This is a genomic window from Cellulomonas humilata, assembly GCF_013359775.1.
Lineage (GTDB): Bacteria > Actinomycetota > Actinomycetes > Actinomycetales > Cellulomonadaceae > Cellulomonas > Cellulomonas humilata.
The window spans coordinates 1-230,686 of record NZ_JABMCI010000070.1; the positions used below are offsets into that span (position 1 = coordinate 1).

206 protein-coding genes, 3 tRNA genes and 1 pseudogene (1 of these 210 cut by a window edge) are annotated in these 230,686 nt (G+C 71.4%); 95 read left to right on the forward strand and 115 right to left on the reverse strand.

Features of this window, described 5'->3' with window-relative positions; all coding sequences use genetic code 11:
* From HP550_RS17085 to HP550_RS17095, 3 genes are all read right to left on the reverse strand, one after another.
* Positions 1–829 (reverse strand): thermonuclease family protein (locus tag HP550_RS17085; protein ID WP_425484460.1); only part of this gene is annotated, 829 nt, incomplete at its 3' end.
* A gap of 88 nt (positions 830–917) precedes the next feature.
* Positions 918–1,484 carry a hypothetical protein gene (locus HP550_RS17090; RefSeq protein WP_175348894.1) on the reverse strand — a complete coding sequence of 189 codons (567 nt, stop codon included), beginning with the start codon at positions 1,482–1,484 and terminating at the stop codon, positions 918–920.
* Between the two features lie 57 nt (positions 1,485–1,541).
* Positions 1,542–5,270, reverse strand: coding sequence for a S8 family serine peptidase (locus tag HP550_RS17095; protein ID WP_175348895.1), 3,729 nt, complete (start codon positions 5,268–5,270; stop codon positions 1,542–1,544).
* Between the two features lie 146 nt (positions 5,271–5,416).
* Here HP550_RS17095 and HP550_RS17100 point away from each other — a divergent pair, with 146 nt between their 5' ends.
* Positions 5,417–6,397, forward strand: coding sequence for a helix-turn-helix domain-containing protein (locus HP550_RS17100; RefSeq protein ID WP_175348896.1), 981 nt, complete (start codon positions 5,417–5,419; stop codon positions 6,395–6,397).
* 7 nt (positions 6,398–6,404) lie between these two features.
* Here the strand turns inward: HP550_RS17100 and HP550_RS17105 are convergent, their stop codons facing one another.
* The 4 genes from HP550_RS17105 to HP550_RS17120 all read right to left on the reverse strand — a co-directional run bounded on the left by HP550_RS17105 (position 6,405) and on the right by HP550_RS17120 (position 13,287).
* Entirely contained in the window at positions 6,405–7,526 is a 1,122-nt protein-coding gene (locus HP550_RS17105) for an FAD-dependent monooxygenase (protein WP_175348897.1), read from the reverse strand.
* Positions 7,527–7,603: 77 nt separating this feature from the next.
* Positions 7,604–11,167, reverse strand: coding sequence for an Ig-like domain-containing protein (locus HP550_RS17110; RefSeq protein ID WP_175348898.1), 3,564 nt, complete (start codon positions 11,165–11,167; stop codon positions 7,604–7,606).
* Between the two features lie 272 nt (positions 11,168–11,439).
* Positions 11,440–13,008 (reverse strand): pectate lyase family protein, encoded by a 1,569-nt coding sequence (locus HP550_RS17115; protein WP_175348899.1) that lies wholly within the window; start codon positions 13,006–13,008, stop codon positions 11,440–11,442.
* A gap of 126 nt (positions 13,009–13,134) precedes the next feature.
* Positions 13,135–13,287 (reverse strand): hypothetical protein, encoded by a 153-nt coding sequence (locus HP550_RS17120; RefSeq protein WP_175348900.1) that lies wholly within the window; start codon positions 13,285–13,287, stop codon positions 13,135–13,137.
* 247 nt (positions 13,288–13,534) lie between these two features.
* Here HP550_RS17120 and HP550_RS17125 point away from each other — a divergent pair, with 247 nt between their 5' ends.
* Genes HP550_RS17125 through HP550_RS17140 form a run of 4 tightly spaced genes read left to right on the forward strand, consistent with a single transcriptional unit; the run spans position 13,535 to position 17,922 of the window.
* The gene (locus HP550_RS17125; protein ID WP_175349445.1) at positions 13,535–14,116 is read left to right on the forward strand and encodes a 2-oxoacid:acceptor oxidoreductase family protein; all 582 of its coding nucleotides are present in this window, start codon (positions 13,535–13,537) and stop codon (positions 14,114–14,116) included.
* Positions 14,100–15,305 (forward strand): pyruvate ferredoxin oxidoreductase, encoded by a 1,206-nt coding sequence (locus tag HP550_RS17130; protein WP_175348901.1) that lies wholly within the window; start codon positions 14,100–14,102, stop codon positions 15,303–15,305. The genes HP550_RS17125 and HP550_RS17130 overlap by 17 nt, the downstream gene beginning before the upstream one ends.
* The gene (locus HP550_RS17135; RefSeq protein ID WP_175348902.1) at positions 15,302–16,303 is read left to right on the forward strand and encodes a thiamine pyrophosphate-dependent enzyme; all 1,002 of its coding nucleotides are present in this window, start codon (positions 15,302–15,304) and stop codon (positions 16,301–16,303) included. The genes HP550_RS17130 and HP550_RS17135 overlap by 4 nt, the downstream gene beginning before the upstream one ends.
* On the forward strand, positions 16,300–17,922 hold the full coding sequence (locus tag HP550_RS17140) for an NAD(P)-binding protein (protein ID WP_175348903.1): 1,623 nt from the start codon (positions 16,300–16,302) through the stop codon (positions 17,920–17,922). Before HP550_RS17135 ends, HP550_RS17140 begins: the two co-directional genes overlap by 4 nt.
* A 58-nt stretch (positions 17,923–17,980) precedes the next feature.
* On the opposite strand, the gene HP550_RS17145 is transcribed toward HP550_RS17140, so the two are convergent.
* Together HP550_RS17145 and HP550_RS17150 are read right to left on the reverse strand one after the other, a co-directional pair.
* On the reverse strand, positions 17,981–20,971 hold the full coding sequence (locus HP550_RS17145; protein ID WP_175348904.1) for a TIR domain-containing protein: 2,991 nt from the start codon (positions 20,969–20,971) through the stop codon (positions 17,981–17,983).
* A 157-nt stretch (positions 20,972–21,128) separates the two neighbouring features.
* A tRNA-Leu gene (locus tag HP550_RS17150) sits at positions 21,129–21,211 on the reverse strand.
* 180 nt (positions 21,212–21,391) lie between these two features.
* Here HP550_RS17150 and HP550_RS17155 point away from each other — a divergent pair.
* From HP550_RS17155 to pknB, 7 genes are read left to right on the forward strand one after another with little or no spacing between them, the layout of a single operon-like run.
* Positions 21,392–22,102 carry an FhaA domain-containing protein gene (locus tag HP550_RS17155; RefSeq protein WP_175348905.1) on the forward strand — a complete coding sequence of 237 codons (711 nt, stop codon included), beginning with the start codon at positions 21,392–21,394 and terminating at the stop codon, positions 22,100–22,102.
* A 9-nt stretch (positions 22,103–22,111) separates the two neighbouring features.
* Positions 22,112–22,633, forward strand: a complete 522-nt coding sequence (locus HP550_RS17160; RefSeq protein WP_175348906.1) for an FHA domain-containing protein FhaB/FipA — start codon at positions 22,112–22,114, stop codon at positions 22,631–22,633.
* A 4-nt stretch (positions 22,634–22,637) separates the two neighbouring features.
* Entirely contained in the window at positions 22,638–23,951 is a 1,314-nt protein-coding gene (locus HP550_RS17165; protein ID WP_175348907.1) for a Stp1/IreP family PP2C-type Ser/Thr phosphatase, read from the forward strand.
* A 10-nt stretch (positions 23,952–23,961) separates the two neighbouring features.
* Positions 23,962–25,398, forward strand: coding sequence for an FtsW/RodA/SpoVE family cell cycle protein (locus HP550_RS17170; RefSeq protein WP_175348908.1), 1,437 nt, complete (start codon positions 23,962–23,964; stop codon positions 25,396–25,398).
* The gene (locus HP550_RS17175) at positions 25,395–26,846 is read left to right on the forward strand and encodes a penicillin-binding transpeptidase domain-containing protein (protein WP_175348909.1); all 1,452 of its coding nucleotides are present in this window, start codon (positions 25,395–25,397) and stop codon (positions 26,844–26,846) included. Before HP550_RS17170 ends, HP550_RS17175 begins: the two co-directional genes overlap by 4 nt.
* The gene (locus HP550_RS17180; RefSeq protein ID WP_175348910.1) at positions 26,843–28,096 is read left to right on the forward strand and encodes a serine/threonine-protein kinase; all 1,254 of its coding nucleotides are present in this window, start codon (positions 26,843–26,845) and stop codon (positions 28,094–28,096) included. Before HP550_RS17175 ends, HP550_RS17180 begins: the two co-directional genes overlap by 4 nt.
* Positions 28,096–30,090: a Stk1 family PASTA domain-containing Ser/Thr kinase gene (pknB, locus tag HP550_RS17185; protein WP_175348911.1), complete on the forward strand. Its 1,995-nt coding sequence runs from the start codon at positions 28,096–28,098 to the stop codon at positions 30,088–30,090. The genes HP550_RS17180 and pknB overlap by 1 nt, the downstream gene beginning before the upstream one ends.
* 75 nt (positions 30,091–30,165) lie before the next feature.
* On the opposite strand, the gene HP550_RS17190 is transcribed toward pknB, so the two are convergent.
* The 4 genes from HP550_RS17190 to HP550_RS17205 are packed head-to-tail and all read right to left on the reverse strand — an operon-like array spanning position 30,166 to position 32,612.
* Entirely contained in the window at positions 30,166–30,792 is a 627-nt protein-coding gene (locus HP550_RS17190) for an aminodeoxychorismate/anthranilate synthase component II (protein WP_175349446.1), read from the reverse strand.
* A 2-nt stretch (positions 30,793–30,794) separates the two neighbouring features.
* On the reverse strand, positions 30,795–30,953 hold the full coding sequence (locus HP550_RS17195) for a hypothetical protein (protein WP_175348912.1): 159 nt from the start codon (positions 30,951–30,953) through the stop codon (positions 30,795–30,797).
* A 31-nt stretch (positions 30,954–30,984) separates the two neighbouring features.
* Positions 30,985–31,788, reverse strand: a complete 804-nt coding sequence (locus HP550_RS17200; protein ID WP_175348913.1) for a class E sortase — start codon at positions 31,786–31,788, stop codon at positions 30,985–30,987.
* A complete protein-coding gene (locus tag HP550_RS17205; RefSeq protein ID WP_175348914.1) occupies positions 31,785–32,612 on the reverse strand; it encodes a DUF881 domain-containing protein in 828 nt (275 codons plus the stop codon). The genes HP550_RS17200 and HP550_RS17205 overlap by 4 nt, the downstream gene beginning before the upstream one ends.
* A gap of 185 nt (positions 32,613–32,797) precedes the next feature.
* On the opposite strand from HP550_RS17205, the gene HP550_RS17210 reads away from it, so the two are divergent.
* Positions 32,798–33,046, forward strand: a complete 249-nt coding sequence (locus tag HP550_RS17210) for a cell division protein CrgA (protein WP_175348915.1) — start codon at positions 32,798–32,800, stop codon at positions 33,044–33,046.
* Between the two features lie 247 nt (positions 33,047–33,293).
* Here HP550_RS17210 and HP550_RS17215 read toward each other — a convergent pair whose 3' ends face one another.
* Positions 33,294–34,088 (reverse strand): rhomboid family intramembrane serine protease, encoded by a 795-nt coding sequence (locus tag HP550_RS17215; RefSeq protein ID WP_343048238.1) that lies wholly within the window; start codon positions 34,086–34,088, stop codon positions 33,294–33,296.
* A gap of 73 nt (positions 34,089–34,161) precedes the next feature.
* Positions 34,162–34,701 carry a peptidylprolyl isomerase gene (locus HP550_RS17220; RefSeq protein ID WP_175348916.1) on the reverse strand — a complete coding sequence of 180 codons (540 nt, stop codon included), beginning with the start codon at positions 34,699–34,701 and terminating at the stop codon, positions 34,162–34,164.
* Between the two features lie 132 nt (positions 34,702–34,833).
* Between HP550_RS17220 and HP550_RS17225 the strand changes: the two genes are divergently transcribed.
* Together HP550_RS17225 and HP550_RS17230 are read left to right on the forward strand one after the other, a co-directional pair.
* The gene (locus tag HP550_RS17225) at positions 34,834–35,775 is read left to right on the forward strand and encodes a hypothetical protein (protein ID WP_175348917.1); all 942 of its coding nucleotides are present in this window, start codon (positions 34,834–34,836) and stop codon (positions 35,773–35,775) included.
* 210 nt (positions 35,776–35,985) lie between these two features.
* Positions 35,986–39,144: a glycoside hydrolase family 9 protein gene (locus HP550_RS17230; RefSeq protein WP_175348918.1), complete on the forward strand. Its 3,159-nt coding sequence runs from the start codon at positions 35,986–35,988 to the stop codon at positions 39,142–39,144.
* Between the two features lie 79 nt (positions 39,145–39,223).
* Here HP550_RS17230 and hisF read toward each other — a convergent pair whose 3' ends face one another.
* The 5 genes from hisF to HP550_RS17255 are packed head-to-tail and all read right to left on the reverse strand — an operon-like array spanning position 39,224 to position 43,257.
* Positions 39,224–40,021, reverse strand: a complete 798-nt coding sequence (gene hisF, locus HP550_RS17235; RefSeq protein WP_175348919.1) for an imidazole glycerol phosphate synthase subunit HisF — start codon at positions 40,019–40,021, stop codon at positions 39,224–39,226.
* On the reverse strand, positions 40,011–40,637 hold the full coding sequence (hisH, locus tag HP550_RS17240; RefSeq protein ID WP_175348920.1) for an imidazole glycerol phosphate synthase subunit HisH: 627 nt from the start codon (positions 40,635–40,637) through the stop codon (positions 40,011–40,013). The genes hisF and hisH overlap by 11 nt, the downstream gene beginning before the upstream one ends.
* Before the next feature lie 42 nt (positions 40,638–40,679).
* A complete protein-coding gene (locus HP550_RS17245; protein WP_175348921.1) occupies positions 40,680–41,501 on the reverse strand; it encodes an ABC transporter permease in 822 nt (273 codons plus the stop codon).
* Positions 41,498–42,334, reverse strand: coding sequence for an ABC transporter permease (locus tag HP550_RS17250; RefSeq protein WP_175348922.1), 837 nt, complete (start codon positions 42,332–42,334; stop codon positions 41,498–41,500). Before HP550_RS17250 ends, HP550_RS17245 begins: the two co-directional genes overlap by 4 nt.
* Entirely contained in the window at positions 42,331–43,257 is a 927-nt protein-coding gene (locus HP550_RS17255) for an ABC transporter ATP-binding protein (RefSeq protein WP_343048239.1), read from the reverse strand. Before HP550_RS17255 ends, HP550_RS17250 begins: the two co-directional genes overlap by 4 nt.
* Positions 43,258–43,342: 85 nt before the next feature.
* Between HP550_RS17255 and HP550_RS17260 the strand changes: the two genes are divergently transcribed.
* Positions 43,343–43,990 (forward strand): GNAT family N-acetyltransferase, encoded by a 648-nt coding sequence (locus HP550_RS17260; RefSeq protein WP_175348924.1) that lies wholly within the window; start codon positions 43,343–43,345, stop codon positions 43,988–43,990.
* 1 nt (position 43,991) lies between these two features.
* Here the strand turns inward: HP550_RS17260 and HP550_RS17265 are convergent, their stop codons facing one another.
* From HP550_RS17265 to dnaA, 14 genes are all read right to left on the reverse strand, one after another.
* Entirely contained in the window at positions 43,992–44,651 is a 660-nt protein-coding gene (locus HP550_RS17265; RefSeq protein ID WP_343048240.1) for a response regulator, read from the reverse strand.
* A complete protein-coding gene (locus HP550_RS17270; RefSeq protein ID WP_175348925.1) occupies positions 44,639–45,850 on the reverse strand; it encodes a sensor histidine kinase in 1,212 nt (403 codons plus the stop codon). Before HP550_RS17270 ends, HP550_RS17265 begins: the two co-directional genes overlap by 13 nt.
* 77 nt (positions 45,851–45,927) lie before the next feature.
* Positions 45,928–46,554 carry a GyrI-like domain-containing protein gene (locus tag HP550_RS17275; protein WP_175348926.1) on the reverse strand — a complete coding sequence of 209 codons (627 nt, stop codon included), beginning with the start codon at positions 46,552–46,554 and terminating at the stop codon, positions 45,928–45,930.
* 21 nt (positions 46,555–46,575) lie between these two features.
* Positions 46,576–46,651 (reverse strand) — tRNA-Ala (locus tag HP550_RS17280).
* 22 nt (positions 46,652–46,673) lie between these two features.
* A complete protein-coding gene (locus HP550_RS21985) occupies positions 46,674–46,793 on the reverse strand; it encodes a DLW-39 family protein (protein ID WP_210768242.1) in 120 nt (39 codons plus the stop codon).
* A 23-nt stretch (positions 46,794–46,816) separates the two neighbouring features.
* Positions 46,817–46,890 (reverse strand) — tRNA-Ile (locus HP550_RS17285).
* A gap of 84 nt (positions 46,891–46,974) precedes the next feature.
* The gene (locus HP550_RS17290; protein ID WP_175348927.1) at positions 46,975–47,943 is read right to left on the reverse strand and encodes a DUF3566 domain-containing protein; all 969 of its coding nucleotides are present in this window, start codon (positions 47,941–47,943) and stop codon (positions 46,975–46,977) included.
* Positions 47,940–50,546 carry a DNA gyrase subunit A gene (gene gyrA, locus HP550_RS17295; RefSeq protein WP_175348928.1) on the reverse strand — a complete coding sequence of 869 codons (2,607 nt, stop codon included), beginning with the start codon at positions 50,544–50,546 and terminating at the stop codon, positions 47,940–47,942. Before gyrA ends, HP550_RS17290 begins: the two co-directional genes overlap by 4 nt.
* A gap of 51 nt (positions 50,547–50,597) precedes the next feature.
* Entirely contained in the window at positions 50,598–52,634 is a 2,037-nt protein-coding gene (gene gyrB, locus HP550_RS17300; RefSeq protein ID WP_175348929.1) for a DNA topoisomerase (ATP-hydrolyzing) subunit B, read from the reverse strand.
* A 172-nt stretch (positions 52,635–52,806) separates the two neighbouring features.
* Positions 52,807–53,373 (reverse strand): DciA family protein, encoded by a 567-nt coding sequence (locus HP550_RS17305; RefSeq protein WP_343048241.1) that lies wholly within the window; start codon positions 53,371–53,373, stop codon positions 52,807–52,809.
* Entirely contained in the window at positions 53,363–54,544 is a 1,182-nt protein-coding gene (gene recF / locus HP550_RS17310; RefSeq protein ID WP_175348931.1) for a DNA replication/repair protein RecF, read from the reverse strand. The genes HP550_RS17305 and recF overlap by 11 nt, the downstream gene beginning before the upstream one ends.
* A 7-nt stretch (positions 54,545–54,551) precedes the next feature.
* Positions 54,552–55,445: a phosphogluconate dehydrogenase (NAD(+)-dependent, decarboxylating) gene (gene gnd / locus HP550_RS17315; RefSeq protein ID WP_175348932.1), complete on the reverse strand. Its 894-nt coding sequence runs from the start codon at positions 55,443–55,445 to the stop codon at positions 54,552–54,554.
* A gap of 60 nt (positions 55,446–55,505) precedes the next feature.
* Complete coding sequence (gene dnaN / locus HP550_RS17320; protein ID WP_175348933.1) at positions 55,506–56,636, reverse strand: DNA polymerase III subunit beta; 1,131 nt, start codon at positions 56,634–56,636, stop codon at positions 55,506–55,508.
* A gap of 684 nt (positions 56,637–57,320) precedes the next feature.
* Positions 57,321–58,865, reverse strand: coding sequence for a chromosomal replication initiator protein DnaA (gene dnaA / locus HP550_RS17325; protein ID WP_175348934.1), 1,545 nt, complete (start codon positions 58,863–58,865; stop codon positions 57,321–57,323).
* Between the two features lie 488 nt (positions 58,866–59,353).
* On the opposite strand from dnaA, the gene rpmH reads away from it, so the two are divergent.
* The 8 genes from rpmH to HP550_RS17365 all read left to right on the forward strand — a co-directional run bounded on the left by rpmH (position 59,354) and on the right by HP550_RS17365 (position 68,757).
* Positions 59,354–59,491 carry a 50S ribosomal protein L34 gene (gene rpmH / locus HP550_RS17330; protein WP_043601468.1) on the forward strand — a complete coding sequence of 46 codons (138 nt, stop codon included), beginning with the start codon at positions 59,354–59,356 and terminating at the stop codon, positions 59,489–59,491.
* An 11-nt stretch (positions 59,492–59,502) separates the two neighbouring features.
* Positions 59,503–59,868 (forward strand): ribonuclease P protein component, encoded by a 366-nt coding sequence (gene rnpA / locus HP550_RS17335; protein ID WP_175348935.1) that lies wholly within the window; start codon positions 59,503–59,505, stop codon positions 59,866–59,868.
* Positions 59,865–60,161, forward strand: coding sequence for a membrane protein insertion efficiency factor YidD (gene yidD / locus HP550_RS17340; protein WP_175348936.1), 297 nt, complete (start codon positions 59,865–59,867; stop codon positions 60,159–60,161). Before rnpA ends, yidD begins: the two co-directional genes overlap by 4 nt.
* 21 nt (positions 60,162–60,182) lie before the next feature.
* Positions 60,183–61,232 carry a membrane protein insertase YidC gene (yidC, locus tag HP550_RS17345; RefSeq protein ID WP_175348937.1) on the forward strand — a complete coding sequence of 350 codons (1,050 nt, stop codon included), beginning with the start codon at positions 60,183–60,185 and terminating at the stop codon, positions 61,230–61,232.
* A gap of 35 nt (positions 61,233–61,267) precedes the next feature.
* Positions 61,268–61,780, forward strand: coding sequence for a Jag family protein (locus tag HP550_RS17350; protein WP_175348938.1), 513 nt, complete (start codon positions 61,268–61,270; stop codon positions 61,778–61,780).
* A gap of 3,350 nt (positions 61,781–65,130) precedes the next feature.
* The gene (gene rsmG, locus HP550_RS17355; protein WP_175348939.1) at positions 65,131–65,808 is read left to right on the forward strand and encodes a 16S rRNA (guanine(527)-N(7))-methyltransferase RsmG; all 678 of its coding nucleotides are present in this window, start codon (positions 65,131–65,133) and stop codon (positions 65,806–65,808) included.
* Positions 65,809–66,577: 769 nt separating this feature from the next.
* A complete protein-coding gene (locus tag HP550_RS17360) occupies positions 66,578–67,633 on the forward strand; it encodes a ParA family protein (RefSeq protein ID WP_175348940.1) in 1,056 nt (351 codons plus the stop codon).
* Positions 67,630–68,757 carry a ParB/RepB/Spo0J family partition protein gene (locus HP550_RS17365; RefSeq protein ID WP_175348941.1) on the forward strand — a complete coding sequence of 376 codons (1,128 nt, stop codon included), beginning with the start codon at positions 67,630–67,632 and terminating at the stop codon, positions 68,755–68,757. Before HP550_RS17360 ends, HP550_RS17365 begins: the two co-directional genes overlap by 4 nt.
* Positions 68,758–68,796: 39 nt before the next feature.
* Here HP550_RS17365 and HP550_RS17370 read toward each other — a convergent pair whose 3' ends face one another.
* The 8 genes from HP550_RS17370 to HP550_RS17405 form a co-directional block, all read right to left on the reverse strand.
* The gene (locus HP550_RS17370) at positions 68,797–69,747 is read right to left on the reverse strand and encodes a D-alanine--D-alanine ligase (RefSeq protein WP_175348942.1); all 951 of its coding nucleotides are present in this window, start codon (positions 69,745–69,747) and stop codon (positions 68,797–68,799) included.
* An 81-nt stretch (positions 69,748–69,828) separates the two neighbouring features.
* Positions 69,829–71,175 (reverse strand): aminotransferase-like domain-containing protein, encoded by a 1,347-nt coding sequence (locus tag HP550_RS17375; protein ID WP_175348943.1) that lies wholly within the window; start codon positions 71,173–71,175, stop codon positions 69,829–69,831.
* 58 nt (positions 71,176–71,233) lie between these two features.
* Positions 71,234–71,566, reverse strand: a complete 333-nt coding sequence (gene trxA, locus HP550_RS17380) for a thioredoxin (RefSeq protein ID WP_175348944.1) — start codon at positions 71,564–71,566, stop codon at positions 71,234–71,236.
* Complete coding sequence (trxB, locus tag HP550_RS17385; RefSeq protein ID WP_175348945.1) at positions 71,563–72,558, reverse strand: thioredoxin-disulfide reductase; 996 nt, start codon at positions 72,556–72,558, stop codon at positions 71,563–71,565. Before trxB ends, trxA begins: the two co-directional genes overlap by 4 nt.
* Before the next feature lie 90 nt (positions 72,559–72,648).
* Positions 72,649–74,592 carry a protein kinase family protein gene (locus tag HP550_RS17390; protein WP_175348946.1) on the reverse strand — a complete coding sequence of 648 codons (1,944 nt, stop codon included), beginning with the start codon at positions 74,590–74,592 and terminating at the stop codon, positions 72,649–72,651.
* Positions 74,593–74,627: 35 nt separating this feature from the next.
* A complete protein-coding gene (murJ, locus tag HP550_RS17395) occupies positions 74,628–76,277 on the reverse strand; it encodes a murein biosynthesis integral membrane protein MurJ (protein ID WP_343048242.1) in 1,650 nt (549 codons plus the stop codon).
* Positions 76,274–78,361, reverse strand: coding sequence for a DUF6049 family protein (locus HP550_RS17400; RefSeq protein ID WP_175348947.1), 2,088 nt, complete (start codon positions 78,359–78,361; stop codon positions 76,274–76,276). The genes murJ and HP550_RS17400 overlap by 4 nt, the downstream gene beginning before the upstream one ends.
* Positions 78,358–78,912: an NUDIX hydrolase gene (locus HP550_RS17405; protein ID WP_175348948.1), complete on the reverse strand. Its 555-nt coding sequence runs from the start codon at positions 78,910–78,912 to the stop codon at positions 78,358–78,360. Before HP550_RS17405 ends, HP550_RS17400 begins: the two co-directional genes overlap by 4 nt.
* Positions 78,913–78,984: 72 nt before the next feature.
* Between HP550_RS17405 and HP550_RS17410 the strand changes: the two genes are divergently transcribed.
* Positions 78,985–80,493 carry a CCA tRNA nucleotidyltransferase gene (locus HP550_RS17410; RefSeq protein WP_425484461.1) on the forward strand — a complete coding sequence of 503 codons (1,509 nt, stop codon included), beginning with the start codon at positions 78,985–78,987 and terminating at the stop codon, positions 80,491–80,493.
* Here HP550_RS17410 and HP550_RS17415 read toward each other — a convergent pair.
* The 3 genes from HP550_RS17415 to HP550_RS17425 all read right to left on the reverse strand — a co-directional run bounded on the left by HP550_RS17415 (position 80,468) and on the right by HP550_RS17425 (position 84,531).
* On the reverse strand, positions 80,468–82,156 hold the full coding sequence (locus HP550_RS17415; RefSeq protein WP_343048244.1) for a SpoIIE family protein phosphatase: 1,689 nt from the start codon (positions 82,154–82,156) through the stop codon (positions 80,468–80,470). The genes HP550_RS17410 and HP550_RS17415 overlap by 26 nt on opposite strands.
* Entirely contained in the window at positions 82,153–83,463 is a 1,311-nt protein-coding gene (locus HP550_RS17420; protein WP_175348949.1) for an MFS transporter, read from the reverse strand. Before HP550_RS17420 ends, HP550_RS17415 begins: the two co-directional genes overlap by 4 nt.
* Positions 83,464–83,544: 81 nt before the next feature.
* Positions 83,545–84,531: a type IV toxin-antitoxin system AbiEi family antitoxin domain-containing protein gene (locus tag HP550_RS17425; protein ID WP_175348950.1), complete on the reverse strand. Its 987-nt coding sequence runs from the start codon at positions 84,529–84,531 to the stop codon at positions 83,545–83,547.
* 194 nt (positions 84,532–84,725) lie between these two features.
* Here HP550_RS17425 and HP550_RS17430 point away from each other — a divergent pair, with 194 nt between their 5' ends.
* From HP550_RS17430 to HP550_RS17445, 4 genes are all read left to right on the forward strand, one after another.
* Positions 84,726–85,280, forward strand: a complete 555-nt coding sequence (locus HP550_RS17430) for an RNA polymerase sigma factor (protein ID WP_175348951.1) — start codon at positions 84,726–84,728, stop codon at positions 85,278–85,280.
* Positions 85,270–86,733: a hypothetical protein gene (locus HP550_RS17435; protein WP_175348952.1), complete on the forward strand. Its 1,464-nt coding sequence runs from the start codon at positions 85,270–85,272 to the stop codon at positions 86,731–86,733. The genes HP550_RS17430 and HP550_RS17435 overlap by 11 nt, the downstream gene beginning before the upstream one ends.
* Positions 86,734–86,857: 124 nt before the next feature.
* Complete coding sequence (locus HP550_RS17440) at positions 86,858–87,391, forward strand: sigma-70 family RNA polymerase sigma factor (protein WP_343048245.1); 534 nt, start codon at positions 86,858–86,860, stop codon at positions 87,389–87,391.
* Complete coding sequence (locus HP550_RS17445) at positions 87,381–88,895, forward strand: hypothetical protein (protein WP_175348954.1); 1,515 nt, start codon at positions 87,381–87,383, stop codon at positions 88,893–88,895. Before HP550_RS17440 ends, HP550_RS17445 begins: the two co-directional genes overlap by 11 nt.
* A 152-nt stretch (positions 88,896–89,047) precedes the next feature.
* On the opposite strand, the gene HP550_RS17450 is transcribed toward HP550_RS17445, so the two are convergent.
* Positions 89,048–90,139, reverse strand: a complete 1,092-nt coding sequence (locus HP550_RS17450) for an inositol-3-phosphate synthase (protein ID WP_175348955.1) — start codon at positions 90,137–90,139, stop codon at positions 89,048–89,050.
* Entirely contained in the window at positions 90,136–90,786 is a 651-nt protein-coding gene (locus tag HP550_RS17455) for a helix-turn-helix transcriptional regulator (protein WP_175348956.1), read from the reverse strand. Before HP550_RS17455 ends, HP550_RS17450 begins: the two co-directional genes overlap by 4 nt.
* Before the next feature lie 298 nt (positions 90,787–91,084).
* Between HP550_RS17455 and HP550_RS17460 the strand changes: the two genes are divergently transcribed.
* The 5 genes from HP550_RS17460 (at position 91,085) to rplI (ending at position 95,362) form a co-directional block, all read left to right on the forward strand.
* Positions 91,085–93,463: a transglycosylase domain-containing protein gene (locus tag HP550_RS17460; protein WP_175348957.1), complete on the forward strand. Its 2,379-nt coding sequence runs from the start codon at positions 91,085–91,087 to the stop codon at positions 93,461–93,463.
* 211 nt (positions 93,464–93,674) lie between these two features.
* On the forward strand, positions 93,675–93,968 hold the full coding sequence (gene rpsF, locus HP550_RS17465; protein WP_034611334.1) for a 30S ribosomal protein S6: 294 nt from the start codon (positions 93,675–93,677) through the stop codon (positions 93,966–93,968).
* A gap of 73 nt (positions 93,969–94,041) precedes the next feature.
* Positions 94,042–94,584: a single-stranded DNA-binding protein gene (locus tag HP550_RS17470; RefSeq protein WP_175348958.1), complete on the forward strand. Its 543-nt coding sequence runs from the start codon at positions 94,042–94,044 to the stop codon at positions 94,582–94,584.
* 77 nt (positions 94,585–94,661) lie between these two features.
* On the forward strand, positions 94,662–94,898 hold the full coding sequence (gene rpsR, locus HP550_RS17475; protein WP_056018476.1) for a 30S ribosomal protein S18: 237 nt from the start codon (positions 94,662–94,664) through the stop codon (positions 94,896–94,898).
* 14 nt (positions 94,899–94,912) lie between these two features.
* Entirely contained in the window at positions 94,913–95,362 is a 450-nt protein-coding gene (gene rplI, locus HP550_RS17480; RefSeq protein ID WP_175348959.1) for a 50S ribosomal protein L9, read from the forward strand.
* Positions 95,363–95,419: 57 nt separating this feature from the next.
* Here the strand turns inward: rplI and HP550_RS17485 are convergent, their stop codons facing one another.
* Positions 95,420–96,763, reverse strand: a complete 1,344-nt coding sequence (locus HP550_RS17485) for an MATE family efflux transporter (RefSeq protein WP_246280989.1) — start codon at positions 96,761–96,763, stop codon at positions 95,420–95,422.
* A gap of 325 nt (positions 96,764–97,088) precedes the next feature.
* Here HP550_RS17485 and dnaB point away from each other — a divergent pair, with 325 nt between their 5' ends.
* Positions 97,089–98,468 carry a replicative DNA helicase gene (gene dnaB, locus HP550_RS17490; protein ID WP_175348960.1) on the forward strand — a complete coding sequence of 460 codons (1,380 nt, stop codon included), beginning with the start codon at positions 97,089–97,091 and terminating at the stop codon, positions 98,466–98,468.
* Positions 98,469–98,591: 123 nt separating this feature from the next.
* On the opposite strand, the gene HP550_RS17495 is transcribed toward dnaB, so the two are convergent.
* A complete protein-coding gene (locus HP550_RS17495) occupies positions 98,592–99,584 on the reverse strand; it encodes a DUF4236 domain-containing protein (protein WP_175348961.1) in 993 nt (330 codons plus the stop codon).
* A 106-nt stretch (positions 99,585–99,690) separates the two neighbouring features.
* On the opposite strand from HP550_RS17495, the gene HP550_RS17500 reads away from it, so the two are divergent.
* Together HP550_RS17500 and HP550_RS17505 are read left to right on the forward strand one after the other, a co-directional pair.
* The gene (locus tag HP550_RS17500; protein WP_210768249.1) at positions 99,691–100,470 is read left to right on the forward strand and encodes an ion channel; all 780 of its coding nucleotides are present in this window, start codon (positions 99,691–99,693) and stop codon (positions 100,468–100,470) included.
* Positions 100,471–101,210: 740 nt separating this feature from the next.
* Positions 101,211–101,897, forward strand: coding sequence for an MmpS family transport accessory protein (locus HP550_RS17505; RefSeq protein WP_175348962.1), 687 nt, complete (start codon positions 101,211–101,213; stop codon positions 101,895–101,897).
* A 153-nt stretch (positions 101,898–102,050) separates the two neighbouring features.
* On the opposite strand, the gene HP550_RS17510 is transcribed toward HP550_RS17505, so the two are convergent.
* Together HP550_RS17510 and HP550_RS17515 are read right to left on the reverse strand one after the other, a co-directional pair.
* Entirely contained in the window at positions 102,051–102,656 is a 606-nt protein-coding gene (locus HP550_RS17510) for a hypothetical protein (RefSeq protein ID WP_175348963.1), read from the reverse strand.
* A 199-nt stretch (positions 102,657–102,855) separates the two neighbouring features.
* The gene (locus HP550_RS17515) at positions 102,856–104,295 is read right to left on the reverse strand and encodes a HEPN domain-containing protein (RefSeq protein WP_175348964.1); all 1,440 of its coding nucleotides are present in this window, start codon (positions 104,293–104,295) and stop codon (positions 102,856–102,858) included.
* A gap of 237 nt (positions 104,296–104,532) precedes the next feature.
* Between HP550_RS17515 and HP550_RS17520 the strand changes: the two genes are divergently transcribed.
* Together HP550_RS17520 and HP550_RS17525 are read left to right on the forward strand one after the other, a co-directional pair.
* Positions 104,533–105,114: a winged helix-turn-helix domain-containing protein gene (locus tag HP550_RS17520; RefSeq protein ID WP_175348965.1), complete on the forward strand. Its 582-nt coding sequence runs from the start codon at positions 104,533–104,535 to the stop codon at positions 105,112–105,114.
* Between the two features lie 55 nt (positions 105,115–105,169).
* Positions 105,170–106,456 (forward strand): protein NO VEIN domain-containing protein, encoded by a 1,287-nt coding sequence (locus HP550_RS17525; protein ID WP_175348966.1) that lies wholly within the window; start codon positions 105,170–105,172, stop codon positions 106,454–106,456.
* Between the two features lie 63 nt (positions 106,457–106,519).
* Here the strand turns inward: HP550_RS17525 and HP550_RS17530 are convergent, their stop codons facing one another.
* Positions 106,520–107,083, reverse strand: a complete 564-nt coding sequence (locus HP550_RS17530; protein WP_175348967.1) for a hypothetical protein — start codon at positions 107,081–107,083, stop codon at positions 106,520–106,522.
* Positions 107,084–107,471: 388 nt separating this feature from the next.
* On the opposite strand from HP550_RS17530, the gene HP550_RS17535 reads away from it, so the two are divergent.
* The 6 genes and pseudogenes from HP550_RS17535 (at position 107,472) to HP550_RS22475 (ending at position 114,879) form a co-directional block, all read left to right on the forward strand.
* Positions 107,472–108,179, forward strand: coding sequence for a TnsA-like heteromeric transposase endonuclease subunit (locus HP550_RS17535; RefSeq protein ID WP_175348968.1), 708 nt, complete (start codon positions 107,472–107,474; stop codon positions 108,177–108,179).
* Positions 108,180–108,183: 4 nt separating this feature from the next.
* Positions 108,184–110,352, forward strand: a complete 2,169-nt coding sequence (locus HP550_RS17540) for a Mu transposase C-terminal domain-containing protein (protein WP_210768250.1) — start codon at positions 108,184–108,186, stop codon at positions 110,350–110,352.
* Complete coding sequence (locus HP550_RS17545; protein ID WP_175348970.1) at positions 110,353–111,420, forward strand: TniB family NTP-binding protein; 1,068 nt, start codon at positions 110,353–110,355, stop codon at positions 111,418–111,420. It abuts the gene before it with no gap.
* Positions 111,417–112,940, forward strand: coding sequence for a TniQ family protein (locus HP550_RS17550; protein WP_343048246.1), 1,524 nt, complete (start codon positions 111,417–111,419; stop codon positions 112,938–112,940). Before HP550_RS17545 ends, HP550_RS17550 begins: the two co-directional genes overlap by 4 nt.
* A gap of 292 nt (positions 112,941–113,232) precedes the next feature.
* Positions 113,233–113,652: pseudogene (locus tag HP550_RS23230) on the forward strand (TniQ family protein); the annotation flags it as partial.
* 570 nt (positions 113,653–114,222) lie between these two features.
* The gene (locus HP550_RS22475; protein ID WP_246280993.1) at positions 114,223–114,879 is read left to right on the forward strand and encodes a hypothetical protein; all 657 of its coding nucleotides are present in this window, start codon (positions 114,223–114,225) and stop codon (positions 114,877–114,879) included.
* An 89-nt stretch (positions 114,880–114,968) separates the two neighbouring features.
* Here HP550_RS22475 and HP550_RS17560 read toward each other — a convergent pair whose 3' ends face one another.
* Positions 114,969–115,415, reverse strand: coding sequence for a hypothetical protein (locus HP550_RS17560; RefSeq protein ID WP_175348973.1), 447 nt, complete (start codon positions 115,413–115,415; stop codon positions 114,969–114,971).
* Positions 115,416–115,973: 558 nt separating this feature from the next.
* Between HP550_RS17560 and HP550_RS17565 the strand changes: the two genes are divergently transcribed.
* The 5 genes from HP550_RS17565 (at position 115,974) to HP550_RS17585 (ending at position 124,162) form a co-directional block, all read left to right on the forward strand.
* The gene (locus HP550_RS17565) at positions 115,974–116,288 is read left to right on the forward strand and encodes a YegP family protein (protein WP_175348974.1); all 315 of its coding nucleotides are present in this window, start codon (positions 115,974–115,976) and stop codon (positions 116,286–116,288) included.
* Positions 116,289–116,645: 357 nt separating this feature from the next.
* Complete coding sequence (locus HP550_RS17570; protein ID WP_175348975.1) at positions 116,646–118,775, forward strand: competence protein CoiA family protein; 2,130 nt, start codon at positions 116,646–116,648, stop codon at positions 118,773–118,775.
* A 45-nt stretch (positions 118,776–118,820) separates the two neighbouring features.
* Positions 118,821–120,572, forward strand: coding sequence for a DUF4209 domain-containing protein (locus HP550_RS17575; RefSeq protein ID WP_175348976.1), 1,752 nt, complete (start codon positions 118,821–118,823; stop codon positions 120,570–120,572).
* Positions 120,573–121,508: 936 nt separating this feature from the next.
* Entirely contained in the window at positions 121,509–122,348 is an 840-nt protein-coding gene (locus HP550_RS17580; RefSeq protein WP_175348977.1) for a zinc metalloprotease, read from the forward strand.
* The gene (locus tag HP550_RS17585; RefSeq protein WP_175348978.1) at positions 122,345–124,162 is read left to right on the forward strand and encodes a FliH/SctL family protein; all 1,818 of its coding nucleotides are present in this window, start codon (positions 122,345–122,347) and stop codon (positions 124,160–124,162) included. Before HP550_RS17580 ends, HP550_RS17585 begins: the two co-directional genes overlap by 4 nt.
* 507 nt (positions 124,163–124,669) lie before the next feature.
* Here the strand turns inward: HP550_RS17585 and HP550_RS17590 are convergent.
* Complete coding sequence (locus HP550_RS17590; protein WP_175348979.1) at positions 124,670–125,656, reverse strand: hypothetical protein; 987 nt, start codon at positions 125,654–125,656, stop codon at positions 124,670–124,672.
* Positions 125,657–125,743: 87 nt separating this feature from the next.
* The gene (locus tag HP550_RS17595) at positions 125,744–125,965 is read right to left on the reverse strand and encodes a hypothetical protein (RefSeq protein WP_175348980.1); all 222 of its coding nucleotides are present in this window, start codon (positions 125,963–125,965) and stop codon (positions 125,744–125,746) included.
* Between the two features lie 350 nt (positions 125,966–126,315).
* Between HP550_RS17595 and HP550_RS17600 the strand changes: the two genes are divergently transcribed.
* From HP550_RS17600 to HP550_RS17615, 4 genes are all read left to right on the forward strand, one after another.
* Positions 126,316–126,540 (forward strand): hypothetical protein, encoded by a 225-nt coding sequence (locus HP550_RS17600; protein ID WP_175348981.1) that lies wholly within the window; start codon positions 126,316–126,318, stop codon positions 126,538–126,540.
* 1 nt (position 126,541) lies between these two features.
* The gene (locus tag HP550_RS17605) at positions 126,542–128,053 is read left to right on the forward strand and encodes a dGTP triphosphohydrolase (protein ID WP_175348982.1); all 1,512 of its coding nucleotides are present in this window, start codon (positions 126,542–126,544) and stop codon (positions 128,051–128,053) included.
* A gap of 699 nt (positions 128,054–128,752) precedes the next feature.
* Complete coding sequence (locus tag HP550_RS17610) at positions 128,753–129,472, forward strand: DinB family protein (protein WP_175348983.1); 720 nt, start codon at positions 128,753–128,755, stop codon at positions 129,470–129,472.
* Positions 129,473–129,699: 227 nt separating this feature from the next.
* Positions 129,700–130,008, forward strand: coding sequence for a hypothetical protein (locus HP550_RS17615; RefSeq protein WP_210768251.1), 309 nt, complete (start codon positions 129,700–129,702; stop codon positions 130,006–130,008).
* 121 nt (positions 130,009–130,129) lie between these two features.
* Here the strand turns inward: HP550_RS17615 and HP550_RS17620 are convergent, their stop codons facing one another.
* The 4 genes from HP550_RS17620 to HP550_RS17635 form a co-directional block, all read right to left on the reverse strand.
* Positions 130,130–131,392, reverse strand: a complete 1,263-nt coding sequence (locus HP550_RS17620) for a hypothetical protein (RefSeq protein ID WP_175348985.1) — start codon at positions 131,390–131,392, stop codon at positions 130,130–130,132.
* The gene (locus HP550_RS17625) at positions 131,389–131,925 is read right to left on the reverse strand and encodes an RNA polymerase sigma factor (protein ID WP_175348986.1); all 537 of its coding nucleotides are present in this window, start codon (positions 131,923–131,925) and stop codon (positions 131,389–131,391) included. The genes HP550_RS17620 and HP550_RS17625 overlap by 4 nt, the downstream gene beginning before the upstream one ends.
* A 214-nt stretch (positions 131,926–132,139) precedes the next feature.
* Complete coding sequence (locus HP550_RS17630) at positions 132,140–132,391, reverse strand: hypothetical protein (RefSeq protein WP_175348987.1); 252 nt, start codon at positions 132,389–132,391, stop codon at positions 132,140–132,142.
* Positions 132,392–132,615: 224 nt separating this feature from the next.
* Positions 132,616–132,819, reverse strand: a complete 204-nt coding sequence (locus tag HP550_RS17635) for a hypothetical protein (RefSeq protein ID WP_146930266.1) — start codon at positions 132,817–132,819, stop codon at positions 132,616–132,618.
* Positions 132,820–133,132: 313 nt separating this feature from the next.
* Here HP550_RS17635 and HP550_RS17640 point away from each other — a divergent pair, with 313 nt between their 5' ends.
* Positions 133,133–133,804: an HAD-IA family hydrolase gene (locus HP550_RS17640; protein ID WP_175348988.1), complete on the forward strand. Its 672-nt coding sequence runs from the start codon at positions 133,133–133,135 to the stop codon at positions 133,802–133,804.
* Positions 133,805–133,933: 129 nt separating this feature from the next.
* Here the strand turns inward: HP550_RS17640 and HP550_RS17645 are convergent, their stop codons facing one another.
* On the reverse strand, positions 133,934–134,410 hold the full coding sequence (locus HP550_RS17645; RefSeq protein WP_175348989.1) for a hypothetical protein: 477 nt from the start codon (positions 134,408–134,410) through the stop codon (positions 133,934–133,936).
* 395 nt (positions 134,411–134,805) lie between these two features.
* Here HP550_RS17645 and HP550_RS17650 point away from each other — a divergent pair, with 395 nt between their 5' ends.
* Entirely contained in the window at positions 134,806–135,138 is a 333-nt protein-coding gene (locus tag HP550_RS17650; RefSeq protein WP_175348990.1) for a hypothetical protein, read from the forward strand.
* A 144-nt stretch (positions 135,139–135,282) separates the two neighbouring features.
* Here the strand turns inward: HP550_RS17650 and HP550_RS17655 are convergent, their stop codons facing one another.
* Together HP550_RS17655 and HP550_RS17660 are read right to left on the reverse strand one after the other, a co-directional pair.
* A complete protein-coding gene (locus tag HP550_RS17655; RefSeq protein WP_175348991.1) occupies positions 135,283–135,678 on the reverse strand; it encodes a hypothetical protein in 396 nt (131 codons plus the stop codon).
* Between the two features lie 344 nt (positions 135,679–136,022).
* Positions 136,023–136,565, reverse strand: a complete 543-nt coding sequence (locus HP550_RS17660; RefSeq protein WP_175349454.1) for a GNAT family N-acetyltransferase — start codon at positions 136,563–136,565, stop codon at positions 136,023–136,025.
* A 100-nt stretch (positions 136,566–136,665) separates the two neighbouring features.
* Between HP550_RS17660 and HP550_RS17665 the strand changes: the two genes are divergently transcribed.
* Positions 136,666–137,418: a class I SAM-dependent methyltransferase gene (locus HP550_RS17665; RefSeq protein WP_175348992.1), complete on the forward strand. Its 753-nt coding sequence runs from the start codon at positions 136,666–136,668 to the stop codon at positions 137,416–137,418.
* Between the two features lie 88 nt (positions 137,419–137,506).
* Here the strand turns inward: HP550_RS17665 and HP550_RS17670 are convergent, their stop codons facing one another.
* The 11 genes from HP550_RS17670 to HP550_RS17720 all read right to left on the reverse strand — a co-directional run bounded on the left by HP550_RS17670 (position 137,507) and on the right by HP550_RS17720 (position 147,050).
* Entirely contained in the window at positions 137,507–137,917 is a 411-nt protein-coding gene (locus HP550_RS17670) for a 2'-5' RNA ligase family protein (protein WP_343048247.1), read from the reverse strand.
* 192 nt (positions 137,918–138,109) lie between these two features.
* Entirely contained in the window at positions 138,110–139,087 is a 978-nt protein-coding gene (locus HP550_RS17675; RefSeq protein ID WP_175348994.1) for a squalene cyclase, read from the reverse strand.
* Between the two features lie 146 nt (positions 139,088–139,233).
* Positions 139,234–139,986, reverse strand: coding sequence for a hypothetical protein (locus HP550_RS17680; RefSeq protein WP_175348995.1), 753 nt, complete (start codon positions 139,984–139,986; stop codon positions 139,234–139,236).
* A gap of 300 nt (positions 139,987–140,286) precedes the next feature.
* Positions 140,287–140,961 carry an HAD family hydrolase gene (locus HP550_RS17685; protein ID WP_175348996.1) on the reverse strand — a complete coding sequence of 225 codons (675 nt, stop codon included), beginning with the start codon at positions 140,959–140,961 and terminating at the stop codon, positions 140,287–140,289.
* Positions 140,962–141,058: 97 nt separating this feature from the next.
* Positions 141,059–141,562, reverse strand: a complete 504-nt coding sequence (locus tag HP550_RS17690) for a GNAT family N-acetyltransferase (protein WP_175348997.1) — start codon at positions 141,560–141,562, stop codon at positions 141,059–141,061.
* Between the two features lie 10 nt (positions 141,563–141,572).
* Positions 141,573–142,160 (reverse strand): hypothetical protein, encoded by a 588-nt coding sequence (locus HP550_RS17695; RefSeq protein WP_175348998.1) that lies wholly within the window; start codon positions 142,158–142,160, stop codon positions 141,573–141,575.
* 202 nt (positions 142,161–142,362) lie between these two features.
* Entirely contained in the window at positions 142,363–142,953 is a 591-nt protein-coding gene (locus HP550_RS17700; RefSeq protein WP_175348999.1) for a dihydrofolate reductase family protein, read from the reverse strand.
* Between the two features lie 249 nt (positions 142,954–143,202).
* Positions 143,203–143,841, reverse strand: coding sequence for a DUF4126 domain-containing protein (locus tag HP550_RS17705; RefSeq protein ID WP_175349000.1), 639 nt, complete (start codon positions 143,839–143,841; stop codon positions 143,203–143,205).
* A gap of 39 nt (positions 143,842–143,880) precedes the next feature.
* Positions 143,881–144,825: an ATP-grasp domain-containing protein gene (locus HP550_RS17710; RefSeq protein ID WP_175349001.1), complete on the reverse strand. Its 945-nt coding sequence runs from the start codon at positions 144,823–144,825 to the stop codon at positions 143,881–143,883.
* Entirely contained in the window at positions 144,822–145,592 is a 771-nt protein-coding gene (locus tag HP550_RS17715; RefSeq protein ID WP_175349002.1) for a hypothetical protein, read from the reverse strand. The genes HP550_RS17710 and HP550_RS17715 overlap by 4 nt, the downstream gene beginning before the upstream one ends.
* 60 nt (positions 145,593–145,652) lie before the next feature.
* Positions 145,653–147,050 (reverse strand): chymotrypsin family serine protease, encoded by a 1,398-nt coding sequence (locus HP550_RS17720; protein WP_175349003.1) that lies wholly within the window; start codon positions 147,048–147,050, stop codon positions 145,653–145,655.
* A 131-nt stretch (positions 147,051–147,181) separates the two neighbouring features.
* On the opposite strand from HP550_RS17720, the gene HP550_RS17725 reads away from it, so the two are divergent.
* Positions 147,182–147,403 carry a hypothetical protein gene (locus HP550_RS17725; protein WP_175349004.1) on the forward strand — a complete coding sequence of 74 codons (222 nt, stop codon included), beginning with the start codon at positions 147,182–147,184 and terminating at the stop codon, positions 147,401–147,403.
* 12 nt (positions 147,404–147,415) lie between these two features.
* On the opposite strand, the gene HP550_RS17730 is transcribed toward HP550_RS17725, so the two are convergent.
* From HP550_RS17730 to HP550_RS17740, 3 genes are all read right to left on the reverse strand, one after another.
* A complete protein-coding gene (locus HP550_RS17730) occupies positions 147,416–148,588 on the reverse strand; it encodes a VOC family protein (protein ID WP_175349005.1) in 1,173 nt (390 codons plus the stop codon).
* Positions 148,589–148,726: 138 nt separating this feature from the next.
* Complete coding sequence (locus HP550_RS17735) at positions 148,727–149,638, reverse strand: hypothetical protein (RefSeq protein WP_175349006.1); 912 nt, start codon at positions 149,636–149,638, stop codon at positions 148,727–148,729.
* A 32-nt stretch (positions 149,639–149,670) separates the two neighbouring features.
* The gene (locus tag HP550_RS17740; protein ID WP_175349007.1) at positions 149,671–150,207 is read right to left on the reverse strand and encodes a P-loop nucleotide/nucleoside kinase family protein; all 537 of its coding nucleotides are present in this window, start codon (positions 150,205–150,207) and stop codon (positions 149,671–149,673) included.
* Positions 150,208–150,253: 46 nt separating this feature from the next.
* Between HP550_RS17740 and HP550_RS17745 the strand changes: the two genes are divergently transcribed.
* Together HP550_RS17745 and HP550_RS17750 are read left to right on the forward strand one after the other, a co-directional pair.
* On the forward strand, positions 150,254–150,913 hold the full coding sequence (locus HP550_RS17745) for a DUF2278 family protein (RefSeq protein WP_175349008.1): 660 nt from the start codon (positions 150,254–150,256) through the stop codon (positions 150,911–150,913).
* Between the two features lie 82 nt (positions 150,914–150,995).
* Positions 150,996–151,595, forward strand: a complete 600-nt coding sequence (locus tag HP550_RS17750; protein WP_175349009.1) for a dihydrofolate reductase family protein — start codon at positions 150,996–150,998, stop codon at positions 151,593–151,595.
* Here the strand turns inward: HP550_RS17750 and HP550_RS17755 are convergent.
* From HP550_RS17755 to HP550_RS17765, 3 genes are read right to left on the reverse strand one after another with little or no spacing between them, the layout of a single operon-like run.
* Positions 151,568–153,334: a glycosyltransferase family 2 protein gene (locus HP550_RS17755; protein WP_175349010.1), complete on the reverse strand. Its 1,767-nt coding sequence runs from the start codon at positions 153,332–153,334 to the stop codon at positions 151,568–151,570. The genes HP550_RS17750 and HP550_RS17755 overlap by 28 nt on opposite strands.
* Positions 153,331–153,483, reverse strand: a complete 153-nt coding sequence (locus HP550_RS17760; protein WP_175349011.1) for a hypothetical protein — start codon at positions 153,481–153,483, stop codon at positions 153,331–153,333. Before HP550_RS17760 ends, HP550_RS17755 begins: the two co-directional genes overlap by 4 nt.
* Positions 153,484–153,527: 44 nt before the next feature.
* Complete coding sequence (locus HP550_RS17765) at positions 153,528–154,721, reverse strand: MFS transporter (RefSeq protein ID WP_175349012.1); 1,194 nt, start codon at positions 154,719–154,721, stop codon at positions 153,528–153,530.
* Positions 154,722–154,826: 105 nt separating this feature from the next.
* Here HP550_RS17765 and HP550_RS17770 point away from each other — a divergent pair, with 105 nt between their 5' ends.
* The gene (locus tag HP550_RS17770) at positions 154,827–155,339 is read left to right on the forward strand and encodes an Lrp/AsnC family transcriptional regulator (RefSeq protein WP_175349013.1); all 513 of its coding nucleotides are present in this window, start codon (positions 154,827–154,829) and stop codon (positions 155,337–155,339) included.
* 24 nt (positions 155,340–155,363) lie between these two features.
* Here the strand turns inward: HP550_RS17770 and HP550_RS17775 are convergent, their stop codons facing one another.
* On the reverse strand, positions 155,364–157,460 hold the full coding sequence (locus HP550_RS17775) for a class I tRNA ligase family protein (protein WP_175349014.1): 2,097 nt from the start codon (positions 157,458–157,460) through the stop codon (positions 155,364–155,366).
* 165 nt (positions 157,461–157,625) lie between these two features.
* On the opposite strand from HP550_RS17775, the gene HP550_RS22480 reads away from it, so the two are divergent.
* A complete protein-coding gene (locus HP550_RS22480; protein ID WP_343048248.1) occupies positions 157,626–158,576 on the forward strand; it encodes a GNAT family N-acetyltransferase in 951 nt (316 codons plus the stop codon).
* 11 nt (positions 158,577–158,587) lie between these two features.
* Here HP550_RS22480 and HP550_RS17790 read toward each other — a convergent pair whose 3' ends face one another.
* Both HP550_RS17790 and HP550_RS17795 read right to left on the reverse strand, forming a co-directional pair.
* Complete coding sequence (locus HP550_RS17790) at positions 158,588–159,334, reverse strand: DUF899 family protein (RefSeq protein WP_175349015.1); 747 nt, start codon at positions 159,332–159,334, stop codon at positions 158,588–158,590.
* Between the two features lie 244 nt (positions 159,335–159,578).
* Positions 159,579–160,100, reverse strand: a complete 522-nt coding sequence (locus HP550_RS17795; protein ID WP_175349016.1) for a flavodoxin family protein — start codon at positions 160,098–160,100, stop codon at positions 159,579–159,581.
* A gap of 188 nt (positions 160,101–160,288) precedes the next feature.
* Between HP550_RS17795 and HP550_RS17800 the strand changes: the two genes are divergently transcribed.
* The 3 genes from HP550_RS17800 (at position 160,289) to HP550_RS17810 (ending at position 165,663) form a co-directional block, all read left to right on the forward strand.
* The gene (locus tag HP550_RS17800; RefSeq protein ID WP_175349017.1) at positions 160,289–162,199 is read left to right on the forward strand and encodes an RICIN domain-containing protein; all 1,911 of its coding nucleotides are present in this window, start codon (positions 160,289–160,291) and stop codon (positions 162,197–162,199) included.
* A gap of 132 nt (positions 162,200–162,331) precedes the next feature.
* Positions 162,332–163,117 (forward strand): ABC transporter ATP-binding protein, encoded by a 786-nt coding sequence (locus HP550_RS17805; RefSeq protein WP_175349018.1) that lies wholly within the window; start codon positions 162,332–162,334, stop codon positions 163,115–163,117.
* Positions 163,117–165,663, forward strand: coding sequence for an ABC transporter permease (locus tag HP550_RS17810; RefSeq protein ID WP_175349019.1), 2,547 nt, complete (start codon positions 163,117–163,119; stop codon positions 165,661–165,663). Before HP550_RS17805 ends, HP550_RS17810 begins: the two co-directional genes overlap by 1 nt.
* Positions 165,664–165,706: 43 nt before the next feature.
* On the opposite strand, the gene HP550_RS17815 is transcribed toward HP550_RS17810, so the two are convergent.
* The 3 genes from HP550_RS17815 to HP550_RS17825 form a co-directional block, all read right to left on the reverse strand.
* Positions 165,707–167,167: an MFS transporter gene (locus HP550_RS17815; RefSeq protein WP_175349020.1), complete on the reverse strand. Its 1,461-nt coding sequence runs from the start codon at positions 167,165–167,167 to the stop codon at positions 165,707–165,709.
* Between the two features lie 133 nt (positions 167,168–167,300).
* Positions 167,301–167,960 carry a TetR/AcrR family transcriptional regulator gene (locus HP550_RS17820; RefSeq protein WP_210768252.1) on the reverse strand — a complete coding sequence of 220 codons (660 nt, stop codon included), beginning with the start codon at positions 167,958–167,960 and terminating at the stop codon, positions 167,301–167,303.
* 17 nt (positions 167,961–167,977) lie between these two features.
* Entirely contained in the window at positions 167,978–169,183 is a 1,206-nt protein-coding gene (locus HP550_RS17825; protein ID WP_175349022.1) for a glycosyltransferase, read from the reverse strand.
* Between the two features lie 72 nt (positions 169,184–169,255).
* Between HP550_RS17825 and HP550_RS17830 the strand changes: the two genes are divergently transcribed.
* Positions 169,256–169,651 carry an SRPBCC family protein gene (locus HP550_RS17830; protein WP_175349023.1) on the forward strand — a complete coding sequence of 132 codons (396 nt, stop codon included), beginning with the start codon at positions 169,256–169,258 and terminating at the stop codon, positions 169,649–169,651.
* Here the strand turns inward: HP550_RS17830 and HP550_RS17835 are convergent.
* A complete protein-coding gene (locus tag HP550_RS17835) occupies positions 169,648–170,028 on the reverse strand; it encodes a hypothetical protein (RefSeq protein ID WP_175349024.1) in 381 nt (126 codons plus the stop codon). The genes HP550_RS17830 and HP550_RS17835 overlap by 4 nt on opposite strands.
* 147 nt (positions 170,029–170,175) lie before the next feature.
* On the opposite strand from HP550_RS17835, the gene HP550_RS17840 reads away from it, so the two are divergent.
* Positions 170,176–170,742 (forward strand): RBBP9/YdeN family alpha/beta hydrolase, encoded by a 567-nt coding sequence (locus HP550_RS17840; protein ID WP_175349025.1) that lies wholly within the window; start codon positions 170,176–170,178, stop codon positions 170,740–170,742.
* Here the strand turns inward: HP550_RS17840 and HP550_RS17845 are convergent.
* A complete protein-coding gene (locus HP550_RS17845; RefSeq protein WP_057208966.1) occupies positions 170,702–171,103 on the reverse strand; it encodes a RidA family protein in 402 nt (133 codons plus the stop codon). The two genes, HP550_RS17840 and HP550_RS17845, sit on opposite strands and share 41 nt — an antisense overlap.
* An 84-nt stretch (positions 171,104–171,187) precedes the next feature.
* Here HP550_RS17845 and HP550_RS17850 point away from each other — a divergent pair, with 84 nt between their 5' ends.
* Together HP550_RS17850 and HP550_RS17855 are read left to right on the forward strand one after the other, a co-directional pair.
* Entirely contained in the window at positions 171,188–171,814 is a 627-nt protein-coding gene (locus tag HP550_RS17850) for a VOC family protein (RefSeq protein ID WP_175349026.1), read from the forward strand.
* 57 nt (positions 171,815–171,871) lie between these two features.
* On the forward strand, positions 171,872–172,681 hold the full coding sequence (locus HP550_RS17855) for a hypothetical protein (RefSeq protein ID WP_175349027.1): 810 nt from the start codon (positions 171,872–171,874) through the stop codon (positions 172,679–172,681).
* Positions 172,682–172,694: 13 nt separating this feature from the next.
* On the opposite strand, the gene HP550_RS17860 is transcribed toward HP550_RS17855, so the two are convergent.
* Positions 172,695–173,120: a VOC family protein gene (locus HP550_RS17860; protein ID WP_175349028.1), complete on the reverse strand. Its 426-nt coding sequence runs from the start codon at positions 173,118–173,120 to the stop codon at positions 172,695–172,697.
* 158 nt (positions 173,121–173,278) lie between these two features.
* On the opposite strand from HP550_RS17860, the gene HP550_RS17865 reads away from it, so the two are divergent.
* Positions 173,279–173,458, forward strand: a complete 180-nt coding sequence (locus tag HP550_RS17865; RefSeq protein ID WP_175349029.1) for a hypothetical protein — start codon at positions 173,279–173,281, stop codon at positions 173,456–173,458.
* 8 nt (positions 173,459–173,466) lie between these two features.
* Here the strand turns inward: HP550_RS17865 and HP550_RS22780 are convergent, their stop codons facing one another.
* Positions 173,467–173,979, reverse strand: a complete 513-nt coding sequence (locus tag HP550_RS22780) for an NINE protein (RefSeq protein ID WP_210768253.1) — start codon at positions 173,977–173,979, stop codon at positions 173,467–173,469.
* Between the two features lie 205 nt (positions 173,980–174,184).
* Between HP550_RS22780 and HP550_RS22785 the strand changes: the two genes are divergently transcribed.
* The 3 genes from HP550_RS22785 to HP550_RS17880 are packed head-to-tail and all read left to right on the forward strand — an operon-like array spanning position 174,185 to position 175,582.
* On the forward strand, positions 174,185–174,313 hold the full coding sequence (locus HP550_RS22785) for a hypothetical protein (RefSeq protein WP_281362246.1): 129 nt from the start codon (positions 174,185–174,187) through the stop codon (positions 174,311–174,313).
* A gap of 32 nt (positions 174,314–174,345) precedes the next feature.
* Entirely contained in the window at positions 174,346–175,122 is a 777-nt protein-coding gene (locus HP550_RS17875; protein ID WP_175349030.1) for a DinB family protein, read from the forward strand.
* 4 nt (positions 175,123–175,126) lie between these two features.
* Positions 175,127–175,582 (forward strand): nitroreductase family deazaflavin-dependent oxidoreductase, encoded by a 456-nt coding sequence (locus HP550_RS17880; protein ID WP_210768254.1) that lies wholly within the window; start codon positions 175,127–175,129, stop codon positions 175,580–175,582.
* On the opposite strand, the gene HP550_RS17885 is transcribed toward HP550_RS17880, so the two are convergent.
* From HP550_RS17885 to HP550_RS17915, 9 genes are all read right to left on the reverse strand, one after another.
* Positions 175,569–176,372, reverse strand: a complete 804-nt coding sequence (locus HP550_RS17885; protein ID WP_175349031.1) for a MerR family transcriptional regulator — start codon at positions 176,370–176,372, stop codon at positions 175,569–175,571. The two genes, HP550_RS17880 and HP550_RS17885, sit on opposite strands and share 14 nt — an antisense overlap.
* Before the next feature lie 2 nt (positions 176,373–176,374).
* A complete protein-coding gene (locus HP550_RS17890) occupies positions 176,375–176,755 on the reverse strand; it encodes a VOC family protein (RefSeq protein WP_175349032.1) in 381 nt (126 codons plus the stop codon).
* A 94-nt stretch (positions 176,756–176,849) separates the two neighbouring features.
* The gene (locus HP550_RS21990; RefSeq protein WP_210768255.1) at positions 176,850–178,475 is read right to left on the reverse strand and encodes a glucuronyl esterase domain-containing protein; all 1,626 of its coding nucleotides are present in this window, start codon (positions 178,473–178,475) and stop codon (positions 176,850–176,852) included.
* Positions 178,476–178,591: 116 nt separating this feature from the next.
* Positions 178,592–179,401, reverse strand: a complete 810-nt coding sequence (locus tag HP550_RS17900) for a class I SAM-dependent methyltransferase (protein WP_175349033.1) — start codon at positions 179,399–179,401, stop codon at positions 178,592–178,594.
* Positions 179,402–179,448: 47 nt separating this feature from the next.
* On the reverse strand, positions 179,449–180,012 hold the full coding sequence (locus HP550_RS17905; protein ID WP_175349034.1) for a VapC50 family PIN domain-containing toxin: 564 nt from the start codon (positions 180,010–180,012) through the stop codon (positions 179,449–179,451).
* A complete protein-coding gene (locus HP550_RS22490; RefSeq protein WP_210768256.1) occupies positions 180,009–180,500 on the reverse strand; it encodes a helix-turn-helix domain-containing protein in 492 nt (163 codons plus the stop codon). Before HP550_RS22490 ends, HP550_RS17905 begins: the two co-directional genes overlap by 4 nt.
* Before the next feature lie 44 nt (positions 180,501–180,544).
* On the reverse strand, positions 180,545–180,859 hold the full coding sequence (locus tag HP550_RS22000; RefSeq protein ID WP_210768257.1) for a hypothetical protein: 315 nt from the start codon (positions 180,857–180,859) through the stop codon (positions 180,545–180,547).
* On the reverse strand, positions 180,856–181,680 hold the full coding sequence (locus HP550_RS22005; protein ID WP_210768258.1) for a CPBP family intramembrane glutamic endopeptidase: 825 nt from the start codon (positions 181,678–181,680) through the stop codon (positions 180,856–180,858). The genes HP550_RS22000 and HP550_RS22005 overlap by 4 nt, the downstream gene beginning before the upstream one ends.
* Positions 181,681–181,746: 66 nt before the next feature.
* Positions 181,747–182,292, reverse strand: coding sequence for a PadR family transcriptional regulator (locus HP550_RS17915; protein ID WP_175349036.1), 546 nt, complete (start codon positions 182,290–182,292; stop codon positions 181,747–181,749).
* A 70-nt stretch (positions 182,293–182,362) separates the two neighbouring features.
* Here HP550_RS17915 and pdxH point away from each other — a divergent pair, with 70 nt between their 5' ends.
* Entirely contained in the window at positions 182,363–183,031 is a 669-nt protein-coding gene (gene pdxH, locus HP550_RS17920; protein WP_343048249.1) for a pyridoxamine 5'-phosphate oxidase, read from the forward strand.
* Here pdxH and HP550_RS17925 read toward each other — a convergent pair whose 3' ends face one another.
* Positions 183,032–183,967 (reverse strand): GNAT family N-acetyltransferase, encoded by a 936-nt coding sequence (locus HP550_RS17925; RefSeq protein ID WP_175349037.1) that lies wholly within the window; start codon positions 183,965–183,967, stop codon positions 183,032–183,034.
* Positions 183,968–184,030: 63 nt separating this feature from the next.
* Between HP550_RS17925 and HP550_RS17930 the strand changes: the two genes are divergently transcribed.
* A complete protein-coding gene (locus tag HP550_RS17930) occupies positions 184,031–184,765 on the forward strand; it encodes a class I SAM-dependent DNA methyltransferase (RefSeq protein WP_175349038.1) in 735 nt (244 codons plus the stop codon).
* A gap of 51 nt (positions 184,766–184,816) precedes the next feature.
* Here the strand turns inward: HP550_RS17930 and HP550_RS17935 are convergent, their stop codons facing one another.
* The 3 genes from HP550_RS17935 to HP550_RS17945 form a co-directional block, all read right to left on the reverse strand.
* The gene (locus tag HP550_RS17935; protein WP_175349039.1) at positions 184,817–186,388 is read right to left on the reverse strand and encodes a glycoside hydrolase family 43 protein; all 1,572 of its coding nucleotides are present in this window, start codon (positions 186,386–186,388) and stop codon (positions 184,817–184,819) included.
* A 5-nt stretch (positions 186,389–186,393) separates the two neighbouring features.
* The gene (locus tag HP550_RS17940; RefSeq protein ID WP_175349040.1) at positions 186,394–187,455 is read right to left on the reverse strand and encodes a pectinesterase family protein; all 1,062 of its coding nucleotides are present in this window, start codon (positions 187,453–187,455) and stop codon (positions 186,394–186,396) included.
* Between the two features lie 66 nt (positions 187,456–187,521).
* Positions 187,522–188,520 carry a LacI family DNA-binding transcriptional regulator gene (locus HP550_RS17945; protein WP_175349041.1) on the reverse strand — a complete coding sequence of 333 codons (999 nt, stop codon included), beginning with the start codon at positions 188,518–188,520 and terminating at the stop codon, positions 187,522–187,524.
* Positions 188,521–188,647: 127 nt separating this feature from the next.
* On the opposite strand from HP550_RS17945, the gene HP550_RS17950 reads away from it, so the two are divergent.
* Entirely contained in the window at positions 188,648–190,561 is a 1,914-nt protein-coding gene (locus HP550_RS17950; protein WP_175349042.1) for a discoidin domain-containing protein, read from the forward strand.
* Positions 190,562–190,604: 43 nt separating this feature from the next.
* On the opposite strand, the gene HP550_RS17955 is transcribed toward HP550_RS17950, so the two are convergent.
* The 3 genes from HP550_RS17955 to HP550_RS17965 all read right to left on the reverse strand — a co-directional run bounded on the left by HP550_RS17955 (position 190,605) and on the right by HP550_RS17965 (position 193,315).
* On the reverse strand, positions 190,605–192,155 hold the full coding sequence (locus HP550_RS17955; RefSeq protein ID WP_175349043.1) for a M20/M25/M40 family metallo-hydrolase: 1,551 nt from the start codon (positions 192,153–192,155) through the stop codon (positions 190,605–190,607).
* 102 nt (positions 192,156–192,257) lie between these two features.
* Positions 192,258–192,752: an FBP domain-containing protein gene (locus HP550_RS17960; RefSeq protein WP_175349044.1), complete on the reverse strand. Its 495-nt coding sequence runs from the start codon at positions 192,750–192,752 to the stop codon at positions 192,258–192,260.
* Positions 192,753–192,757: 5 nt separating this feature from the next.
* A complete protein-coding gene (locus tag HP550_RS17965; RefSeq protein ID WP_175349045.1) occupies positions 192,758–193,315 on the reverse strand; it encodes a TetR/AcrR family transcriptional regulator in 558 nt (185 codons plus the stop codon).
* 74 nt (positions 193,316–193,389) lie between these two features.
* On the opposite strand from HP550_RS17965, the gene HP550_RS17970 reads away from it, so the two are divergent.
* Genes HP550_RS17970 through HP550_RS17980 form a run of 3 tightly spaced genes read left to right on the forward strand, consistent with a single transcriptional unit; the run spans position 193,390 to position 196,323 of the window.
* Positions 193,390–195,162: an ABC transporter ATP-binding protein gene (locus tag HP550_RS17970; protein ID WP_175349046.1), complete on the forward strand. Its 1,773-nt coding sequence runs from the start codon at positions 193,390–193,392 to the stop codon at positions 195,160–195,162.
* Between the two features lie 43 nt (positions 195,163–195,205).
* Positions 195,206–196,030 carry a tryptophan-rich sensory protein gene (locus HP550_RS17975; protein WP_175349047.1) on the forward strand — a complete coding sequence of 275 codons (825 nt, stop codon included), beginning with the start codon at positions 195,206–195,208 and terminating at the stop codon, positions 196,028–196,030.
* On the forward strand, positions 196,030–196,323 hold the full coding sequence (locus HP550_RS17980; protein WP_175349048.1) for a DUF1905 domain-containing protein: 294 nt from the start codon (positions 196,030–196,032) through the stop codon (positions 196,321–196,323). The genes HP550_RS17975 and HP550_RS17980 overlap by 1 nt, the downstream gene beginning before the upstream one ends.
* A 6-nt stretch (positions 196,324–196,329) precedes the next feature.
* Here the strand turns inward: HP550_RS17980 and HP550_RS17985 are convergent, their stop codons facing one another.
* Complete coding sequence (locus tag HP550_RS17985; RefSeq protein WP_175349049.1) at positions 196,330–196,839, reverse strand: nucleoside/nucleotide kinase family protein; 510 nt, start codon at positions 196,837–196,839, stop codon at positions 196,330–196,332.
* Between the two features lie 34 nt (positions 196,840–196,873).
* Here HP550_RS17985 and HP550_RS17990 point away from each other — a divergent pair, with 34 nt between their 5' ends.
* Together HP550_RS17990 and HP550_RS17995 are read left to right on the forward strand one after the other, a co-directional pair.
* Positions 196,874–198,787: a M3 family metallopeptidase gene (locus HP550_RS17990; protein ID WP_175349050.1), complete on the forward strand. Its 1,914-nt coding sequence runs from the start codon at positions 196,874–196,876 to the stop codon at positions 198,785–198,787.
* Between the two features lie 3 nt (positions 198,788–198,790).
* Entirely contained in the window at positions 198,791–199,093 is a 303-nt protein-coding gene (locus HP550_RS17995; protein WP_175349051.1) for a hypothetical protein, read from the forward strand.
* A gap of 3 nt (positions 199,094–199,096) precedes the next feature.
* Here HP550_RS17995 and HP550_RS18000 read toward each other — a convergent pair whose 3' ends face one another.
* Positions 199,097–200,158, reverse strand: coding sequence for a serine hydrolase domain-containing protein (locus tag HP550_RS18000; protein ID WP_175349052.1), 1,062 nt, complete (start codon positions 200,156–200,158; stop codon positions 199,097–199,099).
* A gap of 130 nt (positions 200,159–200,288) precedes the next feature.
* On the opposite strand from HP550_RS18000, the gene HP550_RS18005 reads away from it, so the two are divergent.
* The 3 genes from HP550_RS18005 to HP550_RS18015 are packed head-to-tail and all read left to right on the forward strand — an operon-like array spanning position 200,289 to position 209,954.
* Entirely contained in the window at positions 200,289–207,842 is a 7,554-nt protein-coding gene (locus HP550_RS18005) for an IPT/TIG domain-containing protein (RefSeq protein ID WP_175349053.1), read from the forward strand.
* Positions 207,839–208,198, forward strand: coding sequence for a hypothetical protein (locus HP550_RS18010; RefSeq protein ID WP_175349054.1), 360 nt, complete (start codon positions 207,839–207,841; stop codon positions 208,196–208,198). The genes HP550_RS18005 and HP550_RS18010 overlap by 4 nt, the downstream gene beginning before the upstream one ends.
* Before the next feature lie 25 nt (positions 208,199–208,223).
* Positions 208,224–209,954, forward strand: coding sequence for a lipase family protein (locus HP550_RS18015; protein ID WP_175349055.1), 1,731 nt, complete (start codon positions 208,224–208,226; stop codon positions 209,952–209,954).
* Between the two features lies 1 nt (position 209,955).
* Here HP550_RS18015 and HP550_RS18020 read toward each other — a convergent pair whose 3' ends face one another.
* A complete protein-coding gene (locus HP550_RS18020; protein WP_175349056.1) occupies positions 209,956–210,243 on the reverse strand; it encodes a TFIIB-type zinc ribbon-containing protein in 288 nt (95 codons plus the stop codon).
* Positions 210,244–210,415: 172 nt separating this feature from the next.
* Here HP550_RS18020 and HP550_RS18025 point away from each other — a divergent pair, with 172 nt between their 5' ends.
* Positions 210,416–211,165 carry a DUF2306 domain-containing protein gene (locus HP550_RS18025; protein WP_343048250.1) on the forward strand — a complete coding sequence of 250 codons (750 nt, stop codon included), beginning with the start codon at positions 210,416–210,418 and terminating at the stop codon, positions 211,163–211,165.
* On the opposite strand, the gene HP550_RS18030 is transcribed toward HP550_RS18025, so the two are convergent.
* A complete protein-coding gene (locus tag HP550_RS18030; RefSeq protein ID WP_175349058.1) occupies positions 211,068–212,822 on the reverse strand; it encodes an alpha/beta hydrolase in 1,755 nt (584 codons plus the stop codon). The genes HP550_RS18025 and HP550_RS18030 overlap by 98 nt on opposite strands.
* 150 nt (positions 212,823–212,972) lie before the next feature.
* Between HP550_RS18030 and HP550_RS18035 the strand changes: the two genes are divergently transcribed.
* The 4 genes from HP550_RS18035 to HP550_RS18050 are packed head-to-tail and all read left to right on the forward strand — an operon-like array spanning position 212,973 to position 220,136.
* The gene (locus tag HP550_RS18035; RefSeq protein WP_175349059.1) at positions 212,973–214,109 is read left to right on the forward strand and encodes a M48 family metalloprotease; all 1,137 of its coding nucleotides are present in this window, start codon (positions 212,973–212,975) and stop codon (positions 214,107–214,109) included.
* A complete protein-coding gene (locus HP550_RS18040) occupies positions 214,109–219,154 on the forward strand; it encodes an AAA domain-containing protein (protein WP_175349060.1) in 5,046 nt (1,681 codons plus the stop codon). The genes HP550_RS18035 and HP550_RS18040 overlap by 1 nt, the downstream gene beginning before the upstream one ends.
* Positions 219,147–219,773, forward strand: coding sequence for an SAM-dependent methyltransferase (locus tag HP550_RS18045; RefSeq protein WP_210768260.1), 627 nt, complete (start codon positions 219,147–219,149; stop codon positions 219,771–219,773). The genes HP550_RS18040 and HP550_RS18045 overlap by 8 nt, the downstream gene beginning before the upstream one ends.
* 60 nt (positions 219,774–219,833) lie before the next feature.
* Positions 219,834–220,136 carry a hypothetical protein gene (locus HP550_RS18050; protein ID WP_175349062.1) on the forward strand — a complete coding sequence of 101 codons (303 nt, stop codon included), beginning with the start codon at positions 219,834–219,836 and terminating at the stop codon, positions 220,134–220,136.
* Here the strand turns inward: HP550_RS18050 and HP550_RS18055 are convergent.
* Positions 220,120–220,863, reverse strand: coding sequence for a metallophosphoesterase family protein (locus HP550_RS18055; protein WP_175349063.1), 744 nt, complete (start codon positions 220,861–220,863; stop codon positions 220,120–220,122). The genes HP550_RS18050 and HP550_RS18055 overlap by 17 nt on opposite strands.
* Positions 220,864–221,051: 188 nt before the next feature.
* Between HP550_RS18055 and HP550_RS18060 the strand changes: the two genes are divergently transcribed.
* Entirely contained in the window at positions 221,052–221,588 is a 537-nt protein-coding gene (locus tag HP550_RS18060; protein ID WP_175349064.1) for a dihydrofolate reductase family protein, read from the forward strand.
* Positions 221,589–221,606: 18 nt separating this feature from the next.
* Here HP550_RS18060 and HP550_RS18065 read toward each other — a convergent pair whose 3' ends face one another.
* Positions 221,607–223,079: a DUF222 domain-containing protein gene (locus tag HP550_RS18065; protein WP_175349065.1), complete on the reverse strand. Its 1,473-nt coding sequence runs from the start codon at positions 223,077–223,079 to the stop codon at positions 221,607–221,609.
* Positions 223,080–223,186: 107 nt separating this feature from the next.
* On the reverse strand, positions 223,187–223,780 hold the full coding sequence (locus tag HP550_RS18070; RefSeq protein ID WP_175349066.1) for a sugar O-acetyltransferase: 594 nt from the start codon (positions 223,778–223,780) through the stop codon (positions 223,187–223,189).
* A gap of 65 nt (positions 223,781–223,845) precedes the next feature.
* Between HP550_RS18070 and HP550_RS18075 the strand changes: the two genes are divergently transcribed.
* Genes HP550_RS18075 through HP550_RS18085 form a run of 3 tightly spaced genes read left to right on the forward strand, consistent with a single transcriptional unit; the run spans position 223,846 to position 227,556 of the window.
* On the forward strand, positions 223,846–226,092 hold the full coding sequence (locus HP550_RS18075; RefSeq protein ID WP_210768261.1) for an exo-beta-d-1,3/1,6-glucosidase: 2,247 nt from the start codon (positions 223,846–223,848) through the stop codon (positions 226,090–226,092).
* A 43-nt stretch (positions 226,093–226,135) separates the two neighbouring features.
* A complete protein-coding gene (locus tag HP550_RS18080; RefSeq protein WP_175349067.1) occupies positions 226,136–226,582 on the forward strand; it encodes a hypothetical protein in 447 nt (148 codons plus the stop codon).
* Between the two features lie 44 nt (positions 226,583–226,626).
* Positions 226,627–227,556, forward strand: a complete 930-nt coding sequence (locus HP550_RS18085) for an aldo/keto reductase (RefSeq protein ID WP_175349068.1) — start codon at positions 226,627–226,629, stop codon at positions 227,554–227,556.
* On the opposite strand, the gene HP550_RS23110 is transcribed toward HP550_RS18085, so the two are convergent.
* From HP550_RS23110 to HP550_RS18100, 3 genes are read right to left on the reverse strand one after another with little or no spacing between them, the layout of a single operon-like run.
* Positions 227,541–228,425 (reverse strand): sucrase ferredoxin, encoded by an 885-nt coding sequence (locus HP550_RS23110; RefSeq protein ID WP_175349069.1) that lies wholly within the window; start codon positions 228,423–228,425, stop codon positions 227,541–227,543. The two genes, HP550_RS18085 and HP550_RS23110, sit on opposite strands and share 16 nt — an antisense overlap.
* Entirely contained in the window at positions 228,422–229,663 is a 1,242-nt protein-coding gene (locus HP550_RS18095) for a cupin domain-containing protein (RefSeq protein WP_210768262.1), read from the reverse strand. Before HP550_RS18095 ends, HP550_RS23110 begins: the two co-directional genes overlap by 4 nt.
* Positions 229,663–229,908 carry a BatC protein gene (locus HP550_RS18100; RefSeq protein ID WP_175349070.1) on the reverse strand — a complete coding sequence of 82 codons (246 nt, stop codon included), beginning with the start codon at positions 229,906–229,908 and terminating at the stop codon, positions 229,663–229,665. Before HP550_RS18100 ends, HP550_RS18095 begins: the two co-directional genes overlap by 1 nt.
* 125 nt (positions 229,909–230,033) lie before the next feature.
* On the opposite strand from HP550_RS18100, the gene HP550_RS18105 reads away from it, so the two are divergent.
* Together HP550_RS18105 and HP550_RS18110 are read left to right on the forward strand one after the other, a co-directional pair.
* On the forward strand, positions 230,034–230,378 hold the full coding sequence (locus HP550_RS18105) for an ArsR/SmtB family transcription factor (RefSeq protein WP_343048251.1): 345 nt from the start codon (positions 230,034–230,036) through the stop codon (positions 230,376–230,378).
* On the forward strand, positions 230,365–230,686 hold the 5' portion of the coding sequence (locus tag HP550_RS18110; protein ID WP_175349071.1) for an SRPBCC domain-containing protein. The gene runs 152 nt beyond the window's last position; 322 of the gene's 474 nt are visible here — the first part of the coding sequence; it begins with the start codon at positions 230,365–230,367; its stop codon lies off the right edge, out of view. The genes HP550_RS18105 and HP550_RS18110 overlap by 14 nt, the downstream gene beginning before the upstream one ends.

Sequence of the window (230,686 nt, forward strand, 5' to 3'; positions counted from 1 at the left end):
CCTGACGGGCCGCCTCGTCCGCCGCCGCGCGGGCCGCGGCCGCCTCAGCGGCGACCCGCTCCGCCTCGATGCGCTGCTCCTCCGCGAGCCGAGCCTGCGCGAGGGTCGCGGCGGCGGCGGCGAGGCGCTCGCTGACCGCGGCGGTCCGGGTGCGCAGGTCCGCGAGCGTCACCGCGGGCAGACCGGCCGACGCGTCCCCGTCCAGCAGGGCCGTCACCGCCGCGACCGTGCTCGCGACCTCCGCGAGGGCGGCGGAACGCCCGTCCACCTCCTCGAGCCCGGAGCCCACGGGCAGCGACGACGCCGTGGCGACGGGCTCCGCAGCGGCCGCCTCGAGCGCGGTCACCTGCGCCTGCGCCGTGCACGGTGCGTCGGCGCCGAACAGCCCGGCACCCGCCGCGATCGCCTCTTCCTCCGCGGCCAGCACCAGGTCGGTGACCACCGTGTTGGCGAGCGTGTGGCCCAGCCCTTGTCGGGCAGGCTCCGCATTGACCAGCACCTCGTCGGCGTAGACGGCGGCGAGGTTCTCGCCGCCGGCCCGCTCGAGGCGGATCTCCGTGCCCGCCGGCAGCAGCTCCTCGAGGGCCTGCGCCGACTCCTCGCCCAGGCACTCGTCCAGGCCCGGCGAGTCCAGCCCGAGCAGGGTCACCGTGGTGGACGTCCCGGCCTGCTCCACCTCGATCGTGTTCCCGTCGACCACGCCGACCACGGTGACGGCGTCGTCACCGGCGCCCGCTCCGGTGTCGGCGGCGGACGCCACGGCGCAGCCCGTCGTGGTGGTCACGACGAGGAGGCCGAGCAGGACGACGAGCGGTCGGCGGGGACGCATGCCCGCCCATCGGCTGTCCGCCGCGCGCAGTTGACGGCCGATGTCCCGATTCCTCCGTCCGGCGCACCGAACGGGCAGGTCAGCGCACTCAGGCGACCGCGGCGCCCCGCTCGCCGCGCACGCGGACGATCGCGGTGGCCAGACCGGTCACACCCGCCAGAGCGTCCACGCGCACCAGGGCGTCTGTGCCGCGGTCCCGGTGCAGGGCCACGAGCTCGGCCAGCAGGTCCGGGTGCGGGACGGGCACCGTGGCGTCCAGCAGCGTCTCCGTGCCCTCCGTCACCAGGTACGCGATGGCCGGGCCGAACTCGTCGGCGGGCGCGACGCGGAACCGCACCGAGCCGACCTCGACGGGCGCGGGCAGCGCCTGACCGCGCACGTGACCGATCTCGAGCAGGTCGCGGATCGCCTTGGCTCCGGCCGCGTCCAGCCCCGCGGACGCGTCCAGAGAGTCCAGGTCCGCCAGGACGACGCACCCCTCGGCGGGCTCGTCGGACCCCGGGTGCCACGAGGCGTCGACCTCGAGCGCGAGGAAGCCGCCGCTCACCGAGAACGCGTCCCGGATGAGCGCCGCCCGCTCGTCGGCCGACATCCCGCGCAGGGGGTGGCGGCGGGTGGAGCCGGCGGAACCGCAGGAGCAGGACAGAGTGATCATGTCCACCAGGGTGCAGCCGACCACTGACACTCGGCGGCGCACACGCCGCGCGACCCGTCATCGGACGCCGAACGCGTCGATCACCTCCTGGCTGACCCGGTTGCCCCCGTCGTCCCACGCGGCGACCCGCAGCGAGACCGACGAGGCGTTCCGCCGCGGCACCGACAGGTCCGCGGTCCACCCGTCTCCCCGGCGCTCGGGGCGGACACGGACAGTGGACCAGGTGGTGCCGCCGTCGTAGCTGACCTCCAGGCTCGTCCCGCGGACCGATCCTCCGCGCAGCGCGCCCTCCGGGAACGCCGCGGTCAGCCCCACGGTGGTGCTCCGGCCCGCCCGCACGGTGCCGTCCAGGGCGGTGTCGACGTCGTAGCCCACCTGCAGCAGCGGCAGGACGACCGGCATGCCGTCGTCGGAGGCGTCGGCCTGGTCGGCGACGAACGTCCAGTCCGACCGGGAGCGGGTGGAGTAGGCCCAGAGCGACCCGTCGTGCCCGACGTCCTGCGTGAACCGGTAGGACTGCACGCCCGTCGCCTCGGGCACCTCCTCGTAGACCGCCTGGTCGGGCGACTCCCCGAGCAGCTGGTCGCCCGCGTACAGGCGGGAGGTCGTCGGCACCGAGCCCCAGTCGTACGACCCGGTGATCCCGCCGCGACCGCTGGAGAGCGGCACGTTCACCGTGAACCAGGTGCCGGTGTGGGACGGCAGCCAGTACCCCGCACCCGTGTGCGGTGCGGTGACCGGCGCGAACCAGTCGACCGTCGTCCGCGAGCCGGCCGTCAACGACTCCTGCGTGCCGCGCTGCTCCCACCCGGAGCTGTGCCAGACGTCCTGGTACCAGGTGTTGCCGGCGTACGTCGAGACGTAGTCGGTCCGGGTGCTCGCGGTGCCCTGCGGCTCCGGGACGGCGAGACACGGCGGCCACTGGTAGCTGCGGCAGTCGTACCGGGCCTCCCACGCGAGGCGCTCGCTGGTGTCGGTGAACCGGTTGGTGACCGTCGCCAGGTCGCGGTCCCGGGGTGCGAGAGCGAGGTTCCCCGGGATCGCGCCCGGGTAGCTCTTCGCGACGTCGTACAGGTACGTCGGGAACTCGAGCGCGTCGCCCTGGATGCTCAGCCGGCCCGTGGCCGCGGCCGCGACCAAGCCCGCGCCCTCGTCGGCAGGCACGGAGACCACGGGCAGGTCCACGCCGCCCACCCACTCGACCAGCGTCCCGGGAGCGTCCGCGACGACGACGAGCAGCGCTGCGCCGTGCTCGGCGGCGGTCGTCGCGCGGGTCAGCGGGTCCACCGCGTCGCTGCGCGTCACGAGCACCGCCTTCCCGGCGACGTCGACGCCCGCGTACTCGTCGGCCGAGCCGGTCCCGACGAACACCCCGGACAGCCGCACCCGACCGTCCAGGCGCGTCGACCCCGACTGGTACACCGGGGAGATCGCGGTGCGGCGTGGGGTCGTGGCGACGAGATCGAGCAGCGGCTCGCCTGTGCGCCAGCGGACGGCGAAGTCGTACTGGCCGCCCGCCACCGGGCCGGTCGGCGCCGCGAACATCGAGTCGACGTCCGCCGGTGCCTGGTAGGCCGCGCTGAACGAGCCGTACGGTCCGCCGGTGCCGGAGTCGTGGAAGAACTGGAGCCGCCGGTAGCTGGGCTCGCTCTCCTTCGGGGTCCGCAGCGTGATCGGGTTGGCGGCGCGGGCGTCGAGCACGATGCTCGTGTCGCTCCCGTCGATCACCAGGTGCGGGTTCCCGACGAGCGCGACACCCTTCGAGCCGTCGCCGCCCACACCGGCGACCTTCAGGAACGCCATGGCGACGTACACGCCGGGTTCCAGCCGCTGGGTCGGGACCGCACCGGTGGAGGGGTCGACGGGGAGGTCGATCACGTAGTCGGTGCCGTACCGGTAGAGCGCGATCGACCCGACGGCGGGCGCTCCCGCGCGGTCGAGCACGGTGACGTCGAGGTCGTACCGCTCGGGCTCCTTGACCAGCGCGGTCGCGGTTCGGACGGTGACGCCGGTCTCCAGGTCGGTGCCCACGATCGCGCCGGTGAACTGGCCGGTGCCGGGCAGGTCGTCCGCGTCCGCGGTGAACGTCACGGTCGCGGTGCCGTGCGCAGGGACGAGCACCTGCGTGGCCGACAGAGCAAGGGGGTTCGACGCACCGTCGGGCCCGACGAGGTCGGCGTCGAGGTCCAGCGTGACGTCCGCGGCGGTGTCGTTCGTGTACGTGACGGTCCTGCTCACCGGCTCGTCGCCGTCGTGCGGGTAGTCGTACGAGCCGAGCAGCTGCGAGCCCGAGGCGTCGACCCCGTCGAGCGCCCCCGGGATCCACAGCCGGCCGGAACCCACCTGGTACGGCGTCGTGCCCGCGAGCGCCGCGGTGGAGGAGACCAGCGCCTCCTTCAGCCGCTGCCCACGCCACTGCGGGTGCGACGCGGCCAGGATCGCCGCTGCACCGGCCACGTGCGGCGCCGCCATGGAGGTGCCGGACATGGTCTGGTACCAGCCCTCGCCGGCGGAGGTCTGCGAGCGCGCGGCGGTGATCTCGACGCCGGGGGCTGCGAGGTCCGGCTTGAGGCCGTGGTCGCCCGCGCGCGGACCCTGGCTGGAGAAGTCGGCGCGCTGGTCGAGGTCGTCGACGGCTCCGACGGTCAGCGCGGCGTCGGAGGTGCCGGGGCTGCCGAGCGAGCCGGGGTAGTAGCTGTTCCCCGCCGCGACGACGAAGAGTGTCCCGGACTCCTCGCTGATGCGCGTCAGCGCCTGGGCCATCGGGTCCGTGCCGTCGTTGAGCATGTCGTCGCCGAGGCTCATGGAGACGACGTCCGCGCGCTGCGCGGCCCACTCCATCCCGGCGATGATCCAGGAGTCCTGGCCGTACCCGTCGTCGCCGAGCACCTTGCCGATCAGCAGCTCCGCCCCCGGCGCGACGCCCGGGTACGCACCGTCGCTCGCCGCGCCCGAGCCGGCGACGGTCGACGCGACGTGCGTGCCGTGGCCCTGCGGGTCCGTCACCTCCTCGCCGGGGACGAACGACACCGCCTCCGCGATCGCGTCGGCGACGTCGGGGTGCGTGACATCGATGCCGGTGTCCAGCACCGCGACCGTCGCGCCGGTGCCGTCGTACCCCGCGGCCCACGCCTGGGGGGCGCCCACCTGCGGCACGCTCACGTCGAGGTAGCCCGTGACCTGGCCGTCGAGCCAGATCTTCTCGATGCCCTGCCCGAACCCACCGCCGCCCGCGAACGACCGCGCCTCCGTGTCGGGAGCCGAGACCGCCGCCCAGAACGACGCCGCCTGGTCCTTGTCCGCGCCGAGCGCCTGACCGTCGATGCTCGGCAGCGCGACGACGTCCTCGACCCCGGGCAGTGCCGCGCCGAACGAGCGGGCGGTCGGCGCGGAGGCGTACTCGACGATCAGCGGGACCGCGTCGCGCCGGGCGTCGTCGTACCCGATCTCGATCAGGTGCGACACGTTGAACAGCCGCCGGTCCAGTGCGCCCGACGCCAGGTACGGCAGCGCCGAGTCGGGGATCACGTACAGGTCGTCGCCGAGCTGCTGCGTCTGCACGCCGCCCGTCGCTCCGTCGGCCTGCCGGACGGCCACCGCGAGCGTGCCGTCGGCCGCCGTGCTGACGTCGACGACGTCGCCGGTGATCAGGGTGACCGACGTCCCCGCGCTCGGCGACGGCGAGGTCGCACCACCGACGGGCTCTCCTGCGGCACTCGTGGCGGTCGCGGTGGCCAGGGTCACGGCGAGGAGCAGGGCGGCGCTGCGTCCGGGGTGGAGTCTCATGGCGTCGCGGCCTCTCTGCGGTGTCGATCGGGGTGCTCGGACCTTGGCAGCGCGATCACGACACCGACAAGACGGACCAACCGGCGGGTTTACGACATGGCACATATCCGCCAGACTCCGACCGAACGCCCTGACGGAGGAGTGCCATGCTCGACGACGTGCTCGGACTGTCCGCCGAGGAGGCCCTCGCCTACCGCGACCTCGTCGCGATCGCGTCGACGTCCGGTGAGGAGATGGCGGCGCGGCTGTCCGTCTCCCCGGCCGACGCCGACCGGGTGCTGCGCGCGCTCGAGGTGCACGGGCTGGTGGCGCGCTCGGGGAACGACTCCCGCCGGTACGTGGCCGAGCCGCCGTCCATCGCCCTCGGTGCGCTCCTGGCCAGACGGCAGGACGAGGTCCGCCTCGCCGAGCTCGAGCTGGGCCGGCTCGACGAGGTCTACCGCAACGCCTCCGAGGGCCGCGGGCCCACGGACGTCATCGACGTCGTCCGTGGCGCCGACGCCGTCCGGCAGCGGTTCGAGCAGGTGCAGCTGGGCGCCCGCGAGGAGGTGCTCGCGTTCGTCAAGCCACCCGTCGCGGTCACCAGCGCCCAGGACAACACCGCCGAGGACCAGGCCGTCGCCCGCGGCGTCCAGTACCGCATCGTCCTGGAGCGCTCGATGCTCGACGCGGACCGCACGACGATCCAGCAGGCCACCGACGCCGCGCGGGCGGGTGAGCGCGTGCGGGTGGCCGACGCCGTCCCGCTCAAGCTCGTCGTCATCGACCGTCGCCTCGCCTACCTCCCCCTCGCCAGCGACCCCGGCCGGGCCGCCGCGGGGGCGCTCCTGGTGCACGAGAGCGGGCTGCTCGACGCGCTGGTCGCCCTCTTCGAGGCGGTGTGGGAGCGCGCGACGCCGCTGGTCTCCTCGCCGGACCAGGTGCCGGAGGGGATGGCCAAGGACCTCGACGAGATCGACGCGCAGGTGCTGAGCCTGCTGCTCGCGGGCCTGACCGACCAGGCCGTGGCCAGCCACCTCGACCTGTCGCTGCGGACGGTCCAGCGCCGGGTCCGCTACCTCATGGACCTGGCCGGTGTGGAGACCCGCGTGCAGCTGGGCTGGCAGGCGGCCCGCCGCTGGGAGTGAGCTCCGGTCAGGCGGGCGGTTCCCAGCGCTGCATCCCCGCTGCGGCGCGCGCCGACGCGGCGTCGGGCACGGCCCGCAGCAGCAGGTCGCGCGCCACCGCGGCAGGTCCGGACGCGACCTGGGCCACCCGGCCGACGGTCCGGGCCCGACGCGCGATCGACTGCGTCCGCGGTCGGCGCAGCCGGTCGTACTCCGCGAGCGCAGCGCGCAGGTCGCCGTCGCACAGGACCGCGAGCGTGGCGGCGTCCTCGAGCGCCTGCCCGCCGCCCTGCCCCACGTCCGGCGTCATCGCGTGGGCCGCGTCGCCGAGCAGCGCGACCCGACTCTGTACGTACGAGGGCAGCCGGTGGTCGAGGTCGTGGATGTCGTGGCGGAGCACCGCGGCGGGGTCGGTGCCGGCGACGAGCGCGGAGATCGGAGCGTGCCAGTGGTCGAACCGGCGACGGACCTCGGCGACCTCGTCGGCGAACCGCGAGCCCGCCGGGAGGCTCGCGACGGCGAACCAGTACACCCGGCCGTCCCGCAGCGGCACGTACCCGAAGCGCTCGCCGCGGCCCCACGTCTCCCCGGCGGTGCCGAGGTGGTCGACCGGGCCGTCGGTGACCCCGCGCCACGCGGTGTACCCGGCGTACCGGGGCGACGCGCCGCGGACGAACGTGCCGCGGACGGCGCTGCGCAGGCCGTCGGCGCCGATCACGAGGTCGGCGGACGTCCGCGTGCCCGAGTCGTCCGTGACGACCCCGCGGGCGTGCTCCACCCCGGTGACCGCGACACATGTGCGCACGACGCCGGCCGGCAGTGCCGCGAGCAGCACGCGCTGAAGATCCTGGCGGTGCACCACGGCGAGGTCCTGCGTGGAGCCCGGCGGGACCTGGACCAGCCACCGGCCGGACGGCTGCCGCTGACCGGTCCGCAGGGTCGGGTCGTGCGGGGCCGCGAGCGCGCGCACCTCGTCGGCCAGGCCGAGCACCCGCAGCGCGGCGAGCCCGTTGGCGAACAGGGAGATCCCGGCGCCGACCGCCGTGAGGTCCGGGCTGCGCTCCAGCACCGTGACCTGATGGCCTCGGCGGTGCAGCCCGACGGCGACCGCCAGGCCACCGATGCCTGCGCCGACGACCGTGACCTGCATGAGCACAGGATGCCGGACCGGGCACGACGACGCCCCCTCCGCGCAGCGTGCTCTCAGGAGGGGGCGTCGGCCGGAGATCAGCTCGCGGTGATCTCCATGTAGTACGGGGTGAACACGCCGCCGACCATCGCGTAGCTGGCCACCACGCCGAGGTCGTCGTCGAACGCCTCGGCAGCGCAGTCCTGCTGGCTGACGGAGCTCAGCGGCAGGGTGCCGACGTACGCCGCGATCGGCCGCTCCTCCCACTCGAACCGGCTGGTCCAGCGCCCGTAGGTGTCCGCCGGCTCGAGCGTCCGCTGGATCACCGCGTCGCCCGGCGCGGCGCACGTGACCACCACGCTGGTCGCCGACGCCGGCACGCGCGAGGCCTCGAGGGAGAACTGGATCCGGTCGTAGCCGGCCGAGTCCCAGTGCAGGCCCTGCACGCCCGGGTGTCCGTCGGCGATGGTCTGCCCCGGACCGTCGGCGCAGAACCGCTCGTTCGCGTCGAAGTCCCACACGCGGGTGGTCACGATGCCCGTAGCGGACGCTCCGTAGACGGTGGACTCGCCGCCGACCCCGATGGTGAAGCCGGTGAAGCCCTTCACGAGGCTTCCCTGCTGCAGGCTGTGCAGCGACATCAGCCAGACGTCCGGCCGGCCGTTGTAGCCCTGGTTGTACGCCTCGTCGCCCATGGCGAAGCCCCACGGGTCCTCCGGGTCGTGGTCCCAGACGACGCTGATCCGCTCCTCCGGGTCCACGCCGGGAGCGCGGATCTCGACCGAGACCCAGTTGCCGTCGCGAGCGGCCGTGGCGAAGCCGGAGCTCACCGAGTAGTGCCGGACCGTGCCCTCCTCGTTGGTCTCGCCCGCCGTCGCCGTGAACGACTGCTCGGAGTCCGTGAACTGCGGGACGCAGACCGCCAGCGCGACGTTGGTGAGCCCGAAGCCGGGCTCGACGACCGGGTCGTCGTCACCGGGGTCGCCGCCACCGTCGCCCGGGTCACCGTCGTCGTCGCCGGGGTCGCCGCCGCCGTCGCCCGGGTCGCCGCCGTCGTCACCCGGGTCGGTGCCTGCGGTGCCCAGCGGGTACGGCCCCCACGTCGCCAGGTGGAGCCGGCCCTCACCGAGGTCCGCGCTCCAGTCGAACAGGGTGAGCGGGGGAACCGACACGTTCGCCCCGACCGCGACGCCGTAGACGAGGTCGAGCGTGTTGGTGAGCGTCAGCCGACCGAGGTCCACCTCCGCGGTGAACTCCGGGCCGACTGTCAGGGTGACGTACGGTCCGGCGAGGCCGTAGAGCTTCGCGGCGAACGTGAAGCCCAGCCCGGCGCCGACCGACGCCTCCACACCCACGCGGGCTCCGGGCTCCGCGCTGAACGACCGCGTGCTGATCGGCGACCACTGCCCGGCGTGGTAGCGGACACCCGAGCTGGTCGACTGGGTGATCGTGACGGTCGTCGTGAGACCGGCGCTCGCCTCGAAGTGGAAGTAGAGCGACGGCGTCAGCGAGAAGTCGAAGACGATCGGGACCGGCCCGGCCATCACGGTGAGCACCCCGAGGCGGATCGACCCCAGGTTCACCTTGGGCGTCACGTCGGCGATCACGATCTGCGCCCTGGCGCTGAGCTCGATCTCCGTCTCCGCGCCGAACGCGAACGAGAACGTGTTGACGGTCGCGGACACCCCGCTCCAGGAGATGTCCATGTCGACGTCGAGGACCAGGGTGAGCCGGACCGTCATCGTCGCCGACAGCCCGAGCTCGAGCGTCCGGCTGGCGTTCGTGTACGGCTCGGGCGCGATGGTGAAGGAGAACTCCGGTGCGATCGCCGCGCGAGCACCCGCGGACCGGGCCGAGAGAGCAGCAGGAACGGCACCCGTCTCGCCGTCGATCACGACGTCGGCACCCTCGAGCGGCACGTCCTGCAGGTCGATGTCCGCCTGAAGGATCGCGTCGGTCAGCGAGGCGTTCGTGGTGTGCACGATCGAGGTCGCACCGACCCGCTCGACCGACTCGACCCTGCGCAGCATGCCGTCGGGCACGGTCGGTCCGGCGGCGCTGACCAGGATGTCGCCGACGTGCACGGGCGCGATGCCCGAGAACACGACCTCGTCGCCGTCGGACGACAGGATCGCGTCCAGGCCGGCGCCCTCGAGGACGGTGACGTCCGGCGCGACGACGGTCTCCGTCGGAGCGGCGGCCGTGACGGTGAGGGTGCGGCTGACGCTCGCCGAGCGACCTGCCCAGTCCGTCGCGGTGACCCGCAGGGTGTGGGTCCCGGCAACGGCCGGGACATCGAGGTGCCACCGCACGGCACCGGCGCCCTGGTCGAGCACGGCAGCGCCGAGGTCCACGCCGTCCGCCTCCACCCGCACGCCACGCACGCCGGAACCGGCGTCGGACGCGCTGCCGGCGACGGTGAGCTGCGGCGTCTCCGCCTGCGTGATGTCGGCGTCGGGCGACACGATCGTCAGCGTGGGCGCGACGGTGTCCGCGGACGCGGCGACCGGTGCGGAGGTATAGCCGAGCACGGTCAGAGACGTGACCTGCGCGAGCAGCGGGACCGAGACGACGAGGGTGCCGTCCGCGGCGACGGGCGCGAGCACGGTCACCGTCGTGCGTCCGAGCAGGGGCAGGGGGGCACCGGCACCGGTCGCGAGGCCGGTCTTGGTGGCGGCCACGCGCAGGGCGCCGGGCACGAGGCTGACCTTGACGCCCACCTGCACCAGCACCTTGTCGACCTTGGCCGGGACCTCGCCGCCGACCACGCGCACGCTCTTGGTGCCGGCGAACGCGGAGCCGAGCACGTCGCTCGCCGAGGTGACGGACAGCGCACCGGCCGCCGCCGACGCACCGCCGGCCACCCAGCCGACCACGGTGACCCGCAGGCCCGTCAGGGGTGCCGAGACGCTGTACCGGACCGCACCGTCCTCGTCGACCGGGGCCAGCACGAGGGAGGTGCCCCACGTCGAGGCGTAGGTGACGGACGCGTCGGACGACGCGGCGCCGAACACGATCGACCCCGACCCGACGCCTCGCGCCGCGACCGACAGCCACACCGCCCGGGCACCCTGCGCGGGCACCCCGTGCAGGGCGGCGACCGGGACCACCGATGCGCCCGAGGCAGGCACGACCCCGCCGACGCCGGTGGCCTGGTCGACCATCGTCGACGCCGGGACCAGCACCGTGTCGCCGGCCGCGGCCGACGGTCCGGGCGTGCCCGTCACGTGGCCCACGACCGTGAGTCGCAGCACGACGGCGACGGTCGACCGGAGCCGGACCCGCCCGTCGGCGTCGGTGGTGACGAGCGTCGTGGCCGCCGAGGTGCCCGCCGGGAACGCCACGGCCGCGTCGGTGCCGATGCCGGGCGTCGCGACGACGAGGTCACCCGCCTTGGCGGCGACCGCCTCGACCTGCAGGACGAACCGCGTGCCGGGCTGACCGCCGAGGTCCAGGGACGTGAGCCGGTCCTTGCCCGCGGCCAGGGCGACGGCCGTGGTTCCCCAGTCGGCGGACGAGGCCGACGTCCACGTCTGGGCGACGGGCGCCGGGGGGGTGGTGGCGGGTCGGTCGATCGCGCCGGCCCAGGTGGTCTGGGCGCTGAGCGCGACGACCGTGAGCATCACGAGCGCAGCGCGACGAAAGGGCAGGCCGAACGGCATGGAGGTCTCCCGGGAGGATGCGCTGGTCCCCCTGCGGGCCGCGCGGCCGCCATGCTGGCAGCGTTGCGCGGTGGTTCGTCACCTTTCGTCGGCAGGTTCACTCGGACGCCCGCGGGTGAACCTCACCGCTCTGACCGGCGGCTTCACACGATTGCGGCGTTCGTGGCGCGTCGGGCAGGAGCATCGCTCCCGAGGGTTCGAGGACCGCGCATACGACGACAGGGACGACCCGGACCGTGCCTCCGGGTCGTCCCTGTCGGTCGTCGGACGAGCTACTTGGCGTACGTCTCGAACTCGGCGACCCTCGGTGTCGCCGACGAGCCGGTGATCTCGAACGTGACCTTCTTCAGCGACGTCGCGGTGAAGCTGATGACGCCCGCGCCGCTGCCGGACTTCAGGACCGCGCCGGTGTCGCCGTTCAGCACCCGCCACGTCCCGATCCGGCCGGTGGCTCCGGAGGCCTCACGGATGGCGATGGTCGACACCGACTTCGCCGACGACCACTTGACGGAGACGCTGCCCGTCGAGCCGTTCGGCGACCAGTACGTGCTCGTCGAGCCGTCGATGACGTTGCCGTAGCTGGTCCCGCTGGCCTTGCTCGAGCCGTCGGCGCCCGCTCCGATGCTGAGGTTGGTGCCGGTGGGCGCCGTCGACGTCGGGGTGGGCGTCGGGGCGGGGGTCGTGGTCGTCGGCGTCGGGGTCGGCGTCGTCGGGATGGGGGTCGGCGTCGTGGGGGTGCACGAGCCGTTCGAGACCTTCAGGCCCGTGCTGGCCCCGGCCGTCTGGCGCACGATCGCCGGCACGCAGCTGGCCCCGTCGAGCGTGTAGGCGTAGGGGATGCTCACCGTCGTGGTGGACGTCGGGTTGGGACCGGCCGGGTTGTTGTCCGTGCCCTTGGCGGACCAGGTCACGTTGTCGAAGATGTTCCCGGCCACCTGCCAGCTGCCCGGCAGGTCGGTGTAGAAGGTGCCGAGCACGTCCTTCGAGTCCTCGAAGTAGTTGTTCTCGACCTTCGCCTTGCCTCCGGCGCGGGCGTTGATGCCCGACTCGTTCAGGCCCGCGTAGTAGTTGTTGTAGATGTGCGCCGTGGCGCCGCGCAGCAGCGGGGCACGCGAGTCGATGTTCTCGTACAGGTTGTGGTGGAACGTGACGGGGCCGTTCTGGAGGTCGCTGTCGCTGGAGCCGACCAGGCCGCCGCGGCCGGAGTTGCGCAGGATCGAGTAGGAGAGCGTCACGTACTTCGTGTTCGCCTTCATGTCGAACAGGCCGTCGTAGCCCTCCGACTCCCCGCCGGACGCCTCGAGCGTCGCGTGGTCGACCCAGACGTTGTGCACGTCGCTCTCCATGCCGATGGCGTCGCCGCCGTTCGACGTGGGCGAGCCCGACTTCTTGACGTTCTTGACCGTCACGTTCTGGATGATGATGTTGCTGGACTCACGGATGTGGATGCCCAGCTGGTCGAACACCGCACCGCTGCCGACGCCGACGATCGTGACGTTGCTGATCTGCTTGAGCTCGATCACGCCCGCCGCGGTGCTGCAGCTGCTGCCCGACACCTTGGCGGTGTTGGCGTGGTTGATCGTCCCCTGCACCTGGATGACGATCGGCGTGCTGCTGCTGGCGCGGGTGCACAGTGCCGTGTGGATCGCGGTGCCGGTGGTCGCGGTGACCGTCTGCCCGCCCGCACCCCCGGTGGTCCCGCCGTTGACGGACGCGAAGCCGGTCGCCGGGCCCGTCGCGGCCTGCGCCGCGGAGATCGTCAGGGCCGTCACGCCGATCGTGGTCGCCAGCGCCACCGTGGTCCCGGCTGCCAGGAGTCGGGGTGCGAGTGGTCGTCTCATCGTTGCCTCACTTCGTCGGGGGAGCGTCATCGGCCTACGAGAGACCGATTTCCCGACAGTAGGAGAGCGTTTTCCACACCCACAACCCCGCCTAAGCGTTTAGCTGAGGCGACCCGCGGGCCAGGGCTAGCGGCGCGCGCGCAGGTGGTGCCGGAACGGCCGGTGCCGACGGGGAGCGCCCTGGCCCGCCTTCTCGAGGTGCGACCGGCGCTGCTCGAGGCGGACCTCGAGCTGGTGCTCCTGGTGGCGGTACATCGCGATGGCAAGTTCCGGGTGCATGAAGGGTCTCCTCGTTGAGCACGCACAGCAGGTAGGGCGGCTTGTGGCCGCTTCCACTGTCCACCCGTTGAGACGGTGCACCGCACGTCAGGGGCGCTGATCACCCGATCGTCCGGGTCTGAGGCGGGTGATCTCGGGGTTCTCGGTGCTCACGAGGGCCCTAGGTCCCAGAGACGGGACGTTCGGCCCTCTCGGCACCGGCCGCGGGAGGCGTTCCCTGAGGTGAGGCGAAGGGTCGGTGACCGGCATGTTCCAGGTGCGCATCCACGGACGGGGCGGGCAGGGCGTGGTCACGGCCGCCGAGCTCCTCTCGGTGGCCGCGTTCCGCGCGGGCCGTCACGCGCAGGCGTTCCCCAGCTTCGGCTCCGAGCGCACGGGCGCTCCCGTCGTGTCCTTCTGCCGCATCGCGGACGAGCCGATCCGCTCGCACGACCCGGTCGCCGCGCCGGACGCGCTGATCATCCAGGACGTGTCGCTGCTGGGCCGGATCGACGTGCTCGCCGGGATGGTGCCCGACGGCTACGTGCTGATCAACACCGTGCGGACGCCCGCCGAGCTCGGGCTGGGGTCGGCGGCCGCGGCCCTGCCACCCGGCCATGTCGTGACCGTCCCCGCGTCGGAGCTGGCGATGGAGCACGTGGGTCGGCCCGTGCCGAACGTGCCGCTGCTCGGCGCCTTCGCCGCGCTGACGGGGGTGATCACGCTCGACGGCGTCGTCGCCGCCCTCGAGGAGCGCTTCCCCGGACCGCTCGCCCGCTCCAACGCCGCGGCCGCCGAGGCCGCGTACCGGCTCGTCGTCGAGGAGGCCGCTCATGCTCCGGCAGGTTGAGGGCTCGAAGGCCGTCGCGGCCGCCGTCGCCGCGTGCCGACCGCAGGTGATCTGCGCCTACCCGATCTCGCCGCAGACGCACATCGTCGAGGAGCTCAGCCGGCTGGTGAAGGCCGGCGAGCTGACGGGGTGCGAGTACGTGAACGTCGAGTCGGAGTTCGCCGCCATGTCCGGGGCGATCGGCGCCAGCGCCGTCGGTGCGCGGTCCTACACGGCGACCTCCAGCCAGGGCCTGCTGTACATGGTCGAGGCCGTGTACAACGCGTCCGGCATGGGGATGCCGATCGTGATGACCGTGGCCAACCGGGCCATCGGGGCACCCATCAACATCTGGAACGACCACGGCGACACGATGTCCCAGCGCGACTCCGGCTGGATCCAGCTGTACGCGTCGAGCAACCAGGAGGCCGCGGACCTGCACCCGCAGGCGTTCGCGATCGCCGAGGAGCTGTCCGTGCCGGTCATGGTGTGCATGGACGGGTTCGTCCTGACCCATGCCACGGAGGGGATCGACGTGCTCGACGCGGCGGGCGTCGACGCGTTCCTGCCGCCGTTCGAGCCCCGGCAGCTCCTCGATCCCGACGAGCCGGTGTCGATCGGGTCGATGGTCGGCCCGGACGCGTTCACCGAGGTCCGCTACCTCGCGCACCTGCGCCAGCTCGAGGCCCTGGAGGTCATCCCGCGCGTCGCGGAGCAGTTCGCGGCCCGGTTCGGCCGGGACTCGGGCGGGCTGCTGCGGGCGTACCGGACCGAGGGTGCCGAGACGGTCGTCGTCGCGCTGGGGTCGGTGTTCGGCACCCTGCAGGACGTGGTCGACGCCGAGCGCGACGAGGGCGTCCGCGTCGGGCTGCTCGGGGTCACGTCGTTCCGGCCGTTCCCGTACGCGGCGCTGGCGGCCGCCCTGGCGGGGGCGCGGCGCGTGGTCGTGATCGAGCGGGCGCTCGCCGTCGGGGCGGGCGGGATCGTCTCCGGGGACGTCCGGCTCGCGTTGGCCGGCACGGGGATCGACCAGCGCACGGTGATCGCCGGGCTGGGCGGCCGGCCCGTCACGACGACGTCGCTGCGCGAGCTGCTGGGCCGGGCGGTCCGCGGCGAGCTCCCCGGGCTCACGTTCCTCGACCTCGACACCGCCGTCGTCGAGCGCGAGCTCGCCCGTCTCCACCCGAGCGCGAGGAAGGTGCCGTCATGAGCGCCACTCCGGTGAAGTTCTACCAGGTCGGCAGCTTCGCGGTCGGGAACCGGCTGCTCGACCCCGAGCTGCGCAGCGCGCAGTCCGAGCAGGACCGGGCCAACTCGCTGACCTCCGGGCACCGCGCCTGCCAGGGCTGCGGCGAGGCGCTCGGCGCCCGGTACGTGCTGGACGCCGCCATGCGCGCATCGGGCGGCCGGATGGTCACGGTCAACGCGACGGGCTGCCTGGAGGTCTTCTCGACGCCGTTCCCCGAGACGTCCTGGCGCGTGGCGTGGCTGCACTCCCTGTTCGGCAACGCGCCCGCGGTCGCCACCGGCGTCGCGGCCGGGCTGCGGGCCACCGGCAAGCAGGACGTGCGCGTCGTCGCGCAGGGGGGCGACGGGGCGACGGTCGACATCGGCTTCGCGTGCCTGTCCGGGATGTTCGAGCGCAACGACGACGTGCTCGCCGTCTGCTACGACAACGGCGGCTACATGAACACCGGCGTGCAGCGCTCGGGTGCCACGCCGCCCGCCGCCCGCACCATGACGACGCAGGCCGTCGGCGAGCACCCCGGCAACGCCTTCGGCCAGGGCAAGGACGTGCCGCGCATCGCGATGGCCCACGAGATCCCGTACGTCGCGACGGCCACCGTCGCGGACCTGCGGGACCTCGAGGCCAAGGTGGAGAAGGCCATGGGGATGCACGGCGCGCGCTACCTGCACGTGCTGGTCCCGTGCCCGCTCGGTTGGGGCTCGGCGGCCAAGGACACCGTGCGGATCGCGCGGCTGGCCACCGAGAGCGGCTACTTCCCCGTGTTCGAGGCCGAGCGCGGGGAGGTCACGTCGGTGCGGCCGATCCGGCACCAGGTGCCCGTCGAGGAGTACCTCGCGCTGCAGAACCGGTACGCGCACCTGTTCTCGCCGGTGCGGCGCGACGACGTGATCGACCGCCTCCAGGCGATGGCGGACCGGAACATCGCCCGGTACGGCCTGCTGGAGGAGGCGCACTCATGACCAAGCCGTTCGCCATCACGCTCGACGTCGGCTCGAGCCTGGCCAACCACACGGGCGCCTGGCGCCAGGAGCGGCCGGTGTACGTCGACCTCACGCCGCCGTGCGCGCACGCGTGCCCGGCCATGGAGGACCCGCAGAAGTGGCTGTACGCCGCCGAGGACGGCTCGTACGAGCAGGCCTGGCGCACGCTGACGGAGGCCAACCCGTTCCCCGCGATCATGGGGCGCGTCTGCTACCACCCGTGCGAGACGGCCTGCAACCGCAGCTTCCTCGACGAGGCGGTCGGCATCAACGCCGTCGAGCGGTTCCTCGGCGACCACGCCATCGAGCAGGGCTGGACGTTTGCCGCCCCCACGGTGACCACCGGGCGGCGCGTGCTCGTCGTCGGCGCGGGCCCGACCGGGCTGTCGGCCGCGTACCAGCTGCGCAAGCTCGGGCACGAGGTCACCGTCCGCGACTCGTCGCCGAAGCCCGGCGGCATGATGCGTTACGGCATCCCCGCGTACCGGCTGCCGCGCGACGTGCTCGACGCGGAGATCGCCCGGATCCTCGACCTGGGCATCACCCTCGAGCTGGGCCGGCGGGTGGACGACGTGCTTGGGGCCATGGCGGAGGGGTTCGACGCCGTGTTCCTCGCGGTCGGCGCGCAGCTGGGCAAGCGCGCGTACGTGCCCGCCGGCGAGGCCGCGCGCATCGTCGACGCCGTCTCGATGCTGCACGACGTCGCGCAGGGCGAACCGCCCCTGCTCGGCCGGCGCGTGGTCGTCTACGGCGGGGGGAACACCGCGGTCGACGCCGCGCGGACCGCGAAGCGCCTCGGTGCGACCGACGCGGTCATCGTCTACCGCCGCACCCGCGACCGGATGCCCGCGCACGACTCGGAGATGGCCGAGGCGCTGGAGGAGGGCGTCGTCGTGAAGTGGCTGTCGACGGTCGCGCACGCCGACGCCGGGCACCTCCGGGTCGAGCGGATGGAGCTGGACGAGACCGGCTTCCCGCAGCCGACCGGCGAGTTCGAGGACCTCGAGGCCGACTCCCTGGTGCTCGCACTCGGCCAGGAGAGCGACCTGTCGCTGGTCGAGGGGGTGTCCGACCTGGCGCTCACCGACGGGTCGGTGCAGGTGGACTCCTCCTTCATGACCGGCCACCCCGGGATCTTCGCCGGCGGCGACGTGGTGCCCGCCCAGCGCACGGTGACCGTCGGCGTCGGGCACGGCGCCCGGGCCGCCCGCGCGATCGACGCGTGGCTGCGCCAGACGGCGGTCGTCGAGCCGGTCGGGGCCCCGTTGGCCGAGTACTCCACGCTGAACACCTGGTACTACTCCGACGCCCCGCACGCGGTCCGACCGCGCCTCGAGGCCGCCCGGCGCACCTCCGGGTTCGAGGAGGTCGTCCGGGGGCTCGACGCCGAGACCGCCGCCTACGAGGCGCGCCGCTGCATGTCCTGCGGCAACTGCTTCGAGTGCGACAACTGCTACGGCGTCTGCCCCGACAACGCGGTGATCAAGCTCGGCCCCGGCATGCGGTTCGAGATCGACTACGACTACTGCAAGGGCTGCGGGATCTGCGTCGCCGAGTGCCCGTCCGGCTCGATCCTGATGATCCCCGAACCACGGTAGGCCGGCACGCTCCCTGCTCGACGAGGGTGCGGACCGTCTGGTCGCTGAAGCGACCGCGTCACGAACGAGACGGCTCGCTGTCGCCGGGGAGGTAGAAGCGCCGCTCCTCGGGGGTGAGCTGCCGGCCGGCACGCTCGGCGCCGAGCTCGATGAGGTCGTGGGCTGTCGCGAGGGTGAGGCGAGCGGTCCCGTCCCCGCTGCCGGTGACCACATGGCGGCTGTCGGCGGAGAGCGCGATCGCGTAGACGATGCCGTCATGGTCGATGCGGACGAGCTCCCGCCCGGTCAACGGCTCCCACAGTCGCGCGGTCCGGTCCTGGCTCGCGGTCGCGATGGTGCCCCCGTCCGGACTGAATCGCACTGCGTGTATGCGCTCTTCGTGCCGGATGCGGGTCACTTCCCGGCGTGACGCGAGATGCCACACGACGGCTTGTCGGTCCAGCCCTGGCGCCAGGTCGCCGATGAGGACGACGGCGAGCTCGCCCGTCGGATCCACGGCGAAGATGCCCGTCTCGCCTGGGTGCGGCAGCCGGGCCGCAATCTCGCCAGTCCGCGCATCGACGACGACGAGCTCGTTGCCCGCAGCGACCAGGACCTCGTGTCCCGAAGGGGTGACGGCGACGTGCCAGACGATGTTCCCGAACATCAGTCGATGACGTTCCACGCCGCTGGCAGAGTCGGTGACCACGACGACGCCGTCGTCGGACCCCGACACCAGCAGCGCCCCGTCCGCGGAGAGCGCGACGGTGCGGACCTGAGCGTCGTGGGTGACCGCGACGAGCCCGACGATCTCCGAGGCGGAGTGGTCACCCGCGTGGTCGGGCCACGTCCACGTCCACGCCTCCTGCATGCCTTCCCCGGCGACAGCGCACCGTCGCGTCGTCGCGTCGACGGCTACTGCCCACACCCGGGCCGGGACACGGAACCGGTGAAGGACTGCTCCCTCTGGGGACCACACCGTCACTGAGCCGTCCCAACAGGTCGTGAGCACTCGGGGTCGGTCGAGAGCACCGGCCACCGGGCGCAGGGCGACGACGTCGTCAAGGAAGTCGTCGTGTCGCAGCACCCCCCGCTCTCTGCCGTCCAGCCACGACACGATCACGTCGTGGCCCGTCGGGTAGGTGGCCACGTACCCGGCTTCTGCGTCGAGGGCGACATTGGTGACTGGAGCGCCACCTTGGTGAGGGATCGCGACGTCCGTACCTCTCGCCGGTAGCCACACGTGGACCGACCCGTCCCACGCCGCTGAGCACACCCGCTGACCATCGGGGAACGGACGGACGGCGCTGACGAACGCGCCATGCACTGCACGGGTCTTCTCGTGGCCGGTGTGGAGGTCGAAGCTGCGTGCGGTCCCATCGCCGCTCGCGGTCAGCAGCACGCGGTCGGTCGCGAAGGCGACGTCAGACACCGCGCCGGCGTGGCTGAACCGGTGGACCTCCTGCCAGTCGCCGAGAGACCACACGCGTGCGGTCCCATCCATGCTGCCGCTGGCAAGGAGCGTGCTGTCGGGTCCGAACGCGACGGCGAGGACCTCGCGCTGGTGCTGCAGCACCACAGGTGTCCTACTCCCATCGACCGGCCACACGAGGACAGCGCCGTCGACGCCTGCGGACGCCCCCCACCGGCCGTCGGAGCTCAGCGCGACGGCCGCAACGCCCGCGTCGCTGGCTCCGGCCTCGAGCGCGAAGACTTGACGCTCTGTGCCGTGCTGGGCAGCCGACAGCTCGCGCCGGCTGTCGATGTCCCACACGGTCGCGCGGCCATCCTCGGTCCCCACGATGAGGAGCCGCCCGTCGGCGGAGAGGGCTCCCGCCCACGCCGGTGCCTGCGCACGCACACTGACCACGAGCTGTCCGGAGACGAGGTCGTGGACCTGAGCGCCTCCGTCCCCGACGCAGGCGAGCCGGTCACCGTCGGGCGAGAAGAGTGCGGCTCGTACTCCCGGTTCTCCGCTCCAGCGAGCCCGCTCCGCGCCGTCGGGAAGGGACACGAGGCGAGTCACGCCGTCCGAGGCGACGATCGCTGCCGTGTCGTCGAAGGGGTGCAGGGCGACCGCAGATGCCCATGCGTGCTCGGCCGGCTCCTCCTGATCCAGGCCGTCGAGCGTGACCGGCGCCGCCAGAGCAACCGGCGTCCCGTCCGCCGCGGCCCAGATGGAGGCGTCGCGACCATCTCCGCAGGCCGCGACCCAACGACCGTCGCCTCCGACGGTGAGGGATCGCGCGGGCGTGTCCCCGACGGACAGGCGCTGCGCCGTCGTCGCGAGCAGCTCGAGCCCACGCCGCAGCACTGCATCGGCCTCGGCGCCCGGCTGACGGCGGAGGGACTCCACCGCCAGCAGGACACTGCGGTCGAGCAGCTGTGGCTGCCGACGGGCGACCACGTCCGCCTGGGCTGCGAGCTGCCGACTGACCGCGGACCTGTAGAGCTGCTGGAGCCGCTCAGCGTCCGCAGCCTGCTGGAGCTGCGCGGAGGTCAGGTACTCGCCCTGCAACGCCGTGGGGACCGGGTCCTTGCCGGTCGCTGCGGCGAGCCAACGCTGGCCACGCACGAGCTCGAGCCCACGCAGGAGCAGGCTCGGATCGTGATCTGCGAGCCGCCACGCCTCGGCGCGGCCCTGCAGCCAGGTGTGTTCACGCACGTGCTCGAGGTCGACGTCGAGGGCTTCCATGATCTCCGCGATGGCCGCGTCCACACCGTGGGGGGCTGTGTCGTCGATGACGATCCAGTCGAGGGCGCGAATGGCTCCCGGGAGCGACGCCGACGGCACCGGTGAGAGCACGACCGGGAGCAGACGCTTGCCGGTCGCCACAGCGTGGCTCACCTCGAGCCGACAGACACGCGACTGCGCGGAGTCGGGCGAGATGAGGAAGAGGAAGGCATCCGCCGCAGCGATGCCGTCGTACACCTCGCGGAGCCACTTCGAGGCGGGAGGAATGTCTTGCCAGTCGGCCCACACGTCGCGGCCCCGCGCGAGCAGCAGGCTGCACAGCTCGCGTGCGCGAACCGCATCGCGGCGTGAGTACGAGACGAAGACGTGGGACACGAACACCCCTTGCCCAGAGCGCTCCTCCGACGAGGCTAGCTGTGCACCCCGCGAGGTGCGCCCGGGACCGCTCTGGGGACTGCCCACCCCGCCACAACGGCAACAGGCCGGACCCTGAGGTCCGGCCTGTTACCGATGTCCTGCGACATCATCTGTGTGCGCGAGGGGGGATTTGAACCCCCACGCCCTTTCGGACACTGGCACCTGAAGCCAGCGCGTCTGCCGTTCCGCCACTCGCGCGCGCCGCAGAACACTAGCACGATCGCACCGGCCGCCCGACCCGCCCGCGGAGGCTCCGGGCTCGCCGCGCGCACATCACCCGTCATACGGCCCCGTACCGGTGGGTCACGGATACGATCAAGGCGGATTGCGGGTGCCGTACCTGCACGTAGAAGCGCACGAGGGACGGGGGAGGTGGCTGTGGGCATCCTTGACAGGTTCGAGAACGGCGTCGAGCGCGTCGTCAACAACGCCATCGCCAAGGCCTTCAAGAGCGAGCTCAAGCCGCTCGACCTCTCCAGCGCGCTGCGTCGCGAGGTGGACGACCGGGCCGCCGTGGTGGGTCGCGATCGGACGGTCGTGCCCAACGAGTTCACGATCGAGCTCGCGACTGCCGACTACGACCAGGTGGAGTCGTGGGGTGCGGAGGCGTTGGCGGACGAGTTCGCCAACAACGTCACCGACTACGCCGCGAGCCAGCGCTACGCGTTCGTGGGCCCGGTGACGGTGTCGTTCAGCGAGGACAGCGCGCTCGAGGCAGCGCGGTTCCGGGTGCACAGCGCGACGGTGCGCGGAGCGGTCGCCCCGGCGTCGGCGACGTCGGCGCCCAGCGCGCGGCACCCGCTGGTCGACATCGACGGGCAGCGCTACATCCTCACCGGCCCGGTCACGGTCATCGGCCGTGGCTCGGAGGCGGACATCATCGTCGACGACCCGGGCGTCTCCCGTCGCCACCTGGAGATCCGGGTGACCTCCGACGGCGTGGTCGCCACGGACATGGGCTCCACCAACGGACTGTTCGTCGAGGGCCACCAGGTTCCGGCCGCGACGCTGCTGGACGGCAACACGCTGACCATCGGGCGCACCCGGATCCTGTTCTGGACCGGCGGCGAGCCGGACCCGGACGAGTGACGCCGGCGCATGAGTGAACTGACGATCACCCTGCTGCGGCTGGGTTACCTGGCCTTGCTGTGGGTGCTCGTGCTCTTCGCCATCGGGGTGCTGCGCCGCGACCTGTACGGCACGCGGATCACCGACCGTCGCCGACGCAAGGCCGTCCCGGCGGTCGCCGCGGCGGTCGCGACGGAACCTGCGAGACCCGAGACCGCGCCGACGCCGATCCGCACCCCCCGGTCGACCCGGGGCGGGGCGGGGCCGAGCCGGCTCGTCGTCACCGAGGGTCCGCTGCGCGGCACGATCGTGCCGCTCGGGACGTCGGCGGTGCTCATCGGCCGGGCGCCCAGCTGCACGCTCGTCCTGGACGACGACTACTCGTCGTCGCGGCACGCACGGATCTTCCCGCAGGGTGGCCAGTGGTTCGTCGAGGACCTCGGATCGACGAACGGGACATTCGTGGCGGACCAGCGCGTCGAGGCTCCGACCCCCGTCCCGACGGGTACACCCGTGCGCGTGGGCCAGAGCGTTCTCGAGCTGCAGAGGTAACCCGGTGACCGTCGCACTCAGGTATGCGGCGCGGTCCGACGTCGGACTCGTGCGCTCCAACAACCAGGACTCGGCCTACGCCGGTCCGCACCTGCTCATGGTCGCGGACGGCATGGGGGGGCACGCCGGGGGCGACGTCGCCTCGTCGGTGGCCGTCGCCGCGTTCGCACCGCTGGACGGGGAGTCGCACGGTCCCGACGACGCCCTGGACGAGCTGGAGGCGGCGCTGGCCGACGCCCGCGACGAGATCATCGCGCGCAGCGACGCCGACCCCGACCTGTCCGGCATGGGGACGACCGTGCTGGCCATCCTGCGCGCCGGCAACAAGCTCGCGATGGTGCACCTGGGCGACTCGCGCGGCTACCTCATGCGGGACGGCGTCCTCACGCAGGTCACCACCGACCACACGTTCGTGCAGCACCTGGTGGACATCGGCCGGATCACGCCCGAGGAGGCCGAGCACCACCCGCAGCGCTCGGTCGTCATGCGCGTGCTGGGCGACTTCGACCCCGAGGTCACTCCCGACCTGTCCGTGCGCGAGGCGCGTCCCGGCGACCGCTGGCTCCTGTGCTCCGACGGCCTCTCCGGCTTCGTGAGCGCGGAGACCATCGAGGAGACGATGGCCGCGATCGAGGACGTCGACGCGTGCGCGGACCGGCTGGTCCAGCTGGCGCTGCGGGCGGGCGGCGGCGACAACATCACCGTGGTCCTGGCCGACGTCATCGAGCTGGACGCGGTCGCGGACGGGGCGGGCCCGACGACGAACGCCACCGTCGTCGGTGCCGCCGCGCTGAACCGCAACGCCCCGACGGCCGCTGCCGACGGTCCGGCAGCACGAGCGGCCGGCCTCACGCGGGCGGCGCAGGCGGAGGTCGACCCCGACGAGAAGGCGGCCGAGCCCCCGACCGCCGACGAGGACGACGAGCAGCTCCCGCCCCCGCGGCGCTGGCGCTCGGTCGTGGCGTGGGTCGTCGTGGCCGTGGTCGTCCTCGGTGCTGCCGGGATCGCGTACGGCTGGACGCAGACGCAGTACTACGTGGGAGTCGACGCGCAGGAGGTCGTAATCTTCCGCGGGCTCCCGCAGAGCCTCGGCCCCGTCCCGCTGTCCTCCGTGGTGGAGCGCACCGGCACCGACCTGGAGGACCTCGCGTCGGGCTACCTGCGCGCGCGGGTCGAGCAGACCATCCACGCCGACTCGCTGGAGGACGCGCGCCAGCTCGTCGCCATGCTCGAGGAGGACACCGCTCCCCCCAAGTCCTCGTCGCCGTCTCCGTCCCTGTCTCCGTCCGTCACCGTCTCCCCGACGGTCGCACCGTGAGCCGCGCGTGATGGCTACGGTCCAGCCGCACCGCGTGCGGGCCGGCCGCGGTGTCGAGCTCGGCCTCCTGCTGCTCGCGCTCGTCATCGGCGTCGCCGCGTACGCGCTCGTCGGCATCGGCACCACCGACAAGGTCCCGCCGGACGTCATCGGCTACGGGGTCGGCATGGCCGCCCTGGCCATCGGCATCCACCTGGTGCTCCGCTGGCGCGCGCCCTTCGCCGACCCGGTGATCCTGCCGATCACGGTGGCCCTCAACGGCATCGGGCTCGCGATGATCTACCGGATCGACTTCGCGTACACCGCCCGGGGCCGCGAGGACACGTTCGCGCAGCGCCAGCTGGTGTGGACGGCCATCTCGGTGGTGCTGGCGGCGGCCGTGATCGTGCTGCTGCGCGACCACCGGACGCTGCGGCGGTACACGTACACCGCGATGCTCGCCGGTCTCGTGCTGGTGATGCTCCCTCTGGTCCCCGGCCTGGGCGTGCTCATCAACGGCGCCCGCATCTGGGTGCGCGTCGGCGGGGTCGGCTTCCAGCCGGCGGAGTTCGCCAAGATCGCGTTCGCCATCTTCTTCGCGGGGTACCTGGTCACGCATCGGGACACCCTGGCGCTCGCCGGCCCGAAGGTGCTGGGCCTGCAGCTGCCACGACCCCGGGACCTCGGTCCGATCCTCATCGTCTGGGGCGCGTCGGTCGCGGTCCTCGTGCTCGAGCGCGACCTCGGCACCTCGCTGCTGTTCTTCGGCCTGTTCGTCGCGATGCTCTACCTGGCCACCGAACGGCTCAGCTGGGTGGTCATCGGTCTCCTGCTGTTCATCGTCGGAGCAGGCGTCGCCGCCAGCGCGTTCTCGCACGTCGGGGCGCGTTTCGACGCCTGGCTGCACGCCTTCGACCCGGCCGTGTTCGACCAGAGCCCGGGGGGTTCCGGCCAGCTGGTGCGCGGGCTGTTCGGCATGGCCAGCGGCGGGCTGTTCGGCACCGGGTGGGGTCAGGGGCGGCCGGACCTCGTGCCGTTCGCGGAGTCCGACTTCATCGTCGCGTCCCTCGGGGAGGAGCTCGGGCTGACCGGGCTGCTCGCCATCCTGCTCTGCTACGCCATCCTCGCGGAGCGCGGCATGCGCACCGCGATCGGGGTGCGCGACGGGTTCGGCAAGCTGCTCGCGGGCGGTCTGGCGTTCATCGTCGCGCTCCAGACGTTCGTCGTGGTCGGCGGCGTCACGCGGATCATCCCGCTGACCGGCCTGACCACGCCGTTCATCGCGTACGGCGGCTCGTCCCTGGTGGCCAACTGGGTGATCGTGGCCCTGCTGCTGCGGATCTCCGACGAGGCCCGGCGCCCGGCGCCGTCGATGAAGCCGTCGCTCACGCCGATCGTGGGGACTCCGGTCGTCGGCGGCAGCAACGAGGATGATCAGCCCACCGAGATCATGCGGGGGGTGCGGTGAACACCCCCCTGCGCCGCCTCGCGACGGTGGTCCTCGTCATGTTCGTGGCCCTCATGGCCAGCGCCACCTGGGTGCAGTACTTCCAGGCGGAGCGGCTCAACAACGACAGCCGGAACGTCCGCACGCTCTACCGCGAGTTCGGCAACGCCCGCGGGCCGATCGTGGTGGCCGGCGACGCGATCGCCCTGTCGACGCCGGTCGAGGACTCCTACGGCTACCAGCGGTCCTACACCGCCGGCGAGCTGTACTCGACCGTGACGGGCTTCTACTCGGTGGTGAACGGCCGCACCGAGCTGGAGCGGGCGGCCAACGACGACCTGACCGGCCGCGGCGACCGCCTGTTCTTCTCGCGGATCCGGGACCTGCTCACGGGGAGCCAGCCGGAGGGCGCCGCCGTCGAGACCACGCTCCTGCCCGCCGCGCAGCAGGCCGCCCTCGACGGTCTGGCCGGACAGCAGGGTGCGGTCGTCGCGATCGAGCCGTCCACCGGCAAGATCCTCGCGCTCGTCTCGACGCCGGGCTTCGACCCCAACGCCCTGGCCTCGCACGACATCGCGGCCGCGGGCGCCGCCTACCAGCAGCTCGCCTCGGCGGACGGCAACCCGCTGCGCAGCAACGCGACGCAGGAGCGGTACCCGCCCGGCTCGACGTTCAAACTGGTCACGGCCGCGGCGGCCCTGGAGAGCGGGCAGTACACGCCTGCGTCCACCCTCCCGGCACCGGTCCAGCTCACGCTCCCGCAGACGACGGCCACCATCGGCAACTTCGGCGGCGGCGGCTGCGGCAGCGACCCGATCACGCTGGCCGACGCGCTGCGCATCTCCTGCAACACCGCGTTCGGACAGCTGGGCATGGACGTCGGCGCAGAGGCGCTGCGCACCCAGGCCGAGCGGTTCGGGTTCAACGACCCGGACCTGACCATCCCCATGAAGGTCGTCGAGAGCGTGTTCCCCGACGAGATGAACGCGCCGATCACCGCCCAGTCCGCGATCGGGCAGCGGGACGTGCAGGCGACGCCGATCCAGATGGCGATGGTCTCCGCGGCGATCGCCAACGGCGGGCAGCTGATGACGCCGTACGTGGTGCAGACCGTGCGCTCGGCGGACCTGCACCGGGTCTCCGAGACGCAGCCGGACCTGTACTCCACCGCGATGTCCCCCGGCTCGGCCGCCGCGCTGCGGGACATGATGGTCGGCGTCGTCGACAGCGGGTCGGGTACCGCCGCGAAGATCCCGGGCGTGCAGGTGGCGGGCAAGACCGGCACCGCGCAGACGGCCGACGGGCAGGCGCCGCACGCGTGGTTCACGGCGTTCGCCCCGGCCGACGCCCCGCGCGTCGCGGTCGCGGTGATCGTCGAGCACGGCGGGAACGCCGGCAACGAGGCCACCGGCGGACGGATCGCCGCGCCCATCGCGAAGGCCGTCATCGAGGCGGTGCTGGCCTCATGAAGACAGCAGCGGGTCTCCTGCTCGGCGAGCGCTACCGGCTGGTCCGGCAGATCGCCGTCGGCGGCATGGGTGAGGTGTGGGAGGGGTACGACGACGCCCTCGCGCGCCCGGTCGCGGTCAAGGTGCTGCGCTCGGAGTTCGCCGGCGACCGCGGGTTCCTCGAGCGGTTCCGCACCGAGGCGCGCAACTCGGCGTCCTTGTCGCACCCGAACATCGCGCAGCTGTTCGACTACGGCGAGCAGGAGGGCTCCGGGTTCCTCGTCATGGAGCTCGTCGTCGGCGAGCCGCTGTCCGACCTGCTCGAGCGCGAGCCCGTGCTGCCCACCCGCCGTCTGCTGCCGATCCTGGCCCAGACGGCCCGCGCGCTGCACGCCGCGCACCTGGCCGGCGTCGTGCACCGGGACGTCAAGCCCGGCAACATCCTGCTGGGCCGCGGCGGCCGCGTGAAGATCACCGACTTCGGCGTCTCGCTGGCACGCAACCAGGTGAACATGACCGCCACCGGCATGGTGATGGGCACCGCGCAGTACCTCTCGCCGGAGCAGGCCGTCGGCAAGCCCGCGACCCCGCTGTCCGACCTGTACTCGCTGGGGATCATCGCGTACGAGGCGCTCGTCGGGCACCGGCCCTTCACCGGGCCGACGGCGGTCGACATCGCCGTGGCCCACGTGAACAACCCGGTCCCGCCGCTGCCGTCGAACGTCGACAAGCAGCTCGCGGCGCTGGTCATCCGGCTCCTGTCCAAGGAGCCGACCGCGCGTCCCGCCTCGGGTGAGGAGCTCGCGCAGCTGCTGGACAAGATGGTGCCGCGCACGCCGCCCTCGGGGATCCCCGTCCTGGTCAGCAAGTACCAGCGGACCCCGGACACGTTCGCGACCGCGGTGGCGTCGGGGGGCACCCCGTCGGAGGCACCCCCGCCGTCCTACCCGCCGCGCCGGACCCGGCGTGCCGACGAGCCCACCGGACGCGCCGCCGCCCGGCGGGCGTCGACGACCACCGGGGTGCGCCTGGGCCGGACGGGACGCCTGTCGTGGCCCCTGCTCGCACTGGTGCTGCTGCTCATCGGGCTGCTGGGCGCGGCCCTCGCGTCGCAGCTCATCAAGGCGGACGGGCCACCGGTCGACCAGACCAGGCTCGCGGCGGCGGTCGACCATTACCCTCGTGGCGACACCCTCGATGGGATGATCACGGAGAACGGGTCCGCAGCGCTCGCCGCAGGCCCGGCATCGACGGAAGCAAAGGACGCCTAGTGGTGGACGACGGATCCCGCACCCTCGCCGGACGGTACGAGGTCGGCGAGCTCATCGGCCGCGGCGGCATGGCCGAGGTGCACATCGGGCACGACACCCGGCTCGGTCGCACCGTGGCCATCAAGATCCTGCGCTCGGACCTGGCCCGCGACCCCTCGTTCCAGAACCGGTTCCGCCGCGAGGCCCAGTCCGCGGCCGCGCTGAACCACCCCGCCATCGTCTCGGTCTACGACACCGGCGAGGACGTCTTCACCGAGCCCACCGGCGTCGTCGCGCACGTGCCGTTCATCGTCATGGAGTACGTCGAGGGCCACACGGTCCGGGACATCCTGCGCGACGGCCACGCGGTGCCCATCGAGGAGGCCGTGGAGATCACCGCCGGCGTGCTGTCCGCGCTGGAGTACTCGCACCACGCCGGCATCGTGCACCGGGACATCAAGCCCGCGAACGTCATGCTCACCCCGACGGGCGCGGTCAAGGTGATGGACTTCGGCATCGCCCGCGCCATGGCCGACTCCGCCGCGACGATGACCCAGACGCAGGCCGTCATCGGCACCGCGCAGTACCTCTCCCCGGAGCAGGCGCGCGGCGAGACGGTCGACGCCCGCTCCGACCTGTACTCCACCGGCTGCCTCCTGTTCGAGCTGCTCACGGGCCGTCCCCCGTTCATCGGCGACTCACCCGTGGCCGTGGCCTACCAGCACGTGCGCGAGGCCGCCCCGGTGCCCTCGACGTTCGCGTCGGACGTCCCGGACACCCTCGACCGCATCACGCTCAAGGCCCTGGCCAAGGAGCGCGACTCCCGCTACTCCAGCGCCGCCGAGTTCCGCTCCGACCTGGAGGCCGCCGTCCGCGGCGGTGCCGTCGGTGCGCCGGCCGTCGGGGCGCTCGCCGCCACCGCACTGATCGCGACCCCCGCCACCGAGGCCACGCAGGTCATGGCCCCGCCCGTCGCCACGACGCAGGCGATGCCGCCGGCCACCTCGCCGTGGGCGTCCACCGGCGCCGCGGTCACCACGACGGGCCTGCTCGACGAGGAGGAGGAGAACAAGCGGCCGTGGCTGCTCCCCCTGCTCATCGGCATCGCCGTGCTGGCGGTCGCAGGCATCGTGGCGCTGCTGATCGCCAACTCGCTGAAGAACGACGCCCCGGAGGCGATCGTCGTCCCGTCGCTCGCCAACATGACCGAAGCGGAGGCCAAGGCGGAGATCGAGGGGCTCGACCTGCTCTTCGTCCGCGCGGAGGAGGCGTCCGACACGATCGTCGCAGGCAACGTCACCAAGACGGACCCGGTGGAGGGCACGGAGGTCAAGGCCGAGGACCCCGTCACCGTCTACATCTCCACAGGTCCCGCCAGCCTCGCCGTCCCGGACGTGTCCGGCCGGACCGAGCAGGAGGCCAGCGACATCCTCACGGACCTGGGTCTCGTCGTCGCGGCCAACCGCCAGGACGACGACAACCCCGCGTTCCCGCAGGGTCAGGTCACCAAGACCGACCCCGCCTCGGGCACGTCCGTGAGCGCCGGCTCGTCCGTCACGCTCTTCGTGTCCACCGGCAACGTGCTGGTGCCCGACGTGGCCGGTCAGACCAAGGCCGAGGCGACGCGGATCCTCAACGAGGCGAAGCTCCAGGTCAACACGTCCTCGGTCGAGTCCGCCACCCAGGCACCCGACACGGTCGTCGCGCAGGACGTCCCCGCCGGCACGCCGGTCAAGCAGGGCCGGGTCATCAACCTGCAGATCGCCACGGCGCCCACCACGGCGACCATCCCGAACGACCTGGTGGACAAGACCTACGACCAGGTGGTGGCGCAACTCCAGGCGCTCGGGCTGACCAACTTCAACCGGATCGACGACCAGTCGGACAAGCCGGTGGGCACGGTGCTGCGCACGGACCCGACGGGTGGCGACGAGGTCCCGCTGGACCAGCAGATCGACATCCACGTGTCGCGGGGTCCGGGTGGAGCGACGCAGCCGCCGGGCAACGACGGCTAAGCACCGATGACGAGAGGGACGCCCCCGGTGCGGGGGCGTCCCTCTCGTGTGTTCAGGACTCTTGTGTGCTGAAGATCAGAGGCGGACGAGCGGGTGCAGCCCCTCGGACCGCCCCACGGCCTGGTCGTCGCCGCAGATCTGGAGCCAGTTGGCCAGCAGCCGGTGGCCGCCCTCGGTGAGCACGGACTCGGGGTGGAACTGCACCCCGTGCAACGGGAGGCTCACGTGCTGCAGGCCCATGATGATGCCGTGGGCGGTGGCGGTGACCTCCAGCTCGTCGGACACCGTGTCGTTGACGACCGCGAGCGAGTGGTACCGCGTGGCGGTGAACGGGTCCGGCAGCCCGGCCAGCACCCCCTCGCCCTTGTGCTCCACCTGGCTGGTCTTGCCGTGCATGAGCTCGGGCGCGTGCGTGACGGTCCCGCCGAACACCTCACCGAGCGCCTGGTGACCGAGGCAGACGCCGAGCATCGGCAGACCGGCGTCGGCGCAGTCGCGGATCACCTGCATGCTCTGACCGGCGTCGGCCGGGGTACCCGGACCGGGCGACACGAGGACGCCGTCGAAGCCGACCCGCTCCCCGACCGGCGGCACCGCGTCGTTGCGCACGACGACGGTCTCGGCGCCCAGCTGGTTCAGGTAGCCGACGATCGTGTAGACGAACGAGTCGTAGTTGTCGATCACCAGGATCCGTGTTGGCACCGTCACTCACCCACAGTCGTCTCGTTGAACGGCATGAACGGCGCGACCGCCGGGAACACCCACAGGAAGCAGGCGGCCAGGACCGCGAGCGCAGCGGCGGTGAGGATCAGCACGCGCACCGCGGCGGGGCCGGGCAGCCGGTGCCACAACCATCCGTACATCAGCGCCCTCCGTCCCGCTCGCAGGTGACCATCATGCGCCACCGGTCAGCTCGACCGGGATCCCGTCCGAGGTCGGCGCCCAGTAGTCGAGCACCCCGTGGACGATGAACCGCTCGCGCGCGGAGAACATCGGGTGGCAGGTGGTGAGCGTGATCATCCGCTCGGTGGGCTGCGCCCCGGGGTCGCCCGGGACGGGGGCGATCACGCTCACCTGCGACGGCGCCACGATCTCCGTCGAGGTCACGCGGTAGACGTACCAGATGTTGTCGGTGGTCCGGATGACCAGCGGGTCGCCCACCTGGAGCTCTTCCACCCGGTTGAACGGCTTGGCGTAGGTGGTCCGGTGGCCGGCCACCGCGAAGTTCCCGAGACCGCCCGGCATCGCCGTGCCCTCGTAGTGCCCGGCGCCGAGCACGTCGAGCACCGTGGCGCGGTCGGTCCCCTGGCTGATGGGCCGCTCGGGCTCGCCGACCCAGCGCGGGACCTGGATCGTGGCGAACGTCGTGGCGTGCGGCGGCTCGGCCATCACGGGCGGCTCGTCGCGGCGCGGCGGCGCGATGACCGGTCCGGCGGGCGCGCCGGCGCTCGGCGTGGCCGTCGGCACCGGCTCGAAGGGGAGCTCCCGCACGATCTCGGCCTGCGCCCGGTTGCCGACGACGTCGGTCCACCACAGCTGCCACACCAGGAACGCGAACAGCAGCACGCCGAGCGTGATGAGGAGCTCGCCGATCACGCCGACGACGCCGTACACCGTGTGCCGGACGCGGCCCGCCGCCGCCCTCTTCTGCCGCTCCCGCCGGGTGTCGGGCGCCGGCTCGGTCGTGGTCCCGCTCATCGCTCGCCTCCCGTCGCCGACGGGCTGGCCGCGCGGTCCTCGGCCTCCTGCTCGGCGGCCTCGAGCCCGGGCAGGATCTCGACGCCGTCGGGGACGGCCGCGGACGTCAGCTCGGTGGCGCCCGAGTAGGCCGCGAGCGAGAGCGGCTCCTCCGCGTCGGTCACCGACCAGCCGAGCCCGACGTCGGCGGCGTCGCGCAGGTAGGACTGCACGGCGGGCGAGGCGAGGAGCGCGTGGCGCAGGTCCACCGGGTTGCCGATCGCGCGCACCACGTACGGCGGGGAGTACAGCCGCCCGTGCAGCTTGAGCACGTTCCCGACGCACTGGAACGCGCTGGTGGAGATGACGCGCTGGTCCATGAGCTCCATCGCCTCGGCACCGCCGGCCCAGAGCGCGTTCATGACGGCCAGGAGGTCCTGCTGGTGCACCACCAGGACATCGGGGCTCACGTCGTCTCGGCGCGGCGAGTCGGTGGGGGCGTCCTCGAGCTCCACGGTGACCCCCGGACCGACCACGGGCACCAGGCCACCCTCGACGACGTAGCCGGCGCTCGGACTGCCGGGCGGGCTCCCCCCGGCGGCGTTCTCGCTCGTGGTCAGGTCGTCCACGTCGGCGCGCAGCCCGTCGACCTCGGTGGCGAGCCGCGCGACCCGGTCCGTCTCCACCTGGACCAGCTCCCGCAGGTCCTGGGGGTGGCGGTCGCCGGAGGCCCGGGCGAACTTCGCGTTGGCCGCGAACAGCGCCCCCGACAGCGCCAGCACGAGCGCGACCGACAGCGTCCCGCGCGCGAGGAAGCGACGCGCGCGGTGCGGACGGTCGATCACGGACGGCTCCTCGGGCGGGATCCCCTACGACGGGACCAGTGACGGGCTGGCACTACGCTAGGTCACGATGCGACGGGTCCGTGACGACGCGGCCCCGACGCATCGACGCCCTTCGGCCACGACGTCACCCGCGTGGTCTCCCGCGGCCCGTCGGCCGCACCCGCCGCAGGACAGGAGCACCGGACGTGCCTGAGTCGAAGTCGCGCAAGAAGGCGACGTACACACCGCCGCCCGCCAAGTCGACGGGGCCCAAGGTCAACGCACCCTGGTTCCTGCCCGTGATGCTCGGGCTGATGATCGTCGGACTGGTGTGGATCGTCGTCACGTACCTGACGCAGTCCCAGTACCCGATCCCCGGCATCGACCAGTGGAACCTGGCCGTCGGGTTCGCGCTGATCATCGCCGGCTTCAGCATGACGACCCGCTGGCACTGACGCTCCCTCCCGACTGACCTCAGGCGCCGCTCGCACCCCGCGGGCGGCGCCTTCGTCAACCCTGCGCACGGTGGATCGACCACGGTGGGCGGTTTGTCCGTCCCCAGCCTCGCGATCGACGCGTCCTCCACAGGCACCGTCCCTGACCTGCGCAAACGTCTCCGCTGTCCCCAGCGGTGCACAAGTCTGTGGATAACTACACCCGTGTAGTTCACAGGGTCGGACGGACAGCGGGCGGCCCTGCGGATCAGCCGAACGCGCCGACGGACGCGTAGGCGAGCAGGGTGGCGACGAGCAGGACCGCGCAGAGCGTCACGGGTGCGGCGACGGCGACGAGCCGGCGGCGGGCGGGCGGGGCGTACGCGTAGGCCGCGGCCAGCAGACCCCCGGTGAGCAGGCCGCCGACGTGGGCCTGCCACGCGATGTTCGCCATGACGAACCCGAGCGCCAGGTTGATGCCGATCAGGACGAGGATGCCGCGGACGTCACCGCCCAGCCGCTTGCTGACCACGAGGATGGCGCCGAACAGGCCGAACACCGCACCGGACGCACCGACGCTCGACGTCGCCCAGCTGTCCGTCGCGGTGGCCAGCAGGACCGAGCCGACGGAGCCGCCGACCGCGGACACCAGGTAGAGCGTGAGGTACCGGGCGCGACCGAGGGTGTTCTCCAGGGTGGGCCCGACGAACCACAGGGCCAGCATGTTGAACGCGATGTGCACGTACTGGCCGGGGGAGTGCAGGAACGCGGCCGTGAGGAAGCGCCACGGCTCGTAGAACCCGAGGATCGGCGAGAACAGCCAGCGCGCGGTCCACGAGGGCAGGACCAGCTGCAGGACGAAGCTGGCTACGCACAGGCCGATGAGGGTGAGCGTGACGACCGGCCGGCCGTCGTGCCGCACCCCGCCGAGCGCGGTGCGGGTGGACGGCACCGCGCGGGCCGCCTCCGCGACGCAGTCGACGCAGTGCACGCCCACCGCCGCCTGCCGCTGGCACTCCGGGCAGGTGGGCCGGCCGCACCGCTGGCACCGCACGTACGACACCCGGTCGGGGTGACGAGGGCAGACCGGCGGCGCGACCGGCGCGCCCGGGTCGGGACTCGTGCTGATAGCGGTCTCAGTCCTCGACGGTGATCGAGTTGATGACGATGTCCTCGACGGGACGGTCTCCCGGCCGGACACGCGTCTTCTCGATCGCGTCGACCACGGCACGGCTCTCGTCGTCGGCGACCTTGCCGAAGATGGTGTGCTTGCCGTTGAGCCACTCGGTGGGCGCCACCGAGATGAAGAACTGCGAACCGTTGGTGCCGCCGACCTTGCCGGTGGTCGGGTCCAGTCGCTTTCCGGCGTTGGCCATGGCGAGCAGGTAGGGCTCGTTGAACGTCAGCTCGGGGTGGATCTCGTCGTCGAAGTTGTAGCCCGGGCCTCCGCGGCCGGTGCCCAGGGGGTCGCCGCCCTGGATCATGAACCCGGAGATCACCCGGTGGAACACGACCCCGTTGTACAGGGGGTCGGTGCGCTCCTCGCCGGTGGTCGGGTCCGTCCACGGGGTCGTTCCCGTCGCCAGCCCCGTGAAGTTCTGCACCGTGCGCGGCGCGTGGTTGGGGTAGAGCTCGATCCGGATGTCTCCGGCGGTCGTGTGCAGGGTCGCAAACATGCGAGAAGTCTCGCACGCGCACCCTGTGCGGCACCCGAGATCACACGGGTGCGCAGGCCACAGGCACTGCGCTGCCGCTCTCGCGGTGGCAGAGTGGGAGGGGAAGCACAGCCGACGAGCCGGGAGCCGAGAATGCCGTTCACGAAGAGCCGCCCGAAGATCGACGTCGATACCGAGAAGCTGAAGGACCAGGCAGCCGACCTGGGTGCCACGCTCGCCGACGCCGCACGCAGTGCCAAGGAGACCGCCGGGACCGCCGCGTCCAAGGCCGGCGACGCAGCCGCCCAGGCGAAGGACTGGACCACCCCGCGGGTCGAGGCGGCGATCGACTGGCTCCTGCCCCGGGTGGAGCACCTGTACAAGGAGAGCGTCAAGGCAGCAGCCCCCAAGGTGGAGAGCGCGGCCGCGAAGGCCTCGCCCGCCATCGACAGCGCGCACGACAAGCTGGTCGACGACCTGCTGCCCAAGCTCGTCGCGGCCATGAACGACGCCGCGGTGAAGGCCGGAGCCGCGGTCGAGCACGCCGCCGACAGCGCCGCGACCCGGGGCAAGGGCAGGGCCGCCGCGCTGGCAGCCGCCGCGGAGGCCGCGTCCGGCAAGAAGAAGCACACCGGTGCCAAGGTGTTCTGGCTGATCGCCGCACTCGTGGGGATCGGCGCGGGGGTCGCCGCCTGGACGCGGTCGCGGTCCAGCGTGGACCCGTGGGCCGAGCCGTGGGAGCCGACCGACACGGGTTCCGCGCACACGCGCGTGGGCGACGCCGCCGATGCCGTCGGTGAGGCCGCCGGGAGCGCCGTCGCGAAGGGCCGGGACGCCACGCGCAAGGCTGCCGAGAAGGTCACCGCCGCGACGGAGAGCCTCTCGGAGAAGGTGGCCGAGGCGAAGGACGACCTGACCGAGAAGGTCGCCGAGGCCACGGACGCCGCCAAGGAGAAGGTCGCCGGCGCGACAGAGGCGGCCAAGAAGGCCACCACGCGCCGGACCACCAAGCCCGTCGACGGCAGCGCGCCGGACCCCGTGGTCAGCCCGACGACCGACCCGGTCACCGGCACCGAGGGCGACCGACCGGTCTGACCCTCTGGCCAGGCACGACCCGCACGGCCCCCGGTCCTGATGGACCGGGGGCCGTCGTCGTCTGCCTAAACGTTTTGGGCGTTGACCCTCGTCCGCCGCTCTGAGGACGATGCGCGAGGCGCGTCGTGCCGGGGCCGCACCGAGGCGACGCCCGGGCCTCCCGCCGACCCAGCTGAGTCGACCGTCCCCAGTGCCGTGGAAGAGGACCCCATGCACCGCCCCAGAACCCGTGGTCGCGTCGCGATCGCGTGCACGACCGCCGTGACCGTCGCCGCCGGCCTGCTCGTCGCACCGCTGGCCGGTGCCGCGACCGCCGCCGACCCGGCGTACAACTACGCCGAGGCCCTGCAGAAGTCGATGTTCTTCTACGAGGCGCAGCGCGCGGGCGACCTCCCGGCCGACAACCGCGTGAGCTGGCGCGGCGACTCCGCGCTGACCGACGGCGCCGACGTGGGCAAGGACCTCACGGGTGGCTGGTACGACGCGGGCGACCACGTGAAGTTCGGGCTCCCGATGGCCTTCTCCTCGACCATGCTCGCGTGGGGCGCGATCGCCGCCCCCGCCGGCTACACCAAGGCCGGGCAGCTGGACGAGCTGAAGAGCAACCTGCGCTGGGTCAACGACTACTTCGTCAAGGCGCACACCGCGCCCAACGAGCTGTACGTGCAGGTGGGCGACGGCGAGGCGGACCACAAGTGGTGGGGCCCCGCGGAGGTCATGACGATGGCCCGACCGTCGCACAAGATCAGCGCCTCCTGCCCCGGCTCGGACGTCGCCGGCGAGACCGCGGCGTCGCTGGCGTCGGCCGCGATCGTCTTCAAGACCGACGACCCGACGTACTCCGCCACGCTCCTGGCGCACGCCAAGCAGCTCTACGCGTTCGCCGACACCTACCGGGGGAAGTACTCCGACTGCGTGGCGGCGGCGGCGGCGTACTACAAGTCGTGGTCCGGCTACCAGGACGAGCTGGTCTGGGGCGCCTACTGGCTCTACAAGGCGACCGGTGACGCGACCTACCTGGCCAAGGCGGAGGCGGAGTACCTCAAGCTGAGCGTCGAGAACCAGACGTCGACCCGGTCCTACAAGTGGACGGTCGCGTGGGACGACAAGGCCTACGCGATGTACCCGCTGCTGGCCATGGAGACCGGCAAGCAGCAGTACGTCGACGACGCCAACCGGTGGCTCGACTACTGGACGGTCGGGGTCAACGGCCAGCGGATCCCGTACTCGCCCGGCGGCCAGGCCGTCCTCGACTCGTGGGGGTCGCTGCGGTACGCCGCGAACACGTCGTTCGTCGCGCTCGTCTACTCCGACTGGCTGACCGACGCCACGCGCAAGGCCCGGTACCACGACTTCGGCGTCCGACAGATCAACTACGCGCTCGGCGACAACCCCCGCAAGTCCAGCTATGTCGTCGGGTTCGGCGCCAACCCGCCGCAGAACCCGCACCACCGCACCGCGCACGGGTCGTGGCTCGACTCGCTGACCCAGCCGGAGAAGACCCGCCACGTCCTGTACGGAGCGCTCGTCGGCGGACCCAGCGGTCCCAACGACACCTACACCGACCTGCGGTCCGACTACACGGCCAACGAGGTGGCCACCGACTACAACGCCGGCTTCTCGAGCGCTCTCGCGCGGCTGACGCAGGAGTACGGCGGCACCCCGCTGGCGTCCTTCCCCGTGGCCGAGCAGCCGGACGGGGACGAGATCTTCGTCGAGGCCATGCTCAACCAGCCCGCCGGTGGCACGTTCACCGAGGTCAAGGCCATGATCCGCAACCAGTCGGCGTTCCCCGCCCGGGCGCTGAAGAACGGCACCCTGCGGTACTGGTTCACGCTGGACTCCGGTGACTCGGCGGCGACCCTCGCGCTCTCGGCCAACTACAGCGAGTGCGGCCCGCAGACGGCGAAGCCCGTGAGCGCCGGCGGCTCGCTCTACTACGCCGAGCTCAGCTGCGTCGGGCAGAACATCTACCCGGGTGGCCAGTCGCAGCACCGCCGCGAGCTCCAGTTCCGGATCACCGGTGGTTCCACGTGGAACGCGACCAACGACGCGTCGTTCGCCGGCCTGAACACCACCGCGCTGGCCAAGACCAAGGCCATCACGCTCTACGACGGCGGCAGGCTCGTCTGGGGCACCGAGCCCACCGGCACGGTCACCGACACCACCGCACCGACCGTCCCGGGCACCCCGAGCGCGTCCGGGATCACCACGACCGGCGCGGCGCTCGGCTGGACGGCATCGACCGACGCCGGCAGCGGCGTGGCGGGCTACGACGTCTACCGGGTGCAGGGCACCACCTCGACCCTGGTCGCCTCCACCACGACCGCCTCCACGGTCCTGTCCGGTCTCACGCCGAACACCGCGTACTCGTACGCCGTGCGGGCCAAGGACGTCGCGGGCAACGTGTCCGCCGCCTCCGCGGTCGGCACGTTCACCACGGCCGACGTGCCCGTGGAGGTCCAGCCGCCGGGGAAGCCCGGCACGCCGGTCGCGTCGGCGGTCACCTCGACGGGCGCCACCCTCACCTGGACCGCGGGCACCCCCGGCACGTACGCGCTGACCGGGTACGACGTGTACCGGATCAGCGGGTCCACGTCGACGCTCGTGGGCTCGACCACCGGGACCACGTTCGCGCTCACCGGTCTGACCGCCGGAACGGCCTACACGTACGCGGTGCGGGCCAAGGACGTCGCCGGGAACGTGTCGGTCGCTTCCTCGTCCGTCACGTTCACCACCACGGCCGCGACAGACACCACCGCCCCAACCGTGCCCGGCACGCCGGTCGCCTCGGCGATCACCCAGACCGGCGCCACCCTCGCGTGGGCGGCGTCGACCGACACCGGGGGCAGCGGTCTGGCCGGGTACGACGTGCTGAGAGTCACGGGGTCGACGTCGACCGTCGTCGGCTCGTCCACCGGGACCACGTACACGGTGACCGGTCTGACGGCCGCCACCGCGTACACCTACGCGGTGCGGGCCAAGGACGGCGCCGGCAACCTGTCGGCGGCGAGCCCGTCGGTGGCGTTCACGACGCTCCCGACGTCGACCGGCAGCAGCTGCGCGGTGAAGTACTCCGCCAACAGCTGGAACGTCGGCTTCACCGGGAGCGTGAAGGTGACGAACACGTCGACCAGCCCGCTGACCTGGACCCTCGGGTTCGCCTTCCCCTCGGGTCAGCAGGTGACGCAGGGGTGGAGCGCGACGTGGACCCAGACCGGATCCGCGGTGACGGCGACCGGGCTGGGGTGGAACGCCACCCTGGCGCCCGGGGCCAGCACCGACATCGGGTTCAACGGGTCGCACACCGGCACCAACACGGCCCCGACCGCCTTCACGGTGAACGGGGTGGCCTGCACGGTCTCCTGACCTGGGACGACCTGTGGCACGACGAAGGGCGCTCACCTCGCTGACCGGGGCGGGCGCCCTTCGGCGTCGCTCGCGAGCGTCAGTCCGCGCTGTGCACCGGTCGGACGTGCTCGCCCATCTCGGCCAGCTGCGCCTTCATCTCGCCGACCGTCAGCGTGTGCTCGACCCGCGGCGAGTAGAGCATCGAGCTGGTGATCGCCCCCGTGGCACCGATCCGGAACGCGTCCGCCACGTGGCTGACCAGCCCGGCACCGCCGGACGCGATCACGGGCAGGCTCACCGCCTCCGTGATCCGCGCCGTGATGTCCAGGTCGTACCCGGAGCCCGTGCCGTCACGGTCGATGCTGTTCACCACGATCTCGCCGGCGCCCAGGTCCTGACCGCGCTTGGCCCACTCGACCGCGTCCATGCCCGTGTAGGTCCGAGCGCCGTCGATCGCGATCTCGTAGCCGCTGGGGATCGTCGCCGTCGGCTCCACGCGCTTGACCTGCATGCTCAGCACGATGCACTGCCGGCCGAACTCGACCGAGCCCTGCGTGATGATCTGCGGGTTGCGCACCGCCATCGAGTCGATGCTGATCTTCTCCGCGCCGGCCCGCAGCACCTCGTGCATGTCCTCGAGGTGCCGGATCCCGCCGCCGACCGTCAGCGGCACGAACGTGCGGTGCGCCGCCCTGCGGACCATGGCGAGGTCGATCTGGCGCTTCTGGGCGCTGGCCATGATGTCGTAGATGACGATCTCGTCGACGTCCTCGTGGTACAGCCGGTCGGCCAGCTCCGCCGGGTCCCCCACGTCGATGTTGTCCTGGAACTGCTGGGCCTTGGTGACGCGGCCGTCCTTCACGTCGAAGCAGGCGATCAGCCGGTTAGCGAGCATCGAGATCCTTCACGTCTAGATCGCAGAATGCCTTGAGCACCTGGAGGCCGGCGCGCGCGCTCTTCTCGGTGTGGAACTGCGTCGCCATGATGTTCTTGTAGGCCACCGAGGCGGCGAACTCCTGGCCGTACGTGGTGACGCCCACCAGGGTGGAGTCGTCCGTCGGGACGGCGTAGAAAGAATTCACGAAGTAATAGAACCCACCCGGCGTGAATGCGCGCGAGAACGGGTGGTCGCCGCGGACGTCGACGTTGTTCCAGCCCATGTGCGGGACGCGGACCTGGGACTTGTCGAACTCGTGCACCGAGCCCTTGAGCCAGCCGAGGCACTCGACGTCACCCTCGTCCGAGTGCTCGAACAGCACCTGGAGGCCGACGCACACGCCGAGAAACCCCTGACCATCGGCCAGAACCTTCTCGGACAGGTGCTCGATCCAGCCCTCCTGCGCCAGCGACTCCATGGTCACCCCGGCGGCGCCGACGCCGGGCAGGATGTACGTGTCGACCTCGTCGCACTCGCCGGGCTTGGCCACCAGCGCGTGCGGGACATCGAGGTGCTCGAGCGCATAAGAAATGCTCTGCGAATTACCGGTGCGGTAGTCGATGATCCCGATCACTTGCCCAATCCTACACCGGACACGTGTCTCATATGTCGGACGTCAGTCGAGGAACAGGGCCTTCAGCCGCACGGTCGTGAACGCCAGCCCGAGCCCGATCATGACCACGAAGTACGCCACGTGCGTGAGCATCGATCCGTCCACCACGCCGAGCGTCAGCCCGCGCACCAGCTCCACCGCGTGCCACAGCGGGAGCGCCTTGATGACCCCCTGGATCCAGCCCGGGTAGACGGTAATGGGGTAGAACGTGGCCGAGAACAGGAACATCGGCAGCATGACGAAGTTGATCCAGTCCATCTGCTGGAAGGTCTTCATGTAGCTGGTCACGGCCATGCCGACGCTGGCGAACCCGAACGCCACGAGCAGCACGGCGGGCAGTGCGAGCGCCGCCGACCAGGCGAGGTTCAGGCCCATGACCTGCATGACCGTCAGGAACCCGAAGGCGTAGACCCCACCGCGCAGGAGCGCGTAGGTGATCTCGCCGAACGCCACGTCGAGCGGCCCGAGCGACGTGGCCAGCATCGCGTCGTACAGCTTGCCGAAGTGCATCTTGAAGAACACGTTCCACGTCGAGTCGTACACGGCCCCGTTCATCGCGGACACGGCGAGCAGGGCGGGCGCGATGAACGCCGCGTACGGCACCGAGGTCCCGTCGGGCAGCTCGACGTCGCCGATGAACGAGCCCAGGCCCAGACCCATGGCGAGCAGGAAGAAGACCGGCTCGAAGAAGCCGGAGAGCACGATGATCCCGCTGGAGCTCCTCGTCGCCTTGAGGCCGCGCGCGACGACGGACCGCGCGTTGCGGGCGTAAAGCGAGCCGATCGTGCTGCGCGCGGGCTCTGTGGTGGTGGTCGTCGTCGTCATCCTGCGCGGAGCCTCCTCACGAAGATGCGTCGGGCCATCAGCCACCCGACGACCGCGAGCACCACGAGCACCGCCAGGTGCCAGCCGACCGGCCACGCACCCGGGGGGGAGCCGTAGGACAGCGACCGCCCGATCTCGCTCGCGTGCCACAGCGGCGACACCCAGCCGATCCACTGGAGCCAGACCGGCAGGGTGGTCAGCGGGAAGAACGTGCCGGAGAACAGGAACAGGGGCGTGAAGACGAACCGCTGCACCAGCGCGAACTGCCCCTTGTCCTCCTTGAGGCTCGCCGAGAAGGCCATCACCGGCAGACCGAACGCCAGGCCCGCCAGCACGCCGACCAGGGGCATCAGGGCACCGGTGAGCGGGTCGCCCACCGCGCCGAACGCCAGGATCAGCAGGTAGTAGATGGTCGTGGTGAACAGCATCCGCACGACGACCGACAGGACGAGGCCGGCCGCGATCTGCGGGGGCGCCACAGGCGAGGCGTTCATGCCCCAGAAGATCCGCCGCCACTTGAAGCCGGCCATGATCACGAAGGTGAACTCGTCCATGGCCACGGTGACCGCGGCTGTCGCCAGCAGGGCGGGCGCGACGAACCACACGTAGTCGACGAGCCCGTCGGCGCCGGACGCGATCGGCTGGTCGAGGAACGCGGCGAGGCCCAGGCCGATGCCCAGCAGGTACAGCAGCGGGTTGCCGACGCTGCCCACCACGATCGTCCAGCCGTACGCCTTCATGCCACGCAGCTGGTGCTCGGCCACGTACCAGGCGCCGAAGCGACGGGGCCGGACCGCGGCCGCGACCGCCGCCTCGGTGATCGTCGTCGTCATTCGATCAGGCTCCGCCCCGTGAGCCGCAGGAACACGTCCTCCAGGCTCGAGCGTCGCACGAGCGAGGTGGTCGGGTGCAGGCCCAGGTCCGTGACCCGCTCGAGCACCGCCTCACCGTCGTCGGCGTACAGCAGCACGCGGTCCGGGAGCACCTCGATCCGCTCCACCAGGCCCGCCATCCGCACGGCGGCGTCCGCGTTGCGGTCGGACCCGAACCGCAGCTCGACCACCTCACGCGTGGAGTACTGCCGGATCAGGGACGACGGGCTGCCCTCGGCCATGATCTTGCCCTTGTCCACCACCACCAGCCGGTCGCAGAGCTGCTCGGCCTCGTCCATGTAGTGCGTGGTGAGCACCAGGGTGGTGCCGCGCTCCTTGAGCCGGAACAGCCGGTCCCAGAGCACGTGCCGGGCCTGCGGGTCCAGGCCGGTGGTCGGCTCGTCGAGCATGAGGATGCGCGGCTCGTTGATGAGCGCGCGGGCGATGGTCAGCCGGCGCTTCATGCCGCCCGACAGGTCGTCGACCTTGGCGTTCCGCTTCTCCTCCAGCTGCGCGAAGCCCAGCAGCTCGTCGGCCCGCGTCGCGCACACCGACCGCGGGATCCCGAAGTAGCGGCCGTACACGATCAGGTTGTCGCGCACCCGCAGCTCGGTGTCGAGGTTGTCCTCCTGCGGCACGACGCCCAGCAGCGACCGGATCTCCGGCCCGTGCGTGTTCGGGTCCAGCCCGAGCACCGACAGCTCGCCGGCCGTGCGGGACGAGACCGCGCCGACCATGCGCATGGTGGTGGACTTGCCGGCGCCGTTGGGCCCGAGCAGGCCGAACGACTCGCCGGGCGGCACCTCGAAGTCGATGCCGTCGACGGCGGTGAAGTCGCCGAAGCGCTTGGTCAGGCCGTGGGCGGCGATCACGGGAGCGGTCACAGCGGACCAACCTAGACGAGCGGACCCACACGCACCGAGCCCATTGATGTTGACCGGGGCAGCGGAGCGCGGGAACCATGCCGCCATGGACGACCTCTGGCCCGTCGCCGGCCTCCGCGTGGTGAGTGGTGACCTGGAGCTGCGCTACCTCGACGACGACCGGCTGCTGGCTCTTGCGCGGCTCGCGCAGGACGGCGTCCACGCTCCTGACGCCATGCCGTTCACCGTGCCCTGGACGCAGGGGACCCCCACCGAGGTCGCCCGGAGCGTCCTGACCTACCAGTGGGGCGCGCGCGCTGCGGTCGCCCCCGAGCGCTGGAAGCTCGAGCTGGCCGTGCTCCGCGACGGCGAGGTGCTGGGCACCCAGGCGCTCATGGCGTCCGACTTCCCCGTCATCCGGACCGCGGAGACCGGCTCGTGGCTCGGTCGACGGCACCAGGGTCAGGGCGTCGGTACGCGGATGCGCCTGATGATCCTGCACCTGCTGTTCGAGGGCTTCGGCGGTCGGTACGCGACCACGTCGGCGTTCGACGACAACGGCCCGTCGAACGGAGTGACGAGGCGGATCGGCTACGCCGAGAACGGCATCGACCTGATCGACCGGCTCGGGGGGCTCGCGACGAGCCGCCGCTACCTGCTGGACCGGGCCACCTGGGACGCCCGCCCGGCAGACCTGCGCCCCGAGGTGAGGCTGCACGGGGTCGAGGCCGCGCGGGAGCAGCTGGGTCTGTGACTCAGCGGTCGTCCGCCGCGTCGTGCACGTAGCGGGCCACCTGCACCCGGTTGGTCACCTCGAGCTTGGTGAACAGGCTGCCCACGTGCGTCTTCACGGTGGCCACCCCCAGGTGCAGCGACCGGGCGATCTCCGTGTTGGTCAGCCCGTCGCTCACCGCGACCGCCACCTCCCGCTCGCGGTCCGTCAGCCGCGCCAGGAGGGTCCGCGCCTTGCGCCTGCGCCCGTCCTCGGCGGGTCGGGTGACCGCGGCGATGAGCTGGCTGGTGACGCTCGGGGAGAGCATCGGCTCCCCGAGGGCCACGCGACGCACGGCGACGACCAGGTCCGCGGGAGGGGTGTCCTTCAGCAGGAATCCGGCGGCGCCCAGCTGGAGCGCGGTGAGCACCATCTCGTCGGTGTCGAAGGTGGTCAGGACGATGATCCGGGCCGTCGTGCCGCGCTCGCGCAGCCGGCGGGTGGCGGCGAGGCCGTCCATCCGCGGCATCCGGATGTCCATGAGCACCACGTCGGGCAGCTGGCGCGCGACGACGTCGAGGGCCTCCTGACCGTCGGCCGCCTCGCCGACCACCTCGAGGTCCGGTGCACCGCCCAGGATCATCCGCAGACCTGCCCGCACCAGGGCGTCGTCGTCGACCACCACCACCCTCACGCCGGCCACGGCAGCCTCGCTCCCACGACGAACGCCCCGTCCGGTCCGATCCCGTGCTCGAGCTCGCCCCCGGCCAGCTCGGCCCGCTCCGCCAGGCCCGCCAGGCCCACGCCTCCGCGCTGCCCGTCCGATGGCGTGCGGACGGGGTTGCGCACCTCGATCTCGAGCTGCGCGCCGGGCCCACCGGCCAGCCGGACGCTCACGGGCTCACCGGGTGCGTGCTTGCGGGCATTGGTCAGGGCCTCCTGGACGATCCGGAACGACGTGCGGGACAGGGTCTGCGGCGCAGGGTCCTTGGTGAGGCCGGTGGTGTCCAGGTCGACGTCGGACCCCGCCTCGCGTGCGTCGGCCAGCAGCGCCGGCAGCTCCGCGAGCGTGGGCTGCGGGGGTTCGATGCCCACGGCACCCGCCCCCGCCCGCAGCACGCCCAGCACCTGCCGGAGCTCGCTGAGGGCCAGCTGCGCGTTCGACTGGATCGTCTGGGCCGTCTCGCGCGTCTCGTCGCGCGTCAGGTCGTCCCGGTAGGCCAGCGCGCCCGCGTGCAGGGCGACCAGCGAGATCCGGTGCGCGAGCACGTCGTGCATCTCCCGCGCGATCCGGGTGCGCTCGGCGTCGCGCGACCGCTCGGTGGCCAGCTCCCGCTCGCGCTCGGCGGTCGCCACCTGCTCGCGCAGCGACGCCAGCAGCTCTCGACGGGTCCCGATGTAGTAGCCGGTCGACACGGCCGCCGCGAAGTACGTGACGCCGACGATGAACGCCACGAGGACCAGGTAGCCGCTGTTGTCCCGACCGGGGAAGGCTGCGCGGTAGTACGCCTCGGACCCGACCGACGCGACGAGCCACAGGACCCCGATCACCACCACCCAGCTGCGCCGACGCCACGTGGCCAGCGAGACCAGGGCGATCGTCGCGGCGCCGATGCTCGCCGACGAGACGGTCGTGGCGATGGTCGTCATGCTGGCCACCGCCAGGGGGTACCGGCGGCGCAGCGGGAGCAGGCAGACGGTCATCGCACCCAGCACCAGGTCGACCACGATCAGGGCCCCGGCGACCTCCTCGGCCACCGCGGGCGACACCGACAGGTGCTCGGCGGAGGTCACCCCCCACGCGATCAGCCCGACCCCCGCGGCCAGCAGGTACCGCCACACGCTCGACCACCGGGACAGCGCGGACTGCGGCTGCGGCAGCAGGTCGGTGTCGAGGGCCATGACGGCAGCCTAGGCAGGTGGGTGCCGCGGCTTCGCCCACCTTCGGGCCGGACCGCCTCCACCGTCCGGTGGAGGGCTCAGACGTCGGCGGAGACCGGCTGCCGCAGGATCGTGCGCATCTTCTCCGGCGCGACCCGGCGGCGGTCGCTGAGGTAGATCTCGTGGTGGTGGCCGGCGAAGCGCAGGCCCTGGCTCGGCATGAACTCGTGGTGCAGCTGCGCGAGCACCGGGGCCTCGTCGTCGAACGCGCCGACGTGCAGCGTCTGCACGCACGGACCCTCGTCGAGGGTCTCCAGCCGGACGTCGTCGAGCCGTGTCGGGCGATCCTTCTTGGCACGGACCTGCTCGACGGCTGCGGCGTACCGAGCACTGTCGATCCAGTCCGGGACCATGAGCAGCAGCGTCCAGTCCCACCGGGACTTGTCCCGCGCCGCAGTGAAGGAGTCCATGTCGTCGGCCCGCCACAGGCCCTCCAGCGGAGGAACCACGTAGTCGCGTCCGAGCTCCCGCTTGCTGGCGAACTTCAGCGTGTACGCCACCGGGTAGAGCGCGGCGACCGCCTCCGCGAACTCGGGCGCGGTGTTGGGATCGCCGTGCCCGTCGATCATCAAGTACTGCAGCTCCGGCACGTCCACGAGCCGGAACGAGCCCCGCGAGGCGCGATAGGCGTCGAGGGACTTCGTGAAGTCGGTCTTGTCAGTCATCGACGACCGCGCTGACGCCGGTGGTGGAGCCAAGGGGACTCGAACCCCTAACCCCCTGCTTGCAAAGCAGGTGCGCTACCAATTGCGCCATGGCCCCGTGGTGCATGCCCGGGGGACCTTCACTCGAAGGTGTCGGTGACCTCTGCCCACAGGTCTCGCTCGTCGCGATCCTGTGCGTACTTCTGCCATACGACGAATCCGACGGCGGCGGCTGCCACCAGGAGCAGGAGCTTCTTCATCGGTTCCCCCACGGGTTTGGGAGTGGGCCTAACAGGACTTGAACCTGTGACCTCTTCCTTATCAGGGAAGCGCTCTAACCGTCTGAGCTATAGGCCCGTGCACTACGCGCGCCGCAGTGGCGCCGGATGAGACTACCCCAGCGCGGGGGCCCCACCCAAACCGGCTACCAGGAGGTGCTGGTCACTCGTCCGTCATGGTCACGTGCACGCCGCCGACGAGCGCCGCCACGATGTTGTAGAGGAACGCGCCGATGGTGGCGAGGGCCGTGAGCAGGAAGACGTCGATCACCGCGACGAGCGTCGCGCCGGAGATGATCCGCTGGAACTCGACGTACTGCAGGATGTCGATCCCGCTCTCCGTACCGGTGATCTGGGTGACCAGGTCATTGGCCTTGGTGAACACCTGGAGCCCGTTCAGCGTGAACCAGACCACGGCCGCGCCGACGACGATCATCACGCCGATGGCCACCGACAGCAGGAACGACAGCTTCATCACGGACCACGGGTCCACGCGGGAGATCGCCAGGCGGACCCGGCGCGGGGCGCCGTGGGGCCCGACCGTCGGGATGCGTCCCGTGCTCGGCCGGGCGCCCGTGAGGTTGTCGGACGCGGGGACCGGGCGGGGGGCCGTGGTGCTGGCCGCCGGGGCAGATGCTGCCGGGGTGGTCGTCATGGTCGGTTCCTTGGGACGGGGTCGAGTGGCCGCGGCGAACGCTGCGGACGTCGCGACGCCGGCCTTCTTCAGCCAGACGGTGGCGGTGTCCACCGCCACCATCATCGGGGACGGAGGGTCGTGCTCGTCGCCGACTCCCGGTGCGGAGGTGTCACGATCCTGTGGAGATGTCGCGGTGGCGGGCGCGGCCTCCGTCCGAACCGCGCTCGCCGGGCGCTCCGTGGCCTCCGGGCGGTCCGGCGGCGACGACCGCGGGGGGGCCACGGTCGGCGGCATCACGCTGGCGGGAACCGTGAACGCGGTGGCGCCGTTCGACCCGTTCAGGCTGGGCACATGCGTGGCCGCGTCCCCGTCCGCCGAGCCGTTCCACGCCGACGTCGACCCCTGGTGTGGCGCGGACGTCGTCGTGCGACCGGCGGTCGTCGGCGTCGTCGGGCGCTTGCGCGGCGGGATCGAGGGGGGCGTGAAATCGGTCATGCGTCCTCCGCTGACGGGTCGGTCACTGCCTGGTCGACCGGCGCCTCGGACTCATCGGGCGTGTCCGAGACGTCGGGAACCTGGCCATTCTCAGCGCCCACGGTACCTGCCTCGTCCGCCAGGTGTCGCTCAGTGTTCCGCGCGACCGCGATGATGCGGTCCCCGTTGTCGGGCTTGGCGAAGATGACACCCTGCGTCGTGCGGCCCGTGGCGTTGACCTCCGCCGTGGCCGAGCGCACGATCTTGCCCCGCTCCATGATGACGAGGACCTCGTCCTCGGGGTCCACCACGAGGGCGCCCACGAGGTCGCCGTTCGCCTCCGGGAGGTTGGCCACCTTGATGCCCAGACCGCCGCGGCCCTGCTGGCGGTAGTTCTCCACGGTCAGCGCGGTGCGCTTGGCGATGCCGCCCTGGGTCACGGTGAACAGGAAGGCGTCCTCCCGCACCACGTCCATGGCCAGCAGCTCGTCGTCCGCGCGGAACTTCATGCCCGTGACGCCCGAGGTGGCCCGGCCCATCGGGCGCAGCGACTCGTCGGACGCGGTGAAGCGCACCGACTGCCCCTTGCGGGACACCAGGATCAGGTCCTCGTGCGAGTCGACCAGGCGCGCCGAGACCAGCTCGTCGGGCAGGCCGTCCTCGTCCTCGCGCAGGTTGATCGCGATGACGCCGCCGGAGCGGTTGGAGTCGTAGTCCGACAGCCGCGTCTTCTTCACCAGGCCGCGCTGCGTGGCAAGCACCAGGTACTCGGCCTTGGTGTAGTCGCGGATGTCCAGCACCTGCGCGATCTTCTCGCCCGGCTGGAACGCGAGCAGGTTGGCCACGTGCTGGCCCTTGGCGTCGCGACCGCCCTCCGGCAGCTCGTAGGCCTTGGCACGGTAGACGCGGCCGAAGTTGGTGAAGAACAGCAGCCAGTGGTGCGTCGTCGTGACGAAGAAGTGGTCCACCAGGTCGTCCTCGCGCAACTGCGCGCCGCGCACGCCCTTGCCACCGCGCCGCTGGGCCCGGTAGTTGTCCGAGCGCGTCCGCTTGGCGTAGCCGCCGCGCGTGATGGTGACGACCATCTCCTCCTCGGCGATGAGGTCCTCCACGCTGACCTCGCCGTCGAACGGAAGGATCGTCGTGCGGCGCTCGTCGCCGTACTTGGCGACGATCTCGCCCAGCTCTTCGGACACGATGTCCCGCTGGCGCTGCTCGGACTCGAGGATCGCGCGGTACTCGGTGATCTCGGCCTCGAGCTTCGCGTACCGCTCGAGGATCTCCTGGCGCTGGAGCGCGGCCAGGCGGCGCAGCTGGAGGTTGAGGATCGCGTTCGCCTGGAGCTCGTCGATGTCGAGCAGGGCCATCAGGCCGGCGCGCGCCTCGTCCGCGTCGGGCGAGCGGCGGATGAGGGCGATGACCTCGTCGAGCGCGTCGAGCGCCTTGAGGTAGCCGCGGTAGATGTGGATGTCGGCCTCGGCCTCGCGCAGCTTGTAGGCCGTGCGGCGGACGACGACCTCGAGCTGGTGGGTGACCCAGTGGCGCACGAACGCGTCGATGCTCAGCGTGCGCGGCACCTCGTCGACGAGCGCCAGCATGTTGGCGCCGAACGTCTCCTGGAGCTGCGTGTGCTTGTAGAGGTTGTTCAGCACGACCTTCGCGACCGCGTCGCGCTTGAGCACGATCACCAGGCGCTGGCCGGCGCGGCCCGACGTCTCGTCGCGCATGTCCGCGATCCCGGTCACCTTGTTCTCGCGGACCAGGTCCGCGATCTTCTTCGCCAGCGTGTCCGGGTTCACCTGGTACGGCAGCTCGGTGACGACCAGGCAGATCCGGTTCTGGATCTCCTCCACCTGGACGATCGCGCGCATCGTGATGGAGCCGCGGCCCGTCCGGTACGCCTCCTCGATGCCCTTGTGGCCCAGGATCGTGGCGCCGGTGGGGAAGTCCGGGCCCTTGATCCGCAGCAGGAGCGCGGCGAGCAGCTCCTCGCGCGACGCCTCCGGGTGGTCGAGGTGCCACTGCACGCCCTCGGCCACCTCGCGCAGGTTGTGCGGCGGGATGTTGGTGGCCATGCCGACCGCGATGCCGGCCGCGCCGTTGACCAGCAGGTTCGGGAACCGGGCCGGCAGGACCGTGGGCTCCTGCGTGCGTCCGTCGTAGTTGTCCTGGAAGTCGACGGTGTCCTTGTCGATGTCCCGGACCATCTCCATGGACAGCGGGGCCATCTTGCACTCGGTGTACCGGGGCGCGGCGGCCGGGTCGTCGCCCGGCGAGCCGAAGTTGCCCTGCCCGGAGACCAGCGGGTACCGCAGCGACCAGTCCTGGACCAGCCGCACGAGGGCGTCGTAGATCGACGTGTCGCCGTGCGGGTGGTACTTGCCCATGACGTCGCCGACGACGCGCGAGCACTTGGAGAACTGGCGGTCGGGGCGGTAACCGCCGTCGTACATGGCGTAGAGGACGCGGCGGTGCACCGGCTTGAGTCCGTCGCGCACGTCCGGCAGGGCACGGCCGACGATGACGGACATGGCGTAGTCGAGGTACGACCGCTGCATCTCCAGCTGCAGGTCGACCTGCTCGATGTTGCCGTGCTCGATCTCGTTGCCGGTGGTCTCGCTCAACGGGGTTCCTTACTTCGGTTGCGTACGTGGGTGGAGGCCGGACGTCTTTGATCAGACGTCGAGGAACCTCACGTCCTTCGCGTTGCGCTGGATGAACGAGCGGCGGGACTCGACGTCCTCGCCCATGAGGATCGAGAAGATCTCGTCGGCCGCGGCGGCCTCGTCGAGCGTGACCTGCAGGAGGGTGCGGTGCTCGGGCGACATCGTGGTCTCCCACAGCTCCTGGTAGTCCATCTCACCGAGACCCTTGTACCGCTGGACCGAGTTGTCCTTGGGCAGCCGCTTGCCCGCGGCCTGCCCGTCCGTGATGACGGCGTCCCGCTCGCGGTCCGAGTACACGTAGTCGTGATCCGCGTTGGCCCACTTGATCCGGTACAGCGGCGGCTGGGCCAGGTACACGTGACCGTGCGTGATGAGGTTCGGCATGTAGCGGAACAGCAGGGTGAGCAGCAGGGTGCGGATGTGCTGCCCGTCGACGTCGGCGTCGGCCATGATCACGATCTTGTGGTACCTCAGCTTGGCGATGTCGAAGTCCTCGCCGATGCCGGTGCCGAACGCGGTGATCAGCGCCTGGACCTCCTGGTTGCCCAGGGCGCGGTCCAGCCGCGCACGCTCGACGTTGAGGATCTTCCCGCGGATCGGCAGGATCGCCTGCGTCCGGGGGTTGCGACCGCGCACGGCCGAGCCGCCGGCCGAGTCCCCCTCGACGATGAAGACCTCGCACTCCTCGGCGCGGTTGGACTGGCAGTCCCGGAGCTTGCCCGGCATGCCGCCCGACTCCAGCAGACCCTTGCGGCGGGTGGCCTCGCGCGCCTTGCGGGCGGCCATGCGCGCGGCCGCGGCCTGGATCGACTTGCGGATGACGTCCCGCGCCTCGTTCGGGTGCGAGTCCAGCCAGTCGCCCAGCTGCTCGTTGACCACGCGCTGCACGAACGTCTTGGCCTCGGTGTTGCCCAACTTTGTCTTGGTCTGGCCCTCGAACTGCGGCTCGCCCAGCTTGATGGAGATGACCGCCGTGAGGCCCTCGCGGATGTCGTCGCCCGTGAGGTTCTCGTCCTTCTCCTTGAGGATGCCCTTCTCGCGCGCGTAGCGGTTGATCAGGGAGGTCATCGCCGCACGGAAGCCCTCTTCGTGCGTGCCGCCCTCGGTGGTCGAGATCGTGTTGGCGTACGTGTGCACCGACTCGGAGTACGCGTTGGTCCACTGCATGGCGATCTCGACGGCGATCCGGCGCTCGGTGTCCTCGGACTCGAAGTCGATGATCTCCGGGTGGACGACCTCCACCTTCTTGGCGCCGTTGAGGTGCTTGACGTAGTCGACCAGGCCGTCGTCGTACTTGTAGGTGACGTTTCGCGACGTCGGAGCGGCCTCGTCGTCCCCGGCCAGCTCGTCCTCCGTGCCCAGGTGCTCGGGGCGCTCGTCGGTGAGCGTGATCTGGAGCCCCTTGTTCAGGAACGCGTACTGCTGGAAGCGCGCCCGCAGCGTCTCGAAGTCGAACTCGGTGGTCTCGAAGATCGCGGGGTCGGCCCAGAACGTCTGCATGGTGCCGGTCTCGTCGGTCGGCTCGCCCTTCTGGAGCTCGCCCAGCGGCTTGCCGCCGTCGGAGAAGTCCTGCTGCCACACGAACCCGTCGCGCTTGACCACCGTCTCCACGCGCGTGGACAGCGCGTTGACCACGGAGATGCCCACGCCGTGCAGCCCGCCCGAGACCGCGTAGCCCGCGCCGCCGAACTTCCCGCCGGCGTGCAGGATCGTCATGACGACCTCGACCGTGGGGCGTCCCTCGGTGGGGTGGATGGCGACGGGGATGCCGCGGCCGTTGTCGACGACGCGCACACCACCGTCGGCGAGCAGCGTGATCTCGATGTGGTCGCAGTAGCCGGCGAGAGCCTCGTCGACCGAGTTGTCGACGACCTCGGTGACCAGGTGGTGCAGGCCGCGCGCGCCCGTGGAGCCGATGTACATGCCCGGGCGCTTCCGGACCGCCTCGAGACCCTCCAGCACCGTGATGGCGCTGGCGTCGTACCCGCCGTTGCCCTCCTTGGTGCTCTTCGTCGTGCTCGGCGCGGGGGTGCTCTGCTCGGCCACGGGCGGTGGTGCTCCTCAAGCTCTCACACGCGACGGAGCGCGCCGACCGAACTTCGCCGGGTCGGATCACTCCATGACGCTGGAGTTCCGGGCACAGATGCGCCAGGAATGACCTTCACAGTCTACCTGGTGGACGGGCTCGGACCCTCTTTTCCCACAGGCGGCGGCGTGCTCAGCGGAACGTGTCGCGCTCCCCGCGGCCCGCCACGCGCTTCGGACCGGTCTTGAACCGGGGTCCGCCGGGGTTCAGCACGGTGATCTCCAGGACGATCCCGTCGCCCAGGTCCGCCGCGAACCGGCCGAGCATCGCCGGCGCCAGGAACTTCAGCTGCGTCGCCCACGACGTCGAGTGGGCGCGCAGGGTCAGCGCTCCGCCCTCGAAGGACACGTACTCGCAGTGCTCGGCCACCTGCGGGCCGACGAGCTCCGACCACCGGTGCTTCAGCACACCGGCGACCTGGTCCGACGTGCCACCGAGCTGGTCGAGCAGCCCGCTGACCGTGGACCCGATGAGCTGCGGGTCCCGCGCGCCCGGACCGGCCGTGCCCACCGCGACCTGAACCAGCGGGCGGCGCCGCGCGGGGTCGCCCGGCCGGAAGCCCCGTTGCGCCGCGGCGGCCTTCGCGCGACCGAGTGCGCCGAGGGCCACCTGGCGGGGCGGGGTCAGCTCCACCAGGTCGCGCAGCGGGGTGCCGTCCACGGGCCGGGGCTTCGGGAACAGGCCGTCATCAGAGGACACGGGCCACCTCACCGCCCATCACGTCCACCCGCGCACCGGCCAGCGGCGCCGGGACGTCCTCGGCCACCGCCGCGGTGATGAGCACCTGCCGAGCGGGGGCCACCAGCTCGGCCAGCCGGTCGCGGCGGCGCGCATCGAGCTCGGCGAACACGTCGTCGAGGATCAGGACCGGCTCGCCGTCAGGCCCCCAGTCCCCACCCACTCCCTCGTCGCCGCGGGTCAGCAGCTCGTACGACGCCAGCCGCAGCGCGAGCGCGAACGACCACGACTCGCCGTGGCTCGCGTAGCCCTTGGCCGGCAGACCGCCGAGCGTCAGGACGAGGTCGTCGCGGTGCGGTCCGACCAGGCTGACCCCGCGCTCGATCTCCTTGCCGCGCAGCCGGCCGATCGCCTCGAGCAGCTGCGCCTCGACCAGGTCGACGGACGCGGTCTCGTCGGCGGTCTCGAGCACCGCGTCGAGCGACGCCTTGTAGGTGACGATGGCATCACCCTGCCCGGCGCTGACCTGCGCATATGCCCGTTCGATGTGCGGGGCGAGCGCCCTGACCAGACCGCGGCGGGCCACGATGATCTGCGCGCCCGTCTGCGCGAGCTTGGCGTCCCAGACGTCGAGCGTGCGCAGGTCGGCACCCGCGCCGCGGCGCGCCACCGCGGCGGACTTCAACAACGCCGACCGCTGCCGCAGCACCCGGTCGTAGTCCGCAACGGTCCCGGCAACCCGCGGCGTCAGCTGCACCAGCAGGTCGTCGAGGAACCGGCGGCGGCCGTCCGGGTCGCCCTTGACCAGCGACAGGTCCTCGGGCGCGAAGAGCACCGTGCGCAGGATGCCGAGCACGTCCCTGGCGCGCGTGGGGGAACCCCCGTTGACCCGCGCGCGGTTCGCCTTGCCCGGTGTCACCTCGATCTCGACCAGCGTCGAGCGCGGGCGGCCGGCCTCGAGCTCGCGGACCACCTTCGCCCGCACGACCGCCCGGGTGGTGCCGGCACGGACCAGCGCGGCATCGGTGGGCACTCGGTGGCTGCCCAGCGTGGCGACGTAGCCGAGCGCCTCGACCAGGTTGGTCTTGCCCTGCCCGTTCGGTCCGACGAGCGCGGTGATGCCGGGCTCCAGCGGGAGCTCGACCTGCGCGTACGAGCGGAAGTCCGTCAGGGAGAGGTGCGCGACATACATCGTCGGGTCAGGCGGGTGGTGCGGGCTTCACGGCGTGGCCGCCGAACTGCTGACGCAGGGCGGCGACCGCCTTCATGGCCGGGGACTCCTCCTGGCGCGAGGCGAAGCGCGCGAACAGCGACGCGGAGATCACCGGCACCGGCACCGCGAGGTCGATCGCCTCGTCCACGGTCCAGCGACCCTCGCCCGAGTCCTCGACCCAGTCGTCGATCTCGCCCAGGCCGGGATCCTGCTCGAGCGCCTTGACCAGCAGCTCCAGCAGCCAGGACCGCACGACGGTGCCTCGCTGCCAGGCGCGCACGGTCCCGTGCACGTCCGTGACCAGGTCCTTCGCGGCCAAGAGCTCGTACCCCTCGGCGTACGCCTGCATCAGCCCGTACTCGATGCCGTTGTGCACCATCTTGGCGAAGTGGCCGGCACCCACCTTGCCCGCGTGCACGAACCCCTCCGCCCGCGGACCCTCCGGACGCAGCGCGTCGAACACCGGCATGACAGTCGCGACGAGCGCCTCGTCCCCGCCGACCATCAGGCCGTAGCCGTTCTCCAGCCCCCAGACACCGCCCGACACCCCGGCGTCGAGGAAGCCGACCCCGGTCGCGGCCAGCAGGTCCGCGTGCGGCTGGTCGTCCTGGTAGTACGAGTTCCCGCCGTCGATGACGATGTCGCCGGCCGTCAGCAGCCCGGCCAGGTCGTGCACGACCGCATCGGTGATCTCACCCGAGGGCACCATCACCCAGACGATCCGCTGACCTGCGGGCAGTGCCTCGACCAGCGCCTCGAGGGACGGGACGTCCGTGACGTCGGGGTTGCGGTCGAACCCTGTGACCTCGATACCGGCGGCACGGATGCGAGACCGCATGTTCGCGCCCATCTTGCCCAGACCGACCAGACCGATGTGCATGGCGTGCCTCTCTCGTCGCGACCGCGTCTCACTCTGCCGCAGGACGCGACGGTGCGCCGATCAGCTGGCGAAGCGGATGGGCACCAGCAGGTAGCGGTACTCCGGGTTGTCCTCGCCGTCCAGCGTCTCCTGGCCGGTGAACTCCACCGGCTTGTTCGGGTGCGTGAACGACAGCCGGACGAACGTGGTGCTCAGCGCACCGAGCCCGTCGAGCAGGAACTGCGGGTTGAACGCCACCGAGATGTCGTCGCCGACGAGCGTGGCCTCGAGCGCCTCGGACGCCTGCGCGTCGTCGCCCTGGCCGGCGTCGAGCACGACCTGGCCCTCGCTGAACGACAGGCGGATCGGGGTGTTGCGCTCGGCGACCAGGCTGACGCGCTTGGCGGCATCCGCCAGGGAGTGCGTGTTGACGATCGCGTGGATGGGCGTCTCGTCCGGGAACAGCCGACGGACCGCGGGGTAGTCGCCGTCGACCAGGAGGCTGGTGGTCTGCCGGCCGGCTGCCTCGAACCCGATCATGTCCACCCCGGAGCCCGTGGACAGGGCCACGGTCACCGAGCCGGCGCTGCCGAGCGACTTGGCGGCGTCCGAGAGGGTGCGGGCGCGGACGAGGGCGACCGTCGAGATGTCCGGGGAGGACGGCTTCCACGTGAGCTCGCGCAGTGCCAAGCGGTAGCGGTCCGTGGCGAGCAGGGTGACCTTCTCGCCCTCGATCTCGACGCGCACGCCCGTGAGCAGCGGCAACGTGTCGTCCCGGCTGGCTGCGACGGAGACCTGGGCGACCGCGTGCGTCAGCTCGTCGCCGTCGACGGTGCCCGTGGTCGGGGGCATCACCGGCAGGTTCGGGTAGTCCTCGACCGGCATGGTCAGCAGCGTGAACCGGCTGGCGCCGCAGGTCACGACGACCTTGGTGCCCTCGAGCACGACGTCGACCGGCTTGTCCGGCAGGGACCGGGAGATCTCCGCGAGCAGGCGCCCGGAGACGAGCACGGAGCCGGCCTCGCTGACGTCCGCCGGGATCTGCGACCGGGCCGAGACCTCGTAGTCGAAGCTGGAAAGCTGCACGGTGCCCGTGGTGTCGGCCTCGAGCCGGACACCTGCCAGGACAGGGACCGGCGGCCGGGTGGGCAGGCTGCGCGCCGTCCACGTGACGGCGTCCGCGAGCACGTCGCGGTCGACCCGGAACCTCATACCTCACCTCTCGTCGAGCTGGCCTGGCTGCGTGCCGGCACGGGTTGTGCGGCGGGCGGGCGGACAGGCGTCAGGCGAACACTACGCGAGAGGTACGACGCTCGGTACGGGCATGCGGATGACAACGACAGCGGTGTGGTTCCGGGCGGGGTCGGGGCCTTTGGCGGTGTGTGGATCCCCCTCATAGAGATGTCTCATCATCGTCATCGGTCCTGTGCATCATGTGGATCGAGGGCGTCCGTGCAGGTCAACCCACGATCTGCCTGTGCACGCCGGTTGTGGGCCGAATCGGACTCTCCGTGGACGGGCGTGGACAGCTGTGCAGAGGCCGTTCTCCGTCCACCGGTGAGGGCCTCCCCGTCCACACGGTTGCAGGGGGTCGTCCACCGTCATCCACAGGTGAGTGCACAGGTGTGGAGATTCGTCCCATGCATGTCTCATTCCGAAGGTGAAGGTTGCGGTCAAGACCCTCGTATCGATTCGACGGTGAGAGTTGTCTCATGGCATTCGATGGGAATCGACCGTTTGTGAACGCCCACATGGCGCCCCAGATGTCCAGTTGGGAGTATTTGCCCAGGTCAGGACGATGTGACTGTCGCCCGGAGCGACGTATGTGTCGTTCAGGTGAATCCCGTCACAAGCGTCCCCAGGTGCCTGTGGACAGCTGTGGATAACTAGGGCGTGTCAGCCCCGGTTCTGCTGCTTGATCCGGTTGGTGAGCTCGGTCACCTGGTTGTAGATCGACCGGCGCTCGGCCATGAGCTCCCGGATCTTGCGGTTGGCGTGCATGACGGTCGTGTGGTCCCGCCCGCCGAACGCCTGACCGATCTTCGGCAGGGACAGGTCCGTCAGCTCCCGGCACAGGTACATCGCGATCTGGCGGGCCGTCACCAGCACGCGCGAGCGGCTCGAACCGCACAGGTCGTCGATGCTCAGCCCGAAGTACGCCGCCGTCTGGCCGATGACCTGCGTGGCGGTGATCTCGGTTGTCTGGTCGTCGGTGATGAGGTCCTTGAGGACGATCTCCGCGAGCGACAGGTCGACCTGCTGCCGGTTGAGGTTGGCGAACGCGGTCACCCGGATCAGGGCACCCTCGAGCTCGCGGATGTTGGTCGAGATCTTGCTGGCGATGTACTCCAGGACGTCCGGCGGTGCCTCCAGGCGCTCGCTGCCGGCCTTCTTGCGCAGGATCGCGATCCGCGTCTCGAGGTCCGGCGGCTGCACGTCCGTGATCAGGCCCCACTCGAACCGGGACCGCATGCGGTCCTCGAAGCCGTTCAGCTGCTTGGGCGGCAGGTCGGACGTGATCACGACCTGCTTGTTCGCGTTGTGCAGGGTGTTGAACGTGTGGAAGAACTCCTCCATCGTCTGTTCCTTGCCCTGCAGGAACTGGATGTCGTCGATGAGGAGCACGTCGACCTCGCGGTAGCGCCGCTGGAACGCGCCGGCCTTGCCCTCACTGATCGAGTTGATGAAGTCGTTGGTGAACTCCTCGGAGTTCACGTACCGCACGCGCACGCTCGGGTAGAGGTTCTGCGCGTAGTGCCCGATCGCGTGCAGCAGGTGCGTCTTGCCCAGGCCGGAGTCGCCGTAGATGAACAACGGGTTGTACGCCTTGGCCGGTGCCTCGGCGACCGCGACCGCGGCAGCGTGCGCGAAGCGGTTCGAGCTGCCGATGACGAACGTCTCGAAGAGGTACTTCGGGTTGAGGCGCGCGGGCTCGGCGGGCTGACGCCGGTTCGGCCGGTCGTCGTTGCGCCCGGGATACCGGCGGTCGCGCGTGGACCCGCCGTGGTTGTTCGGCTCGTCGTCGTCATCGTCGGGCACGAGCGACAGGTCGGGGCGTGCCTCGCGTCGAGCGTCGGCCTCGTCGGCCTCGCGTGCGTCGTGCGACGGGCTGTACGGCTCGTTGCGCTGGTCCGGTGCCGACGAGACGACACGCAGGGCGGGGGGTGCGTCCTCGGCCAGCTCGGGATCGACGGTGATGGCGAACCGGGCCTCACGCCCGAGAGCGGTGCTCAGCGCGGAGGTCACCTCGCCGCGCACCCGGGACTCGAGGTAGTCCTTGGTCAGGTCGTTGCCGACGGCGAGCAGCAGGGTGCCGTCCAGCAGCCCGAGCGGACGTGCCAGCCGGACGAACGCGATCTGGCGCGGAGTGATGTCCGGACTCGACTCGAGGGTCGACACCACGTGACCCCAGACCCGGGCGAGCTCTTCGTCCTGTGACACGTGCTACCTCGGTTGTTCGATCGCGTGGGTGGTCGAGTCTCGCATGACCGTGCGTTGTCCACACAGTTGTCCACACCTGTGAGCAGATGGTCGCGCCGGCGTCCTGGGCGCTGCGCCGCGATGAGCACGCGGCGCGCAGCGTCGTTCTCCCGCTCGTTCCTGACGTGCCGTGCGCCCGTCCACCACACCGTGGTCCACAGGCCGCACCCCCTGGCGACGATGACCGATCGTAGTGGCAGGCCCTGGTCCTGGGGAGGGGCGATGCGGGTGACGTCCCGGCGGGCTGTGGCAAGATCGACCCGGCGAGTCGCGCTCATTTGACCAGCCAGTACGGCGGGAAGTACGGTATTGCAGCCTTCTCGATGGCTCCTGCTGGCGCGCCCTGACGCCGCACGCGCACGTTGCGTGTCCTGGGAGCATCGATCCTGGCAGCCTGAACCTGGTCGCGCGGCACATGCGAGGCCCACCCGATGTAGTTGGAGACTCTCGTGACCAAGCGCACCTTCCAGCCGAACAACCGGCGCCGGGCCAAGACCCACGGCTTCCGCCTGCGCATGCGCACGCGTGCCGGCCGCGCGATCCTGGCGGCTCGTCGTCGCAAGGGCCGCGCGGAGCTCTCGGCCTGACATCACCGTCGGTGCTGTCCGCTGCGCACCGGATGCGCCGCGCTGCCGACTTCGAGCAGGCGGTGCGCCGAGGTGCGCGCGGCGGACGGGACACCCTCGTGGTGCATCTGACGACCAAGACCGATCACTCGGCCTCCGGGCCGGTGGTCGGTCTTGTGGTGTCCAAGGCGGTGGGCAACGCCGTCACGCGGAACCTGGTCAAGCGGCGGCTGCGTGAGCTCGTCCGCGCTCGGCTGACCGCCCTTCCGGCCGACGCCGGGATCGTGGTGCGTGCTCTCCCGCCGGCGGCGACGAAGCCGTACGCGCTCCTGGGCGCCGACCTCGACGCCGCGCTGGAGACCGCAGAACGCCGCGCACGGCGACGAGTCATCCCATGAGCACGCGTTCCATGGCCCGTGCGATCGTGCGTGCTCCTGCACAGCTGCTCCTCCTGCTGCTCAAGGGCTACCAGCGGTTCATCTCCCCGATGACGCCGCCGACCTGCAAGTTCTACCCGTCCTGCTCGCAGTACGCCGTGATCGCGGTGCAGCGTCACGGAGCCCTGCGGGGCACGGCGCTCGCCGCCTGGCGGGTGCTCCGCTGCAACCCCTGGAACCTGGGTGGCGTGGACGACGTTCCACCAGCACGACCCGTCCACCGCCATCTCGACGTGGCCTCGTCCACACACTGATCCCCCGAGGAGTTCTCCCCGATGAGCTGGTTCGACGGTCTGCTCAAACCGATCATGGTCGTCGTGGCCTGGATCATGGTCCAGTTCCACGCGCTGCTCCAAGCCATCGGGCTCGACCCCGAGAGCGGCGCCGCGTGGGGACTCTCGATCGTGGGCCTCGTGATCGTGATCCGGATCCTGCTGATCCCGCTCTTCTTCCGGCAGATCAAGGCGTCGCGCGGCATGCAGATGCTCGCCCCGGAGATGCAGGCCATCCAGAAGAAGTACAAGGGCAAGACGGACCCGGCATCCCGTGAGGCGATGAGCCGGGAGACGATGGCGCTCTACCGCGCGCACGGGACCAACCCGTTCGCGTCGTGCCTGCCGATCCTGCTCCAGTCCCCCATCTTCTTCGCGCTCTTCCGCGTGCTCATCGAGCTCCCCCGGATCGCCAACGGTTCGTACCCGCCGATCGGCCCGATGTCGCCGGAGCTGGCAGCGCAGGCCGAAGCCGCGACGATCTTCGGTGCCCCCCTGTCCGGCACCTTCATGCAGGCTGGCGACAACTGGCACATCCGCGTGGTCACGATCGTGCTGATCATCGCGATGTCGGCGACCACGTTCCTGACGCAGCGCCAGCTGACCATGAAGAACATGCCCCCGGCCGCCCTCCAGGGACCGATGGCACAGCAGCAGAAGGTGCTCCTCTATGTCCTGCCGCTGATCTTCGCGTTCTCCGGAGTGAACTTCCCGATCGGTGTCCTCATCTACTGGACCACCACGAACCTCTGGTCGATGGGCCAGCAGTTCTACACGATCCGTCGCATGCCGGCCCCTGGCTCGCAGGCGGAGATCGCGATGAAGGAGCGCAAGGCGCGCAAGACCAAGTCGCACGGCCTGATCGAGGATGCGCCGCCGGCGGTCATCATCGAGGAGAAGCCGCGCGGGCAGCGTGAGCAGCCGAAGCGCAAGGACCGCAACAAGCCCCGCGTCATCGAGGACCGTACGGGCACGACCGGCACCGCGAAGGACGACGAGCCCGACGGCCCCAGCGCTGCGGCGCCCAGCACCCCCACCAAGCCAAAGAAGTAGCGCTTCCGCGCGACGTTGATCGGAGAGAGAACTCCATGACTTCGACCCAGCCCGACGCCCCCGTCGAGACGACCAGCACCAAGCGCCTCGAGGAAGAGGGCGAGATCGCCGCCGACTACCTCGAGGAGCTGCTGGACATCGCCGACCTCGACGGCGACATCGACATCGACATCGACCACGGCCGCGCCGCCGTCGAGATCGTGTCCGAGGACCCCGCTGATCTCTCGCTCCGCCGGCTGGCCGGGCCGGACGGCGAGGTCTTGGACGCGCTCCAGGAGCTGACCCGCCTGGCCGTGCAGGCCAAGACCGGGGAGCGGAGCCGCTTGATGCTCGACGTCGCCGGCTACCGGTCCGCTCGACGGGCAGAGCTGGTCACGGTCGCCACCGAGGCCATTTCCCGTGTGAAGGAGTCCGGGCAGGCGGTCGCGCTCGACGCGATGAACCCGTTCGAGCGCAAGGTGGTGCACGATGCCGTCGCCGCAGCGGGGATGTCGAGCGACTCCGACGGTGTGGAGCCGAACCGGCACGTGGTGATCCGTCCCGCGTGACTTGAGGCGCCGACTTGGTCGGATGTCGAAGGGGTGGGCCCGTGGGTCCACCCCTTTGCTGTTGGTGTTTCACGTGAAACACGGGCGATGGCGGGCCGCCCGGCAGGGATGCGGCCTTCCGACCGCGGTCTGCGCCGCTGGGCGACTCCGGTTCGGGGCGCGTGTCGCCTGAACGGCTCGCGTGAGGCGGAAGGCGAGCTTGGCTGGGCGGGCGGCGATCTCCGGTCTCCGCGCCGTGAGCTTCCGCCCCTCGTCCTCAACCTTCATGCGCGGGCTCCTGGCTCCGAGCAAGCGACACGGGTCCGCGACCGCCCGGCGGTGGTACCTGGATGCGGGCGGCCCGTGAGCGCAGCGGATGCCGGGCGCGTCCGCTGATCGGACCTGTCGTTTCACGTGAAACCGACCACGTTCGGGTCCTGGTGACGGTAGTGAAGAGGATGCGGCAACCCCTGTCTCCTGGTGTGCGCGCGTGTCGCCTAAGACTCCGACCAGCTTGATTGATCAGCAGGCGTGTGGTCGTCGGAGCGATGACTCTGCGCCCCGGCGTACCGCCTGTGCCGTTGGATACCCCGCCAGCCTCATCGATCTCCACCAGTCACAGCGAGGCGGCTCGGGATGTCGGACTGGGCCTGCTGTTTCACGTGAAACGGACGCTGCCGGACCCTCGCTGCCCGCCCCAATCGCGACTGCCCGCCATACTCTCGTCTCGGTTTCACGTGAAATAGCGCGCGGCGAGAGCACGTCGATGGGCGCGCGCGTCAGTCGAGGGCCTCGGGTTGGTCGTGCGGCAAGCCGGCCTACTCAACGCGGGGTGCACTTGAGAGCAGGTCAAGCCGACGCAGCTGGGATCTGCTCGCGCGCCTCGTTGGCCAGCCAAGGCCGGACGCTCCTGCTGCGCCCGGTGCATCAGTTCTCGGATCCCACGTGTGCGAGACAAGCGGGGCATCGCATGGCTCCCGGTCGTGCCTGCTCGTACCTACCGCTTGTTGGCGCCTTGGTAGCGAGCGCCAACCCGCTACTCCCGCGGACCAACCCCGCCCCCGGTGGTCAGGCCGAGATGCCGGACGACATGCCGACGGGTGCGGTCGCGTCGCTACCGACTGGGCCACATCCGAGTCCTCGCAGACGCGTGAGACCCGCGGGCAGCCTGCGGGCGGCCGGTGAGTTCCGACACCGGCGTGCATACCGGCGCGTGCCTCCGGTCCGCACGGCAAGCCGCCTGTGGGGAGTGGTCAGTGCGGATAGTCATGGATGCCCTCGAAGGCCGCTCCCTGCGCAGGTGTTTCACGTGAAACCGGGTGTGGGGCGGTTCGCGTGGTCATGAGCATGCAGGTCTGGACTACGGGTAGCCGAGTGCCTCGCGTTGCACCAGCTCGGCCCGGTGACTGTGAGGAGGGTGCTTCCTGTGGTGTTGAGCCGCTCCCAGCCTCGATGCTGCGCACTCTCCGAGGGTTGAACGCTCGTCGCCTCGAGAGTCACGATGTCAGGGGGTTGTCGATCGGCGTGACTCCCGAGGGTACGACCGGCGCCACGGGCTTCGGGTGGAGGTGCTCGATGTGAGGCGATCCCGCTGACTGGCCGCCGCGCGGGATCCATAGGTCCACCGAGTCTGGCGGGCGGGTACCCGCCGCCTGGCCTCCGGGCTGGGTCCGCGATTTCCACCGAGCTGGCTGGTAGCGCATTGCGCCGTATCCACCTAGGCCATGGGCGATCGCGGGGCCTCCAAGGCCAACTACTGGATCGAGATGAGCTTCGGTTGCGGAGCCGACGACCTCACTCACCTGGCGGATTCCGTGAGCTTTGGCCCATGCCCCAGAGCCGGTGACCAGCGTCGCCGGCCGGTCCTCGCCGCGGGTCGGCTATGCCGGAAGACGCCGAGCACGCGATCGGAGGGTTCCGAGTCAGCTTGCTGGAGAGGGAAGGTTCGCCAGCGAACCGCCGGCGACTGCCGGTCCTCCCGGAAGCGGACCGGATCCTGCGCCGTCCCGGCCGGACCCCGCGAGTGCGAGGGTTCGCGGACGCTACTGAGATGGCAGCGGAGCTCTAGTGCGTGCACACCCGGCGAGTCCTTCTCGTCCGCCGTCACTCACGTTGGTATCGAGCAGCGGCAAAGTCCGACGATCAGCGGGGACGCCTTGCGTGGCCCGCGGCACGAGCGGAAGGGGAGCGCGCTCTGCTCGTTGACCGGACTAGCGCCGTTCCACGTGAAACCTCAACGCAGACTCGGCGTTGCACGTCCGACGGGAGGTTCGCCGGTGCGTGCAGTTCGGGTCCCCGCAGCGGACCCGATGCTTCTCGCTGTGGAGCGAGCTTCCTGAAGAGTCATGCTCGACGGTCCGTGTGATGTGCCAGCACTCACTCGGTCCCTCTTCAGGCGAGAGTCATCTGGCCGCATGCCATCGACCTCCTGCAGTGGAATCACGCGACGCCGCTACGCCGCTACGCCGCTACGCCGCTACGCCGCTACGCCGCTACGCCGCTACGCCGCTACGCCGCTACGCCGCGACGCCGGCGCCCACGGCAGGTCCGCAAGGCGCCTTGGGAAGTCTCCGCGTTCGCCGCACCCGCTAGAGCCGGGTCGCACTCCACCGTGACGACATGCGGCCGTTCAGTTCTGGGCGTAGCAGCACCGACGTCGTGGGCGGTCGGAGACCGACGTGCCATCGGGGAGCGACCGCCCGCCGTCATCAGCGCGGCGGATCGGCCCCGTGGTCGCAGGTGCGGCGAGCTCCTACTCGTGGGAAGCGGTTGACAGGCGCGACGAGGCCCGCCCCGGACTGACGCAGCGGGCAGCGGGCACCGGGCACCGGGCACTGGGCACCAGGCGCCAGGCACACGCGCCAGGCACAAGCACCAGGCACAAGCACCCGGCACAAGGACCAGGCACAAGGACCAGGCACAAGGACCAGGCACAAGGACCAGGCACAAGGACCAGGCCCTAAGCCCCGGGCGGCAGACAGTTGTGTCGCTCGGGTGTCCGGTAAAGCGGAATGGACCCCGCGTCCGGCGATGGTGGATGTTTCACGTGAAACCGATGCCAAGGAGCGGTAGCGGAAGGCGCGGGGCGCATGAACGCGGCTGACCGGCGCCCCAACTCGCGAGCCCACTCGTGGCCATCGATCGGACTGGGGGTCGGGTGCGATCCGGTCGCTGGAGAGAGCCGCCCGAGCGCCTCGCGAAGTCGGACATCGCCAATCCTCGACATGCGTTGTGGACGGTGCGGAGCCGGATCCACCGCACGGTACGGTAGGGCCGCGCGCTGGCCGGGCCGGGTGTCTGAACACCCTGGACGGAGGCTCGCAGGAACCACGAAGCAGGGCTGTTTCACGTGAAACCAAGGGGATCGAACAGTGGCGGAAGCTCAGTCGGAAGCAACCGACCGAGTCGACCCTCTGGACGGGGACCCGAGGCTCGAGCCGTTCTTCGGCACCTCCTGGCCAGCCGTCCTGGGCTTCCATGACCTGCTGGTGTCACAGGGAGAGCTGCGTGGGCTGGTAGGCCCCCGAGAGCTCTCCCGCTTGTGGGAACGGCACCTGCTGAACTCCGCGGCGGTGGTGCCGTTCCTTCCGCGCGGGGGACGGATCATCGATCTCGGCAGCGGGGCCGGCCTGCCGGGCATCGTCGTCGCTGCGATGCTCCCCGACGCTGAGGTCGTGCTGCTCGAGCCCATGGAGAGGCGCACCACTTGGCTGAGTGAGGTTGCCGAGCAGCTGGGTCTCGACAACGTCGTGGTCCGCCGCGGCCGAGCACAGGACGAGCACGGTCGGCTGGTGGGCGCCGCGGTGACCGTGCGGGCGGTGGCCTCGCTCGACAAGCTCTACCGGATGGCGATGCCTCTGCTGCAGGCGGGTGGCTCGCTCCTCGCGCTGAAGGGGAGCAAGGCGGAGGACGAGATCGAGGCTGCGAAGCATGTAGGCCGCAAGCTCGGAGCGGGCGTGGCCTCCGTGGTGGACGCCCCGACGATCGAGGGAGTCGAGGTGACGAGGGTGGTCCGCGTCGTACGGGAGGCAGTGCCTGGTGTTCGGTAGGAAGAAGCGTCGCCAAGAAGAGGTCGAGGCCGACCAGGCCGTCACGGCAGCACCGAGTGCGCCCGCGGCCGCTGCCCAGAGTCCGTCGCCCGCGTGGGCGGCGCCGCAGCAGAGCCTGAACGAGACGGTGGTGCGCACCGTGCCGGCAAGCGCCGACCCGAGAGCGCACGAGCCCGTGGAGCTGTCACCGGCAAGCACGCAGCGCACTGATGCCACGATCGCCCCGCAAGGGTTCTCCCCGCCGGCTCCTCTGAGCCCGAAGGGCGCGGAGCCGGTCCCCTCGGTGGATGCGCCACACAGCCCTTCGCTCATGACTGCGGAGCAGCCGCACCAGCCGCACCAGGCGACCCTCGACGCCAAGCCTCCGGCGGCAGACGTGACGGGACCGCCCCACGGCACCCCTGCCGCCGAGAGCCTGACGGAGACCTCGTCCGACTCGGGATCGTCGGGCACCCGGCCACGGCGCGCCGCGCGACCCGAGCCCGTCAGCGCAGGGGAGCCGTATATCCCGACAGTCGCCGCTCCGTCCGCCGAGGAGCGCAGCGCCTCTGTTCCACGTGAAACATCACACAGCGACGCCGGGGCCACATCGGTGGAAACACCTGAGGGGCCATCGGATGACGGAGGTGTCTCCGCAGGTCAGAACGCTCTGCCGTCGGCCGAAGAGGTTCCGCTGAGCGATCTGCCCGAGACGCCCGTCGACGCCCCGGAGCCCACGGTGGGCCCGACGAGCGCGGGGGGAGACGCCGCACGTGACACCATTCCGCCCATGCCTGCACGCCACGATCTGGACCCGGAGGAGAGCCGTCGAGCCGCCCTCGTCGACAGCCTCCCGGTGGTGTCCGACGACACCCCGCTGATGGCGGAGCTCAAGCAGGACGCCCGCCGCCGGATCGAGCTCCGCGGACGCCGCTTCCCGCGCCCGCCGCAGACCCGCATCATCACGGTGGCCAACCAGAAGGGCGGCGTCGGCAAGACGACGACGACCGTCAACCTGGCCGCGGCACTGGCCCAGGCCGGACTGAACGTACTGGTCCTCGACAACGACCCGCAGGGGAATGCGTCGACCGCACTCGGCGTCGAGCACCGCGCGGGGACGCCGTCGATCTACGAGGTGCTGGTCGACGGCGCACCGATGGCGGACGCGGTGCAGGAGAGCCCGGACGTCCCGAACTTGTGGTGCCTCCCGGCCACGATCGACCTGTCCGGCGCGGAGATCGAGCTGGTGTCCATGGTGGCGCGGGAGACCCGTCTCCGGAACGCGCTGGACGCCTACCTCGACGGCCGGGTCGCGGCCGGCCAGGAGCGCATCGACTACGTCTTCGTCGACTGCCCGCCCAGCCTCGGCCTGCTCACGGTCAACGCGTTCGTCGTTGCGCGTGAGGTCCTGATCCCCATCCAGTGCGAGTACTACGCGCTCGAGGGCCTCAGCCAGCTGCTGAAGACGATCCAGCTGATCCAGGCGCACCTCAACCCGCGGTTGCACGTCTCGACGATCCTGCTCACGATGTACGACGCACGGACCAACCTGGCGCAGCAGGTGGCGACCGAGGTGCGTACGCACTTCCCGGAGCGCACGTTGCGCACGACGGTCCCGCGCTCGGTCCGCATCTCGGAGGCACCGAGCTACGGGCAGACGGTCATGACCTACGACGCCGGATCGTCCGGGGCCCTCGCGTACCTGGAGGCTGCCCGCGAGGTGGCGGAGCGGGGCGCGACGGAGCCGACGGACGACCAGCACACCAACGGGCAGGCCATGAACGGCACCGCCCACCCGGATCACGAGCACGCGACGGCCACGGCCGTCCTTCAGGAGGAACAGTGAGCGAGAAGCGACGCGGTCTGGGTCGGGGACTCGGAGCCCTCATTCCCACCGGCCTGGACGGCCAGCGCCCCACGGGTGCGGAGCGTCCTGTCGACGTGTTCTTCCCGGATCGTGAGCGGGAGAACGGCGAGGCAGCGGCGGCTGCGGCCGCCGTCCTGGCGACGGCGACCTTGACCGAGGAGCCGCCCGTCGCCGACGTGACCGAGGTCGGGTCCACCAACGGGGTGGTCCACGACTCGGTCACGCCCACGCCGCCGCCCGTGGAGGAGCCGATCGCGGCCGTGGCCGTCGACGGGCTGGTGCCCGTGCCAGGCGCCCGGTTCGCCGAGCTGCCCGTGGGGGAGATCCGCCCCAACCCGAAGCAGCCGCGGACGATCTTCGACGAGGACGCGCTCGACGAGCTGGTCGGCTCGATCCGTGAGGTCGGCGTGCTCCAGCCGATCGTCGTTCGGGACGCCGGCGACGGCTACGAGCTGATCATGGGCGAGCGTCGGTGGCGCGCGACGCAGGCCGCCGGCCTGGCGACGATCCCCGCGATCATCCGCGACACCGACGACTCCGACCTGCTGCGCGACGCGCTCCTGGAGAACCTGCACCGCTCCGAGCTGAACCCGCTCGAGGAGGCGGCTGCCTACCAGCAGCTGCTGGACGACTTCGGGTGCACGCACGAGCAGCTGGCAACGCGCATCCAGCGGTCACGCCCGCAGATCTCCAACACGCTCCGCCTGCTCAAGCTGCCGCCGCTGGTGCAGCGCCGCGTCGCTGCGGGCGTGCTGTCCGCGGGGCACGCTCGCGCACTCCTCGGCCTCAACGACGGTGCGGCCATCGAGCGTCTGGCTCAGCGGATCGTCGCCGAGGGCCTCTCGGTCCGTGCGGTCGAGGAGATCGTCTCCCTCGGGGGAGATGCTGCTCCGACCGCACGCCGGTCCGCGCCGCGGGCGGGCGTCAAGAACGAGGCCCTGGACAACCTCGCCGCACGGCTCTCGGATCGATTCGACACCCGCGTCAAGGTGAGCCTCGGCAAGGCGCGCGGTCGGCTCACGGTGGAGTTCGCGTCGGTGCAGGACCTCAACCGGATCCTGGCCAGTCTGGCTCCGGAGGATCCGGGTCTGCTCAAGGGCTGACGGGTGTACAGCGCTGACGGCTAAAACCGTACAGAACGGTCAGCGCGCCAGTGCGGCCTCGACGAGCGACCGGTACAGCTCGCCGAGGGACAGGCCCGCGGCCTCCGCAGCCTGCGGCAGCAGCGACGTCTCGGTCATGCCGGGGGCCACGTTCACCTCGAGGAACCAGACGGTGCCGTCCGCGTCGACGATGAGGTCGGTGCGCGACAGCGCGTCGAGCCCGAGCGCCCGGTGCGCGGCGACCGCCACGTCGGCGACCGCCTGGGTCAGCTCCGGGGACAGCCGCGCGGGAGCGAAGTACTCGGTGCGGCCGGGGTTGTAGCGGGCGTCGAAGTCGTACGGCCCCTCGGTCACGATCTCGACGGCGGGGAGCGCGACGGGGCCGTCGCCGGTGTCGACCACGCTCACCGCCACCTCGGTGCCGACGACCGCGCGCTCGACGAGCGCGGTGTCGCTGTACGCGAAGCAGTCGACCATGGCCTGCGGGAGCGCGTCCGCGCTGGTCACGAGCGTGACACCCAGCGCCGAACCGCCACGGGACGGCTTCACCACGACCGGCAGCCCGAGCTGACCGACGATGGCGTCGAGCACCTGACGGGCACCCAGCTCACGGAACAGCGACTGCGGCAGGGTGACGAAATCGGGCGTCGACAGTCCCGCGCGGGCGGCGACCGTCTTGGCGATCGGCTTGCTCCAGGCGATTCGGCTCTCCCGCGGGCCGGTGCCCAGGAGGCGCAGCCCGAGCATCTGCACGACGTCGCGCACCGATCCGTCCTCGCCGCTGGTCCCGTGCAGGAGCGGCCAGACCAGGTCGGGCTTCAGCTGGACGAGAGCCGGCACGAGGTCGGCGTCGACGTCGTGCACGGACACGTCGACGCCCACCGACCGGAGGGCGTCGGCGACGCGACGGCCGGACCGGAGGGAGACGTCACGCTCGTGGGAGAGACCCCCGGCGAGGACGACGACCCGGGGCGACGATGTGGTGGACACGGCTGGACGGCTCCGATGGCGGGACGAGCGACAGGGACGAGGACGGGACGGACGACGTGCACATGCCGGGCGCGCCGGACCTCAGGTCACGTCCGGCCCGGGCTGCTGGACGTCGCCGTGGCCGGCGGAACCGGTCGTGCCGAACAGCTCGACCAGCTCACGCTCACCCGCGACGACCCCCGCGAGCCGGCGCACACCCTCGCGGATGCGTTCCGGGGTCGGGTAGCAGAACGACAGCCGCATGTGGTCGGCGCCCGAGCCGTCGAAGTAGAAGGCGGTGCCGGGGACGTAGGCGACGCGGGCGGTGACGGCCCGCGGGAGCATGTCCTTGGCGTCGAGCCCGTCCGGGAGCCGGACCCACGTGTAGAAGCCGCCGTCCGGCACGTTCCACGACGCCTCGGGCAGGTGCTCGGCGAGCGCGGAGATCATGGCGTCGCGCCGGTCGCGGTACTGCTCGCGGTAGATCTTGATCTGCCCCTGCCAGTCGCAGGTGGACAGGTACGTGGAGATCGCGATCTGGGAGGCGTTGGAGGGGCACAGGATCGCGGACTCGCTGGCCAGCACCAGCTTCTCGCGCACGGCGTGCGGGGCCACCACCCAGCCGACGCGGTAGCCGGGGGCGAACGTCTTGGAGAACGAGCCGAGGTACAGCACGCCCTCGTCGTCCATCGAGCGCAGGGCGGGCCGCGGGTCCCCGGAGAAGCCGAGCAGGCCGTACGGGTTGTCCTCGAGGACCAGCACGCCGTAGCGCCGCGCGATCTCCAGGATCTGGGGACGACGCGGCAGGGAGAGCGAGACGCCGGCCGGGTTGTGGAAGTTGGGCACGGTGTACAGGAACTTGACCCGACGCCCCTCGCGGGCGAGCGCGGCGAGCGTGGACTCGAGCGCGTCCGGGATCAGGCCGTCGGCGTCGATCGGCACGTGCACGACGTCGGCCTGGTACGCACGGAACACCCCGAGGGCGCCGACGTAGGAGGGCGCCTCCGCGACGACGACGTCGCCCGGGTCGATGAAGATGCGGGTGACCAGGTCGAGCGCCTGCTGCGACCCCGTCGTGACGACGACGTCGTCGGGGTGCGCGTCGATGCCCTCGAGCGCCATGACGTCGAGGATCTGCTCGCGCAGGGTCTCGTCGCCCTGGCCCGACCCGTACTGGAGCGCCTGGAGGCCGCGGGTGGCGACGACGCGCTGCGCGAGCTCACCGAGGATGTCCAGGGGAAGACCCTCGAGGAACGGCATCCCGCCCGCGAGCGAGACGACCTCCGGCCGGTTGGCCACGGCGAACAGGGCGCGGATCTCGGAGGATCGCATGCCGTGCGTGCGTTCGGCGTACGAGCCGAGCCAGCGGTCGAGGCGCGTGCCGGTGCCGGCGGCGGAGGACGTGGGGGGGCCCGACGTCTCGCCGTCGGGAACGGGGTGCGCAGTCATGCCCCAGAGTTTGGCACGACAGCGCGCCCGGACCGCGCAAGGTCCGGGATCCCGGACGTCAGACGGCGGCGAGCACGCTCTCGATGTCCGCCGCGATCATCGACTTGGGCCGCGCGCCGATGACGGACTTCACCAGCTCACCGCCCGCGTAGAAGTTGAGCGTGGGGATCGAGACGATGCCGTAGTCGCCCGTGACCTGCGGGTTCTCGTCCGAGTTGAGCTTGACGATCTTGACGCGGCCGGCGTACTGCGCGGCGAGCTCCTCCAGCACGGGGGCCACCATCCGGCACGGACCGCACCAGGGCGCCCAGAAGTCGACGATCACGGGGATCTCCGAGCCGAGCACCTCCGCCTGGAAGGTTGCGTCGGTGACGGGGGCGGTCGTGCTCATCGGATCTCCTGCGCGTAGGTCTCGATCGGGGGGACCGGCGCGACCAGGTCTCCTAAGGACGCGAGGAAGTGCTGGGCGTCCAGGGCTGCCGCGCAGCCGGAGCCGGCGGCCGTGATGGCCTGGCGGTAGGTGTGGTCGACCAGGTCCCCGCAGGCGAACACCCCGGTGACGTTGGTCGCGGTGGACCGGCCGATCACCTGCACGTAGCCCTCGTCGTCCAGGTCGACCTGGCCCTTGAGCAGCTCGGAGCGCGGCACGTGCCCGATCGCGACGAACACGCCCGTCGCCGGGTGCTCGCGGGTCTCGCCGGTGACGGTGTCGCGCAGGGTCACGCCGGTGACCTTGGCGTCGCCGTGGATGGCCACGACCTCGCTGTTCCACGCAAACTCGATCTTCGGGTCGTTCGCGGCGCGGTCGGCCATGATCTTGGACGCGCGCAGGTGGTCGCGGCGGTGCACGAGCGTGACGCGCTTGCCGAAGCGGGTGAGGAACGTGGCCTCCTCGACGGCCGAGTCGCCGCCGCCGACCACGATGATCTCCTGGTCACGGAAGAAGAACCCGTCGCAGGTGGCGCACCAGGACACCCCGCGGCCGGACATGCGCTTCTCGTCGTCCAGGCCCAGCTCGCGGTACGCGGAGCCGGTGGCCAGGATGACGGCGCGCGCCTGGAACGTCTCGCCACCGAGGGTCTCGATGGTCTTGATCTCGCCGGTCAGGTCGAGGGAGGACGCGTCGTCCCACAGCACCTCGGCGCCGAACTTCTCGGCCTGCTTCTGGAGGCCTTCCATGAGCTCGGGGCCCTGGACGCCGTCGGGGAAGCCGGGGAAGTTCTCGACCTCGGTGGTGTTCATGAGCGCGCCGCCGGCGGTGACCGACCCGGCGATCACCAGGGGGGCCAGGCCCGCGCGGGCCGCGTAGATCGCGGCGGTGTAGCCGGCCGGACCCGAGCCGACGATGACGAGATCGCGGACGGTGGTGGACTGCTCGGTCACGAGACTTCCTTGCGGTTCGGCGTGCCGGAGACGATCCGGCGGGGGTGTCGGGATCAACCGATCCTAGGCGGGATCTGTTCCGGACCCCGCCTACGACAGGGCGATCTCCGTGAGCTCGAGCCGGAAGCCGCCGTCGGGGGCCGTCGGGAGCTGCGTGATCCACAGGACGATCGACTGCGTCTCGGTGGCGGGGTTCAGGGTGAACACCGCGTCGGGCCCGAACGGACCGGACGCGAGCACCGCGCCGGCGGTCGGGTTGGCCGCGTCGGTCGCCCGGATCTCCACGTTCCCGCCGGTGCTGTTCGAGTGCAGCGTGACGGTGCTGACCGTGGTCTTCGTGGTCAGGGTGATCGCGTAGCCGACGGCGTCCTTGAACCCCGCGAAGTCGTCCCGCTTGTAGGTCTGGGTGTACCAGAACGTCGCCGGGTCGCTGTCGTACGCCTTGGCGACGTCCTCCTGGTGCTCGCCGTCCGCGTCGGACGGGTCGATCGTCGTCGCGGACGCGATCACCGGTGCGCCGCCGACCGGGGCGACGGGTGCCTCAGGCTCTGCCGCCGGAGGCGCGGCCGGTTCCGACGGCGCCGCGGAGGTCTGCGCCGTGTCGGTGTCCGGAGAGGAGCCGGTGGGGTCGATCGACGAGAACAGGGCCCTGAACGCCAGGATCACGCCGATGATGACGACGACGACGACCACGATGAGGACCAGCGCGGTCGGGTCGAACCGGAGCTTGCTGGGCGGGGTGGTCTCCGCACCGATGACGTCGCCGAAGTCGAACGCGTCGGGCCGGGGCCCGGGGGGCGCGACCGGCGGAGGTGCCACCGCCGCAGCGTGGACAGCCGGCGGGAGCGGGGGGATCGGGGGGACCGACGACGATGCGCTCGGCACGGTGGACCGGACGACGGGTCGGCGTACGACGGTCGGCAGGACGGGAGGCAGGGGCGCGGGCTCGGGGGGAGCCGCGGGCGTCGGGGGCAGCTGCGTGGTCGCGGCCGCGGCGCCGAGCGAGCTGGTGCGCGAGGGTGTCGCGGGCGGCGGGGTGCCCGGGCGGTTGGCGCCGGGTGGGTCCTGCTGCTCGAACGCGGACCGCACGGAGTGCCTCTGCACCGTCACGGGCGCGGTGTCCTGCTCGTCGTTCTCGTCGGGCACGGGAATGCCTCCTCCGGGTGCCGCAGCACCGGTGGGCGGGAACTGCGCGGTGACGGGGCCACCGAGCGCGGACGGGTCGGGCACGGACGCGCGGATCTCGCCCCACGGCTCGAGCTCGCGCACCAGCTCACCAGGGCTGTGCGGGCCGTCGTCGTTGGGGCCGAGCGTGACCACGCAGAGCGTGTCGAGGTCGTTGGGCACACCGGGGACCAGGTCGGCGGGTGCGACGGGGGCGCCGTTCACGATCGGCGCCGGCGGGAGGGTCTCTCCGCCGGGGGTCTGCGGGGCGCGCGGGTCGGCTGGCCACAGACCGGTGAGGGCGGCGTAGAGCAGCCGGACCAGGCCGACGGCGTCGGCCCGCGTGGTGGACCGGGCGTCGCCGCCGGAGTCGCCGAGCAGGGCTGCGTCGAGCGCCAGACCGCCCAGCAGCACCCGGCCGTCGGGGCTCACGTGCAGCACCGACGGGCGCAGGGCGAGGTGGTGCACGCCGCGCCGCCGGGCGACCTCGAGCGCGGACGCGGCCTCGCCGACCACCGCGCGCGCCTGCTCGGCGGTCAGGGGAGTCTGCGCCACGAGCCGCGCGAGCGACGGACCGACCAGCTGTTCGGAGACGACGTAGCCGTAGCCCTCGTGCGTGCCGACGTCGAGCACGCGCACGAGGCGGGAGTCCGTGACGAGCGCCGCACGGCGGGCGGCGTCCAGCGCGGGCGCCACGGCGCCGTGCTCGAGGATGCGCACGCGGACGGGTCGGTCGAGGATCTGGTCAGTGGCCTGCCAGGCGCTGGCGCCCTCGAGGTCGGACACCACCGGGGACAGCACGCGGTAGCGGCCCGCGAGCACCGTGCCCCGTCCGACGACCTCGCTCACCAGCACCTCCGTGTCGATCACCTGCACAGGACACCCTGCATGCTAGACGTGCCGGATCAGCGGCGTCGCCCGGGCAGCCGACGGAGCACCGGCAGGAGCAGGCTGTCCAGCTCCCGCACGCGCAGCAGGCGCAGGGCGCCCACGTACACCAGGCCCATGACGGTGCCGACGACGGCGCACTCGATGATCGACGCCATCAACCCGGTCGACAGGCCACGACCGAGCAGCAGCAGGACCAGCCCGCCGATCCCCGCGGACACGAGCGCGGCCAGGGTGGACCGCGCCAGGACCTGCAGCACGCGCGGCCCGTCGATGCCCCCCAGGCGCCGACGCAGCCGCCACGCGGCGACGACGGCGCCCACCAGGTACGACACAGACATCGCCGCGCCTGCGCCCGCTACCCACGACGACGGGTGCAGCAGCGCCCGGGAGAGCAGGGCGCCGGCGACGACGACCGCCGCCATCGCCACCTGGATGGGCACCATCGACCGCGCGTCCTCGTAGGCGTAGTACGCGCGCTGGAACATCGACCAGGCTCCGAACGCCGGCAACCCGACGATCATCGTCAGCACCACCGCGGAGACGGCATCGGCTGACTCCACGGTCGCCCTGGCCAGCACGACGCGGGTCAGTGGCAGGTCCAGGACGACGATGGCCGCGGTCGCGAAGATGGTGAACACCCCGACCACCCGCAGGCCCGAGGAGAGCGTGGCGCGGACCCCGTCGACGTCGGCGTCGTGGGCCTGCCCGGACAGGCGCGTGAACAGTGCGGTGGCCAGCGAGACGGTCACCAGCGAGTGCGGGAGCATGAAGATGAGGAAGGCGACGTCGTAGGCGGCGATGCCGGCGACGGCGGTGGCGCTCACCCCGTCGTCGATCGCGGCGGCCGGTGCGGTCGACGCGACCCGGGACACCACCAGGTACCCGAGCTGCCCCACGGCCAGCCCTGCGAGCGTCCAGGTGGCGATCCCGCCGGCCGCGCCCAACCCCGACCCGCGCAGCCCCCAGCGCGGCCGGTAGTGCACCCCGGCGCGGCGCAGGGCGGGGATGAGCACGACGGCCTGCGCGATCACGCCGAGCGTCGCGGCGGCCGCGAGCAGGGCCGTCTGCCCGGGCGTCCAGGAGGCGGCCTCGACGACGCCCGACTCCTCCCACCCGCCGAAGACCGCGATGAACACGCCGAAGCCGACGATGGCCACGATGTTGTTGACCGCAGGCGCCCACATGTACGGACCGAACGACCCGCGGGCGTTGAGCACCTGACCCAGCAGCGCGTAGACGCCGTAGAAGAACAGCTGCGGGATGCACCAGTAGGCGAACGTCGTCGCGAGGGCGTCCTGCGCCGGGTTGCCGAAGTTGGAGTAGAGGTTGATGAGCACCGGTGCCAGCAGCGTGAGCACCACGGTCGTGGCGGCCAGCGCCACGAACCCCAGGGTGAGCAGCCGGTCGACGTACTCCTGGCCCGCCTTGCGCTTGTACGCGCGGACCACCTGCGGCACGAGGATCGCGTTGAGCACGCCCCCGGCCAGCAGCATGTAGAGGACGTTCGGCAGCTTGTTGGCCACGGCGAACGCGTCGGCGGCCTGGCCGGTGGCGCCGATCGCGCTGACCATGACCATGCCGCGCAGCAGCCCGAGGACCCGGGAGACGGCGGTGCCGGAGGCCATGAGGGCGGCGCCGCGACGCATCCCGTCGTCGTCGGTCACCGAGGATCCTCCGCGGGGGCTGGCTCGTCGGCGGCGCTGCCACCGAGCACGGGCAGGGACGTGGGCGCGTCGGCCTCGGCCTCGGTGCGCGCTCCACGGCGGGCGCTCTGGCCGCGGCGCACGGTCCGGATGATGCCCAGGACCAGACCCAGGGCGAGCAGGACGCCGACGACGATCGTGCCGATGCTCTCGATCGTGGGCGCGACCAGCGCCGTGAAGCGGACGGTCGGCGAGACGGCGAGACCGTCCGCGGCCGTGAGCCGGGCGGTGACCTCCACCGAGCAGTTGGCACGGGCGCGCAGGGGGATCCGCACGCTCGCCTCGCTCTCCGCGTCGATCCGCACCTCGGGGATCTCGCCGACCTCCAGGCACGCCGTGCGGGGGTCCACGTCGACCCGGACCGTGGCGGGGACCGCGAGGGCGTTCTGCACGACGATGGACACGGCACTGCTCGCCGCGATCACCCGGAAGTCGCTGACGGGGGCGATGCTCAGGCCGGACGTCCGCGCGTCGACGTCGGCGACGACGGACGTCACGAGCTCGTCCCGGCCGGCCGGGTCGGTACGCCAGGCGACCGACAGCGGCGCCAGGACCTCGGTGTCGACGCCCTCGAGCAGGGTCGCGGGCTCGCTGGTGACCTGGGCGAACGCGACCGCGTCCGTGCGGGCGTCCGCGAGAGCCCGTACACCGGCCGCGGTGAGCTCGTCCGGGTCGGTGGCGCGGGAGGGGAGCGTGGTGCGCGCCTCGGGCTCGGCGGTGTCGAGCAGGCCGGACACCGGGGCGAGCCGCACCCACGGCGTGCTGGTGAACGCGGCCAGCAGTGCCGAGACGTTCGGGAGGTCGGGCTCCCATGCCCGTCCGGGCGCGAGCAGGAGGTGCGGCTGCTCGTCCGACTCGCGGGTGATGACGGCCAGCTCGGCGAGGGCACGCTGGACGGTGGTCGTCGTCGTGGCGCCGGGCTCGACGTCGTCCGGAGCGGTGAGCAGCGACGTGAGGGTGGCGTCGGGCTGGACGGCGGTGATCGCGCCCGCATCCGTCTGCGCCCGCACGGCCGCTCCCGCGGTCGTCTTGGCGTCCTTGTCGGTGAACGGGGGCAGGACGATCGCGTCGGCACCGACCTGGGCGGTGACGCCGGCCGTCGCCTGGTCCGGCATGTCAGTGCCGGGCGCCCACAGCACACCGGAGGTCGTGGTGAGCCCAGGGATCCCGGTCTGCGCCGTGCGGTCCACCGCCAGCTGGACCAGGTCCGGGTGCTGGGCGTGCGCGGCGGCGGCGATGTCCGGGTCGGACCAGGGCAGCGCGACGACGTCGTGCGCCCGGAGCCGGCTGGTGAGGTCGGTGGCCCACGCCTGGGTGCTCGGCGAGCCCGCGGTGGCGGCATCGATCAGCGCCGGGTCGATCGCGGCGCCGACGTCCCCGTCGGCCGTGACGACGGCCGCGAGGTCGTGGAGGCGTCCGCCGGTCCTGGTCAGGGCCTCGAGCTCGGCCACGCTCTCGTCCGTGCCGACCGGCCCCGCCGGCGGACCGACCATCGGGACGAGGACCGAGACGTCGGTCTGCGGCACGTCCTCGGTGGTGAGCCACAGCAGGAAGGTGCGCTGGATCCCGACGCGGGTCGACCCGTCGAGCGCCTCGACCACGAGCCCGCGCGGGCCCCAGGTGTCGGCGCCCTTGAGCAGGCCGACGCGCTCTGCAGGCAGGTCGAGCTGCACCGTGACGCTGGCGCCCGGGAGCAGCGGCTCGGCGACCGCCGTCGTGACGTCGCGACGGGTCTTGGACAAGCCGTCGGTCCCGGCGGAGGCCCACGCGTCCACGTCCGCGCGCGAGAAGACCCGGAACCGGCTCAGCCGCAGGGCTGCGGCCGGCGCCTCGATCACCTCGTCACCGTCGTTGCGCAGGGTCGCCACCACGCGCAGGGGCTCGCCGGGCCGCAGGATGCTCGGCGACACCTCGGAGATCTGCACGGTGACCGGGAGGTCGGGGTCGGCCGCGGTGGCGGCCGTCGCAGGGGGTGCGACCGCGAGCGCGCCGACGAGAGCCAGGGCCGCGCAGAGCACCCGGCGTCGCAGCGAGCGCCCGCTCATGCCTCGCCGACGAGGACCACGAGAGCCGCCTCGGCCAGCCGCCGTTCGTTCGGGTAGGCGAGCACGCCGTGCAGCTCGGCCACCGGGATCCAGGCCGCTTCCTCCGCCTCGCCGTCGGGGTCACCCTCGACCGACAGGGACCCGCCGGTGGCGCCGAGGAGGAAGTGGTGCACGACCTTGTGCACGCGGCGGTCGTCGCCGCTGAACCAGTAGTCGATGACCCCGAGGCGGCGCAGCACCTGCCCGGTGATGCCGGTCTCCTCCGCGATCTCGCGGACCGCGGCCTCCTCCGGTGTCTCGTCGCCCTCGAGGTGCCCCTTCGGCAGGCACCACTCGAGCCGGCCCGCGCGGTTGCGGCGCGCGATGACGGCGGCGTGGTGCACGCCCTCGCGGCGGCTGACGACGATGCCGCCCGCGGAGGTCTCGTCGACCACCGGCAGCGGTGCCGAGGGGACGCGGGTGAGGGAGTGCCGGGGGTCGATGCGCAGCGCATGGCCACCAGGGGGCGCGGGAACGCCCCCGGGGACGGGTGGGCGCGCCGGGCTCGACATATCGACACTGTAACGACTGGGGCGGTGCACTCCTGCCCCGACGGGCTTCGCGCATCTGGCAGGCTTGGACGAGTGCCGTCCCTCGATCAGCCCCTCGATCCCGAGTCCCCCGACCTGAGTGCCGCCCTCGTGGCGCTGCAGAAGCGTGCGCTGGGCGTGCTCGCGGGCCTGCCCGCCGACGCGCTCGAGCTGGGCGAGCTGTTCCGCGCGGCCGGCCACGAGCTTGCGCTGGTCGGCGGACCCGTGCGGGACGCGTTCCTCGGCCGGGTGTCGGCGGACCTCGACTTCGCGACGTCCGCGACGCCGGACCAGACCGAGTCGATCCTCGCGCGCTGGGGCGACGCCCACTGGGACATCGGCAAGGAGTTCGGCACCATCGGGGCCCGCCGGTTCTCCGGGCGGCGCTCGTCGCTGGCGCAGGACGTCGTCGTCGAGGTCACCACGTACCGCACGGACGAGTACGACCCGGCGTCGCGCAAGCCGCAGGTGGCGTTCGGGGACTCGCTCGAGGGCGACCTGTCCCGCCGCGACTTCACGGTCAACTCGATGGCGGTCCGCGTGCCGGAGCTGACGTTCGTCGACCCGTTCGCCGGCCTCACCGACCTCGCCGCGGGCGTGCTGCGCACCCCGGTGGACCCGCGGCAGTCGTTCGACGACGACCCGCTGCGGATGATGCGGGCCGCCCGGTTCGCCGCCCAGCTCGGGTTCGCCGTCGCCCCCGCGGCCCGCGAGGCGATCGTCGACATGGCCGACCGGATCGCGATCGTCTCCGCCGAGCGGGTGCGTGACGAGCTGAGCAAGCTGCTGGTCGCGGCGCAGCCCCGGGCGGGCCTCGAGGTGCTGGTCGACACCGGCCTGGCGGACCACGTCCTGCCCGAGCTGCCCGCGCTGCGCCTGGAGATCGACGAGCACCACCGGCACAAGGACGTCTACGAGCACTCGCTGATGGTGCTCGACAAGGCGATCGCCCTGGAGACCGGCCCGGACGGTGCGGTGCCCGGACCCGACCTGGTGCTCCGGCTGGCGGCGCTGCTGCACGACATCGGCAAGCCGAAGACCAAGCGGCTCGAGGACGGCGGCGGCGTCAGCTTCCACCACCACGAGATGGTCGGCGCCAAGCTCGTCGCCAGGCGGCTCAAGGAGCTGCGGTTCGACAAGGCCACCGTCCAGGCGGTCGCGCGGCTGACCGAGCTGCACCTGCGCTTCCACGGGTACGGCGAGGGCAGCTGGACCGACTCGGCGGTGCGCCGCTACGTGACGGACGCCGGCCCGCTGCTGGAGCGGCTGCACCGCCTGACCCGCTCCGACTGCACCACGCGGAACCTGCGCAAGGCGGCCCGGCTGTCCGCGGCGTACGACGACCTCGAGGCCCGGATCGCGCAGCTGCGCGAGCAGGAGGAGCTGGGCGCCATCCGCCCCGACCTCGACGGCACGCAGATCATGGAGATCCTCGGGCTGACGCCGGGTCGCGAGGTGGGCGAGGCCTACAAGTACCTGCTCGAGCTGCGGATGGAGCGCGGGCCGCTCGGTGCGGACGCTGCGCGGGACGAGCTGCTCAGCTGGTGGGCGGCACGCGCCTGACCACCAGCACGCACACGTCGTCCTCCTGGTAGGGGCCGACGAACCGGTCGACCAGGCGGTTCTTCACGGTCGTGGCGTCGGCGTCGTCGGGGAGCGCCGAGAGCTCCGCGGTGAGCAGGGCGATCCCCTCCCGCAGGCCACGGTCGCGCCGCTCGACCAGACCGTCGGTGTACAGGACGAGCGTCGCGCTCGCGGGCACGTCGATCGTGGCCTCGGCTCCGCCCGGACCGGCGAGGCCGATCGGCGTGGACAAGCCGCCGTCGAGCGAGCGGACCTCGCCGCCCGCGAGGCGCAGCAGCGGCGGCGGGTGCCCCGCTCGTGCGTAGGTGACGTGGGCGTCCTCACCGTTCGGCCGCCACCGCAGGTACGCGCACGTGGAGATGTCGGCGATGTCGAGGCCACGCACCAGCTCGTCGGCCCTGGACAGGACCTCGCCGGGTGACGACCCCTCCCACGCGTACGACCGCAGCAGCGACCGCAGCTGGCCCATCGCCGCCGCCGCGCGCAGGTCGTGGCCGACGACGTCGCCGACCGCGAGGCCGATGGCGCCGTCGGGCAGCGGGAGCACGTCGAACCAGTCGCCACCCACCTCGGCCCGGCGACCGGACGGGATGTACGCGGCAGCGATGTCCAGCCCGGGGATCTCGGGGATCTCCGGCAGGAGGCTGTGCTGCAGGGTCAGCACGGCGGTGCGCTCGGCGAGGAACAGCCGGACGTTGTCGAGCGCCAGCCCGGCCCGGCGTCCCAGGTGCGCGGCCGTCACCACGGCGTCCGCACCGAACCCGTCGACCGCCACCAGGGTGAGCACACCGAGCACGCGGTCGCGAGCGCGCAGCGGGACAACCATCGCCTGACCGAGGCCCAGCCGACGCAGCAGCACCAGCTGCTCGGGCGTGGTCCGCCCGGGCAGCGCCGCGGTGTCGATGGCGTAGGGGGTCGCGACGAACCCGGGGCTGCTGGTCATCGCCTCGGCGATCTTGGGGGCGCGCGTGAGCCAGCCGATGTCCTGGTTGGCCAAGGCCCGGACGGTCTCGCGGTCGTGCAGGTCGCCGGCGACGAGGTGGACCCGGGAGAACCGACCGCGGTCGTCGGTGATGGCGACGAATCCCCAGTTCGCCAGCGCGGGGATCGCGATGTCACCGAGGGCGTCGACCGCCGCGTCGTAGTCGAGGTTCTTGGCCAGCTCGTCGCTGATGTGGGCGAGCAGGTCGAGCCGTGCCGCCGTCTCGTCGACGAGGTCGAGCTCGAGGTCTCGCACCTGGTCGGCAGCCACGCGCTCGGTGACGTCGACCTGGATTCCCACGTGGTGCGTCACGCGTCCGGTCTCATCGGCGACCGGGCTGATCACCACCTGGTTCCAGAACGCCGTTCCGTCGCGCCGGTAGTTGCGGATGACGGTCGCGACCGCTCGCCCGTCGTCCATCGCGGTCCGGATGCGTCCCACGGCGATCGGGTCGGTGTCGGCGCCCTGCAGGAACCGGCAGTTGCGCCCGAGCACCTCGTCCGCCGGGTAGCCGGTGAGTCGGCTGAACGCGCTGTTCACCCAGACCAGGGGGTCGTCCGGCCGCAGCGCGTCCGAGATCGACAGCGCGAGGTCGCTGGCGAGCACGGCGTTCAGCGGCATGTCATCCTCAGGCTCGACCACCCTGTCCTCGCTGCTCACGACACCAATCGTGCCTCGGCGACCGGCCGTGCGGGTACCCCTCGGGAGGCCGATCCGTAGAGCGCGGCGAACCCGGCGTACGCGACGGCGAGCACGAGGAACAGCCCCCGGGAGTACCCCGTGTCGGGCAGCGTGACCGCGCCCAGGGCCGCCGCGCCCACGAACGCGGCGTTGTAGAGGACGTCGTAGAGCGCGAACGCCCGGCCGCGGAAGGCGTCGTCGGTGTCGCGCTGGACGATCGTGTCGACCGCGATCTTGGCGCCCTGGGCGGCCAGGCCGAGCGCACCGGCGGCGACCAGCACCGCGACCCGCGACGCCGAGGCGACGAGCAGCAGCTGGCTGACTGCCGCGAGGCTCAGGCAGAGCACGATCCACACGTGCGGCCCGGTGCGCGGCGACAGCACGGGGGTGAGCACCACGGCGAGCACGAACCCCGCCGCCGACGCCCCGAGCACCAGCCCGAACGTCCGCAGCCCTTGGTCCGCGTCCGCGGGGTCGGACAGCAGGTTGCGGGCGATGAGGATGCTGGCGATGAACGTGACGCCGTACAGGAACCGGTGCGCGGCCATGATCCCGAGCGCCCGCGCGGGGGTCCGCCGCTGGATCAGGTGCCGCGCCCCGGCCACCAGCCCGTGGGCGAGGCTGCTCAGGGCTGCCTTCATCTGGCGGGCGTCGGCGCGCTCGTCGGGACCCAGCCGGTCCTTGCCCAACCGCGTGGCCAGCGCGGCGGCGGTCGCCATGACTGCGGCCGCGAGGAACAGTGCGGCCCCGTCGCGGGTGTGCCCCGCGGGGAGCACCAGGCCGAGCACGAAGCCGATCCCGGCGCCGACACCCGCCGCCGCCGCGCCGAGGGTCGGGGTGAGCGAGTTGGCCGTGAGCAGCAGCGGACCGTCGACCGTGCGGGGCAGCGACGCGCTCAGCGCCGAGAGCAGGAACCGGTTGATGGACAGGTTGACCAGCGCGAGCACGTACACCGCCGGCCCCACCCCGTCGGTCACCATGATCAGCGCGATGACCACGGTGATCGCGACCCGCACCAGGTTGCCGACGAACAGCACCTGACGGCGGCGCCACCGGTCGAGCAGGACGCCCGCCCACGGACCGACGATCGTGAACGGGAGCAGGAGCACCGCGAACGCGGTCGCGACGCCGGCCGCGGTGCTGGCGTTCTCCGGGGAGAAGAAGAACAGGGTGGCCAGCCCGACCTGGAACATGCCGTCGGCCGTCTGGCTCACGAGCCGGACGGCGAACAGCTTGCGGAAGTCCTTCAGGGGCCACAGGGCCTTGAGGTCGGCGATCACCTGCACCGAGTCATCCTCCCACCCGGCTCCGCACGGCTTGTCCGGACACATTGCGAGGAGTTCGTTCCCTGTGGCAGAACCAAGTCCTCACGATGTGGGCCGGACGGGGCAGGTGTCCGCACAGGGGCGCGCGAGGCCCGTCCAGCCGCGAGATCTCAGGGCAGCGACCACCTGGACGGCGGTGGCGCACGGGTCGGCGACCACGTGTCGCCACCGGTACCGCAGGGTGACGTCCCCGAGTGCGATGAGCACCGCGTTGTCCCGCCACGTGTCGTCGTCGGTCCGACCGAACGGATGGGCGAGCTGGCCGTCGAGCTCGATCCGGACTCCGAGACCCTTGTGCACACGGTCCGCCCGGATCCACCGCCCATCGACCCGATCGGACACCTGGGCCTGCGCCCGCGGGAGCCCGTGCCGCGCCTCGACGTCGCGCGCGTAGCGGTGCTCCAGCGGTGACTCGATGCCGCGGCCCGGCTCATCGAGGAGCTCGAGAAGCAGGGCGCGGTGCCGCACCCTCGGACGCTGTCGGGCGTGCAGCAGGAGTCGACCTGGGACGACGCCCTGACGGATGGCGTCGCACAGGAGCCCGACGACCTCGTCGTCGGACTCGAGCCCGTCGAGCAGATCGAGCACGGTCGGTTCTGTGCCGACGACGCGCAGCGCTCCGCCCGCGAACGGCATGACGTTCCGGCGGTGGACCACCAGCCCGGGCCGAGCGCTGACGGTGCGACCACCCGGGACGCTCACCACCAGGTCGGCCCCGGGGCGAGGCACGAGGCCGTGCACGAACGCGGCGGACCGGTGCGAGAGCGCAGCCTCATTGCCCGCGCAGAGCAGGGCGCCGCGTGCACGCTGGCGCCAGGTCACCGGCCCGGAGTGCAGAACGACGACACCCCGGAACACCCGCTGCCACTCACCGCTGCTCACTCGGCGCGCCACGAGGGATCTCTGCACGCCCCAGGCCTGCAGCTGCGCGGTCGTCACCACGTCGTCCTGCCGCGCGGCCACCGCGGCGGCCACGGGATCGATGCGCCCAGGCAGCCGCGCACCAGACGTGCCCGTGCCGTGGATCATCCACGCAGCGTGCCGCACCACCCTCGCCCGCCGGGTCGGCCCTCCACAGGCGGCGATCATCCCGAGGAGTTCGTCCTGCCACGCGCCACCAAGTCCTCGCGATCCCCCCGTGCCCGACGCTCACCCCAACCGAACCGGGTGCCGAGACGTTCTAGGTGACTGGCGATGATCGCCATGCGACAGGAAGGGGTCCGATGGCCCGGCGTTGGGAGCCGCTGCTCGAGCAGGTGGCGCGTGAGCGCTACCCGCGGCTGGTGGCACGCGCGATGCTGCTGGTCCCGTCGCGGTCGGACGCCGAGGACCTGGTGCAGGAGGCGCTCGTCGCGACGTTCAGCGCGCGTGCCCGGTTCGAGTCCGCCGCGCAGGCCGAGCAGTACGTCCGTCGCGCGATCGTGTCGCGGTTCGTCGACCGTGCCCGGCGCAGCGGCCGGGAGCGGTCCGCGGCCGAACGGGCTGTCGCCCGACCTCAACCGTCGACGGCCGACCTCGCTGAGCAGGGGTTGTCGACGAACCTCGAGGTCGCACTCCTGGCGCTGAGCCCGCGAGTCAGGGCGTGCGTCGTGCTGCGCCACCTCGAGGACCTGTCCGTGCGCGAGACCGCCGCCCTGCTCGGCCTGAGCGAGGGCGCGGTGAAGCGGTACGTCTCGGACGGCGTCGCCGCCCTCAACGCGGCGTTGGGCACGACGAGCCCCGACGACCGTGACCCGGTGGTGCTCGTGCAGACCGAGGAGGTGCGCCGTGGAGCGTGACCTGAGGGACGTCATGGCGGAGAACCTGGGCGCGCGGGAGCAGTCGATCGCCGACCTGCGGCCGTCGACCGGCGCGCTGGCGCGCTCGGTCCGGTCCGTGCGGCGTCGCCGAACGGTGCGTCATTCGTCGCAGGCCGTGGGCGGTCTCGCGGTGGTCGCGGCCGTGGCGGTGGCCTCGTGGTTCGGGCTTCGCGCGGTCGACGAGCCGGTGCCGGCCGTGACGCCGACGCCGTCGGTGTCGGCGACCGCACCGGCGCCGAGCGCGTCGCCCACGACGCCGACCGTGGTCCCCGACGAGATCCTGGGCCTCCCCCCGACGCGGCCGATGCCGCCCGGGCTGCTCACGCGGACGACCCCGGGCTGGGTGCTCGCCATCTACCGGTCGGTGCCGGACGACTCGCCGGACCCGGACTCGCCCCCCGTCGCGCACACCGTCGTGCTCGCCTCACCCGAGGGCGACCTGTACCGCGTGCTGGACCTGCCGCTCGACCTGCAGATCCGACTGCTGCGCTGGGAGGCGGGGTCGACCACGGCGGTGGTGACCAGAGTGGGGAGCGACGTCCCGACGGACGAGGCGCGGGTGGCGCTCGACCTCGAGACCGGTGCACTCACGCCCACGACCCTCGGGCTCCAGGTGACCGGGGTCTACTCCAACTACTGGGTGGGGTCGGCGGCGGACGGTGCGGAGCTCTGGACCGTGGTGACGAGCAGCGACGCCTACACGTCGGACCTGTTCCGGGTGAAGGAGGGTGCCGACCCGGAGCGTGTCGGCGGTATCGGGTTCCAGTGGCTGCTCGACCCGACGGGGCGCTGGCTGGTGTCGAACGTGCCGGGTGGGGCCACCGACGAGCCCGAGCCGTTCGCCCTGCTCGACGTCGTCGACGGCGGGCGTCTCGAGCTCTCGTACGACGTCCCCGGACAGGTGTGCGCCGTCGTGGGGTGGCTCGAGCCCGGCGCGCTCCTGGCGATCTGCGCCGACGCCGGCTACCGCACCGCCGGCATCGGTGACCCTGCCGCCGCGCATGCCGCCTACTACCGCATCGACGTGGGGCCGACAGACGCCACCGCCACCCTCCTCGCCCCGCTCGGATCCTCCGACCCGCGGCCGATGACGTGGCAGGGCGGCTGGGCGGCATCGGGGGTGCTGGCGTTCCCGGGGCACCGGGGGGACCTGGGCGAGCCCGGTGCGTGCGCCGACGACCTCTACTTGTGGTCCGGCCAGGCGGCCACGCCCATGCACGTGGCACCCGGAGCGACCGGGTTCTCGCTCGCCTCGGGAGAGCCGCTGGTCGTCAGCACGGTTGCAGGAGGGTGCAGCGGCTACCCGTCGGCGGTGACACTGCGGTCGTTCGACGCCACCAGAGGTTCGTGGACCGTCCTGGCCCCGGAGCCGTCGGCCTCGGGCGCGACCGGGTGGTTCACCGGGGTCGAGTCGTGGGTGGTGGGCCGCTGATCCGTTCCCGGCGAGGAAGATGCACCCCAACCAGCCGGGACGGCCCCAGCGTTCTTCTTGGTGACTGCCGACGGTCGGCGTCGGGGCACGATCGGGAGGCGTTGTGAGTCCGGGTTGGGACGGGGTGCTCGAGCAGCTCGTGCGCGAGCGGTACCCCCGCTTGGTGGGCCACGCGATGCTGCTCGTCGGGTCGCGGCACGACGCGCAGGACCTGGTGCAGGAGGCGCTCGTCGCGACGTTCTCCGGACGAGCGCGCTTCGCGAGCATCGGGCAGGCCGAGCAGTACGTGCGCCGGACCATCGTGACCCGCTCCATCGACGAGTCGCGGCGGCGGAACCGCGAGCGGGCGGCGCTGACCAGGCTGGGCAGCCGACCTGTCGGTGAGGCCGTCGTCGAGGAGCGCGGGCTCGGGGCGGACGTGGTGCGGGCACTCCAGCAGCTGGCCCCCCGCGAGCGGGCGTGCGTGGTGCTCCGCCAGGTCGAGGACCTCTCGGTGCGGGACACCGCCGCTGCGCTCGGGCTGAGCGAGGGCGCGGTCAAGCGCTACACGTCCGACGGCACCGCCAAGCTCGATGCCGCGCTGGGCACGACGACGACCCACCAGGAGCACGCGGCCGTGCGCCTGGTCGACTCGAGGGAGGTGCGCCATGAGCTCTGAGCTGGGAACCCTGCTGGCCCGAGCCGTCGACGAGCTGTCGACCGACGGGCCGATGGACGAGCTGCGCGCCGCCGGCCTGCGCCGGATCGTGCGCCGTCGCCGCGTCGAGCGGCACTCCGTCGAGTCCGTCGCCGCCGTTGCTGCCGCCGGCGTCGTCGGCACCGCGGCCTGGTTCGGGCTCGACCGGCTGTCACCCCCGCCGCCCGCGCACGACCCCACTCCGTCGGTGACCGCGACGCCGACACCGACGCCATCGGCAACTCCGGCCCCCGAGCCGACGACCGCGCCGACGCTCGCCCCGGCCGTCGCCGGGGTGCCGTCCGCGTTCGTCGCGCCGCCCGACCTCCTGGAGCAGACCGGACCCGGCTGGATGCTGGCGTCCTACCGCCCGCGGTACGTGCCGACCGACCGCGACGACGTGGAGCAGGCCGACGACCAGGTGCTGCACCTCGTGTCGCCGGACGGTGCGCACTACGCGGTGGTCACGCTGCCTGTCGATCCGACGGTGGACATCCTCTACTGGGATGCGGGCGCTCCTCGTGCGCGGGTCCGGCAGTGGACGGAGGACGAGAGACTCCTGATGACCCTCACGCCCGCGACGAGCACAGGCTGGCTCGACCTCCGCACGGGCACCGTGACCCTCGACGGGCCGGACTTCAACCCGACCGGCGAGTTCCTCGCGGTGCTCCCGGACGGCACCGAGCTGTGGAGCGAGAACAAGGACTACGACGAGAACATCGACGAGGACCCGAACCCGGGCGAGGAGATCTACGCGGTGGCTCCGGGTGCGCAGCCGCGCCTCCTGGCGAGCGACGCCGACTGGAGGTACCACCTGAGCCTCGACCCCGGTGCCGAGCGCTTCGCGATCCTCGACGCGGAGGGCGTGGCGATCACGAGCGTCGCCGACGGGACGCAGCAGCACATCTCGCTGGGTCGCCCGGCTGCGGAGTGCGACCTCGTCAGCTGGCTCGACCGGACGGGCGTGCTGGCCGCGTGCCGCACGACTACGGGAGGCACCCGCCTGCTCGACAACGCACCCGCGCTGTACCGCGTCGACACGGGCGACTCCACGGTCACGCTGGTGCACAGCTTCGTCGCCGGCGAGCCGATCCCGGCGTTCCCGGGTGCGGGCTCCTACGTCAGGGACGGGGTCGTGGTGTTCGCGTCGGTCCCGGTGACGGCGGACACGACCCTCGACGTGGGAGCGGCGAGCATCGGGCTCACGATGTGGACCGCCGACGGGCTCTCGTCGCTCCCGGGCGTCCCGGCAGACATGTCCACCGCGCGGACGCGGGTGCGGGGAGATGTCATCTACGTCGACACGCGCGGGTGGGCGGGCCTCCCGCCGAGCGCCGACGGGCCGGTCGCCGGCTCCGTCGTGGCGATCGACACCCTGTCCGGCAGCACCACCGAGCTCAGCTCGCCCGGCCGGCCGCAGGACGGCGTCGCTCGGTGGCTCGGCGACGACCTGACCTGGTGGGTGGCCGGCGCATCGGGCGGCTGACCCCGGGAACGACGAAGGCGCGCACCCCGCCAGGGATGCGCGCCTTCGTCGGTTCAGCTCACAGGGAGCGCGCTGTGCTTGTTGCTCGCGCCGACCTGCGTTCCGCTAAGGGCGGGTGCGCTGGCGCGCCCCCACCCTCAGCTGCACTCCGGTCAGCGCTCGCGCTCGCCGCGGATGAAGGCCTCGACCTGCTGGCGACCCTCGGTGTCCTCGGTCTGCACGGGCGGGGACTTCATGAAGTACGTCGACGCCGACAGGATCGGGCCGCCGATGCCGCGGTCCTTGGCGATCTTCGCGGCGCGGACGGCGTCGATGATGATGCCGGCCGAGTTGGGCGAGTCCCAGACCTCGAGCTTGTACTCGAGGTTCAGGGGCACCTCGCCGAACGCGCGACCCTCGAGGCGGACGTACGCCCACTTGCGGTCGTCGAGCCAGGCGACGTAGTCCGACGGGCCGATGTGGACGTTGCGGTCCGACTTCTTGCCGCCGAGCGGGCCGCTCAGGTTGGAGGTGACGGCCTGCGTCTTGGACAGCTTCTTGGACTCCAGGCGGTCGCGCTCGAGCATGTTCTTGAAGTCCATGTTGCCGCCGACGTTCAGCTGGTACGTGCGGTCCAGCACGACGCCGCGGTCCTCGAAGAGACGGGCGAGGACGCGGTGCGTGATGGTGGCGCCGACCTGCGACTTGATGTCGTCGCCGACGATCGCGACACCGGCGGCCTCGAACTTCGCGGCCCACACCGGGTCGGACGCGATGAAGACGGGCAGGGCGTTGACGAAGGCGACACCGGCGTCGATCGCGCACTGGGCGTAGTACTTCGCGGCGATCTCGGACCCGACGGGCAGGTAGCAGACGAGGACGTCGGCACGGGCCTCGCGCAGGGCGGCGACGATGTCGACCGGCTCGGCGTCGGACTCGGTGATGGTCTCGCGGTAGTACTTGCCGAGGCCGTCGTTGGTGACACCACGCTGCACCGGCACGCCGAGCGGCGGGACGTCGGCGATCTTGATGGTGTTGTTCTCCGAGGCGCCGATGGCCTCGGACAGGTCGAAGCCGACCTTCTTCGCGTCCACGTCGAACGCGGCGACGAACTCGATGTCGCGGACGTGGTAGTCGCCGAACTGCACGTGCATCAGGCCGGGCACGGTGCCGCTCGGGTCGGCGTCGGCGTAGTAGTGCACGCCCTGGACGAGCGACGCGGCGCAGTTGCCGACGCCGACGATGGCGACGCGGATGGAGGTCATCCTCGCTCCTTCTCGGTGGTTCGCGCGGGGGCGACGTCGTCGTCCTCCACGGGTGTGTCAGCAACGACCGGTCGGCCGGTGCCTGCGGGACGGGTGCGGCGCACGCCGCGCTCGTTGTCGATCAACCCGTCGAGCCAGCGGACTTCACGCTCGACCTGTTCGAGGCCGTGCCGCTGGAGCTCGAGGGTGTACTCGTCCATGCGCTCGCGAGTGCGGGCGAAGGACTGGCGGACCGTCTCGAGGCGTTCTGTCAGGCGCGAACGCCGACCCTCGAGGATCCGGAGACGGGTCTCGGCGTCGGTCTGCCCGAAGAAGGCGAACCGGACGTCGAAGTTCTCGTCCTCCCACGCGGCCGGTCCCGACGACGCGAGCACCTGCTGGAGGTGCTCCTTGCCGTCGGCCGTCAGCTGGTAGACGATCCGTGCACGCTTGGACGCCACGCCGTGGGGGGTCGCCAGCGACTCGATGCCCTGGATCCATCCTCGGTCGACGAGCGACTTGAGGCAGGGGTACAGGGAGCCGTACGACAGGGCGCGGAACGACCCGAGCACGAGGTTGAGCCGCTTGCGCAGCTCGTAACCGTGCATCGGGGACTCGTGCAGCAGCCCGAGGATCGCCGGCTCGAGCACGTCGGAACGACCGCGCACGGGTGGCACCTCCTCGGGATGTTGGTGAGTCGATGTATCAACTCGATACATCTGGAGAGTATGTCGAGAACGAGGATCCGAGCAAGTCCGCCCCGCCGCGTGACCCGGCTCACGTCTCGGCGCGCCTCTGCGGCGGCGGTTCGTCGGTGCCGTGCCGATCGTGTGAAGGCTCGCCCGATCCGGGCCGTCCGCCTCGCGATCCCGACAGGAAGGTCCCCCATACTGAGCAACGCGGCTGACGGCTGCCCGGATCTGGGCGGCCGCGCCCATCCCCAGTCGTCGGACGGAAGGCAGTGCGTTGGCAGGCACGAATCGGAGGGCACCCGCCCGGGGCAAGCGCACCGCGCCCCGCGGCACGGCGACCTCGTCGCGCAGCAGCGCCCCCAAGCGTCGGTTCTTCGACTACCCGCGGTCGGGCTTCCACGGCCTGCACCGCTGGCTGCCGTCGTGGCGGTTCGTGCTCGGCACCATCCTCGCGGTGGGCTTCCTCGGCGCCGGCGCGGTCGTCGGTGCGTACGCGTACACGAAGATCCCGGACCCGGCCGACGACACCCGCGCGGAGACGACCACCGTCTACTACGCGAACAACCCCGACGGCTCGCCCGGCGCCGTCATGGGGACGTTCGCCGCGCAGAAGCGACAGATCGTCGACTACCCCACGCTCCCCGAGTACGTCGGCCAGTCCGTCGCCGCGGCCGAGGACAAGACGTTCTTCACCAACAACAGCGGCATCTCGATCACCGGCATGGGCCGCGCGCTCCTGAACAACCTGCAGGGTGGCGCGACCCAGGGCGGCTCGACGCTGACGCAGCAGTACGTCGAGCGGTACTACGTCGACAAGACGACGACGGACTACGTCGGCAAGTTCAAGGAGACGCTCCTGGCGATGAAGATCGCCAGGCACGAGTCGAAGTCCGAGATCATGGAGCGGTACCTCAACACGATCTACTTCGGCCGCGACTCCTACGGCATCCAGGCTGCCGCCCAGGCGTACTTCAACGTCGACGCCGCCGCGCTGACCCGCGAGCAGGCGGCCCTGCTGGCCGGCATCATCCCGTCGCCGAACAACTGGGACCCGGCCAAGAGCCCCGAGAAGGCCGAGGCGCGCTGGAACATCGTGCTCGACTCCATGGAGGAGGAGGGCTGGCTCACCGCGGCCGAGCGGGCACCGATGGTGTTCCCGCCGACCGCCGTGTACCAGCGCGCCGACTCGATGGGCGGCACGAACGGCTACCTGCTGGAGATGGTCCTCGACGAGCTCAAGCTCGAGCCCCTGGCCTTCACGGACGACGAGATCTACCGTCTCGGCCTCAAGGTCGTCACCACCATCCAGCAGCCGCTCCAGGCCTCCGCCGAGGACAAGGCGAAGCAGTTCATGGCCGGCACGCTGCCGGGCATGGATGGCGGGATCCCGAACCCTCGGACCCGCGTGTCCCTCAGCTCGGTCGACCCCAAGGACGGCGCCATCGTCGCCCTCTACGGCGGTCCGGACTTCCTCGCGGACCAGCGGAACACCGTCACGTTCGACAACGTGCAGCCCGGGTCGACGTTCAAGCCGTTCACGCTCATCGCCGGGCTGGAGCAGGGCGTCGGCCTGAACACGCGGTTCAGCGGCCGGTCGCCACAGGAGTTCGGTGACTGGACGGTCCCCAACTTCAGCAAGGCGCAGTTCGGCAACATCGACCTGGTCGAGGCGACCGCGCAGTCCGTGAACACGGTCTACGCCCAGCTCAACCTCCAGGTCGGGCCGGAGAAGACGGCGGAGGTGGCCGAGCGTGCGGGCGTGCCTGCGCCGGTCGACACCAACCCCGCCAACGTGCTCGGCACCCAGACCCTCAAGCCGATCGACATGGTCGGGGCCTACGCCACCATCGCCTCGGGCGGCACCCGGGTCGACCCGTACATCGTCCGCACCGTCATCAACTCCGACGACTCGGTCGCGTTCGAGCACAAGGCCCCCACCGAGCGGGTCTTCGCGCAGGACGTGGTCGCCGACGCGACGTACGCCATGACGCAGGTGGTGGAGCGGGGGTCGGGCAAGACCTGGGTCAAGCCGCTCGACCGCCCGATCGCCGGCAAGACCGGCACGACGAACGACAACAAGGCAGCGTGGTTCGTCGGCTTCACCCCGAACGTGGTCACCGAGGTGTCGCTCAGCCAGATCGGCGAGGACGGCAAGTCGCAGGAGTCGATCGAGCAGATCGGCTCGGTCAAGTTCGTCACCGGCGGCACCTGGCCCGCGTTCCTGTGGCAGTCGTACATGACGGACGTGTTCGCGCAGCCGCAGTACGCGACCGTCGTCGACTTCCCGCCCCGGGCCAACGTGGGCGCCAAGCCCACGGCAACGGCCAGCGCGGCACCCACCGAGACGGCGACGCCGACGGAGGAGCCCACGGAGGAGGCCCCGGCCGAGGTGGCCGTGCCGTCCGGGCTCGAGGGCAAGCTGGAGGCCGACGCCACCGCGACGGTGGTGAACGCCGGCCTGGCAGCCAACGTCATCTCGGAGCCCTCCGACACCGTGACCGCCGGCCGGGTCATCCGGGCCGATCCGAAGGGCGGCACCATGCTCGCCTCGGGGAGCCCGGTCACCCTCGTCGTCTCCAGCGGGCCGAAGGCCCAACCGACGCAGCAGCCGCCACCGCAGCCGACCCCGACCGAAACCGCGGCAGCCCCCTGATCCTCGGCGAGGGGCGGCCGTCCGCCCCTCGCCGGAGCTTCCGGGCCCCTGCTCGTCCACAGCCGATTTCGGCCGTGGCCCTGAGCCGGGTAGCCTTGGAGATTGCTGTGCCCGGAGGGGACCGTCGTCATGGACGGATCGCTCCGCGCAGCGACGCACACACCCTCCTGCCACGGATCGACCGTGGCCGCTGAGACCAGAGGAGGTGGGTATGAGCCTGCGTCAGTACGAACTCATGATCATCCTGGACCCCGAGATCGAGGAGCGCACCGTTGCTCCGTCGCTCGACAAGTACCTGACGGTCGTCAAGACCGACGGTGGCACTGTCGACAAGGTCGACATCTGGGGCCGTCGTCGGCTTGCCTACGACATCCAGAAGAAGTCCGAGGGCATCTACGCCGTCATCGACTTCCACGCGACGCCCGCGACCGCCAAGGAGCTCGACCGCCAGCTCGGCCTCAACGAGGTCGTCCTGCGGACCAAGGTCCTGCGCGCCGACGCCTGATCTTCTTGTGGGTGGCCGCCCGTAACGTGCGGCTCCACATCTTCCGACTGATCGAACGAACGAGGAGCTGGGCATGAGCGGTGAGACCGTCATCACGGTGATCGGGAACCTGACCGGGGATCCCGAGCTGCGCTTCACCCCCTCGGGGGCCGCTGTCGCGAACTTCACCGTCGCGTCCACCCCCCGTACGTTCGACCGCCAGAGCAACGAGTGGAAGGACGGCGACACGCTGTTCCTCCGCTGCTCGATCTGGCGGGAGGCGGCCGAGTCGGTCGCCGAGTCACTCACCAAGGGCACCCGCGTCATCGTGACCGGTCGGCTCGTGCAGCGCTCGTACGAGACCCGCGAGGGCGAGAAGCGCACCGTGTACGAGCTCCAGGTCGACGAGGTCGGCCCGTCCCTGCGCTACGCCACAGCCAAGGTCACCCGGACCCAGCGTTCGGGTGGCGGCGGCGGTGGCTTCGGCGGCGGGGGCGGCGGCGGCTTCAACAACGGCGGCGGTGGCGGCGGATTCGGTGGCTCCGGCGGCGGTGGCGGTACCCAGCAGGACGACCCGTGGGCGACGCCCGCGGGTGGTGCTGGCGGTGCCGGCTACTCCGACGAGCCCCCGTTCTGATCGGCGCCTGACACTCAGACATTCCCCATCCCTGGGCACGGCAACGCCCAGGGCTCCAGCAGACAAGGAGCACCACGATGGCCAAGCCCGTGGTTCGCAAGCCCAAGAAGAAGTTGAACCCGCTCAAGGCGGCGAAGATCGATGTCGTCGACTACAAGGACACTGCGCTGCTGCGCAAGTTCATCTCCGACCGCGGGAAGATCCGCGCTCGCCGGGTGACCGGTGTGTCCACGCAGGAGCAGCGCGCGATCGCGCGCGCTGTCAAGAACGCCCGCGAGATGGCACTTCTGCCGTACTCGTCGTCGGCGCGCTGAGAAAGGGGACCATCATGGCGAAGATCATCCTGACCCACGAGGTCACCGGTCTCGGTGAGCCCGGTGACGTGGTCGAGGTGAAGGACGGGTACGCCCGGAACTTCCTCGTCCCGCGCAACCTGGCGACCGCCTGGACCAAGGGCGCCGAGAAGGACGTCACCGCGATCCGCAAGGCCCGCAAGGCCCGCGAGATCGCGACGCTCGACGACGCCAAGGCGATCCGCGACTCGCTCCAGAGCAAGCCGGTCGTCGTCACGGCCAAGGCGGGCGAGTCGGGCCGTCTGTTCGGTGCCGTCACGACCGCCGAGATCGCCGAGGCGGTCAAGAAGTCCGGCGCTCCGCAGATCGACAAGCGGAAGGTCGAGATCGGTCAGCCGATCAAGGCCCTCGGCGAGTACCAGGTGTCGGTCCGTCTGCACGCAGACGTGTCCGCCACGGTGACCGTGAAGGTCGTCGCAGCCTGAGCTGAGCACTCCTGAGAAGCGCCCCGTTCCCCGGTTGGGGAGCGGGGCGCTTCTGCGTCAGGCGCCGGTGATCATCCAGGCTGTGCCGCGGGCTCGCCATCCGGTGGTCACCGCGCGGGCCAGCATGAAGATGCCCGCGAACGCCGCCCACAGCCACGCCAGGCCGGCCGCCCCGGGTGGAGCGGACTGCCGGACCGCCAGGGCGAACGGCACGTAGACGACGAGCGTGGCCATGCCGGCCCAGGCGAGGAACCGCCCGTCGCCGGCGCCGATGAGCACTCCGTCCAGCACGAACACCCAGCCGGCCATCGGCATGGTCACCGCGGCGACCACGAGGGCGGCGACGGCGGTGCGGCGGACGTCGTCGTCGGACGTGAAGAGCGGGACGTAGAACCAGGACAGCCCACCGACGACGACGCCCAGGGCGGCCCCTCCTCCGACGCCCCACTGGAGCGTCCGCCGCAGGACCGCGCGCACGTGCGGGATGTCCGCGGCGCCCAGGGCGTGGCCGACGAGGGCCTGCGCGGCGATGGCGAGGGCGTCGAGCGCGAACGCCGCGAGCCCCCACACCGCGTTCACCACCTGGTGCCCGGCCAGCTCGACCGCGCCGAGCCCGGTGGCCACCCACACGGTGAGCAGGATGGCGAGCCGCAGCGACAGGGTTCGGACGAACAGAGGCGTGCCGGCGCGCGCGTTGGCCCAGATCCCGCCCGCCGCCGGCCTCAGCTGTGCACCCGAGCCGCGCGCTCCCCGCACCACGACCACGACGAGCGCGGCGGCCATGCCCAGCTGCGTGAGCGCGGTGCCGAGCCCGGACCCCGCGATCCCCATGCCGACGCCGTAGACGAGCAGCACGTTGAGCGCGGCGTTGACGACCGCGCCGACGGCGGCCACGACGAGCGGCGTACGGGTGTCGAGCAGCCCGCGCAGGGCGCCCGTCGAGGCGAGGACCAGGAGCATCCCCGGCAGGCCCGGCGACGACCAGCGCAGGTAGATGACGGCCTGCTGGGCCACCTCGCCGGACGCCCCGAGCGCCTCCACCAGCCACGGAGCACTCCACCAGGTGGCCGCCGCGAGCACCACCCCGAGGCCGAGCGCCAACCACATCCCGTCGACCCCGACCTGCAGGGCGCCGCCACGGTCACCGGCCCCGAGGCGCCGCGCGACGGCCGCCGTCGTGGCGTAGGCGAGGAACACGCACAGCCCGATGACGGTCATCAGGACGGTGGACGCCAGGGCCAGACCGGCGAGCGGGGCGGTGCCCAGGTGGCCGACGACGGCGGAGTCGACGAGCACGAACAGCGGCTCGGCGACCAGGGCGCCGAGCGCCGGGACGGCGAGTGCGAGTATCTGACCGTCCAGGCCTTGGGGTCGGTGTCCGACAGGTGAAATCTCGGCCAACCTTTCTCGCGTCCACAGCACGTGCACAACGTTTGTGCGGGTGAGAGGCCGATTTGCGTACCGATCGATTCGGTCGTCCACACCCCTGTCCACGGGCTGTGGACAAAATCGGACACGATCCACAGCGCGACTCACAGTAGGCGAGCCGTCCTCCACAGGCGCGCCGGTGCCGCCCCACAGGTCCGCGACGTGTCGCCCACAGGCGCGCGCGCCGGTTTGGCGGTGCTGCTCAGGACCCCTAACGTCGCGTGTGCGGGACCTGCCAGGGCGTGGAATGTCAGACCCCCCATGGAACATGTGTTCGACGACGACGATGGGGATCAGGGTGACGATCGAGGAGCTCGAGTACGGCGCGCCGTCGGGCACCCACCGCGGCGGTGGCGGCGGCTACGACCGGACCCCTCCGCAGGACCTCGACGCCGAGCGCTCGGTGCTCGGCGGCATGATGATCTCGAAGGACGCGATCGCCGACGTCGTCGAGCAGATCCGCGGCACCGACTTCTACCGCCCGGCGCACGAGGTCGTGTACGACGCGATCATCGACCTGTACGGCCGCGGCGAGCCGGCCGACGCCATCACGGTGGCGGACGAGCTGACCAAGCGCGGGGAGATCCAGCGCATCGGTGGCGCTCCCTACCTGCACACCCTCATCTCGTCGGTCCCCACCGCCGCGAACGCCGGTTACTACGCGCGGATCGTGCGCGAGCGGTCGGTGCTCCGCAAGCTGGTCGAGGCCGGCACCCGCATCGTGCAGCTCGGCTACGGCACCGACGGCGGCGACGTCGACGAGATCGTGAACAACGCGCAGGCCGAGGTCTACGCGGTCACCGAGCGCCGGTCGTCCGAGGACTACATGATCCTGGGCGACATCATCGGCGGCGCGGTCGACGAGATCGAGGCGGCGGGCCACCGCGGCGAGGGCATGATCGGCGTGCCGACGGGCTTCTCGGACCTGGACCGACTGACCAACGGGCTGCACCCCGGGCAGATGATCGTGCTGGCCGCCCGTCCGGCCATCGGCAAGTCGACCATGGGCATCGATATCGTCCGGTCGGCGTCGATCAAGCACGGGATGACGTCCGTCGTCTTCTCGCTCGAGATGAGCCGCAACGAGATCACCATGCGTCTGCTCGCGGCCGAGGCGCGCGTGCACCTGCAGAAGCTGCGCAACGGTCAGATGGGCGAGGACGACTGGGCCAAGATCGCCGCGACCATGGGCAAGATCTCGGAGGCGCCACTGTTCATCGACGACTCCCCCAACATGTCGCTCATGGAGATCCGCGCCAAGTGCCGGCGCCTGAAGCAGAAGCACGACCTCAAGCTCGTGGTCATCGACTACCTCCAGCTGATGTCCTCCGGCAAGCGCGTCGAGTCCCGCCAGCAGGAGGTCTCGGAGTTCTCCCGAGCGCTCAAGCTGCTGGCCAAGGAGCTCGAGGTCCCGGTCATCGCCATCTCGCAGCTCAATCGTGGCGCCGAGCAGCGCACCGACAAGCGCCCGCAGATGAGCGACCTGCGTGAGTCGGGGTCCATCGAGCAGGACGCCGACATCGTGATCCTGCTGCACCGCGAGGACGCGTACGAGAAGGAGTCGCCCCGCGCCGGGGAGGCCGACCTGATCGTGGCCAAGCACCGAAACGGCCCGACGGACACGCTCGTCGTCGCGTTCCAGGGGCACTACTCGCGCTTCGTGGACATGCAGTCCTGACCGCCCGCTGTTGTCGAGATGCAAGATAGTTTGAAGTGTCGAGATGCAAGATAGTTTGTAAATCGGGCCTGGATACTTTAAGTACGGCGGGCCGCCGGCGGTCCTCTACGCGGTGCCACCCTGCTAGTCGCTCGGCAACTGGGCTATCGCGTCGCTGAGACCGGGGTAGTTCGCGTCTTCGGCGAGCACCTTGTCGAGGTCGCGGCGGGCCATACCGGTCTTGCCCTCGGCCAGGTAGGTGTACGCGCGTTCCACCAGGGCGAGGTGGCGCAACTCTGCTGGGCGGCTTCGCAGCCTGAGCGCTTCCTTGAGCGCCTCGCGAGAAGCACCAGGTGATCCGAGGTGGCGTAGCGCGATCGCGCGTTGCACCAGCATGAACATGCTCGGCTCGTCGAGGTTCGTGACGCCGTCGGTCAGCGTGATGACCTCGTCCCACCGTTCCTGGTCGGCGTACAACTCGGCGAGGGAGACCGCTGCGATGGTGCTCGGCTCCAGCGACTCGACGACAGATACGGCGGCGGCTAGGTCTCCGACGCTCTGGTGAGCCTCAGCCAGGGCGAGGCCGATGGCGTCTCGGCTCAACGGCATCGTCACGGTGATGCCTGCGGCCACGGTGAGGGTCATGCCGGCGGCGGGTAAGTACTTGAGCACAAAAGGGTCCGCGCCCGGGTCGTAGTTCTGAGCCCACGCCCAGGCGAGCAGATCTCGCGCTGCTTTGTCATCATCTGCGGGCATCGCACCGAGCATCGCCTCGAGGACCGCTGCAAGAGGGCGCGGCTCAGCGTGCGCCGTCGCGACCTGACGGATCTCGGCCGGGTCCTGGCGCACGATCGCCGCGGCGTACAGCGCCTTCTCCCACTTCGGCGCCGTGAAGCCCGGCTTCGCACCGGCCGCCGGCCGCGACTGTGCGGCGGGGGTGGCACGAGCCGAGCCCGAGGTCGACGTCGTGTAGGAGACCCCGCTGCCTGGGATCCCGACGGACCGGGTCACACGCCCTGAGGAGTGTGCGCTCACGCGGGCGCCGCGCACCCCGACGGACGTGGAGACCCCACGGGGCGTGACCGTCATCCGCACACCCGGCATCACCTTGAACGACTTCCGAGCCCTGAACCCCATCGTCGCCCCTTGGCACGGTGTCTCACGAGTGACGCCTATCCCACCCAGTCTGGCCTCACGATCAACACCCGCGCGATCGCCGGAGCCTCGGTGGGAGCATGGCGCTGTGACCCGGGTGGAGCGGTGGGAGCAACGTAGTGAATGGCCACTGTCGATCGCAGCCGTGATCTTCCTGATCGCCTACGCGTTGCCGATCGCGATCCCCACCATGAGCCATGCCAGCTACGAGGCGTGCGAAGTCGTCGTGCGCATCACCTGGGTCGGGTTCGCGGTCGACTACTTCGCCCGTCTCGGCCTCTCGGAGCAGCGGTGGGCGTTCGTCAAGCGCCACCCCCTCGACCTCGCGGTGATCTTGCTGCCGATCCTGCGGCCGCTGCGCCTCCTCCGCCTCGTCGCGCTTGTCGGCGTACTCAACCGCGTCGGCTCCAGCACGCTGCGCGGCAAAGTCGTGACCTACGTCGTGGGAGCCACCGCCTTGCTGATCACCTGCGGCGCCCTCGCGGTAACGGACGTCGAACGAGGGCAGCCAGGTGCGAACATCGAAAACCTCGGTGATGGCTTCTGGTGGGCCATCACCACCATGACCACCGTCGGCTATGGCGATCGCTACCCCGTGACCACGACCGGCCGGTTCGTCGCAGCCGCTCTCATGGTCGCCGGCATCGCGCTCCTCGGCGTGGTCACCGCTACCCTCGCCTCCTGGTTGGTCGAGCGGGTCGCAGCGGCAACGGACGACGAGCAGGCGGTCACGCGCGCGCAGATCGAGCACCTCACGACAGAGGTGCGGCGCCTTGCTGACGAGCTTGCGGCGCGCCCTAGCCAGCCCGAACAGGCCCCATCAGGTCCCAGCACCGCTCGCTCAGCGGATCCGGCAGCGACTAGTTGAGAACGCGATCGACCCCGAGCACGAACCCGAAAGCCACGACGAGCGGCCACCAGCGCGGCAACGAGGCGAACGCGCCGCGTTTCATTGCTCGTCTGCGGCCGTAAAGGAACTACGTGGATGCAACCTCATGCGTTCGACCACGGCCGAACTGGATCGGGCGAAGCTTCATCCTTGCCGCCGCGAGACGAACACGAAAACGTCGGCCCAAGTGAGATCGAGGAGGGCCAGTGGCGGTGACGCGAACTCGCGGACGATGGGGCTCCAACACGCCGCTGCAGACCGACTGGGTGCTCTGGGCGGGGCTCGTCCTGGCCATCATCCCAGCGACGGCGGCCGCAGTTCGTTCCGTCGCTGTCCCTGGAGCAGCTGCGATCGACTTCGTTTTCGCCTTCGCGATCTCGCTTCTCTACATACCCTTGCTGCTCCTCATCCGCGGTGTTTGCCGCGCGGTCTTCCGGGTGCCTCGTGGGCTGCTTGGAGCGCCAAGAACATTGCTGGTCCCGCTCGATGCAACCGGAGAAGCGAGCGTCACCTACTCCCGCGAACAGAGCGGGCGGGTTCCCGCAAAGGTGCGCGGTGTGCCTCTCGAGCGTCGCGACGAAGCACTGCGAACGGCTCGCTCACACGCCGAGCGTGTCGGCTTCTTCCCACCTGCGAAACCGCCAGCGAGCTGAACTCGAGACCACAGAACGGGGCCAGGGGACCAACGCTACGTGGCACCCTCTTGGTGGAGGCCCGAGATGACCCGAACAGCATGTTTCCTGCTCGTCGTAGCCTTCGCCCTCGTTTCGGGTGGCTGCGCGACAACCCCGGCAACCCCGGAGACTCTCGCGACCGCGGAGGTGCGAGGAACGGCACCGGCCGACCTGAAGGCGCAGCTCGGTGACGCAGGCTTCGCCGACCTGTGGAACGTCGACGTGACGTGGTCTCCGATCGACGATGCCGTCGGCTACGAGGTACAGAGGCACGACTCGTCGCAAGCCGACGACCTCTGGTCGACCGTCAGCGAAGACACCCTCTCGTCGGAGGCGACGAGCGCCACTGACAGGTACGTGGGATACGACGCCACCCTCTGGTACAGAGTCAGAGCTGTGCTCGATGCGTCCAACGCAACCCCGTGGTCCAGCTCCTGGAGGGTGGAGATCCCGAAGGGCGACGTCCTGTACGAGGTCGAGGGCACAGCCGCAAGCGCCTCAATCACGATGAGCACCGCGTCAGGGACCGAGCAAGCAGACATTGATTTGCCCCTCACGACCAAGAGCGGTGAGGTCGGGTTGTGCCTCACGAATCCGATCCAGCACCCCTACATCAGTGCCCAGAACAAGGGACGCACCGGCACAGTGACGTGCCGGATCACGGTGCGTGGGGTCGTCGAATCAGAGAACACCTCGAGCGGGGCATACGCGATAGCCACCTGCTCGTCGTAGCCGGGTGCAGCCGCTGTACTTTGACCGCTGGCCCGGGCCTTGGTTGGCGCAGCCAAAGGGGGCCGCTCACGCACGGTCAGTCTGTCGTTCATCTCGACAAATCGAGCCCGGATACTTTAAGTACGGCCAGGTGGCCAGTTGCAGCGCTGCAGGTCACGGTTGAGTGGTCGGAGGCGGGCTCGGCGGCTGATGGAACCCTCCGTAGCGCAGCAGCGATCGGATGCGCGTGCGGAACTCGACGACGTCCGCGAGTTGCAGATCGACTAGGGAGCCAGCGGTCCAGCGGACTGATCCGGCCTTCGCAAGCCGGGCCTCAGCCTTCGCATCGACGAGGTGAGCAGCGTGGGCGTAGGCGTTTCTAGCAACTGCGACCTCGACAGCTCCTCCGCGCCCGCCATGTACGTCGGCCCAACCTCGACCATTCGCCGCCAGCAGAGCCTGGCCCCACTCTTCGATTCCTCCCGCGGTTCGCTGGTCGAGGCGGAGCCGGTCGCACGCAGCGGCCTCTGCGACCGCGTAACTCTGGATCAGCACGGCGGCATGGAGAGTACTCAGAGTTGATAGCGACTCGAGGTGCTCGTCTAGCCTCACCACATACTCGCCCTTGTCTGCGGGCACGTGCAGGCGAGTGTCCGCCGCGCGGTCCAGTTCGAGCGACTCCCAGAGCAGTCGTTCACGGGCGAGCGCAATCTGTGTGCTGTTCAGAAAGCGGGTGATCCGCTTCCACTCCGCCCAGAGCGCCGACGACGACAAAGTCATGCGCGGAGCGTGGCACAACCAGCGGCGAGGCGGTTGCGAAGGCGGCCACGTGTCCCGGTGTGGTCCAGCAACTCCCCGAGCTGCAGATCCGAGCTCCAGCTTGGCTAGCGACCGAGCCTGCCGAGCAGCGCCAAGCCGGCGCTGAGTCGGGTTGGGTCGGCATTCCGCAGGATGCGGGACGCTTAAAGCCTAGGCCTGGTCAGTTGGACCTGAGGGCCTGGAGGACCTGATCGTCGAGATCCTCGACGCGCCAGTGCCCTGGTCTTAGCAGGCGCTCTTGAAGGACCTGTCTGAGCAGCCATACCGCAACCGTGTTCGTCGCAATGGGTGCACCGCTCGGGACCTCGAACTGCGCTTGCTTCTCTGAGACGCTCCCGTGAACCAGATCGGAGCGCCGGGCGTATACGGTCCGCGCCATGCGGAACACCAGCTCCGCCGGCAGCGGGTCGGTCGATCTAGAGGACAGTAGGACAGCGGCGCGCAGGGCGATGCGGTACGACAGCTCGGCGCCTTTCTGCCCCAGGAGCGCCTCGAGACCGATGCAGGCGTCGACGAGCTGATCGTCAGGTGCGTCTCGCACCAGCGCGGTCGACAGGCGTCGAGCGGCGAGGCGGGTCGTGTGGGACGCGGAGGTCAGTGCGCTTGTCACCGTCGGGAGGCGGTCTAGCTCCTCGCGCGTCACGGTCGTGCCTGGCTTGAGCCATGCGAAGTCGTCGAATGCCCCTGGGTACCGGCGAGAGCTGTGCAGCAAGGTGTACGCGGGCAGATCGTTCGTCCACCCATCCGCCCAGCCGAGCGGACGGCGGAACACCCGTGCCCAACCCGTCTGGGTGGAGGAGACGATCCGCAATCCCTCGCACACGGCGTCGACCCGGGTGGTGTCGGGAAGGTTCTCGCGAATGAAAACTCGCCGACCCTCGCCGGGATTCAGCAGCGGCGGCATGCCGACCACAATCGCGAATCGGGCGGCGTCCGCGACGGGGCCTGGGACACCAGTGATGTCATAGTCAGCTGACATCTGCCGCAGGTCGTTGTCGTCGAGAAGCTCGATGCGCGACTCGTCGTCGATCTCGAAGGTGGCTTCGAGAGCAAGATTCGTCAGGACCAGGGGGACGACGAGCTCGTAAGGGAGCTCTGGGGCGAGCCACGACTTCTCCCGCTGGCGGTACAGGTCAAGGACCTCGGCGCTGTCGATCTCGAAGCCGAGCGCCTTCGCGCGGTCGAAGATCGACAGCGGCAGGTCTCGAACGTTGTACTCGAGGATCCTCTTGATCGTCGCGTCTTCAGGGGAGCGGCTCGTCGCTGGGAGGGTGCGCTCGAGGATGGAGGGAGTGGTGCGCACATAGGTGATCAGATCGCGCAGCGCCTCGACGTCCTCGTAGGCGAATGGGTGGATCGCGTCCTTGGTGGCGCCGAAGAGTTCCGCGTATGCGATGGCGTCGACCTGGTCCGCCGCAGTGAGGCTGCCGACATTCGGCCACCCGTGCTCGAACTTCGAGACGGATCGTCTGCGTCGTCGTGGCAGGTATGGGCTCCCGTCTCGCCCCAGGTACTCGATCGCTTTGGCGTCCATCTCGCGAACCACAGCCATGGTCAATTCCCACAGCTTCGGGTCGAGCGCGTTGGTGTGGTCACTCATGTCGCCATCCAACCGGAGCACCGCGTCTGACTGGCACGGAAGGTGCCCATGTCCTCGCCGGCCCCTTCCTCGGCGCGGGCAGCGTGCTCGCTGCCGCATCCGAGCTAGTGGTGCAGCAGCAGATGGCTTAACCGCATCCCAGGGTCCGTTCGCCCGCGGCCAGAGCCTGCCAGCGAGACGTTCGATCGTGGCTGCGAAGATTGGGTTGCTCATATGACTGGCGATATGGTGCGTTAAATGAGGACATCGGCACCGGCTCTCATACCGATCTTCCGATCCACGCTTCAGGCGCAGCTGCTGCTCGAGGTGCTGAGCCGTGACGCGGGCATCACGGCCGCCGACCTCGCACGCCTGCTCGACGCGCCGGCCGCCACTGTCTCCAGAGAGGTCCGGCGACTGCTGGAGGCTGGGCTCCTCCGAGCCGACAAGGTCGGGCGGGCGGCAGTCCTCCAGTCCGTCGAGGCGAACCCGGCGACTGCACCGCTGCGTCAACTCCTCACGGTGACGCTCGGGCCCTGGTCGTTGATGGGGCGCGCCCTCGCAACGGTGCGAGGTATTGATGAGGTCTACATCCACGGATCCTGGGCGGCCCGGTATCTAGGTCTAGCGGGACGATCCCCGGCCGACGTCGACGTTGTCGTCATAGGCAGCGCTGAGCGCCGGGAGGTCGATGGTGCGCTCGAAGGGTTGGAATCTCGAGTCGGCCGCGAGATCAACGTTACCTACGTCAGCCCTGCGCGATGGGCCGCCGTCGATGACCCCGGAGTGGCAACGCTTAGGGCCGGCCCGCTAGTTCGACTAGCGATGGAGGACTCTTGATCACTGCACCCCCGAGCGACACTCCTACGGCGAGGGCGGGTGCCACACTTCGGTTATGGCGGTCAACCTGCACCTCACGGACTGGCATGACGCCGCAGCCGACGACGCCTGGGGACGTTCTTCTGTGGGTTGGCGAGACGATCTCTCCGACGCGGAACTCTGGGAACTCAATCGCGGGACGTGGTTGATCGGTGACGCGGCCGAGGCCGAGCGCTACGCGACGATGTCGCACAACGGTGCCGTCCGTGTCGTCGCAGAATTGACCGGTGCCCGGGAGCCGGTGGTCGAGGGAAGCAGAGTCCTGCACGCGCTGGTGGGCCACGTACTTGCACCCGGTCATCGCGCGTACGACGCGCTGATCGGTCGACCGGTCCGGGGTCGTCATGTCTCCTACCTCGACACCACTGGCCTCGACTCTCGGGCGCCCTGGCACGCAGCGAACGGGTTCATGCTGACGCACAACCCCGACATGTGGCATTGGGACGAGCAGGAGTTCGCTACTGCGGTGGCGGCCACGAGGGCCGGGAGCCTGTATCGCGACTCGTGGTCCATGGGCGCTCGTGAAGGTGGCGTCGACGCGGGCGATCGCGCATTCCTAGTGCGGCTCGGCGACCACGGCCGCGGCATCATCGCGAGCGGGAGAATCACCGGCCCCATCTACAGCGACGAGCACTTCGACGGCTCAGGGCGACAGAGCAACTTCGTGCTCGTCGACTGGGACACGATCCTGGAACCGGACGACCGATTGGAGCTCACCCACGTCGAAGCCTCACTGCCTGGGCAGCACTGGCATCCGCAGGGCAGCGGCATTCGGATACGCGACGAGGTCTTGCCGCAGCTCGAGGGGCTATGGGCGAGCCATCTGCGAGGGCTGGGACGTGCCGGGCCGGCGCCGAGTGGTGAGATGACGGGCAGTACGGCGCCCGTAAGCCGTGGCGCACAGGGATGGCAGGACGATCCGGCCGTTCGCAAGGCAGTCGAGAACCTGGCGCAGTCGCGGCTCGAGGCGCACTTCCGAAGCTCCGGCTGGGTAGTGAGCGACGTGCGGCACTCGAAGTTCGGCTACGACGCTCTGGCGGTCAAGGGCTCAGATGAGCGCTATCTCGAAGCCAAGGGAACGGTGACAACTGGCGTCTCGGTGATCGTCTCTCCCGCTGAGGTTGCGTTCGCGCGTCGAAACCTCGGAAAGTGCGTCATGGGGATCCTGTCGAACGTGAGCGTGAGCGCCGACGGTCAGGTTGACGCCTCAAGCGGCACGTTCCAGGTCATCGATTGGAACCCCGACGCAGGCACGCTCCGACCACGAGGCTACGACTGGACGCCCGCGCAACCACGGAGTTGACCCGCCGGAGGCATCAGATCGACGCGACGCGACTGCGGGCGGTCTCTGAGTTCGGTCGATCGGCTATCGCGCCCCAGCCGCCGAGGGGATCGCCGACAGGGTCCGCAGTCTCGGTGGCCCAGTTGGTAGCGACGGGTCCCGTCGCCAGAAGAGTTGATAGCGACGCCAGGCCGCGTCTTCCGCCTCTATGGCCGCCCGCTCGTCAGCATCTGGCACCGAGCCGCACATTGTGTAGAGCGCGCGAAGCCCGGGCATCTTGGGCTCGATGGGACCGGGACGTGCTCGGCGGCGGTGGACACGGTCGCGGGAGTAGCGCTCCAGCTGCCACTGCAGATTCTGGTGCGCATCGACGACTCGTCGCCGCAGTCCTTCCTCTTCGGACGACGTGGCGAAGGGCAAGCGTTCCGCGAGCTCGTCGGCGACGTCCTGGACAACGGTCAGTGCATGGTCGAGCTGTCCACGCCGGTACGCGTACTTCGCGCGGCAGTTCGCGGAGCAGAACATCTGCGGTCGACCCCTGCGGCGACCCGGGCGTTGGCACGGGTTCGGACACTCGGGCAACAGGCAGGCCGCGACGTCGGACAGCGCGGCCTGCACTTCGTCGAGCACGAGAGCGAGCTCGGTCACGCTGGGGATGGTGTCTCGCCGGTTCGACACTTTGGTCCTCCGTGGCCTGGGTCCATCGGTGACGCGTCCCGCAGGAATTGCGTAGACCCAGGTCATTGCACCGATCGGTCGTCGCGGCCAAAGCGCTGGACCGAATCTGTGGACAACCGTGTCTACGGAAATCCTGGCGCCTGTCGACGGGCGTCCGCTAGGGGCCTAGGTTCCCGAGCAGGAGCAGCGGCGCGACGGCGCGCACGCAAGAGGGCCACCACCGCGGGAACGGTGATGGCCCAGACGCTCCCTGATGTCCGTTGCGATGACGAAGGGAAGCGCAGGCACCGAGTCTAGGTGTCGGGTTCACATGTGAACAGGCACCGGCCAATTCGGCATGCCCGCGCACGGGTGAGCGATGCATGCGACATGGGAGTTCGCGACCGTCGACGACGGCCGCGCCCGATGGGATTGGCGTGATGGGCCGCCGGAGATCAAGTCGCTGGTACCGGTGCGATATCCGAGCTCTCGAGCGCGTTCGAGGCACGTACCGGCAAGAGCGTTCTGTATGGCCACCGGCGGCTACGTGCTGGCCGAGTCAGGGCTTGAGCATGACCTTGTGCGTCTGCTCGACCGGAGCCGGGCTACGGCATGGTTGGTCGCACAACCCGCCCGCCTGAGGTTCGAGATCGAGTCGCGCTGCCCACTGACTCACATTCCGGATCTCGTCTCGATGACGGTGGATGGGACGGCCACCATTTGGGACTGCCGTGCCGAAGAACGACAAGACGACGACTTCCGCGCGAAGTCAGCGCTAACCAGGGTCGCCTGCGCTGTAGTCGGGTGGCGCTACGAGGTGTTCGTCGGCCAGCCGATGGTTGAGCGGCTCAATGAGCGCTGGCTGGGTGGCTTTCGCCGACCGCGGCTGTGGCACGAGCGCCAGCGAGTGATTCTGCTAGCTACGGCCCGGGACGGGACGACCCTCGGTGACCTCCTAGATCTGGACGATGGCTCGGGAGAGCTGATCTCGACCGCCTGGCACTTGCTCTGGACCGGTGAGCTGAAGTGCAACCTGGCTGGTGCGCTGCGCCGCGAGACGGCAGTTGCGGCGCGTTCCGATGGTTGATCGGGTGGTGCTGGAGATCGGCCGCACGGTCCTCGTGGACGACGGCCCAGCGGTGGTGACGTCCTTGCACGTCGCGGGGGTCACGGTCCGCGTGCTCGACGGCTCGTCTCGCGTCGTTGAGTGGCCAGACCTTGATCAGTTGCGCGAGCCCAATCGCGCCGACGCGGGCGCCGTGATTCGCAGACTGCAGCCTTTGTGGTCGTGCATGTCCGAGGCGGGGAAGGAGACCACACTCGATCGGCTCGAAGTCGTTCTGGAGATCGTTACCGGCTTCCGGCGCGGCCACGCCGAGCTTGCGGACGGGGGTGAGCCCCGCGAGCCGTTCGGGCCAGCGTGGGGTGTCAGCCTCACGACGCGGTGCACACGCATGGCTGCACTCCTGACAGACGAGCTCCAGAACGATCGTGGGCACAGACGCCGCCTCGATGCGGGCAGCTCTCGGCGAACCTCCGTCTCGGCCAGCACGGTCTACAACTGGGTGGTCCGGTGGCGCCAGGACGGACTGGTCGGACTCGTGGACGCTCGCCAGTTGCGCGGCAGGGTGCCGTTCGATGTCGTGCTTTCGACCGAGTTCCGCAGCGCAGCCGCGCTGGTCGTCGGCCAGCTCGACGGCTCGACTTCGACTGTCAACATCGACGAACTCATGCGGCGGATCAGAGTTCGCATGCTCGCCGTTGGTCTTGACGAGCCTGTCCCGCAGCGGGCATCGCTGCAGTACCTGAGCCAGCTCATGCGCGAACGCGGCCATACGACTCGCTCTCAGCGCACGCGGTCGTTGCGGGGCACGACGGGGTACTCGCATGTGCCGGTCGTGAGGATCGGCGAGGTCGTGGCGATCGACGCGACCCGCGCGGACGTCCTGGTCTACGACGAACGCTCGGGCAAGCCGATCAGCGTCGAGATCCTCACCGCGATCGACGTCGCGTCACGGGTCGTGCTCGCACTGCGCGTCGTCGCACGCAGCGCCGACTCGGTCGATGCGAGCCTCCTGATGTACGACGTGATGCGGCCGATGTCGCAGCTCGTTGAGGGGACGACCTACCGCGACTGGCGCTGGGCAGGCATCCCGGAAGGTATCGCTCCGCCCTTCACCCCTGCTGTGTGGAACTCGCTCGAGGACGCGACGCTGCAGGGCGAGCACCCGATCCCGGGTCTGACGCCTGACGCGATCCGCTCGGATCACGGCTCAATCTTCGTCAGTGCGGCGTTTGAGGACGTACTGCGAAAGTTCCAGATCGACCTGCTCCTCTCGCGCGGGAAGCGGCCGACGGACAACGCACACGTGGAGCGATGGCACGAGACCCTGCAACGCGCAGTGCAGCAACTACCCGGCTACAAGGGCCGCAACCCATCGCAGCGCGGCTCGGCGACCGGCCGCATCGATGCCGGCGCGATCGAGCCGCTCGTCACCGCCACAGAGCTGCAGCGGCACCTGCGAGCGTTCGTGGCGCTCGACTACCACCGAACGTGGCACCAAGGCCTGGTCTACCCGGGCGTGGAGCTCGAGCGCCTGACACCGCTATCGCTGTTCGATGCGCTCCACGCTGTCACCGGTCGCATCCACGTCCCGCAGGATCCGGACCTTCTCTACGAGTTCTTGCCGGTGCGGTGGGGAACCGTCGGTGGTTCCGGTGTCGAGTTCCACAACCTCACCTACGACGCCCCAGTCCTTGACGGTTTCAGGGCCGTTCGCAGCGGAGAGTTCCGACGCCAAGACTCTGCGGTGCCGTTCTTCTACGACCCGCACGATGTCTCTCGGATCTGGTTCCGCGATCCGGCTACAGGCACGGTCGTCGAAGTGCCGTGGCGCGGTGCGCACTTGCTGTCGGCGCCGATGACTGACGCCACCCGCGACAGGGCGATCGGGCGCATTCGCGCACAGCGCGGTGCGGGGATGTTGAAGCGTGGCGCGGCGACCGAACTGATCGCGCGCGAGCTCGGCGCTCTGAGTACCAACGCGGGACTCAAGGAATGGCGAGCGCAGCTCGCGGCAGCGCAGCTGCGGGTCGAGCAGTCCCGGCGGGACCACGACGAAGCGCAAGCCGCGATCGCGGAGGCCGCCAGCCTCGATAACCCGGCACCGGGGACGTCCGACTTCGTCGCTCTACCGGAGGACTCGGCTGGCCTGTCGGTCTACCGCGACGACGAGTGGCCCGACCTGAGGGAGTTGTGAGTGGACGCGAACATGTGGCATCGGCATGCCCGGGCTCAACAGCCGGCACCCCCCGAGAAGCTCTCTCTGATCGATCTTCACGCACTGTCCTCGGCCGAACGCGCTGCGCACCTGTGCGCCCTTCGGGACTGGTTGGCGGCATCCCAGTTTCCGACCGCGGACGCCCGACGGGTGGCGGCAACCATGTGGAACGTCGTGACGACGAATTCGAACAGCGGGCCGGGCGCGAAGACAATCGTCGCGGTCAACGCGCCGAACACGATCGGCAAGTCCACAGCGGTTAGGGCCTGGGCGCACGAGGCCTACCGGCAATGGGTCGGCCCGCGCATCAGCGAGGCACGACTGCCCAGCTGGTCGCCGGAGCCCGGCGTGCACGCACACGAGGTTCCTGTCGCGTGGATCAACCTGCAATCGGCTGCGCGGATCCGCGACTTCAACGCGCAGATCCTGACCTACTTCGGGTACCCGACCGACGGACCGATCAGGTCTCTCTCGACGCGCATCGCGGGCGCCATAGGCCGCCACCGCGTGCGCGTCCTTGTCGTCGACGACGTCCACCTGCTCGACACCAGGTTTAAGGACGGCCGTGAGGTCCTCGACCACCTCAAGCACGTCAACACCGAGCTCGGGGAGCGGGGCGCGACGATGGTCCTGATCGGCGCCAACCTGCACGACAGCCCGATCCTGGCCGACCCGCAGATCGCCGGCCGGCTCCAGGCGTTGGAGATGGTGCCGTTCGCCGTGGACACCCTCGAGGAGAAGCGGGCCTGGCAAGAGTTCCTCGTCGACGTCGAGCAACAGCTGCTGCCCTACCTGCCGGCGGCTTCGGACGGGCTACTGGCCAAGACCCACGTGTCGCGGATCTGGCGCCGCACCCAAGGCTTCGTCGGGGACGTGTCGGCGCTGCTGCGCGGCGCGGTCGACGCCGCGGCGATCGACGGCACATGGACCCTTCATCCCAGCCATCTGGACGGCGTCGGACTCTCGCGACGCGCCACCCTCCACGAGCAGTCGCTGGGGAGCCGACGTCCTGGATCTATAGCGCCAAAGAGACGGGACACCCAGTGAGTGGCCGGCGGTCTCTGCCCGTTCGCCTAGAACCAGTGCAGGGCGAAGCTCTCGCGTCACTGGTCGCACGCACCGCTCAGGCCAACGACCTCTCGGTCGGGGACCTGGTCGGACGCGGCACGCACCGATGGCGACTCCCAACAAGGCCGGCGATTGCCAGCGTGACCGAGTGGTCGCATCTGGATGTCGCTGAGGTGACTCAGATGACGCTGCGCGCTTATACGCACGGCGTGCGCGGGCGCGCCGACCGTCGTAGACCCCGGACGTGGCGGGTCGACGGTGCTGTTTGGGTGTGTCCGGTCTGCACCCCGAGCAGCGGGGCGTGGCTGCGGGACTGGGCGCTTGCGTGCCATCCGCTGTGCCTGGGCTGCAGCTCGTTGCTCGTCGACCGTCGGGACCTGAACTCCCGCCCGACGGTGCTGCACCCGGATCGTTCGGCGCTCGACGTCCAGCGGCGCATCTCCCGAGGTCTGACCTTGGCTAGAACCAACGGACGGGCGTCGATAGCGTGGCGGTCGACGTATCGGCTCGCGACGCTCGCCTCCTTGACCGCGGACGAGAGTTGGCCCCGACTGCCCGCTTGGGAGGCCGAGACTCGCGCCGGACTCGGGGCGCTCTATCGGAAGTGGCATGTCCGCCCACCGAAGAATCCGGCGCAGGCCGCATCGATCGTGTTCGAGGCTTGGCGGGCGGTCGAGTCGCCAGAGCGAGGACGCCGTCTCATCGCCGAGGGCTGGGAGCGAGTGCTCGCTCACCCTGACCCAACGGTGCGCGCGGTCGCGGACACCCCAGGGGTGCTCCCAGTGCGACCTCAACGAGTACGCCTCCCCAACCGCGACAGCTCCGCAGCCGACGCAGTGCTCGCTCACGTCATCCGGACCGTGCGTCGCCTGCAGATGCAGGACGGCCTCGAGGCAGGGCACGTACCGGCCTGGTGCGTGACCGGAGACGAGATCGCTCCAGCCGAGTCCGACTGGGTCGAACGCGCGCACCTGGCCGTGATCCTGCACATCGTGTGCTCCGGCGGCTGGCACACGCACTGGACCGGGGAGCGCCGAGCCAAGACGGCCCTCCGTCTCGGCCAGATGCCGCCGAACCTGCCACTCGCTCTGTTACGCGACGGGCGGGCTCTCGCCAGTGAGTATGGCGATCTGCTCGTCGCCTGTGCGACCAACCTCGCCGATCGCGACCTCGTCGACTACGACCGGCGACGAGCCGCTCTCTGGCCGATGGTGCACCACGCCCGACTACCCCACGGAGCTGCGACCGGCGCGCTTCCTGAAGAAGTTCCAGACGGTTGCCTCGCTGACTGGCTCTGGATCCATCTGACCGGCGGGCCCGTCCCCGGGCGCCCGGGCCGCACCCGCGACGCCATAGTGCTGAACGACCGGATTGATCCCGAGACGCGCCTGCACCTCGTTCAGAGCGCCCTCGACGACATCGACGCGTTCGACCCTGCAGTCGTGACGCCGCTCGCTGACGCCGGGGTCGGCGAATTGGAGTCGGAGGGCTGGCAATGAGCGAGAGAGACCGAGACGCGGTTGCGAGTGGCATGGCGATCACACTGCCCGACGGCGCCTGCAAGGAGCTCACCGTCGAATGGGCGCGATGGGAGGCGACGCGCCACGTCCCGACTCCCCAGCCCGAGCGGCAAGCCGCGGTCGACGCCGCGGCGGGTGTATGCGGGACCTGCCAAGTCATCGATGAATGCCGAGAGCTTGCCGAGGTCTCCAGGTACACAGGCTTTGCCGCTGGGCTTCCGTACCGCAACGGCCGCCCCGGCTCGCGATCGACGAGCGGGGGCCGGTGGCGATGACGATCGCGCTGCCGGTGTCGGTCGAGCCAGTCCGCGGCGAGGCGATCGACTCCTGGCTCGAACGGCTCGCCTACATGAACGGGTTGAGCACGGCCGACCTCATGCGAACGCTGACCGACTCAGCCGGCGGTAAGCCGCGGTTTCTGACCTTGGCGCCGGACCCGAGGGTCGTCGCGCGCCTCGCACGGCTCGGCGGCGTGCCGGCTGGAGCCGTGCGATCGATGACCCTCGCCGCGCACCCCGCGGCGGTCGACCTACATGGCCTTGATCCCGCCGACGGCGGGTCGTTCCGCGTGGTCGCCGCGCGCGGCTGGGTAAGCGGCCATGGGACGCAGCTGTGCCCAAGGTGCCTGGCCGCTGATCACGTGTGGCGGCTCGTGTGGAGGCTGCCCATCGTCGCTGTCTGCGCGCAGCACTCGTGTCTCCTGGCGACTCGGTGCCCGGGGTGCCTTCGGCCCTTCCGTGACCAAGGGCACTCACCGCTGCGACCCAGCGGGTCAGGTCTGCAGTGCGGCAACCCTGTCGGCCACGGGCCCGCCCAGCACTGTCCCCACCTACTCACCGAGATCGTCTTCAGACCCGCTCCAGAACGAGCTGTGGCAACTCAGCAGCGCATCGATCGAGCCCTCAGCGGAGAGCATGTCCAGGTCGTCGGTGAGCAACAGGCCAATTCGGCGTACCTCACCAATCTACGGAGCCTGACGACGCTACTTCTCCACTTAGCCACGCAGGTAGACGCTCTTGCACTCGCCAGATGGCCGGTCCTTCTCCGAACAGGGGGCGACGCGCGAGCTCGCACCCGGGGCCCGCGATGGGGCATCAGCCCACCGCGCGACCCGTCGCTTCGCGCTGGCGCCATCAGTACCGCAGACGAAATTCTGTCCGCGCCAGACGTCGATGCTTCGGCAGCAGCACTCGCGCCCTGGATAGAGCTGACTCCCGCCTCAAACGACGGCGCGCTCGGCTGGTTGGCCGACCGCACCGTCATGACGGCAACGCTGACGCGTCTGATCACCGCGACCCTTGCACCCCACCGCCGCCTGTCCCACCGCCTCGACAACTCCGGAGCGCCGATGAACGCCAGCACCCGAACGATCCCGCAGGTCATTCCCCAGGATCTCTTCGCTGAACACCTAACCGGGCTCATCGACAGCGGAGAGGTCACCACGCGAGCGTTCGCATCGCTTTGCATCGCCCGCACACACGCGGACATCACAACCTGGGCAGTGGCCGCGGAAGCACTGGACCTGCCCGCGGCCGTTGGCACCCGAACAGCTCGAGCCTGCTCCGCGCGGATGACCGCGCACCGCGAGGTCTGGACGGCACGTCTCACGCTCGTTGCGGCAGCTCTGCCGCGACAGGACTATCGCGTGCTCGAACAGAAGGTCCGCCACCGCACCCACATGTCCCGCTGGTACGAGGAATGGGCGCGACGCTACCGACCCGGCAGCCACTTCGAGGCCCGTCCCTACGCCCTGATCTGGCAGTGGATCCACGTCGCGCACGGGCACATCGACGCCGCGCCCGCCTGGAGCGGCCAGCAGACAGTCACGACGGAACGCGCCCGCTACCGGCAGTTCGAGAATTCACTCGACCGCTACCAGCAGCAAGGACTGGCAGCGGCGCTACACAAGCGGGCCTAGCCTGTGAAGCAAGGAAGGGCGCCGCTACCAGTGGTTGCGGCCGACGTGCTCAGTGGAGCGACGACCACCATCTACCGAGGAGCCCTCGACTAGCCAAGTCGAGCGACCACCGGATCTAGGGAGTCGCACAGAGTCGACAACTCGGCGACGAGACGTGGGTCGGAGTTCTCTGCGAACTGCAGGATGGCCCGAGCGCGAGCTATTGCGGCCGATGCCCGCTCGCGCTGTACCTCCACTGGAACGTCGTCGCCGCCAAGCGGTTCGTCATCACCACGACCGAACGCCCGCACGTCGTGCCGGGACCGCTGGGCGAGCCGCTCAAAGTGCTCGACCATCGCTTTGGCGCGCTTGTAGTCGCGATCGGCGAGTCGCCTACAAGTCTCGGAACAGTACTCGCGGCGGCGACCGCGCCCTCCACTGTGCCGGAACTCCTTCCTGCACTGCGGTCGAGCGCAGTAGTCGACCAGGTCGACTACTTCAACATCGTCGCCCAGGGGTTCATCGACGGGGCGAAGCCGTCCGACACTCTCGGTCACGATCCCTCGTCTCAAGTCGCGCGCAAATAGTCGGGCTAGGTGGGCTCTACCTGCAGGTTCGTGGTTCGATTGAGGACATCGGGTAGAACTACCTCGATGTAGTTCGCGCGTTGAACACTACACGCGAACAGGAGGGTCGCGCATAACTGGCGCGATTACCGCGTGTCGCCACAAGAGTGTCGGCGTCCGGTGCTCTCATTGACGCGGGACCAACTGGCCCAACAAACAACGAACGCCCGGCTGGCAGGCCGGGCGTTCGAGGCACACGAGGTGTCGTGCAGGTTCTACCCCGGCATGACAACACCTCCACGTGCCGCACGCAAGCAGGCACGAGGGAGGTGAGAGAGATGGCCCGGAACACCAAGCAAACAGGTGCCAAGGCTGCCAAGGCTGCCAGCAAGGTCCTGGCAAGCCCGAAGTCGTCGAAGGCGGCCAAGACCGCCGCAGCGTCCGCCCTGTCGCAGACCCCGAAGCGGGGTCGGTAACCACCCGGTGGGTCGACGCCGCACGCAAGCGTCGACCCACCGGTCAACCATCCGCCGGTCGAAGGGAACGCAGATGTACTTCAGTGTGGGGAAGAACACCGCCGGGCAAGACTCCTGGTGGCTGTACGCCAACAACAACGAGATGGTCGCCTGGGCCGGTGAGACGTTCGCGTCTGCCTACAACGCCCAGCGGGCCGCAGCGGCCTTCAAGGCAGCGGCTTCGAGCGCCAGGTACGACATCTACCAGGACTCCGGCGGCAACTGGCGGTGGCGGGCCTGGCGATCCTCCGACAGAGTCGCCTCCTCTGGAGAGAGCTTCTCGAGTAAGGGCGCCGCCGAGAAGGCTGCGGACAACGTCCGTCGCAACGCCGGGTCCGCCACCCTGTAAGGCTGAGGGTGGGGCGGGAGAGTGCGCCGCCCCACCGCCAGTCTCAGGGTGAGTGAGCGAGAGGCGCCGCGCCGACGACGGTCACGACAACTCGGCCTAGCTGGCCGGGCACGCTGGGAGGTCTCCATCCTCGGCGAGGAAGAGCGCCTCCAGCTGGCGCCGGGTGACGGGTGCCATCTGCCTTCGGTGCTATGGCGACCGCCGGAGACCTTGCCATCGCACGCTCGCGCGCGACTTGGTCGACGTGGAACGGCCCACGGAGAGGCGGCCGCGACGCGGGTGGGACCTCGAAACTCGGTACCTCCAAACGAGCGACATTGATCCCTGTCGTCAGTGCATCCCGCTACGGTCCGGCGCATGGCCCACGCTGCCGGCGACATCGCCGCATTCACCGACGGTGAGACGCGCCTGGTTTATGCCGCCCACGTCAACGACCCGATCGGGCCGCTGTACCTGCTTGAAGACAACACCGCGAAGCAGTTCAAGTCGTACGCCAAGGCGAACCTGCAATGCTTCATTCCTGACTGTGCGACACCTCAGTTCACGACGGTGTCGCGTGCCCGGGGCCGTGACGGGTTCAGGCACCTGACCGGTGGCGGCCACTCGGAGGAGTCGCTGTTCCACAAGCAAGGCAAGCACGCGCTGCTCGACTGGCTCGCCCGCAAGCATCCTGACGTCGACGCCCGGCCCGAGGTGTCGATGCTCCCTGTGGTGGACCGTCGCGCAGACGTGCTCGCAACGCACGCGACTGGGGAACGGATCGCGCTCGAAGTGCAGTACTCGGCCATGCCTGCACCGGGCGACCGGGACTCGTGGGAAAGCCGGACCCGTGACTACCAGAACGTTGGGGTGTCTCCGGTGTGGTTCCTCGGGCACCGGGGCGTGCACTTCAAGCCTCAACTGGGCGGCGAGACCATCGAACTCGGACCGGTCGCCAGGGCGATCCTCGACGCAGGCATGCAGCTGTGGTGGCTAAACCCGATCCTCGGAGTGGTGGCCATCCCGTATGTCGTCGACTACGTCGAACGCGAAGGCTTCCTCTTGGCGCCCACCAGCCAGGACCGGACGGTGTATCTGTGGATCGAACCGATCGACTCACTGACGCTTACTGCCACCGGCCCGCACCACCCGCGCCTTGACGAGCTCGCGTACCACAGGGTCGCGTACCTGGCGGCCGAGCAGATCCGAACGGACCGTGAAGAGCAACGGCGAGCGACCGCGGTCGCCAAGGCCGAACGGGACAAGGCACACGCCGCCGACCGTCAACGGCGAGCAAACGAGCGGGCCGTCCAGAAGCAGCGGAAGGTGTCGGACGCGATCGAGGCGCAGAACACCGCCTGGTCGACCTCAACAATGCGCGCAAACGTCCTCGCGCGTTACGGCGGGCAGATCCCCGAACACCTCGACCTACCGAGTAGCAGCAGCGGCATCCGAGCGCACCGTCAGCACTGGCAGGCACTCGCGTACGGGCACCTCATGTTCGCCAAGCTCGACTCGATCGCGACCATCAACGACTGCTTGCGAGTGCTCTCCACCGACTCACTCGTGTCCAGCAGGGTCGCCGCTGGCGACACTATTCGCGACTGGCTTCAGCGGCTTCACGCCCTTGGACACGTCGACCTCGTTGAAGGCACTGAGGGGCGTTTCACCGTGACGGACCCGCCACGCGAGCTCCTGCGAAGGGAAGTACGGGCCGAGCGCCTTCGGACCGAACAAGCGAGACGGCTCGAGCAGGAACGCCGCGAACGGCAAGTCGCAGCGAAGCAGCGACGCCATCGCCGCGAACAGGCATGGCTTGGGTCCCCCCTACGTGCGGTCGTTATCGAACGCTTCAGCGGACTTCCCGAACTCCTCACCCTCGGGTCAAGCAACACCGACAACACCGGAGTCGACGTCGCTCTCGAGCACTGGCGTGCGCTGGCCGCCATCCGCATCGCCGATCTCGCACCACGCTTCGGCATCGAGGACTGCGTTGCCTCCATAAAGCGTGAAGTGCCCGTCACAAGCGTTGGTTCTCTTCGGACCGCCATCCGGGACTGGCTGCTCGCAGCCCAGCACGACGGGTGGGTGCTGGCCCTACCACTAGGCCGATACCTCGTGCAGGAGAGGTTCACCAGCCTGGACGCCGCGCCGCCACCCCCGCCTGCACCACCCATCGTTCGCGACGTCGTCGGCATCGCGGGACAGATCCACCTCGGACCCGTCGCAACGCACTGCCGGATCTGCCACCGACCGCTCGACGAGTTTCTGGCCACGCAAGGCGTCACCACGCATACCGGTTGCGCCGAGATCCCTGGGCGGTCCGTGGGCGTTCCTGCGGCCAGCCGACGCGGACGCCTACGGACCTGCAAGGGGTGCGCGAATACCCTCCCAACAGGACTCGAGGGCGCCTATCACGATGGCTGCACCCCGTGGGAGCAGCACCGAGTCAGGCATCAACTGATGGAATCAGAACCCAGACGGGTCGACGAGACGACCGACAAGTAGTTGAAAACCCCCTGACCGTAAAGTCTTGGGGCGAGGGGAGAACTGATGGCCGAGTCGGCGCCGTCTGACGCGGAGCGCGAGGATGGGCCGCCCCTCGGTCCGCGTCCAGACTTGGATGACTCGGAAGTTGCCGCGATGCTCGACGAGTGCGCCGGGGAGCGCGCGTCGTGGGTGCAGTTGACGTGGTTGCTGTCCGAACGCGCTGCGGTGCCGATGATGCGCGACGAGTCTGAGACGGTGACGGCTCTCGGCGCAGCTCTGGACGCCGTGTACTACAAGGTGACGTTCGATGAAGACGGCAGTCGTCGCGTCCAGCTGCGCCCGGCGAATGAGGCGGCCGGGTCTGGATGGCCCCCGCACGTGGTCCGTGCTGGCGATGAACGCCTGCGGGTGTGGGGCGTCCTCGCTCAAGCTGTCAATGACGATGCCGTACTCGCGCGTCTCCGGCATCTGCTCTTCCAGGCGAAGGTGCAACCGATCCGCGATCACGCGATCGCGGCAGTCGACGCGTACGTTCGGGCAGCGCAGGGTGAGTGGGAGGCCTCGGATTCGTTGACGTGGGCCTACGCGGCGTTTCGGCTAGCGTCCGCGATGAGAGACAAGGTCCGCGCAGAGGCGGCCGGCTTCTGTGTCCGCGACGTCATTGAGAGATCCATGCGCGAGGGCAAACCTGGGATCGCGACGCGCGGCGCCCGACTTCTCGCCGGCAGCCGCGGCTTGCCCTTCGCATTCATGGACCTCGCCGATCGGTTGCTTCCGGACTTGGATGGAGCGCTTGCCGATCAGGTGTACGCGGCGGCCCTCAGGGACGCCAAGCCTGGCGACCGGGCAGACCTATGGCGAAGTCGAATAAGACGAGGACTTCTGGACGCTCATGCGTCATCCGACGCACTGGTGCGAACGTCGAAGCTCTCGAGGGTCTTGCACCTGGCAGATCGCTCTGGGATCGCGGAACTACGGCGCGACGTGGCGGCCCAGTTGCAGCGCGCAGGTCAGCAGCGTCCGCAGATGATGGATATGTCGACGGTGACCCGATGGGAGCCGGGTCAGCTGGACTCCGAGGCGGACGAGATGATCGGGGACGACGGTCTCGGTCAAGGACTTGCCCGATGGGCTCGAACCGGGCCGTGCACGGGCAACGCCGCCGCGAACCGGCGCATGACCGAGGACCTACTTGCGGGAAGCATGCTGTGGGCTCTGCTACCGAAGCAGGTGCTGGACGAGAACCATCTACCGCGGTTCAGCGCTCCTACTGAGGATGAACGGTTCGAGATGGAGCTGGTGGAGAACGAGGCCAGGTCTGTGGCGATGGCGCAGCCTCTGCTCGCGACAGCACTTGAGCGGGTCGGCGCAAGGTACGGCCTTCCGAACCTGAGCAGCCTCTATGGGTTCTTGAGAACTTGGCCGGGTCTTGACGATGCAAGCGCGTATATGACTGCGAGTGCGCTGCTGCGCTTCTGGACGCGTGACTACGACGGCGCCTTCTACCTCGCGACGCCATTGGTAGAGCGGACATTCCGGTACCTCGTGGTCTCGGCTGACGAAGGCGTGTACCAGCTGCAGAAGAACCAGCGCCCGGGCCAGTTCCCGGGCGTTGCGGCGCTTCTGGATCCGCTCGCTCGGCTATACGACTTAGACGAAGACTGGCGCAGGTACTACTACGTGGCAGTCGTACATCCCACGGGCCTCAACCTCCGCAACCTCGCTGCGCACGGCCTTATGGGAGTCGTACATCGTGACGTCGCCGCTTTGATGTTGCACCTCGTCCTGCATCTCGGAACTCTGAGGTTGCGTTGAGCCGAGGGTCTCCGGGTGGAGCGCTGAGCACTTCCGCGCCGGGTGACGATTAGGCGGTCGTTGGAGCGCTGTGGTGTGAGGTGCAACTCGGTGGTATCACATGAGCTGCGGCACGAACTTGGCGGATGAGATCGCCGTGATACCCAGTGATGGACCCAGTAGCAAGGAACAGCTCGTCGGCCCACGGCCCGATCTAGGCGCTCGAGCCGCTTAACCGACCACTTCTGTTCTCACGGCAGCCGACCTCGGCACGGTGTCCCGTACTGGTTCATCGTCGGTCTTCCTCAGTCGGCCACGGGTACGGCGCGTTAACGACCATTTCCAGCCTTCGTCGAACGCCGAGCGGATGTCAGCTGCGCACGCCAGAGGGCTCTCTGGAGGCATGCCAGTGGCGGACTTTCACCGGGCCGGCACGGATCGAAGTTTTCGATCTGAAGGACCCCGTACCCCAGCTCCGAGAGCAGACACCACGAGGGTTCAGGGACAGCAGTTTCGATGAGGAGGAGCCGTGACCCGCTTCCCAGCGCCAGTGGTAGTCACGCTTTTATCCCGGCTGATCGTTGCTGTGCAGCTGGGACCAGTGATCGGCGAGCTCAGCCTCGTCGACGGGGACGTCCCCACTCGGAAGGTATAGGCGTGTGCCGTCAACCTCGAACGATGGCATGGAATCACGCCAGGAGCGGAAGTCGGTGGGCTCGTCTGAAGTGCGACGTGGTTGTTCGGCTTGGAACCTCGGCAGCTCGTCCCGGGGTTCAGGGCCGGGAACTGCATCTTCGTGCGGTGTAGGGGTAGACATGACCATCACCTCCGCGGTCGTATTAGCGTACGTCTTGGGCGTGCTTTGGGCTGGGGGGCCGGACCATGTGGGACCGCAACACCACGCTCGCCGGGGAGTTGCTCGCGGGCGATCCCGGGCTTCGTGAAGCGTGCGCTGAGTTGCCCGAGCTGCCGCAGATTCGGGCCGCAGCGCGCCGCGTGCGGGTTGATTTCGGCACCCAGAAGTTCAAGACGTTCCACGTAGTCGAGGGCGATCTGCTCCTGGACGACGACGAGCTCGCGCTGTACGCGCTGCGGCGAGCCGCGGCGCACCCAGCCCGGGGTGTCCAGGACCCGGCGCCGTCAGCGCAACTCGAGCCTTCGGGTGCGCTCGCCGGGATCTCGGTCGGGGGCAAGACGGTGCGCTGGGACGCCGGGAAGGTCCTGCGCTACTGCATCTTCCGCGAGAGTTTTCCGTCCACCGAGGCGTACGCGCACGCGCGCCGCTGTGTCGCCGAGGCCGCTCGGGCCTGGGAGGCGACGTGCGACGTGCACTTCGCCCACGCGGACAGCTGGGACGGGCACGATAATCCAGCCGCCGCCCTCGCGGACCTAGACCCTGACCTGGTCTTCGCCGTGCGCTACATCGACATGGAGGGCAAGCCCGTCGCGGCCTCGTTCTTTCCCACCAGCCCGCCCGCCCGTCGACGGGTGTTCCTGGATCCAGCCTTCTTCGGCGAGGAGCTCATCTACGACCCCGTCGGCGTGATGCGCCACGAGCTCGGGCACGTGCTCGGCTTCCGGCACGAGCACATCCGCTCCGGAGCGCCTCCGGACTGCCCCACGGACGAAGACAAGGTCGTGCTCTCGGGTCTCTCCCCGTACGACCCGACATCGGTGATGCACTACTTCTGCGGGGGCGTGGGCTCCACGACGCTGGAGATCTCTGAGTGTGACCGCGAGGGCGCCCAGAAGCTATATGGCCCGCCCTCAGCCGAGTCGCGTGTGCCGGTGGCATGACCGTGGCCATCCGACACGAGATCGACTACCGACTCCCGCTCACGGTCGTGCGAATCACAGGAACCGACAAGGTGACCATCGACAAGTACTCTGCCGAGGCCTTGCACGAACGGACCGGCGACGCCGCGTTCGTCACGACCGGGGACCGGGAAGCGGGAGGGGCAAAGGTCGCCTTGCTGAGAAGCTCGGCGTTCAATGATCTCGCCGCCACCCTCACACTGACCGATGACCAGCGCCTGGTCTCCGCGACGTCGGAGTCGACGGGCACTCTCGGCGCGGCGGTGACGCAGACGCTGGGAGTCGTCGCGACCGCCGTCGGCATCGCATTGCCCGGTGGGTTCGCTCCGGGGACAGCCTTGGACGGCCAGCCCCCGTCGGAAGCGGCGGACTATTCCCACGAGCACGGCACGGAGTCGGCGAGCCGGACGGCCTATCGGGGCCTCCTGATCCAGCTGACGGTGGCGATCCGCGACGCGACCGCCCATCTCAGCCGTCTCCTGACCCAGGTGGTCGGCGACCCGGAGACGTCCGGCGCTTCTGCGAAGACCGGCGGGACTGCCGGCGCCGACCAAGGTGCTAGGTGGTGGCGAATTCCTGTGCCGCCACCTCCAGATCCCCTGATCGCAGCTGCGCGCCGCTCGGAGTTGGCTGCACGCCTGCGAATGCTGCACCGGTTGCGCGACGAGGCGGAGGGGGAGCTCGCGCGTCTCGACGCGCACTACGCCGCCTGGCGGGCTGGGACACGCTCGACACACGCCGTCGAGCGGTCGTTCGACATTCGCACAGACGCTTTGCCGGTGCAGAACCCCAAGCACGATGAGCCCCTCCTCAAGACCGTGAAACCACGACCCGCGCCGGCTAGGGGGGACGTGGAGGAACCCGCTCCCGACCCGGATGTCACTAAGTCCAACGCGGGTATCCCAGAGCCGCCGCGCAGCCCCAGCCGCCGCCCAGGGGGGCCCATCCCATCGTTGAGCTACCTCGACGTGAACAAGCTCAAAGATCGTAGCGAGGACGCGTGGCAAGCGTGGCAGGCCCTCGGTGTGCTCGTCGTCCAAGTCGGACGGAAGCCAGAAGAAGGAGCGGCGCTCAATGTCCCGCGCAAGGAAAGGGACGGAGTGTGGCTGCGCGTGCCGCGCACCGTCCACTGGCAGCTGTGGCGGCAGACGACCACGCCGCCCCCGCCCGGAGCCGAGCCCGCACCCCCGTCCCACGTGCTGGTGAAGCTCGTCCGTGAAGGTAGCTCCGTAGTCGTGGACGGGGCCTGCCCATGCCGGTTCGTGCGGTTCCGGCGGTCGTTGTGGGCGCGTCGGTCCACGAGCGTCGAGCTCTCCGACAGCGGTGCCTTGCGGAAGTTCGCCCTCACGTCGACGTCAGCGGCGGCGGCCGTGGCGGCAGCTGCCGCTCAGGTGCCCGGCGTGGTGTCGACGGGGCTCACCACCGCGTCGACGCTGCGGACGACTTGGCAGACGCTGGGCGACGTGGACGAGCAGCGGCGACTCGCGGAGCTTCAGCGCCAGATCGACCTGCGGGAGAAGGAGCTCAAGCTGGCCGGCCTCGGCGCGACCGAGGCGCAGCACGTCGAACTCGCCCGGCTCAAGCAACAGGCTGAGCTGATAGCTGCACGCGGCGCGGTGTCACCAACTGCTCAGGAGACCGCGACGGTCGTGCAGAACACCGCTCTTCTCGACGCGCTGCGCGGCGCCTCACAAGCCAGTAGGGAGCTCCAAGCCGAGACGGAGCTGAGCGAGTTGCGTCTCGAGATCGAGAGGCTCCAGGCACAGTGGCTCGCTGCGAACCCCGGCAAGGCCTGACGAGGTCACGACCGCACGTACTTGGCCGGTGGCCCGCGACTGACCCTCGGCAGCCGACCGGCTGGGTCGGGCGTAGTCGACGCTCAGGCGAGTGGTGCGGCTCAAATCGGCGCCGACGGCGACTTCGCTGGGCAGGCGGCAGCGCTCGTTCGTCGTTGCTCGCGCTCGCGGTGCAAATGTCGGCCGTGAGCTCGGGTCGAACCGAAACGCCAGCAGAGCTGGGCGGGACGTCTCACCCCCCGTCACCTAGGCGGCCGGGCAACCTACTTTGGACGGTCGACGCGACACTCCGATGCGTGTGCAATCTGTCGAGCGTGCGGCTGTGCAAAACACGGCCGTCTCGACACCGCTGTCGAGATGCAAACGCTGACGCGGCATGCGGCACCTCATCCGGCAGGGCTGAGTTCGTCGCTCAGGTGTGCGCCCTACCGTCCGAGGCCGCTAGGCCCCGTGCCAGGGTTCAGCGGCGAAGCTCAGGCGCTGCGTCCGCACCCGAGCAAGCGACCGTCACCAGTTCAGGCCCCACCGCCGAGAGTCGTAGGGCGAGTGAGCGCCGAACCCCGCGATGAACGTCGAGCCCGAGTACCCACCGCTCGCGTACCCGCCTGGGTTCTGCAGCCCCGAAGCGTTCATGCCCACGGCCGCGTTGCGCGGCAAACCGGGCCGAGCGGGTGCGCGACGAGCGTGCGCGTACGCAGCGGCCTCCCGGCGGTACTGCTCAGCTTCGGCCCTGGCGCGAGCGACCTCTTCAGCTCGACGGGCGGCGGCGACGCGCGCGACCTCCAGCGGCCACCACTGCTGGAAGTCAGGGAAGGCGGAGGCGGCGATCTGAAGAAGAGCGGGGTGCCGGGACGCGAAGTCGAAGTCGAGCGGAGCACCCCGCGCCCACGTCTGGAACCACCACCATGGGGCGTTAATGATGTCCTGAGCGAACCCGTCCTTGGTGAGGGGCTCCCAGTACGTGGTGAGCCACTCGACGACCGGTTCGAGCATGGCCTCCGGTGGTGCGACTGGCTGAGCTACACGGTCGAGCAGCGCGGCCTTGGTCATCACAGCTGCCTCGCCGATCGCGACGGCGGCCTGCTTCGTCAGGCGGTGCGGCCCTTCGTGGGACAGCTCCTTCAGGTGAGGCTGCCGCACCTGGTACGCCCAGCGGTAGAACGCAGGCCCGACCCACTTCCCCCGGAACTGGCGCACGTTGACTTTCAGATGCGTCGAGAACTTGCCTGGGTCGATCTCACCAAGCCCCGACGCGACGTGGAGCCATGTGCGGACCGCGTCAACGGTGATGTCCTGGTCGACGTGACGTTGCCGGCGTTCGGGCCGCGTCCAGACGGGTACCAGCCACGCGGTCGCGAAATCGTCGAACTGGAACCTCGTGCACGGGCCGACCGCGTGGCTGACGTAGCTCGCGCAGTCCATCACCATCCCGAGCGTCAGAGTCGGCTCGGATGGCTCCACAGGTCTGGCGAGCACCCGGTTACGGTCGAGCATGGTCTGGCCCCCTGACGACGGGCGTACCGCGGTCGCCACCCATGATGCTCGTAGGCAACGCCGCCGGTCGAGGGTCCGACCACCCGGTCAGAACCACGTGGCCTTCATGGACCGCCGCTGATCCAGGATGCGTTCGGTGAGGGTGTCCGCGTACTTCTGCATCTCTCGCGTCCCGGCGAACCCCGTGACGGGCAGGTGCTTCTTCGAGTCGTCGACGCCACCACCCCCGATGAGCGGGCCGTTCGCCGCGGTGACGATGACGTCCACCTTGACGCCGGTGATGTCCGCCTGCACGACCTCAATCTGCATGCATGACACTGTGCCCGCTCGAACAGGAGGTTCCGTGCCACGCGCCGAGCCTGGCGGGCTTGAGCCCGATCTGTTGCGCTACGTGTTCCCGTGACGGCCGCACTCAGCGGTCGCGGCGCTTGCCGATGCGTCGATCTCGCGAGTTCCCCCCTTCCTAGGGTCTTGTCGGTGCCTCGCGAGACAGTGGAGCCCACATAGACGAGAGGGTGATGATCGTGTCGAAAAGGTCGACTCCGCCGGCTGAACCCATAGACTCACCACGCAGTTCCGCTCGGAGTGCCACTCCGCACGGTGGAGATTCGAACGAGCGCTCTGCACGATCGCGCCCCTCCCTCACCCAGGAGTCGCAGATGTCCATCGACCAGTTGCCAGCATCCGAGGCCCTCGGGCGTCTTGAGGAAGCGCGAGAGCAACTGCTCGTGACGTTCAACTCCCTCGGTGGTCGGGCCTCGTTCGAGAGCCTCGTCACCCGCATGCGCTCTGACGGTGGGTTCGCGGAGTACGACACGCGTCTTGCCATGGCGAGCCTCGGAGCGGTGATCACCGACGAAGGCGTTTTCGCTCTCGCCCGCTGACGTGGACAACGACGGCTCGGGCGTTCCTTTGGAACGCAGGATCGTCGGCGTGTCCGCGACGGTCGCATCGCGGACAGGTCGGTTCAGTGGGTTGACTCCGGGCAAGGGCGAGGTGCGCGACGAGGCGTTGCGTGACTACGACCGGATCTTGTACTCGTCGGAGTGGCGCCGCCTAGGTGGTGTCACTCAGGTGATGTCGCCGTTCGACGACGCCCAGTTGATGCACAACCGCCTCACCCACTCGGAGAAGGTGGCGCAGGTCGCCCGAGGCATCGCGAGCACCTTGCTCGCCAAGACTGCGAACCATGCCGTCATGCACGCGCTCGGCGGATTCGACGTTCGCGTCTGCGAGGCGGCGGGCATGGCGCACGACCTTGGCCACCCCCCGTTCGGCCACATCGGCGAGCGGGTGCTCGATAGGCTCGCCAGGGACGAACTGGGGATCGTTGATGGCTTCGAAGGGAACGCGCAGACGTTTCGGATCGTCGCAGTCGGCCGAACGCGCAGTGTCAACTACGAGGGTTTTGATCTGACCGCAGCGACTCTGGCAGCTATCGCAAAGTATCCATGGACGCGAGCCGAAGAGGTCAGGCAGCACGACGAGAAAGTCCAGAGCGACGCGAACTACCGCCGCGAGTGGCTGAAGTTCAGCGCCTACACCTCAGAAGAGCCTCTGCTGGCGTGGGCGCGCCAGTTCGCCGAAGGGAAGATCGGCGGCAAGACCCAGACTTTGGAAGCGTCGGTGATGGACTCCGCCGACGACATCACCTACGCCGTGCATGATCTGGAGGACTTCTACCTCGCCGGAATCCTAGACGTCGCTAGCGTGCATGAGGAGCTGGAGGCATTCAAGGACGGTCCCGACGAGGACAACGCGTTCACGGTGCTCCGCAACCGGCTCGCACTCGACTACCAGGACTGGTTCGACCCGGACCTCTTCCAGAACGCTGCGTTGATCGTGCTCGCCAAGTTGCGCTCGGGGTATTGGCGTCAACGCGGCGGTCGGCGCTTCCAAGAGGCGATGGCTCGCACTGAAGGCACGCAGCTCATCGGCCGGTACATCGCCGGAATGCAACTCGCCGAAGGCGTCCTGTGGCCGAACGGTCCACACGTCGGGCTGAGCCGCTCGCACTGGCACGAGGTGCAGATCCTCAAGCACATCACGAAGTACTTCGTGATCGAGCGACCTGACGTCGCCCTACTCCAGCACGGGCAGGAAGCGGTCCTTGAAAATCTCGTCCGGCTCCTGAAGACGTGGGCGGAGAAGGACGCCGGACGGTTGCCTGCGCGGCTGCGGGACAACCTGGAGATCGCCAAGAAGCAGGGATCGAGCTACATCGCCTCGTACTACGAGCGTGGTGGGAGCGAACAGTTCCGCGACGCGCCGCGCGGCAACCCACAGCGCGCAATCCTTGACTACTTATGCGCGCTAAGCGACGCGCAATGCCTCGCGCTGTACTACCGCCTGAGCGGCCAGCAGGTCCATCGCGGGGGACTCTCGCACGGCTTCTAGACCAGGCTGGCGGACGACGCTTGATACGGCCGGCCGGCAATCCCGGGGAGCCGTACAGGTACGGCGTCAACGAAGTCGACGATCCCTGCCGCATCGCGCTGTCGGCGCCCAGCCCGTGGTCTACACGCCCGAAGGGCTGGCCGTGACGGCGGAGTGGATAGTCTGCCTCTCCGCACACGACGTTGCTGCGCCGGACGAGGATGGCTCTCCGGACTCCGAGGTAGTCCACGACATGACCCCGCAGGAGCCTGCGTACCTGTCGGCGTACCGCGCGAGGTCGACGCTGCCGTGGCCACCTCGAGGGCGTACCTGCCTGCAACCGGTATCGACATGCCGTGACCCGGGCTAGCCCGGCCGTCATTGACCGCGTCGGTCATCTCGACATCCGACCTAGTTTGACTGCTAGCTCGGTCCTCGAGCCCGTTGGTCTAAGTACGAGGCTCGAGCGCAGCCAATCTGCGGTGCATCTCGACAGCAAGATAGTTTGAAAATACGGCCGGGATACTTTAGTACGGCCAGTCCGACAGCTGCGGCTCGCCGCTCATCCGCGCCAGGATCGTGCCGAGGCGCAGTCGTGGCCCTGCCCGGGATCAGTGACCACCCACATCTCGACGTCGTCGCCGTCGTCCTCGTGTTGCTCGTCCTCCCACGGCTCCTGTCGTGGCTGGCTTGTCGGTGCTCGGACCTAGCATGCGGAGCATGACGCGGTATATCGACGAGGACCTGCACGGTGCGGAGTTCCGCGAGTGCGATCTGACCGGGGCACGCCTGATCGGCGTCGTCATGCAGGATGCCGTGATCGACGGGCTCATCACCAACCTCGTGGTGAACGGTGTCGAGGTCACTGAGTACGTCGAGGCAGAGCTCGACCGGCGTCATCCGGTGCGGGTGCTGATCCGCTCCGAGGACCCTGCCGATCTGCGCGAGGCATCGCGTCAGCTCAACGCCGGCTGGGCCGCCACGATCGAACGAATCCGCCGTACGCCCGGCATCGAGCGCCGCAGCGTGAACGACGAGTGGTCGGCGGTGCAGACGATGCGCCACCTGGTCTTCGTCCACGACGCGTGGTTCCGTCGCTGCTGCCTGGGCTCGACAGAGCTGTTCACGCCGATGGGCATCGGGACGACCGTCGAGCCCTACCGTGGAGCGCACGGGCTTGACCTCTCGCTCGATCCGGCCCTCGACGAGATCGTGAGCGTGCGTGACGCACAGGCAGCCGAGCTCGAGGCCTGGCTCGACGAGGTCACCGCTGTGCAGCTCGCAGCGCGAGCGCCGGTGCCCGACGACGATGTCTGGCCGCCGTACGCCCGGGGCCGCTTGGTGCGGCAGTGCCTCGGCACGGTGCTCAACGAGACCTTCGAGCACCACCGCTTCTGCGTCCGCGACCTCGACCTGATCGAGGCACAGGACGCTCGGTAGTGGCAAGGCCTGGCTCGCCGCCGCCGCCGCTGCCGCGTGCGGCGATCGGTGTCGGAGTGTCCGGCTAGGGTCCGGTTGGAGGACCCAACAGGAGGAACCCGAAGTCGTCGGACGCATACCCGTTTCCGGTCGCTGTCTCTCAGCTCGGTGAGTGGGACTCCCGCGAGGCGCAGAACACCCGGGCTGTCCGGTGGCTCCTTGATCAGCCGGGTGGCCCCGTAGCAGTGGTGACGCCCCGCCGGACTTTCCAGGGCCAGAGCCTCAAGCGTCTCGTCGATCTCCCGGGGACGGCCCATCTGACGTGGCGCGGCCTCTTCGCCTCGTCGCTCGCTGGCCATCGCGTCCTGTATGCGTGGCCCGACCGAGAGCATCTGAACGAGCTGTGGGGTGTTGAAGCCGACGCGCTCGTGGTCGTCGAGTGGGGTGCGGCTGAGACGGCGTCGTGGATCGAAGACGCCAACCCCTCACGGCTGCTGCCGAGTGCAGCCGAAGGCCGCCCGGTCCAGCGTCGCGTCGCGCATCGACGCATGGAATGAGCGCAGAAGCTCGATGAGCGTAGGGCAGTTCCCAGGCCGCCACGTGCAGCCTGTGTTTGTCGTCGGGCAGAGGACGCACAGGACGCGGAAACGGTGGGGCGGACTGTAGCGACCTGCCGCGTCAGTCCGGCGTGACTCGGTAGACCAGCGTCATCTGCCCGTCGGCCGACGCGGGCACGACATGGACGGACCACCCGGGCACGATCACCGTGGCGCCGAGCGGATCAAGGGCCTCCTCCTCCGCGTCGTCGACGTCGGTCAGCAGGGCCGCCGCCGCGTTCAGCCGGTCGAGCCCTTCGACGCTGATCTGGACCTCCCACCCGGTCGCCGCGTCACCGGAGACCGACAGGAGCCGACCCGGCGGCATGGGAACCACGTCGGTGGGAAAGTCGCCGGGCAGGCCGGACACGGCGACCTGCGGCGGGACGACGATCGTCCAGGGGCCGGTCAGGCCGGTGAGCGGTTCGCCGTCGCGCACGACGAGAGCGCCGTACGTGCCGGTCGGCAGCAGCTCGCCGCCGACCCCGTCGACCGTGCAGGTGACCAGATCCAGAATGACCGTCTCGCGCAGCAGCCCGCTCGGTGTCCGGTCCCACGCGGCGTCAGCATCCGACTGACCCTCTCGCGGCAGGGTCGCCGTGGCGACCACCCGGTCGTCCTGGGTGACGAGCACGCGCACCCGTGCCAAGGCTGTCGGTGGGGCAGTCTCCTCGCCTGCCGCGAGCTTCTGCTCGACCGACGTCCGGAGGCTCTCTACCGCCCCGGCGAGATCGTCGAGCACGCTCTGCTTGACCGCCTCACCGGCGTCGCGCTCGGCGAGCCGGTCGGAGTACGACTGCTCGACCATCGCGAGTGTGTCCTGCGTGGACGAGAGCTCGGTCGACGGCGGACCTGCACCGTCCTCCGGCAGAGAGCTCACGACGTCCAGGTACACCGTGCTCGACGCGAACGCGCCGAGCGGACGCGGCTGCGGCACCGACCTCTCCCCCGACTGCGCTGATGGGTCCGACCACGCTGACGCGCGCATGCCGAGCGTCGGGTCAGGGGTGCCCAGCAGCGGTGAGATGTTCGATCCGCACTCACCGGGCGCCGCCGAGGGATCGGAGGGCAGGATGACGAGGGAGTCAAGGGTGGCGGTGTCACTCGGTGCCGTCGAGGGGTCGGCGGGCAGGACGATGCGGGCGTCCCGGGTGCCGGTGACGTACATCGCGCCGATGGCGACGGCACCCGCGGTGCCCACCCCCACGGCTCCCACGGCACCCACGTGCACCGCACGACGCCGACGGGCGCGCGACCGCACCCGCGGGACGTCGACCGGCGGCGGACCGCCGGGACGGTGACCGTCCACCAGGTCGTGCAGGGCGGCGCTCAGGTCGATGGTCATCGGGCCTCCTTGATGTCGACGGTGTCGGGACGCTCCGAGCTGGACATCACCGGACCCAGGACGTCCTCGAGCCGCCCGACGGCGTCGGACAGGTAGCGCTTGACGGTGCCCTCGGCGAGGCCGAGCCGCTGCGCGATCTCCGGGACGGTGAGGTCGTCGTAGAAGCGCAGGACGACGCACGCACGCAGCCGGGGCCGCAACGAGGCGAGCGCCGACTCGACGCTGATCCGGTCGGCAGCCGCCGCCTCGGGCGACTCAACCTGCGCGGGCCGTGCGATCAGGTGCCGCACGCCGGTCCAGCGCTTACGGCGCCGGTGCCCGTCGAGGAAGACGTTCAGCATCGCGCGCCGCACGTACGTCTCGGCGGCGACGACGTCCCGCAGCGGTCGGACCTGGCCGAAGCAGCGCACCAGCGCCTCCTGCAGCAGGTCCTCCGCCTCCGCACGGCTGCCCGTCAGGAGCGCCGCGTACCGGGCGAGCGCGTGCCCGCGGACCTGCACCAGGTCGTCGAGCACCTGTTCCCACGCCGCCATCGGCCCTCCACTTCTGAGTGTCATGGTCCAGGACGACGAGGTACGGCGAATCGTTGGTCACCCGTTCGGGCGGCTCGGCAGGCCCCCAGGTCGTGACCGGAAATGTGCGGTCACACCCTGGACGCACCTCGTACACGAGCGGCCCACCGCGACGTGCCGGAGTGACGGAGAGACCGGACCTGGCTGTGCGGCCCCAGCGGGCAAAGTACGACGCTCACTCAGGCGGGTCCCTCGACGGCAGCTGCCCGGAGCGTGTTCCGCCGGGCCGGTCCCACGAGGGCGTCCACGTGGCCACGGGTCTCCGGGCGCGTCGGAGCGCCACCGGGCCCTCGATCCCCGGCTGCGTCGTCAACGTGGTGGTGTCCTGGAACTTCGTCGTGTCGCCGAAGAGGACACCTCCGCCGCCCGCGGTCCTCACCGTCATCGCGACCAGCCCTGTCCGGTCGTTCAGCTTCTCCGTGAACACGACCACCTCCGGAGATGGGCGAGATCACCTCCGACTTGAACGTCTTCGAGACCCTGCCCCACGAGGGCGACATGCTCGTCGGCTCGGCTGACACCCCCTCGGTCGGGGTCTTGCTGCACGGTCGCACCTTGACCGACTCACCCGCGAAGCCACCAACCGGTCAAGGTACGACGCTGAGCGCCGGTGCATTCCGGCGTGATGACGGGAGCGGGTGGTGCGAGCCCCTACCGCCGGCGGGAACTCCCCCCACGCCCCCGCCAGCCGCCGTTCACCGGCGACGAGCCGCCGACTCCTCCCAGGTGCAGCGCGAGGAAGAACAGACCGGCAAACATCAGCGTCTGTGGGGTCAGAGCGTCCCCGACGTTCGCCTCGACGAGGTCGAGGAGCAGGGCGAGGGCGAAGATCGCGGCAGCGACGAGCGCAAGCATGAGTACTCCAAAGGAAGGAAGGGGTCCGGCGAGCCTGCCGGAGGGTCTGATGCTCCCGGTGACTCGGAAGCACCCGGATCATGGCCCACGGTCACGACGATCGCGAGTTGGAGAAGGGCGGCCACGTGGCCACGGGTCTTCGAAACCCCGTACCGGGCGAGGACGGATTCCCGGTCGTCTGCGCGGCGCACCTGTGCGGCACCACCTGCAGACGATGGCGGTCTCAACCGGTCGACGCACACATTTCGGCTGGCACGGTAGGACACCGTGACCTCGCCCGGGGTCAGGCTCCGGCCCGCATAGGTTGTTGCCCATGCGCTTTGAGGTCGACGCGATCCTGTTCGACATCGATGGGACGTTGGTGGACTCGACCGGGGCGGTCGTGCGGAGCTGGGAGGCGTGGTCGGCGGCGTGGGGGATCGACCCTGCGGAGGTTCTCCGGGTCTGTCACGGGCGCCGCTCGGAGGACACGGTCGCTGAGTTTCTTCCGAGCGACCAACGCGCCGCGGCGGTTGCCGAGCTTGAGCGCTTGGAGCTAGCCGACCTCGGTGATGTGACCGCACTGCCTGCCACGCGCGACCTGTTGTCGGCCCTGCCGGAGGGCCGGTGGGCCGCGGTGACTTCCGGGTCACGGGCGCTCATGCGTGCGCGACTGGCGGCTGCGGGGCTCCCGGTGCCTGACGTGTTGGTAGCGGCCGAAGATGTGCGGCTCGGCAAGCCCGACCCGCAGGGGTACCTGCAGGCGGCCCGGGCGCTCGGCTTCGACGTTCGCCGGTGCCTCGTCGTCGAAGATGCGCCAGCCGGCCTGGAGGCCGGTCGCGCCGCAGGGGCCCATGTGCTCGCGGTGGCGACATCCCATTCGGCCCAGGACCTCTGCGCTGCAGACGCAGTCGTTCCTGACCTTGGGGCGTGCAGCGTGGAGGCTACCGCCAGTGGCCTGATGATCAGCACGGCAGTCGGGCCTCGCGCGGACCCCGTACTCTGACCGCCGGTCGGATCTACCACCATCCGGTCAAAGTAGCCCGCTCAGCGGCCATCAACCTGCCTTGCATCTCGACAGCACGATAGTTCGAAGATCCGGCCCGGATACTTGAAGTACGACCACGTGGCGGCACTACAGCTGGAGCTCGACCCAGTCGTCATCCTGAAGGACGGCGACCTCGAGCGGCACGGAGAAGTCCTCGAGTGCCAGGCAGATCGCCGCCCAGCCCGAGGGTGAGACGAGCCGAACGCGCCACGTCTCGCCCGGAGCCCGAGCTCGAAGGCCTCGGATCCCAGGAGCGTGTGCGAGGGCGTAGTGCAATCGCGGCCCCTGTCCGTAGGCAGGAGCGACCGATCCGCGCAGTCGCGTCTCGTCGTCCGGGTCGACCACCTGAGGAATGAACGACTCGCCCGTCACGGGATCGGCGACGACGACGAGCAGCCAGCCCGTCGCCTTGTCGGCGATCAACGCGAGAGCGCACCCCGGGGTTCGGTCGCCGGCGACGAGGTCCGCGGTGTCCGGGTCGGCTGCTGACGCACGGGCAGCCAGGCAGTCGATGGCGTCCCAGTCTGGAGCCGCGGTGTCCATGCTGAAGTGTGATCGCTCCATCGACCCACGTCGATGCCGTGAGTCAGGCGGGCCGGGCTCCCGTTCTTTGACTGCCGGACCGGTCCGATGCGCGTTCGGTCAAAGTACGGCTCTCAGCGGCGGTCAATCTGTCCTGCATCTCGACAGAAACCGTGTCGAGAGTTTGAAAATCGGGCCCGGATACTTGAAGCACGGCTAGGCAGGCAGTTGCAGCGCTGCAGGTCAGGGCTGGGTGGTCGGCGGCGAGCTCGGCGGCTGATGGAACCCTCCGTAGCGCAGCGGCGATCGGATGCGCGTGCGGAGCTAGGACGTGTCTCCCAACCTCTGCTGCAGTCACTGGGACGTCCTAGTTCATGCCTGAGAGCCAGCCTCAGGGACCGAGACGGCCCGGACCGAGTGCGACCTATGCTCGGCCCGTGGTCTTTGAGCACCAGGTGAGCGCCGAGATCCGGTTCCTCACCGACGGGCGCATGTACGAGCCGGTCGGCAGGAGGGCCGGTGACTTCATCGCGGTCTTCGGGGAGCTGCAGAGCGGCCCGCACCGGCGTCCTGGCGCCGTGCACATGTTCCACGCCAGGTGCCTCCGCCCGGATGGCGACGAGGTGATCGCTGAGGCGAACCTCGACCACCCCGCAGATCCGGAGCTCATCGACGAGACCGAGTTCATGGTGCTCCTGTTTGCGCTCGAACGGGGCGACGTCCCGCCGGGGACGCTCATCACGTCGCTGGGCCGCGTAATGGAGCGCTGACAGCACAACCACGCAGGTCCGCCCGAGCAGCGCGCACGCCATCGGCAGCGACGCGCCCCACTGGCCGGCGCCGGTCTCGGTCGTGAGCTTCGTGATGCCCTCGGCCGCAGGTGCGACAGTTTGGGAGACATGCCCTAGGTCGCCTCAAGTCCCGCTGGTGATCCCGAACTTCTCTGCCACGAAGCGCCAGAACAGTGCGACCGCTTCCGTCGGCGGCCGGCTGATCTTGTCGTTGCGTCCGGATGGGGTGACGTGCTCGATAACCACATAGCCCGTACCAGGCTCGAGGTCCGTGCGGACGTGGAGGTACTCGATCGGGGGATGCGTCGGCACCGGCCGGGGCGTGACGAGCAGGTCGTAGTGCGAGGTGAGCGCGGAAAGCTGCTGCGCTCCGTCACCAGCGAGAACGCTTTCGGTGATGGCCCTCAGGTGTGGGAGCGCCGGGTTGTGATCTGCGAGCTCGCGGTGGTCGAGAGCGATGTCCGCCCACGGTCGTTCACGCCAGACGTGGGGAAAGGCCAGGTGGCGTGTGGACATCATCGATGCAGCGTGGCACGGATACGACAGCACCGGGGCAGGTGGCGCGGCTGTGGGTGTTCCGAAGCGCCCGTCAGAAGGACTCGTCTCTTGGCCGTCCGGTCGACGTCGGCCATGCGGCGCTCGTCGCCTTAGCCCCAAACGGTCAGCGGTGACGGCTGCTCCTACATTGACCGGCGCCGCCAGCAACGGCAGGAGGGGTCAGGTTATGACGCTCCCTCGGTCAATCTGTGCTGCATCGCGACAGAGATGCAAGGTTGTTTGTCTGGACTCTCGTCCGAGTTTGGCCACCCGAGACGTCCCGGGTCTCCGCGCGCCGCGGCCCGTGCGGGCCAGATTCTTGAAGCTCAGCCGGTCGCTGCGGGTGGGGTCCACCTGCCGAACCACTGCTCGGCGTCGTATGCCTCGAACCGCTCGACCTCGACGAACCCCAGCCTCGCCGCAAGGCGCATCGACGGCCCGTTTGCGGTCTGGGTGGTGAGTACGACGGTTTCGCCGGGTAGTGCGCCGGCGAACCAGACGAGTGCGGCTTCGCAGGCCTCGGTGGCGAATCCGCGTCCCCATGCCACCGGCAGAAGCAGGTACCCGAGGTCCACGTGGCCGGCCGCCTGGCGCACCTCGTAGTCGACGTCGCGGCGTTCGAGCTGGACCGTCCCGACCATCGCTCCGTCGAGGTCGATCACGAAGTGACCGGGACGCCCCCGTGGAGCCGCCGGTAGCGCGCGTTCGACCGCCTCACGAGATCGTGCTCCGCCCGTGAAGGTGCCGACGTCGGGTGAGGTGTAGAGGTCGACGAATGCCGGGCGATCGCGCGCCGCCGGGGGGCGGAGCAGAAGTCGATCGGTGGCGATCGGTCCGGGTGGCCACGTGACGCGCCCGAGTTCTGCCATGCCCCGACAGTACGGACGCGACGCTGACAGCGCCCTCGACCCGTGCACGCTGCCCACTCACCCACCCGACTCGTCGGACAGTCGTAGGAGGATGCGCGTCATGAGCGAACGGTTCTACTCGGACGCAAGGTTGTACGACCGGTTGTTCCCGGCCCGCGAGCCGGCGGTCGATTTCTACAGGGCTGAGGCCGACCGGCAAGGCGGGTCTGTCTTGGAGCTCGGGTGCGGCACCGGCCACAAGCTGATCCCGGTCGCGTCCGACGGGCATCCGTGCGTGGGCCTAGAGCTCTCGCCGGACATGCTCGCCGAGGCTCAGCGCAAGGCGGTCGAGCGTGGCGTGGAGCTGGACTGGGTGCAGGGCGACATGCGCGAGTTCGACCTGGGCCGGACGTTCGACCTCGTGATCATCGCCGCCAACTCGCTGCTCCATCTGCATGAGACGTCCGACCTGGTCGACTGCTTCCGGTCGGTGCGACGGCACCTGGCGCCAGGAGCACGGCTCGTCTTCGACGTGTTCAACCCGAGCGTGCAGATGCTGGCCCTTGCCGACGGCGTCCGACGGAGGCGCGAGGCGCTGTCGTTCGTGGATCCCGATCGGGGCGTCGTGCACGTCGACGTCGCGGAAACCTACGACGCGGCTGCGCAGGTCACGCGCGGGAGGTGGTACTTCTCGACCGAGTCCCAGGCCGACGTCGTTGTCGTACCGCTCGAGATCAGGAGCATCTTCCCCCAGGAGCTGCCTCTCCTGCTCTCACTGGGTGGGCTTCGGCTCGTCGAGCGCTTCGGCGACTGGTCCGGTGGACCGTTCACCGGGGACTCCGCGGTCCAGCTCTGCGTCTGCGAGTCGGACTGAGGGAACGAGTCAAGGCCTCGAACGTCCGGTCGAGGTGCGCCGCACACACCCGTTCCTGCGCCGACTGGGCCAGCCCACTCGAGCGGGGCTACCCGGTGCGAAGTGGATATCGCTCGAGCACCTCGACAATGTCTTCCGACCACCAGCTGAGCGTCACCTCGTCCGCGGTCACCCTGATGGGCAGCACGTCCCTCAGGAGCGCCACGTCGGTCTCGGGGAGTTCTTCGCCGATCGACAGGTGAGGCACGACTTCGTCGAACATCCCGCCGTACGGCGGCCACTGCGGGAAGGCTGCAGCCAGCATCTCCGTGAGCCGGAGGAACGGGTCGGCAGGGTCAGGCACCAGGTACGTGAGCCCACCGCCGAAGCGTCCGACCGCGGAGAGCTCAAAGTCGAACGCTCCGACGGGCGCCAGGAGTTCGCGGATGGTGCCGACGAGGGCCTCATCGACGTCGGACCGATCGACGAACGGCCCGAGTACCGTGACGTGCGGGCACACGGGCGCGACCTCGAGCCGCGCAGCGATCGACTCCAGCGCGGGAACGGGAACCTGGATCACCGTGTGCCCCATGCCCACCAGTGTGCCCAGCACGGCGCAGATGAACCGACGTCGTGCGTCGGTCCCCACGAGACGTCGGGACCGTCAAGACGACGAGGCTCACAGCTAGTCGATCTGTCCTGCATCTCGACACTAGGTCTGAGCCGAATCCTGGTCCCACCAGTCGAGCGCCCGTGCTCCGATCAGGGTGAGCCACCGCGACGACTCACCCTCGGGGGCGTCGACGTCGAACCACGTCCGGCCGGGCAGGGGAGCGCCCTGCAGCCAGGTGCCGTCCGGCTGCCGCGCGGCGCGCACGAGATCGACGGCATCGGCGAGACGCGGATCGGGAGGCGTCCCGTCGAGCTGCGCGGCGTCGCGGAAGTGATCGAGCGCCATGAGCGCGCTGTACCGGTGTCGGTTCGGGAACACGAAGTGCGCAACGAAGTCACCGACGGACGAGCCCGTGGTCGCCCGGTACAGGAGGTGCCGGCTGAGCAAGTACTCCTCGCCGGCGTGCCGGGCTGAGCGGAGGCTGGTGTCGCCGGTGATCCGCTCATAGGCGAGCGTGCTGCGTAGTGCGTTGAGGGTCGAGTGGAACGAGGAGCGCGTTGAGCGACCCTCCTCTGCTTCGCAGTTCCAGCCGCCGTCGGCGAGGCGGTGGGTGGGGAACCATGCGGCAAGGGCTGAGACGTCGGCGCCGAGCCACGCCCCCGTCGCGAGCGTGTAGGAGTTGATGCAGACGTCGATCTCGCCCCCCCAGTACGGCAGGTCGTCGTACTCCCAGCGACTGTTCGCCGCGAGCTTGTCGGCCGTCCCGGTCAGCACGGAGGCGTCGAGGCCCCACTCACGCAGGTCCTTCAGCGCCCAGGTCGTCGCGGTCCACGGCTGGCCCGGACGATCGGCTTCGGCACTCCCGAAGAATCCGGCGGGGAAGTACGCGCCGCCTGCCCACTGACCATCCGTGTCCTGCTTCGAGAGCAGCTCGGCGCCGAAGCCCTCCGTAGCGATCCGGGCCCGAGTCGCCTCCCAGGTCTCGGGCGGGGCGCCCGCCAGATCGCGCTCCACCTGCCAGCGGAGGGCTGGATCGGAGTCGAGCAGCCAGGTGAGCAGGCGCTGGTCTGTTGCCATCGCTCCACGCTAGCTGCGACCTCACGAGGACGTCGACGCTCCCAGTGACGGCCGGTCCACGGCCACTCTGGCCAGGGCAGGGCGTCGATGCCACGTGGCCGTGCTCATCCCCAACGGCCGGGCCAGGCGAGACAGAGCCGCGGTCGTCAGCCGTGCGTCGTGCGGGTGATCGTCGCCTCGAACGCGCCGCTGTTGTTCTGCACGCCGGCGTCGTTGACGCCGAGGTAGAGCTCACCGTCTTTCGTGCAGACGTAGGTGGCTTCCTCGCCGACCACGAAGAACGTGCCCGGGTCCTCGTCGAGGCTCCCGATGATCGTCATCGTGTTGGCGTCGGGGAAGCCGTCGACGTTGTACTGGTGGAACTCCGGGTCCAGCAGACCGGTCGGCCCGACGGTCCCGCTGGGTGTCTGGTCGTGCGAAGCGGACCCGCTCATCGCTATGGCGAGCACGTCGCCGGCCTCGCACTCGACCCCCATCGCCGTCCAGACCTGCGTGGCGGGCACGCTGCGGTTGGCGACCGTCACCGCTGGCTCGACCGCTGTCTCGGTCTGCGACGGCGTGACCGGCGGTGAGGTCGTCGAGGCGGCCGGCCCCCCGGTGTCGTCGGTCCCGCTGTCGGGCCACAGCGTGAACAGCAGCGCCCCGAGGACGACCGCCCCGCCGGCGCCCGCCGCGATCCCGATGAGCAGGGACCGGCGCGAGGTGTCCGGCGGGGGCGCACCTGCTCCGCTCTGCCACTGGCCCGCCCCGAACCCTTGCGACGACACGACCGGCGGAGGCGACGTCGGTGACGTGGACCAGTCGTCGAAGCCGCCCTGCCCGGCTCCGGTCGACGCAGGTCCGGCCGGCTCGTCAGGGAGCCGGCTGGCGCCGTCGTCGGGGCCGTTCGTCGTGTCCACAGCGCACCTCCCGTATCAGCAAGGAACGCCGATGGCTCCAGGCTGATACGACGACGCGCCCCGGCGGCGGCCGAACGCGCCGACGAAAGGGCACCGATCAGCGCCCGTCCTGCCGCCCGTCCCGCCTCGCCGTTCCGGAGGAGCGGATGCGGCGCGCCCGCCACTCCAGCCCAGGCCGACTCCCGAACGTCCTTGTGTACGAGAGCACTGTGGACGAGATCGACCGGCTGGTCTGGTCCCCCAGGCCCGGAATCGCCACTCAGTCGAGGCCGAGCAGTCCGTACAGCTCCCGCAGGTCGGTCACGACGGTCTCGGGGCGCTCGGCCGGCTGCTCCGCCGCGGTGCCACGTCGATCCAGACCGGGCGCAGTCCGGCCCCGCGTGCGCCGCCGACGTCGGCGACGAGGTTGTCCCCCACGTGCAGCGTCTCCGACGCCGCCGACCCCAGCCCGGAGAGCGCCAGCGCGAAGATCGCGGGATCGGGTTTGTGCACGCCGTGCTCTCCCGACACGATCACGACGTCGAAGGCGTCCTCGATGCCCGTCGCCAGCAGCTTGGCGCGCTGCAACCCGCTCGGGCCGTTGGTGATGAGGGCGGTCGGGACACCCCGCTCGCTGAGCCACCGGAGCACCTCGGCGGACTCGTCGTACAGGCGGAACGCCGTGCTCTCGGTCGAGGTGTGCAGAGCGTGCGCCTCCACGGCAGCGGCGGCATCCGTCACACCCACCGTGGCCAGCGCACGCCGCCAGACCTCCGTCGGCAGGGACTCGGGTTCGATCTGTCCCCGCATCCAGGCGTCGCCGACCTCGGTCCAGTACTCCCACCAGGCGGTCTCGTTCGCGGCGGCGAGCGCCTCGGCGTCGACCCCGAAGCGATCGGCCAAGCGCTCGGACACTGCCCGCACGACGCCGTCGACGTGGTCGTCGCGCAGCAGCGTGCCGTCGAGATCGAAGCAGACCGACCTTGCCGGACTCATGCGCTCTCCCCTGAGGTGACCGGTGTGTGCGGAAGGTGCCCGGAGAACCGTAGCTCTGTGGCCGCACCGGACGGAGTGCCCTGCGGTCGAGCGGCGCTCAGTGACCCGCGGCGTCGAACGCGGGCGCGAACCGCAGCTCGCCACGAGGCGTGGGGCCCGAGAAGGTGATGTGCTGGACGGCGGCCCGGTCTAGTCCCAGGTGCGACAGCGGGCCGTTGCCCGTGAAGCCCAGTCGGCCGTAGATGTTCGGATCACCGATCAGCGCGCAGCCGCGCGCCTCGCGGTCCCGCAACCGGCGCAGACCCTCAGCCACGAGTGCCCGACCGACGCCCCGCCGTTGCCGGTCGAGCCGGACGCAGATCGGCCCGAGCCCGAACCAGCCGTCGTGCGCCCCGTCGATCGTCACGGGCGAGAACGCGACGTGCCCGATGACGTCGCCGTCGTCCTCGGCCACGAGCGAGAGCGTCAGGTCACCGGACGCCCGAAGCGACCGGATGATCGGTGCCTCGGAACCGTCGCTGAACGACTGCGGCTCGAAGGCGGCGATGGTCAGCCGATCGATGGCGTCGACATCGTCGGGGCGTTCGGGTCGGATCAGCACCGTCGTCGGGTCAGGAGGCCGGCGTACCGCTCGGGCCGATCGGGAGGGGCTGGCCGGCGCGGAGCATCTGCCCGGCGGTGGCCTTGGCGTCGATGACGTCTACATTCCACAGCGCCGCGAGCGCGGTGCCGTCGTCGCCCGTGTAGCCCGCGTCCCAGAAAGCGGTCAGCTCCAGCATCGTGATGGTGTCGGGATCCGTCAGGTCGAGCGACGAGCCCGGCGCGATCGGCACGGGCTGCCCGTCGAGCAGCAGCTGCCCCGCCCGCCCCTTCGCCTCGGCGAGGTCGACGTGCCAGAGATCGGCGAGCGCGCTCGCGTCCTCCATGTAGTAGCCCGCATCCCAGAACGCGTCGGCCCGCTCCTGCGTGTACTCGTCCGCCCCCGCGACGACCTCAGCCGCCGTCGGGTCGTCTGTCGCCAGGGCCGCGTCGTCCATCGGTGCCAGAGGCGCAGCGTCACCCGCCGTGACCTCAGCGGCCGGTCGGTCAGCGGTCGCGAGCGCGTAGGCGACCCCGACCGCCCCGACCGTGAGCGTCACCGCGACGACTCCGACGGCGGCCGTGCGACGGGGGGAGCCGGTGCTCGTCTGTGGCTTCATCGGTCCTCCATGGAGATCGTGGGTGTCGAAGCCTCTCGACCGTGTCCCGGAGCCGGACGTCGAGTGCCGCGTGACGCTGTCCACCGAAGTCAGGTGCGGCCGGCCCCGCGCTCGCCACCCTAGAACGCGGGCGATCCCGACACGCGGGAAACGGGGACGGGCATGTCGACCGCCGTTCCCGCCGCTCGCGCGGGGGGGGGGCTTAGTGGGAGCGCACGACGGCGTAGTCGAGCACCAGCACGCCGGTGCTCGTTGGCGTGCAACCCTCCAGTCGCAGGCGGGTCGGCTGGTTGGCTTCCCGGAACAGGCGTTTGCCAGTGCCGAGGACGAGCGGGTGCACGAACAGGCGATACCGGTCGACCAAGTCGTGGGCGACGAGCCCCTCCACGAGCACTCCACTGCCCAGGACTGCGATCGTGCCCGAGCCGTGCGACTTCAGGTCGGTGACGGCGTCGGCGAGCTCTCCGTCCAGAACGTGGGCCTGGCGCCAGTGGAGCTCGAAGGGTGTCCGGGTCGCGACGTACTTGTCGGTGGCGTTCAGGTGCCTGGCCATCAGGTTCGTGTCCGGCTGGGACGGCCAGTACTCAGCCATCTTCTCGTAGGTGCGCCGCCCGAACAGGTACGCCGTAGTGCCATGCAAGCCCTCGGCCGCAGCAGCTGCCTGCACCTCGTCGCCGTAGGGCGCGGCCCACCCGCCGTGCTCAAAGCCGCCGTCGCGGTCCTCGTCGGGAGAACCCAGCCCCTGCATGACCCCGTCGAGGGTGGTGAACTCGATGACAACCAGATCTCGCATCGCACACGCCGCCTCCCGGACCCAGCCCCGTGCCGGGTTCCGTCACCAGCTACACGAACCGTGGACGCCGAGATCGACTGCAGTCGTGCCCGGATGTGTGACGACAACGAACTCGTCTCCGGCGGGCTGTCCGCCGCGAAGGGCTGGTGCATCAACGGCGCGGACGGGTGAAGGGTTCCCCGCGAGGCGATCCGTGGAACGTCTGGTGGGACTGAGCCGCGGGACGGTCGCGCTGCCCGCGCGCAGCGGCTACGGGATGTCGACCTGTGGCGGTGGCGGCGAGGAGACCTCGTCCGCCGTCTCCCCCGACAGCTCGCCGCGCCTGCGTCTCCGGCGGAACCGGATCCACACGAGGACGAGCCCGACCAGCGCGACCAGGACCAGCAGGGGCGCCAGGATCGCCGCGAACGACAGCCCGACGCTGGTCACGTCCTCGACGGTGCTCACCACGGGTGCCCCGGCGCCGAGGGTCGTGACATTGACGACGGGCCGCACGGTGGCCTTCGCGCCGTGCACGACGAGGGCCAGGACGATCCCGATGACGATCGGGACCCACTGGCCGGACTCGACGAACGCTTGGGGATCCGTGACGACGGCGGTCTGCGAGCTCGAGCCCGCACCGAACGCGATGCCACCCGCGACGGGCCGCACGACGGTCTGCACGATGTCGTTGACGCTGTCGACGCCGGGGATCTTGTCGGCGACGACCTCGAGCGCCAGGAGCACGGCCAGCACGGCCAGGACCCAGCCGTTCGTGAGCCACTCCCACCCGGCGGGCGTGTCCATGAGGTCCGTCCACCGCGCGAGCGCGCCGATGACCAGCAGCGGGATGTACGCGTTGAGACCGGCCGCGGTGGCCAGTCCCGTGCCGGTGAGCGCCTCGAGCATGCGGCCAGCATCCCACTGCGGCCGGGCAGGGTGCGCGCGTTACGCGGCCCGCATCAGCCACCGGGCGAGCGCGTCGGAGATCGGCAGCCCCGCGGCCGTCTCGTACCAGGAGTAGCCCGGGGACGGGTTGACCTCGAAGCACACGATGCGGCCGTCGTCCGCGAGCTTCAGGTCGACGCCGGCGAACGGCAGGTCGAGGTCGCGGGCAAGGCCGATGCACCGCTCGGCGACGTCGTCGGGCAGCGCGTACGGCGCGAGCGTGGCGTCCTCGCCCACCTGGGCGCGGGCGTAGCGGTAGTCGGTCGCGGACGAGTCGACGATCGCGGCGTACACCTCGTCCCCGACCACGTGGACGCGCACGTCCCTGCCTCGGACGTTCTCCTGGAACTGCACGGGGCACCAGCGGATCAGCTCCAGCCGCTCGGCCTCACGGTCCAGGTCGACGACGCTGACGATCGAGCGAACGCCGCTGACCGACTTGTAGATCGCTCCGCGGTGCGCGCGGACGAACGCCCGGGCCTCCTCCGGGTCGTCGGTGACGACCGTCTCGGGGGTGTCGAACCCGCCCTTCTGCACCAGCTGCGCCTGGTACGGCTTCGACATGTTGGAGGCCATGGCGGACAGCCGGCTCGCGACCCGGCAGCCCAGCGCGTCAGGAGCGCCCTCGGTGAAGGCCATCAGCGCGTCGAACTCCGCGCGAGCACGCAGCATCGCGGGATCGTCGGCAGGCACGTCCTTGAGCTCGGGGACGAGCTCCGGCTCGATCGGGCGCACGTAGACGCCGGAGATGTCGCCGACGTCGGTCGTCCGGTCGCCGACCCGGATCGAGCCGCGCAGCTCCCCGCCCGAGAGATGGATGTCGACGCTCTGCTCCAGGAACTGACGAGGGTGGACCACCACCGGGTCAGCGCCCTGGCGCGCCAGGGCCCCCAGCAGCAGCTCGACCGGACTCTCCGTCGGCACTCCCCACACCATGACGCTCATGCCGGCACCTTCTCCACGAGTCCGACCAGCTCCTGGACCAGGGCGTCGCCCGCGACCATCAGGTCGGGCAGCGGGGTCATCCCGGCGAACCACCACCGGCTCCCCGCGACCACGATGTCGATGCCGATCAGGCCCTCGGCGGCACCCACCGCAGACGCGAAACGCGTGATCGCCGACGAGAAGCCTTCGGGCATCCGTGCGCCGGCCCGGTGCTCGACACCGTCGGCACCCACGACCCGGCCGTCGAGGACGACGAGGTGCAGGACGCGGGCGGCCCCCGCGGCGCCGCGCACCGCGGCCTCGAGGAGCCGGAGCGTGGCAGTGCCCGCTCCGAAGTCGGCGTCCGGCACGTCGAGCCCTGCGCGGTGGGCGACGACGGCGGCGCGCAGCGGGTGCGGCGACGGACCGGCGAGGCAGGTGGGTGAGGGGCGGTTGCGCACCGCACCCGGCACGGCCGCGAGCCAGCTCAGCGCGAACGCGGTCATCTCCGCCCCCGCGTAGTCACGCTCGCCCGGCTTCGCCCACTGCCACGCGGCGACGGGCGGAGAGAGGAGCCTGTTGACGACGAGGTCGGGCTGGTCGATCACCCCGGCCTCGCCGAGGTCGACGATCGCCCGCGTGCCGTCGCGGCCGATCCACTGCGTTCGTCGCCGAGCGAACGACAGCAGTCCGGAGGTGACGAGCATGCAGCTCTGACCGAGGTCGCGGAATCGCGAGTCCAGCCAGAGTGCCGCACTGTCGTCGAGGTCGCACAGAACGACGAACATGGTGTTCCCCTCGGTAGGGACCCGGCCGGTGAGGTCGTCACCGGCCGGGTCGCCGTCTGCTCAGCCCAGAAGGTTGTCGAGGTCGGACTTCGCAGTCGCGGCCTCGGTGACCTGACGCTCGGCCTCGGCACGCAGTGCCGCGATCTCGTCGGTCGAGAGCTCCTCCTCGGCGCTGAACGCGCTGGAGGTCAGGTCAGGGCGCAGCTCGGGCGAGATGAAGCTCTCGAGCGAGCCCAGCCTGCCCTCGAGCTCGGCAAGGCGGCCGGCAAGACCCCCACCGAAGCCGGGGCCCTCTCCCGGGTCGCCCGGGTCGAAGGGGATGTCGGGCGACTTGAACACGTCCTTGATGTCCTTGAGCCGCTTCCCGTCGATGATGAGCTCCTTCTTGAGCTCCTTGTCCTTGATGAGGTCCTTCCTCAGCTCCTTGTCCTTGATGAAGTCCTTGCGGAGCTCCTTGTCCTTGTCCTTGATGAAGTCCTTGTGACCGTCCTTGATGTCCTTGATGATCGACTTCCCCTTGGGGATGGCGATGTTCAGCTCGGACAGGACGCTCGCGATCGGGTTGCCCACGGTGTTGGTGCCGGATCCCGCGAACAGCAGGGCCACGACCGCACCGGTCGAGTCGACGATGACGGACCCGGAGTCGCCGTGGTCGGAGAACAGCGGGTTCTGTGCGGTGTCGGTGGCGATGCTCACCTGGTCGGTGAGGACGTGGACGCCCAGGCCGTCGCCGTAGTCGACGCTCACCGAGAGCGACAGCCCGTCGACGGAACCGTGGGTCAGACCGGTCGTGCGGCCGCGCTTGCGGACCGCCATCCCGAGCGTGGCCGGCTTGGTGCCGTTGACCGTCCCGATGTCGACGATCGTTCCCGCGGTCGTCTCGCCCGGGTCGATCGAGAGGACGGCGCCGTCCACGTGCGCCGACAGGACGGCCCGCAGGATCGCCCCGAACTCGTCGCCGGGCACCGTGCCCGTGTCGACGCGGCTGGGCTGTACCTGACGGTCGCCCACGCTCCACCCGCTGTCCACGCACGCCACGTGGAAGTTGGTCACGGCCGCCTTCTGGCCGCTGACGTTGTCCGTGACGATCGCGCCCAGCGTGCCGGCGAAGACGAAGCCGCCGATCGCCCTGCTCGGGCCGATGCTGATGCCGCCCTGAAGGGTGGCGTAGTGCGTCGTGTCCGCCTGAGCACTGAACTCCATCGGCTCGCGGACGACCTGCAGCTCGTAGGTGCGCTCCAGCACGTCCGTGACCGCGCCGTCGATCGCCGAAGGAACCATCTGTGCCTTCGGCACGCTGGCCTTCTTCTTCGCGACGTGGACCCGGATGGCGACCTCGTCGGTCTGGACACCCCCGACGACCTTGTACCCGACATCGATGCCGGTCACCCCGGGCCGTGCGAGGTACTCCGCCTCGACGCGCTCCTTGATGGTGACCAGCTCCGCAATGGATGGCATGGCTTACCCCCTCGTATGCACCACCGTCGGATGAGCAGACACCCACCCATGAGACAGGAGCGCACCGTCGAGGGCAGAGATACCTCGCACGACGGCGGGCGCCGTCCCGGCACGGGTGGGACGATGGTGCGATGGCACTCACCTATGACGAGGCCGTCGCCGTCCAGCGCGAGCACGAGGCGCGGCTCATCGATCTCGCAGGCGTCAACGCGGTCGGCGTCAAGCAGACCGACTCCGGTCTGGTGCTCGAGGTCACCGTCTCCCCGGACGCCGACCTCCCCGCCGAGCTGGATGCCGACGAGCTCGATGGCCTGCCGCTCAAGGTCGTCCGCGGCGGCTACACGCTCCAGTGACGCCGGGTCCGGTCACCCGCTGACGATCACCAGCTCGTTACCTTCGGGATCGGCGACCCGCCACCGACCCGCCGACTCGTCCAGCAGCCGGCCACCGGCGGCGAGGGTCGTGGCGAGGCGCGTCCGCGCGAGGTCCGACGGCACAGCGAGCTCGACGTGGATGCGGTTGCGCTGCCGACGCCGCTCCGTCTCCGACGTGTCGATCTCCTGGAAGACCAGCACCGGGTTCAACCGCCGTGGGTCGGCGATGTCGCTGGCCCCGGCTCGCCGGTCCGGGTCGTACCCGAGTGCGGCGAGCCAGAACGCGCGCACCACGGCGACGTCGGCGGCGTCGAGGAACAGCTGAGCGAAGCGCGGCAGCGCCGGATCGGCGGTGGCCCCGATCTCGCGGGCAGCGGTCTGGAGGTGCTCGGCGAGGTCGGTGAAGTCGACCTCGAGACCGTGGGCGTCAGCCTCCGCCTGGTCCTTCCCGCTGTCGAGGATCACCAGCCCGGGGCGCAGGTCGACCAGCAGCGGGAAGCCGGCGTCGTCGGCCAGCGCCGCGGCTGCGGCGGCCAGGTCCTGCTGCTGCGTCGGCGACGCGACGCGGTAGCACGCCATCGCGCTGAACACCGCCTGCCAGTCGGCTGTCCCGATCGCCTCGCTGAGCGCGTCGCCCGGCACGAGGTCGACCTCGTTGCCGTCGGCGTCGGCGTGACAGACCCCGAACGCTCCATACGCCTCACCGAGACCCGCCTGCTCGACCGCGGCGGCCGGCCGCACGACGTCGAGGTGGAGGCGGTTGCGTAGCGGCCGTGGCTCGGTCGACGGCCGGATCCGCAGCTCCGGGTCGCGTCGCAACGGATCGGCGAGACCGCCGTCCTCCCCGGGCGCGTAGTCCAGCGCACGCTGCCAGAACGGCGTCACCGCAGACGGGTCCGCGGACTCGAGCACGACGCTCAGGTGCTGGAGCGCGGCAGGGTCCGCGACCAGCCCGAGCTCCCGCGCCGCCGCAGACACCGCCTCGGCGTGCTCGTCCGAGTCGAGGCGCACCCGGACCCCTGTCGCGCGCAGATCGACCACGGCCTCGGCCGACAGCTCCGCGATGCGGCCGGCCAGCGCGGCCCCCCCGACCAGCGACGGCGCGTCGAACCATGCCGTCGTCACGCCGTCGACCACGCGCCAATCCGTTCCGACCTCTGTCATGCCCGGCACAGTCGAGCCCCTTCCGGATGGTGATCTCTTTCCGGCCGGGGCGTGGATGGACGTCGTCGGCAGTGCCCCGCGCCAGTATCGCGGGTCGGGCGGAGCCGGTCCATGGCCAGGTGCCAGTCGCCCGGACGGTCAGAAGCTCCCGGTCGTGCCCTGCGCCGCCCGGAGGAAGGCGTCCGCGTCGACGGGCTCGAGCCTGTCCAGCACCACGACCGCGTCCGCGTCCTCGAGGTCGTACGACTCGACGCGCCACTCGACCTCGTCGACCCGGACGAAGACGTAGCCACTCTCACTGCGCGTGATGTCCCCGTGCGGCCCCCGGCCGATCACGGTGCAGGTCGGCTCGGTGCGCAGGGGTGCGCAGTCGGTCCGTTCCGTGGTGGTCGCGACGACGTAGTTGCCGTCGCCCGCCGTTCCCGTGTCGCGCCGCCACTGCATCCGGAGCGGCTGGTCGTACCCGGGATACGGCAAGCTCGTGCTCAGGTACGCCCACCCGCCGGGCAGCGGGCTGTCGAGCGAGCGGCCGTCCGTCAGGGGGAGTGCGCCCGCGAACCGTGCGAGCTCGGCGCGCCGCTCGCGGTCCTGGCCCCAGCGTTGCGCCCCGGCTTCGACGAACCCGAGGACCACCGCGGCGACGACCGCGACCGCGACCCACCTCCGCCGCACGTGGCCGGTCACCGCGAGCGGCAGCAGCACGGTCAGGCTCAGCAGGCACAGCTTCGTGCCTGTCCCGCCCCACGCCAGGGGGCCTACCGACACGATCGTCGGCGTGAGCACACCGGCGACGGCGGCGAGAGCCGGCCGCCACCTCTGCCCACGCGGCAGCACCCGCCCGAACGCGACCGATGCCGTGACGACCAGCGCGACCACACCCAGCACGGCCGCGACGGCCATCCCCACCAAGGCGGTGCCGAGCCCGTCCCAGCCCTCCGCCGCCTGCGACACCAGCGAGACGGGGATCATGACCGCGACGACGACGGCGACGGGCACGACAAGGGTGAGCACGGACGCCCGCAGCACGTCCCGACGGGTCCCGACAGCCACGGCCGGACCCTAGCAGCGCGTCACCGCCGTTCTCAGGCCTTCTCCGATCCTGCGGCGAGCAGCGCCGTGATCTGGTCCGCCAGGTCGGAGGGATCGACGGACCCGCCCGTGTCGACGCGGATCACCGGTCCGAGGGCCAGCGGGCGTGCGTGCGACTGCCAGTGGTCCCAGTCGTCGAGGCGGTGCGCGTCGTCGTGCACCTCGGCTCGTCGACGTTCCGTGTAGCGGCGTCGGACCACGGCGGGATCCGCCTCGCACCAGACCTCGAGGACGGTCCGCGCGCCCGCGACCAGGACGCCGGCGCGAGCGTGCTCCAGGTCCCGTGGGGCGAACCACCAGGAGTCGACGAGGACGACGTCAGCGATCCCAGCAGCCATCGACCAGACCGTGTCCATGGCCACCGCGCCCAGCTGGGCGGACGTCAGCGCAGCGCCCGACCCGGCCGCCAACGCTTCCTTGATCGCGTCCTTGGAGAGAGCGGGCCAGCCGGTGCGCGCCGCGAGCTCGTGCGTGAGCGTCGTCTTGCCGACGCCCGGCAGGCCGTTGATCAGCACCACCGAGCGCGCCATCGGCCCATGGTGGCACGGGCTCCCTACCGCGAGGACAGTGGATCCCATGCCCCTTGCCCACGGTTACGGAGCTCTCGTCGGCACGCTGGTCTCCAGCGTCCGCGACACCCCGGACAACCAGGGGCGCTGGTTCCACGTGAACCTGACGGTGCAGACGGAGGCGGGCAGGTACCGGTGCGCGATCGACGTCGACTCGGCCAAGTCGTCGGTGGGCGTGCAGTGGCGCACGTTCGCCGTGTCCGCCGCCGAGCTGGGCCCGGTCGTCGCGCTCACCGACGGTTTCCACCTGCTGGCCAGCACACCGACCAGCGGTGCCGTCGACCTGATCCGGCATCCCGCGTTCCGGCCGCGCGGCGGCTGCTTCTTCGTGACGGCTCCGCCGGTGTGGCTGGCCGCCATCAACGCGTGGCTCGCCGCGCACTCGTGGACGGCGGGCGACAACGTCGCGGCGGCCACCGCGCTGGAGTCGGTGCTCCAGGTGGGGGCGCGGGTGGTCGTGTTCGGGGAGCCGTTCACCACCGGGCTGGGCGTGCACAACGTGCACCAGAACCAGGGCGATCCCCTGGGGTCGCCGTGGGCGGCGGAGAACGGCATCTGGCAGGACGGGGCGACGCTCGTCATGAACCAGGACGGCGGCTACGCGGCGTTCGTCTCGAAGTTCTCGACCCAGTCATCGACGACGGACAACGCCGGCCACCCGACCTGAGCGCGCGTCGTATCGGCGTGCTGCCGTTCGTCGTGCAGGAGAAGGTGGTCGTCGGGACCGCCCAGCAGCGAGGAGCCGTGCGATGTCGAAGGTCGTCGCCATCATGTCCATGTCGCTCGACGGCTACGTCGCCGACAGCCACGGGAGCGTGGCCGAGGTGTTCGACTGGTACACGTCGGGCGACGTCGAGCTCCACATGGGGGGCTCGGACCCCATGACGTTCACCGTGTCCGAGCCGAGCGCGGAGCACCTGCGCGGACTCACCTCCGGGCTCGGCGCCATGCTCACCGGTCGACGCACCTTCGACGACGCGCAGGGCTGGGGCGGGAACCACGCGTGGGGACCGGCGTTCGTCGTCACCCACCAGGTCCCCGCCGGCTGGCCGCGACCTGGCTCGACCGTCCACTTCGTGACCGACGGCATCGAGAGTGCCGTGCGCCAGGCCAGAGCGGCCGCCGCCGGGAAGGCCGTCGGGGTGCACGGCGCCGAGACCATCCAGCAGTGCCTGAACGCCGGCCTGCTCGACGAGCTCCAGGTCGACCTCGCGGCGGTGCTGCTGGGCTCCGGCGTTCGACTGTTCGACAACCTCGCCGACGTGCCCGCCCTTCTGGGCAACCCGACGGTGATCGCGGGGGTCGGCGTGACCCACCTGCGCTACCCGGTGCGCGCGGTGGACGTGTGAGTCGCACGCACGCGCGCCGCCGCCCGGCGTGCCTGGATCCGGTGCGCGGACCGTCGGATCGGCGGTAGCAGCTGGAACACGCTCAGCACCGCGAAGACCAACGTGTTCACGCCGACGAACAGGCTCAACGCCTCGAACCACGTCGAGTGGAGCACCGAGGCCGGCAGCGGGTTCCACCGGCTCAGCAGGGGTGCCGCGAGCATCACAGGCAGGACGAGCCCGGCGACCGTGGGCCGTGGGACGTAGTTCCATCCCGACTTCTTCCGGGTCGCGATCTGCACGAGCGACAGCACGAACGTCCACTGCAGGAACAGCGAGTACCCCAGCTCGATCACCAGCGGCATCGCCAGGAGCCGCCCTGGCCACCCTTCCGCCCACGCCGTCACCACACGCTCCAGCAGGAAGATCAGCCCGACCGCGGTCCAGAGCGCCGACCAGCGGAACCCGTCGGCCGCGAGCAGGGCGATGGCCATGAGCAGCAGGTAGGTGTGCAGCGCGATGACCCCGTATGCGAGCCCGACCTGCTGCCACCAGTAGTGGAGGGTGGTGCGCGTGAGCCCGTATGCCGCGATGTTCTCGAGTGCGCCGCGCTGCCACCGGCTGCGCTGCCGGCGCAGGTCCCGCCACGTCGGCATCACCTCCGTGACGACCCGGCACTCCGGCGGTGAGGCCAGCCGCGCCCCGAGCGTCTTCAGCGCGAGGGTGATCTCGTTGTCCTCGGTCATCGCCAGGGTGTCGTAGACGTCCCCGTGCCGGCCGGGGATCAGCGATCCCCTCGCCTCCGAGATGGCGCGCAGCGCGTACGCGCGGATCACCGACGCGGTGCCGGTCAGGACGAACACGCGCCCTTCCCGACGGCGGAGCACCCGCTGGTAGCGCGCGAACTCGTTGCGCTGCATCTGCGCGAGGACCCGACCGCCCTCCTCGCCGGAGAACAGACCGCCGACCGCCATCAGGTCGTGGTCGTCCTCGAGCCGGCCGAGCGCCACCTCCAGGAAGTCCGGCGTGATCGTCGAGTCGGCATCCATCACCAGCACGACGTCCGCAGGCCCCGCGGTCGGCAGCAGACGAGCCAGCACCTGGTTGAGCGCACCGGCCTTGGCCTGCGAGTTGCCGACCGTCTCGACGACCTCGACGCCGCGGTCCCGAGCGATCTGCACGGTTGCGTCGGTGCAGTTGTCCGCGACGACGATGATCCGGTCCGGTGCGCGGGCCTGCCCGAGCAGCGACGTGAGGGTCCGACCGATCACGGCCTGCTCGTCGTGCGCCGGGATCAGGACGGTGCACCGCACCACCAGGCCGGCAGCGTCGGCGTCGGCGGGGATGGCGGAGAGCGGCCAGGCGGGCGGGTCGTCCAGGGCGAGCGCGCGCGTGGCCGCCGCACCGAGGACTCGACGCCTCAGGGCAGCAGTGTTGCGCGGAACCGGCCTCTCGAGCCCGCGACCCCGGTTCAGGACGCGCATCGCGGCGGCCGTCTGCTGGGCTGCCATCGCGACCAGGAACGCCGCGACCGCCAGGCCCACGCCCAGGACGATGATCGGCCGCGGTGCCGTCAGCTCGACGTCCACCGGCAGGATGGCGATCGTGAGCTCGGCGTCCGGGACGATCTTGGGAGCACTCGTCGCCAGGAGCCAGATCGCGCAGCCCAGCAGCAGCGCGGCGGCCAGCGCGAGCGCGGCGGTGACCCAGCCGAGCCGGGCGGCGCGACGGTGCCAGGTCTGCTGTGGTGTCGGGGTCATCGTCGGATCCGTCGCTGGGCCAGCACGGCCGTGACGAGGCCGGTGAGGACGATGATCAGGCCGAGCCAGAGCAGGATCGTGCCCAGACCGGCGAACCCCGCGATCACGAGCGCCACCCCGACGAGCGTGATGATCAGCCACAACGGCATCGAGCGAACCCCCCGCCAGTCGGCCACCACCGCCGTTCGGCAGCCTACCGCCGGGTCTCGGCGGGAGATCCGGCACGTCGAGGCTGCGTCTGCCGTCGGTCGACCAGCACCAGGAGAGCGGGCACGACGACGAGGGCGCCGGCCGCCAGGGTCAACGCGGACCACCCGGCGAGCGCGAGGACCACGGTCGAGGTCAGGGTGCCGGCCGCCGCGGAGACCCACACGACGGCTTCGACCGAGCCCTCCACGTCGGTCCGCTGCTCCGCCGGCAGCCCGACGGCCAGCGACGCGCTGCCGCCGACGAAGCAGAGGTTCCACCCGTAGCCGAGCGCGAACAGACCCACCGCCTGCGGGACCAGGGCGCCGGACGCGGCCACGACCGTCGAGGCCAGCAGCGTGCCGAGGCCCAGCACCATCACCCGTCCCGGGCCCAGACGGTCGACGAGGCGACCCGTGAGCGGTGACAGGACGAACATGCCGAGCGTGTGGGCGGCGAGGACGGCGCCGACGACGTCGAGCCCGTGATGATGCAGGTGGAGCTGGACAGGCACCGACGTCATCACGGCGGCCATCACGACCTGCCCGGTGACCATCACGGCGAGGCCGTCGCGACCGGCCGGTGATCCCAGGACGGTCCGCACGGGCACCCCGCGTCCGGTGCGGGGTCGCCTGGCCGTGCGCAGCCCGCTCACCGCCAGCGCGGCGAGCAGTCCCGCCGGGACGCTGAGCAGGAACGCGCCGGACAGCGCCGGCCGTCCGACGGCCTCCGCGAGGCGCGCGGTGGGGAGCAGGAGCAAGGGGCCGCCCACGGCCCCGACGGTGCCGGCCCAGACGATCAGGCCGATGGCGACGCCGCGTCGTCGAGCGGGCACCAGCTCGGCGGCCGCGTACCGGGACAGCTGCGCGGCGGCGTTCCCCAGGCCGATCAGGAGCATCGCGGCGACGAGCAGCGGGATGTGTCCGAGCGGCACGGCCACCGCACCGGCTGCGGCGCCGAGCGCGCTCGCCAGGTACCCGATCCGCAGGGCGGTCCCGGTGCCCGCGCGGTGGGTGAGCGCGGTGACCAGCAGGGCTCCGAGCCCGGTGCCGACGACCGCTGCGGTGCCGGGCACCCCGCCCCAGGCACGCCCCAGGACGTCGACCGCGACCAGTGCGGCCACGGTGCTGGTCGTCGCGATCACCGCACTGTTCAGGGCGGCACCGGTGAACAGTGCGAGTCGTGCGGTGCCGGGCGTCATGCGATCGACGCTACGAAGTCGCGGCCCGCCCGTGAATGGCCGATGGCAGGCGTTGACGGCGGTTCGCCTCTCGATCGCGAGGCGTTCCGGCGTTACGGTTTTCGGATGAGCAGACCGCTCGACAGCACGGACTGGCGCATCCTCGCCGAGCTCCAGGACGACGGTCGCCTGTCGTTCAACCAGCTCGGCCGCAAGGTCAGTCTGTCCGCGCCCGCGGTCGCCGACCGGGTCCGGCGGCTGGAGGAGGCGGGGGTGATCGCCGGGTACCAGGCCCGGATCGACCCCACGCGTGCGGGTCTCCCCCTGACCGCGTTCATCAAGCTGCGGTGCTCACCCGGGCGGTGCCTGCTGCGGACCACGGCGTCCGACGAGTTCCCCGAGGTCGTCGAGATCCACAAGCTCAGCGGCAGCTCGTGCACCCTCCTGCGGGTGCGCGCCGCGTCGATGCCGCACCTCGAGGAGATCTTCGAGCGCATCGGCAGGCACGGCGAGATCGACACCCAGATCGTGCTCTCCACCCAGTACGAGGGCCGCCCGGTCGCCGAACCGCCCGCGCACACCCGGTCCGCGCAGCCGTCGCCGGGATGGAGCCGCGAGGCCCAGCCGGACGACGCCTGATCCGGAGCTCAGCCCGGGGGGCCGTCAGGCGAGCGACTGGGCCGCGCGTGCGAGCAAGCCTCGCAGGCGGTCGCACTCGGAGCGGTTGGCCTCCAGGTCGGACCGTGCCTTCGCTTGTGCAGCGGCCGGTGCGCGGCTCAGGAATCCTGGGTCGGCAAGTCGCGACGACAGGCGGTCGGTCTGCTCCTGGGCCTGCGCCAGCTGCCGCCCGAGCGAGCGCCTCTGCGCATCGTCGAGCTCCGGGGCCGCGGGCAGGGTCAACGTTCCGCCCCGTCGGCTGATCCTGGTGCTCTCGCCGGGATCCGCGTCGGTGAGTCGGGCGGTGCGGCACAGCGCGGTCCACAGGGCGATGCCGTCGCCGCGTGCCGGCAGCCAGGCCGAGGCGGTGAAGCCCTGCCGGCCGCGGTGGGCGCGTGCGGCATCGCGGAGCTCCCGCAGCTGGGCGCCGGCGGACGCAGCCTTCTCGTCAGGCCGCGTCGACGTCGGGAACGGTTCGCGGTCCATGATCCCGGACCAGCCGAGCTCCTCGGCGAGCTCCTCGGTGAGGAACGGCAGCATCGGGTGCAGGGCCAGGAGCAGCGCGGTCAGCGCGGCGGACAGGGTGGCGATCGCGCCGGCATCGCCGCCGTACAGGTCGTCCTTGCGCGCCTCGAGGTAGAGCCCGGACAGGTCGTCCTCGGCGAGGCGGGTGAGGGCGTCCGCCGCGCGAGCCAGGTCGCCGCCGGCGTAGCCCGCATCCGCCTCGGCCAGGGCCGCGTCCAGACGAGTCAGCAGCCACCGGTCGAGCAGGTGCGTCGGCGCGGGCCGGGCGGCCTGCCATGTGCACCCGAGCCGAGCGGCCAGGCCGGCGATGCTGCGCAGCTTGGTCAGGTACCCCCGGGCACGCGTGAGGTCGTCGAGGCCGAACGGGATGTCCGCGCCGGGGCGAGCCCTGCGGGCCAGCGAGAACCGCAGGGCGTCGGGTCCGTGCTCGGCGATGAGCGGCAGCGGGTCGATGGTGTTGCCGAAGCTCTTGCTCATCTTCTTGCCGTGCTCGTCGCGGACCATGCCGTGGAACAGCATGCGTCGGAACGGGGCCCGACCGGTCAGGTGGGTGCAGAGCAGCATCATCCGCAGCGCCCAGAAGAAGATCAGGTCGTTGCCGGTGATGAGCAGGTCGTTGGGGTAGAACCGGCGCAGGTCGGCGGTGTCGTCGGGCCACCCCAGGGTCGACAGCGGCCACAGCGCCGACGAGAACCAGGTGTCCAAGGTGTCCGGGTCCTGCGTCCACCCGTCGGGGAGCTGATCGTCGGACGCGAAGGCGCGCGCCTCCCCGTCGGGGCCGTACCAGATCGGGATGCGGTGGCCCCACCACAGCTGCCTCGAGATGCACCAGTCGCCGAGGTTGGCCGCCCACCGCAGGTAGTCCCGCCGGGCGTCGGCCGGCTCGATGCTGGTCGCGCCGCTGGTGATCGCGGCGGTGGCCGCCGCGGCCAGGGCGCTGGTGCGCAGGTACCACTGCGGGGTGGAGCGGATCTCCAGCGGCGTGCGGCAGCGGGAGCAGGCCGGCGTGCCGGTCGAGTCGTCCGCCTCGATGTCGGACAGCGTCGTGGCGCATCCGGGACACCACAGGGTCTCGCGTTCGGCACGGTAGATCAGACCCTCGCCGAACAGACGCGTGAACGCCGTCCGGGTGGCCCGGCTCGGTCCGTCATCGAGCGTGAAGGTCAGCCGCCCCCAGTCCGGGCCGGCGCCGAGGTGACGCATCTGGGTGATGATGTCGGCGGTGCACGACCTCTTCCACGCCCACGCGCGGCGCGTGAACTCGTCGCGCCCGATCTCCTCGCGGCTGGTGCCCTCCTCCCGCAGCCGGCGCTCGAGGAGCGCGTTCGTGGCGATCGCGGCGTGGTCGAGGCCGGGGAGCCACAGGGTGTCCGCGCCCGTCATCCGCTGCCGTCGGGCCAGGGTGTCCGAGAGGGTGTGCTCGTAGGCGTGCCCCAGGTGGAGGCCGCCGGTGATGTTCGGCGGGGGCAGGATCATCGCCCACGCCGGTGCGTCGGTGGTGCCGGTCGCGGCGAAGGCGTCGGCGGCTGTCCAGCGTCGATAGCGGTCGCTGGGGGTGGTCGAGGTGGGCATGGTCATGGTCCGTCCGTACGAGTCCTGGAGTCGTCGCTCGAGTCGAGATCTGCTCGACGAGCACAGGAGAGCCCTCGCCAGGTGTCCTACGGACGGCGAGGGCTACGGTACGAGCGCGGGGCGCAGCGAACCCAGGAATCGGGGTGCGCGCGCGGTTGCCATGCCCCTAGTGTGCGCGCTGCGCGCTTCGGCGCACCACACTTCACCCGGGCGGCGGCGATGGGCACGAGGAACTACCTGGTCGAGGGGCTGTCCGGGACGGGCAAGACCACCGTGGCCGACGAGCTGACGCGGCGCGGCCACCAGGTCGTCCACGGGGACCGGGAGCTGGCGTACCAAGGCGACCCGGTGACCGGCGAGCCGACGGAGGGCGGTCGGCACGAGAACCACCTCTGGGACGTGGACAAGGTCCGAGCGCTCGTCGCCGACCGGAGCGAACCGGCCACGTTCTTCTGCGGCGGGTCGAGGAACTTCCCGACGTTCATCGACCTGTTCGACGAGGTGTTCGTCCTCGAGGTCGACCTCGCCACGCTGAACCGGCGGCTCGACGAGCGACCGGACGACGAGTGGGGCGGCGGGAAGCCGACCGAACGCGAGCGCATCGTGCGGTGGCATCTGACGGGCGAGGACGTCCCGAACAGCGGCGTCTCCATCGACGCCACCGCGCCGATCGAGCAGGTCGTCGACGAGATCCTCCGGCGATGCCCGGACGACACAGAGAGCGCGCGCCTCGTCGTCCGGTTCGACGTCGACGACGACGCCCTCTCCCGACTCCACGCGCGAGCGTTCGGTCAGGGGGGATCCGCGCCGGTCGTCCCGTGGGCGAGTCGACTGAGCCGGCACGCGCTCACGTGGGTCGGCGCGTTCGAGGGCGATCGCCCGGTCGGCTTCGTGCACGCGTGCTGGGACGGCGGCGCGCACGCGTTCCTCCTCGACGCCGTGGTCGATCCCGACCGGCAGCGTCGCGGGATCGGTCGGCGACTGGTCGAGGCGCTGGTCGACGAGGTCCGGTCGGCCGGGTGCGAGTGGCTGCACGTCGACCACGAGCCGCACCTGGAGCACTTCTACCGGCAGTGCGGCTTCGCCCCGACGAGCGCGGGGGTCCTGAGGCTTCAGCCGTAGCCGACACCGGGTCAGTGGTGGTGGCCGTGGCGGCCGAGCGTGTGCTCCGGAGTCGCGCCGGGCCGGGTCCACTGCGGCACGGGTCGGCTCGTCGGCCCCCAGCCCGCCGCACCGTCGACGTCCGAGCGCCAGAACCAACCCGGTGCCTGTCCGTCCGTGACGCCCTGCCACGCCTCGCCGCGGCCGCGGGGAGTCAGGTCGAGCAGTCCGAACGACCCGTCGGCGACCTCGACTCCCCGGCCGGTCGTCGAGTAGGTGAGGAACACGCGGTCGTCGGCGCGAAGGAAGCAGGCGAAGGAACCCATGTCGCCGCCGATGGGCGCGTCCACCCCGCGCACGGAGTACCAGGGCTGGATGTAGCCCATGAACGCGACGAACGGCTCCACCTCGTCCCAGCGACCGGCCGTCAAGATGGCGAACGAGACGCCGCGGGCGTTCAGGTAGACGGCGTCGCGGACGTGCCAGGCGGTCAGCGTGCAGCCCTCGCACTGGCCCTGGTGCGGCGCACCGTCGTGCCACATGTGCTTGTAGACCAGGAGCTCGTCGCGCCCCTGGAAGAGGTCCAGCATCGGCACCGGCCCCTCCGGACCGACCACCTCTGCCGACCCGTCGAGCTCCACCATCGGCAGTGCGCGACGGACGGCCGCGAGCGCGTCGCCCGCGCGGGTGTGCGCCTTCTCGCGGACCAGCAGCTCGTCGCGCGCGGCCTGCCAGGTGGCGGCATCGACGACGGGCGGGCGGTGCGGTGTGGTCGCCATGGCGTCCTCCAGGTGTCGACGAGTGTCACCAGGAGAGACTCGCGGCCCGGCCGGAAATCATCGCGGGTTCGTTACCCTCCGCCGGCCATGACCGGTGGGAGGGACGTCGATCTCGGCGTCCAGCAACGGGTCGGGCGACCCCGGCGGGTCGGCGTCGGACACGAGTGCGGTCACACCCTTCACACGCACGGCGGCAGGCAAAGGTTGCCAGGCGGCTCCGACTACCGGGAGGCGTGCGCCCGAGTCACCTCGCGGGGGCGGCCGCCGCGAACAGGGCGAGGCTGCGGCCCCAGGAGCGGGCGTGCTCGAGCTCGTCGGGCAGCAGGCCGCTGCTCCGGCCGCTCACCGTGAAGGACTCGGGCGGGACCACCAGGTGCGCGCCGGCCTTGGTGAGCCGCTTGCCGATCGTGCTCGCGGCGGAACCGGAGAGCCGGCCGGCGACCGCGGTGTCGAAGACGGCGGTCTGCATGCCGGACACCCGACCGACCAGCTGGTCGAGCCACTCGCGGACGCCGTCGCCGCGGGACACGGTCTCGGCCACGTCCCCGCGCGCCGCGTCGCGTGTGCCCGTCGTGGACAGACCGCGCTGATGGGTGGGCGCGCCGATCACGAGCAGCCCCGGCGACGCGCTGAACGACGGGATGACCGCCACCCCCACCTCGTAGACCGTGGTCGGGACGCGCAGGTCGGCCAGCCCGGCCGCGACGGCCTGGGCGATCGCCGCGGTGCTGCCGTACATCGACTCGAACACGAGGAGTGCAGTCATGGACCCCACGGTCCACTGCCTTCGGGCCGTGCTCGCAGGCCTAACGTCCTCACCCGCTCGCGCACCACACGCTCGGCGTCGGGGTCATCGAGACCGCCGCGAAACGTTTGGACGGTTGACCCGCATCTACGCCTGGCAGTCTTCTGGGCCGGTCATGTGAGCGCTCACATCGATCCCGAGGACCCCGCATGCCTCTCGCTCGCCGCACCCGCGCCACCCTGCACCGGCTCGCCCGACTCGCCCTCGCGGTGCTGCTCACCGTCACCGCACTCGTGGCGCCCTCGGTGACCGCGACCGCGGTCGGGGAGGACACGGTCCGCAACCCGCTGCTCGCCGACGGTGCCGACCCGTGGCTGCAGTTCCACGACGGCAACTACTACCTGGCGACGACGACGTGGAGCTCGCAGCTGGTCATGCGCAAGTCCCCGACCCTCGCCGGGCTGCGCACGGCCGCGGCCGTGCACGTGTGGTCCGAGACCGCCGCGGACAGCGGGTTCAACTTCTGGGCACCCGAGTTCCACCGGCTGACCGGCCCCAACGGCACGCGCTGGTACCTCATGTACACGTCGGGCACGAGCGCCAACCTCGACGGTCAGAAGCTCCGCGTGCTCGAGAGCGCCGGCGACGACCCGATGGGCCCGTACGCGGTCAAGGCCACTCCGATGCCGAGCACCTGGAACATCGACGGGTCGTACCTGACCGTCGGCAGCCAGCTGTACCTGCTGTGGTCCGAGTGGCAGGGAGCCGACCAGAGCCTGTGGATCTCCCGGATGACGAACCCGTGGACCGTGACCGGCTCGCGCGTGCTGATCTCGCGGCCGAGCTACAGCTGGGAGACGCAGGGCGGCCGGACCAACGAGGCGCCGGAGGTCATCCAGCGGGGCGGCCGGACGCACGTCGTCTACTCCGCGAGCTCGTGCAACACCCCGGACTACAAGCTCGGCCTGCTCACCCTGACCGGGAGCGACCCGATGGCCGCGTCGTCGTGGACCAAGCGCTCCACGCCGGTCTTCCAGAAGGGCAACGGCGTCTACGGACCGGGGCACAACGGCTTCTTCCGCTCGCCGGACGGGACGCAGGACTGGCTCGTCTACCACGCCAACGCGACGAGCAGCCAGGGCTGCGGCAGCACCCGCTCGACCCGCGTGCAGCCCTTCACGTGGGCCTCGGACGGCTCACCGAGCTTCGGGACGCCCGCGTCGACGACGACCGACCTCACCGTCCCGTCCGGCGAGAAGGGCCCGATCACCGCGGCCGTCGAGGGCGCGGCGTACACGCTGGTCAACCGGAGCACGGGCCGCTGCGCCGGCGTGGCGGCCAGCTCCGGGGCGGACGGCGCCGACGTCGCCCAGTACGGGTGCGACGCCACATCCAGCCGCTGGGTGCTCGACCCGACTGCCGACGGCTACTACCGCCTGGTCAACAAGGCCAGCAACAGGGTGGTCGACGTCGCCGGCTGCGGCACCGCGGACGGCACGGACGTGCGGCAGTGGGCGTGGCTGGACAACGCCTGCCAGCAGTGGCAGGTCACGCCGACGTCCGACGGCTGGTCGCGGCTGACCAACCGGGCGAGCGGCAAGGTCCTGGACCTCGCCGACTGCGGCACGGCGGACGCGACGAACATCCGCATCTGGTCCTCGAACGGCTCGGCGTGCCAGCAGTGGCGGCTGGCACCCACCGGCACCGTCGCCGTGGTGAGCAGCCAGAGCGGCAAGGTGCTGGACGTCGCCGACTGCTCGACCGCTGCGGGCACGTCGGTGCGGTCCTGGGCCTGGAACGGGGCGGCGTGCCAGCGGTGGACGTTCGCGCACACCGACAACGGGTACTACCGCGTCCAGCCGACGTCGTCGTCGGGCAGCTGCCTGCTGGTGGCGTCCGGGTCCACGGCCGACGGCGCCGCGCTCACGCAGGGCTCGTGCTCGGCGACGGGGAGCCAGTGGCGGATCGAGCCGCTGGCCGACGGCTCGGTGCGGCTCGTCGCACGGCACAGCGGGAAGGTGCTCGACCTGGCCGGCTGCGGGCTGGCCACCGGTAACGCGCTCGTGCAGTGGTCGTGGCTGGACAACCTCTGCCAGCGGTTCACGTTGCGCGCGCCCTGACGGGCGGGCGATCCCGCCGACGGCCTCATCACGGCCCAGCATGGCCCCTGTCCTGCGGTCAGGGTCGAACCAGGGCCTGACCAGGGGGTTCACTGATCCCGGACGCGTCGTGATGAGCGGATGATCGTCACCATGACGAATGAACAGAGGACCCCCATCGCGAGCGCCCGCGGGCTCGTGAAGACGTATGGCAAGGGCGACACGGCGGTGCACGCCCTCGCGGGGGTCGACGTCGACTTCGGTCGCGGCCAGATGACCGCGATCATGGGCCCGTCCGGCTCCGGGAAGTCGACGCTCATGCACTGCATGGCCGGACTCGACCGCACGGACGCCGGGACGGTCGTCGTGGACGGGCTCGAGGTCAGCGGCATGAACGAGCGCAAGCTGACCAAGCTGCGCCGCGACCGCCTCGGGTTCATCTTCCAGGCGTTCAACCTGGTGCCCACCCTGACGGCGCTGGAGAACATCACGTTGCCGCTGGACATCGCGCGCCGGCCCGTCGACAAGGCGCACCTCGCCGAGGTCGTGGAGGCCGTCGGGCTGGCGGACCGGCTGAGCCACAAGCCGTCGGAGCTGTCGGGCGGGCAGCAGCAGCGCGTCGCGTGCGCGCGGGCCCTGGTGTCCCGGCCCGCCGTCGTGTTCGCCGACGAGCCCACCGGCAACCTCGACTCCACGTCGTCGGCGGAGGTGCTGGGGTTCCTGCGTCGGTCCGTGGACGAGCTCGGGCAGTCCGTGGTCATGGTCACGCACGACCCGACCGCCGCGTCCTACGCGCACCGCGTGCTGTTCCTGGCTGACGGGCGCGTGGTCGGCGAGCTCGCCGACCCGACGCCCGAGTCGGTCCTCGCCGCGCTCGCGGCCCTCCGCCCGGCTCGGCAGGGTGGGTCCGCCCTGCTCGCGCAGACCGTGGGTGTGTGATGGGACGCGTCGCACTGCGCGGCATCCGCGCGCACCTGGTGCGGTTCCTGCTGTCCGTGCTCGCCGTCGCGCTGGGTGTCGCGTTCGTCGCGGGCACGTTCGCGCTGCGGACCATGCTCTCCGGCACGTTCGACGGGATCGTCGACGCCGCCGCCCCCGGCGACGTCTACGTGCGCGTGCAGCAGGCCGAGGGCTCCTCGGTCGTCACGGGCACGGCCAACGCCACGGGCGAGAGCGTGCCGCGGGACCTCGTCGAGGAGATCGCGGCCGTCGACGGGGTCGCCCACGCGGTCCCCGGCGTCTCGGGGCCGATCGTGCTGGTCGGCGCGGACGGGACCGCCGTGCAGAGCACGCAGGCACCGTCCTTCGCCCTGATGTACGTGCCCGACGACCCGTCGCTCGACGTGGTCGAGGGGCGCGGCCCGCAGCGGCCCGGCGAGGTCGCCCTGGAGTCGGCCACGCTGGAGTCGTCCGGCCTCGCGGTCGGCGACACCACCGACGCCGTGCTCGGCGGCGAGGTCACCCAGGTCGAGGTCGTCGGCCGCGTCGACCTCGGTGGGCCGATGGCGGGCGCGACGATCGTGCTCGTCGACGCGCAGACCGGCCAGGACGTGCTCGCCCCCGAGGGCGGGGTCAACGACATCGCGGTGTATGCCGCGGACGGCACGTCCGTCGCGCAGCTCGTCGACCGGATCTCCCCGCTCGCCCCCGACGGCCTGGAGGTCGTCGCGGGGGACGCGCTGCGCGCCGAGAACAAGACCGAGATCGCCAGCCAGCTCGGCTTCATCACGACGTTCCTGCTGGTCTTCGCGGCGATCGCCCTGTTCGTCGGGGCGTTCATCATCTCCAACACGTTCGCGATGTCGGTGCGGCAGCGGATGCGCGAGCTCGCGCTGCTGCGGGCCGTCGGGGCGTCGCCGGTGCAGGTGTTCTCCTCGGTGCTCGTGCAGGCCGCGGTCGTGGGCCTGCTCGGGTCGGCGCTGGGCATCGCGGGTGGCGTCGGGCTCGTCTCGGCGCTGCGGGTCGGGCTCGGCACCGTCGGGATGGACCTCGTGGGGACCATCCCGCTCGACGTGACGACCGTCGTCGTCTCGCTCGTGGTCGGCACGGTCGTCAGCGTCCTCGCGGCCGCGCTCCCCGCGCGGCGGGCGGCACTCGTGCCCCCCGTCGAGGCGATGCGCGACGACGTCGCGACCCCAGAGAAGTCGCTGCGCTGGCGCGCGCTCGGTGGGCTCGTCGTCACGGGTGCCGGCGTCGCCTCGCTGGTGGTCGCGCTGCTGCGGCCGGAGGCGGACTCCGCGGAGCTCTGGCTCGGCAGCGGTGCGGCTGCGGTGCTCGTGGGGGTGCTCATGCTCTCGCCGGTGGTGGCGCGGTCGGCCGTCGGGGTCCTCGCCTGGCCGTTCGTGCGGCTGCTGCGTCCCGTCGGACGGCTGGCCCGCGGCAACGTGGTGCGCAACCCGCGCCGGACCGCCAACACGGCCGGAGCCCTGATGATCGGCATGGCGCTGGTCGGTGCGGTGTCGGTGATCGCCGTGACCGCGCAGCAGTCCGTCGCGGGCGTGGTCGAGGCGCAGACGAACGCCGACGTCGTGGTGCGGTCCGCGACCCAGGTGATCCCGGCCGGCGCGGTGGACGACGTCGTCGCGCTGCCGGAGGCGGGTCGCGCGGACCCGATCGCGTTCGCCCCGCTCGGGGTGGCGGTCGGCGACGCGACGCCCGAGGTGCAGTACGTGATCGGCCTGGACTCCGGGACGCTGGGCGGCTCGGTCGAGGTCGACGTGGTCGACGGCTCGCTCGACGGGCTCGGTGCCGGCGAGGTCGCCGTCCTGGAGTCCGCCGCCGAGGAGCACGGCTGGGGCGTCGGCGACACGCTCAGGGTCAGCGGCACGGGAGGCCCGCAGGACCTCGCCGTCACGGCGGTCTTCACGACGAACATCCTCGGCTCGCCGCTCGTCGTCGACCGCGGGGTGCTCGACGGCCTGCTGCCGCGCGAGCAGCAGATGGTCGACACGATCCTCGTGTCGGCGGCCGCCGGGGTGAGCACGGCGCAGCTGCAGGACGCGGTCGCTGAGACCGTCGCGCCGTACATCGTGGTCTCCGTCCTCACGCGTGAGGAGTTCGTGTCGAGCCTGGCCGACCAGGTGAACCAGGTGCTGGTCATCCTCTACGCGCTGCTCGGCCTGTCGGTCGTCATCGCGGTGCTCGGCATCGTCAACACGCTCGCCCTGTCCGTGATCGAGCGGACGCGGGAGATCGGGCTGCTCCGGGCCGTCGGCCTCGGGCGCCTGCAGCTCGCGGGGACGGTGACCATCGAGTCGGTGCTGACCGCGGTGTTCGGCACGGTGCTGGGGCTGGTGGTGGGCGTGGCGCTCGCGTCGACCCTGCCGACCCTCTTCGCGGACGAGGGCCTGTCGACGCTGGTCATCCCGTGGGGGAGCCTCGCCGGGATGCTCGTGCTCGCCGTGGTGGTCGGGGTGCTCGCCGCGGTGTGGCCCGGCTCGCGGGCCGCCCGCATGAAGGTGCTCGACGCGGTCGCGTACGAGTGAGGTCCCGCCGAGGGCGCCCGGAGGGGGGCGCCCTCGGCCAGGATCAGTGCGCGCCGACGAGGACGGTGGCGTGCTCGGCCGCTCGCGGAGGCATGAGCTCGTCCTTGGTGCCGCGGATCAGGAACGCGGCGATCGCCGCAGCCGCGAGCATGCCGACGCCCGCGGCGAGGAATGCGGTGGAGTAGCCGTCGGTGAAGGCGGCGAGCTGCCCCGCGCCGCTGCCGAGCGAGTCGGCGACGGTGTGCGCGTAGAGGACCGTGAACACCGCGATGCCGATCGAGCCGCCGATGTGGAACGTCGAGCTGACGGTCGCGGAGGCGACGCCGGCGTCGTGCGGCTCGACCCCGGTGAGGGCGAGGTTCTGCAGCGGCACGAACAGGCCTGAGAAGCCGATACCGAGCAGGACGAGACCGGGCAGCACCTGCGTGACGTAGCTCCCGGCCGGGGTGATCGCCATCGCGAAGAAGAACAGGCCCGCCGCGCAGAACAGCGGCCCGGCGATCAGCAGCGGTCGGGGACCGAACCGGTCGAGCATCGTGGTCGACACCGGCGTGCAGCCCATGATCACGACCGTCATGGCGACGTTCGCGACGCCGGCCAGCAGCGGGGTCAGGCCCATCACGATCTGGAAGTAGAGCGTGAGGTAGAGCATCGACCCGAGCATCACCGAGCCGATGACGGCCTGGACGAGGAACGCCCCGGCGCGCACCCGGTGGGCGACGACGCGCAGCGGCAGCAGGGGCTGGGCCACGCGGCACTGGATCCAGACGAAGACCGCGAGCATCACCACGCCGCCGGCCAGGAAGCCGATCGTGTCTGCCGAGCCCCAGCCGTGCTCGGCGCGCGTGAACCCGTAGACCAGCGAGCCGAGGCCGAGGATCACGGTGACCGTGCCCCAGACGTCGTAGCGGTTGTCACCCTCGGCCTTGCTCTCGGTGAGCAGCAGCGCGCCGCCGACCATGCCGATGACGACGAAGACGACATTGACCAGCAGGCACCAGCGCCAGGTGGCGAACTCGGTGAGCACGCCACCGAGGAGCAGGCCGATCGCGGCCCCTGTGCCGGCGACGATCCCCATGATCGCGAACGCCTTGTTGCGGTCCTTCCCGTGCGGGAACGTCACGGTGACCATGGCCAGCGCGGCCGGAGCCAGCAGCGCCGCGAACACCCCCTGAACGGCGCGGGCGGCGATGAGCTCGGTCCCACCCTGCGCCAGGCCGCCCCACGCGGAGGCCAGCCCGAAGCCGACCATGCCCACCATGAACGTGCGCTTGCGGCCCCAGTAGTCGGCGACCCGACCGCCGAGCAGCAGGAGCGAGCCGAACGTCAGCGCGTAGGCGGTGACGAGCCACTGCCGCTGGTCGTCGGACATGCCGAGGGCGGCCTGCGCGTCGGGCAGGGCGATGGCCACGATCGTCGTGTCCAGCACGACGACGAGCTGCGTGAGGGCGAGGACGGCGAGGGCCCACCAGCGGGCGGCGGGCTTGTCCAGGAGTGCGGACATGAAGAAACCTCCAGGGCTTCATCGGACGAAGTCGCTGGAGGTTTCTAGCCCCGGACCGCGGTGCTCATGAGCATCCGCGACCGCCCCGTGCACGTGCCGGGCAGGTGATCAGTCTAGCTCTCGCCTCGGGAGGTCACGGCTCGAGGAGTCCGACGAGCACGCGGCGGATCACGTCGGGGAAGACCTCGTCGGGCCCCTGAGGGCTCTCCGGAGACAGTGCTGCGAGGTGCGGATGCTCGCCGCGGGCGAGCACGTGCGCGACGTACGCGGCCTGTGCCTGGCTGCGCTCGGGGTCGGGCGTGCCGTGCAGGGTGCGCGCGAACGAGCTGATCAGCGCATTCATGACCGCGTAGGCGACCAGCTTCTGGCTGTCGCCTGCCGGGTGAGCGTCGAGCACCGCCAGGACGTGCTCGCTGAGCCGCAAGCCGTTCGGGCCGACCACCGGCGTGCCGACCACCTCGGTCAGCCACGGGTGCCGCTGGTGGATCGCGAGCCCCTGCACGGCGAGGGCGACGAGGTCGTCGAGCCACCGACCGCTCGGTGCGGGCAGCTGATACTCGCCGGCGACGTGGTCGACCATGAGGTCGACGAGCTCGTTGCGGCCGGCGACGTGACGGTAGAGCGACCCGCCCCCGGTGCCGAGCTCAGCGGCGACGCTCCGCATGGTCAGGACGGCGAGGCCGTCGCGGTCGGCGGCCCGGACTGCGGCGACGGTGACCGTGTCGCGGGTGTATCGCGGAGGCCGGCCGATGCCAGAGCCTTCCGCCCGAAGCCAGACCGCGTCAGGAGCCACGGGTCGATCCTCCCTGGTCAGGCGAGGGTGGCGAGCCACGCGCGCAGGGGGGCGGTGCCGTCCTCGTCGGCCATGGCGTCGCGCACGGCCTCGGCTCCCTCACGCAGGGCGGCCGAGGAGGCGGCTTCCTCGATGCGGGCGGCGAGCCTCTCGCCGGTGACCTGCTTGACGGGCAGGGGGCTCGTGCCCGCCCGGAGCTGGGTCAGGCGGCGCGCCCAGAACGGCTGGTCGGTGTGGATCGGGAGCGGGACGGACGGGATGCCCGCCCGCAGCGCGGCCGCGGTGATGCCCGCGCCCGCCTGGTGGACGACGGCCGCGGCACGCGGCAGCAGCCACGCGTGGGGCACGTCGCCGACGTGGAGCGCCCGGTCGGGGCCGAGGCGCTCAGCAACCTGCCGAAGGTCGTCACCCTGGAGCACGAACCTGCTGGTCCCGGCCGCGAGCGCGGTCGAGATCGCGCCGCCGACCGACGCGCCGGGCGGCAGGCTGCCGAGCGTGACGACGACGGGTGCCGGACCTGCTGCGAGGAACTCCTGGAGCGGGGCGGGCGGGGTCCAGCGTGGCGGTGTCGGCGGCCACCAGAACCCGTCGAGCAACAGGGCGGCGGGCCAGTCGACCGGGCGCGGGAGGACGACCGGGCTGATCCCGTGGTGTACCGGGATCCCCTGGGCGCGACGCCGGCGCTGCGCGGAGCGACGGCTCTCCGGGGCCAGGCCCAGCTCCGACCGCACGCGGGCGCACGCGGGGTCGTACGGGGTCGGCACCGTGCGGGCGAGCCGGCCGCCGAGTGGGTTGCCGACCGCGCCGAGGTCGTGTGCGCTGGCGATCATCGGGGGGTACGCGCGGCTGGGGTGCGCAGGCTGGAGGAGGGCTTCGGCCGAGGGCACACCCAGGTGCTCGGCGATGTCGTGGCCGTACGGGGAGATGGCGTTGGTGAGGATCACGTCGGCCCCGGGCGCGGCTCGGAGCGCCGCGGAGGCGGCCGAGTCCATGTAGGTCCGCAGGACCGCCAGGTAGGCCCGCACCCCAAAGGTGGAGCCGGCCGCGGGGGCGAGGGGCGCCGAGATCGCCACGTGCTTCCCGCCGGACTCGGTGACGAGGTCCGCGTACTCGCTGCCTGCGACGACCGTGACCTCGTGCCCGTCGGCGACGAACGCGGCGGTGAGGCCCGTCGCGGGCGCGACGTCACCGCGGGTGCCGGGGGCGAGCAGCAGGACATGCATCGACGACTCCTTTGCGAACGGCGTTAGCAAAGGGTAGCAGGCGCTGTCAGGGGTCCGTGGAACGCTGCTCGTATGACGACCGAGTCGCGGCATCTGAGCGTGCACATCGACCGCCCGGTAGGCGAGGTCTACGACTTCGTCTCCGACCCGGCGAACCTGCCCCGGTGGGCTCCCGGGCTGGGGACCTCTGTGGTCCAGGAGGGCGGCCACTGGTTCGTCGAGACGTCGCAGGGGCGGGTGCAGGTCACGTTCGCCCCGCAGAACGAGCTCGGCGTCCTCGACCACGTCGTGGTGACTCCGTCGGGCGAGACGGTCTACGTGCCGCTGCGCGCGATCGCCGACGGCGACGGGTGCGAGGTGGTCTTCACGCTGCGCCGGGCCCCGGGAATGACCGACGCCGAGCTCGAGCGCGACGCGTCTCTGGTCAACGGCGACCTGTCGCTCCTCAAGAGCATCCTGGAGCGCTAACCGAGCACGTCGATCGTCGAGCGGTCCCCCTCGAACGGGCGCAGCGTGTCCGGGGCGGGGAACGCGAGGACGTGGCGGGTGACCTCGACGTCCACGGAGCTGAAGTCGTCGGTCTGCACGACGACGCGGTCCGGGGTCACCTCGACGATCCGGACGCGCGCGCGGGTGCCGTCCGGCAGGTCGAGCTGCCACAGGTCGGAGAGCCAGTGCAGGCCGCGCTCCTCCAGGGCCTCCTCGGCCTCCAGCCACTCGACCGGCCCGGTGATCTCCCGCCCGAGGACGTCCAGCGCGACGAACGCGTCACCGTCCGGGCGGATCCAGCCGAGGCGCTCGCGGTCGCCGGGGCGCACGTGCTGGATCCAGTCCTCGCTCAGCATCGCGCGATCGTACTGCGCGACCGACCGCGTCGACATGCTGCCGGGTTGCGTCAGGATCCCGACAGCTGCTCCCGGTCGCGCCCCACGTCCCGGGTGCTGGTCCTACGATCCTGAACCCGCCCAGCCGACGTGGAACGAGGTCAGCCCATGAGCGATCCGACCGTGGTGTTCGTCGCGGGGATCGGCAACTCCGACGCGGACCACTGGCAGCGCCTCTGGCACGCCCGGCTGCCCGGGAGCGTCTGGGTGGAGCACCGCTCCTGGGACGACCCTGTCCGCGACGAGTGGGTGCGCGACCTCGAGGAGACCGTGCACGCGATCGACGGCCCGGCGTTCCTGGTGGCGCACAGCCTGGGCTGCACGCTCGCCGTGCAGTGGGCCGCGGACCACCCGGGCGACGGGGTGGTCGGGGCGCTCCTCGTCGCGCCCCCCGACGTGCACGGGCCGGTCTTCCCGGAGCGAGCGGTGGGCTTCGACCGCCCCGTGCTCTCCTGGCTGCCGTTCCCCTCCGTGGTGGTCGTCTCGGACGACGACCCCTACGGCACGCCGGCGCACGCCGAGGAGCTGGCCGGGCGCCTCGGCGGCGACCTGGTGAACGTGGGGTCCGGAGGGCACCTCAACGCGAGCTCAGGGCTGGGCGACTGGCCCGTCGGGTGGGCGGTTCTCGAGCGGCTCAGGTGGGCAGAACGGCTGCGATCGCGCTCACCTCGATGAGAGCCCCGGGCACCCCGAGGCCCGCGACGCGAGCCGCCGTGACCAGAGGGGGCTTGTCGGAGCCGGCGAGCCGCGGGGCGATCGCGCCGTAGGCGGCGCCGAGGTCGGCGTCCTGCGCGATCAGCACGGTCCACTGCACGACGTCGGCGAGCGACGCCCCCGCGGCCTCGAGCGCGGTGCTCACGTTGTCGATGGTGCGGACGGACTGCTCGGCGACGTCGTCCGAGACGACCGCCCCGGTGTCGTCGACGCCGTTCTGGCCGCCGACGTAGATGGTCGTCGCGCCCGCGGGCACGACGGCGACATGGCTGAATGCCGGGCTCACCACGAGACCGGCCGGTTGCAGGCGGGTGATCTCCATGGGATCCACCGTGGCACGGGCCTCTGACACACGGAGCAGGATCCGAGAAGCGCCGGACGGGCCTTCGTTCGTAGCGTCGTCGTCATGGCAACCATCGACTCCGTCCTCCTCGGTGCGGCCGACCCGTCAGCCGCTGAACACTTCTACGCCGCGGCCTTCGGCCCGGACCTCCCCGTGCACGTCACGGCCACGCACGAGCCGACGACCGGCTTCCGCGGGTTCACGCTCTCCCTGACGGTCGCCCAGCCCGCCGACGTCCGCGCCCTCGTCGACGCCGCCCTCGACGCCGGCGCCGTGATGCTCAAGCCGCCCACCAAGTCCTTCTGGGGCTACGGCAGTGGGGTGCAGGCTCCTGACGGCACGATCTGGACGATCGCGACGTCGGCCAAGAAGGACACCGGCCCGGCGACCCGGGACCACGAGGCGGTCGTGCTCCTGCTCGGCGTCGACGACGTGGCGGCGACCAAGCGGTTCTACGTCGACCGCGGGCTGACCGTGGCCAAGAGCTTCGGTCACAGGTACGCCGAGTTCGAGGGCGGCTCCGGCCGGGTCACGCTGGGGCTCTACGGGCGTCGCGCCCTGGCGAAGACCGCCGGGGTCGACCCCGAGGGCTCCGGCTCGCACCGGCTCGCGATCGTCGGCGACCTCGGGTCGTTCGCGGACCCGGACGGGTTCGCGTGGCAGGCGGCGTCGATCGGGGCGACGCACTGACGTCGTATCTGCGCACCGGCGCACGGGTCCTTCGCGGGTGACCCCAGGAGGCCCCGCATGTCCCGTCTCGTCCTCGACCGCCCGGCCGACACGCGTCGCGCGGCGGCCCAGCTCGCCGCCGGCATGCCCGTGGCCCACGGGTTCGGCACGATCTACGCCCTGACCGCCCGCGGCGACGGCGTGCGCCGGCTCAACACGCTGAAAGGTCGGCCGCTGGACCAGACGGGCAGCCTCACGGCGCCGACCGGCCACGTCCTGGACGCGTTCGACCTCGGAGCGCTGCCGGTCGGTGTGTCCCGCGGGCTGGTGCAGGACGTGGTGGACGCGTTCGGCGCGCTGGGCCCGTTCGGCTTCCGCGGACCGGCCGCGCGACACGTCCCGGAGGGGCTGACCGCGCAGGACGGGGGCACGACGACGACGCAGGTGATCGTGCCGGGCGACGCGTGCCCGTCGCAGGCGTTCCTCGCCGCCGCCGCCGCGGCCGTGGGCGACGAGCCGCTCGTGATCTCGTCGGCGAACCGGTCCCGGCACGTCACCGGGGGCCACGACGCGCCCGTGCACTGGCGGGTCGACGCGCTCCGGGCGGAGCTCGGCGGGGAGGGGCTGGTGTTCCTGGAGCACCCCGACGAGGACGCCGCCCGCGCGCGCTTCCCCCGGCACACCCCGGTGTCGACGACGATCCTCGGGCTGCATCGTGCCGAGCGCGCGCACGGGCGGGTGCACCTGGTTCTCGAACGGCACGGCTCCCTGCACTCCGACGACGTCACGCGCGTGCTGCACTCCCTCGGCGTCGGGCTGACGATCGGCGACCGGGCCGCGACGCGCCTGGAACCCCGCGTCTACGCCACCCTGGCGCCCGTCGCCTGACGCTGCGCGGAGGTCAGGCCGCGCTGTGCTCGACCGCGACGTCGATCACCCAGGTGACCCCGAACGGGTCCGTGAGCATCCCGTAGAGCGGTGCCCACTGTGACGTCGCCAGCGGCACGACGACGGTCGAGCCCTCGGCCAGCCGCTCCCAGAGCGCGGTGACCTCCTCGGTCGTGTCGCCGCGCAGGGAGACGAAGAAGGGGTCGTCGCCCCGGCTCCACGGCCGCGCCGCAGGCACGTCGTAGGCCATCACGCGGAAGCCGTTCTCGGCGGCGACCTGCCCCCAGACCACCTGGTCGGCCTCCGCGGGGTCCTGGACGGCTCCCATGTCCTGGTAGCTGATCACGGTGAGTGCTCCGCCGAACACGGAGTGGTAGAAGCCGAGCGCCGCGCGGGCGTCGCCGCGGAAGTTCAGGTGGGTGGTGGTCTGCACGGTCACGGTCGTGTCCTTACCTGGGTCCGACGAGGCGGGAGGTCCGTCCTCTGCGCGCCACTGTCGTCGGCGAAGCGGTCAGCACCTGTCCTCCGCGCACCTTGACCCGCTGCCCTCACCAGGAGAACGGTGGGGCCGTCATCGGAGCGCGAGCGAGGAGTGTCATGGCGAACAAGTCGTCCGGTGCGGGAGGCGGGGCCGTCTACGGGATCGGGTTCGTCGGCGCCGCGGTCTACTACTTCCAGCAGGCGGACACGTTCTGGATGTTCGTGCTCGCGATCCCGAAGGCGATCATCTGGCCGGGGATCGTCGTGTTCGAGCTGCTCAAGAGCTTCTACGGCTGACCTCGCGGTCAGCCCCGCAGTGGTCGTCCTCGCGCGTCTCGACTGAACCGACCGCGCCGTACCGACAGGTACAGCAGCCCCTCGGCGAAGCCCCAGACGCCCATCACGATCGCGGCGAGGCCGAGCGTGAAGAACCCGCCGACCACGGTGATGGCCAGCATCGTCAGTCCCCGTCGCCAGTAGCCGAGGTACATCCGGTGCAGACCGAGGCCGCCGAGGAAGACACCGAGCAGGCCGGCGGCGACGCGGGACCGGGTGAGCTGCGGCCACCGCCAGGACACTCGCACGGCCGAGGCCGTCGTCCACCGCCGTCGTCTCGGCCCGCGCACCGTCTCCCGGGCGACGGGCACCGCGTCCTGCACGTCGGGCACGCGGCCGGGCGGGTAGCGCACCGTGGCCGAGAGGGGCACGAACGGTGGGGGCGGCGGGTGCATCGGGCGGCGGGTGACCACGGGGCGCTCGCGGACCTCGTCGTCGAGGTCGAGGTCGAGGACGTCCAGCCGGTCGATCGTGTCGGTCACGGGTGCTCCCGCGGGGTCGGCCGCCGCAGCATGCGGCGGATCCTCCGAGCGTAGGCCGTGTGCTGCGCGACCGGTAGCGTGCCGGGACGCGTCTGCGACCGCTCGCCTGGCGGGCCACCGACGAGCTGCTCGGCGCACGGGTCCGACGCCCCGAGTGGGCGTTCATGAACGACGGCTACGCGCCGGTGGACCCGAGCGCCCGCTGGTGATCCTGGACGCCGCCGACGAGGTCGACCGGTACTGCATCCGGCTGTACGCGCGCACACGCCGGACGGCGTGGACGTGGCGGTGCACCACCCGGTACCTGAGCGCGCGGCTGGAGCGCCCCGCCTGACCCGTGTCGGACCCCCGTTCTAGCCTGCCCACATGAGCGATCTCTCCGACCTGCGCGGCTCGCGGTTCCACGACGCCGACATGCAGGGTGCACAGTTCACGATGGTGGACCTGACCGGCTCCACCTTCCGGTTCGTGGGGTTCCACGGCGCGGTGATGCGCGGCGTCGAGCTCACGGACACCTCCATCGACGGCGACGTCCAGAACCTCGTCATCAACGGCGTCGACGTCGCACCGCTGGTCGAGGCCGAGCTGGACCGCCGCTACCCCGACAAGGCGCTGTTCCGGCCGACCACCGCCGACGGGTTCCGGCAGGCGTGGGACGTCAACGAGCGGCTCTGGGCAGCCACCGTCGAACGCGCGCGCCGGCTGCCGCCGGAGCTGTTGCACGAGTCCGTCGCGCAGGAGTGGTCCTTCGTCCAGACCCTGCGGCACCTGGCCTTCGCGTCCGAGTCGTGGGTGGCCCGCGGGATCCTGGGCGACCCGAGCCCATGGCACCCGCTCTCGCTGCCGTGGGACCAGATGCGTCCACGACCGGGGGTGCCGCATGACCGGGACGCTCGGCCGTCGCTGGACGAGGCGCTCGCCCTGCGACTCGACGCCATGGCCGTGGTGCGGGGTGTGGTCGACGGCCTGACGGACGAGCAGCTGGACCGCACGACCGATCCGCTGGTGGGTCCGGGGTGGCCCGACGAGGGCGCGACGTTCCCCGTCCGCAAGTGCCTTCTCGTCGTGCTCAACGAGGAGTGGTGGCACCGCACGTACGCCGAGCGCGACCTGGCCGTGCTGGAGGCCCGGGACGGATACTGACGACGTGAGCGGAGCGGGTCCTCGCCCCCGGCGCACGTACGCGCCGGGTCGGTGGCGCTCGGTCGGGAACAGGGTGATGCTCCCGCTGGTGCGGGCCGGGCTCGTCCCGTACACGTGGATGCTGGTCACCCGCGGCCGCACCACCGGGCTGGCTCGGAAGGTGCCGGTCACACCGGTGGACCAGGATGGGCGGCGGTGGCTCGTCGCGCCGTACGGTCCCGTGGCCTGGGTGCACAACGCCCGCGCGGCCGGACGCGTGCAGCTGGCTCGGCGTCGCGACGTGCGCACGTACACGGTGCGGGAGGTGACCGACCCGCAGCAGGCCGCACGGGTCCTGCACCGCTACGTCCAGGTCGCCTCGGCCACGCGCGCCTACTTCTCCGCCGACCGGACCGACCCCGCGGACGCGTTCGTCGCCGACGTCGCGGACCATCCGGTGTTCGAGCTCACTCCGGCCTGAGCCGCAGCGGCGCCCAGAACGACCACGGCTCACCCTCCGGACCGAGAGCCCCGTACTCGCGCACCCCGTAGGGCTGGTCGGCCGGCGGGAAGGTGATCGTGCCGCCGCGCGCGACGACGGCCGCGTGGTGGGCGTCGACGTCCTGCACGGTGACGACGAGCATCCCCGTCGCGGCGCCGAGCGCGGCCGGTGACGCGAGCCCCCACTCCGGCGCCACCCGGTGGAGCATGACGACCCCGTCGGCGGTGCGGACCTCGGCGTGCACGACGACCCCGTCGTCCGCTCGGTGCAGGGGTCCCGGTTCGAGCCCGAAGACCTCGACGAGGTGCCGGTGCGCGGCCTCCAGGTCGGCGTAGACCAGGACCGCGACCCGGCGCAGCGGCTCGATGGCGGTGACCGCGGTGTCCTCCAGCACGGCGAGCAGGCGCCGGCACACGTCCTCGTCCGCGCGCTCGATCGGCTCGTCGGCGCGGGCGTCGATCAGCCGATGCAGCAGCCGCTCCATCCGGAGCACCTGGTCCTCCAGCGACGCCAGGTGGCTGCGCAGGGCGCCGTCGAGGCTCCACGTCGGGTCGTCCAGCGCGGTCGCGATGTCGTCGAGCGAGGCGCCGAACCGGCGCAGCACGCTGATCCGGTAGAGCCGCTCCACCTGCTCGCGGCGATAGACGCGGTGGCCGGCGGCGGTGCGCTCCGGGGTCAGCAGCCCGATGTCGTCGTAGTGGTGCAGCGTCCGCACGGTCAGGCCGGAGACCTCCGCGAGCTCGCCCACCCGCCAGGACGCACCGTCCATGGTCAGCGCGTGGACGAGTGGATGGCCCAGCGGTGGCCGAACGGGTCCACCAGCCAGCCGCGCTTCTCGTCGCCCTGGTCGGAGGGCTCCCGGTCGGCGGTCGCGCCGGCGGCGACCGCGGCGGCGTAGACGGCGTCGACGTCGTCCACCCCGAGCACCATCGCGGCCGTGCTGTGCCCGAGCGTGGCCGGGGCGTAGGCGCCGTAGTCGTGGAACTCGTCGGACAGGTAGAACGCGGTCGCGCCGATGCGGAGCTCCACGAACCCGATCCGGCCGTCGCCCTCGTCGCGCTCACCGGTCTCCTGCGCACCGAACGCGGTGCCGTAGAACGCGATCGCAGCCGCCGCGTCGTGCACGGTCAGGTACGGGACCAGGGTCGTCATGGTGCCTCCTCGACTCGCGCGGCGCGTCCTCGTCGCCGCTGCGCCCGACGCTAGGCCCTCACGTCACGTGAGGTGCAAGCGGGAGCCACGACGATCAGCCCGCGCTGCACGTCGGGGCGAGGTTCCCGGCGGTGCCCGTGGCCTGGAAGCCGACCTCCGTCGACTGCCCGGCGCCCACGGAGCCGTTGTAGGCCACGTTCGTCAGCTGGACCGCCCCGGTGCTCGCGCTGCGGGTGGTGTTCCAGGCGTTGGTGATCGTGGCGCCGGAGGGGAGGGTCAGGCCGACGGTCCAGCGACCGATCGCCGAGGACCCTGCAGTCACGCGGACGGTGGCGACGTACCCGCCTGTCCACTGGTTGACCGACACCGTCGCCGCGCAGCCACCGCCCGGAGGGTTGGTGGGTGTCGGGGTCGGGGTGGGCGTCGGCGTCGGTGTGCCGGTCGGCGTCGGCGCCGGTCCGTCGCTCAGGGTCGGGGTCTGCCAGTCGATCCAGTCCGCCAGCCGGCCCTGCGCCTTGCTCGCGATCCGGATGGTGCCAGGCGCGTTGCCGGTGCCCAGCAGGAACTTCTGGATGTTCTGCTGGAGCGGGGTGCGCCACTCGGCCCGGTTGGCGCAGTGGTTGCCGTCGGTCACGTCGGACCAGTACGTGAGGTTCGCCCCGGCGCCGAGGGCCTTGTAGACCTCCGCGCCGCCGAGGGCCGCCACGCTCGCGGACCGGGGTCCCAGGTTGGCGATGTGCGGGTTGTCCATGATGAACAGGCCGCGCGGCGCCACCAGCCCGACGATCTGGTGGGTGTCGACGGGGAGCCGGTTCGGGCTGCCGGTGAAGGAGCCGAACGCGTCGCCCAGCCAGGGCTGCTCGCCGTACGCGCTGCTCAGGCTCTGCGCACCCTCCCCGGGGATGCCCCGGAAGATCGGCACCCCGGCGCTGCCCGACTCGATGGGCATGGTCAGGGCGATGCGCTGGTCGAACGCCCCGACGACGAACGCGCCCTTGCCGAACCGCGAGCACCCGGTGACTCCGGTCGCGTCGGCCCGCAGGATGGTGCCGTCCGACTGCTCGATGACGTCGATGATCCGGCTGACACCCCACGCCCACGACATCAGCAGCCCGGTGCTGCTGTTCGCGCCGTAGAGCGTGTAGAACGCACCCTGCTTGTTGCTGCGCGGCGTTCCTTCCTTGCCGACGGCATACGGGTCGTAGCTGATCGTGGCCGCGCCGGCCGCCCGGATCGCGGCGGTGTCCGCCCCGAACCCCCCGAGCACGACGACCACCGGGAACGGCCCGGTGCCGGAGGGTAGCTGCACGCTCGCCGAGAAGCTCGAGCTCCGGCCCTGGTGGGAGGTGTTCACCGTGATGCTCGTCCGCGACACGGTTCCCGAGACGCTCGCCGGCTTGCCGGGCTTCTCGCCGTAGACGAACGTCTCCACCAGACGCTTGGTCAGCTCGCGCTGGCACCGCCACTCCGCCTTGGTGGCGATGCGGGTGCCGTTCAGCGCCTTGAACGGGTCGGGCAGCTTGGGGTTGGTCGGCAGCGCGCCGGCGTCGGGCAGGCTCGACGCCGGGCAGTCCGCACCCTCGTCCTCGACCGCGGCCGTGACAGCCGCAGCAGCGCTGCTCGATCTCGGCACGTCGGTGACGACGGCCGTGGTCGCGAGCGCGGCCACCGCCAGCGCGACGACGAGTGGGCGGAACGACGAGCGACCCAGGCTGTGCACCGGACTCTCCCCCTGCGGGCGGGTGTGGACCCGCCCAACGTCCGGCGCCCAGCGGGGGTCGTCGATGCGCCGAACCTTTTCAGTGCGCTCCCGGGGCGACTTTCGATAGTCCCGGCTCAGACCGGCCGGGTCGCGACGGTGAGCAGGTGCGAGCTGAGCCCGAGCAGGCTGGGCTCCGCCTCGATCACGCGCGCGGAGTCCAGCACCACCTCGCGGGCGGCGGAGTCGTCGAGCGCCGGCGCCAGCGCCTTGATCCAGTGCGCGAGCCCCTCCACGCCGACGGTCTCGGTGACCGCCAGTCCGGCCTCCGTCGCCTCGTCGGCCAGCTCCTCCGGGCGGTGGAAGTACGCGGTCGTGAACCACCGGGGGTCGCCGGTGGGGTTCTCGTGCACGCCGGTGGCCAGGTCCTGCGCGACGATCGCGCGGAACGCAGGGTCGAACAGGTAGGACTGCGCGAGCCCGTCGAACAGGGACGCGAACCGGGAGATCGCCATCGCGATCACCACCCCGCCCGGCACGACGACGCGCAGCGCCTCCCGCCAGGCGGCGAGGCGGTCGACACGGTCGGTCAGGTGGTAGAGCGGGCCGAGCAGGAGGACCGCGTCCATCGACGCGTCCGGCAGGTCGAGGGCGCGGGCGTCGCCGACGGTCGCGGAGAACCTCGCGTGACCGCCGAGCTGCTCGGTCGCCCGCGCGACGTGACCGGGCAGGAGGTCGACCAGGTGGACGGTGTGCCCGTCGTCGAGCAGCCACTCGGCGTGCACCCCGGTCGCGCCGCCGACGTCCAGCACGCGCGAGCCCGGGCGCAGGTGGCGACGCACGATCTCCTGCACGCGCGCGAGCTCGAGTCGGCCGAGGCCCTGGCGCAGACGCTGGTCCTCGTCGAAGTCGGTGTCGTAGTGCGAGTGGATCGGCGGTGGCTCCATCGCGACAACCTAGGTGTCGGCACCCGGCCCCAGCACACGAATTTCCCTCAAGCGAAGTGCGACCTCATGACCGCAGCGAACTCAGGGACTCCCGCTCGTCCGAGGCTGTCGAGTATCTCGATCGGAGTCATCCGAGGGTTGCCGGTGTCGGCACCCTGCTGCTCAATGACGCGGACCATCGTGCGCGGGTCAAGATCCTCGAGGTCGAGCAAGAACTGATCGGGGCTGACGGTGTGCAGACCGAGCCGTTCCATCGCCGGGTCAGGGAAGTCGCGCACATTGTTCGTGATGACGGCCGACGCCCCTCCGCGGACCGCGGCGGCCACGACGTGACGGTCGTGAGGGTCTCCGCCGAGCTCGATCCCCTCGACGAGCGGCTCCCAACCCTCCACGAGGGCGCCGTCGAACGCGGCGTTCATCGCATGCAACCGAGACTCGAGGCGTGATGGGTCCAGGTCCGGGCGAACACGGCTGACTGCCCCGCGCACCTCGTCCAGGATCTTGCTGGACCACAGCGGCCGGTACAGCCCTGCCTCCGCCGAGCGGAGCAAGGTGTCGCAGAGGACGTACGGGACCAGGACGTTGGCATCGAGCACCGCGGTGAAGATCACGCGACGTCGTAGGGTGCCGACCGCCGCTCATCAGCCAGGGCCGTGACGTAGTCGTCAGCAGACTCTGCGTACGCACCGTCGGCCACGGCCTGCCGGGTCATCTCTGCGAGAGTCGCGCGACGTTGGCTGCTGCGGTCTTGCCGGAAAGCAAGGACGTCGGCCAGCCTGAGCCGTCGGTGACGATTCGGCCGGTCATACGGGATCAGATGCTGGTCCAGCATCTTGACCAAGGTCGGTCGGGAGACGCCGAGCAGCTCGGCGGCTTGGCTGGTCGTCAGGACCTGGGAAACGGGAGCGACAGTGATCGCCTGTCCTGCCTCCATTGCCGCAACGACCTCGATCAGCACGTCGTGCACCTCGGACGGCAGGGCGACGCTCTCGCCGTCCGGCCCGACGAGGCGGGCGGACGGGACGTGGGAGAGCAGCCTGCCGACCACGGCCACAGAGTCGTGGTCGAGAGGCGGAAGGGTCACGGTGCTGGTCGTCACATGTTCCACCCTAGGTGAAATACGAAAGAAACGAAAGGACGACCTCAGGCGAACACGCTGCCGAGCGCCAGGACAGCGATCGAGGCGGGAGCGACGCACGCGAGGGCGGCGGTGGTGCGCGTGCGCCACGTCGGACCCCACTTCCTCCGGCTCTGCACGATCGCTACAGGCAGGGCCAGTAGCGACGGGACGACTGAGCACATGAGGAGGACCACTGCGGCGAGGTCGCCGAACGACTGCGGGTTCCGAGCACCCTGCATCGCGTAGGACGCCGCGAACGCAACCCCGCCTGCACCGAGAGCGGCCAGCGCGAGCGCGGTCCAGCCGAGGACGTCGGCCCAGGGGAATCGTCGCGTCATGCCCGGACGGTACTGCCCCAGCGTCGGTACACGACGACGGCCGTGAGCACGAGGAGCGGGAGGACCACGAGGCCCTCCGGGCGCGCTGAGTGGACCAGTGGGCTGTCGATGACGACGACATCGGCGGCCAGCAGCGGGAACGCGACCGCGTTGGCCATCCCGTGCCCGAGCACCGCGGGCCACACGCTGCCGGTGCGGTCGCGGGCGACGCCCCAGATCACCGCCATGGCGAGCACCGCGACGGTGAAGAGCGGGAGCTGCGCCGCCAGGGGCAGGTCGGTGTAGGCGTCGCCCAACGCGACGATGTACGGCACGTGCCAGACGGCCCACAGGACGCCGACCGCGAGGTGCCGGCGCAGCGCGGGCACGCCGAGCGCCGCGAGCCGCGGCTCCAGATACCCGCGCCAGCCGAGCTCCTCGAAGGCGGCGAACGTCATGCGCGCGACCAGACCCGTCGCGAAGAGCACGGCGAACCGCGATCCGGCGCCGGGTGCCACGTGCACGTGGCCCGTGAGCGCGCCGAGCATGATCGGCACCGCGAACAGCGCGGGGAAGAGCAGGAGCGCGACGACGTACCACCCGCGCTCGCGGCCCAGCCGCAGCCCGGCGTCGGCCCACCCCTCCCGCCCGATCGTGCGCAGTCCGACGGCGAGGAGCATCGGGCTCAGGACGAACAGGAGGGCGCCCGCGCTCGTGCCCGGGTCGTCCGACGCGGCCATCACCAGCCCGCCGAGCGCGGACAGGACGAGCACGCCGACTGCGTAGATCGCGACCCCGCGGCGGCTCGTGAGTCGGGTGGGTACCGTGTCGACGGCGGTCATGACTGCTCCTTCGGGCGTGGGGCATCGCCCGGCCGCCGGATGGCGGTCGGTGGGGTTCGGGGTGGCTCAGTCGGTCAGCTCGGCGAGCAGGTCCTGGGTCCAGTCGAGCTCCGCGCGCGCGTGCGCCAGGCCGTTGGCGAGGGTGGCGAGGCGCAGGCGCATCTCGAGATCGAGCGTGATGCCGGCCGCCGCGACGGCCTGCTCGCTGGCGTCCCGGGTCTGCTCGAGGACGGCGGCGAGCTCCCGTGCCTCGTCGGCCCGCTCCCGCAGCACGTCCCGGACGCGGTCCACGCCGAGCCGGCCGACGAAGAACAGCCGCACCAGGAACACCTCGCGCGACGGCACGTACTCCACCGGTGACGCGAGCCAGTCGTCGAGCTCGGCCAGCCCCGCCTCGGTGATCGCGTGCTCGCGCCGGTCCGGCTTGCCCTCCTGCGGGATCGTCGTCACGGTGACCAGGCCGTCCGCGGCCAGGTGGCCCAGCGTCCGGTAGATCTGCGCCTGGTCGGCCGGCCAGAAGTGCGCGACCGACTCCTCCATGTGCTTGCGCAGGTCGTAGCCGGACATCGGGGCGATCGACAGGAACCCGAGGACGGCGTGCTTGAGGGACATGCGTCGACCATAGGAGACTTGTCACCTATATGACAAGTCCTCTATTCGGCGATCGGCGTACTGTCGCGACGTGCAGAGGGAGTACGAGGGCGAAGGCCTGAGCGAGGGCCAGCTGGCCGCGGCGCCGCTCGAGCAGGTGCGCCGGTGGGTCGCCGAGGCCGAGGCTCGACAGGCGGATCGGGGCGATGTCGCCGAGCCGACCGCGCTGTCGTTGGCCACGGTCGACACCGACGGCCGCCCGAACGTCCGCACCGTGCTCATGCGCTTCCTCGACGAGCGCGGTCCGGGTTTCGTCACCGACCTCGGCTCGACGAAGAGCCGCGAGCTCGGCGTCACCGACGCCGTCGCTGCCTCGCTCACCTGGCCCGCGATGTACCGGGCGGTCCGGTTCCGCGGCCGCGCGGTGCCGATCGGGCGCGACGAGATCGCGACCTACTTCACCTCCCGCGCATGGGGATCACGGATCAGCGCGTGGGCGTCGGACCAGTCGCAGCCGATCGCCGACCGCACGGCCCTGGTTGCTGCGTACGAGCGGTACGCGGTCCTCTACCCGGACACCGGCTCCGTCGACGACGTGCCGGTCCCGGACAGCTGGGGCGGCTGGCGGATCGACTGCGACGAGGTCGAGCTGTGGGCGGGTCGGCGCGACCGGCTGCACGACCGGCTGGTGTTCACGCGAGTGGCCGACGGGGGCCTGGACGCGGCGGACGCCTGGACCGTGCACCGTCGCCAGCCCTGATCAGAGCCGCCGCACCATCTCGAGCTCCGGTCCGATCGAGCCGGTGAAGGTGATGCCGGACGGCACGAAGCCGGCTCGCCGGTAGGCGCCCTGCGCTCGCGCGTTGTCCTGGTGGACCCCGAGGGCGAGCTCGTCGAACCCGCGGTCGCGCGACCACCGCGCGGCCTCGTCCAGCAACCGGTCGACGACCCCGTCGCCCCGGTGCTCGGACCGGACGTAGACCCCGACGACCACCGCGCGACTGTGCTCGACCGGGAGGCCGTGGTAGTCGAGCGAGCCCGCGCGCTGCACGAGCACGGTCACCGAGCCGATCCAGGTGTCGCCGTCGACCGCCACGAGCTGCGCGACGTCGTCGCCCTCCGCCGCGCGGCTGGCGCGGTCCTGGTAGAGGGTGTCCGGCTGGGCCGCGGCGTCCTCGTAGGTCTCCAGGAACGCGATCCCGGCGTCCTCGTCGCGGAGCGCGTCGAGCCGCAGGTCACGTGCGAGCTGCCACTCGTCGGCCCGGACCCGCCGGACCGCCACCAGCGGCACCTCGCCCGACGACGACACCCCGGGTCGGTAGTCGCCGAACCGCGCCCAGGTCAGCCGGACCCGCACGAGCACGACACCGTCGTCCGACAGCGAGGCCGCGAACTGCGGGAACGCGTCGAGGTACGCCCGAGCGCACCTCTCCCGCTCGGCACCGTCAGGAAGGTCGGCGACGCCCTCGCACTGGAGCGTCGTCCCGTCGCGACCGCCGGCCACCACGGCGACCCGCGGGTCCCGACGAAGGTTCGCGATCTTGCGCGACGTCACCCTCGCGTCGAACACCAGCTCGGCGCGGTCGGTCGCAGCGATCGGCAGGTAGGCGGCCTGCGGTGCCCCGTCGGGTCCGAGCGACGAGACAACCCCGTCTCCGTGCGCGCGGACGTACTGGACGAGCCCTCGACGATCCATCGCGGCATCGTAGGGGCGCAAAGCCGTGGACCGTGATGGTTCCGGGCTGCCATCGTCGGCGGGATGGATCCTGACCTGCTCTGGGACGCCGAGACCGCCCGCCGCTACGACACCCCCGGCACCGGCATGTTCGCGCCAGAGGTGCTCGGCCCGACCGTGGACCGGCTCGTCGCGCTCGCGGACGGCGGTCGCGCGCTCGAGCTCGCCATCGGCACCGGCCGAGTGGCGGTCCCGCTGGCCGAGCGCGGCGTCCCGGTGGTCGGCATCGAGCTCTCCCCGCACATGGTCGAGCAGCTGCGCACCAAGGTCGACGACGACACGATCCCGGTGGTCCTCGGCGACATGGCGACGGTCACGGCGCCCGGCGAGTTCCGCCTCGTCTACCTGGTGTTCAACACGATCGCCAACCTGCTCACCCAGGAGGCGCAGGTCGAGTGCTTCCGCAACGCCGCGCGCCACCTGGCCCCGGGCGGCTGCTTCGTGATCGAGCTCTGGGTCCCCGAGCTGCGCAAGCTCCCGCCCGGCGTGCAGGCCACGGTCTGGCTGAACGAGCCCGGCTACATCGGCCTCGACACCTACGACGTGCTGCACCAGCGCGTGGTCTCGCACCACTTCCGGTTCGACGAGGGACGCCAGGCCACGCTCGGCCGGACGCCTCACCGCTACATCTGGCCCTCCGAGCTGGACCTGATGGCGCAGCTGGCCGGGCTGGAGCTCGAGAGCCGGCACGCCGACTGGTCCGGCGCGGAGTTCACCGAGGACTCGCGCTCGCACGTGTCGGTGTACCGGCGTGTCTGACCTCGCCCACCCGGACCCGCTGGACGACGGCACGGTCCGGCTGCGTCACCGTCACCCGACCCGCGCGGGCCGGTACGACACCGTCGTGAACGTCGCCGGGTGGCCGGCGCCGGTGAGGTCCCAGGCCCACAGGCCGACGAACGCCCCGGTGAACCCCATCGCGCGCGGGCGGCCGTCGTGGAGCTCCACGGCGTGCTCGTCGGACAGGATCGTGGCGTCCAGCGTCGGGCTGAACGGGTTCCAGCCGTCGCCGGTGTCCCGGCGGAAGCGGATGTCCGGGCCGTCGAGATCCAGGCCCAGGGTGAGCACCGGGCCGTAGAGCTTCTCCGACCGATCCTCGTAGTTGGTGACCACTCCGTGGTCGCAGACGGCGAGCCGCAGGAGCGGGTCTCCGACGTCGTTGGTCGTGACGTGCAGGAACATCCAGTTGCGGCTGTTGTAGTAGGCGGTGATCCCGGCGAGGTGCTGGAACGCACGGGGGTGGTACTCCACCGTCGCCTCGAACGAGCAGCGGGCGGCCGTGATGCGCTGCGCGAGCAGGCTCGGCCCGACGAAGCTCTGCGGGGAGCGTCCGCCGCGCAGTGTGATCCGGTCACCGGCGACCGTGAGCCAGTCGTCCGTCGCCGGTCGCCGCAGCGTCGACCACTCGGGGCCGAGCGAGCCAGCGGGTCCGTCGGGCGGCGGTGCGTCGTCGAGCAGCGCCGGCACCTCGATCTCCGGCAGGCCGGTCGCGGTGCGCGGCCAGCCGTCGTCGGTCCACGTGACGACGGCCAGCGCGGTCTCTCGGCCGAGAATGCACGGGCCGTGGCGACCGTGCGGCCGCGCGACGAGGTACGCGAGGTACCAGTCGCCGGCCTCCGTCTGCACGAGGCTGCCGTGACCGGCCTTCTGGAGCGGAAGATCGGGGTGGTCGCGCGCGGTGATCAACGGACCGTGCGGGTCGCGGACGTACGGACCGGTCAGTGTGCGCGAGCGCGCGACCCGCACCTGGTGGTCGTAGCCCGTGCCGCCGTCGGCGGTGACCAGGTAGTACCAGTCGCCGCGCCGGTACAGGTTCGGGCCCTCGATCCAGGTCCCGTCGGCGGGCAGGTCGACGAGCGCCGGTTCGCCGACGAGCGTGCGCGTGGCACGGTCGAAACGCGTGACCTCCAGCCCCGCCGACCCGCCGTGCCCGGGCCGCCAGTCGTGGACCAGGTTGAGCAGCCAGCTGTCGGGACCGTCGTGGAACAGGGACGCGTCGAACCCGCGGGCGTGCAGGAGCACCGGGTCGGACCAGGGGCCGTCGATCGAGGCGGCGGTCGTCAGGTAGTTCGGGGCGTCGGCGAACCCGTCCGTGTACGCCGACACGTTGCTGTAGACCAGGTGGAAGAGGCCGTCGACGTGGCTGAGGTTCGGCGCCCACACCCCGCCGGAGTCCGGCACGCCGGTCAGGTCGAGCAGGCGGGTGGAGTCGAGCGCGCCGCCGAGGTCGGTCCAGGTACGCAGGTCGTGGGAGACGTGCAGCCGGACCCCGGGCGACCACTCGAACGTCGACGTGGCCACGACGAAGTCGGCGCCCACGCGGACGATCGAGGGGTCGGGATGCGACCCCGGCAGGACGGGGTTGCGGATCACCGGCGGCATGCGGCTCAGTGTGGTCCTCTCGGGGACCAGCCGTCGGCACCGGAGAGATACGCGCGGACGGTGAACCCAGCGACGGCGGCTCGGTCGAGCTGCGGGCGGTCGTCCGTGACCAGCGCGCCGGGTCCGCGGTTGTGGTGCTCGGCGAACCGGGCGTCCCGCCACGACCAGCCGCCCGAGAAGTCGGCCCACGCGACCGCGCCGACGTGGTCCCCGATCCACGAGTCGCGGATGAGCACCTGCCCGATCGCGTTCGGGTCGTTGCTCGGGTGCCACGGCCGGCCCAGGAACACCGTGCCGGCGGGGGCGTCGCTGGTGAACCGCACCCGCGTGAACAGGAACCCGTAGGGGTTGTCGATCATGGTGCTCGGCGCGGTCACGTACCCGTTGTTCGTCGTCGAGCCGCGCGTGAGGGAGTGCACCTGCCCGCCCTCGAACACCGCGGTCGCGCGACCGAAGATGAAGTCGACGTCCCCCTCCACGTAGCAGTCGCGGAAGTACGCTCGCGCGACGACGGCGGCCGCCGAGCTGTTCACGTACAGGGTGTCCTGGTTGCCGAGGAACCGGACGCGGTCGAACACGAGCCGGTCCGCGCGCGTGAGGACGGCGACGGCCTGGCGGTTGGTGATCTCCGGGTGTGCGGCCTCGTCGAACAGGTTGGCGAACGTGAGGTTCCGGGCGGTGAAGTCCGCGCCGTCGAGCGTCACGCTGGCGCTCCCGGACGTGCCGTAGGGGCCGGAGCCGTCGGGCTTGGGTGTGCCGTTGGCGTTGTCGTACGCGATGACGACGTCCTGCGCGTGCCGGCCGGTGCCGACGAGCGTGAGGAACGGCTTGGTGGCGGGGACCTTGACCAGCTCGCGGTACTCGCCCGGCCGCACCGCGATGACCCACGGTTCGGTGGCGCCCGCGGGTGCCGCGTCGATGGCCGCCTGGACGCTGGTGAAGTCCCCGCGGCCGTCGGGCGCGACGGTGGCGTCGGGTCTCTCGTGCGCCGAGGCGTTCCCGCCGAGCGCGACGGTGAGGGCGGCGAAGGTGGCGAGGAACAGGCCTGTACGTCGTCGTACGTGCATCTCAACCCCTGTGAGAAAGCGCTTGCCCGGCGGCGGGACGACGCTAGGGCAGCCGGTCGAGGGGCGTCAAGAGGGCGGGCCGGTGGAGCCTCGCACCACCAGCTCGGTGGCCAGCTCCATGTGCAGCGCCTCGACCTTGTCCCGGTTCATCAGCCGGCTGAGCAGGGCGACCGCCGTGCGTCCCATCTCCTCCAGCGGCTGGCGCACGGTCGTGAGCTCGGGCGTCGTCGCCCGGCTGATGTCGATGTCGTCGAAGCCCGTCACCGACAGGTCGCGCGGGACGTCGAGCCCGCGCGCCTGGGCGGCCCGGAGCGCCCCCACGGCGATCTTGTCGTTGAAGCACACCAGTGCCGTCGGCCGCTCCGGCAGGTCCAGCAGGTGACCCGCGGCCTCGAACCCCTCCTCGAGGGTGGGCGGCACCAGCCGGATCAGCGCCGGGTCGGACAGGATGCCCGCCTGGCCCATCGCCGCGTGGTGTCCGGCGAGGCGGTCGCTGCCGGCCAGCCACTCCTGCGGGCCGGCGATCACACCGATCCGGCGGTGTCCGAGCTCGAGCAGGTGGGCCGTGACGCGCCGCGCGCCCGTCACGTGGGCGGCGGACACCGACGCGATGTCGGGGGTGGGCCGGGTGCGGGGGTCGACGACGACGAACGGGAACCCCCGTCGACGCAGGGCGAGCAGCTCCGCGGGGTCCTCGGGCGGCAGGACGAGGATCGCTCCGGCGGCCGAGCCCGCCAGGGTGGCCAGCGGGTGGCTGGACTGGGACGACTCACCGGCGTCGAGGTGGACCACCCGGTCCTGCAGGCGCAGGGTCTCGGTCACCGCGGAGACGATCAGGCCGAAGTAGTCGCTCAGCAGGTACGGACAGCGGACGAAGACCGGCCCGCTGCGGGGGATGGTGCTCCGGCGCGGCACCAGGACGGCGGGGGCCCGCGCGGCGATCGCGGCCTCGACGCGGGCGCGCGTGTCCGGCGCGACGCTGGTGTGCCCGTTGAGGACGCGCGAGACCGTGGCGATGGACACCCCGCAGTCCGCGGCGATCTGCCGCACGCTGCTGTGTGCCATGGCGTTACATCTCGTTTCATTGACAACGATGCCGTACGGGGACACGGTATGTCCGATACGAGCGAAGTGTTACAGAGTGTTTCACGGCAGCGCCGCCGTGGACAAGCCGCTCGGCAAGGAGCGCACGATGAGACGAACAGCCCTGTCCCTGCTCGCAGTCGGATCGCTGGTGGTCGGCGTCGCCGGACCGGCGTCGGCCGGTGACCGAGGGGAGCCGCAGGCGCAGGTCTGGGTGACGACGCCCGACCGCGCCGAGCTCCTGCAGCAGCGCGACCCCGTGGCCTTCGAGCGCGGCGGCAGCGACCTGACCACGATCGTGGTGGACCCGAACCAGCGCTTCCAGACCATGGACGGCTTCGGTGCGTCGATCACGGACTCGTCGGCAAGCCTGCTCTCCGCGCTCCCGGCGGCCGCGCGCGACGACGCGATGCGGTCGCTGTTCGACGCGCGCGACGGCATCGGCGTGAGCTTCCTGCGCCAGCCGGTCGGCTCGTCCGACTTCACCGCGGAGGCCGAGCACTACACATACGACGACGTCGCGCCGGGCGCCACCGACCTCCCGCTGGAGCACTTCTCGATCGCGCACGACGAGGAGCAGATCCTGCCGCTGCTGCGCGAGGCCAAGCGCCTCAACCCGGCCGTGAAGGTCATGGCCACGCCGTGGAGCCCGCCGGCCTGGATGAAGACCACGGACTCGCTCGTCGGCGGCCGGCTCAAGGACGACCCGGCGATCTACGACGCCTACGCCCGCTACCTCGTGAAGTTCGTCCAGGCGTACACGAGCGCGGGTGTCCCGATCGACTTCCTGTCCGTGCAGAACGAGCCGCAGAACCGCACGCCGGACGCCTACCCGGGCACGGACATGCCGGTCGCGCAGCAGGAGAAGGTGATCCTGGCGCTCGGTCCGCTGCTGAAGAAGGCCAGCCCGCGGACCAAGATCCTCGGCTACGACCACAACTGGCAGACGCACCCGAACGACGCGGCGAACACCCCGCCCGGCGAGGACCCCGCCACCGACTACCCGTACCAGCTGCTCTCCGGGCCGGCCGCCACGTGGATCGCCGGCACCGCGTACCACTGCTACTACGGCAACCCGAGCGACCAGACCGCGCTGCACGAGGCGTTCCCGACCAAGGGCATCTGGTTCACCGAGTGCTCCGGGTCGCACGGCCCGACGGACACCCCGGAGCAGATCTTCCGCGGCACGCTCACCTGGCACGCCCGCACGATCGCCATCGGCACCACCCGCAACTGGGCGCAGTCGGTGGTCAACTGGAACATCGCGCTGCGCGAGGACGGCACCCCGCACCTGGGCGGCTGCGGCACCTGCACCGGGCTGCTGACCATCGCCGACGACGGCACGGTCCGCACCGACGCCGAGTACTACACGATCGGCCACCTGGCGAAGTTCGTGCGGCCGGGTGCCCAGCGGATCGGGTCCACCAGCTTCGGCACCACCGGCTGGAACGGGCAGATCATGGACGTCGCGTTCCGGAACCCGGACGGCTCCACCGCCCTGGTCGTGCACAACGAGAACGACGACCCGCGCAGCTTCGCGGTCGCCGTCGGTGACCGGTCGTTCGAGTACACGCTGCCCGGCGGCGCCCTGGCCACGTTCACCTGGCCGGACTCCCGCGCGCTGCGGGACGTGCCGCGTCAGCTCGACCTGTCGGGTGCCACGGCGACCGCGTCGCTCGCCTCAGCCGACGCCGGCCTCGCCGTCGACGGTGACGCCTCGACGCGCTGGTCCAGCGGCGCCGCTCAGGTGCCCGGTCAGTCGCTGACCGTCGACCTGGGCCGGCCGACCCTGTTCCGGCAGGTCGCCGTCGACTCCGGTGACAACCTCGGCGACTTCGCCCGGGGCTACCGGGTCGAGGTCAGCACCGACGGTCGCCGCTGGCGCGAGATCGCCGAGGGGCAGGCGACCGGGCAGCTGACCACCGTGACCGTCCGCCCGACCCTCGCCCGGCACCTGCGGATCACCTCCACGGCGACCGCGGGGAGCTGGTGGAGCCTCGCGGACATCCGCCTGTACCGCTGACGGTGGTGGCGCGCACGGAGGAACCGTGCGCGCCACCCGGTCGTCAGGAGGCGCGCTCCAGGGTGACTCGATCCTCGAGGTTGCCGTGCTTGCCGGGGCCGTGGCCGTGGCCGGGCCACGTGTGACCGTCGCCGGGGCCCGAGACGCCGTTGATCGCCTCGGTGTCCCACGCGAGGCTGTAGGTCGACGCGGCGATCGCCTTGGTCATGATGCCGAGCGCGTCCCGGTTCACGTTCGACAGGGTGTCGCCCGCCTGGTGGTAGTTCGGGTCGTACGGGATCCCCACCGTGCCGCCGAAGAGAGCGACCTCGGCCGCGGTCTTCGAGCCGTCAGCACCCGTGAAGAGGCCCGACGCGGGGATGCCGTTGAGGATGAACGCCTGGTAGTCGGACCGCCCGGAGAACTGGGTGTCCACCCACGGCTGTCCCGTGGCGTCGAACCAATCGGTCAGCACGTCCTCGGTCGCCGCCGACCCCTCGGGGATCGGCACGTTGGGCGGCGCCGGGTGGGTCGACTGGTCGGCGTCGTAGACGCCGATGACGTAGTTGGGCGAGCCGACCATGTCGTAGTTGAGGTAGGTCGCGATCCGGCCGAGCTCGCCGTCCTGCGTGGCCAGCTCCTCGACGTACGCCGTCGAGCCCTCGAGACCGAGCTCCTCGGCACCCCACCACGCGAACCGCACCGTGTTGTGGTGCCGGGTGTGGGACTTGGCCAGCTGGACCGCGACCTCGAGGATCGTGGCCGACCCCGTCCCGTTGTCGTTGATGCCCGGTCCCTCCTCGACGCCGTCGAGGTGTGCTCCGAGCATGACCACGTTGTCGTCGCGGCCCTGCCGGGTCTCGGCGATGACGTTGAACGACTCCCGGGGCTCGAAGTGGAGCGAGACGTCGAGCGTGACGTTCACCGGTCCGGAGACCAGCGCGGACGCGAGAGCCTGGCCGTCCGCCTGCGTGATCCCGGCCACCGGGACGGTGACAGGGTTCCCCTCGCCCAGGGTGCCGGAGAGCTGCACGTCGGGAAGGTTGTTGTAGACGATGACGCCGTCGGCACCTGCCGATTCGGCGAGGACCGCCTTCGCGGCAAACGGGCACGTTCCTCGACCGATGAGCGCGATCTTGTCGGTGAGGGTGCCCGGCGCCCAGGAGTCGGCAGCGCAGCCGAGCGGGTCGACGGTGGACGCCACCAGGTCCCGGGTGACGCCTCCGGCAGGCGAGTTCGGCGAGAACGCCATCTGGTCGACGTCGTAGGAGGCCGGGTTCGGGGAGTTCTGCGTGAAGCTGGCGGTGTCGACCACCTCGACCTCGAACGTGAACGGGTCCCGCTCCGTGCGGTAGCCGGCCTTCTTCAGGGTGCGCTCGACATAGCGCGCGCTCGCCTCGTAGCCGGGAGTGAGCGCGGCACGGTTGCCGCCGTTCTGGTCGGCGATCCTCTGCAGGGCCTCGAGGTGCCCCACGACGTTGCGGGTGGTGACCTTCTGGGCGAACTTCTCCTCGGGTGTTCCACGACCGTGCGCCGCCGCCGGGGACGCGAGGGCCCCGGCGGCGACGATGGTGATGGACGAGACGAGTGCGACCAGTGTTCGACGTGGCGCCACAGGCGGGCCTCCTCACGTGTCGGCGCAACCCGTGGGCCACGCCGGGGCCGACCCCCTGTCGGCCGACCCCACACCAGCACATATCGGGCACGGGTGGAAGACTCAGATCCCCCGCAGCACCTCGTCGGCGAACCGCGCGGACCGCTCGCGCAGGCCCGCGATGCGGCGCCGGACGACCCCCGCGGGGTCCTCTCCCGCCTCGATGATCGTGGGCGTGCGCCTGACGTTGGCGGAGCACTCGAAGCGGGTGCAGATCAGGGTGCCGATGGTGTCGCCGTTGCGGCCGGGAGCACCGGCGCGACGGGCCACGTACATCGACACGTCCTCGGTGGCGTAGACGTCCTCGCACCACGCGCAGACCGCGCGGCGACGCTTGCCGGCGACCTCGGGCGAGCGCAGGGCGATCCCGACGAGGGCGTCCTCGACGGGCAGGACCGCGTAGGCGCGCAGGGGTGCCTTGCGGTCGATCCAGCCGAGGTAGTCGAGGCGGTCCCAGCGCAGCTCGGACAGGTCGGCGGGGAGGGTCACCTGGGCGGCCTCGCGGCGTGAGCAGTTCACGAACGACGAGCGGATGAGCTTCTCGGTCAGGGGGTCCATGGGGCTCAGGCCGACAGCGCTTTGCGCACCGTGAGCAGGAGCTGGCCGACGACGTCGTGCTGCGGCGACGTCCCCTCGCGCAGCTCGCTCCAGGCCAGGTAGAGCGAGGACCACAACGTGCCCTGCAACCAGGCAGGGGAGAGCCGCGGGTCGAGCGTGCCGTCGGCGAGCCCGCGCGCGATGGCGTCGTCGAGCGCCCGCGAGAACCCGTCCTCGTCGCCGCAGGCCTCGAGCGAGATCGTCTCGGTGAACAGCAGGGTGAGCAGGTCGCCCAGCGTGAGGCACGTCTGGCACGCCCGGAGCAGGGCGTCGAGCCCCGGACCCTCCTCGAGGCGTGCCCGGACCGCCGCGTCGCCCAGCCGGCGGCCGGCCTCCTGGGTCACCGCCGCGAGCAGGTCGGCGCGGTCGGGGAAGTACCGGTGCAGGGTGGTGCGGCCGACGTCGGCGGCGTCGGCGATCTGCCCGAGGCTGGCGCCGGGGTCCTGCGCGAGGACCCGGACAGCGGCGTCGAGGATCGCCTTGCGGGTCCGGATCCGCGTACCCGTCTCGAGCTCGACCGTCATCCCCCAAAAGTATCAGCCCGTTCCACCGGGGAACGCTGTTGACCTTTATGGAACATCAGTGTTCCACTGGAGGAATGACGGATTCCGAACCTCCGCGCGGCGAGAAGCTCCGCATCCTCCTCGGCTTCGCGCGACCGCACCGGCGCGCCCTGCTCCTGGGCCTCGTGCTCAGCCTCGCGGCGACCGCCATGGGCCTCGCGACGCCGATGGTGACCAAGTGGGTCCTCGACTCGCTGTCGACGGGGGTCAGCCTCGCGCAGCCGGTCGCGCTGCTCCTGGTGATCCTCGTGCTCGGCTCCGCGATCGGGCTCGCGCAGTGGATCCTCATGGGCACGGTGGCCGAGCGGATCGTGCTCGACGCGCGCGAGACCCTGGTCCGCCGGTTCCTGCGCGCCACGGTGCCGGCCGTCACGCGGCGCCCCGTCGGTGAGCTGGTCACGCGCACCACCTCGGACACGCTCCTGCTGCGCGAGGCGGCGTCGTCGAGCCTGGTCAGCCTGGTGAACGGCGTCGTGGCCCTCGTCGGCACCCTGATCCTCATGGCCGTGCTGGACCTGGTGCTCCTGGCCACGACCATCGGCGCGATCATCGTGGTCGGCATCCTCATGGCGCTGCTGCTGCCGGGGATCGCGACCTCCCAGCAAGCGGCGCAGGAGTCCGTCGGGCGGCTCGGCGGCACGCTCGAGGGGACGCTGCGGGCGGTCCGGACCGTGAAGTCGAGCCGCGCCGAGGAACGGCAGGGCGAGCGGATCCTGGCGGACGCGCGCGACGCCAAGGACCACTCGGTGCGCGCGGTGCGGACCACCGCCGTCGCCTGGACCATCTCGTGGGGCGGGATCCAGCTGGCGATCGTGGTGATCCTCGGGCTCGGCGCGTGGCGGGTGTCGGAGGACCTGCTGGCGGTGTCCAGCCTGGTGGCGTTCCTGCTGTACGCGTTCAACATCGTCGGACCGATCACCGAGCTGACCCAGGCCTTCACGCAGCTGCAGTCGGGCATCGCGGCCGCCGCGCGCATCCGCGAGGTGACCGAGATGGACAGCGAGCAGCCTGTGGCCTCGGCCCCGGTCGAGGACGTCCCCGACGACGCGACGCCGGTGATCGAGCTGCGGAACGTGACCGCCGCCTACGGCCCGGACGCCGAGCCGGCGGTGCGGGACGTCTCGATCACGGTGCCCCGACGGGGGCACACCGCGCTCGTCGGCCCCTCGGGTGCCGGCAAGACCACGATCTTCTCCCTGCTGCTGCGCTTCCTCGAGCCGCAGTCCGGGGAGCTGCTGCTGGACGGGCGGCCGTTCGCGGAGATCGGGCACGACCGGCTGCGCGAGCGGTTCGCGTACGTGGAGCAGGAGACGCCGATCGTGCCCGGGTCGATCCGCGACAACCTGGTGTTCAGCGCGCCCGACGCCACGGACGAGGAGCTGGACCGGGTGCTCGCGGCGGTCCGGCTGGACGGGGCGTTCGACGCGCTCCCGGAGGGGCTCGACACGTCGCTGACCTCGACGTCCGTCTCCGGTGGCCAGCGGCAGCGCATCGCCCTGGCTCGGGCGATCCTCAAGGCGCCGGAGGTGCTGCTGCTCGACGAGGCGACGGCCCAGGTGGACGGCCTCACGGAGTCGGCGATCCACGACTGCATCCGGGACCTGGCGTCGCGCGGCGCCGTCGTGACGGTCGCGCACCGGCTGTCCACGGTGCTCGACGCCGACACGATCCTCGTGATGGAGGACGGCGCCGTGCGGGCCCGCGGGACGCACGAGGAGCTGCTGGCGACCGACAGCCTGTACCGGGACCTCGTCGAGGCGCTGCGCATCGGGGTGGAGCTCCCGGGACGCGAGAGCGTGGGCGTGTAGCTCTCAAGATGCTCAGCATGCTGAGTTTTGGCACGCTGGGGGCATGGAGACCACCACGACCCGCGACCGGGTCCGCCAGGTCGCGGTCCTGCTCGGCGCGGTCGTCGCGATCGCCGGGGCGGCCGTGGGCTCGGGCGCGTTCGGCGGGCAGCCGATCGCCGAGGCCGCCGGAGGTGCCCTGTCCGCGACGGCCACCCCGCTGGCCCCCGACTCCCCGGCGTTCTCGATCTGGTCGCTGATCTACCTCGGCCTGGGTGTCTTCGCGGTCGTCCAGGCCCTGCCGCGCCAGGGCGCCGACCCGCGGCTGCGTGCTGTGTCGTGGTGGGTGCTGGCGTCCATGCTGCTCAACGCCCTGTGGATCGGGGTCGTCCAGGCCGGCTCGGTGGGCGGCAGCGTCGTGGTGATCGGAGTGCTGCTGGCCGTCCTCGCGGTGGTCTTCGTGCGGCTCGTCCGGATCGCCCACACCGGCCTGGCCGCGTCCGTGGTCACGGACCTCACCGTCGGCCTCTACCTCGGCTGGGTCAGCGTGGCGACGCTCGCCAACATCGCCGCGTTCCTGGCCGACGCGGGGGTCGGGGACCTCGGGCTGGGCGCGACGGCATGGTCCGTGATCGTGCTCGCCGCGGCGGCCGCGCTGTCGATCGCGTACGCGGTGTTCGGCCGGACGCGGCCCACGGTGATCGTGCCGATCGGGCTGGCGATGGCGTGGGGCCTGACCTGGATCGGCCTCGGCCGCACCACCGGCCCCGTGGTCGACGAGACGGTGGCTGCGGCCGCGTTCGTCGCAGCCGGCATCGCCCTGCTGGCACCTGTCGTCACGTCGATCGCCTCTCGCGCCCGGGTGGCGCGGCGCGGGACCCTGGTGTGATGGAGCTGACGTTCAGCGGCGAGATCATCCACTGGCGGGGGCCGTCGCCGTATCACTACGTCCCCGTGCCGGAAGCCGAGAGCGCTGCGATCAAGGCGGTGTCCTCGCAGGTCAGCTACGGCTGGGGGGTGATCCCGGTGCTCGCCCGGATCGACGACACCGAGTGGGAGACGTCCCTGTTCCCGAAGGACGGCCGCTACCTGGTGCCCGTCAAGGACCTGGTGCGCAAGGCCGAGTACCTCGACGTCGGCGACACCGTCACCGTCAGGCTGATCCTGGGCGGTCCGCGCTGACGCGTCTCACCACGCCAGCAGGTCGGCGACCGTGCGCGCCACCTCGGCGGGGGTGCGCTCGTCGGTCGCGATGCGGGGCATCCACGACGGTGCGTCGGCCTGGAGGCGACGTGCGGCGCGTGCGGAGCGCTCGACGTGCGCGGCCAGCTCCTCGCCGGACTCCCGCGCCGCGAGCCTCGCGTCGACCACCTCGTCGGACGCCGTGAGGAGGACGCCCGTGATCCGCGGGCTGTCGCCCATCGCGCCGGCGAGCTCGTCCGCCTCGAGGACGGAGACGGTGTTCGAGTAGATCAGCCGGCGGTAGCCGAGCTCGCGGTAGTTGGCCCAGATCGCCGTCAGGTTCCGCATGCTCAGGCGGTGCTCCCACGGCGCCGGCCACGCGAGGTCCAGGGCATCGCCCTCGACGACCGCGTGCTGCACGCCGGCGTCCCGCAGCAGCGCGTGCAGGGCGTGCGCCACCGACGACTTGCCCACGCCGGAGCGCCCACCGATCACCACCAGCTCGGAACCGTCCACGCAGTCACCATGTCAGGTGGATATCGTCGGGACCATGCCGACGACCAGCTTTCCCACCGATGCGACCGCCTGGCCGGACTTCCTGGCCACCACGGTCGACGCCCGCCTCGACCACGCCCGCGCCCTCGTCGCGCGGCTGAAGGACGGGGCGCCGCGCACGACGGTCGAGGTGCTGGACCTGTGGAACGACGCCGACGTCGCGATCGGCACCGCGTCGTCGGCGGCGCACCTGCTGGCCGAGGTGCACCCGGACGCCGACCTGCGCGTGGCCGCGGAGGAGCGGGCGCAGGCGGCCGAGGACCTGGTCACCGAACGGGGGCTGGACCACGAGCTGTGGCAGGTGCTCGCCGCGACCGACCCCGACGGGCTGGAGCCGGGCGCGCTGCGGGTGCGGGACCGGGTGCTGCGCGACTTCCGCCGCGCCGGCGTGGACCGCTCGGCGGAGGACCGGGACCGTCTGCGGGCGCTCGCCCAGCGGTGCACCGAGCTGGGCCTGGAGTTCTCCCGGAACATCCGCGACGACGTCCGGAGCATCCGGGTGCGCACCGAGCAGCTGGACGGGCTGCCCGACGACTTCCGCGCGGAGCACGCGCCTGACGAGGACGGGCTGGTCACGCTCACCACCGAGTACCCGGACCTCCTGCCGGTCCGCACGTACGCGACCGACCCCGCGGTCCGCCTCGCGCTCACCCGCGAGCACCAGCTCATCGGGTGGCCGGCCAACGAGCCGATCCTCGCCGAGCTGCTGCGCCTGCGCGCGGAGCGGGCGACCCTGCTGGGCTACCCGGACTGGCCCACGTACGACGCCGAGGTCAAGATGATCGGCTCGGGCAGCGCCATCGCGGACCTGGTCGAGCGTCTCGACGGGCTCACCGCCGAGCACGCCGCGCACGACGTGGACGTCATGCTCGCGCGGTACCGCCAGGACGTGCCTGACGCCACGGCGGTCACGGCGGCGGACAACCTGTACTACGACCAGATCATCAAGAACGAGCAGTACGACGTGGACTTCCGCGAGGTCCGTGAGTACTTCCGCTACGAGGCCGTGAAGCCGGGCGTGCTGGACGTGGTGTCGCGGCTGTTCGGGATCGTGCTCGAGCGGGTGGACGTGCCGACGTGGCACGAGGACGTCGAGGTGTACGACGTCACCGACGCCGGCCGCGCGATCGGGCGGGTGTACCTGGACATGCACCCGCGGCCCGGCAAGTTCAACCACGCCGCCCAGTTCCCGCTGGTGCCGGGCATCGCCGGCCGGTCGCTGCCCGAGGGCACGCTGGTGTGCAACTTCCCGACCGGCCTGATGGAGCACGACGACGTCCTCACGTTCTTCCACGAGCTCGGCCACCTGGTGCACGAGGTGCTCGGCGGCAACCAGCCGTGGGCGATGTTCTCCGGCGTGGCCACGGAGTGGGACTTCGTCGAGGCGCCCAGCCAGCTGCTGGAGGAGTGGGGCTGGGACGCGGGCGTGCTGGGCTCGTTCGCGACGAACGCCGACGGGGAGCCCATCCCCGCCGCGCTGGTCGAGCGGATGCGCCGCGGGGACGCGTTCGGCCGCGGCGCGTGGACCCGTCGCCAGCTCAACTACACGGCCCTGTCCTACGGGCTGCACGCCGACCCGCCCGCCGACCTGGCCACCTACACGGCCGACGTCGACGCCCGCTTCGGCCCCTACACCCCGATCCCGGAGACCCACCAGTACGCCGGGTTCGGGCACCTCGATGGGTACGGGTCGGCCTACTACACGTACCTCTGGAGCCTGGTCATCGCCAAGGACCTGCGCACCGCCTTCACCGACGGGCTCATGGACCCGGTGGTCGGCCGTCGGTACCGCGACGCGATCCTGGCGCCCGGGGGCTCGGCCGACGCCGCCGAGCTGGTCGAGCGGTTCCTCGGGCGGCCGTCGTCGTTCGACGCCTTCGAGGCGTGGCTGGCCGAGGGGACGGTCTGACCCGTGAGCCGCACCGTCCAGCTCCGCCGCTACAACCTCAAGCCCCACCTGGTCGACGAGTTCCTGGTGTGGTGGCCGTCCCTCCTGGTGCCCGCGCGGGCCGCCTACGGGTTCACCGTCGATTCCGCGTACCTGAACCGGGAGACCGCCGAGTTCACCTGGGCGGTCAGCGCCGAGGGGGACCAGGACGACTTCCGCCGGCTCGAGCAGGTGTGGATGGCGTCGCCCGAGCGGACGGTCGTGTTCGAGGGGATCGACGGGTGGAACGATTCGACGGTCATCGCGTTCGTCGAGCGGTTCGCCTGAGCGTCACTGCCCGAAGGCCGCCGCCCAGAAGTCGGTGAACACGGGCGTCGGCTGCGGTGACGTCCACGCGTCCGTGGTGAGCAGGATCGCGACCGTGTCCGTGGCGGGATCGGTCCACCAGGTCGACCCCAGGCCGCCGTCCCAGCCGTAGCTGCCGGCGTGCCGACCGTCGGGGAGGTCGGCGAGCAGCACCCCGATGCCGAGCCCCCACCCCTCACGTCCGTCGGCGTCGTGCGCGCCGCCCCGCGCGGTCAGCAGGTCCGCTCGCGGAGCCGACCGGAGGCTGGCTGCGAACCCGTGCAGGTCGGCCACCGTCGACACCAGACCGGAGGCGGCGTCGGGGAACGCCGGCGGTCGCGCCCACTGCCCGTCGACCTCGTCGTACACGTCGGTCCCCAGCCACTGCCGGCCGAACCGGCCGAGGCTCTCGGGTGGGACGTGGAAGCCGGTGTCCGCCATGCCGAGCGGGTCGAGGAGCCGCTCGGCCAGGAGCTCCGGCAGCGGGCGACCCGCGGCGCGCGCCACGAGGACGCCGAGCACCTGCGCGCCCGTGTTGTACAGCCAGCGGGCGCCCGGCTGCGCGGCGAGCGGGACGCTCCCCACGACCCGCATCCACTCGTCGGGGTCCGGTGACTGCTGCGGGGCGGGCGGACCGACCGGCAGCCCGCGCTCCGCCAGGGCGCCGAGGACTGTGCCGGGGAACGGTCCGGCGAAGTCCATGCCGAGGCCGAGCCGGAACTCGAGCACGTCCCGCACGGTGATCGGGCGGTCGGCGGGGACGGTGTCGTCGATCGGGCCGGCAGGATCGCGCAGCACGCGGCGGTCGGCCAGCTCCGGGAGCAGGGCGTCCACGGGGTCGTCCAGCCGCAGCAGCCCGTCGTCGACCAGCTGCATCGCGAGCGCCGCGACCACGGGCTTGGTCACCGACGAGATGCGGAAGATCGAGTCCGGCGCGCTGATGCCCGCGGCCCCGACGGTCACGTGCCCCGCCCGGTCGACGAGCCACGCCGCACCGTGCACCTCACCGGAACCGACCCGGGCCTCGACCGCTGTCCTCACATCCATGCGTCCACTGTGCCCGGAAGGTCCGACACGCTAGGCCGATCGGATGATTGCGGTCCGTTCGGGACGAACCGGAGGCCACGTCCGGCAGGATCCGGCTGTATCACGCGGCATGACTACTGCAGGGGGAACTGTGACACTCGCGCGCGCCGGCCGGACCTTCACCACCGTCGTGACCGCCCTGGTGGTGACGTCGCTCCTCGGGGCGGCCCCAGCGGGAGCGGGTCCCCTGGGCACTGCCGTCGAGGACGCCCCGGCGGTGACCGGCCTGTCCCCGGCCGTCGTCGCGCGCGGGAGCGCACTGACCATCGCCGGCACCGGGTTCTCCGAGACGCCGGGCGGGAACGCCGTGTCGATCAACGGCGTCCCCGCGGTCGTGACCGCGCAGACCTCGACCGCCGTCACCGTCACGGTGCCGACGACCGCGACCACGGGCCCGGTCGTCGTGCAGACGTCCACCGGCACGGCCGAGAGCCCGACCGACACCACGATCCCGCCGACGGGGTTCACCGTGGCGCAGACGCTGCCCGCGAGCCGGCTGACCTCGGGTGTGGCGTCGACCGCCCGCGTCGCCGTGGTGGACCAGGTGGCCGTGCTGACCCTGCCTCTGCAGACGACGGACCGGCTCGCCGTCCGCCTCACCGGCTCGACCTTCGGGAGCTCCACCTCGAAGGCGCGCGTGAGCATCCTGCGCCCGGACGGCACCGCGCTCGTCGCGGCCACCGGCTTCGGCAGCGCGGCGCTCTGGCTCGACGCCCGTGCCGTGCCGGCGGTGGGCACGTACACCGTGCTGATCGACCCGCAGGGAACGGCGGTGGGCGAGGTCCAGGTCGAGGCGTTCCGGGTGCCGGTCGACGCCACGGCCGACCTGGTCCCCGGCGGCTCCCCGGTGACCGTCACCACCACCGTGCCCGGACAGAACGCGGTGGCCACCGTCGCCGCGACCGCCGGGCAGACGGTCGCGTTCACCCTCTCGGCCGCGACGCTCGCCACCCCGACCGCCGCGACCGTGCGACTCGTGGGCCCGGACGGCTCGGTCGTGCTGGCGCCGGTGAGCCTGCCCAGCGCCGGGGTGTTCCTCGACGCGGTGACCCTGCCCGTGGCGGGGACGTACTCGCTGGTCGTCGACGCGGCCGGTGCTCAGACCGGTGCGGTGACCGTGCGCGCGCACGACGTGCCGACGGGCCCGGCGCAGCAGGCCTCCACCGACGGCACCCCGGTGCTGGCGAGCGCGACGACGCCGGGGCAGAACCCGGTCGTCACGTTCCCGCACACCGGCGGCCGGTTCGCGGTCGACCTGTCCGCCTCGACCTTCGGCTCGAGCACGTCGAGCGCCAGGGTGTCGGTGCTCGGCCCGGACGGCGCCACGCTCGTGGCCCCGGTCGGCTTCGGCACCGCCGGGAAGTTCCTCGACGTGCGCACCCTCGACGCCACGGGTGACGTGCGGGTGGTCGTCGATCCCGCCGGTGCCCTGCTCGGCGGCGTGACCGTGCGGGTGTGGGCGGTCCCGGCAGACCCGACCGCGGTCGCGCCGCTCGACGGCACCGCCGTCGACCTGACCACGACGACACCCGGTCAGAACGCCGCCGCGACGTTCACCGCGACGGTCGGCTCCCGCGTGAGCCTCTCGGCGCGCACGGCCGCCTCGACCGTCACGGCGCTGGTCAGCGTCGTCGGCCCCACGGGTGCGACCGTCGTCGCACCCGTCACCGCCTCGACCTCCGGGACGTTCGTCGAGCCGTTCACGATCGCGACCGCCGGCGTGCACCGGATCGTCGTCGACCCCACCGGGACCACCACCGGCACCGTCACGCTGCGCGCCTCCGCCGTGGTCGACGACACGCGCGCGCTCGCCCTGGACGGCACCGCGACGACCGTCGCGGTCCCCGTGCCCGGGTCGGTCTCCCGTCTGGTCACCCACGCCGAGGCCGGCGAGAGGCTGAGCGTCTCCCTGACCGCCAGCACGTTCGGCAGCTCGGCCGCCAAGGTCTCGGCCACCGGTCCGGGCGGCGTGGTGCTGGTGGCCGCGCGGTCGTTCAGCGCGGCAGGCACCTTCCTCGACACGTTCGCCGTGCCCGCGTCCGGGGACGTCACGCTCACGATCGACCCGGTGGGTGCGGCCGTCGGCCAGGTGGACGTCGCCGGCTGGCGGGTGCCCGCCGAGCTCGTGCTCGAGGGTGCGGTCGGTGCCGAGCCCGTCACGGTCGCCACGGGAACCCCCGGTCAGGGTGGGCGGCTCGGCTTCACCGGAGCGGTGGGTCAGAAGGTCGCGCTGCGGCTGACCGCGTCCACGTTCGGCTCGTCGACCGCGAGCGCACGGGTGTCCGTGCTGCGACCGGACGGCACGACGCTGGTCGCCGCGACCGGGTTCGGCACCGCCGGCGTCTTCGTCGACCAGCTCCAGCTGACCCTCGCCGGGCGGTACGAGGTGGTGGTCGACCCGCAGGGCACGGCCACCGGCCAGGTGGCCGTCGAGTTGGTGGACCTGGACGGGCAGGTCGTCGACGCGACCCTCGACGGGACGCCCGTGACCGTCGCCACCACCGACGCGGGCCAGAACGCCCGGATCCGCTTCGCGGGCGTGGCAGGTCAGCGCGTCGCGGTGAAGGTCACGTCCTCGAGCTACGGCTCGACGAGCACCCTGCGCCTCACGCTCACCGACGGCGCGGGGACAGTCGTCCTGCCCACCACCGGTGTGGCCACCGGGACGTTCGTCGAGCCGCGCACCCTCACGACGGACGGCGTGCACACGCTCACCGTGGACCCGCAGGGCACGGCCGTCGGCTCGGTCACGCTCGAGCTCGTCCCGGTCCCGCAGGACGACGTCGTCGCTGCGGCGGCCGACGGCACGCCGATCACGTTCACGGTGGGGACGCCGGGCCAGAACTCGATCGCCGAGCTGACCGGGACCGCCGGTCAGGTGGTGTCCCTGGTGGTCGCGGGCTCGACGTTCGGCTCGAGCACGGCGAACCTGCGTGTCAGCCTGCTGGCGCCGGACGGCACGGCGGTCGTGGCGGCCACGGGCGTCGGCTCGTCGGGCCTGTTCGTCGACGCCCGCGCCCTCCCGCAGACCGGTGTGTACCGGGTGCTCGTCGACCCGCAGGCCGCAGCGGTGGGGTCGGTGCGGGTGACCGTGCACCCCGTCCCGGACGTCGTGCCGGTGGCCCTCGTGGCCGACGGCGACCCGGTCACGCTGGTGACCGGCACGCCGGGGCAGGGCGCGGCCGCCGAGGTCGAGGGTGCTGCCGGCGGGCTGCTCGCCCTCCGGTTCACCGGCGGCACGTTCGCGAGCGCCAAGGTCAGCGTGCTGCGCCCTGACGGCACCACGCTCGTGGCAGCGACCACCCTCGGGTCGGCGCTCTTCGTGGACACGCTCGAGCTGGTGCAGCCGGGCATCTACCGCGTGGTCGTCGACCCACAGGCCGCGGCCACGGGCCAGGTGACGATCGAGGCGTTCCACGTGGACCCCGACGTCGTCGTCCCCGCGACGGCCGACGGCACGGCGACCACCGTCGCGACCACCCTCGGGCAGGACGCCCGGGTCACCTTCGACGCGGCCGCCGGGTCGCGCGCGAGCGTGCAGCTGACCGCGTCGACGTACGGCTCCTCGACCGGTAGCGCCCGCGTCTCCCTGCTCGCGCCCGACGGCACGGTCCTTGCCACTGCGACCGGCTTCGGGACCGCCGGCACCTTCGTCGAGCCGCGCGCGCTGGCGGTCTCGGGCACGTACACCGTGCTCGTGGACCCGCAGGGCGGCGCCGTCGGGTCGGTGGACGTCGCCGTGTTCGACGTGCCGGCCGACGTCGTCCAGCCGATCGAGGCGGGCGGTCCCGTGGCGGTCACGACCGTCGTGGCCCCCGGCCAGAACGTGGTCCTCGAGACCACCCTGCCCGCCGCGGTCCCCGCGCGGCTGCGGGTGTTCGACGGACCCGCCTCCGCGCGCGTGACGGTGCGGGGACCGACCGGCACGACGCTCGTCACGCGGACGGTCTCGACCTCCGGGTCCGTGCTGGCGTTCACACCGACCGTGGCCGGCACCCACACGGTCACCATCGACCCGACGGGCGTCGCGGTCGGGTCGTGGAGCGCGGAGCTGTACGGGGCGGTCGGCACCCCCGTCCTCACCGCGTACCCGTCCGAACCCTGGATCACCACGGGTGAGGTGGACGTGTACTGGAGCGTCGATGCGGCCGGGACGATCGCCGGCTACGCGGTCGCGGTCGACGCCAGCCCGACCACCGACCCCGGGACGACCGTCGAGGAGGACCTGACCACCTCCCGGCACCTGAGCCTGGCCGACGGCGAGCACTGGGTGCACGTGCGCGCGGTCCTCGCGGACGGGACGGCGAGCAACGTGGCCCACCTCCGCGTCGGCGTCGACACGGTGGCCCCCGAGCTCGGCGCGCTGCGCAGCCCGACGCATCCCGCGGGGGTCGTCTCGACGCAGCGCGACGTGACCGTGGAGTGGGACGCCCCGGACGACACGTCCGGCATCGCGGGCTACGACGTGCGCGTCACCCGCGACGAGCTGCCGCCCGCACCGCCCGTCGCGTCGCTGTTCCGGGCCCCCCTCGTCGTGGACGCCGACCACGAGGGCGTGGACACCACCGAGACGACCGCGGTGCTGCCGCTGTCGGACGACGGCGAGTGGTTCGTCCACGTGCGCGCCCAGGACCTGGCCGGCCACTGGAGCCAGTTCTCCACCTATGCGGTGGCGGTCGACTCGACGGCGCCCTCGGCCCCCGAGGTCGCGGGGTCCCACACGCAGGACGTGCCCACGAGCCAGCGGCACGTGGTCGCGACGTTCTCGGCCGCCGAGCAGGACCACGTCGAGGCGTGGGCGGCGGTGCTCGACGCGAGCCCGACGACCGTGCCGGACCCGGCGCTGGCCCGCACGGAGGCCCGACTGGCCACGACCGTGGAGCCGGGCACGTGGTGGCTGCACGTCGTCGGCAAGGACACGCTCGGTCGGTGGGGCGCGACGCGCCACGTGCGGCTGGTGGTCAGCGACGACCCCTACGTGCTCGACGTTCCGGCCGGCCGGCACCTGTGGTCCCCGACGACCGTCGTCACGACGTGCCCGGCGGGCGCGGGCGTCGGGCTCGGTGTGGTGACCGCCGACGGCCCCGCGGTCCGGGTCGCCGACCTGGTCGGCTCCGGCACCTGCTCCGGGACGTGGGACGTCACCGCGACGGCCGACGACATGCGGACCTGGCCGGACGGTGACTACCAGCTGGTGGTCGTCGACGCGACCGGCGCCGAGGTGTCCGAGCGGGTCGCGGTGACGGTCGACGCCGCCGCCACGACGACGCAGCGCCTGCAGGCCGACCACGCCGCCGGCCTGCTCACCGCCGACCAGCTGGCGCGGCTCCTGCTCCAGGCCACGATCGACCCCGTCGCGCTGCCCGAGCAGTACCGGACGGGCGCGGTCGCGGACACACCCAGCAGTGCGGACCTCGTCGGCGCCCTCACCGCCGGGGGGACGATCTCCGACGAGCTCGCCGACCTGCTCACCCCGGTCGACGAGACCCCGGTCGCCGGTCGGGCCATGCGGGGAGCGAACGTCACCGCGTGCGGCAAGGTGATCCGGTTCCTCGACATCCTGTTCGACTGCATCGCGGTGTCCGACAACTTCGTCGTCCACTACGAGTCCGACCAGGTGGGCGAGACCGAGGACGGAGGCACCTCCTCGGAGTTCGTCACGATGATCGTCGACGGCCTCGAGCGCGCGCGGCAGGTCTACCAGTCCGAGGGCTTCCGGGTCCCCGACTACAAGGTCAACGCCTACCTGTCGCAGTACATGCAGGAGGGCGCGGGGATCTCGCTGCCCCGGATCCCCCGCGCGTTCGGCCACACGCCGGCGGCGATCATCATGGACTCGGACCCGACCGAGGTCACCGAGTACCTGCCGCACCACGAGTTCTTCCACCAGGTCGAGTACCAGTACGTGTCGGCGGCGCGGGTCGCCAACCCGGTCAACAACCCGTACTGGTGGATGGAGGCGTCGGCCGAGTGGGGGGCGCACCTGGTGCAGAGCTCGGTGCCCGGGCTGACGCAGCGGTCGTCCTACGCCATCTCGCTGGACGACTTCGTCGAGCGTTCCCGGCTGCCGTTCGACGCCGGTGACCTGGCCTCCGCACGCGGCCCCGAGTACGGCGCGTTCGTCATGGCCGAGTTCCTCGACGAGCAGTACGGCGGGCCGTCCGCGGTGGAGAAGAGCTGGGCGGAGATCGACGACTGGCCGTTCGGCCGCTCGCCCGCGTCCGCGTTCGAGGAGGTCGCCAAGGGCGGCGGCGACTCCTACGCCGAGGCCATCGACGAGTTCCGGCAGAAGATGTACGCCCTCGGGTACGACGAGGGCGTCGGGTTCGTCGACGAGGACGCGCAGCCGGGCGGGATCTGGCGCAGCCGCCTCGGTGCCGACACCCGCCCGCCGACCACGACGCTGCAGCTCACGGGCACCGTCACCTCCGGGTCGGGCAGCATCCGGCTGGCCGCCGGGGGCGCCGAGTACGTCGAGGTGACCAAGCCCGCCGGCGTGACCGGCGAGCTCGACGTGTCCGTGCACGGCCCGGACGGCACCACCTACGCGTCGGTGCTCGGCGTGTCCGACTACCCGGACCTCTGCGCGGGTCCGCGTGAGGTCAGCCGCGGCGACGAGGACGGGTCGGTCTCGGTGACGCTCGACGACGCCTGCCCGACCGCGGTGCTCGTCCTCACGAACACCGGCAAGGTGCCCAGCCCCACGGTCGCCCTCATGCCCCGCGGGACCTCCGAGTTCACCTGGGACGTGGCGTTCGCGCCGCGCGGTGCGCAGCTCAGCAACGGCACGATCGACATCGGGGTCACCCGGCTCGGGTCGGTGATCCTGGACGACCTCGGCCTGCGCAGGGCCGACTCCCCGGAGACCGAGGTCCTGGCGCAAGGCTGCGCGTGCGAGGCGTGGGGGATCGGCAACCAGTGGGACCACGGCAGCGTCGACTCCCAGGGCTCGGCCAGCAACGTCACGCTCCGGTCGTTCCAGGCGGACGCCGACTCGGCCGAGATCGTCACCAGCACGGGGGACCTGCGCGTCACGCACGAGTACGAGCCCTCGTCGGACGACGACCTCTACGCCGTGAACGTGACCGTGGAACGCACGGGTGCGCTGGTGAACTCCGACCACGTGACGTACCGGCGGGCGGTCGACTTCGACGTCGCACCGACCCCGTTCGACGAGTACGTGACCTGGGCGAAGACCTCGGACGGGGACGACAGCAACGTCGTCGTGCTCACCAACGACGGCTTCGCGTACGCGGACCCGACCAGCGCGGCGACCTCCCTCGGCTCGGTGGGCTACGTGGACCGGTACGGCCCGACCGACCAGGGCGGGCTCATCGACCTCGACCTCGGGCCGGTCCGTCCCGGCTCGCCCGTCACCTTCACCCTCTACTTCGGTGTCGCTCTCGACGCCGACGAGGCGCGGGCCTCGGTCGAGGGCGTGGGTGCGGACGTCTACCTGCTCGGGGAGCCCAGCTCCGAGCTGTCCACCAACACCGCCGTGTTCGCGTTCCGCGCGGGCGACATGGGCGACGGGCCGATCGAGGCCCGGACGATGCCGCGCGGGCTACGCTCCGAGTCGCCCGCGCCCGCGCCGACCGTCGGTCGCGGGACGGCACCCGTGCAGCAGGGGGGAGGCGCTCCGTGACCGTGCGGCACCGGCTCGCCGCCGTGCTCGGCGCCGTCGCCCTCGTCGCCACGCTCGCGGGGTGCATCGACCACCCGCCGGACGCCGCGGAGCTGACGAACGAGAGCGACCAGCCCGTGGTGGTGACGTTCGAGGGGTCCGACGAGGTCGTCGAGCTGCCCGCCCGGGAGGGCCGGAGCCTGCCCGGGGACGAGTGCGTGGGGACCGGCATCGTCGTGTCCGCGCAGGACGGCACGGTGCTCGCCTCGTTCGACGGGGGCGCGTGCACCACCACGATCCTGACGGTGCACGACGACGGCGAGGTCACCGTGCACGACCGCGGGCAGGACTCCGCGCGGCCGACCCGCGACGGGTGACCGACCGGGGCGCTAGTTTCGGCTCGTGCCGCGCCGCGACGACCACTCGGTCTCCCGTCGGCTGCGACTGACCCTCGGGATCGTGGCCGTGCTGCTCGGCGCCGTGCTCGTGGTCCGGCCGTTCTCGTCGCTGGCCGTGCTGGTGGTGGTCGTCGTGGTCGGGCTGGTGGTCCTCGGGATCGACGAGCTGGCGGACGGCGACCGGTGGTCGGTGGTGCGCGGCTCGGTCTCGCTGGGTGCCGCGCTCGCGGTGGTGGTGTGGCCGGGCGTGACTATCCGCGTGCTGGCCCTGGTGGTCGCCGCGGCGATGATCGTCGACGGCGTGCTCGACCTGGCCCGTTCCCGGGGCGTGCACGGGACGGCCCGCGCCAACGCGGTGGTCGGGGGCACCACGGCGATCGTGCTCGGCCTGCTCGCGCTCGCCTGGCCGGACGTGACCGTGCTGGTGGTCGCCGTCGTGTTCGCGGTGCGGCTGGTGATCGTCGGGGTCCGCGAGATCGTGGCCGGTGTCCGCGGGCAGGACGCCGACCTCGGGCGGCTGTGGCCGCGCCGGCGGGCCCCGCGCGGTGGCTGGTGGCGGCTCACCGGCTCGGTGCTCGGGGCGCTGGTGGCGCTCGTCCTGGTGCTGGCCGGCGTGGTCGTGCAGCGCGGCGTGCCCCGGCCGGACGCGTTCTACGACCCACCCGACGACGTCCCGTCCGCCCCCGGGCAGCTGCTCCGGAGCGAGCCGTTCACCAGCGACGAGATCCCCGCGGGCGCCAGGGCGTGGCGGATCCTCTACACGACCTCCCGCGACGAGGGGCGTCCCGCGGTCGCCAGCGGGCTGGTCGTCGCGCCGGAGTCGTCAGGCCCCAGCCCCGTGATCGCGTGGGCGCACGGGACCACCGGTGTGGCGAGCGGGTGCGCGCCCTCCGTGCTGACCGACGGGCTGAGCGCCGGCGCGATGTTCGTGCAGGACGACGTCCTGGCGGAGGGCTGGGCCCTCGTCGCTCCCGACTACACGGGTCTGGGCACCGAGGGGCCGCACCCGTACCTGATCGGGCAGGGTGAGGGGCGCTCGGTGCTCGACGCGGTCCGGGCGGCGCACCAGCTCTCCGACGCCGACCTGGCCGACGAGACCGTCGTGTGGGGTCACTCGCAGGGCGGCCACGCGGCGCTGTGGACGGGGATGCTCGCGCCGTCGTACGCGCCGGAGCTGCGGATCGACGGGGTCGCCGCCCTGGCACCCGCGAGCAACCTGCCGGCGCTGGTGGACGTCGTGGAGAACGTGACCGCAGGGGAGCTGTTCGCGTCCTACGTGGTGGAGGGCTACACGGCCGAGTACCCCGACGTGAGCTTCGACGACCTGGTCCGGCCGGGCGCGCGGATCATCACGCGCGAGATGGCCCAGCGGTGCCTCGCCGAGCCCGGGGTGCTCGTCTCCGTGCTCACGTCGGTGGCCCTGGACCGGCCGATCTGGTCGGGCGACCCCAGCAGCGGCGTGTTCCTCGACCGCCTGGTCCAGAACGTGCCGTCCGGACGCATCGCGGCGCCGCTGCTGGTGGCGCAGGGGATCGACGACGCCCTCGTGACGTCCGCCGCCCAGGCGGACTACGTCGACGACCGGTGCGCGGCCGGCTACGCGGTCGACTACCGCACGTACGCCGGCCGCGGGCACGTGCCGCTGGTCGAGGCAGACTCTCCGCTGGTGCCCGAGCTCGTCGCGTGGACGTCGGACCGCTTCGCGGGCGAGCCGGCCACCGACACGTGCCCGTGAGTCAGTCGAACAGCTCGCCCAGGAATCCGCCCGGCTTCTTCTTCTTCTTGTAGTAGTCGTCGCGGTCGCCCCGATACCGGTCGTCCCGGCGGTCGTCCTCGGGGTACCTGCTGGGTGCCGGCGCCGCCTGGCGCGAGCCGTAGAACGCGGCCTCGGCGTCCGTGAGCTTCTCGAGCTCGCCGCGGTCCAGGAAGATCCCCCGGCAGCCGGTGCACTGGTCGATGGTCACGCCGTTGCGCTCGTACGCGCGCATGTCGGATCCGCACTTGGGGCAGACGAGCGGGGTCATGGGGTCTCCGTCCGGATGGGGGCTGTCCAGGGTGGAACGACCGGGACGGCCGGAGGGTTTCCTGTGCCTCGGCCGAAGGGACGACGACGCCGCGGCCCAACGGCCGATGACCGGCGCGCCGTGGGTGACCAGGCTCGGACCACGACGATCCGATCCTGACGAAGGGGGCCTCGTGCCCAGACACGCGTGGCGCATCCCGGCCGGCCTGATCCTGTTGAGCCTGGTCCCGATGCTGGCCGGCGCGATCCGGCTGGCGGAGCTGGCCGGCGGCCCGGAGGTCACGCCGGACAACGCGCGGTTCGTCACGATGCCGCTGCCGGTGGTCGTGCACATCGTGGCGGCGAGCGTGTTCTGCCTGCTCGGCGCGTTCCAGTTCCACCCCGGGCTGCGCCGCAGGCGTCCGCGGTGGCACCGGCTGGCCGGTCGCATGGTGGCCCCCGCCGGGATCCTCGCGGCGCTCGCGGGCCTGTGGATGGCGGTGTTCGCGGAGCTGCCCGCCGGGGACGGTCCGCTGCTCGAGGTGTTCCGGGTGGTGTTCGGCTCCGCGATGGTCGCGTTCCTCGTGCTCGGCGTCCTGGCCATCCGGCGCCGGGACGTCGTCACGCACAGCGCCTGGATGACCCGCGGCTACGCGATCGGCCAGGGCGCCGGCACGCAGGCCGTGCTGTTCATCCCGTGGACGCTCGCCGGGACGGTCGGCGAGACGAGCCGCGCCCTGATCATGGGCGCGGCGTGGGTGCTCAACCTCGCCGTGGCGGAGTGGATCATCCGCCGGCGTCGGCGTCCTGACCGGGCAGTCGCCCGCCCGGTCAGGACGACCGCGGTCAGCTCCGCGGCAGCGCGCCCGGCAGCGGCGGGACGACCGGCGGCAGCGCACGCTCCGGCGCCGCACGGCGTTCCGCACTACCGAGCGGCACCGTGAACGGCTGCACGTCACCGGTGCACACCGTGCCCGGCGCGGGTGTCCGGGCCCGGAGCAGGTAGGTGTCCACCGCGTCGGTCACGCACGCCGACGTGCCGTAGGCCGTGTGGCCCCAGCTGTCGCTGGACAGCAGGCGGCTGTTCGGCAGCAGGGACGAGGCCGCCACAGCACCGTCGTAGCTGGTGGCCGGGTCCCAGTAGTTGCCGACGACGAGCACGGGCGCCGCGGTACGGCGCGTGAACGGACCGGCGTACGCGTCCTCGTCGCGAACCGTCCACGTCGACGACGCGCACGGGGACGAGGCCCACGTCCACAGCGGACCGAACCCCGGGGCGACGGCGTCGGCGCGGGCGGCTGCCGGCACCCACCTCTCGGCGCGCGCGGGGTTGAGCCCGTCGGTGCACAGGACGCTCTGGAACGCCTCAGGCGAGTTGTCGTACGGGAAGCCCAGACCGAAGGCGTCGCTGCGCTGCGCGGTCGCGTGCAGCGCCTCGTACTTCTCCACCAGCGGGGCGCTCGTCGCGGTGGTGCCGCCGGCAGCGAGCAGGGTGGCGACGAGCGTCAGGTCCTGGTCGACGTAGCTGTAGCCCTCCGGCGCGTACAGGTCCCCGAGCAGGAAGCTGATGAGGGTCGCGTGGGTGAGCACGAAGACCGGCTCGCCCGTCTCGTCGACGATCGTGAGCGGCTCGGCCTTCAGCGACGCGATGATGTCGGCGTAGACGGTCTCCGGGTCGCCCAGCGCCGCCAGCGCGCAGAACTCCGGGCCTGCGGCGGTGCACCGGGCGAGGACCTCGTGGAGCGCCTTCGAGGCGGCCTCCCCGGACTTCAGCCGCTGCGTCTGCGGGATCCCGGCCGTCGCCGGCGTGCCGGCCCAGGCCACGGGGTCGAGCACGCCGTCGATGACCACGGCCCGCACCCGGTCGGGGAACAGGTTGGCGTACACGTTGCCCAGGTAGCTGCCGTAGGAGAAGCCCAGGTAGCTGAGGCGCTGGTCGCCGACGGTCCGGCGCAGGACGTCCATGTCCCGGGCCACCTCGGCGGTCGACATCGAGCCCGACAGCGGCGTGCCGGTGGTCGAGCAGGCGATGCCGAACGCCTTCGACGAGGCGATGTACGCGCCGGTCTCCGCATCCCCGACGGGGAACGGTGTGGTCAGCAGCGGGCCCAGCGCGTTCGCCTGCTCGCCCAGGTTCCGGAAGCACTGCACGTTGCTGCTGTAGTTGGTGCCGCGCGGGTCGAAGCCGACGACGTCGAACCGTTCCAGCAGCGCCGGCGACAAGAAGAACGGCGCCGCGGCGGCGATCTGCACCCCGGAGCCGCCCGGTCCGCCAGGGTTGAGGAACAGCGTCCCGAGCTTGCGCGACGGGTCGGTCGCCGGGACCTTGAGCAGCGCGACCTCGGTGGTCGCCTTGCGGGGCTGGTCGTAGTCGAGCGGCAGCTGCACGGTGCCGCACTGGGTCCGTGGCCCGAAGGCCGTCGAGCAGTCGAACCACTGCGGGTCCGGGGCGGGCACCCGGTCCACCCGGGCCGCCTCGGTCCGGCTGGTGCGGTCGGACGGTGGTGCGGCGCTCGCGCCGGTCGCTCCGAGGGTGACGACGAGGCTGAGCGCTGCGAGCAGCGTGCCCCACCTGCGGACATGGAGTCGTACGGCAGTCATGCATACCCCCTGCACGTGTGTCCGCCGGCCGCTCGCCCCCTGCGTCCGGTCCGGCCCTGGACGCGTCACACCCTGTCGGACCGCAGGGCGGCACGACAAGCCCTTGATCGCGTTATCGTCGCCGGGGCCGCGACGACGAGGGAGGTGGCCGTGACCGACTGGGGACCGCTGCCGTACCACCGCGACGTCGCCGCGCTCCTGGAGCGCGAGAACCCGGTGTCCTTCGCCTCGCTGCGCCCTGTGGCGTCCTCGGGAACGGACGAGCTCGACCAGCTGCTGCTCCGCCAGACGTACCGCGTGGACCCGGTGGGCCACCCGGAGGTGCACGCCGTGGTCCAGCGGGCCGCGGACGCGCTGGGCGTCACCGTGCCGATCGAGATCTTCGTCGACGAGGGCGGTCAGGGCAGCAACGCCGAGCTGGTGTACGTGCCGGACCGCGCGGTCCTCGTCCTGACGGGCGGCACCCTCAACCTCCTCGACGCCGACGAGCTCTGTGCCGTCGCAGGCCACGAGCTGGCGCACCACCTGCTCTGGACCGCCGACGACGGCCGGTTCCTCGCGGCTGCCCGCCTGCTGGACGCCGCCGAGTCCGACGCCCGGACGCCCTCGGAGTACCTGGAGACCGCCCGGCGCTACCGGCTGGCCACCGAGCTGTACGCGGACCGGGGCGGGATGCTGGCCTGCGGGTCGCTGACGACGGCGGTGAGCGGCCTGGTCAAGATCGTCACGGGACTGACCAAGGTCGACTCCGCCGCCTACCTGCGCCAGGCGGCCGAGGTGGACTACAGCGTCCCGAGCGCCGGCAGCACCCACCCGGAGACCGTGCTCCGCGCCTGGGCGCTCCAGGAGTGGGCCGAGCGCGGACCCGGTGCGGACGCGGCCGTCGCGGCCGCCCTCGGCCCCCAGCTCGACCTCGGGTCGCTCGACGTGCTCGGGCAGGACCGGCTGGCGGAGATCACGCGGTCGCTGGTGTGGATGCTCGTGGCCGACGATGTGGTGCGCAGCGAGGAGGCGCTCGACCTGGCGCAGCGGTTCGGGGTCGTCGTCGGCGGACCGCCGGTGCTCACCGACACGCCGTCGAACCTGGCCGCGGAGACCCGCACGTACCTTGCGGCCGTGCTGGTCGACTTCGCGACGGCCGACGACGACGGGGGTGTCGACGACCTCGGCGCCGTGCTCGCGGTCGGCCGACGGGTGGGCCTCGGCGACGAGGTGCTGCGACTCTTCACCGACGAGCTCGACCTCGGCGAGCGGGCGTTGGCCAAGGTGACGGCGGCGGCGGGCTGATGCGCGCGCTGATCGGCCGTACCGTGGCCCGCGGCGGGTTGCCCCCCGACGACGTCCTCGGCCTGCTGCTCCCGATGTTCCACACGGTGCAGTCGCTGCACGAGACCGGCCGGGTCGCCCCGCTCCGCGGGCTCGGCGCCCTCGCGCAGACCGACGACGAGCCGGTGACCGTCGACGTCACGCAGGCCGGGCCACCGCAGCGGAACCGGGCGGCGATCGCGGCCGCGGAGGTGTCGGCGGCGGTGGAGGTGGAGCACCGGGGGACCGTCGAGCGGGACCTCTCCGGTGCCTCCGGCGAGACGCGCACCTCCGCCGAGGAGGGCACCGTCCGGATCGTCGCCGGCTGGCAGCGCTGGGAGCACCTGGCCGGCCACCACGACGAGCTCACCGACATCGCCAGCCTGGGCGAGCTGTTCGTCGCCCTGGTGTGCGGGCTCGACCTGGCCGACGAGGCCGACGCGGCCCTGCTCCAGGAGCGCCGCAACAACCTGTTCGCCCTCGCCCCCGCGCTGCACCCGGTGCTGGCCACGGTCGCCAGCTCGATGATCGCGCCCGACCGCCGGCGCCGCGCCCAGGACCTCGCCGACGTCATCACGCGGCTGGAGACCTACCGCGACCAGCCCGAGGACTTCGACCTCGACCGGGTGCTCGGCGAGCGGACCGACCGCCGCGCGGCCGTGCTGGAGCACCTGCGCGACCGGCTGTTCGACGCGTCCCGCCGCAACCCGATGCTGCACTTCCGGCCCACCGGCCGGACCATCAACCTCACCGAGGCGTCCGTGCCGCTGGTGCTCGACGTGCGGCACATCCGCGCGTCGCAGCTGTTCACGTGGGGCGGTCCGGCGTCCGCGCGGCTGGTGGACGGGAAGGCCGTCGACGTCGGCTCGCTGGTCCGCTGGGACGACGCCCCCTATGCCGCGGCGGCGCTCGATGAGCTCATCTCGTCGGCCCGCCGCGACCGTGCCGAGTACGGGCGGGACCAGCTGCGCCTGGTCGTCGCGTTCCTGCGCTGGCACGACGTGAAGAACGACCCCGGCACGCCGATCGACTCGCCGCTGGTGCTCGCGCCCGTGACCCTGACCAAGCAGCGCGGGGTGCGCGACGCCTACCGGTTGCAGCTGACCGGCACGCAGGCCGAGGTCAACCCCGTGCTCCGGCACCAGCTGGACGAGCTGTTCGGGCTGCGGCTGCCGGAGACCATCGACCTCGCCGACGCCGGAGCGGTCGAACAGCTGCGGGCGAGCATCGAGAAGCAGGCACGCGCGACGCAGCCGGCGGTCGTCGTCGGCCTCGTCGACAAGCCGCGGATCGAGCTGGTCCGGCACCGGGCCCAGGTGGCGCTGCAGGCGTACCGGCGGCGCCGACCCAGCACCCGCCCGCTCTTCGGGCGTCGGCAGTACGCGTACTCCTACACGCGACCGGGCTGGAACCCGCTGGGCGTGCAGATCTTCCAGGACCGCATCCAGCGGCGGCCGATCCCGCTGTCGGTCGAGCTCGGCGACGCGCCCGCGCCGCAGCACATGGTCGAGACGTTCTCGATGCAGACGCAGGGCGACGACAACCCGTACACGTGGGACGTCGACCTGACCATGGTCACGCTGGCCAACTTCAACTACCGTACGCTCAGCCTGGTCCGCGACTACGACTCGTTGCTGGCCGAGCCGATGCCGAACGAGGCCTTCGACGAGCTGTTCTCGACGGCTCCGCGGGACGTCGCCGACCACGGCGCGACCATCCCCGTGGCCGACCGCTACCTCGTCGTCCCCGCGGACGCGTCGCAGCTGGGCGCCGTGGCGCTGGCCCGCTCCGGCGACAACTTCGTCATCCAGGGACCGCCCGGTACCGGCAAGTCGCAGACGATCACCAACCTGGTCGCCGACTTCGTGGCGCACGGCAAGCGCGTGCTGTTCGTCTGCCAGAAGCGCGCGGCCCTCGACGTGGTGCACGCGCGGCTGCGGGCGCAGGGGCTCGGCGAGATCTGCACCCTGGTGCACGACAGCCAGGAGGACAAGAAGGAGTTCGTGCACGGCCTGCGCGACACCTACGAGCGCTGGCTGGCCGACGACGAGCCGCTGGAGGCCGTCGAGGCCCGTCGGGCCGCGCTGATCGACGCGACGACCGGCGCCCTGGCCGAGGTCGGCGCGTACGAGCAGGCGCTCGGCGGGGTGCAGGACGTGCTGGAGCGGCTCATCGCACTGCGGGGGTTCCGCTGGGGCGACGACCTCACGCCCGGCGAGCAGGCGCTCCTGCCCGAGCCGGCCGACTGGGTGCCGGCCCGCCCGCTGGTCGACGCCCTCGTCGCCGCGCTGGCTCGCGCCGGCGCCGCCCCGGTGCTCGCACGGACCCCGGCCCGCCTGATCGACCCCGCGGTCCTCGACCAGCCGCGCGCCGACGCGGTCGTCGCCCAGCGGGCGCAGGACGCGGCCGCGGCCGTCGATGCGGTGCTGGCCGTCCTGGGCGACGGGGACGACCTCACCGTGGACGACGCCGACGCGGTCGGGCAGATGCACGCGGTGCTCGCGCCGCTGGTCCAGCGCGACCTCGGCTCGGCGGTCACCCCGCGCACGCCGGCCGCCCGCCGGCTCCAGGAGGCGACGGTCGCCTGGCGGGAGACCGAGGCGGTGGCGGACGCAGCCGACCGCGGTGCCTCCGGCTGGCGCGAGCCGCTCTCGGCCCCGGACGCGGCGGCCGCCCTGGAGATCGCCCGGCGCCGCGAGACGTCGGTGTGGAAGTTTCTCGACGGCGGCTGGCGCCGGGTGCGCAAGCTGGTGGACGCGGGGTTCGACGCGGGCGACCGGCAGCTCCGGCCGACCGCCACGCAGGCGCTGGAGCTCCTCGTCGCGCGCTACGACACCGCCGCCCGCGCCGACGCACTCTCGCAGGAGCTCGCCCGCGACTGGGGGCACGGCGACCTCGCGGTCCTCTCGGACCGTCTGGTGGCCATCCGGACGTACACGGGTCCGCTCGCGGTCTGGCGCACACGGTTGGCGGACACCGAGCCGGACGACGTCCTCGACCGGCTGCCGGAGCTGGTCGAGACGGTCCGGACGCACCTGACCGGGCTCGTCGCCGGAGCCGACGACCTGCCGATGAGCGCCCTGCGGGACGAGCTGCGCGGGCTCACGGGCGCCGACGGGCAGGCGCTCGTGCGCGCGGCGGCCGGCACCCTGCGGGATCTCGCGGCGGCGCCCACCGTGCTCCGCGCGCTCCGGCAGCTCGACGCGTCCCCGGACCAGCTGGAGCACGCCGTCGTCGCCGCGTCGATGCGGGAGGCCCGCGCGCAGGAGCCCGCGCTCAGCCGGCTCGACGGCGACCGGCTGGCCGACCTGCTGGACCGGGTGGCCGAGCGCGCCCCGGAGCTCCAGCGCGCCAACGCCGACGTCGTCACCGCTCGCCTGCGTGCGCAGTTCGTCGAGGCGGTCGCGCACTCGCAGCGCAGCGTGAGCGGCATGCACCTGGAGGACCGCGCGCTCAAGGCCGTCTGGATGGCTGGCCGGCGCGAGCTGGAGCACGAGTTCGGCAAGGTCCGCGCGTACAAGTCGATCCGGTACCTCGCCTCCGCCGATCCGGGGGCGGTGGTCGCGGCGATGCGACCGGTGTGGCTGATGAGCCCGTCGTCGCTGTCGGACACCCTGCCGCTGGAGACCACGTTCGACGTCGTGATCTTCGACGAGGCCAGCCAGATCCCCGTCGAGGAGGCCGTGCCGGCGCTGTTCCGCGGTGCGCAGGTGATCGTCGTCGGCGACCGGATGCAGCTGCCGCCGTCGCGGTACTTCCAGGTGGGTGCTGCGGTGACGGACGGCGACGAGGAGACCGCCGGTGTGGTGCTCGACTCCGACAGCTTCCTCGCGGTCGGGTCCGTGCGGCTGCCGTCGACCATGCTCACCTGGCACTACCGCAGCCAGTACGAGGCGCTGATCCAGTTCAGCAACTCGGCGTTCTACGAGGGCCGCCTGACGACGATCCCGGACCGCACCCTCACCCACGTCCGCGCGCGCCCCCTGGAGGTGACGGTCGGTCCCCTGCCAGCCCCGGCGGACGTCGCTGCCGCCGTCGACGGCCTGCTCGAGCGGAGCATCAGCGCGATGCGGGTGCTCGACGGCGTCTACACGCAGCGGACCAACCCGCAGGAGGCCGTCTGGATCGCGCACCTGGTGCGCGAGCTCCTGGTGCGGGGCACCGGCCAGACGCTCGGGATCGTCGCGTTCTCGGAGGCGCAGCAGTCGGAGGTCGAGCGGGCGCTGGAGCGGCTGGGCCGCGAGGACGCCGAGTTCGCCCGCCTGTACGACGCCGAGCTGACCCGCGAGGAGGACGGCCAGGTGGTCGGTCTGTTCGTGAAGAACCTCGAGAACGTGCAGGGCGACGAGCGCGACGTCATCCTCATGAGCGTCTGCTACGCCGCCGGGCCGGACGGTCGCATGCGCATGAACTTCGGACCGATCAACAACGCGGGCGGCGAGAAGCGCCTCAACGTCATCTTCAGCCGTGCCCGCCGGCACATGGTCCTGGTCAGCAGCATCGACCACACCGCGATCACCAACGTCTACAACGACGGCGCCAACACCCTGCGCGGCTTCCTGCACTACGCCGACGCGGTCTCCAACGGGGACGCCGCCGCGGCCGCCGGGGTGCTGGCGGGCCTGCGCGAACGGTCCGGACGGTCGCCGGTCGCGGTCGTCCCGCCGATCGTCGAGCAGATCGCCGACGCCGTCCGCGCGGCCGGGGTGGAGGTCGTCGCCGGCGTCGGGCAGTCGGCGTTCCGGTGCGATCTGGCCCTGCGCCCGGCTGGCGCCCCCGCCCACACCGTCGGTGTGCTGGTCGACCAGTCCGCCCGGCTCGCCGCGCACTCCCTCGACGAGCGCCGCGTCACGCAGCCGACCGCCCTGCGCTCCGGCGGCTGGCGCGTGGTGCAGGTGCTCGCGACCGAGTGGGAGGCGGACCCGGACGGCGTCGTGCGGCGGCTGGTGACGGCGGTGGGGTTGCCGGACCAGCAACGTCGCTTGCCGACCTCTGCGGTCGCCGCCGACGATGGCGAGCATGACTGAGCACACGCACGGCGAGCACTACTGGGACGAGCACTACGCGACGGTCGACCCGTCGTGGGGGACGCGCCCGAACGCGGCGCTGGTCGACGTGCTCGGCGCGCTGGCTCCGACCCCGGGCCGAGCGGTCGACCTCGGCTGCGGCCACGGCGGCGACGCCCTCTGGTTGGCGTCGCTCGGCTGGCACGTCACCGCGGTCGACGCCGCCGCGATCGCGCTCGGTCGCGTGGCGCAGGAGGCCGCGGACTCCGGGCTGTCCTCTCAGGTGACGGTCGAGCAGCACGACCTGCGTGAGTCGATGCCGACCGGCCCGTTCGACCTGGTGACCGCCACCTACCTCCACGGACCGGAGGAGTTCCCGCGCGCGGCGGTGCTGCACCGCGCGGCCCAGCTGGTCGCGCCGGGCGGACTGTTCGTGGTGATCGAGCATGCGTCGTCGGCCCCCTGGTTCTGGGACCAGCACTGGGTCTTCCCGACGCCCGCCGAGTCGCTGGCCTCGTTCGACCTCGACGACGCGTGGACCATCGAGAGGCTCGACGCCCCCCGGCGCACGGCGACCGGCCCGGACGGTCAGACCGCCGAGGTCTCCGACAATGTGATCGCGGTGCGCCGGGCGGCCTGACGTTCGGCCGCGCGAGTGAGAGCCGACGCTCCTAGCCCGCGGGATCCCTACTCTTCCCGCATGAGCCGCCGCGGTTGGTCGATCGTGCAGGTCGTCACCGTCGGGATCGCGATGGTTCCGCTGTCGGCCTTCCTCTGGTTCGAGAGCGCGCTCCTCGGACACCCGTTCATGGCGTCGCAGCCGAGTCCGACGGGCGTGGTCATCTCGCGGGTGCTGCTCGCGGTCGCGGTGCTCGTCTGGGGCGTCCCCGTCGTCGTGGCCTGGCGGCAGCTCGGTCGGCAGGCGGCGGGGATGACCGGCGCGATCATGGGGGCCGGGCTGATCTCCGGGCTCGCACTGGTGACGATCACCGGGGCGTGGTGAGCCCCAGCGCCGTGTGCCGGCCGCGGTAGATCGCGGTGCGCAGCTCGATCGACCACTCCTCGAGCGTCGGCATCCCGAGTGCGTCAGCCACCGCGAGCTCCGCCTCGATGTCGTACGGGACGCGGACGATCTGGATGCTGAACGTGTCACCGAGGGCCTCGAGGATCACGTACGACGCGGTCGTCTCGTCGAGCGGGTTGCCGACGCTGCCCACGTTCACCAGCGTCCGGCCGTGGTCGGTCTCGACGTAGGCGTCGTGGACGTCGCCGTAGAGCACGACCGTCGGCTCCGGACCCGCGCCCGTGAGCTCAGTGGTGGCGAACATCTCCGCGAACTCGTCCTCGGTGTGGTGGAAGTGCACGCGGGTGTAGACGCTGGTCGCCGACGCGTGGACCAGCCGGATCCTTCGGCCGGCGAGCGCGAGGTGGTGGCTGAGCGGGAGCGCCGCGAGCCAGGCGCGGTCGTCGCCGCTGAGCTCGTCGTGCCACCAGCGGATCGCCGGGTCCTCGTGGTCCGCCGACACCGGCAGGAAGTCGTCCCAGTTGCCGCGGATCGTGACAGCGCAGCGATCGCGCGTGCGGGCGATCGCCGCCGAGCCGCGCGGTCCCTTCCCGGCCACGTCGCCGAGGTTGAGGATCGTCGCGATCCCGCGGGCGTCGATGTCGGCCAGCACCGCGTCGAATGCGGTCAGGTTCCCGTGCACGTCGGACAGGACCGCGATACGCATGCGCCAAGGTAGCGGGGACCCCCGACCGCGACGACCGGCCCGCGCCGACCGGCCCGCGCCGACCGGCCCGCGCCGACCGGCCCGCGCCGACCGATGCTCGCTCGCGCTGGCTAGGATCCTGGATCAGGGCGAGGGGGATCCCCGAACCGTCTGCTCCGGGGCGTCGAGCTCCACCGGAGGTGCCTGTCGTGCGAAAGGTCGTCCTGTACGAGCTGGTGTCACTCGACGGCGTGGCCGAGGATCCCTCGGGATTCTTCACCACCTGGGACGACGAGCTGGACGCCAACCTCGCCGCGGTGATCGCGACGCAGGACACGGTCCTCCTCGGTCGGCGCAGCTACGAGGAGTGGGCCGGGTACTGGCCGACCAGCACGATGCAGCCGTTCGCGGACTTCATCAACGGGGTCACCAAGTACATCGCTACCTCGACACCGCTGGACCCGGGGTGGGCGCACGCGACAGCGGTCGACGGCGACCTGGTCGAGTTCGTGCACGATCTGACGAGCCGTCCGGGCGGCGACATCGGCGTGCACGCCAGCATCTCCGTCGCGCAGTCGCTGCTCGCGGCCGGCGTCGTCGACGAGCTCAGACTCGTGGTCGCGCCGACCGTCGCCGGCGGCGGACGCCGGCTGCTCGACGGGCTGCCGTCGATCCAGCTCGACACGATCCGAGCCGAGGCCTCCCCGACCGGCCACCTGCTGCTCGACTACCGCGTCACCGGGTAGCCAGAAGGCGCGCGCACCTCAGAAGGGCGGGTCACCGGAGTCAGCTCGTGGCGCTGATCGTCGACGGTGGATGAGTGCGTCGGGGGTGGTGTGGATGGGGATGGGGTGGCGGGCGTAGGTCAGTCCGTGGCGGTCGGTCCAGGTGGAGATCCCGGTGTGGTGGTTGTGGGTGACCTGCCACCAGCCCTTGGTCTTCGCTTGGTGGTGGTGTGTGCACAGTGAGTGCAGGTTCGCTTCGCAGGTCTGGTCGCCGCTTGTGGTGCGGGTGTGGTCATAGGGGGTGCGGTGGTCGATCTCGCAGCGGGTGGCGGGTTGGCGGCAGCCGGGGAAGGTGCAGGTCACGTCGCGGGCTTGCACGGTGCGGGTCAGGTCGGCGCCGGGCCGGTAGGAATGGGTGCCGACGTTGCGGGCCTGGCCGGTGGTGGGGTCGGTCAGGAGGCGGCGCCAGGTGGCGTCCTGGGCGAGCTCGCGGGCGACCTGGGCGGGGATCGGCCCGTAGGAGCCGAGCATCGCGGGCCGGTCGTCCAGGCCGGCCAGGGTGCTGGCGGCCACGGTGACCTGCAGGGCGACCCGTTGCCCGTGCCGGGTGGGCAGCGGTGTCCCGTCCGGGGTGGTCTGCCGGTCCAGGATCGAGGTGAACACGTCACTGAACGCGTCGGCGCGGCGTTGGTCGATGCTGCGGGTGTCGCCGTCGATGGCGGCGTGCCCGGCGAGGGCGTCGATCGCGGTGAATGCGGCGGTGGCGTCGGCGGCGGGCAGGTAGGCGATCAGGCGGGCCATCGCGTCGGGGGCCAGCTCCAGGAACACCCCGCGCCGCTGTCGCTCGACCAGCCGGCGTTGTTCGGCGACGGCGGGGTCGGCGGCGATCAGGGTGGCGCGCAGGTGCCGGGTCAGCTGGGGTCCGGTCAGCTCCGCGGCCCGGTCGACCGCGTCGCTCACCGCCGCGTCGACCTCATGGGCGGACAGGGCCGTGCCAGACCGGTGGATCTCGTCCAGGATCACGTCGACCTTGCGGGTGTCGATCGCCCCGGCCGTCCAGGCGTCGTTCAGGGCCGGGTGCTGTCCGGTGCCCCAGGCGCGCAGGAACACGGTCTCTGCGTGGCGTTTGGTGGACACCAGGACGCACGCGAGCTCGTCCGGGACGTGACGCAGCGCGTCCGGTGTGCGGGCTTCCAGCTCACGGACCCAGACCGCCTGCGCGGCCTGGACCATGGTCAGGACCTGCTGCCAGGCCGCCACCCCGTTGACCAACGCCGCCCCCGACACCTCCGCGACCGGCACGGAACCCAGCATCGCGACGAGCGCAGCGACATCCACACCGGGCAGAGGGAACTCCTCTACGGCACCCAGGTCCACCACACGCGCACCCGCGGGGACGGTCGGCGACACCCCGGGACGAGCACCACGCCCGGAGTCGGCCCAGACCATCGAGGGCGAGGCGGGTGTGACCAGTGGGTCATCGACCGCGCGCCACTCGAGCACTGCCGTCACCGTGACCACCGCCCGTCACCTACTCGCAGCCCGCTCGGGCTATCGAACAAGTGTACGATCCGCCACTGACATACGCCTCTAGCCCGCGCACATCGTTGGCGGAGGTCCTATCGGCCGGTCGGCTCGTCGACCGAACGCAGCACCCTGCACGGCACGCCGACGGCCACCACGCGCGGCGGGATGTCGTGCGTGACCACGCTGCCGGCACCGATCACGCTGCCCGCGCCGATGGTCACGCCAGGCAGGACGACCACGTTCGACCCGATCCACACGTCGTCCCCGATCCGCACGGGCAGGGAGAACTGCAGCCCACCGACGCGCTCCTCGGGCACGGTCGGGTGGCCGGCGGTCGAGAGGGTGACGTTCGGCGCGATCATCACGCGGTCCCCGATCACCACGGAGGCGTCGTCGACGATGGCGAGGTTGAAGTTCGCGTAGAAGTGGGACCCGATGTGCACGTGCGACCCATAGGACACGTGGAACGGCGGCTCGATCCACACACCCTCACCGACCGACCCGAGCAGCTCCTGCAACAGAGTGGTCCGCAGGGCGGCATCGCCCGGTCGGGAGCGGTTGAAGTCGTAGACCAGCTCCTTGCCGGCGACGCGCTCCGCCTCGAGCGCCTCCAGCCCGGGTCCGTAGTCCACGTACAGCCCGCCGGTCTCCATCGCAGCTCGGACGGCGTCGTACTCGTCGGTCATCTCACGCTCCTCTAGGGTGTCCCGCAGACATCATCGTCGAATCGATCCGACCACGGGACATCCTCATGAACGCGCCGTACCAGGACGCCAGCCTCACCGTCGCGGAGCGCGTCGCCGACCTCGTCGGGCGGATGACGCTCGAGGAGAAGGTCGGGCAGATGATGCAGCTCAACGCCCAGGGCGGCGTCGAGGACCTGGTGCTCAACCTGCACGTCGGGTCGATCCTGCACACGTCCCCCGAGCGGGTCCGTCAGGCGCACGAGCTCACCGCGCAGACCCGGCTGCGGATCCCGCTGCTGATCGCGGACGACTGCATCCACGGGCACTCCTTCTGGGAGGGCGCGACGATCTTCCCGACGCAGCTCGGCATGGCCGCCAGCTGGGACGCCGACCTGCTGGAGCGGGCCGCCCGGGCGACCGCGGTCGAGGTGGCCGCGACCGGCATCCACTGGACGTTCTCCCCGGTGCTCTGCATCGCCCGGGACCTGCGCTGGGGCCGCGTGAGCGAGTCGTTCGGCGAGGACCCGTTCCTCATCGGCGAGCTGTCGTCGGCCATGGTCCGCGGCTACCAGGGCGACGGGCTGTCCGACCCGACCGCGATCCTGGCGACCGCCAAGCACTTCGCCGGGTACTCCGAGACCCAGGGCGGCCGCGACGCCACCGAGGCGGACATCAGCCGCCGCAAGCTCCGCTCGTGGTTCCTGCCCCCGTTCGAGCGCGTGGCCCGCGAGGGCTGCCGGACGTTCATGCTCGGCTACCAGTCGATGGACGGCGTGCCGATCACCATCAACGACTGGCTCCTCAACGACGTGCTCCGCGGCGAGTGGGGCTACGAGGGCACGCTGATCACCGACTGGGACAACGTCGGCCGGATGGTCTGGGAGCAGCACATCCAGCCCGACTACGCGCACGCGTCGGCCGCCGCCGTGCGGGCCGGCAACGACATGGTGATGACGACGCCCGGCTTCTTCGAGGGGGCGCAGGAGGCGGTCCGCGACGGCCTTCTCGACGAGGCCGCCCTCGACGCCGCCGTCGGCCGGATCCTCACGCTGAAGTTCGAGCTGGGCCTGTTCGAGGACCCCCGCCACCCGAGCGTGGAGCGCCAGACCGAGGTGATCGGGTCCGCGGAGCACGCCGAGCTCAACCTCGAGGTGGCCCGCCGGTCCCTCGTCCTGCTCACCAACGACGGCACGCTCCCGCTCGCCGCGAGCACGAGGACCATCGCCGTCGTCGGCCCCAACGCCGACGACCAGCACACCCAGCTCGGCGACTGGGCGGGCGCCTCGGGCCAGGCCGACTGGATGCCCGACGGCCACCCGCGCGAGATGACGCAGACCGTCCTCGACGGCTTCCGCCGCCACGTCCCGGAAGGCTGGACAGTCACGCACGCGCGCGGCGCCGAGATCCTCACGCTGGGCGTCGACCCCGAGGGCGAGTACTTCCCCGACGGCCAGCCGCGCCCGCAGGTCGTGTTCCCGGCGACGCCGGACGAGTCGCTCATCGCGCAGGCCGTGGAGGCAGCCGCGGCCGCCGATGTCGTCGTCGCCGTCGTCGGTGACCGCATCGAGCTCGTCGGCGAGGGTCGGTCCACGGCCACGCTCGAGCTGGTCGGCGGACAGGTCGCCCTGCTCGACGCCCTCGCGGCGACCGGGAAGCCGCTGGTCGTCGTCGTCATCGCGAGCAAGCCGCTCGTCCTCCCGCCCAGCGCGACGAACGCCGCGGCGATCATCTGGGCCGCGAACCCCGGCATGCTCGGCGGGCAGGCGATCGCGGAGCTGGTGCTGGGGCGGATCGAGCCGTCCGGCCGCCTGCCGATCTCGTTCGCCGAGCACGTGGGCCAGCTCCCCGTGTTCTACAACCAGCTGCCCGGCCAGCACGGCACCCGGTACGCGGACCTCACGCAGCGCGTGCCGTTCGCGTTCGGCGAGGGGTTGTCGTACACCACCGTCGACTACGCGGACCTGCGCGTCCTCGAGCCCGTCCTGGGCATCGGCGACACCGTCCGCGCGCAGGTCACGCTGCACAACACAGGGGACCGTCCGTCGCGCGAGACCGTGCAGGTCTACGTGCGGGACACGGTCACGTCGGTGACCTGGGCGATCAAGGAGCTCAAGACGTATCGGCAGGTGGACGTCGCGCCGGGCGAGCGGGTGGTCGTCGACCTCGAGCTCCCGGTCGCGGACTGCACGTTGGTCGACGCGGGCGGGCGGCGGATCGTCGAGCCCGGCCAGTTCGAGCTGCTGGTCGGCCCGTCGTCGCGCGACGAGGCGCTGCTGCGGGCGGGGTTCCTGGTCACGGGGACGTCTGCGTGAAGACTTCGTTCCGCTGGGCGCAACACAGTCTTCACGCAAACCGATGAGACGCGTGGCCGGAGCCGCGCTGGTGCTGGCTGGCGTCGTCGCCGGGTGCTCGGCGCCCGCAAACGGAGTGCAGGGCCGGCTCGTCGCCATCGACGACACCGGGCTGGCCGACGTCCCCCTCGAGGACGGCTGGATCGTCGCGCTGCCCGGACCGGGTGGCATCGACCGGCTCTGGCCCGACCTCGACGAGCGCGTCCCGGATGACCAGCTGCGGTACTTCCACGAGCCGCTCGACCCGGACGCGGTCACCGAGGCGGGCGGCATCGTCGCTCCGGTCGGCGGCGGAGGGCGGTTCACCCTCGACGTCCCCGCCGGACCGACGCTGCTCTGCCGGCTCGTGGACGCGGAGGTGCAGGGCTGCGCCGCCGTGGAGCTGCTCGACGGCCACGGGGTGCACGCCACGGTCGGTGAGGGCGGGTTCTTCGTGACGATCCCCGTCTGAGAGTCCGGCTCGCCGGCACCGGTGATCCAGCGCAGCATGGGCCCATGAAGACCTTCACCCTGCCCGGCACGGACATCGTCGTCCCCAACGTGGTGCTCGGCCTGATGCGCATCACCGACAAGTCCGACGAGGAGATCCGCACGCTCGTCGCCGCAGCCCGCGACGCCGGGATCACGATGATCGACCACGCCGACATCTACGGCGGGTCCATGCACGTGTGCGAGCGCCGCTACGCCGAGGCGATGCGACTGACACCGGCCGACCGCGCTGAGGTCGTCATCCAGACCAAGTGCGGGATCGTGCCGCCGGACGGGTTCGACTTCTCCTACGAGCACATCATCGAGTCGGTCGACGGTTCGCTCGACGCGCTCGGCACGGACTACGTCGACATCCTGCTGCTGCACCGCCCGGACGCGCTGGTGGAGCCCGACGAGGTGGCGCGGGCGTTCGACGAGCTCGAAGCCGCGGGCAAGGTGCGCGCGTTCGGCGTCTCCAACCAGACCCCCGGCCAGATCGCGCTGCTGAAGAAGTCGGTGCGCCAGCCGATCGTGGCCAACCAGCTCCAGCTGTCGATCACGCACGCGCCGATCATCGCCCGCGGCGTCACGGCGAACATGCAGGCCGAGGACCAGTCGATCGACCGCGACGGCGGCATCCTCGACTACTGCCGCCTGCACGACATCACCATCCAGGCGTGGTCCCCGTTCCAGGCGGGCTTCTTCACCGGGGTCTTCCTCGGTTCGGCCGACTACCCCGAGCTGAACGCCGTCATCGACCGGCTGGCCGAGAAGTACGACGTCCCGCCCATCGCGATCGCCACCGCGTGGATCACCCGGCACCCGGCGCAGATGCAGGTAGTGCTCGGCACGACGAGCCCGGACCGCGTGACCGGTGCGGCGCAGGGGTCGGACATCCGCCTGACGCGCCCGGAGTGGTACGAGCTGTTCCGCGCGGCGGGCTACATCCTCCCGTAGGCGATCCGGTCGAGCGCCCACTGACGCACCGGCAGGGCGCGCGTCGCGGCGCACGTGGAGAGCAGGGGTGCCGACGACGTCTCGACGAGCGTCACCGTGACGGGGCCGGCAGCGGAGTCCAGCCGCACGGACCAGCCGTCGTCGGTGCGCTCCTCGTGCAGCGGGGGGTACGCGTCGAGCCCGTCGTCGCGGAGCGAGGCGCGCGCGAAGTGCTGCGCGGCCTGCACCGGGTGCGAGTACGCGCTGCGTCCGCGCAGGAACCGCGGCTCCACGCGTCCGGCGAGGTAGGCGTCGGCGACCGTGACCGCGTCGCCGTCGTCGACCCAGCCGTAGTAGAGCCCGTGCGGCAGGAGCACCATCGTGCCGGCGAACCGGTCGCCGCCCAGGTGCGAGCACTCCCAGGTCTCCTCCGGGTACTCGACCGCCAGGCGGGCCGCGACCGACCGGCCGCGGACCGCGCAGCACTGGTCGTGCCGGCCGTGCGCGCACACCGCGAAGACAGGCCGGTCGGACGCGACGCCCGCCGACCCGTCGAGCGGCACGTCGAGCAGGTCTCGGGGCGCCTCCACCTGCCCCCAGCGCACGGACTCCCGGCCTGGGCGCGAGTCGACGAGCGCCCACCGGACACCGATCTGCGCTGTGCGTCGGCCTGGGCGGCGGATGGCGAGCGGCCGGATGCCGGCGTCCTCGATCCGGTGCACGAGCGCGCGCCCGAGGTCGTGCTCGAACGGCGGGTCGAGCAGGGCGTGCCGACCCCACCCCGCCTGGTTCTCGACCAGGAACCAGCGGTCGCCGTGCGAGCCGGTGGCCACGAGCGAGTCGCCGCGTGCGCGGGCGCCGTCGCTGCACGGCACCCACCCCTCGGTCACGGCGACGTCACCACCACGCCCTCGCGCAGGAGGCGCCGGACGACGACGAGCGCGCTGGCCAGGTCGAGCCCGGGCAGGGACCCGACGGCCACCGGGTCACCGGTGCGCAGGGCACGGATCGCGTCCGCGGCCTCGACTGGGAGGGACAGCACGGTGCCGCGGGCGGTGATCCGGACGCGGTCGCCCACGGTCTCGACCCGACCACCGAGCGAGGGCCGCCACCGGACGCACGTCGCCTCCGTCAGGCGGGTGATCGCGGACAGGGTGGCCAGCGGCGCCACGGGCTCCGGACGGGTGTCGCGGCCGAACCGGGCTCCGAGCCGACGAGCGGAGAGCTCCGCGGGATCGGGGGTCGACGTGAGCGCGCGGACCAGGTCGGCGACGGTCTCCTCGACGACTGCCCGGAGCTGGTCCGGGTCGGACACGTCGACGCCCAGGGGCAGGGACGCGCGCAACGACGCGGTGTCGCCGACGAGGCTGAGCAGCGTGTCGACGACGTCGGCACGCGTGTAGGCCGCCATGCCGACGGTCAGGTGGATGGACGTGTCACCCAGGGCCTTCGCGGAGTGGATCCAGCCGCGGGGGAGGTAGAGGGCGTCGCCGGGCCGGAGCACCTGGTCGATGACGGGCTCCCCGCGGCCGGCGTCGGCGACCGCGGCCTTGTGGTCCGTCCACACCTGGTCCTTCAGCGGGTCCGGGTGGACGGGCGCGTGGATGACCCAGTGCTTCTCGTTGGACACCTGGAGGACGAACACGTCGTGGGTGTCGTAGTGCGGCGAGAACCCCTGCGACGACGGGGGCGTGACGTACGCGTTGACCTGCGCCGGGTGACCGAGCTCCTCGACCAGCCGCCGCGTGAAGTCGACCAGGGGCGGCCACATCCGGTGCAGGCCCTGGAGCACGATCGTCGCGCCCGCGGCGAACTCGGCGAGCACCTTGTCGCTGGAGACCTGGTCGGACACCTCGGCGCCGAACCCGCCGGAGGACGTGAACCGTTCCGGTGCGAGCACGCTGCCCTCGTGGGCCAGCCGGACGAACGGCGTCCGCAGGCCGCGCCGGCCGACGAGCTCGTCCACGGCGGCAGGGGAGAACAGGTCCGCGAAGTCGTCGTTCGCCGCCGACAGCAGGGGCGCGCGCCCCCAGTGCTCGCGGGCGAACACCTCCGTCGGCACGTTGATGCAGCGCGAGAGCGCGGACCGGAGGACCGGTCCGCGCTCCGTCAGTGCGTCGTTCGGCACTACGCCGAGCCGTCCGCCCCGCCGTCGTGTCCACCGGGGTTGGCACCGCCGTCGGCCACACCCTCGCCCGCGGAGCCGTCGGCACCGCCGTCGTGCCCGTCGGGGTTGGCGCCACCGTCCGCGGTGCCCTCGCCGGCCGAGCCGTCCGCGCCGCCGTCGTGCCCGCCGGGGTTCGCGCCGCCGTCCGCCACGCCCTCGCCTGCGGGTGCCGGCTCGCTGGTGATGTCGTCGTCGTTGATGCTCATGGACACTCCCTCGTCTCGCAGCCGTGCAGCGGCGTCGCCGCCTTCGCGAGCGTATGCGCTTGACGAGCGGGGCGCCGCAGGAGCACTCTTCAACCAAGAGGTTGCACAACCGAGAGGTTTCACAGGTGGATCCGCTGAGCGCGACATTCGCGGCCCTCGCTGATCCGACCCGCCGAGCGATCCTCGCCCGGCTGGCCGACGGTGAGGCGACCGTGGCCGAGTTGGCGGAACCGTTCGACATGACCACGCAGGCTGTCTCCAAGCACCTCCGGGTGCTCGAGGAGGCCGGCCTGATCACCCGGGGCAGGCGCGCGCAGTGGCGGCCGAGCCGGCTCCGCGAGGACGCGCTGGACGACGCCACCGACTGGCTCGAGCACCACCGGGCGGCGTTCCGGCAGCGCTTCGACGCCCTGGACCGCGAGATCGCCGCACTTCGCAAGGACGAGGGGAACCACGATGGGAACCACTGAGCTGATCGTCGAGCCCGGCCGGCAGGACGTCGTCGTCGTGCACGACTTCGAGGCGCCGCCCGAGGTGGCTTTCCGGGCGTACACGGACCCGGAGCTGATGCCGCGCTGGAAGGGGTCGGAGCGGTTCGCGGTCGTCGTCGACGAGCACGACCTGCGGGTCGGCGGGCGGTGGCGGCTGGTGATGACCCGCGCCGACGGTACCGAGTACCCGATGCGCGGGGTCTTCCACGAGGTCACCGCGCCGCACCGCCTCGTGTCGACCTGCGAGTTCGAGCCCGGCGGACCGGGTGCCCTGCAGCTGGTCGTCG

Bases quoted from the DNA above. Each gene is read 5' to 3' on its own strand.
- HP550_RS17090 (WP_175348894.1), bottom strand. From the start codon at position 1,484: ATGATCACTCTGTCCTGCTCCTGCGGTTCCGCCGGCTCCACCCGCCGC.
- HP550_RS17095 (WP_175348895.1), bottom strand. From the start codon at position 5,270: ATGAGACTCCACCCCGGACGCAGCGCCGCCCTGCTCCTCGCCGTGACC.
- HP550_RS17100 (WP_175348896.1), top strand. From the start codon at position 5,417: ATGCTCGACGACGTGCTCGGACTGTCCGCCGAGGAGGCCCTCGCCTAC.
- HP550_RS17105 (WP_175348897.1), bottom strand. From the start codon at position 7,526: ATGCAGGTCACGGTCGTCGGCGCAGGCATCGGTGGCCTGGCGGTCGCC.
- HP550_RS17110 (WP_175348898.1), bottom strand. From the start codon at position 11,167: ATGCCGTTCGGCCTGCCCTTTCGTCGCGCTGCGCTCGTGATGCTCACG.
- HP550_RS17115 (WP_175348899.1), bottom strand. From the start codon at position 13,008: ATGAGACGACCACTCGCACCCCGACTCCTGGCAGCCGGGACCACGGTG.
- HP550_RS17120 (WP_175348900.1), bottom strand. From the start codon at position 13,287: ATGCACCCGGAACTTGCCATCGCGATGTACCGCCACCAGGAGCACCAG.
- HP550_RS17125 (WP_175349445.1), top strand. From the start codon at position 13,535: ATGTTCCAGGTGCGCATCCACGGACGGGGCGGGCAGGGCGTGGTCACG.
- HP550_RS17130 (WP_175348901.1), top strand. From the start codon at position 14,100: ATGCTCCGGCAGGTTGAGGGCTCGAAGGCCGTCGCGGCCGCCGTCGCC.
- HP550_RS17135 (WP_175348902.1), top strand. From the start codon at position 15,302: ATGAGCGCCACTCCGGTGAAGTTCTACCAGGTCGGCAGCTTCGCGGTC.
- HP550_RS17140 (WP_175348903.1), top strand. From the start codon at position 16,300: ATGACCAAGCCGTTCGCCATCACGCTCGACGTCGGCTCGAGCCTGGCC.
- HP550_RS17160 (WP_175348906.1), top strand. From the start codon at position 22,112: ATGAGTGAACTGACGATCACCCTGCTGCGGCTGGGTTACCTGGCCTTG.
- HP550_RS17170 (WP_175348908.1), top strand. From the start codon at position 23,962: ATGGCTACGGTCCAGCCGCACCGCGTGCGGGCCGGCCGCGGTGTCGAG.
- HP550_RS17180 (WP_175348910.1), top strand. From the start codon at position 26,843: ATGAAGACAGCAGCGGGTCTCCTGCTCGGCGAGCGCTACCGGCTGGTC.
- HP550_RS17195 (WP_175348912.1), bottom strand. From the start codon at position 30,953: ATGTACGGATGGTTGTGGCACCGGCTGCCCGGCCCCGCCGCGGTGCGC.
- HP550_RS17200 (WP_175348913.1), bottom strand. From the start codon at position 31,788: ATGAGCGGGACCACGACCGAGCCGGCGCCCGACACCCGGCGGGAGCGG.
- HP550_RS17220 (WP_175348916.1), bottom strand. From the start codon at position 34,701: ATGTTTGCGACCCTGCACACGACCGCCGGAGACATCCGGATCGAGCTC.
- HP550_RS17225 (WP_175348917.1), top strand. From the start codon at position 34,834: ATGCCGTTCACGAAGAGCCGCCCGAAGATCGACGTCGATACCGAGAAG.
- HP550_RS17230 (WP_175348918.1), top strand. From the start codon at position 35,986: ATGCACCGCCCCAGAACCCGTGGTCGCGTCGCGATCGCGTGCACGACC.
- hisF (WP_175348919.1), bottom strand. From the start codon at position 40,021: ATGCTCGCTAACCGGCTGATCGCCTGCTTCGACGTGAAGGACGGCCGC.
- HP550_RS17245 (WP_175348921.1), bottom strand. From the start codon at position 41,501: ATGACGACGACGACCACCACCACAGAGCCCGCGCGCAGCACGATCGGC.
- HP550_RS17250 (WP_175348922.1), bottom strand. From the start codon at position 42,334: ATGACGACGACGATCACCGAGGCGGCGGTCGCGGCCGCGGTCCGGCCC.
- HP550_RS17260 (WP_175348924.1), top strand. From the start codon at position 43,343: ATGGACGACCTCTGGCCCGTCGCCGGCCTCCGCGTGGTGAGTGGTGAC.
- HP550_RS17270 (WP_175348925.1), bottom strand. From the start codon at position 45,850: ATGGCCCTCGACACCGACCTGCTGCCGCAGCCGCAGTCCGCGCTGTCC.
- HP550_RS17275 (WP_175348926.1), bottom strand. From the start codon at position 46,554: ATGACTGACAAGACCGACTTCACGAAGTCCCTCGACGCCTATCGCGCC.
- HP550_RS21985 (WP_210768242.1), bottom strand. From the start codon at position 46,793: ATGAAGAAGCTCCTGCTCCTGGTGGCAGCCGCCGCCGTCGGATTCGTC.
- HP550_RS17290 (WP_175348927.1), bottom strand. From the start codon at position 47,943: ATGACCGATTTCACGCCCCCCTCGATCCCGCCGCGCAAGCGCCCGACG.
- recF (WP_175348931.1), bottom strand. From the start codon at position 54,544: ATGTATGTCGCGCACCTCTCCCTGACGGACTTCCGCTCGTACGCGCAG.
- gnd (WP_175348932.1), bottom strand. From the start codon at position 55,445: ATGCACATCGGTCTGGTCGGTCTGGGCAAGATGGGCGCGAACATGCGG.
- dnaN (WP_175348933.1), bottom strand. From the start codon at position 56,636: ATGAGGTTCCGGGTCGACCGCGACGTGCTCGCGGACGCCGTCACGTGG.
- yidD (WP_175348936.1), top strand. From the start codon at position 59,865: ATGAGCACGCGTTCCATGGCCCGTGCGATCGTGCGTGCTCCTGCACAG.
- yidC (WP_175348937.1), top strand. From the start codon at position 60,183: ATGAGCTGGTTCGACGGTCTGCTCAAACCGATCATGGTCGTCGTGGCC.
- HP550_RS17350 (WP_175348938.1), top strand. From the start codon at position 61,268: ATGACTTCGACCCAGCCCGACGCCCCCGTCGAGACGACCAGCACCAAG.
- HP550_RS17360 (WP_175348940.1), top strand. From the start codon at position 66,578: ATGCCTGCACGCCACGATCTGGACCCGGAGGAGAGCCGTCGAGCCGCC.
- HP550_RS17375 (WP_175348943.1), bottom strand. From the start codon at position 71,175: ATGACTGCGCACCCCGTTCCCGACGGCGAGACGTCGGGCCCCCCCACG.
- trxA (WP_175348944.1), bottom strand. From the start codon at position 71,566: ATGAGCACGACCGCCCCCGTCACCGACGCAACCTTCCAGGCGGAGGTG.
- HP550_RS17400 (WP_175348947.1), bottom strand. From the start codon at position 78,361: ATGAGCGGGCGCTCGCTGCGACGCCGGGTGCTCTGCGCGGCCCTGGCT.
- HP550_RS17405 (WP_175348948.1), bottom strand. From the start codon at position 78,912: ATGTCGAGCCCGGCGCGCCCACCCGTCCCCGGGGGCGTTCCCGCGCCC.
- HP550_RS17425 (WP_175348950.1), bottom strand. From the start codon at position 84,531: ATGATCCACGGCACGGGCACGTCTGGTGCGCGGCTGCCTGGGCGCATC.
- HP550_RS17430 (WP_175348951.1), top strand. From the start codon at position 84,726: ATGGCCCGGCGTTGGGAGCCGCTGCTCGAGCAGGTGGCGCGTGAGCGC.
- HP550_RS17445 (WP_175348954.1), top strand. From the start codon at position 87,381: ATGAGCTCTGAGCTGGGAACCCTGCTGGCCCGAGCCGTCGACGAGCTG.
- HP550_RS17450 (WP_175348955.1), bottom strand. From the start codon at position 90,139: ATGACCTCCATCCGCGTCGCCATCGTCGGCGTCGGCAACTGCGCCGCG.
- rpsF (WP_034611334.1), top strand. From the start codon at position 93,675: ATGAGCCTGCGTCAGTACGAACTCATGATCATCCTGGACCCCGAGATC.
- HP550_RS17470 (WP_175348958.1), top strand. From the start codon at position 94,042: ATGAGCGGTGAGACCGTCATCACGGTGATCGGGAACCTGACCGGGGAT.
- rpsR (WP_056018476.1), top strand. From the start codon at position 94,662: ATGGCCAAGCCCGTGGTTCGCAAGCCCAAGAAGAAGTTGAACCCGCTC.
- rplI (WP_175348959.1), top strand. From the start codon at position 94,913: ATGGCGAAGATCATCCTGACCCACGAGGTCACCGGTCTCGGTGAGCCC.
- HP550_RS17495 (WP_175348961.1), bottom strand. From the start codon at position 99,584: ATGGGGTTCAGGGCTCGGAAGTCGTTCAAGGTGATGCCGGGTGTGCGG.
- HP550_RS17505 (WP_175348962.1), top strand. From the start codon at position 101,211: ATGACCCGAACAGCATGTTTCCTGCTCGTCGTAGCCTTCGCCCTCGTT.
- HP550_RS17510 (WP_175348963.1), bottom strand. From the start codon at position 102,656: ATGACTTTGTCGTCGTCGGCGCTCTGGGCGGAGTGGAAGCGGATCACC.
- HP550_RS17515 (WP_175348964.1), bottom strand. From the start codon at position 104,295: ATGAGTGACCACACCAACGCGCTCGACCCGAAGCTGTGGGAATTGACC.
- HP550_RS17520 (WP_175348965.1), top strand. From the start codon at position 104,533: ATGAGGACATCGGCACCGGCTCTCATACCGATCTTCCGATCCACGCTT.
- HP550_RS17525 (WP_175348966.1), top strand. From the start codon at position 105,170: ATGGCGGTCAACCTGCACCTCACGGACTGGCATGACGCCGCAGCCGAC.
- HP550_RS17535 (WP_175348968.1), top strand. From the start codon at position 107,472: ATGCATGCGACATGGGAGTTCGCGACCGTCGACGACGGCCGCGCCCGA.
- HP550_RS22475 (WP_246280993.1), top strand. From the start codon at position 114,223: ATGACGGCAACGCTGACGCGTCTGATCACCGCGACCCTTGCACCCCAC.
- HP550_RS17565 (WP_175348974.1), top strand. From the start codon at position 115,974: ATGTACTTCAGTGTGGGGAAGAACACCGCCGGGCAAGACTCCTGGTGG.
- HP550_RS17570 (WP_175348975.1), top strand. From the start codon at position 116,646: ATGGCCCACGCTGCCGGCGACATCGCCGCATTCACCGACGGTGAGACG.
- HP550_RS17575 (WP_175348976.1), top strand. From the start codon at position 118,821: ATGGCCGAGTCGGCGCCGTCTGACGCGGAGCGCGAGGATGGGCCGCCC.
- HP550_RS17585 (WP_175348978.1), top strand. From the start codon at position 122,345: ATGACCGTGGCCATCCGACACGAGATCGACTACCGACTCCCGCTCACG.
- HP550_RS17590 (WP_175348979.1), bottom strand. From the start codon at position 125,656: ATGCTCGACCGTAACCGGGTGCTCGCCAGACCTGTGGAGCCATCCGAG.
- HP550_RS17595 (WP_175348980.1), bottom strand. From the start codon at position 125,965: ATGCAGATTGAGGTCGTGCAGGCGGACATCACCGGCGTCAAGGTGGAC.
- HP550_RS17600 (WP_175348981.1), top strand. From the start codon at position 126,316: ATGTCCATCGACCAGTTGCCAGCATCCGAGGCCCTCGGGCGTCTTGAG.
- HP550_RS17610 (WP_175348983.1), top strand. From the start codon at position 128,753: ATGACGCGGTATATCGACGAGGACCTGCACGGTGCGGAGTTCCGCGAG.
- HP550_RS17620 (WP_175348985.1), bottom strand. From the start codon at position 131,392: ATGACCATCGACCTGAGCGCCGCCCTGCACGACCTGGTGGACGGTCAC.
- HP550_RS17625 (WP_175348986.1), bottom strand. From the start codon at position 131,925: ATGGCGGCGTGGGAACAGGTGCTCGACGACCTGGTGCAGGTCCGCGGG.
- HP550_RS17635 (WP_146930266.1), bottom strand. From the start codon at position 132,819: ATGCTTGCGCTCGTCGCTGCCGCGATCTTCGCCCTCGCCCTGCTCCTC.
- HP550_RS17640 (WP_175348988.1), top strand. From the start codon at position 133,133: ATGCGCTTTGAGGTCGACGCGATCCTGTTCGACATCGATGGGACGTTG.
- HP550_RS17645 (WP_175348989.1), bottom strand. From the start codon at position 134,410: ATGGAGCGATCACACTTCAGCATGGACACCGCGGCTCCAGACTGGGAC.
- HP550_RS17655 (WP_175348991.1), bottom strand. From the start codon at position 135,678: ATGATGTCCACACGCCACCTGGCCTTTCCCCACGTCTGGCGTGAACGA.
- HP550_RS17660 (WP_175349454.1), bottom strand. From the start codon at position 136,565: ATGGCAGAACTCGGGCGCGTCACGTGGCCACCCGGACCGATCGCCACC.
- HP550_RS17665 (WP_175348992.1), top strand. From the start codon at position 136,666: ATGAGCGAACGGTTCTACTCGGACGCAAGGTTGTACGACCGGTTGTTC.
- HP550_RS17675 (WP_175348994.1), bottom strand. From the start codon at position 139,087: ATGGCAACAGACCAGCGCCTGCTCACCTGGCTGCTCGACTCCGATCCA.
- HP550_RS17685 (WP_175348996.1), bottom strand. From the start codon at position 140,961: ATGAGTCCGGCAAGGTCGGTCTGCTTCGATCTCGACGGCACGCTGCTG.
- HP550_RS17695 (WP_175348998.1), bottom strand. From the start codon at position 142,160: ATGAAGCCACAGACGAGCACCGGCTCCCCCCGTCGCACGGCCGCCGTC.
- HP550_RS17700 (WP_175348999.1), bottom strand. From the start codon at position 142,953: ATGCGAGATCTGGTTGTCATCGAGTTCACCACCCTCGACGGGGTCATG.
- HP550_RS17705 (WP_175349000.1), bottom strand. From the start codon at position 143,841: ATGCTCGAGGCGCTCACCGGCACGGGACTGGCCACCGCGGCCGGTCTC.
- HP550_RS17710 (WP_175349001.1), bottom strand. From the start codon at position 144,825: ATGAGCGTCATGGTGTGGGGAGTGCCGACGGAGAGTCCGGTCGAGCTG.
- HP550_RS17715 (WP_175349002.1), bottom strand. From the start codon at position 145,592: ATGTTCGTCGTTCTGTGCGACCTCGACGACAGTGCGGCACTCTGGCTG.
- HP550_RS17720 (WP_175349003.1), bottom strand. From the start codon at position 147,050: ATGCCATCCATTGCGGAGCTGGTCACCATCAAGGAGCGCGTCGAGGCG.
- HP550_RS17725 (WP_175349004.1), top strand. From the start codon at position 147,182: ATGGCACTCACCTATGACGAGGCCGTCGCCGTCCAGCGCGAGCACGAG.
- HP550_RS17730 (WP_175349005.1), bottom strand. From the start codon at position 148,588: ATGACAGAGGTCGGAACGGATTGGCGCGTGGTCGACGGCGTGACGACG.
- HP550_RS17740 (WP_175349007.1), bottom strand. From the start codon at position 150,207: ATGGCGCGCTCGGTGGTGCTGATCAACGGCCTGCCGGGCGTCGGCAAG.
- HP550_RS17745 (WP_175349008.1), top strand. From the start codon at position 150,254: ATGCCCCTTGCCCACGGTTACGGAGCTCTCGTCGGCACGCTGGTCTCC.
- HP550_RS17750 (WP_175349009.1), top strand. From the start codon at position 150,996: ATGTCGAAGGTCGTCGCCATCATGTCCATGTCGCTCGACGGCTACGTC.
- HP550_RS17755 (WP_175349010.1), bottom strand. From the start codon at position 153,334: ATGACCCCGACACCACAGCAGACCTGGCACCGTCGCGCCGCCCGGCTC.
- HP550_RS17760 (WP_175349011.1), bottom strand. From the start codon at position 153,483: ATGCCGTTGTGGCTGATCATCACGCTCGTCGGGGTGGCGCTCGTGATC.
- HP550_RS17765 (WP_175349012.1), bottom strand. From the start codon at position 154,721: ATGACGCCCGGCACCGCACGACTCGCACTGTTCACCGGTGCCGCCCTG.
- HP550_RS17770 (WP_175349013.1), top strand. From the start codon at position 154,827: ATGAGCAGACCGCTCGACAGCACGGACTGGCGCATCCTCGCCGAGCTC.
- HP550_RS17775 (WP_175349014.1), bottom strand. From the start codon at position 157,460: ATGACCATGCCCACCTCGACCACCCCCAGCGACCGCTATCGACGCTGG.
- HP550_RS17790 (WP_175349015.1), bottom strand. From the start codon at position 159,334: ATGGCGACCACACCGCACCGCCCGCCCGTCGTCGATGCCGCCACCTGG.
- HP550_RS17795 (WP_175349016.1), bottom strand. From the start codon at position 160,100: ATGACTGCACTCCTCGTGTTCGAGTCGATGTACGGCAGCACCGCGGCG.
- HP550_RS17800 (WP_175349017.1), top strand. From the start codon at position 160,289: ATGCCTCTCGCTCGCCGCACCCGCGCCACCCTGCACCGGCTCGCCCGA.
- HP550_RS17805 (WP_175349018.1), top strand. From the start codon at position 162,332: ATGACGAATGAACAGAGGACCCCCATCGCGAGCGCCCGCGGGCTCGTG.
- HP550_RS17810 (WP_175349019.1), top strand. From the start codon at position 163,117: ATGGGACGCGTCGCACTGCGCGGCATCCGCGCGCACCTGGTGCGGTTC.
- HP550_RS17815 (WP_175349020.1), bottom strand. From the start codon at position 167,167: ATGTCCGCACTCCTGGACAAGCCCGCCGCCCGCTGGTGGGCCCTCGCC.
- HP550_RS17825 (WP_175349022.1), bottom strand. From the start codon at position 169,183: ATGCATGTCCTGCTGCTCGCCCCCGGCACCCGCGGTGACGTCGCGCCC.
- HP550_RS17830 (WP_175349023.1), top strand. From the start codon at position 169,256: ATGACGACCGAGTCGCGGCATCTGAGCGTGCACATCGACCGCCCGGTA.
- HP550_RS17835 (WP_175349024.1), bottom strand. From the start codon at position 170,028: ATGCTGAGCGAGGACTGGATCCAGCACGTGCGCCCCGGCGACCGCGAG.
- HP550_RS17840 (WP_175349025.1), top strand. From the start codon at position 170,176: ATGAGCGATCCGACCGTGGTGTTCGTCGCGGGGATCGGCAACTCCGAC.
- HP550_RS17845 (WP_057208966.1), bottom strand. From the start codon at position 171,103: ATGGAGATCACCCGCCTGCAACCGGCCGGTCTCGTGGTGAGCCCGGCA.
- HP550_RS17850 (WP_175349026.1), top strand. From the start codon at position 171,188: ATGGCAACCATCGACTCCGTCCTCCTCGGTGCGGCCGACCCGTCAGCC.
- HP550_RS17855 (WP_175349027.1), top strand. From the start codon at position 171,872: ATGTCCCGTCTCGTCCTCGACCGCCCGGCCGACACGCGTCGCGCGGCG.
- HP550_RS17865 (WP_175349029.1), top strand. From the start codon at position 173,279: ATGGCGAACAAGTCGTCCGGTGCGGGAGGCGGGGCCGTCTACGGGATC.
- HP550_RS17875 (WP_175349030.1), top strand. From the start codon at position 174,346: ATGAGCGATCTCTCCGACCTGCGCGGCTCGCGGTTCCACGACGCCGAC.
- HP550_RS17885 (WP_175349031.1), bottom strand. From the start codon at position 176,372: ATGGACGGTGCGTCCTGGCGGGTGGGCGAGCTCGCGGAGGTCTCCGGC.
- HP550_RS17890 (WP_175349032.1), bottom strand. From the start codon at position 176,755: ATGACGACCCTGGTCCCGTACCTGACCGTGCACGACGCGGCGGCTGCG.
- HP550_RS17900 (WP_175349033.1), bottom strand. From the start codon at position 179,401: ATGGAGCCACCGCCGATCCACTCGCACTACGACACCGACTTCGACGAG.
- HP550_RS22000 (WP_210768257.1), bottom strand. From the start codon at position 180,859: ATGACGCGACGATTCCCCTGGGCCGACGTCCTCGGCTGGACCGCGCTC.
- HP550_RS22005 (WP_210768258.1), bottom strand. From the start codon at position 181,680: ATGACCGCCGTCGACACGGTACCCACCCGACTCACGAGCCGCCGCGGG.
- HP550_RS17915 (WP_175349036.1), bottom strand. From the start codon at position 182,292: ATGTCCCTCAAGCACGCCGTCCTCGGGTTCCTGTCGATCGCCCCGATG.
- HP550_RS17925 (WP_175349037.1), bottom strand. From the start codon at position 183,967: ATGGATCGTCGAGGGCTCGTCCAGTACGTCCGCGCGCACGGAGACGGG.
- HP550_RS17930 (WP_175349038.1), top strand. From the start codon at position 184,031: ATGGATCCTGACCTGCTCTGGGACGCCGAGACCGCCCGCCGCTACGAC.
- HP550_RS17935 (WP_175349039.1), bottom strand. From the start codon at position 186,388: ATGCCGCCGGTGATCCGCAACCCCGTCCTGCCGGGGTCGCATCCCGAC.
- HP550_RS17940 (WP_175349040.1), bottom strand. From the start codon at position 187,455: ATGCACGTACGACGACGTACAGGCCTGTTCCTCGCCACCTTCGCCGCC.
- HP550_RS17945 (WP_175349041.1), bottom strand. From the start codon at position 188,520: ATGGCACACAGCAGCGTGCGGCAGATCGCCGCGGACTGCGGGGTGTCC.
- HP550_RS17950 (WP_175349042.1), top strand. From the start codon at position 188,648: ATGAGACGAACAGCCCTGTCCCTGCTCGCAGTCGGATCGCTGGTGGTC.
- HP550_RS17960 (WP_175349044.1), bottom strand. From the start codon at position 192,752: ATGGACCCCCTGACCGAGAAGCTCATCCGCTCGTCGTTCGTGAACTGC.
- HP550_RS17965 (WP_175349045.1), bottom strand. From the start codon at position 193,315: ATGACGGTCGAGCTCGAGACGGGTACGCGGATCCGGACCCGCAAGGCG.
- HP550_RS17970 (WP_175349046.1), top strand. From the start codon at position 193,390: ATGACGGATTCCGAACCTCCGCGCGGCGAGAAGCTCCGCATCCTCCTC.
- HP550_RS17975 (WP_175349047.1), top strand. From the start codon at position 195,206: ATGGAGACCACCACGACCCGCGACCGGGTCCGCCAGGTCGCGGTCCTG.
- HP550_RS17980 (WP_175349048.1), top strand. From the start codon at position 196,030: ATGGAGCTGACGTTCAGCGGCGAGATCATCCACTGGCGGGGGCCGTCG.
- HP550_RS17990 (WP_175349050.1), top strand. From the start codon at position 196,874: ATGCCGACGACCAGCTTTCCCACCGATGCGACCGCCTGGCCGGACTTC.
- HP550_RS18000 (WP_175349052.1), bottom strand. From the start codon at position 200,158: ATGGATGTGAGGACAGCGGTCGAGGCCCGGGTCGGTTCCGGTGAGGTG.
- HP550_RS18020 (WP_175349056.1), bottom strand. From the start codon at position 210,243: ATGACCCCGCTCGTCTGCCCCAAGTGCGGATCCGACATGCGCGCGTAC.
- HP550_RS18030 (WP_175349058.1), bottom strand. From the start codon at position 212,822: ATGACTGCCGTACGACTCCATGTCCGCAGGTGGGGCACGCTGCTCGCA.
- HP550_RS18040 (WP_175349060.1), top strand. From the start codon at position 214,109: ATGCGCGCGCTGATCGGCCGTACCGTGGCCCGCGGCGGGTTGCCCCCC.
- HP550_RS18045 (WP_210768260.1), top strand. From the start codon at position 219,147: ATGACTGAGCACACGCACGGCGAGCACTACTGGGACGAGCACTACGCG.
- HP550_RS18050 (WP_175349062.1), top strand. From the start codon at position 219,834: ATGAGCCGCCGCGGTTGGTCGATCGTGCAGGTCGTCACCGTCGGGATC.
- HP550_RS18055 (WP_175349063.1), bottom strand. From the start codon at position 220,863: ATGCGTATCGCGGTCCTGTCCGACGTGCACGGGAACCTGACCGCATTC.
- HP550_RS18070 (WP_175349066.1), bottom strand. From the start codon at position 223,780: ATGACCGACGAGTACGACGCCGTCCGAGCTGCGATGGAGACCGGCGGG.
- HP550_RS18075 (WP_210768261.1), top strand. From the start codon at position 223,846: ATGAACGCGCCGTACCAGGACGCCAGCCTCACCGTCGCGGAGCGCGTC.
- HP550_RS18080 (WP_175349067.1), top strand. From the start codon at position 226,136: ATGAGACGCGTGGCCGGAGCCGCGCTGGTGCTGGCTGGCGTCGTCGCC.
- HP550_RS18085 (WP_175349068.1), top strand. From the start codon at position 226,627: ATGAAGACCTTCACCCTGCCCGGCACGGACATCGTCGTCCCCAACGTG.
- HP550_RS18100 (WP_175349070.1), bottom strand. From the start codon at position 229,908: ATGAGCATCAACGACGACGACATCACCAGCGAGCCGGCACCCGCAGGC.